We start from the raw sequence: 226,959 nt of genomic DNA, 5'->3' as shown, positions 1-226,959 counted from the left end.
CCGGGAGGCCGTAGCCTGAGGTCATGACCGAGGCGACGACGACCGACCTGCGTGACATCCCGTTCCGAACCGCCGACGGCGCCACCTCGACGCTCGCCGACTACGGCGACCGGGTGCTGCTCGTGGTCAACGTCGCATCCCGATGCGGGCTGACGCCGCAGTACGAGCAGCTCGAGCACCTGCAGCGCGCCTACGTCGACCGCGGGTTCACCGTTCTTGCCTTCCCGTGCAACCAGTTCATGGGTCAGGAGCCGGGGTCGGTGGAGGAGATCCTGGAGTACTGCTCCACGACGTGGGGCGTGACCTTCCCGGTCTTCGACAAGATCAAAGTCAACGGCAGTCATGCCGCTCCGCTCTACAAAGCGCTCAAGAGCGCGCGGGATGCCGACGGCAAGAAGGGCCGGATCATGTGGAACTTCGAGAAGTTCGTCATCACGCCGGCCGGCGACGTGCACCGGTTCCGTCCGGCCGTGAAGCCCGACGACCCGGCCATCGTGCGCGTGATCGAGGAGAACCTCCCCCGCTGACGCGTGGGCGTCAGCCCTCCACGCCGGCGGGCTCACGGTGTTCGGCCCACACCTGACGAACGATCTGGGCGAAGGCGGAGGCCGGCTGCGCTCCCGAGACCCCGTACTTCCCGTCGATCACGAAGAACGGCACGCCGTTGATCCCGTACGCGCTGGCCTGCGCCTGGTCGGCGCGCACCGCCTCGAGGTAGCGCCCGCTGCGCAGCGCCTCGCGGGCGGCCTCGCCGTCGAGCCCGGCATCGGTTGCGAGCGCCACGAGGTCGTTCTCGCGGCCGACGTGGCGACCCTCGGTGAAGTAGGCGGCCATGAGTCGTTCGGCCATCTCATGCTGGCGTCCGTGCTCCTTGGCGAAGTGCAGCAGCTCGTGCGCCTTGACCGTGTTGGTGTGCTTGAGGATGTCGAAGCGGTACTGCAGGCCCGCCTCGGCGGCGACGCCGGTGACGCGCTCGAGCATCTGCTCGGCCTGGTCGCGGGAGATCCCCTTGTGCGTGGCGAGGTACTCGGCCTCGCCGCCTTCGAAGTCGACGGGCGTGTCCGGCGCCAGCTCGAACGAGTGGAACGTCACCTCCACCGCGGGGGCGTCGTCGTCGCGGGAGGCTTCGGCCAGCCCGTTCTCGAGATTCCGCTTGCCGATGTAGCACCACGGGCAGGCGATGTCGCTCCATACGTCGATTCTGATGGCGTCCGTCATGCTGACAACAGCGCCGGGCGACCCGGATCTATTCCGCCGAATGCGCTCGCGCGGCCGTGGTCGCCTGCGGTGCGTCGACGGCCCCGCCGAAGCGGCGCTCGCGGCCGAGGTACAGGTCGATCCCGCGCCAGAGGTCCACGCGGGTGAAATCCGGCCAGAGGGTGTCGAGGAAGACGAACTCGGCGTACGCCGATTCCCAGAGCAGGAAGTTGGAGGTGCGCTGCTCGCCGCTGGAACGGATGAACAGGTCCACGTCGGGCATGTCCGGCTGGTACAGCCGCCGCTGCAGCAGCTTCTCGTTCACGGCCGACGGCTTGAGCCGTCCGGCGGCGACATCGTCGGCGATGCTCCGCACGGCGTCGACGATCTCGTTGCGCCCGCCGTAGTTGACGCACATCGTGAGGGTCAGCACGTCGTTGCCCTCGGTGAGCCGCTCGGCGAACTGCAGCTCCTTGATGACGCTCGACCACAGGCGCGGCCTCCGGCCCGCCCACCGGATGCGCACGCCCCACTCGTTGAGCTGGTCGCGCCGCCGATGGAGCACGTCCCGGTTGTATCCCATGAGGAAGCGCACCTCGTCGGGCGAGCGCGACCAGTTCTCCGTCGAGAACGCGTAGACGGACAGATGGCGCACACCGGCCTGGATGGCGCCGGCGACGACGTCCAGCAGCGCCGCCTCCCCCGCCTTGTGCCCCTCGATGCGGGTCAGCCCCCGGCGATTGGCCCAGCGCCCGTTCCCGTCCATCACGAGCGCGATGTGGTTGGGCACCGTTCCGGCGTCGTACGCGGGCGGGTACAGGCCGGTCCAGTCGATCGGGCGGTACGGGACGGCGTCGCGATGCGTGTACGGCTTGGGCGTCACTGATCCACTCCTGCCGCGGCTCGGACGTGGCTGAGCGAGCGGATGCCGCGCTCGAGATGCCACTGGGCATACGCCGCGATGAGCCCCGACGCCGCGGCGCTCGAGGCCGGTGACGCGGCATCCACATCCTGCCACTCACCCGCCATGAGGGACTGCAGCAGCGAGACGGTGGCCGGATGCACGCGGGCGGAGCCCGTCGGCGCGCAGTCCGCGCACACCATGCCGCCCAGTTGCGCGACGAAGGTGTCGTGTGTCCCGGGACGGCTGCATCGGGCGCAGTCCGAAAGCCCGGGCGCCCAGCCCGACAGCGCCATCGCCCGCAGGAGATAGGAGTCCAGGATGCTGCGCGACGCGTGCTCGCCGCGCGACAGCGCGCGCAGGCCGCCGACCAGGAGGAGATACTGCTGCGGGGTGGCCTCGGCCTCGTTGAGCCGGTCGGCGGCTTCCACCATGGCGTGCGCGGAGGTGTACCGGTCGTAGTGGGCGGCGATGTCGGCGCCGTACGCACCGAGCGATTCCGCCTGCTGCACGATGTCGAGCGAGCGACCCTGGTACAGCTGCACGTCGGCGACCATGAAGGGCTCGAGCCGGGCACCGAAACGCGACGACGTGCGGCGCACGCCCTTCGCGACCGCGCGCAGCTTGCCGTGGCGGCGGCTGAGCATCGTCACGATCCTGTCCGCCTCCCCCAGCTTGTGGGTGCGCAGGACCACGACTTCGTCGCGGTAGGTGGGCACCTGTCAATTATCGCCGCGGACGGGCCGCTTCGGCCGCACCCACGCGCCGTCGCGCTCCGTGTCGCCAGAACATTATGTATCGTATTCACTATGTCGGCCACGAAGATCCTCGACACGCTGCTCGCCATCTCCCGGCTCCTCGAACAGGATCAGCAACGAGAGCTGGAGCGGCGAGGACTGACGGTGCCGCGCACGCATCTGCTGTGGGTCCTGTACCACGGCGGCCCCGCGACGCAGGCGCATCTGGCCGAGGCCGTGGGCGTCACGCCGCGCCACGTCACCACACTGGTCGATGCGCTCGAGAACACCGGGTTCGCCCGCCGGAAGCCGCACCCCTCCGACCGGCGCGCCGTGCTGGTGCATCTCACCGAGCGCGGACTGTCGGAGATGGAGAGCATGGATGCCGAGCACAAGGCGCTGGGCGCAAACCTCATCGCCGGCTTGAGCGATGACACCATCACGGCCACCCGAACCGCTCTGACACAGATCCTCGAACGCCTCACCTCGCTGGTCGACCACCACACCGCGCGAGCCGAGTCCGAGGAGCGGGACCGATGAGGAACGACACGCCTCGCGCACAGAGCGAGCCCGCGCCGGCCGCGCGGCATCCCTCGCCGCCGTCCTCCGCCGGGGAGCCGTGGACGAGGCGGCTCCGCCGCGTCGCCGCGCGGGCATGGCGGATGGAGCTCGGGGTGTACCAGAGCCTGTACCGGTTCCTCTTCCGCCGACCGCGCGTGCCCGCCGGCGCGAGCGCGTTCCCCTACCACGCACCGGTGTCCACCATCCTCATCGTGTTCATCGTGCTCTCCGTGGTGGAGATCCCCATCGTGGACCTCATCGTCCACCGCTGGCCGTGGGTGCGCATCCCGCTGCTGGTCGTCGGGATCTGGGGCGTCACGTGGATGCTGGGCCTGCTCCTCGGATTCATCACGCGTCCGCACGCGGTCGGGCCTGACGGCATCCGCGTGCGGCAGGGTGCCGAACTCGACCTCGACCTGCCCTGGCAGGTCGTGCGGTCGGTGGAGCGCTCCGCCGTGACGGCAGAGAAGGGTCCCAAGGTCATCGACGAGCCGGGCGGCCGGACCTACGCCGCCCGCATGGCCGACGCCACGAATGTGCGCATCGAGTTCGAGCATCCGTTCGCGGCCCGGCTGCCCCACGGCGAAGAGCGCATCGAGGCGGTCCGGCTCTGGGTCGACGACGTCGACGGGTTCATGGCGGCGGTGCGCACGCACATCCCGTGAGCATCCGGCGCCCGAACCGTCCGGCGCCGACGACAATGGATCCGTGGATGAGCCGACCTTCGTGATCCCGCTGTGGGCCGACCTCATCGCCGTCGGCCTCGGCGGCATCCAGGGTGCCCTGTTCGCGTCCGGATTCCGCGGTCAGCGCCGGCTGGACCTGCTGGGCGTGGCCATCATCGGCGTCGTCGTCGGCATGGGGGGCGGGCTGATCCGCGATCTCCTGCTGAACGTCACACCGACGACGCTGCAGAGCAACTGGTATCTCCTGACCGCGACCGGCGCGGCGCTCGTCGGGATGCTTCTGGCCGGCCTGTTCGAGCGACTCAACGGGGTGATCGTCGGCCTGGACGCGCTCGTGATCGGCCTGTTCGGGGCGTTCGGAACGAGCAAGGCGCTCGTCCTGGGCCTTCCGATCGTTCCCGCCGTCTTCGTCGGAGTGTGCGCCGCGGTCGGTGGCGGCATCCTTCGAGACGTCATCATGGGGCTCCCCGTCGCGATCATGCACGTCGGGTCGCTGTACGCCGTTGCGGCAGCTGCGGGATGCCTCGTGCTCGCGGCCACGAACGCCCTGGGCCTGAACGTGGTGATCGCCGCGATCATCGGGATCGCCGTCACCACGGTGATCCGGCTGCTCGCGGTGATCTTCGACATCTCGCTGCCCGAGCAGCGCGCGCTCCACCGCCGCAAGGTCGCCGTCGAGACCTCGACGATCCCGATCGTCAAGTCCTGACCCGCCGGTCCGCGGCGCGCGTCAGACGGCTGCGAGGGCGCCCGAGAGCTCGCGGGTGCGGATCGCGCGGTTCACGCCCGACACGATCGCCTTGAGCGATGCCGTCGAGATGTCGCCGTCGATGCCGACGCCCCACAGGCGCTCGCCGTCGACCTGGAGCTCGACATAGGCCGCCGCCTGGGCGTCGCCCCCGGCGCTGAGGGCGTGCTCGACGTAGTCGTACAGCGTCACGTCGAAGCCCTGCGCGCGCACGATCTCGAGGAACGCGGCGACCGGCCCGTTGCCGTGACCGGACGCCTCGTAGGTCTCGTCGCCGTCGCGCAGCGTGACATCGAGTGCGACGTCGCCCGACATGTCGCTGCGCGTGCTCGTGGCCAGCAGCTCGAACCGCCCCCAGCGCTCGTCGGCCACGGTCGTGGGCAGGTACTCGTCGGTGAAGATGGCCCAGATCTGCTCGCTGGTCACCTCGCCGCCCTCGGCATCCGTCTTCGCCTGCACGACGCCCGAGAATTCGATCTGCAGTCGGCGCGGCAGGTCGAGCGCGTGGTCGGTCTTCAGCAGGTATGCCACACCGCCCTTGCCCGACTGCGAGTTCACCCGGATGACCGCCTCGTAGGAACGGCCCAGGTCCTTCGGATCGACCGGCAGATAGGGCACCGCCCATTCGATCTCGTCGACCGAGACGCCCGCTTCGGCGGCACGGGCCTCCATCGCCTCGAAGCCCTTCTTGATGGCGTCCTGATGCGAGCCGCTGAAGGCCGTGAACACCAGGTCGCCCGCCCAGGGGCTGCGCTCGTGGACCGGCAGCTGGTTGCAGTACTCGGCCGTGCGCTTGACCTGGTCGATGTCACTGAAGTCGATCTGCGGGTCGATGCCCTGAGTCAGCAGGTTGATGCCGAGCGCCACCAGGTCGACGTTGCCGGTGCGCTCGCCGTTGCCGAACAGGCACCCTTCGATCCGGTCGGCCCCAGCCATGTAGCCCAGCTCGGCCGCCGCGATCGCCGTGCCGCGGTCGTTGTGCGGGTGCAGCGAGAGGATGACGTTCTCGCGGTGGTTCAGGTGCCGGCTCATCCACTCGATCGAGTCGGCGTACACGTTGGGCGTGGCCATCTCGACCGTCGCCGGCAGGTTGATGATGACCTTGCGCTCCGGCGTCGGCTCGAACACCTCGAGCACCTGGTTGCACACGTCGACGGCGAACTCGAGCTCGGTGCCGGTGTAGCTCTCCGGCGAGTACTCGTAGAACACCTGGGTGTCCGGGACCGTCTTCTCGAACTGCCGGCAGAGCCGGGCGCCTTCCAGGGCGATGTCGATGATGCCCTGCTTGTCGGTGCGGAACACCACCTCGCGCTGCAGCACGCTCGTGGAGTTGTAGAGGTGCACGATCGCGCGCTTGGCGCCGGCGATCGCCTCGTAGGTCCGCTCGATCAGGTGTGCCCGCGCCTGCGTCAGCACCTGGATCGTCACATCGTCCGGGATGACCTCATCCTCGATGAGGTGTCGTACGAAGTCGAAGTCGGTCTGGCTCGCGGACGGGAAGCCGACCTCGATCTCCTTGTAGCCCATGCGCACCAGCAGGTCGAACATGATGCGCTTGCGCTCGGGGCTCATGGGGTCGATGAGCGCCTGGTTCCCGTCGCGCAGGTCGACCGCGCACCAGCGCGGTGCGGTCGTGATGCGCTGCGAGGGCCACGTGCGGTCGGGCAGGTCCACCCGGATCTGCTCGTGGAACGGCCGATACTTGTGGATCGGCATGCCGGAAGGCTTCTGGGTGTTCTCCATGATTGTCGCTTCTCTCGTCGCCCGATCGGGCTGGCTGAACGCCGGATGTGCGGGCCAACGACAAGCTCCGCGACGAGGAAGGCCCTAGAACGAGGTCTCGTCGCGGCGGCTAAGAAGGAGAAGCCCGCCGAAGCGCATGGGATCGATCGTAGCAGGATGCCGGGAACTACGCTGAGACGATCGGCGCGGGCGCGACACTTGTCAGACATGCGACGGAACAAGCGACTTCTCGTCACGCTCGCGGCCTGCGGCCTGGGCGTCTTCACCGTGAGCGGCTGCGCGTCAGCCGTGGGCGCGGATGCCGGCCGCGGGGCATCCCTCGGCTCCACGTCGCCCGCGCCGCCCGAGGACGAGGTGCTCGGGCAGGGCACCGTGCTGGACGGACCCGACGGGCCCCGGCTGTGCCTGGGCCCGATCGCCGAGTCGTATCCGCCGCAGTGCGAGGGGATCCCCCTCGAGGGCTGGACATGGGATGCCGTCGAGGGCGCGGAATCGTCGGGGGATGTCACGTGGGGTGCCTACGCGGTGCAGGGCGCGTACGACGGCGAGGCCCTGACGGTGACGCAGCCTCCGATCCTTCTCGCCCTGTACGACCCGATGCCGACCGACGACCCGACCGGCGGCAAGCCGGGCACGACCGCCGAGCGCACGCTGCTGGAGATCCAGGAAGAGCTTCCCGATCTGCTGGGGAGCGCCTACCTCTCGTCGTATCCCCAGGACGGCCGCCTGTGGGTGGATGTCGTGTGGGACGACGGCACGTGGCAGAACGCGGCGGACCACGACTACGGCGACGGCGCCGTCATCATCCGCTCCGCCCTGCGCGAGGTGGGCGCGTGACAGACACCCGGGCATCTGGCCTCTGATCGCGCGGCTCACTATGGTGTGCACAGGAAGGCTGTGCGCAACGCGGCGTCCGGGACGGACGCTGCTGATCAAGGGTGAGGCGCCATGGGGTCGATCGCCGAGCGATCCTTCGAGGTCGTGGTCCTTGCGGCGGCCTTCCGTCGCGGACGGACACACGTGGCCGATCTCTTCCCCGCGTCGGTGCTCGCCCTCTACGACGCGGTCACCGCGCAGGCCCTCTGGAACGAGGCGTCGCTGCCTGATCAGGCGCTGATGCTCGCGCGCCTCCTCGAGGCGCGCGCGGACCTGGCCGACGCCTATCGCGCCGATGTCGAGGCGGGGGCTCTCGGGTTCGGAGCGGGTGAGGACGACGAGATCGACCGCGCCATCGATACCGTGCGGCGGGTGCTCGAGGAGGAGGCGCCCGCGACGAGCGGCGGGGACGGGCTGCTCGGCGACGACGGCGGAGAGGCGGTCCCCGCGGGTCCGCCGCCGCCGCCCTCGGCGACTCCAGCGACACCGCCGATGGCGGAACCGCCGCTCGCCGAGGCGCCCATGCCCGACCTGCCGACGGCGGAACCGCCGATGCCCGAACCGTCGATGCCCGAACCGCCGGCAGAGCCGCCGACGACGGCCGACGGCCACGACACGGACGCACCATCCGACGGCGACGCCATCACGAGCTGGCTCAATGCCGAACTCGACCGGGAGGGCGCCGCGCTGGAGAGGGATCGGCCCCGGACGCTGGCGGTGTTCTTCGGAGCCCGCAGCGCCCACGCCGTGGCTGCCGCACCGGCGACTGTCGCGATCCCGCGGGATCGCGACACCATCGACCTCACCGTCGAGGTCACGAGCGCCGATTTCGCCACGCCGCCGTTCCCCCAGCAGCTTCGCCTCCAGCGCGACGGCACCTCCGTGAACCGCGCCCTGTTCGAGATCACGCCGTTGCACGAGGGCTCGTCGAGGCTCACGGTCGTCGTCACGGTCGAAGGCAACTTCCTGCAGCGGCTGGACATCACCTTCGATGTCGGCGGCGCCGGCCCGCCGGCGACGGAGAGCTTCGGGCGGCCGGCGGCGGCGGCATCCGTTCTCGAGAAGCGGATCGCGACGCTGCAGTTCAAGGACGAGGACTGGGGCTACGAGCTGCTGGCGCTGCAGGTGTCGCCCGACCCGATCAAGGTCGAGATCAGCCGCTTCGACCTGAACGCCCGCGTCGCAGCGGTGCGCGACGTCCTGCTGGCCGCCGTGAAGAAGGAGCGGGTCGCGCTGAACATGCAGTTCACCCCCGAAGACAACGCGGAGCTGCTGCAGAAGCTCGCCTTCGCCGGCTACCGCCTGTACCAGAGCATCTTCGAGGGCAATCTCGCCAGTCCCGAGCTGCGTCGTGTCGGCGACTGGCTGCGCGAAGGACTGACCGAGGTGCGCACGCTGCAGGTGGTGTCGAGCACCTTTCCCGTGCCGTGGCCGCTCGTGTACGTCACCGACCGCTTCGACCCGGCGACGCTGTCGTGGGACAACTTCCTCGGGATGCGCTGCGTGGTCGAGCAGGTCCCCCTCGCCCGGCTCACCCTCGCCCCACCTCCGCCCACGATCGAGTCGACGCCCGAGCTGAGCGTCCGAGTGCTCTACAACACCGGTATCGACGAGCAGATGCCGTCGCGACCGATCGCCGAGCAGCGACGGTACTGGTCGGCGCGGGGCGTCAGGGTGACGGAGGGGACGACGGCGGACGATCTGCTCCGCGTGGGACTGGCGCCCGCCGCGGACGACAAGGTGCTGTACCTGTACTGCCACGCCGAGACCGACGAGAACGACACCGACCACTCCCGGCTGGTGCTGACCGGCTCGCAGCGCGTGACGCTCGCCGACCTCGAGGTGTTCGCGCCCACGCGCGACCAGATGCCCAGCCGACCGCTCGTGTTCCTCAACGCGTGCGAATCGGGCGAGCTCGCTCCCATCTTCTACGCCGGATTCGTGCCGTACTTCCTCGCGAAAGGGGCGCGGGGCGTGATCGGCACCGAGTGCCGCACACCCGGACTGTTCGCCAGCGAATGGGCGAAGGCGTTCTTCGACGGGCTGTTCGAGGGCCGGACCCTGGGCGATGTCGTGCTCGATCTGCGACGGCGGTTCCTCGCCGAGTTCGGCAACCCCCTGGGTCTGCTCTACGGCGTCCACTGCGACACCGACACCGTCGTCGCGCCCGCCTTGACCGCACCCACCGAGTGAGCGAGAAGACCACGATGGCCCTGCGACGCATCCCCGGCACTGGGCGCGAATACCACCTCATCGCGTTCGACAAGCGGGGCGACGAGGTCCGCGACCCCGACGGCACCTCGGCGAGCGACGCCGCGCTCGCCGCCGCGGCCGATCCCGCCTCCGCGATCACGGACGTCTTCGTCATGAGCCACGGGTGGCAGGGCGACTACGTCGACGCGATCTCGCAGTACGATCGCTGGCTCGCGGCCGACGCGCCCGACCGGCCCGGCGACGGCATCCGTCCGCTCGTGATTGGGCTGCACTGGCCCAGCAAGGCGTGGAGCGACCGCACCATCCGGACGGCCGCGACCGGCGGCCTGCTGGCCGATGAGCCGGAGGCGAGCGGGGACTCGATCACCGTGGACGACGCCGTTGCGGAGTATGCCGAGCGCTTCGGCGACGATCCCGACGTCAGAGACGCGCTGCGGACCGTCCTGGAGCACGTCGCGGACGTCGATCCCGAGCGGGATGCCGAGCCCCGCGACCGTCTGCCCTCCGATGTGGCCGATGCCTACCGGCGGCTCGCCGAGCGCATCGGCGCGGCGGGCGACGACCCGCTGCTGAGCTCCGGGTGGGACGCCGAGGCCTCGTTCTCCGAAGCCGCGGAGCGGCATGGCGAGGAAGGCGACGACGGCCTCCTCGGCGACGGCTGGTTCTCCAAGCTCCGCGAGGCGATCCTGACGCCGCTTCGGCAGCTGACCTTCTGGCACGGCAAGAACCAGGCGCGCGAGTTCGGCGAGAGCGGAGCGGCCGGGCTGGTCCGCGCACTCATGGAGGCGACCCCCGCGCGCATCCACCTGCTCGGTCACAGCTTCGGCACCATCGTGATGTCCGGCGCGGTGCGGGGTGCCGGCGACGACCCCGAGCCGCTGCCGCGGCCCGTCGCGTCGCTCTTCCTCGCGCAGGGAGCCGTCTCGCTGTGGGCCTTCTCCCAGAACGTGCCGCGGGACGTCGGCGGGGGCAAGGGCTATTTCGCCGATATCGTCGATCCGGCCAGGGTGACCGGTCCCATCGTGGCGACGCGGTCCAAGTGGGACCACGCCGTCGGTCGGTACTATCCCCTCGCGGTTCGGGTGGCGGGTCAGTTCCTCCTCGGCGACGACCTGCCGAAGTACGGCGGGATCGGCACGTTCGGGATCCAAGGCGTTCCGGATGCCGTCGAGCTGCCGCCTCTGCAGTCGGGGCGGGCGCCGGAGGCGGCGTTCTCACCGGCGACCGTCCACAACATCGACGCCAGCGCCGTGATCTCCCGGCTGGAAGGAGCTTCCGGCGCGCACAACGACCTTGCCCACCGGGAGCTGGTGCAGCTCGCGTGGCGGGCGGCGCTCGCAGACAGGGGATGAGACCCGGGCGTCACCAGGTCGGGATCGCCGACCCCGAGGTCAGGTGTCGCAGGCGCAGATGACGTTCCACTCCACGACGCGATCCCCCTCCTCCGGACGCGCCCAGGCCTCGGCCTCGGCTCGCGTGCGGAACGAGCGAGGCGCCAAGCGGCCGTCCGCCATCAGGACACCGACCTCGATCTCGTCCCTCGGGTCCGTCCACACCGACGTGTGCGTCATGGCTATCCGATCCCTCCGCCGCTGGCAGCCGTGGGCGGCGGTGCGACCATGCTACGCGCGGCGCACTCCGCCCGCACGGGGTCGGGCGCGCCCGCGCGTCAGAAGCCGAGTCGTCCGAGCTGCTTCGGATCGCGCTGCCACTCCTTGGCGACCCGCACGTGCAGCTTGAGAAAGACCTTCATGCCCACGAGCGGCTCGATCTGCGCCCGGGCTCGTGTGCCGACATCCCGCAGGCGCGCGCCCTTGCGACCGATGATGATCGCCTTCTGGCTGTCGCGCTCGACGACGATGCTGGCGTAGACGTCGGTCAGGCCGCCTTCGTCGCGCTCGGCGATGTCGTCGATCGTGACGGCGATGGAGTGGGGAAGCTCGTCGCGGACGCCGTCGAGGGCGGCCTCGCGGATGATCTCCGCGATGCGGTCCTCGAGCGACTCGTCCGTCACCACGCCTTCGGGGTAGAGCGCGGGCCCTTGCGGCATGAGCGACAGCAGCTCGTCCGTGAGCACGTCCAGCTGGTCGCGGGTGAGGGCGGAGAGCGGAATCACCGCCGCCCAGTCCTCGCGCAGGGAGTCCACCTCCACCAGGCGATCGGTGATCTGCTCACGCGTCGCGGCGTCGGTCTTGGTGACGATGGCGACCTTCTTCGCGCGGCGGTAGCCGTCGAGGGACTCGGCGATGCGCCGATCGCCCGGTCCGACCTTCTCCGTCGCCGGCACACAGAAGCCGATCACGTCGACGTCGCCGAGCACCTGCTCCACCAGGTCGTTCAGCCGCTGCCCCAGGAGCGTCCGCGGCTTGTGCAGCCCCGGGGTGTCCACGAGGACCAGCTGGCCGCCCGGGCGGTTCACGATGCCGCGGATCGCGCGCCGCGTAGTCTGCGGCTTGTCGCTCGTGATGGCGACCTTCTCGCCGACGAGTGCGTTCGTCAGCGTCGACTTGCCGACGTTGGGCCGGCCGACGAAGGTCACGAAGCCCGAGCGCTTCCCGGCGTCGGCGGCACCCGCTTCATCGGTCATCCGTTCTCCGCCTTCCTCGCGACGCGGATCTCACCCGTCCGCGTGTCGATCACCCGCGTCTCCCCGGTCCTCGGCGCCCGGCTGGGCTCCGGTGCCGACGGCGCCCGTTCGACGAACACCGTGGCGATACCGCGCCCCCGGCCCCGCGAGGCGCCTCCGGTGAGCACCAGTCCCCCGTACTCGGCGGTGGCTCCCGGCTGCGGCACGCGCCCGAGCGCCTTCCCGAGCAGGCCCCCGATGGAGTCCACGTCGTCGTCCTCGAGCTCGATGCCGAACAGGTCGCCCACCTCGGCGAGCCCCAGTCGGGCGCTCACGCGATAGTGTCCCGGTTCGAGCTCCGTCACCTCGTCGGCGCGCGGATCGTACTCGTCGGAGATGTCGCCGACCAGCTCCTCGATGAGGTCCTCGAGGGTGACCAGACCCGAGACGCTGCCGTATTCGTCGACCACGAGGCACACGTGGATGGCGTCGCGCTTCATCTGCTGCAGAAGCGTCTCCGCCTTCATCGACTCGGGCACGAACACCGCGGGCCGGGCGATCCGCGTGATGGGCGCGTCGCGCCATCCGGACTCGTCCAGGAAGCCGAACTGCACGAGGTCCTTCAGGTACAGCACGCCCACGACGTCGTCGGCCTCGTCATCGACGATCGGGATGCGCGAGACGCCCTTCTCGAGGAAGATCGACATCGCCGTCCGGGTGGTGGCGGACGCATCCACCGTCACCATGTCGGTGCGGGGCACCATCACGGCACGCACGAACGTGTCGGTGAAGTCGAACACGGAGTGGATCAGCTCCCGGTCGTCCTCCTCGATGAGCTCGTTCTCGGCCGCCTCGTCGATGATGCTCAGCAGCTGCTCCTCCGAGGCGAACGACGCCCCTCGGGAGACCCCCGGCGTGATGCGCGTTCCGAGCGCGACCAGCCCGTGTGCGAGCGGGCCGAGGATGATGCGGACGCCGCGGACGACAGGCGCCGCGCCGCGCAGGAGTCCCTTGGCATGCAGCCGACCGACCGAGCGGGGACTGGCGCCCACCACGACGTACGACACGCCGGTCATGAGGACGGCCGCGGCGAGCATGGCCCACCAGATGCTCTCGAAGAGCAGCGTGAACGCCACGGTCACGAGAACCGCCGCCGCCGTCTCGGCGAGCACGCGGATGAACACCACCGCGTTCGCGTGCGCCTCCGGATCGGCCGCGATGCGCTGCAGCGTCCCGGCGTTGCGTCCGTCCGCGCCCAGCTCCGCCAGATCGGCGCGCGAGGTCACCGAGAGCGCGGCATCGATCGCGGCCATGAGGGCGCCGAAGGCGAGCAGGAGGGCTGCGCCGACGAGAAGGAGGGCAGCGGTCATGCGCGGTGTCGGCGACGCTCGGATGCCTGGAAGGAGGCGATGAGGTCGCGCTGCAGGCCGAACATCTCCCGCTCTTCGTCCGGCTCGGCGTGGTCGAAGCCGAGCAGGTGGAGCAGGCCGTGCGTGGTGAGGAGGATCAGCTCGTCCAGCGTGCTGTGCTTGGCCGCAGCCGCCTGCGTCTCGGCGACCTGCGGGCACAGCACGATGTCGCCGAGGAGCCCCGCGGGCGTGGGCATGTCCTCGGTGCCCGGACGCAGTTCGTCCATGGGGAAGCTCAGCACATCGGTGGGCCCGGGCTCGTCCATCCACTGGACGTGCAGCGCCTCCATGGCGCCCTCGTCGACGAGCAGGATCGCGACGTCGGCTTCAGGGCTGACATGCAGTTCGGCGAGGTTGTGCTCCATGAGCCGCAGGAGCACCGTCTCGTCGACGTCCATGCCGGACTCGTTGCCGATCTCGATCGTCATGAGCGTCCTCGCTTCGGCAGGTGATCGCGGGGACCGGCCGGCCGCGCGGCCGCCCGGCGCTCGGCCCGGTTGGCGAACTCGGATGCCTCATCCCGCTCGCGCCGCGCCGCGAGCCGTCGCTCGTCGTACTCGCTGTAGGCGTCGACGATGCGACCGACCAGCGTGTGGCGCACGACGTCGTCGCTGGTGAGGTACGCGAAGTGGATGTCGTCGATGTCCTTGAGCACGCGCGTCACCAGACGCAGCCCCGACGCGCCTTGCGGCAGGTCGATCTGCGTGATGTCGCCGGTGACGACCATGCGCGTGCCGAAGCCCAGGCGGGTGAGGAACATCTTCATCTGCTCGGGCGTGGTGTTCTGCGCTTCGTCGAGCACGACGAAGGAGTCGTTCAGGGTGCGACCGCGCATGTAGGCCAGCGGCGCCACCTCGATGGTGCCGGTCGCCATGAGCTTGGGCACGATCTCGGGGTCCATCATCTCGTTCAGCGCGTCGTACAGCGGGCGCAGGTACGGGTCGATCTTGTCCGTGAGGGTGCCGGGGAGGAATCCCAGCCGCTCCCCCGCCTCCACCGCGGGCCGCGTCAGGATGATGCGGTTGACCTCCTTGCGCTGAAGCGCCTGGACGGCCTTCGCCATGGCGAGGTAGGTCTTGCCCGTGCCGGCCGGACCGATGCCGAACACGATCGTGTTCTCCTCGATGGCGTCGACGTACGCCTTCTGCCCGAGTGTCTTGGGCCGGATGACCTTCCCTCGCGACGACAGGATGGCTTCCCCGAGCACTTCCGAGGGCCGCGGGCCCCCTTCGCTGCGCAGGATGCGGTTGGACGACGCCACGTCCTCCTCGCCGAGGGCGTGACCCGCCTTGGTCATCGCGAGCAGCTCATCAACGAGGCTGCGGGCCGCCGCGACGGCGTCCGCATCTCCTGTCAGGGTGATCTCGTTGCCGCGGACATGGACGTCGACGCCGGGATGCTCCCGTTCGACGACGCGCAGCAGGCGGTCCTGGGGGCCGAGCAGCTGCACCATTGCGACGCCGTCGGCGTAGATCCGGGCTGTTGTGGGTTCGTCAGCCACCGAGGCTCTTCTCCTCCAAGCCCCCCGCGAGCACATGGGCGTGCACGTGGAAGACGGTCTGGCCCGCGCCGGGACCCGTGTTGAAAATCAGGCGGAAATCGCCGTCGGCGTGCTCGGCTGCCAGGCTGTTGGCCAGACCGATCAGCTCGGCCAGCAGCTCGGGGTCGCCGGCGGCGAGCTCGACGACGTTGCGGTACTCCTGGCTCTTGGGGATGACCAGCAGATGCACCGGCGCCTGCGGAGCGATGTCGCGGATCGCGAAGGCGTTCTCGGTCTCCGCGATGATCTCCGACGGGATCTCGCCGTTGCGGATCCGCGAGAAGATCGATGGTTCGCTCATGCGGCCAGTCTACCGACGAGGCACCGCCCCGGGACGGCCCGCGGCTCCGGCCTTCACCAGCGCCCGACCGCCGCGCTCACGACGGCGAGCGCGGCCGGTCCCGCCGTCGATGTCCGCAGGACGGTGTCGCCCAGCCGCACGGGCAGTGCGCCGTTGGAGGCGAGGGTCTCCACCTCCTCCGGTGCGATCCCGCCTTCGGGTCCCACCACCAGCACGATGTCGCGGTCGCCCGCGAGGGGCTGCGCCGTCAGCGGGACCGAGGCGGTCGGCTCGAGCACGAGCACGACGGCCGCGGAGGCGCGGTCGGCGACGTCCCGCGTGGTCGCCAGCGGCGTCACCTCGGGCACCCACGCGCGGTGCGCCTGCTTCGCCGCCTCGCGCACGATCCCGGCCCACCGTTCGCGACCCTTCCGCGCTTTGACGGCATCCCACCGCGAGACGCTGCGCGCCGCCTGCCACGGGACGATCTCGTCCACGCCCAGTTCGGTCGCCGCCTGCACGGCCAGTTCGTCGCGATCGCCCTTCGCGAGCGCCTGGACCAGCACGAGGCGACGCGTCGGCGGGGGCACGTCTCGCCTGTCGGTGATCCCGACCACGACCTCCCGCGGCGACGCGGTCTGGACGCGGCCGCTCAGCCAGGCGCCCCGGCCGTCGCCGACCGTGACGTCCTCGCCGACCCGCACGCGCCGGACCGCGGCCGCATGGTGCGCTTCCGCTCCGGCGAGGACGACGGTTCCGCCGGGGCCGGCGTCCGTCGGCTCGTCCAGCAGGAAGTGCAGCGGCATGCGTCAGCCGTTCCGGAAGCGGTCGCGCAGCTTGGCGAACAGTCCCTGGTGGAACTCCGCGAGGCGGGGCGGCGGCGCCTTCGTGCGCTTGGCGAACTGCTCGATGAGGGCCCGCTCCTTCGCATCCAGCCGGGTCGGCGTGACGACGTGCAGGCCCACCCGCAGGTCGCCGCGCTGGGAGCCGCGCAGGGGGGTGATGCCCCGCCCCTTGATCGTCAGGACGTCGCCGCCCTGCGCGCCGGGACGGATCTCGAGGTCGACCGGTCCGTCCAGCGACTGGATGGTCGTGGTCGTGCCCAGGATGGCGTCGGGCATCGACACCTCGAGGGTCGCGAGCAGGTCGTCGCCGTCGCGGCTGAAGACGTCGTGCGGGGCCACGGTCACCTCGATGTACAGGTCGCCGTTGGGTCCGCCGGCCGGCCCGACCTCGCCCGAGCCGGGCAGCTGCAGCCGCAGCCCGGTCTCGACGCCTGCCGGGATGTCGAGAGACACGGTCCGGCGTGCGCGCACGCGGCCCTGCCCCTGGCACGTCGCACACGGGTAGGGGATCGTGGTGCCGTACCCCTGGCAGACGTTGCACGGCTGGGTCGTCACGACGTTGCCGAGGAGGCTCCGCACCTGGCGCTGCACGTGCCCGGTGCCGTGGCAGATGTCGCACGTGACCGGACTGGTGCCCGGCTGGCAGCACGACCCCTGGCACGTCTCGCACAGGACGGCCGTGTCGACCTCGATGTCACGGTGCACGCCGAACACGACATCGCCGAGTTCGAGGGTGACGCGCACCAGCGCGTCCTGGCCGCGCTCGCGGCGCGACCGCGGCCGACCGCCGCGGGCGCCGCCTGCGCCGAAGAACGTCTCGAAGATGTCGTTGAACCCGCCGAAGCCTGCGGCGCCGCCGAAGGGGCTGTCGCCGCCCATGTCGTATCGGGCGCGCTGCTCGGGGTCGCTGAGCACATCGTAGGCGTGGGTCACGAGCTTGAACCGCTCGGCTGCGTCCTCCCCTGGGTTCACGTCCGGGTGCAGCTCGCGGGCCAGACGCCGGTAGGCCTTCTTGATCTCGTCGGGGGTGGCGTCGCGCGAGACGCCGAGGACCTCGTAGTGGTCAGCCACTTTCGCCTTCCTGCCGCGGGGATGCCGCGGGATCGTGTGTGCGCGTCCGCGTCAGCGGCCGCTCTCGTCTTCCTCGAGCAGCCGCGTGAGGTAGCGCGCGACGGCTCGCACCGCCGCGAGATTGGTCGGGTAGTCCATGCGGGTGGGCCCGAGCACGCCGACGCGGGCGCGCGAGCCGGTGGTGTCGTAGTCGCTGGCGAGGACGGATGCCTCGGCAAGACCGAAGGGCTCGTTCTCGCGCCCGATGCTGGCCGAGAGCCCCTGTTCGTCGGCCACCATCTCGCCCATGAGCCGCAGCAGCGTCACCTGCTCCTCGATCGCCTCGAGCAACGGGTAGATGCTGCCGCGGAAGTCCGCCTCGCGCCGGGCGAGGTTGGCGCTGCCGGCCATGACGAGCCGGTCCTGCCGGAACTCCTCGAGCTCTTCGGCGACGGCCCGCACGATCTCGTCCGTGGCCGCCTCGCGAGCCGGAGCGCCCGGCGGCACGTTCGAGAGTCGCTCGCCGATCCGCTGCAGCCCGTCGCGTACCGACCGGCCGACCAGCAGCGTCCCCAGATCCGCGCGCATGCGGGCGAGGTCCGCGTCGTCGAACTCGTCGCGCACGAACGTCAGGCGCTGCGAGACCCGCCCGGTGTCGGTGACCACGATGACCAGCATGCGGCCGCCGCCCAGCTGCACCAGCTCGACATGCGTGATGTTCGCGCGGGCGAAGGACGGGTACTGCACCAGCGCCACCTGGCCGGTCAGCTGCGTGAGCGCGCGCACCGTGCGCGCGAGGACGTCGTCGAGATCCGTCGACCCGTCCAGGAACGACGCGATGGCGGACCGCTGGGCCGAGCTGAGCGGGCGCAGCTCGGCGAGGTGATCGACGAAGACGCGGTAGCCCTTGTCCGTCGGCACGCGGCCCGACGACGTGTGCGGGGCGGCGATGAGCTCTTCGTCCTCGAGCTGCGCCATGTCGTTGCGGATCGTCGCGGCGGAGACGCCGAACGCGTGCCGCTCGACGATCGCCTTGCTGCCGACGGGCTCGCGGGTGTCGACGTAGTCCTGGACGATCGCCCGCAGCACCTGCAGTCCGCGCTCGCTGACCATCCCGTCCCTCCTCACGCCGTTGGCACTCGCATGACTCGAGTGCCAATTCTACCGGATGCCCCGCGATCCGGCCCGGAAGCGCGTCAGGCCGCGAGTGCGCGCACGACGGCATCGGCGAGCAGTCGGCCTCGTCGGGTGAGGACCACCCTGCCTTGCAGCGCGTCGGCTGCCTCGACGAGTCCGTCGGCGATGAGTCCGGCGACGGCCCGTCGCCCGTGCTCGGCGAGCGCGGTCACGGCCAGCCCCTCCCGCACGCGGGTGCGGAGCATGGTGGCCTCGAGCGCGCGGGCCGCGGCATCCGGGACTTCACGCGCCGCCGCGGGCGAGGTCCCGCTCGCCAGGCGCTGGGCGTACGCGGCCGGGTGCTTGACGTTCCAGAACCGGACGCCGCCGATGTGGCTGTGCGCGCCGGGACCGAAGCCCCACCAGTTCCCGCCCGACCAGTAGCCCAGGTTGTGACGGGAGCGGTGCCGCTCCCCGCGCGCCCAGTTCGACACCTCGTACCAGCCGAAGCCCGCGGCCCCGAGCAGCTCGTCCGCCAGCTCGTACATGTCGGCCTGCAGGTCGTCGTCGGGCGCGGGGACCTCGCCACGGCGGATCCGCCGCGCGAGCTTCGTGCCCTCCTCGATGATCAGCGCGTACGCCGAGACATGATCGGGACCCAGCGCGATGGCGGCCTCGAGCGAGGCGCGCCAGTCCGCGAGGGTCTCCCCCGGGGCGCCGTAGATGAGGTCCACACTCACGCCCATGCCGGCACGGCGCGCAGCCGCCACCGCGGTTCGGACGTTGTCCGGGTCGTGCGTGCGGTCGAGCGCGGCGAGGACGTGCGGCACCGCGGACTGCATGCCGATGGACACCCGCGTCACACCGGCGGCGGCCAGTTCGGCGGCGACGCCGTCGCTCAGGGTGTCGGGGTTCGCCTCCACCGTGATCTCGGCGCCCTCCTCGACTCCGAGTGCGTCGCGGACGCCGTCGAGCATGCGCGCGAGGTCGCCCGGCGGCAGCAGCGTCGGCGTGCCGCCGCCGAAGAACACCGTCGACGCCGACCGCACGAGGCCGGCGTCGGCCATGACACGCCGGGCGAGCTCCACCTCCTGCAGCAGCACCTCCGGGAAGTCCTCGCGGCGCACGCCGCGCAGCTCGGTGGCGGTGTACGTGTTGAAGTCGCAGTACCCGCAGCGGACGGTGCAGAACGGCACGTGGAGATAGACGCCGAACGCGGCGGCCGGGTCGATCCGGACGGAGGGCGGCAGCGAGCCGTCCGCGGGGACGGGCTCGCCCACCGGCAGTGCCGATCCCATGACTAGGCCGGCGTGGTGTACAGCGGCGAGATCGCGCGCAGGTATCCGGTGAACAGCTCGCGCCGGCGCCGGCGGGTGAGGGCCGGGATCAGCCGGTACAGCAGCGCCTGCGGCGCGTCGAAGGCGCGCACGGTGAACCACACCTCGTCGTTGTCGTCACGCCAGTCGAGCATGAAGGACTCCTCGCCGCTGACGACGGAGTCCCCGACGGTGCCGAGGGCGAAGCCGACCCGCCGGGGCTCCTCGACCGCGAAGATGACACGCAGCCGCGCGTCGGCGCGGAGCCCTTTGACGCGACCGACCACGCGGATCGTCGTCCCGGGTCCCACGTACGGCGTGCCGTCGGCGTCGTAGCGCAGATCCGCCTCGGACCGGCTGGGCGCGATGGGCGTACCGGCCGCATCGAAGCTCACGCCCGTGTACATCGGGCCCGGAGCCGGCTTGACATCGCTGACCTGCAGACCCGCCCCGCGCTGAGCCGCCCACGACATCAGCGCCTCGCCGGCGCTGCGGAAGCGGGCCTCGCCGCTGCCGATGCGCCACGACTCCTCGGCCGGGATGCTGCGCTCCGGCGGGTACTGCATCAGGTCGGGCGCCTGCGTCGCCCCGACGGCGGCGTAGTCGACGGTCTCATCGTCACGGAAGGTTCCTCGACGCATGCCGAAAGCCTACTTGGCGCCCTTGCCCTCGACGTCTCCCGACAGCGCGGCGATGAAGGCCTCCTGGGGCACCTCGACCCGGCCCACCATCTTCATGCGCTTCTTGCCCTCCTTCTGCTTCTCGAGGAGCTTGCGCTTGCGTGTGATGTCACCGCCGTAGCACTTCGCGAGCACGTCCTTGCGCATCGCGCGGATGTTCTCGCGGGCGATGATCCGTGCGCCGATGGCCGCCTGGATGGGCACCTCGAACTGCTGGCGCGGGATGAGCTTGCGCAGACGCTCGGTCATCATCGTCCCGTAGGCGTACGCCTTCTCACGGTGGACGATCGAGCTGAACGCGTCGACCTTGTCGCCCTGGAGCAGGATGTCGACCTTCACCAGGTCGGCGGTCTGCGAGCCGGCGGGCTCGTAGTCCAGGCTCGCATAGCCCTGCGTGCGCGACTTGAGATGATCGAAGAAGTCGAACACGATCTCACCGAGCGGCATGTTGTAGCGGAGCTCGACGCGGTCCTCGCTCAGGTAGTCCATTCCCAGGAGCGTGCCGCGGCGCCCCTGGCACAGCTCCATGACCGTGCCGACGTAGTCCTTCGGCAGCAGGATGCCGACCTTGACGACCGGCTCGGACACCTCCGCGACGCGGCCATCGGGATACTCGCTGGGGTTGGTGACCGTCACCGTCTCGCCGGTGTCGGTGGTGACCTCGTAGGTCACCGACGGAGCGGTCGTGATGAGGTCCAGGCCGAACTCCCGCGAGAGGCGCTCGGTGATGATCTCGAGGTGCAGCAGCCCCAGGAACCCGCAGCGGAAGCCGAAGCCCAGAGCGACCGAGGTCTCGGGCTCGTACTGGAGAGAGGCGTCCGACAGCTTCAGCTTGTCCAGCGCCTCGCGCAGCTCGGCGTAGTCGCTGCCGTCGATGGGGTAGATCCCCGAGAAGACCATGGGCTTCGGATCGGTGTAGCCCGGAAGCGCCTCGGAGGCGGGCTTGCGCTGGTTCGTGATCGTGTCGCCGACCTTCGACTGCCGCACGTCCTTCACCCCGGTGATGAGGTAGCCGACCTCTCCGACGCCCAGTCCCCTCGTCGGGACCGGCTCGGGGCTGGAGACGCCGATCTCGAGCAGGTCGTGGGTGGCCCTCGTCGACATCATCTGGATGCGCTCGCGCGGCTCCAGCTTGCCGTCGACCATCCGGACGTACGTCACGACGCCGCGGTACGAGTCGTACACCGAGTCGAAGATCATCGCGCGCGCCGGCGCGTTCGCGTCGCCCTGGGGCGCCGGGATCTGCTCGACGATGCGGTCGAGCAGGGTCTCCACGCCCATTCCGGTCTTTCCGCTCACCCGCAGCACGTCGTCGGGATCGCCGCCGATGAGACCAGCGAGCTCGGCCGCGAACTTCTCGGGATCGGCCGCCGGCAGGTCGATCTTGTTGAGCACCGGGATGATGTGCAGATCGTTCTCGAGAGCGAGGTAGAGGTTCGCCAGCGTCTGGGCCTCGATCCCCTGCGCCGCGTCGACGAGCAGGATCGCCCCCTCGCACGCGGCCAGCGAGCGGCTGACCTCGTAGGTGAAGTCGACGTGGCCCGGCGTGTCGATCATGTTCAGCGCGAACGTGCCGTCGGCGGTCGACCAGGGCATCCGCACGGCCTGCGACTTGATGGTGATGCCGCGCTCGCGCTCGATGTCCATGCGGTCGAGGTACTGCGCGCGCATGTCGCGGTCGGCGACCACGCCGGTGATCTGCAGCATCCGATCGGCCAGCGTCGACTTGCCGTGGTCGATGTGGGCGATGATGCAGAAGTTGCGGATCAGCTCGGGAGGGGTCGCAGACGGCTCGAGAGGCTTCAGGGCGCGCGGTGACATGTTCAGACGATTCTACGGGTCGGGGATGCCGCGGTTCACGCGTCGAGCGACCCCGATAGCCTGTCGGCATGGTGGTCCAGGTCGTGCTCGTGCACGGCATCCGGACGTCCGCGACGATGTGGCGCACGCAGGTCGAGTACCTGCGTGCCCGCGGCAATCCGGTGACGGCGGTGGATCTGCCCGGTCACGGCACCCGCATGAGCGAGACGTTCACGCTCGAGGGCGCGTTCGCCACGATCGACGAGGCGGTGACGGATGCCGCCGCTCGCGGGCCCGTCCTGCTCGCCGGTCACTCGATGGGCGGCCTGCTGTCGATCGAGTACGTCGGCCGCGAGGATCCTCCGCCGGTGGCGGGGTTCATCGCCGCCGCGTGCACCGCCATCCCGCGCGGGATCGGCCTGGCCACGTACCGCCTGCTCGCGCGCGGATTCGACTCGCTGCCCGACCGCGGCATGTGGCTCACCATGCAGATGCTCAGCCGCACCCTGCCGCCGGAGACGGTGCCGGACTTCGGCGCGGGCGGGTACGCGTTCGACACGCAGGATGCCGCGCTGCGGAGTCTGTCGGTGCTGGACCTGCTCGCGGCGCTGCAGCGCATCGATGTCCCGCTGTGGTTCATCAACGGCCAGTACGATCAGATGCGGGTCAACGAGCGGCTGTTCCAGCGGGTGGCGCGGCACGCAGAGCTCATCATCGTGCCGCGGACGACGCACCTGGTCACGGCGATGCGACCGGCGGTGTTCAACGCGCTGCTCAATCTCGCGATCACGACGATCGAGCAGGGCGCCCGGGTCGCCGTCTCCGTCGGGGCGCAGGAGCCGCGCGAGACCTGATAGAATCCTTGTTTGGCTTGCGTGTGGGTTCGCCCTCACGACCGCCGCGAGGCGCCCCTCTCTCGCCGAACGGCATCAATCCGATTCACTCCGAACGAAAGAACGTCGACACGTGGCGAACATCAAGTCGCAGATCAAGCGCAACAAGACCAACGAGAAGGCGCGCGAGCGCAACAAGGCCGTCAAGAGCGAGCTGAAGACCTTCGTGCGCCGCACGCGCGAGGCGATCGCGGCCGGCGACCGTGCCGCTGCCGAGAAGGCGCTGGCGACGGCGACCAAGAAGCTGGACAAGGCCGTCAGCAAGGGCGTCATCCACAAGAACCAGGCGGCGAACCGCAAGTCGGCCATCGCCAAGCAGGTCTCCGCGCTCTGAGCCGGTTCCAGGCCGCAGGATTCGAAAGGTCCGCCCCGTCGGGGCGGGCCTTTCGCTTTTGCCACAGCGCTGCGCGCCTGCTCCGGAACTGCGCTTCGGTACGGCGCTGCGCGCCTGCTCAGGAACCATACGGCGCGCGCGTCGCGATCACGGTGATCATGCGCTCGAGCGCGAACACCGCATCCCGTGAGCCGCCCTTCACCTCGGCATCCGCTCGCGCCGCGGCCTGGATCGCCATGCCGAGGCTCGCCTCGTTCCAGCCCACCAGATCGCGACGCGCCCGGTCGACCTGCCAGTCCTTGAGCCCCAGTCGCGAGGCCAGCCGCGCCGCCGGCTCGCGGTTGCCCGCGACACGCGCCATCGTGCGCAGCTTGGACGCCACCGCCGCGACGAGCGGCACCGGGTCGGCGCCGGATGCGAGAGCGTGGCGGAGCGCGATGAGGGCGTCGCCGTAGCGGCCGGAGATCGCCGTGTCGGCGACGGTGAACGCCGAAGTCTCGACGCGTCCGCCGTAGTACCGCTCGACGACCTGCTCGGTGACGTCGCCGGGCACGTCGGCGATGAGCTGCTGGCAGGCGGCCGCCAGCTCGGTCACGTCATCCGCGAACGCCGAGACGAGCGCTCGCAGCGCGGCGGGCGCGATGCGCTTCCTGGCGTCCTGGAACTCTCCCGCGGCGAAGTCGAAACGGTCGGAGTCCCGCTTGATCGCCGGGCATGCGATCTCGACGCCGCCGCCGTCGCCGGCTCGGATCGCGTCCAGGAGCTTCTTGCCGCGCACGGTCGCCCCGGTGTGCCGCAGCACCACGGTGGCGCCGTCCTGCGGCGCCGACAGGTACGACAGCGCCTCGTTCAGGAACGCGTCGGAGCACTTCTCCACGCCGGTCACACGCACCAGACGGGGTTCGCCGAACAGAGACGGCGACGTCACCGCCAGCAGGGAGCCGGCTGCGTAGTCGTCGGCGCGCAGATCCGAGATCTCGAGAGTCGGATCCTCGGCGCGCAGGTAGTCCCGCACACCCGCGATCGCGCGTTCGGCGCAGACGTCCTCGGGCCCCGAGACGAGAACGATCGGCGCGGGCTGCGGCGCTCGCCACGACAGCTGCGGGATCGCGGACTTCGCGGCTTTCGCTGGTGCGCGGCGCGCGGTCGAGGCCATGGCTCCAGCCTACCGATGAGCACCGACTCAGCCGCCTCGCTCCCGCCACACCGACACCGCCCCGCGGGATTCCCAGACCGCGATGACGCCGTCCTGGTCGGTCCGCGCGACACGCGCCCCTCCCCCGCTGAGGACGGCGAGGATCTCGGCGCGCGGATGCCCGTAGTCGTTGTCGGCACCGACCGTCACCATCGCCAGCGCGGGATCGGACGCGTCGTAGAGGGCCGCGTCCTGGTCTGCGCTGCCGTGGTGGGCGACCTTCACGATCGCGTACGGCGGAGCGAGCCCGCCGGAGGTCCGCACCGCACGCTGAGGGTCGGCGGACAGGTCGCCGAGCAGAAGCGTGGGCGGAATGCCGCCGCCGCGGACGTCGAGCACGACGCTGGCGTCGTTCCCCGGCACGGATCCGGAACGGGCCGGGTCCGGCCACAGCACCCGCCACCGTGCCCGGTCGAGGGAGCCGCTCATGCCCGCGCTCGCCGCCGCCAGACGTGCGCCTCCCTCTGCCAGATCGCGCAGGATGTCCGCACCGTCGCTGTCGGGTGGCCCGTGCAGCACCGTGCCCACACGTCCCACGACGGCCGGGGCCCCGCCGGTGTGGTCGGCATCGAAGTGGGTGAGCACGAGCAGATCCACGCGGTCCACGCCGGCGCGCGTCAGGCACGAGGTCAGCGCGTCGGGCGAGGGCCCCGTGTCGACCAGCGCCAGCGCCTCACCCGACCGCAGCAGCACGGCGTCGCCCTGGCCGACGTCGCACGCGAGCACCGCCCATGAGGCCGGCAGCGTCCAGCGGCCCGCGATCGTCGACAGCGCGCCGCCGCCCAACGCCGTGCCGGCGACGCCGGCCACCAGCACACCGCAGAGCACGCGCAGTGCGCGCGTGCGCCGCCCCCGCCCCCGCGGCCCGACGAGGACCACCGCGACGGCCCCGCCGACGAGCGCGAGAAGAGCCGCACCGATCATCCCCTCCCACCACGGCAGCGTGTCCGCGGGCAGCGCCGACACCGTGCCGGCTGTGGCAGCGATCCACGATGCGGGCAGCCACGCCAGTGCCGCCAGGCCGTCCTGCAGCCACGGCAGTGGCGCAGTCAGGCACGCCGCAAGTCCCAGCACCGTCGCGACGGGGGCTGCGGGACCGGCGAGGAGGTTCGCGACGACGCCGTAGAGCGGGACCTGGGGCGAGATGAGGATGAGCAGCGGCCCGCAGGCCAGCTGAGCCGCAAGCGGCACCGACAGCGCGAGAGCCAGGGCGCGCGGCATCCATCGCCCCAGTCCGTCCGCCAGCGGACGAGCGAGCAGAAGCAGGGATGCGGTGGCCACCGCCGACAGCGCGAACCCCAGGGATGCGGCGAGCCAGGGGTCCGCGATCAGCAGCACCGCGACCGCGAGCGACAGCACCCCGATGCCGGCACCCGGTCGCCCCAGGAGCAGGGCCGTCATCGCCACGGCGGCCATCGTCGCCGCGCGCGCGACGCTCGGCTCGGGTGTGACGAGGACGACGAAGCCCGCGAGCGCCGCCAGGCCGCTGCCGATCCGCACGCGGCGCGGGGCGCCGAGCGCCGCGGCGAGTCCGAAGGCGATGCCGACGACGAGCGCGCAATTGGCGCCCGACACGGCGGTCAGATGCGACAGCGACGACTGCTTCATCGCGGCATCGAGCGCGGGTTCCACCGCCGCCGTGTCGCCCACGGCGAGGCCCGGCACGAGTCCCGCACCCTGACCCGGGAGACCGTCGACGGCGCGCACGAGACCTCGCCGCAGGTCGGCCGTCACGGCGGTGACGCCCTCCGGGCCGCGGATGATCTCCACGCCTCGCCCCGCCCACACCACGAGCACGGCTCGTTCACCTGGGTAGGCGGCCGACAGGGTCCCCCGCGCCCACAGCTCCGCGCCCACGTCGAGGCGCTGCAGCCGGTCCACCTCCGCGGGGTCGACGCGCACGACGACGTCGACGGCGACGGCGTGCGAGCGGGCGCCGGCGGCGATCGTCGATGCCGCGGCGTCGAAGCCCAGAGCGCCGTCGGGGCGCAGCTCGACCTTGCCCGTCACGCGCGCGCGGACCTCGACCGCACGGCCGCCCTCGAGCGCGAGCGAGGCGGCGTGCGCGCGCACCGGCTGCGCCAGCGCGACGTGCGATGCCACTGTCGCAGCCGCGGCGAGCGACAGCACGACCACCGCCCCGGCCATTCCCGGCTTCCCCCACCACCCGACCTTCCGCGCGAACGCGCGGCAGCTTCTTCCCCACCGTGAACTCGATGCCTCCGGGTGTTCAGGCCGGCGGTGCTGGGCGGAGCGGGCGGCCGCCGCGCGCAGGAGGCCGGATATCGCCGCAGACCAGAGCCCGAGCGCGAGCCACGCCGCAGCGTTCGGGTGGAAGGTCGCGATGCCCGCTACAGCCCACGCCGCGCCGGCCACCGGAACGAGGCGCAGTGCGGCGGTTCGCAGTCTCCCGGATGCCACACCCCGACGGTAGCGAGCACCCGGTGCGTCTCTGCTTCGAGGCCGACAGATCTGTGAGACACCCATCGCCCCAGCATGTTGGGGAGGAGAGGTCACGATCGCGACAGCATAAGGCTGGTCTGACGGTGCTCGTTAGACTAGTCTAACGATGCCGAACGGTGCGGCCGGTCGGGGGGCCACGGCCGCGCCGTTCGGACAGTGGGGAGTCCGGGCGGCTGTCCTGGGCTCGACGCCGCCGGCGCTGGGGAGCCCTCTGCGGCGCGCCTGTCCGCCGCGCCGTTCGGCCTGCAATGCTGCGCGCGACGCGCCCTCGAACCGCACACGACTCCGCGCTCACGAAGCGCTGTGGGTCAGCATCCCCGCAGGAACGACACGGTCGCGCGCGCCCACCCGGCGGGGTCCACGTTCCAGGCGGTCGTATGTCCGCCGGCAGAGGTCACCAGCTGTGCGGCCGGCGCGGCGGCCGCGAACGCCTCCGACGAAGCCACCGGCGCCGACCAGTCACGGATGCCGTGGTGGATGAGAACGGGCTGCGGCACGCATGCCGCGCGACGCGTCCAATCCATCTCGTCGAGATCGAGCGGCCGCTCCAAGCCCACCAGGTGCGCTTTCGCCGTGTTCTGCAGCCACGACTCAGCCAGCCGGCCCGCGCGGGGCGGAAGCCCGTGACGGCGGAGGTTCGCGGTGAGGACGCTGCGCCAGTCGAGGACGGGCGAGTCGAGCACGATCCTGTCGATGCGATGACCCCAGCGTTCACTCGTCGCCAGACGCAGCGCGATCTGCGCCCCCATGGACCAGCCGAACAGAACGAAGCGCTCTCTCCCGGTGACGGTGGCCCGCTCGAGCACCTGGGCGATGTCTTCTGCTTCGGTCGCACCCAGGTGACTGCGGCCTCGACCGACACGCGGGCCTTCGGCGGTGTTGCGACAGGCGGGAACGATGGACGGCAGGCCCGCCGCGCACGCCGCCGCAACCCCGCGCAGCGTGCCGGCGCGGGACGATCCCAGCCCGTGGACATGCACCGCCCAGAGATCGCGAGCCTCGCCCGGATCCGCGTCGACGAACCAGGCCGGCAACGCACCGGCGCGCGTGACGAACACGTGATCCATCCAGCTCAGACCGGCGACGGCGGGGTGCGGCGCGACGATGCCCGTCCATGACACACGCTCACCTGCCGCTGGGAGCTCGTCATCGCCCGCCACCCGCCACGTGACGCGCCCGCGCTCCTGCTGCGGCTCGCCGGCCAGGCGGATGTGTCCGCCGGACTCGCGGAACAGGCCCCACTCCCCCGGCTCGGTCGTCGGCGACGTGGCCTTCAGTGTGATGGTGCGCTCCCCGGTCGCCACGATGCGCAGCGGGAACCTGCGCGTGCCCGACTGCGCGGTGAGCGCGCGGGCGAGCGCGTAGCCGATCGTCACCGGCTGCCGGCCAAGAGGCGCTGCTCGGCGTCTGCGAGCAGCCGCCGGTCGACATCGGTGAGGTGGAATCCGTTGCGGCGATCCATGGCGGCGTCGCGGATCTCCACGATGCGGCGGTGCAGCCTGTCCTCCTGGTCGGCATCCTGCCCGTCCAGCTGTGGTGATGGCCGCGCTTGCGTGGCCCTCCGCCAGAGCGGGTACAGCTTGTCGAGGTATCGCTCGATCTCGCGATCGCGACGGCTCTCGCTCACCCAGCGCACGATGGGTGCGGTCGCCAGGCCCGCGGTGAGGAACGCGAACGTTCCGAGCTGGAGGAGGTAGTACGTGGGACGCCACGGCTCCGCCGCCGCCAGGCCGCCGACGAGCTGCGCGAGGTTCATCCCGATGACGGTGATGGACAACGCGAGTGTGCACACCGACCCCGTCAGCAGCAGTCCACCGGCGATCTTCTCACGCGCGAGACGGCCGTCCCGCGTGGTCCGCAGCGCGAAGAGGACGAGCGCCGAGAACACGTATAGGAGATAGATGTACTGCGTCGAGGCGTAGACCGCCGCGGCCGGGTGACTGCCATACACCCGCATGAAGCTCTCCGTCGTCTCGCCCAGGTGCGGCACCGAGAAGAAGGCGACGGTCGTGATGACGAGCGCGGCCCACAGTGCGACGCGGGCAGGCCAGCCGCTGATGTGCGGCTGGGCCGTGGCGCGGGAGACACCCTGAGCGAGGTAATGGACGCCGACCATGAGTGTGAGTGCGCTGAAAAGGTGCACGATGTCACGGCCACCGAACCAGCCATCCACGGCGAGGTAGAGCCGGTCGTCGTTGAGCATCATCGTGATGGCGATGGTGATGGCCGCGTAGAGGACCGATCGTTCCTTGCGTGCACGCCGGAAGACGATGAGCACGATGACGAGCGCCCACATCAAGGCGCTGACGATGAGCTCGACCATCAGCCGAAGATCTCCGAGAACTTCGACACCGGCCGGCGGCGCATGCGAGTGGCGAGGACGTCGGCGAGGCGCTCGGCAGCGAACTCGTACTCGTCGCTGATGCAGTCGCGGCCGAGGGCCTTGATGATGGTGGCGTTCTCGAAGCCGGAGAGCACCGAGGGGGTGAGGTAGCCGCCGGTGTCATCCACGCGGTCATGCAGGAGCAGCATGTGCGCCAGTTCGTGGAGGATGAACTGGTTGCGGTGCAACGGCGACTCGCTCGGCGCATGGAGGATGATGTCCGCGTCATCGGTGGCCAGCCACAGCCCGCACAGAGCGCTGTCGTTCTCGGTCAGCTCGGCGAGCTCCTCGATGCGAAGAGGTCTGCCGCGGGCGTCCTGGATCCTGGTGACGAGCTCGTCCAGCGTGATCCCCTCGTCCACCTCGACCGGCAGATGGGGCACCTCCGGATTGATCCAGTGCGGCATGTTCAGCTCTTCTGCGAGTCCCCAGCCCGTGCAGCTTCCTTGTCCAGGTACTTCGTGATGGCGCCGAGCGTCTCCGGCGACAGGTCCCCCAGCGTTCGTGCCGCATACGTGCGGACCTTCGCCGCTCGCATCGCGCGGACCAGGTCCAGCTGTGCGGTCACGATCTCAGGCGTCTCCCCCTCGCCGCGGAGGTACCCGTGGGGCACGCCGAAGTAGTCGGAGATCGCGTCGAGCAGCTCGCCGTCGTCGACGAACCGATGAGCGTTCACCATGTACGACCACCGCGCCCGCGACAAGGCGATGCCGCGACCGGTGAGATAGTCCGAGATCGCGGTGAACGTCACCTCCGTCCCGGTGCGAGCCTCGGTGACGTCGAGGAGTGTCCGCAGTCGATTGGCCAACAGCTCGGTCGCCCGGCGCTGTTCGTCCGATTCGATGGGTGTCATACGGTGTCTTGCCTCGCTCCCGGTGCCAGAAGAGCACGCCGGCCGCCCGGCGCGTCTTGGACACGTCTAAACCATACCGGCCGCGCGTCGCGAACCCAAGGACCGACCGCGGCGCTCACACGGTCACCAGGTCGCGCAGCGACTCGAGCATCTTGTCGCCGATCCCGGGCACCGCGAGCAGGTCCTCGACGCTGGTGAACCGGCCGTTCTCGTCGCGCCACGCGATGATCCGCTGCGCCAGCGCGGGACCGATGCGAGGCAGCGTGTCGAGCAGTGCCTCGTCCGCGGTGTTGAGGTCCACTCGGCCGTTTCCTGGCGCCGCTCCGCCGGGTGCCGCCCCTTCCGGGGGCGCACCACCCGAGGCCGAGGGCGGACTCTCGCCCTGCCGCGGCACGTGCAGCTGCTCACCGTCGCTGAGCGGACGGGCGAGGTTGATGGCGTCGCCGTCCGCGTCATCGGTCAGCCCGCCGGCGGCGGCGACGGCGTCGACCACGCGGGCATGGGCCGGCAGGACATACAGTCCCGGCTCGACGACGGCTCCGGCGACATGGACATACAGCTCGGCGCCGGCTCCCGCCGAGGCATCCGTCGTCCGGTCGACCTCGATCCGGTCGACGGGGGCCGAGGCGCCCCGCAGGATGCCGATGGCCACCGTGATCGCCAGCGCGGCGATCACGAGGACGATCAGCGCGCCGATACCCAGGCGTCGCCGCGGGGCGGCGCCGTCCGATGCGCCGGCGGCTGTCACAGCCCCACGCTAGAAACGCGTCGGACACACGTTCACCTGGCCGGCGCCTCCTGTGGGGGACGCAGCGCCCGACCGGCCTGTGGAGGAGCCTCAGTGCGTGCTGAAGCTCACGACCTTCGGCGGTCGCACCACGGCACGCGTGATCTCGCGGCCCGCCAGCGAGCGGGTCACCTTCTCGTCGGCACGCGCGAGCTGCTCCAGCTCGCCCGCGTCGATCCGTGCCGGCACCTGCAGCGTGGCGCGCACCTTGCCATCGACCTGGACCACCGCCGTGACGGACTCCTCGACCAGCAGCGTCGGGTCGGCGGTGCGCCACGGCACCAGACCGACGAAGCCGTCGTAGCCGAGGATCTCCCACATCTCCTCCGCGGTGTGCGGCGCGAACAGATCCAGCACCATCGCGGTGACCTCGGCGGCCTCCCGCACCGCGGGGTCGGCGGGACCGGCGCCGGTGTCGATCGCCTTGCGGGTGGCGTTCACCAGCTCCATCAGGCGCGCCACGACGACGTTGAACTTCGTCTGCTCGACCAGGCTCGGCGCGTCGGCGAGCAGACGATGCGTGATGCGGCGCAGCGCCGGATCGCCCTCCGCCCAGATCACATCGCGGTCGCTGGTGACGTCCTTCGCCACGCGCCAGGCGCGCGCGAGGAACTTCTGGGCGCCCGTGGTCGAGACGTCCTCCCAGTTGATGTCGTCCTCGACCGGTCCGGCGAAGGCGATCGCGACGCGCACGGCGTCGGCGCCGGGGTCGACCATGCTCGCGGCGAACTCGACGAGGTTGCCCTTGGACTTCGACATCTTCGAGCCGTCCAGCAGCACCATGCCCTGGTTGATCAGGCTCGAGAAGGGCTCGGTGAAGTCCACCAGTCCCATGTCGAAGAGCACCTTGGTGATGAAGCGCGCGTACAGCAGGTGCAGGATCGCGTGCTCGACCCCGCCGATGTACGAGTCGACGGGAGCCCACTTGCCGGCCTCGCGGGTCGGGAACGGCTGATCGGGGTCGGTGGCCGAGAGGAAGCGCAGGAAGTACCACGAGCTGTCGACGAAGGTGTCCATCGTGTCGGGGTCGCGCAGCGCCGGCTCGCCCGTCTCGGGGTCGGTGGTCTGCATCCACTCCGACGCGCCGCCGAGCGGCGACGTTCCCTTCGGAGCCAGGTCCAGCCCCTTGGCGTCGGGGAGCCGCAGCGGCAGCTGGTCGTCGGGCACCGGGACGATCCGGCCGTCCTGCGTGTGGATCATGGGGATCGGCGTTCCCCAGAACCGCTGGCGCGAGATCAGCCAGTCGCGCAGGCGGTACGACTTCGCGGCGCGTCCGGTGCCGGCGGCCTCGAGCTCCTCGATGATCCGGGCGATCGCGTTGCGCTTGGACAGTCCGTCCAGCGAGCCGGAGTTGATCATCCGGCCGTCACCGGTCAGGGCGATCCCGGTGCGCGCGGGATCGACGTCGTCCAGCGAAGGGATGTCGGCGCCCGGGTCCAGCGGAACGCCCTCGTCGTCCGTCTCGATGACGGGGATGGCTCCGGTGATCGGTGCGGTCGTGTCGACGACGACCTTCACGGGCAGACCGAAGGCGCGGGCGAAGTCGAGGTCGCGCTGGTCGTGCGCGGGCACCGCCATGACGGCGCCGTGCCCGTAGTCGGCCAGGACGTAGTCGGCGGCCCAGATGGGCAGCCGCTCGCCGTTGATCGGGTTGACGGCGTAGCGGTCCAGGAACACGCCGGTCTTGGGTCGGTCCGTGCTCTGACGCTCGATGTCGCTCTCGCGCTGCACGCGCTCCAGGTAGTCCTGGAAGCGCATGCGCACCTCGGCCGACGAGCCGGCCGCGAGCTCCGCCGCCAGGTCGCTGTCGGGGGCGACGACCATGAACGTCGCGCCATGGAGCGTGTCGGGGCGGGTGGAGAACACCGTCACCTTCTCGGGGTGACCTTCGATCTCGAAGTCGATGTCGGCGCCCACCGAACGGCCGATCCAGTTGCGCTGCATCCGGATGACCTTCTGAGGCCAGAAGCCCTCGAGCTGGTTGAGGTCGTCGAGCAGGCGGTCGGCGTACTCCGTGATCTTGAAGTACCACTGCGTCAGCTTCTTCTTGACCACCTCGGCACCGCACCGCTCGCAGTGACCGTCCACGACCTGCTCGTTCGCGAGCACGGTCTGATCGTTCGGGCACCAGTTGACCGGGCTCTCCTTGCGGTAGGCCAGGCCCCGCTCGTACAGGCGCTGGAACAGCCACTGGTTCCAGCGGTAGTACTCCGGATCGCTGGTGTGCAGCACCCGGCTCCAGTCGTACGACGTGCCGAAGTTCTTCAGGCTCTCGCGCTGCTGCGAGATGTTGGCGTACGTCCACTCCCGCGGGTCGGCACCGCGCTGAATGGCGGCGTTCTCGGCGGGGAGGCCGAACGAGTCCCACCCGATGGGATTGAGCACGTTGTATCCGCGGTGGCGCCAGAACCGTGCCACCGTGTCGACGTAGGCGTAGTTCTCGGCGTGCCCCATGTGCATGTCGCCCGAGGGGTACGGGAACATGCCGAGCACGTACTTGCGCGGCCGCGTGTCATCGTCACCGCCGGCGCGGAACGGGTCCGACTCGGACCAGCGCGCCTGCCACTTCTGCTGGATCGCGTACGCGTCGTAGCCGTCGGAAGGCGCGTTGGTGTCGGGGGTGATGGTTCGTGACACGAGGGTGGTACCAATCCTGGGATGCCGGGGGGCGCGCGCAGCGCAACGTCCAGGTTAGCGGACGGCGGGGTTCACCAACCGGGCGGGAGGACCGCTCCCAGGGCGGCCAGCGGGGCGCGCGCCTTCACGGCGACCTCGGCCACCTCGGCGGCGGCATCCGAGCGCCACGTGATGCCTCCGCCGGCGCCGACGTAGGCGCCGCGGGGCCCCCAGACGATCGAGCGGATCACCATCGCCAGATCGGATCCGCCGTCGTCGCCGACCCAGCCGAAGCAGCCGGAGAAGACGCCACGCGGCCGACGCTCCAGACGATGCAGGATCGACATGGCGGAGAGCTTCGGAGCCCCCGTCATGCTGCCGGCCGGGAAGGCCGCCTCCAGCAGGTCGTCGACACGGGTTCCCGGTCGCAGCCGTCCCGACACCGTGCTGACGAGCTGGTGGACCGCGGGGTATGACTCCACCTCGAGCAGCCCTTCGACCGCCACGGTTCCCGGCGCGCACACACGCGACAGGTCGTTGCGCATGAGATCGACGATCATGACGTTCTCGGCGCGCTCCTTCTCGCTCGTCACCAGCTCGGCCGCGAGCGCGGCATCCGCTCCGGCATCCGCACCGCGGGGCCGAGTGCCCTTGATAGGGCGCGTCCGGACCGTTCCCTCCTCGACCTCGAGGAACCGCTCGGGACTGGCGCTGAGAAGGGCCGCATCACCGGATCGGATGAGGCCGCCGTGGTGCGCCGGCGTCATCGACCGCAGTCGCCGGTAGGCCTCGATGACGTCGACCGCGACCGTGTCCACCGCGAACCTCGTCGTGAGGCACAGCTGATACGCGTCGCCGTCCCGGATCGCTTCACGGCATCGCTCGATGAGGCCGGCGTACTCCTCCGGCGTGTGCCGCGCCGCAGCCACGGTCGCGGCCGTCGGCGCGACGGGCGCCGGAGCCGGGTCCCGGTCGCCGGCGCCGGCGACGCGCATCGCCAGTCGACGGGCGCTGTGCTCGTCAGCGGCCAGCGCCCACACGCGGCGGCGCGCGTGGTCGAAGGCGACGAGGGTCCGGATCCGCAGCCACAGCTCCTGCGGCACGCCGTCGTCGTCCGAAGCCGCAGGCGCGCCGGCGCGGCCTGCCTCCGCGTCGTATCCGACCCAGCCGACCCATCCGCCGCGGAGTCGTCCGGGCTCCGCCGGCGTCTCGCCCGCGCACACCGTCGCCCGCACGTGCTCCGGGGCATCCGGGACCCCGGTCCCGATCCAGCTCCACCCGCGGACGGCGTCGGAGCCGGCGTCCAGCCAGAAGACATGCCGCTCGTGCGCGAAGCCGCCGGTGAAGACCGTCGCGGGCTCCCGCCACCGCTGCAGTTCCACGGCCACGAGGGACTCCGACATGTTCTCAGGCTAGAGGGGCGCCATCGCCGTAGGCTCATCGTCGTGAACGAGTTCCTCACGTGGCTCCTCGACGCCGTCCAGAGCGTCGATCCCGTGATCAGGACACTCCTGGCAGGCGTGGCCATCATGCTGGAGACCAGCGTGCTCGTCGGGCTCGTGGTCCCCGGAGACACCATCGTGATCGTCGCGGGCACCGCGGTCGCCTCTCCCCTGGAAGGCATCGCCCTCGCGGGTGCCGTGGTCCTCGGAGCACTCGCGGGCGAGAGCATCGGCTACTGGCTGGGACGTCTCATCGGACCCCGGATCCGGCACTCACGGCTCGGGCGGCGCATCGGCGAGGCGAACTGGCGACGCTCGGAGCGGTACCTGCGGCGCCGCGGCGGACCGGCGATCTTCATCTCCCGGTTCCTGCCGGTGCTGCACTCGCTGGTTCCCCTCACCGTGGGGATGAGCGGGTTCCCCTATCGCCGGTTCCTCGCCTGGACGGTGCCGGCATGCGTGCTGTGGTCGGCGCTGTACATCTCCGTCGCCGCCCTCGCGGCCGGCACCTACCGCGAGCTGGCCGACCAGCTCCATTACGCCGGGTACGTCTTCGTCGCCGTCATCGTGCTGTTCCTGGTGCTGGTGTTCATCAGCAAGAAGGTGATCGAGCGCGCCGAGCGCAAGCATCTCGATCACGACGGCGAATCGGATGCGGCCGGCGAGGGGGCCGTCGCAGACGTGGAAGACTGAAGTGATGCCCGAAACCGCTGCCCCACCGGCCAGCACCAAGGTGCTGTGGCTTGCGCGTCTGGAGTACCGGTTCCACGCGTGGCGTGAGCGGCGTGCGCGACGACGCGGCCAGAAGCCGACGGTCACGCCCTTCCCCGGGTACGCCGGGCCGGGCTGGGTACGGGTTCTCGGGCGGGTGATGATCGTCCCGCCGGGCAAGCAGACCGAGTCGGGCGAGTACGCCAGCGTCCGCGGCTGGCGCAGCTTCGTCGCCGTGCCGATCGGCTACGCCCAGGTCACCGTCCGGATCGGCGACGTGGAGCACGTCGTCGTGGCCGACCGCGGCGGCGTCATCGACACGCGGCTTCCCGCCGATCTCGAGCCCGGCTGGCAGACCTTCACGATGACCGTCGAGGGCGGCGAGCCCGTCGAGACGCGGGTCTTCGTCGTCGGTCCGGACATCCGCTTCGGCATCGTGTCGGACGTGGACGACACGGTCATGGTGACCGCGCTCCCCCGTCCGCTGCTCGCGGCGTGGAACTCGTTCGTCGTCGACGAACATGCCCGCCAGCCCGTGCCGGGCATGGCCGTGCTGCTGGAACGCGTCGTCCGGGACAACCCGGGCGCTCCCGTGGTGTACCTCTCGACCGGCGCGTGGAACATCGCGCCGACCCTGATCCGCTTCCTCCGCCGGCACCTGTTCCCGCCCGGTGCGCTCCTGCTGACCGACTGGGGACCCACGCACGACCGCTGGTTCCGCAGCGGCAAGGGACACAAGCTGTCGAACCTCCGGCGGCTCGCTCAGGAATTCCCGCAGGTCAAGTGGCTGCTGATCGGCGACGACGGTCAGCACGACGACGAGATCTACACGACCTTCACCGACGAGCACCCCGAGAATGTGGTCGCCGTCGCGATCCGACGCCTCTCCGCCACCGAGGCGGTGCTGGCTGGTGGTCGCACGGCGGTCAACGACCACGCCGCCGCAGCCGTGCCGTGGGTCAGCGACAGCGACGGCGCGGGGATCCTCGAGCGCCTGGAGGAGGTCGGCGTCGTCGAGCGCTGACGTCCGCACCCGCGCGTAGGCTGGCCGCATGTGCGGACGCTTCGTGGTGGCAAATGCCGGATCCGAGCTCGTCGGCGTGCTGCGGGTCGATGTGGAGGGCGATGATCTGCCCCAGCCGTCCTACAACGTCGCGCCGACCGATCGCGTGGCCATCGTGATGGATTCCACCAAGACCGATCCCCCCACCCGGCGGCTGGAGGCCGCGCGGTGGGGGCTCGTGCCGGGCTGGGCCAAGGACCCGAAGATCGGCGCGCGGGCCTTCAACGCGCGCGCCGAGGAGCTCGAGGACAAGCCGATGTTCCGCTCGGCTCTCGAGAAGCGGCGGGCCGTGGTCCCGACATCCGGGTACTACGAGTGGAAAGCCGAGGACGGCGGCAAGGTTCCGCACTTCATCCACCCCGCCGACGGTGAGCCGCTCTTCCTGGCCGGGCTGTACGAGTGGTGGCGCGACAAGACGAAGCAGGACGACGATCCGGACCGCTGGCTGCTGAGCTTCACCATCCTCACGCGCGACTCGATCGGGCGGCTGGGCTCCATCCACGACCGCATGCCGCTGTTCCTGGATCCCGACCACGCCGACGCATGGCTCGATCCGACCACCGACAATGTCCGAGACGTGCTCGACGCGGCGATCGACGCGGCACCGGCCCTGGCCGACACGCTCGACGACCACGTCGTGTCGAAGGCGGTGGGGAATGTCCGGAACAACTCCCCCGAGCTGATCGAACCCGTCGAGGACTGAAGGGCCATCGACCCGCGGCACCGCCCCGACCGGTCCGCGTATCCTCGTACGGTGACGCAGGCTCCCGTGACGACGGTGCTTCCGGCGCCCGAGTGGCGCGCGTATGAGCAGGCGCACATCGCGCGCGCCGATGAGCTCACGCGGGCACACCGCGAGCGCGCCGCGCGCCGGGAAGCGCACCCCGTCGAAGACTTCCTGTTCACCTACTACTCGTACAAGCCGTCCGTGCTGCGGCGGTGGCATCCCGGTGCGCACATCGAGCTGGCGGACGCCGCAGATCACCCACGGGCGGGGTGGCGCTGGTACCGCAGCGGCTTCGCGCCGGATTCCGTGACGGTGGACGCCGCGACGTTCCACCGCGATCGCGACGCGCTGATCCGTGCCGTCGGCGGCATCCTGCGCGCCACGGCCCGTCGTCCTGCCGGCTTCGGCTGCTTCGGGCTGCATGAATGGGCGATGGTGTACCGGCAGCGGGAGCACCGTCATCCGGTGCCGCTGCGCCTGGGACAGGACGGCACCGATGCCGTCGTGGAGGCGCACGAGCTGCGGTGCACCCACTTCGATGCGTTCCGCTTCTTCACACCCGCGGCCGCGCCGCGCAACCGCACGACACCGACGCGGGACCTTCAGGCGTCCCTGGAGCAGCCGGGATGCCTCCACGCCGGAATGGATCTGTACAAGTGGGCGGTGAAGCTCGGTCCGCTCGTGCCCGGTGGGGTGCTGCTGGATGCCTTCGAACTGGCACGCGACATCCGCGTGCTCGACATGCGCGCATCCCCGTACGACCTGAGCGACTGGGGCTACCGGCCCGTCCTGATCGAGACCCCCGAGGGGAAGGCAGAGTACGTGCGCGAGCAGCGCGGCTTCGCCGCGCGAGGACAGGCCGTACGCGCGCGGCTTCACGCCGCTCTGGAGATCTGACTCAGCCGACCGGCTCGCAGTCGGAGCAGGGCACGAGGCTCCGGCCCTCCGCTGCCAGCCCGAGTCGCAAGGCGGCCACGCGCTCGGCAGCCTCGGTCAGTCGCTCCTCGGGGAGCGTGCCTGCATCCACGGCGGCCACGATGCCGTCGACCGTGCGCGGTGCCGTCTCGGGGGTCGATGACACGACGGTGAGAACCAGGTCGCTGCCGGCGGCGAGGGCGGCGACCGCGTTGGCGACCGGGTCGGCATACGCAGCGACCCCCGACGCCTGGAGCATCCCGAGGTCGTCGGTGACCGCCACGCCGTCGAAGCCGAGCTCGTCGCGCGCGATGCGATGCCACGTCGCCGAGAGGCTGGCCGGAACGGTGTCGATCGCGGTGTAGGAGAGATGACCGAACATCAGCAGGGGCGCTCCGGCGTCGATCCCCGATGCGAACGGCAGTGCCGCCGTGCTCTGCCATTGCGCCTTCGGCATCCCCGTGGCAGGGATCACGCGATGCGAGTCGCCGGGCGCGGCACCGTGTCCAGGGAAGTGCTTGAGCGTCGAGAGCGCGACGCCGGCTTCGCCGTGCACCGCCGCGGCGACCCGCTCCGCGGCCGCCGCGGGGTTCGTGCCGAGCGCTCGGCGATAGATGAACGACGAGGGGTCGGCCGTCTCATCGGCGACGATGCCGAAGTTCACGCCGATGCCGGCGCGACGTACCAGCGCGGCCCGCGCGGCGAACGCCGCCTGAGCCTGATCCGGCGGCGCATCCTTGAGGGTGCGGGCCGAGGGGAACCCGTCCCACGGCAGCCGCGACACGTCCCCGCCTTCCTGGTCGATCGCCACGAGCGGCGGGAACGCCGGGTCGAGGGTGAGACTCGCCGTCAGCTCGCGCAGCGCCGCCTCCCCCGACGGCACGTTCGCGCCCATGAGGATGAACCCGCCGATGCCCGTGGACTCCATGTACGCGCGCAGTGCGCCGACGTCCGTGGTCGGGATGTGTCCCATCACGACGCTCGCGGCACGTTCACGCACCGTCATGGTCGCGACCACCCTCGCAGCGGCGGCAGCGACGTCCTCCGCGGCCGCCGGCTGCACCCGCACGGGCCCCGGTGCGCCACCGGGCTCCGGGGCTTCGGCCGCTCCGGCAGCCGGCGTAGCGCCCGCACCGGCGGCCAGGGCCAGCGCCGCCGTGAGCACGAAAAGGCGGCGCAGCGTTCTCATCCCGCCAGCCTAGGCGCCTCGGTGCGGGACTGCTCGTGGCGGGGCGACGACGGTCGGGCGACCACGTCACGGCTCCGGGCTGAGCTCGAGCCGGAGAAGCAGATCGTCGCCCTGACGCGGTGCGCCGCGCCCGTCGGTGTTGCTGGTCAGCAGCCACAGGGAGCCGTCCGGGGCGATGACGGCATCGCGCAGCCGGCCGTGCGCACCTTCCAGCGTCGAAGCCGGGGAGGCCGTCGGCTCCCCGCCGCGCGTGTCGACCATCCACAGCCGCTCGCCTCGGAGGCCGGCGACGAAGACCGTCCCGCCGCGTGCGGCGATCCCGCTCGGGCTGGCGTCGCGCGTGGACCACGTCGCGACCGGGTCGGTCAGCCCTGGTTCGCCGGCAGCGCCTTCCACGAGCGGCCAGCCGTAGTTCCCACCGGGCTCGATGCGGTTCAGCTCGTCCCACGTGTTCTGACCGAACTCGCTGGCCCACATGACGCCGTCTTCGGTCCACGCGATCCCCTGCACGTTGCGGTGGCCGATGGACCACACCTCGCTGCCCCACGGGTTGCCCGGCGCCGGGACGCCGTCCGCGGTGACCCGCAGGATCTTCCCGCCGAGGGATCCGGCATCCTGCGCGGCACCCCGCTGCTGCGCGTCCCCCGTCGTGACGTAGAGGAACCCGTCGGGGCCGAAGGCGATGCGGCCGCCGTCGTGCGTGCTCGCTCGCGGGATGCCGGAGAGCACGATCTCGGCCCCGCCGAGACCGAGCGCTCCGGGCCGGCCGGTCAGCGGCATCCGGACCACGCGGTTGTCGTCACGGGCGCCGAAGTAGGCGTACAGGAAGGCGCCGTCGGACTCGTCGTCGAGGAGGGCGAGACCGTGCAGCCCTGCCTCGCCGCCGGAGACGACGCCCTCGACGGTGCCGGCCGTGCGCAGCGCGCCGTCCGGAGTGAGCTCGAGGACCCGCCCGTTGTCGCGCTGGGAGATCAGTGCTCCGCCGGACACCAGCGGCACGACCGACCACGGGGCGGCCAGTCCCGAGGCCAGCGTCGAGACCCGTTCCGGCGACGGTCGCCACCACGCCGCCTCGGTCGCGGTCGGAGTGACCGAGGGAGCGCTGGTCGGTGTCGTGGGAGTCTCACGCGCCGGCGCCGGCGCCGGGGAGCGGCGCGACGCGTCCGGCGGGCCGCAGCCCGATGCTGCGGTCAGCGCGACGACGAGGATCGCAGCCGCCGCGGCAGCCCGGAGCCGCACCGTCATATCGAGCCCGCGGCGGCGGCCTCCAGCGCCGCCAGGTCGATCCGCCGCATGCGGAGCATCGCCTGCACACACCGGTGGGCGACGTCCATGTCGGGATGGCGGATCAGCTCCACGAGGCGGTCGGGGATGATCTGCCATGACAGGCCCCAGCGGTCCTTGAGCCACCCACAGGGCTGCTCCTGGCCGCCGTCGGCGGTCAGCGCCTCCCAGTAGGTGTCGACCTCGGTCTGGGTCGCGCACGACACGTACAGCGAGATGGCCTCGGTGAACGGGAACTGCGGCCCGGCGTCCATCGCGTAGTAGTCGCGTCCGGCGAGCCGGAAGTGCAGGTGCATCACCTTGCCCCCCATCCCGGGGACTTCAGCGGGATAGCGGTCGAGCGAGACGATCTCCGATCCGGGGATGAGGCCGGTGTAGAACCTGACGGCCTCCTCGGCGGCGTCATCGAACCACAGGAACGGTGTCACAGCGCTCATGCGTTCACCCTTCTCCCCCACCGGACGAGCCGCAACCGGTCCGCTTCAGCGCCACGCGGAAGCAACGTTCGCCGGCTGCTGCGCGAGCAGCTCCCGCGGCGCGCGGCCTTTCGGCTGCGACGGCGCCGGTCCTGGGTCCGGCAGCTCCGGCGTCGCAAGCGTCTGCGGAACACCGGGCACGAGCACCGCCACCTCGTCGAAGTGGCCGATCGTCAGCGGCGGGCCCGCGTCGATCCTGTACGTGGTCGCGTCAGGGGTCACCTCGACGCGCAGGATGCGGCCCTCCAGGCGCACGCCGAAGGACATGGCTGTCAGGGGCTCCGCCAGCCGCGGGGCGAATCGCAGGCCGGCCGCGGTCTCCCGCATGCCGCCGAACCCGCTGACGAGCGTCGTCCACACTCCGGCGAGCGCAGCCACATGCAGGCCGTCGTCGATGTCGTCGCGGAGGTCGTCCAGGTCGATCGTGGCCGCTTCCCGCAGGTAGTCCATGGCGAGGTCGAGATGGCCGACCCACGCGGCGACCACGGCCTGCGCGGCCGAGGAGAGCGAGGAGTCCCGGACGGTGAGCTGCTCGTAGTACGCGAACGCGCGCGCCGTCTCCTCCGCGGTGAACGACTCGTGCGCGAACTGCAGCGCCAGGACGAGGTCCGCCTGCTTCACGACCTGCTTGCGGTACAGGTCGAAGTACGGGAAGTGGTCGTGCAGCGGATACTGCTCGGGTGCCGTGGCGTCGAAGTTCCAGCGCTCCCGCTCCGTGAAGCCCGCCGACTGCTGATGCACGCCTCGCTCGACATCGAACGGCACGGCCATCGCGTCGGCGGTGAGGGTCCACGCCGCGATCTCATCCTGATCGACGCCGAGCGCGTCCGCCCGGTCGGGGTGGCGACGCGCCATCGCCGCGGCACCTCGCAGATTGCGCTGAGCCATCAGATTGGTGAAGACGTTGTCGTTCACCATCGCCGAGTACTCATCGGGTCCGGTCACGCCGTCGATGTGGAAGACGGCGTTCTCGTCCCATCGGCCCAGAGCCACCCACAGCCGGGCGGTCTCGATGAGCAGCTCGATGCCGGCGTCGCGCTCGAACTCCCTGTCGCCGGTGGCCGCCGTGTACCGCAGCACGGCGTCGGCGATGTCCGCGTTGACGTGGAAGGCGATCGTGCCGGCCGGCCAGTAGCCCGAGCACTCGCGTCCGTCGATCGTCCGCCAGGGGAACGCCGCTCCTGCGAGATGGAGCTGCTCGGCCCGCTGACGCGCACGATCCAGCGTGGCGTGCCGCCAGCGCAGGGCCTCCCGCGCGGCCTCGGGCAGGGTGTACGTGAGCACGGGAAGGACGTACGCTTCGGCATCCCAGAACGTGTGTCCCTCGTACCCGGGACCGGTGAGACCCTTGCCTGGAATCGACCGCATCTCGGCGCGCGCGGCCGACTGCAGCACCTGGAACAGCGCGAAGCGCACCGCCTGCTGCAGGCGCGCGTCACCCTCGACCGTCACATCCGCGCAGGCCCAGAACCGGTCGAGGTACTCTCGCTGCTGGCGGCAGAGATCGTCCCACCCGAGGTTGACCGCCGTCGCGAGGTTCGCCTCGACACGATCGCGCAGGGCGCCTTCACTCAGTGACCGCGACCACTCGTGCCCCACCGTCTTCACGATCCGCAGCGGCACGCCCGGCCTCACCCGCGCGGTGATCGTGGTGCGGGTCAGGTCCTCGGTGGCCTCGGTCGTGAGGGCGACATGCTCGCCGTCGACGGCGTGGTCCATCGCGACGGCGACGTCGATGCGGCTGCGCCTCGTGCGGTGGAGCACGGTGGCGCGGGACCCCGCGACATGCTGCGCCACCGGTTCGAGCGGCCGGTTCAGCGGGCCCTGGACGCGGTCGTCGTGGTGCACCTTCGGCAGCGGCTCATTCGCGACGATGTCCGACAGCACCGTCACGTCGACCGGGCCGCTCGTGGCGGTCACGACGTATTCGATCGCGGCGACGCAGCGGTGCGTCAGCGAGACGAGGCGTGTCGAACGGATGTCGACCGAGCGGCCGGCGGGTGAGATCCACGACACATCACGCCGCAGGGTCCCCGAGCGGAAGTCGAGGTGCTGGCGGTGCTGCTCCAGGCGCCCGGCGCGGATGTCGAACGGCTCGTCATCCACGAGCAGCCGGATGACGGAGCCGTCCGGCACGTTGATGACGCTCTGGCCGGCGTCCGGATAGCCGTAGCCGCCCTCGGCGTACGGCATCGGATGTTCCTCGAACACCCCGTTCAGGTACGTACCGGGCACCTCGCACGGATCGCCCTCGTCGACCACGCCGCGCCAGCCCACGTGCCCGTTGGACAGGGCGAACACCGACTCGCGCCGCGCCAGGCGCGCCTGGTCCCGAGTGGACCACCCGATTCCCCACGGGGAGACGTCGAACGCATCGTCACGACCAGCCGGCATAGTGCCATTCTCCGATGCCGCCGCAGCACGACCGGAGCACTTGCGTGCCAGGCGGTGCCTCCGTTAGGGAGCGGGAAGGTCGACGCGGCCCGCTCCTGAACCCGCGGAGGTGTCGTGGGGCTGTGCTCCTCGAGCGTCGCGGCTCGTCGCGTCAGCGCTTCTTCTTGGAGCCGTGCATGAGGCCGTCGAGGAAGTCGGCGGACCGCTGCTGCTCTCCTTGCTGCGCGCCGAGGACGATGAGCACTCCGGTGAGCGCCGGGAGCACCCACTGGAGGACGCGCTGCTGGAGCTGCGCCGACGCGAGTTCTTCCGATGCACCCGCCCCCGGTTCGGTCACCCCTTCGCCGCCTTCTGTGGAATGCCTGGCCATCTTCGCGCCGAGCAGGCCCGAGTACAGGCTCACCCCGCCCGCAGCGGCCGTGATCGCGAGCTTGATCCACGTGTTGGTCCGCGCTCCGGGCTGCGTCGCGAGGCGGGCCTGGTTTCCGAGGATGAGGCCCGCGCCGCCGATCCCATGCACGACGATCGCGGCGAGCTGCACCGGCGCCCACTTCGCCCAGCCGGCTGACGAGAGACGCAGTCGCTCGGACGGGTCCACGGCCTTCGCGGTCCCGCCGTTCAGTCCGACGGCCCCCATGAGGGAGCCCCCGAACCAGGCAGCGAGGCCGAGGTCGTGCATTGCGCGAACGATGGTGTTCCGAGGTGACATGATGCCGTCCTTCCGCAGGTGGTGAGTGGGCTCACGATGCGCCTGCGGCCGACCATTCCGCGCGGGGCTTGCCAGATGCAGGCGACCCCCCTAGCCTGCGCACCCCTCGATCCGCTGAGGACGCGCCCCGCTACCCGCTGAGGCAGTGGTCGGCCGACGCCACGGTGCGCGGTGGCGGGAGCACCCGAGGGATCAGCTCCCGTCGCGCAGATCTGCGAGCGTCCGCGTCTCGAAGGAGACGTCATCGAACATCACGCGGCACCCCTCGCCCACCGGACTCTGCCCCTCGAAGCCGACCTTCGCATCGCCCGTCTCGCCCAGGGCGAAGACCCTGACGAGCTCCCACGACTCGCCGGTGAGCGATGCGTGGAACGCGAACGCACGCCCGATGCGAGCGATGCGAAGCCACACGTGATCACCCGCCACGACGAACGAGTTGGCGTCGTCGGACACGCCTCGTGTCACCACGGACACGACCATCGCGCGACCGGCGGGCGACTGCTCGAAGCACAGCTTCGCCCAGTGGCTGTCGTCGGCCCACAGCATCAGTACGCCTGCGTCGAAGGTGTCGCCGAAGTCCGTCCGCACGCGCGCGGAGAAGAGGAAGTCACCGGGCGGAGGGTCTCCCAGGAGGGTCGTTGCGTCGAGTGAGGTCCCTGCAGCGCTGCCAGGTTCCCCGCTGGGGTCGATGAAGAGGTCGCTGCGTGGCTTCGCCGTCACAACGATGCGATCACCGTCTATCGACCATGGCCCCTCCTCGGAGGGCACCGCATCGAAGGGCAGACCTGGAACGAGAAGGGGTGTCGGCATACGTCCAACGCTATCGGCGAGTCGTCCTGGAGTACCGAACCGCCGAGGGCGACCGCATAACGTGGCGGGTATGCGCTCTGAACGACGAAAGCCCCCGGGTTCCCCGGGGGCTTGTTGGTGGACCTGAGGGGACTCGAACCCCTGACCCCCTGCATGCCATGCAGGTGCGCTACCAGCTGCGCCACAGGCCCTGGATGCCACCCCGAGAAGCGCGGGGCAACTCCCCTAGCTTACAACACTCGAAGGTGTGCTTCGAACCACGCTCAGTCGTCGGTCGCTGCACCGGCGGCCACGTGGACGGGAACGACGGGGCAGTCCTTCCACAGCCGCTCGAGCCCGTAGTACACCCGCTCCTGCTCATGGAACACGTGCACGACGAGGTCTCCGAAGTCCAGGAGGATCCAGCGCGACTCCTCCCGGCCCTCTCGGCGCAGGCGCTTGTGACCGGCCTCCAGGAGCTTCTCCTCCACCTCGTCGGCGATCGCGGCGACATTGCGCTCGCTGCGACCGGTGACGAGGAGGAAGATGTCCACGAGCGGCAGCGGCTCCGACACGTCAAGGGCGACGAGGTCCTCGCCGCCCTTCGAGTCCGCGGCGACAGCGGCGATCTGCAGCATGTCGTGCGACTGCGCGCTCGCGGTCATCAGAAGACTCCCGTCACGAAGGCGAGGATGAGCACGCCGACGAGGGCGAGCGCCAGCACACCGGCCGTGATCGCCAGCGACATCATCAGACGGCTGCCCTTCTCGGGAGCCGGCGGTCTGATCACCTCGCCAGGCATCTTGACGGTGCTGACCGCAGCGCTCGCGGCGATCGGCGTGGGCGACGAGTGCGACGGCAGTTCGCCGTCGACCAAGGTGGCGTCGATCTCCTTGCCGTCGGCGGTGCCCTTGGCGTGGCCCGTCGAGCCGAGACCCTCGGGCAGGCTGTACGTGCCCGTGATGAGCACTTCACCGGTGGCCGTCACGGGACCGACGAGCGGCGCCACCTCGGGCGACTGCGACACGATGAGCGCGTTCGGCGTCGACACCGTTCCGCCCGACCGCGACAGCAGCTGGTCGAAGGAAGCCGGGAACTCGGCCTTGACCGGTTCCCCGGCTTTCCTGCCATCCGCGAGCAGGCCGGCTCCGAGCAGCGGGCTCACGACCGCCTTGCCCTCTTCGCCACCTGCCGCCTCATCGCCGTCGGATTCCTCAGCGGAGGATTCGGCTGCCGACTCCTCAGCGTCGGCGCCGGCAGGGGCCTCCGCTGGCCGGGCCCACGGGGACGGCGCTGCCGCCTGCTCGGAGCTCGGAGAACTGGCGTCCAGCAGCGCCTGCACGCCGTCGGTGGTGACCGCGTCGGCATCCTCACGTTCGGGCGCCTCGGCGAGTGCCGACGTGTCGTGCGCGGGCGCGAAGGCGGTCGCCGCGGGCGCCACCGAGGTGAAGGGGCCGACGCCGCCGTGGCCCCCGGCGTGGGCGGCGACGACTTCGGGCGTGATCACGGGAACGGACGCCGTGCGGATGCGCTCCTGCTGGCGTGCTTGACGCCGAGTCAGCGGAGAGACGCCGAGGTCGACCGCGGCGTCCGCGATCGGCGGCGGCACGATGACAGGCTGCGCGGGCCGAGGCAGCGGCGCGGCGGCCGCGCCGCCCTTCGGCCCCTTGCCGTTGGTCGACGTCGCCTTCGAAGTCTGCTTCGAGCCCGCGGGCGTGGAGCCCGGGTCGTCTGGATTCTGCGTCGACGGATCACCGGTCGTCGCGGGAGCGGGCGGGATGACCGGGTTGGCCCCGGTGTTGCGGATCTCGCGCAGCTGCCTGCGGGTCAGGGGTGGCGTCGCCGGCTGCTCGGGTGTGCTCATTCCTTGCTCCGGTAGAGGTGGTGCTTCGCAATGTATTGGACGACCCCGTCCGGGACGAGGTACCACACCGGGTGACCCCGTCTCACACGATCACGGCAGTCCGTCGAAGAGATGGCGAGGGCGGGGACCTCGAGCTGGCTGACGTCGTCGCTGGGGAGCCCGTCGGTGTTCAGCACGTGCCCCGGACGAGACACCGCGACGAAGTGGGCGAGGTCCCACAGTTCATCATGGTCTCTCCAACTGAGAATTTGCGCTATAGCGTCCGCGCCCGTGATGAAGAAGAGCTCGGCGTCCGGCCGCAGCGCCTTGAGGTCGCGCAGCGTGTCGATCGTGTAGGTGGGACCCTCGCGGTCGATGTCCACACGACTGACGGTGAACTGCGGATTGGATGCCGTGGCGATCACCGTCATGAGGTAGCGGTGCTCGCTCGGAGACACCTCATGCTTCTGCCACGGTCGCCCCGTCGGCACGAAGACGACCTCGTCGAGGCCGAACGACTGGGCGACCTCGCTGGCCGCGACGAGGTGACCGTGATGGATGGGATCGAACGTCCCACCCATGACCCCGATCCTCGGGGCTGACGTCACCGACATGCAGCGGGCCTAGTGGCCGTGCCCCGCCTGCTGGACGTCGTTGGCGTGAGCCCTCGCGTAGGCCTCGGCCTTGTGCACGTGACGGTTTGCCACGTTGCGGTAGGACAGCGTCACCAGCGCCAGCGCGGCGAACACGATGATCGCGACGATGCCGTAGCCGACGGTCTCAAGCGCGACGTTGCCGTGGTGCTCGGTCTCTTCGGCGGCGAGGGCGAGGATCGTGGCGATGGTCATTCGGGCTCCGTTCGGGTTCGCCTCGTGGGGCGCGGGACAGCTCCAGTCTAAGCCGTCATGCGCGGACCTGCCCGGCGCCGCGCGCGAGCCACTTGCTGCTGGTGAGCTCCGCGAGCCCCATCGGGCCGCGGGCGTGCAGCTTCTGCGTCGAGATGCCGACCTCCGCGCCGAAGCCGAACTCGCCTCCGTCGGTGAAGCGCGTGGACGCGTTGGCCATGACGACCGCCGAGTCGACCTCCGCGAGGAAGCGCTCCTCGCTGGCGGCATCCTGCGTGATGATCGACTCCGTGTGGTGCGTGGAGTACCGCCGGATGTGGTCGAGGGCGTCGTCGAGATCCTCGACCACGCGCATCGCGAGGTCGAGACTGAGATACTCGGTCGCCCAGTCCTCCTCGGTCGCGGCGATGACGCCGCCGGCGAGCCCCGCCACCGCGGCGTCGCCGTGGACTGTCACGCCGTTCTCCTGCAGGGCCGCCACGACCGGCGGGATGAGCCGCTCGGCCGCACCGCGGTGGACCAGGACCGTCTCCACAGCGTTGCAGACGCTGGGTCGCTGCGTCTTGGCGTTCACGACGATGTCGCGCGCCCAGTCCAGCGGCGCCGTCTCGTCGAGGACGATGTGAACGACACCGGCGCCGGTCTCGATCACGGGCACCGTCGACTCGGTCACGACGGTCTCGATCAGCTGTGCGCTGCCGCGGGGCACCAGGACATCGACGAGGCCGCGCGCGTGCATGAGCTCGCGGGCGCCCTCGCGACCGAACTCGTCCACCGTCTGGATGGCCTCGGGATCGATGCCTCGCTCCGAGAGAGCGCCGCGCATCGCACCGACGAGCGCGGCGTTGGTCCGCTCTGCGGCCGTGCCGCCGCGCAGCACCACTGCGTTGCCCGAGCGCAGCGCGAGCGCCGCGATGTCGACCGTCACGTTCGGGCGGGCCTCGTAGATGGAGCCCACCACACCGAACGGAACGGCCACCTTCGTGAGCGTGACGCCGTTGGGCAGGCTGCGCTCGTCGAGCACACGGCCGACGGGGTCGGGAAGCGCCGCGATCTCGCGGACAGCCGCAGCGAGGGCCGCCACCCTCGGCTCGTCCAGGCGCAGACGGTCCTGAAGCGCGACCGACAGTCCCGTGTCGCGACCGCGCTGCAGGTCCTCGGCGTTGGCCGCGACGATGTCGGCCGCGGCCGCCTCGATGGCGTCGGCGATCGCCAGCAGAGCGTCGCGCTTCGGGACGTCGCCGAGCAGCCCCACCGATCGTGCGGCATCCTTGGCCAGCAGCATCCGCTCGCGGGCGGTCGTGGCGGTGGTGGTCATCAGGCCAGTGTATCGACGGCGGTGCGCACGGGACCTGTCGCGGCGGGGGCTGCGGGCTCCGGGTTGGGCTCGAACCACGTGCCGATCTCGGCGCCGTCGAGGGCCGCCTCGACCAGATCGGCGCTGGTCACGAGCACGCCGATGCCGGATGCCGCGGCGAGGCGGGCGGCCGAGACCTTGGTCGCCGCTCCCCCGGTGCCGACGCTGTTGACCACGACGGACCCGAACTCGAAGCCGTGCAGGTCGTCACCGTACGCGACGTGCGTGATGGGAGTCGCACCGGGCTCGCCGGGCGGGCGCGTGTAGAGGCACTCGATGTCGCTGAGCAGCACGAGAGCGTCCGCCCCGATGAGCTGAGCCACCAGCGCCGCCAGGCGGTCGTTGTCGCCGAACCGGATCTCGTGGGTGGCCACCGTGTCGTTCTCGTTGACGATCGGCAGGATCCGCAGGCCCAGAAGCCGCTCCATCGCGCGGCGGGCGTTCGAGCGGTGCGTGGCGTTCTCGAGGTCGCCCGCCGTCAGCAGCACCTGGCCGGCCACGATCCGGAACGGTCGCAGGGCCTCCTGGTAGCGGTAGATGAGCACGTTCTGACCGACCGCGGCGGCCGCCTGCTGCGTCGCCAGGTCGCTCGGACGCTCATCCAGCAGCAGGAACGGCATGCCGGTGGCGATCGCGCCGGACGAGACGAGGACGACCTCGGTGCCGCGGGCGTGCGCGGCGGCGAGGGCATCGACGAGCGGCTTGATCTTGTGGGCGTTGTCGCCGCTGATCGACGACGAGCCGACCTTCACCACGACGCGGCGGGCCGCCGGGATGCCCCGGCGCTCGAGGACGCTCATTCGTCGTCCACTTCGTCGCCACGGCTCGCGGCCGCCCGACGCTCGGCCTCGAGCTCGGCGCGGGCCTCGGCCTTGGCATCCATCCGCTCGTGGTAGCGCTCGCGACGCTCGGACGTGGTGCGCCTGCCGCCCTCGTACAGACGGGGGTCGGTGCCGCGCGGCGCGGTCATGAGCTCGGCCACCGACGACAGCGACGGCTGCCAGTCGAAGACGATGCCGTCGCCCTCGCCGATCACGACCGTCGCGCCAGGGGTCGCCCCCGCCCGGTAGAGCGCGTCCTCGACGCCCAGACGATCCAGCCGATCGGCGAGGTAGCCGACGGCCTCGTCGTTCTGGAAGTCGGTCTGCTGCACCCAGCGCACGGGCTTGTCGCCCAGGATCCGGTAGATGCTGCCGTAGGTGCCGCCCTCGACGCGGATGCTGAAGTCCCGCTCCGCCCCCTTGGGCCGGATGACGATGCGCTCGGGCGCCGGACCCTTCGCCTGCTCCGCGCGGTGCGCGGCGATGACCTCGCCCAACGCGAACGTGAGCGGGCGCAGCCCCGTGCGGCTCACGGTCGAGATCTCGAACACCTGGTATCCGCGCGCTTCGAGGTCAGGCCGCACGAGATCCGCGAGGTCTTTCGCCTCGGGGACGTCGACCTTGTTCAGCGCGACGAACTGCGGGCGCTCGAGAAGCGGGACCTGCCCCTCGGGCACCGGGTACGCGCCCAGCTCGGCCAGGATCACGTCCAGATCGGTGAGCGGGTCCCGTCCCGGGTCGAGGGTGGCGCAGTCCAGCACGTGCACCAGCGCCGTGCAGCGCTCGACGTGCCGCAGGAACTCCAGACCGAGGCCCTTGCCCTCGCTCGCCCCCTCGATGAGGCCGGGGACGTCCGCGACGGTGTACCGCACGTCGCCGGCCTGCACGACGCCGAGGTTCGGATGCAGCGTGGTGAACGGGTAGTCGGCGATCTTCGGCCGGGCGGCGGAGATCGCCGCGATGAGGCTCGACTTCCCCGCCGACGGGAAGCCGACGAGGGCGACGTCCGCGACGGTCTTGAGCTCGAGGACGACGTCGCCCTCCCAGCCGGGCACGCCGAGCAGCGCGAACCCGGGAGCCTTGCGCTTGGGGCTGGCCAGCGCCGCGTTGCCGAGGCCGCCCTGTCCGCCGGGCGCGACGACGAACCGCATTCCCGGCTCGATGAGGTCGACCAGCGTCTCGCCCGAGGGGTCCTTCACCACGGTGCCGACCGGGACGGGCAGCTCGAGCGACTCGCCCGCGGCTCCGGACCGGTTGTCGCCCATGCCGAAGCCGCCGTTGCCGGCGGAGCGGTGCGGAGAGTGGTGATACGACAGCAGCGTGGTCACCTGCGGGTCGGCGACGAGGATGATGTCACCCCCGTGGCCGCCGTTGCCGCCGTCGGGCCCCGCGAGCGGCTTGAACTTCTCGCGGCGCACCGACACACAGCCGTTGCCCCCCTTGCCTGCGCGCAGGTGCAGCGTCACGCGATCTACGAACGTGACCATGCGGTCCCCCTCGGTTCGGGCGTAGCCCGGGTAATAGCGAAGGGGCGAGCCGAAGCCCGCCCCCTCCTGATGTCTGCGTGCGTCTCGGATTACTTCGCAGCCGCGACGATGTTGACGACCTTGCGGCCGCCCTTCTGGCCGAACTCGACCGAGCCCGCGGCCAGCGCGAACAGCGTGTCGTCGCCACCGCGGCCGACGTTGGCGCCCGGGTGGAAGTGGGTGCCGCGCTGGCGGACGAGGATCTCGCCCGCGTTGACGACCTGGCCGCCGAAGCGCTTCACACCCAGTCGCTGGGCGTTGGAGTCGCGACCGTTACGGGTGGAGCTTGCGCCCTTCTTGTGTGCCATCTTCTACGTCTCCCTGGCTTTACTCGATGCCGGTGACCTTGACGCGCGTGAGGTCCTGACGGTGGCCCTGGCGCTTCTTGTAGCCGGTCTTGTTCTTGAACTTCTGGATCACGATCTTCGGGCCGCGCTCCTCGCCGAGGACCTCGGCGGTGACGGTGACCTTCGCCAGCTTGTCCGCGTCGGTCGTGACGGCATCGCCGTCGACGAGCAGGACGGCCGGGAGCTGGATCTTGTCACCGACGTTCGCGGCCTGGCGGTCGAGGACGACGATCGTGCCGACCTCCACCTTCTCCTGCCGGCCACCGGCGCGCACAACTGCGTAAACCACTTCACACCTGTTTCTTCTCGGAGCGCACGCGCTCGGGGATGTCCTGAAAGACGTGGTGCGGATGTCTCGACGCACCAAAGGGATACTTTACCGGATGCGGGGACCAGCCGCAAAAGCACTCGAGCCGGGCGCGAGCCGACGAGGGCATCCCACCATAGGATTCGGACGTGGCGATCCTGATCGACGACCCGCGCTGGCCCGCTCACGGGCGCATGTGGGCGCACCTCGTGAGCGACTCGGACCTCGATGAGCTGCACGCCTTCGCCGCCGCCAACGGCATCCCCCGGCGCGGGTTCGACCTGGACCACTACGACGTGCCCGAGGACGCGCACGCGCGACTGATCGCCGCCGGCGCCGAGCACGTCGATGGGCACGAGCTCGTGCGTCGGCTCATCGCATCCGGACTGCGGGTGACCGCCCGCGCGCGCCGCGGCCTGTGAGGCCGTGTCGCACACGGGCGGAGGCCGTCAGTCCTCGCTCGGCGTGTGCGCCACCGGCGTGCCGGTCAGCGCCGCCGTCGTGACGCGGCGCCGTGACCTGCCCTGACCGGGGGCCTTGGGCTCCGGCAGCGCGCTGAGCACGGAGTCCAGCAGCAGATCCTTCTCGGTCTTGGGCGCCTTGGCGCCGTCCTGACGCTTCTTGCGCGCCTTCTTCGGACGTTCCACCGGCGCTGCAGGCGCTTCCTGCACGACGGGATCCGGCGCGATGGCGGCCGGTGCCTCCTCGCCGTGATGGATCGTGGAGGCGGCGATCTGCGCGAGGGCGGACTTGACGCCCTCCGTGATCACGTGCGTGCCGTTGGCAGCGCTCGACGGAGCCGATCCCCCACCGCCGCGCTGTCGGCGGCCCGAGGACGAAGCCCCCACTCCGGCGGCGCGGTGCTTGACGACCGGATCGTGGTGGACGATGAGCCCGCGGCCGGCGCACACGTCGCACGGCTCGCTGAAGGTCTCGAGAAGTCCCAGCCCGAGCTTCTTGCGCGTCATCTGCACGAGGCCGAGCGAGGTGACCTCGGCCACCTGGTGCTTGGTCCGGTCCCGGCTGAGGCACTCGACCAGACGCCGCAGCACCAGGTCGCGGTTGGATTCGAGCACCATGTCGATGAAGTCCACGACGATGATGCCGCCGATGTCGCGCAGCCGCAGCTGCCGGACGATCTCCTCGGCCGCTTCGAGGTTGTTCTTCGTGACGGTCTCTTCGAGGTTGCCGCCGGACCCCACGAACTTCCCGGTGTTCACGTCGATCACCGTCATCGCCTCGGTGCGGTCGATGACCAGCGAGCCGCCGGACGGCAGCCACACCTTGCGGTCGAGCGCCTTCTCGATCTGCTCGGTGATGCGGAACGCGTCGAACGGGTCGTGCTCGCCCTCGTAACGCTCCACGCGCTCGAGGAGGTCGGGGGCGACGGATTCCAGGTACATGGAGATCGTGTGATGCGCATCCTCGCCCTGGATGAGCATCCGCGAGAAGTCCTCGTTGAAGACGTCGCGGACGATCTTCACGAGCAGGTCCGGCTCGGAGTGCAGCAGCGCGGGCGCCTGGATCGTCTCGACCTGCTTGCTGATGTGCTCCCACTGGTTGGTGAGGCGCTGCACATCACGGGTGAGCTGCTCCTCGGTGGCGCCCTCTGCGGCGGTGCGCACGATGACCCCGGAGGACTCGGGCAGCACCTCCTTGAGGATCTTCTTCAGCCGCGCACGCTCGGTGTCGGGAAGCTTGCGGGAGATGCCGTTCATCGCCCCGCCCGGCACATAGACGAGATAACGGCCGGGAAGCGAGATCTGGCTGGTCAGGCGCGCGCCCTTGTGCCCGACTGGGTCCTTCGTGACCTGCACGAGCACCTTGTCGCCGGTCTTCAGCGCGAGCTCGATGCGACGCGGCTGGTTGCCGGTCTCGACCGCGTCCCAATCCACCTCGCCGGAGTAGAGCACGGCGTTGCGGCCGCGGCCGATGTCGACGAACGCGGCCTCCATGCTGGGAAGCACGTTCTGGACGCGGCCGAGGTAGACGTTGCCGATGAGCGAGGCATCCTGGCTTCGGGCGACGTAGTGCTCGACGAGGACGTTGTCCTCGAGCACGGCGATCTGCACGCGGCCGTTGCGCGAGCGCACGATCATCTCGCGGTCGACCGCTTCGCGGCGCGCCAGGAACTCGGCCTCGGTCACGACGGCGCGGCGGCGCCCGGCCTCGCGCCCGTCGCGGCGGCGCTGCTTCTTCGCCTCCAGGCGCGTCGAGCCCTTGATCCGCTGCGGCTCGGTGATGAGCTCGACCGCGCGCTGCCGCGGCTGACCGGCGTCCTCGCTGCCGGATGCTTCGTCCTTGCCCTCCGCTCCCCGTCGGCGGTTGCGACGCCGGGAGCCGCCGGGCGAGGGGGCCTCCTCCTCGACCGCGCGCGACGGCCGGGCCGGCAGAGGCGTGATCTCGGGCGCGTAGAAATGCAGCTGCGTCGACACCGCCGAGACGAACACCTCGGGCAGCAGCCCGAGGCTCACCGCGGTGACGGGCTCGGAGCCCGAGGGTGCGGCGGCGGTGGTGTCCGCGGCGTCGTCGGACGCCGTTTCCGGAGCCGCGGTCTGCGGCTCTTCGGCGACCTGCGGCTCGTCGGCAGCCTGCGGCTCGTCGGCGGCCTGCGGCTCCTCGGCGACCTGCGGCTCCTCGGCGACCTGCGGCTCCTCGGCGACCTGCGGCTCGTCGGCGACCTCTTGCTGGTCCGACGCGGTCTGCGCCGCCTCGTCGGCGTCGCTTCCCGCCTCGTCGGCAGCGCTTGAAGCGATGCCCTCGGCCGTGCGCTCGGGCTCGCCGTCCGCGGATGCGGGCGCCACCTCATTGACGTCGTCCGTCGCCATCTCGGCGGCCGGTGGCGGCGTCAGCGGGGCGTTCTGCTCGACCTCGGGGTTGACGTTCTCATCGTTTCCATCGGCCATCTCTGGCGTACTCCCTGCGGGGCGACACCGCGCGTCGCCCGGCGAAATCTCGTGCGGCGCCGCACCTGCGGTGCCGCGAACTCACTCGGTCTGCAGCGGATCCCAGCTCTCGGCGGATGCTCTCGCTGCCACGGGCGTCCATCGCCCTGAAGTCTTCGGTGATGCACTACGGCGCGGCCGCGTGTCATCGACGACCATTATCGCACGTCGCCCCCGAATCCCCTCACATCCCGGCCGGAAGGATCGCCGAGCGCGCATGAGCCATGGTCGTCCGCGACCCCTGGGCGCGCATCGACGACCGGGTCGACCCCCGTCGCTACTCGGGCCTGGAGCGGATGGGGGCGGGGAAGAGGGCAACGGCGAGGACGGCGCCGATGCAGGCTCCGAGCAGCTGCGCGGCCACGAAGGCCACGGCCGATACGGGTGCGATGCCGGCGAAGGTGTCGGTGAGGACCCGACCCATGGTGACGGCGGGATTCGCGAAGGCCGTCGAGCTGGTGAACCAGTAGGCGGCCCCGATGTACGCGCCCACCGCGGACGCGATCGCGGGCACCGACCTGCCGGTGCGCGAGAGGCCGGCGATCAGGAGGATCAGACCGGCTGTGGCCACGATCTCGGCGAGGAAGGTCGCCGCCGTGGCGCGATCGGTCGTCGAGACCGATGTCGGCGTGGCGAACATGGCGTTCGCAAGCACGGCGCCACCGATCCCGCCCGCGCATTGCGCGCCGATGTAGACGCCGAGGGCGCCACCGGTGAGACCGGTCCTGTTCCCGCGGCCGAGGGCGAAGTCGGCGAGAGAGACGACCGGGTTGAAGTGCGCCTCGGAGACCGGCGCGAACAGCATGATGAGGACGCCGAGCGCGAGGGCGGTGGCGATCCCGTTCTCGAGCAGCTGCAGCCCGCGATCGGTCGAGAGCCGTTGCGCGGCGATGCCGGAGCCCACCACGACGGCGACGAGCAGCGCCGTGCCGAGCAGCTCCGCCAGTGCCCGCCGCCCGAGTGGCGACCGGGTCTGCGCCGCTGCGTCGACGGTCACCGGTGCGGCGCGAGCTCGCCCACGAGGGCCTGCACGCGGCTGCGGATGTCGTCACGGATGCGACGGACCGTGTTGACATCCTGCCCGGCGGGGTCGTCGAGCTGCCAGTCCTCGTAGCGCTTCCCCGGGAAGATCGGGCAGGCGTCCCCGCAGCCCATCGTGATCACCACGTCGGACTCCTTCACGGCGTCGACGGTGAGCAGCTTCGGGGTGTTCCCCGCGATGTCGATGCCTTCCTCGGCCATCACCTCGACGGCGACCGGGTTGATCTGGTCCTTCGGTTCCGAACCGGCCGACAGCACGTCGATGCGGTCGCCGGCGAGGGCCTGCAGGTAGCCCGCGGCCATCTGCGACCGGCCGGCGTTGTGGACGCAGACGAACAGGACGGTGGGCTTGGTGCTCATGGGTGGCTCTCGCTTCCGTTTCGGGTGGAGCGTCGTTCGACGATGATGGTGTTCACGGGGGTGGTCATGCAAACCGGGGAGCCATCGGCAGGCGTTCGAGCCGGCGGTTCCGCAAAGGTCATGAGCTCGGTCGGGATCATGAGCAGCAGGAGCTTCCCCCGTCGAGCCCGGTGGAGCAGACCCCGGTCGCCGGAAGGGTGAGCTGCACCCGGGTCGCGGAGCGCATATCGCCGTCGATCCAAGCCGTGACCGAGCGGACCTGCTCGTATCCGGTGGCCAGCAGGAATGTGGGCGCGCGGCCATAGGACTTCATCCCGACCACGAAGAACCCGGGTTCGGGGTGACGGAGCTCGTCGAATCCGTGCGGCGGCACCGTGCCGCACGAGTGCAGATTGGGGTCGATCAGCGGCGCCAGCCGGGTCGGCGCTTCCACGACGTCGTCCAGCTGCAGCCGGATCTCGCGCAGCATGCTCAGGTCGGGTCGGAATCCGGTCGCGCGCACGACCAGATCGGCGTCGTGTGCGGCAGGCTCGCCGCGACGGGTTCCGACCAGTCGGATGCCGTCGCCGTGGGCCTGAACACGGAAGATCTCGAACGAGTCGATCTTCTCGACGATGCCGTTCTCGACCAGCCGGTCGACGCGGGAGCCGAGTCGGGCGCGGTCGGCGAGCTCGTCGTCGGGAGAGGACGAGACACGCGCGGCGGACGCGTTACGGATCAACCAGCTCACGCGGGTGCTCGGTTCGGTCTTCGCGAGCTCCGCGAGGGCGATGAGGGTGTTGGCCGCGGAGTGACCGGCCCCGACCACCGTCGTGTGCTTCCCCGCGAACCGGGCGCGGTCGTGGCCGAGCACGTCCGGCAGCGCATGCAGCACGCGTCCGTCGACGTCGGCCGTGCCGATCGGGTCCAGCCCGGAGGAGCCGAGCGGGTTCGGGGTCGTGTAGGTTCCCGACGCGTCGATCACGGCCCGGCCGGCGAGCTCCTCGACTCGCCCGTCGGCGGTCGTGACGCGCACGAGGAACGGCGTGCGGTCGCGACCGGCGCTGCGGGTGCGGTCCATGCCCGCGCGTGCGACAGCGACCACCCGCGTGCCGTAGCGGATCCGCGGGCCGAGCTCATCCGTCCTGGCCAGCGGTGTCAGGTACTGGTCGACGAGTTCCCGTCCTGTCGGCGCGAGGGCTTCGTCGGCGGGCGGCGTCCAGCCCGCCGCGTCGAGCAGACGCCGGGAGGCCGGGTCGATGAGGTGGCGCCATGGCGAGAACATCCGGGTGTGGCCCCAGAGCCGTATGGACGCACCGGCATGGTCGCCCGCTTCGAGGACGATGAATTCGAGTCCCCTGGTGAGGAGGTTCGCGGCCGCCGCCAATCCGATCGGACCCGCCCCGATGACCACGACCGGAAGCGTCGCAAGCCGATCCGACACGGTGGCTCGCGGAGTGAGATCGAGCAGGGTCATGGCAGCCTCCCAGACTGAATATCGATGAACGTCGATGCTCAGTATGAGCGGCTCTATCGATATCTGTCAATATCGATTATTGTCGATGCATGATCGTGATGAGCGAGACCACCGACGCCTCTGCTGCCGGCGTCACCTGCTGTGCTCCTCTGGTGGGGGAACCGATCGATCAGCGTGAAGCCGAACAGCTGGCCGGGACCCTCAAGGCACTGGCCGACCCGGCCCGGCTGCGGCTGCTGTCGATCGTCGCATCCGCGGAAGGTCAGGAGGCGTGCGTCTGCGATCTCATCGAACCGGTCGGGCTGTCCCAGCCGACGGTGTCGCACCACCTGAAGGTCCTCACCGAAGCGGGGTTCCTCTCACGGTCCAAACGCGGGACGTGGGCGTACTACCGACTGCAGCCTGAGGCGCTCAGCGGTGTCGCGGCGTTTCTCACTGTCCGGCATTGACCGACCAAGGCGTCGAGCGCGACCTCGATCCCGACGCGGGCACGCGGCTGGCAGGCGGTCACCCAGACCCCGATGCCATAATCCGGAGCATGCCCGAGCAGCAGACGCATGCCCGCCCGAGAGTCCTCGCGGTGTGGCTGATGCTCGCCGGTGTGATCGGCTGGTGGGCGGCCTTCTCTCTGACGCTCGAGAAGTTCGAGGCGCTGGCCGACCCTGAAGCTGCGGCATCCTGCGATTTCAGCGTGCTGGTCCAGTGCTCAGCCAACCTCGACTCGTGGCAGGGCAGCGCGTTCGGATTCCCCAACCCGATCCTCGGTCTCACCGGGTGGATCGCCCCCATCGTGGTCGGCGCGGCGATCCTCGCCGGTGCGAGCTTCGCACGGTGGTTCTGGTGGTGCTTCTGGGCGGGGATCGCCTTCGCCTTCGGATTCGTCGTCTGGCTCATCGGCCAGAGCATCTACGACCTCGGAACGCTGTGCCCGTGGTGCATGGTGACGTGGGCGGTGACGATCCCCACCTTCTACGCCGTATCGCTCCACCTGCTGCGGTCGGGGCAGCTGCCCACGACGCCCGCGGTCCGACGGGGCGCCGACGCACTCCTGGCCTGGGTGCCGCTCGCGGCGATCCTCAGCTACGCGCTCATCCTGCTGCTCGCGCAGCTGCAGCTGGATGCCATCGACAACATCTGGCAGACGCTGTTCGGCTGACGCGATCGGGTCCGGCCGCCGGGCGGGGCCGCACCCGCTCGCGGCTCAGCCGAACCAGATCTCGAGCTCGCGCGCTGCCGACTCCGGGCTGTCGGAGCCGTGGACGAGGTTCTGCTGGACTTTCAGCCCCCAGTCGCGTCCGAAGTCGCCGCGGATGGTCCCGGGTGCGGCCGTCGTCGGGTCGGTCGCTCCCGCCAGAGACCGGAATCCCTCGATGACCCGGTTGCCGGCGAGCCGGATCGCCACGGACGGCCCCGACATCATGAATTCCAGCAGCGGCTCGTAGAACGGCTTGCCCTCGTGCTCGGCGTAGTGCCGCTCCAGACGCTCGCGGTCCGGCTCCACCAGGCGGATGTCGACGAGAGCGTATCCCTTCGCCTCGATGCGGGCGAGGATCGCGCCGGTCAGTCCGCGGGCGACGCCGTCGGGCTTGACGAGGACGAGGGTCTCTTCGGTGGCCATGAAGTCTCCGTTCGCCGTTCAGGCTGGGTCGGGGGGCTGTGCCGCGCGCTGCGCGTTGCGCCGATCGAGCGCGGCCCCTTTGATCGTCGCATACGCGTACATGCCACCGAAAATGAGCGCGACGAGTCCGAGCGCCGGCAGCAGGAACGCGCCGAGAGCGACGACGGCCTGCAGCGCCCACCCCACGGCGATGCCCCACGGGTGACGGACGATCCGCGTGGTGAGGATCATCAGGACCGCGAGCGCGATGCCCGCGACGATCCCCCACCACGGCTCCAGCGGCTCCGGGAGGGCTCGAAGCCCGTAGATGGCGAGCCCACCGAGGAACACCACGACGGACTCGAAGCCCAGCACGATGCTCGCGAGCGACTCCGCGGCGCCCCGCTGCCGCCGGGGTCGCGGCGCGCGTTCGGCCGTCACCGTTCCCACCCGCTCTTCCAGTCCTCCTCGGCCGACAGCGCAAGCGCTTCGCCGGCGAGGACGATCGACCCGGCCACGACCACGGCGCGCCGATCGGATGCCGACGCCCACTCCCGCGCGGCATCCGCCGCCTCCGCGAGGTCGCGGTGCACCGAGACCGACAGTCCGCGGGCCTCGGCGAGATCGGCGATCGCATCGGCGTCGGCAGCGCGCTCGGAGTCGGGCGCCGTCGCGAACAGGTGGGCGGAGACCGTCGCGATCTCGTCGACGATGCCCGCGGCGTCCTTGTCGGACAGCACGCCGAGCACCACGCCCCACTCGTCGAAGTCGAAGGCGTCCCGGAGGGCCGCCACGAGAGCTCGGGCGCCGTGCGGGTTGTGGGCCGCATCGACGACCACGGTCGGGTTCGCCCCCACCAGCTGCAGACGGCCGGGCGACGTGGCCCTTCCAAGGCCCTCGGCGACGATGTCCGGCGCGATGGCCTGCGTGCCGCCGCCGACGAGCGATTCCACGGCGGCGATGGCGAGCGCGGCGTTGAAGCCCTGGTGGGCGCCGTACAGCGGCAGGTACTCCTCCTCGTACGTCGCCGCCAGACCTCGCACCGTGATCTGCTGCCCGCCCACCGCGAGACGCTGCTCCGCGAGGGCGAAGCCGTCGCCCTCGAACTGGATCGTGGCCGACCGCGCGGCGGCGGCTTCGCGCAGCACGGCCGCGGCGGCGGCATCCTGACGCGCCGACACCACCGCGGCGCCGTCCTTGATGATGCCCGACTTCACGCGCGCGATCTCGGCGATTGTGCCGCCGAGCCGATCGGCGTGATCCACATCGATGGGCGCGAAGACGGCGACATCGCCGTCGGCGGTGTTCGTCGAGTCCCACGACCCGCCCATCCCCACCTCGAGGACGAGCACGTCGATCGGGGCATCCGCGAACGCCACGAAGGCGAGCACCGTGAGCAGCTCGAAGAAGGTCAGCGGCGCGTCGCCCGCGGCCTCCAGCTCGGCGTCGACGATCTCCACGAACGGGGCGATCTCGTCCCACGCGTCGGCGACCGCCGCGTCGTCGATCGGCTCCCCGTCGACCATGATGCGCTCGGTGAATCGCTCCAGGTGGGGGCTTGTGAAGAGCCCGGTGCGCAGCCCGTGCGCCCGCACGAGGCTCTCGATGATGCGACTGGTCGAGGTCTTGCCGTTGGTCCCGGTGACGTGCACGACCCGGTACGTCTTCTGCGGATCGTCCAGCAGCTCCAGCACACGGCGGGTGCGCTCGACCCGCGGCTGCACCCAGCGCTCACCCTGGCGCTGCAGCAGCGCCCCGTAGACGGCATCGGCGCGTGCCCGGTCTCGGTCGCTCATGCGCTGACCTCCTGCCTGCTCACGGCGACGGTGAACGAGCCGCGGTTGGCGTAGGTTCCCGCGTCGACGACGGCCTCGTACTCGACCTCCGCGCCGACTCCGACACCGTCGGACGACACGAGGGTCTCGGTGCGCGAGCGCACCGCGGCGGCGAGCGCCAGCGTCTCCCCCGCCACGTCGGCGGTCTCGAACGCGGCGGCCACGGCGTGGGCGTCGGCGTCGTCCTCGAACTGCAGCAGCAGGCGGATGCGGTCGCTCACGTCGAAGCCCGCCGCCTTGCGTGTGTCCTGCACGGCACGGATGACATCGCGGGCGAGGCCCTCCGCTTCGAGCTCAGGGGTGGTCGTGGTGTCCAGCAGCACGAAGCCACCGTCGCCGAGCAGCGAGATCGCCGTCCCCGCGTCGGCGCCGCCTGCTTCCAGGGTGAGGTCGTACTCACCTTCCTGCAGCTCGATGCCGTCGACCACGACGACCCCGTCGCGCTCCTCCCACACGCCGGCCTTGGCGCCGGCGATGACGTGCTGGACCTGCTTGCCCAGCCGCGGGCCGGCCGCACGGGCGTTGACGGTGAGCCGCTTGCTGATGCCGTAGCGCGCGGCGACGTCCTCGCCCAGCTCGACCAGGTCGACCGTCTTGACGTTGAGCTCGTCGCGGAGGATGGCCTCGAACTGCGTGAGCGATGCCGCATCCGGCACCGCCACGGTGAGTCGCGGCAGCGGCAGGCGCACGCGCTTGCCCTCCCTCTTGCGCAGGGCGTTGGCGACGCTGGAGGCCTCGCGGACGGCGTCCATCGCGGCGCGGATGTCGTCGGCAGCGGGGAACGCATCGGCGTCCGGCCAATCCTGCAGGTGCACGCTGCGCCCGCCCGTCAGCCCCTGCCAGACCTTCTCCGCCACCAGCGGGATCAGCGGCGCCGCCACCCGGGTGAGGGTCTCCAGCACCGTGTAGAGCGTGTCGAACGCCTCACGGCTGGCCGGGTCCTCGGACACGCCCACCCAGAACCGGTCCCGTGAGCGGCGGATGTACCAGTTGGTCAGCGCCTCGGCGAAGTCGCGCAGCTTCGCTGCCGCCAGCGTCGAATCCAGCGCCTCCAGGTCCGCGGCGACATCGCGCACGAGGTCGCCGGTGAGAGCGAGGATGTAGCGGTCGAGCACATCCGTGGAGTCGGTGCGCCAGGATGCCTCGTACCCGGCGCCGTCCGGTCCGCCGGCGGCGTTGGCGTACGTGGCGAAGAAGTACCACGCGTTCCACAGCGGCAGCAGGAACTCCCGCACGCCCGCGCGGATGCCCTCCTCCGTCACCACGAGGTTGCCGCCGCGCAGCACGGAGCTCGCCATGAGGAACCAGCGCATGGCGTCCGAGCCGTCGCGGTCGAAGACCTCGCTGACGTCGGGGTAGTTCCGCAGCGACTTCGACATCTTCTGCCCGTCGCTGCCGAGGACGATGCCGTGGCACGACACGCCGGTGAATGCCGGTCGGTCGAACAGCGCGGTGGACAGGACGTGCATCACGTAGAACCAGCCGCGCGTTTGTCCGATGTACTCGACGATGAAGTCCGCCGGCGCGTGCTCGTCGAACCACTCCTGGTTCTCGAACGGGTAGTGCACCTGGGCGTACGGCATCGAGCCGGAGTCGAACCACACGTCGAACACGTCCTCGATGCGCCGCATCGTCGAGCGTCCGGTCGGGTCGTCGGGGTTGGGCCGCGTGAGGTCGTCGATGTAGGGACGGTGGAGATCCACCTCGCCGTGCTCGTTGCGCGGCAGCCGGCCGAAGTCGCGCTCGAGCTCGGCAAGGGAGCCGTAGACGTCGACGCGGGGGTGCTCGGGGTCGTCGCTCTTCCACACCGGGATGGGCGAGCCCCAGTAGCGGTTGCGGCTGACCGACCAGTCGCGCGCGCCCTCGAGCCACTTGCCGAACTGACCGTGCTTGACGTTCTCGGGAACCCAGGTGATCCGCTCGTTGTTCTCGAGCAGCCGGTCCTTGAGGTCGGTGACGCGGACGAACCAGCTCGACACCGCCCGGTAGATGAGCGGGTTGCGGCAGCGCCAGCAGTGGGGGTACGAGTGCTCGTAGCTGGCTTCGCGCAGCAGGCGCCCCGCCTGGCGGAGCAGGCGGATCAGGGGCCGGTTGGCCTCCATCCACAGCTGCCCCGCGACATCGGTCACCTGCGGCAGGAACCGTCCACTGTCATCGAGGCTCATGATGAGCGGGATGCCGGCGGCCTCGGTGATCCGCTGGTCGTCCTCACCGAAGGCCGGGGCCTGATGGACGATGCCGGTGCCGTCCGCGGTGGTGACGTAGTCGTCGACGAGCACCCGCCAGGCGTCCTGCGTGCCCCACGTGGCGGCATCGGCGTAGTAGTCGAAGAGACGGTCGTAGGCGACGCCCTCGAGCTCGGCGCCGAGCACCGTCTGCTCGACCGCGTCGCGAGCGGCCCCGGCCGACTCGTACCCGAGGTCCTTCGCGTAGCCTGCCAGCAGCTCCTCGGCGAGGAGGTACCGGTGCGGCTCCGTCTCGGCGCGCTCGTCATCGCCACGCACGTCGGCCGCCCCGTGCGGGCCGCCGGGCACGACGACGTACCGGATGTCGGGGCCGACGGCGAGCGCGAGGTTCGTCGGAAGCGTCCACGGCGTCGTCGTCCACGCGAGGGCGCGCACGCCCGTCAGTCCCATCGACTCGGCCTTCGCACCCACGAGCGGGAAGGTCACCGTGACCGAGGGATCCTGGCGCATCTTGTAGACGTCGTCGTCCATGCGCAGCTCGTGCGCGGACAGCGGCGTCTCGTCGCGCCAGCAGTACGGGAGCACGCGGTGCCCCTCGTACGCGAGGCCCTTGTCGTGGAGCGTCTTGAACGCCCACAGCACCGACTCCATGTACGAGACGTTGAGCGTCTTGTAGCCGCGCTCGAAGTCGACCCACCGGGCCTGACGTGTGACGTAGTCCTCCCACTCGCGCGTGTACGCCAGTACCGACTCGCGGGCCTTGGCGTTGAACGCCGCGACGCCCATCGCCTCGATCTCGCTCTTCTCGGTGATGCCGAGCTGCTTCATCGCCTCCAGCTCCGCCGGAAGGCCGTGGGTGTCCCATCCGAACACCCGGTCCACCTTCTTGCCGCGCATCGTCTGGAACCGCGGGAAGAGGTCCTTGGCGTACCCGGTGAGGAGGTGGCCGTAGTGCGGGAGGCCGTTGGCGAACGGCGGGCCGTCGTAGAACACCCACTCCTGGGCGCCGTCGCGCTGCGCGATCGACGCGCGGAAGGTGTCGTCGGCCGCCCAGAACGCGAGCGTCTCGCGCTCGATGTCGGGGAAGCGAGGGCTGGGGACGACGGCGGCCGGCGGCGCGTCGGCGGCCGGCCCGACGCTTCCGCTCGCGGCTCCGCCGCTGCTCAGGGACCGTGATTCGGATCGCGGGTAGGTCATCATCTCTCGCAGTGCTCGCTCGTGTGCTGCCTGCCGGGACGACCCTCGCGGACCGCGGTACCACCCTGCGTTGACGGGATGCCTCGGGCGAGGCATCCGTCCCCTCTCACTGCGGCTGTGACGGGCCTGCCCCGCTCGGTTCTACTGGGGACCGGAGTCCTGTTCTTCCGAGAGCTCCCCGGTGATGGCCGGATCGATGCTGGTGCGTCGATTGTATCGCGGCGGCGCAATGGGAATTCCTGCACACGCCTCGGGGATTCTGGACTCGTGCCAAGATTGACGTCCGTGAGCTCCGCATCCCCTGTCTCCGCCGACACCGCTTCCCCGACCCGCCGCGTCGCGTGGGCGTCGATGGTCGGCACCTCGCTGGAGTCGTTCGACTTCTACCTGTTCGCGTACTTCTCGGCGTTCTTCGTCGGACCGCTCTTCTTCGACCCGCTCGGCCAGGTCGGCGCCACCAGTGTGGCCTTCCTGACGATCGCGGTCGCCTTCGTGGTGCGTCCGATCGGCGCCCTCCTGTTCGGCTACATGGGCGACCGGCTGGGCCGACGGGCGACGCTGCTGTGGACGGTCGGCATCATGGGGGTTGCGACCGGACTCATCGGCCTGCTGCCCACCTACGCGCAGGCCGGGTGGCTGGGCGCCGTGCTGCTCATCGTGCTGCGCATCGCGCAGGGCCTGTCGCTGGGCGGCGAGTGGGGCGGCTCGATCCTCATCGCCACCGAGCACTCGGGGCCGGTGAAGCGGGCCTTCTACGCCGCGGTCCCTCAGCTCGGCTCCCCGGTGGGCTCGATCCTCTCGGCCGTCGTGTTCCTCGTCATGACACTGTCGCTGCCGGCCGAGGAGATGGTCGCGTGGGGCTGGCGCATCCCGTTCCTGCTGGCGCTGCCGCTGCTGGCGGTCTCGCTGTACCTGCGGCTGACGATCTCCGAGACCCCGGTGTTCGCCGGCGTCGTCGCCGAGGGCCGCCGCGACCGCATCCCGTTCGTGACGATGTTCGCCAAGCGCCCCGTCGCCATGGTGATCGCGATCGGTGCCGCGCTGCTCGGCATCGGGTCGTACTCGCTCATGAACACCTACACCGTCAACTACGGCGTCGAGCAGCTGAACTTCGACTACACCGAGCTGCTCGTCGCCACCACGATCGGCGGCCTCCTGCAGCTGGTCACGATCCCGCTGTTCGGCGCGTGGGCGAACCGCATCGGCTCGGCGCGCGTGGTCGCGTGGGGCGCGCTCGGAACACTCCTCATCACCTTCCCGATGTACGCCCTCCTGCAGTTCGCGACGTTCCCGATCCTCGTGGGGACGATGATCATCGGCGGCATCCTTCCCACCATGTCGTGGGCGGCACTGGGCGGCCTGATGAACGACCTGTTCCCCGACAACGTCCGCTACTCGGCCCTGTCGTTCGCCTACGCCCTCGCCGCGACCCTCAGCGGATTCGTCCCCTACCTGACCTTCGGGCTCGGTGCGGCGACGGACTTCGCATGGTGGCATCCGGGGATCATCCTCGCCGTCATGTCGGCCGTGACGCTCGTGGCGGCCTGGGTCGCCTCGCGCCGCCGGCCCGAGCCGGAGCTGGCCACCCAGCCGGAGTCCGCCTCCATCGCCGTCTGAGCGAGCACCTCGCTCGCATCACGGCGTCACCGCCCCGTGAACCGGGCGACCGCTACGCCGCGCGGTGCAGACCATGCGTGACGGGCACGCCTGATGACGCCCTGCACCGCCGGCCAGTCGTGGACGACCTGCGCGTAGCCGACGTGGATCACGCTAGAAGGGCAGCAGCGGGTCGACGGCGATCGCCACGAACAGCAGCGTCAGATACGTGATGGAGGCGTGGAACACGCGCATCGGACGAGGCTCCGTGCCCCGGACCGCGCGGTTGTACAGGCGGTGGGACTCGTAGATGAACCAGCCGCCGAAGACCAGCGCCGAGACCGAGTACACCAGCCCCATGCCGGCCACCGGGATCAGCAGCAGCGAGCAGGCGATGGTGGCCCACGCGTACAGGATCACCTGCAGGCCGACCTGGGAACCGTCCCGGGTGGCGCCCAGCATCGGCACGTGCACCTCGTCGTACTGCTCGCGGTACTTCATCGACAGCGGCCAGTAGTGCGGCGGCGTCCACAGGAAGACCAGTGCGAACAGGATGACCGGCGGCCAGGCCAGCGACCCGGTCACGGCGGTCCAGCCGATCAGCACCGGGAAGCAGCCGGCGATGCCGCCCCACACGATGTTCTGCTCGGTGCGGCGCTTGAGGATCATCGTGTAGATCACGACATAGAAGAAGATCGCCGCCGCCGACAGCGTCGCCGCGAGCCAGTTCGTGGTGAGCCAGAGCCACACCGTCGAGAACACCCCGAGCGTCCACGCGAAGGTCAGCGCGCCGCGCGGCGACACCTCGCCGGTGACGAGGGGCCGGTTGACCGTGCGCTGCATGTGCGCGTCGATGTCGCGATCGAGGTACATGTTGAACGCCGCTGCAGATCCGGCGCTCGCGGTGCCGCCGATCACCGTGGCGAGAACCAGCCATAGGCTCGGGAACCCGCCCTGCGCGAGCAGCATGACCGGCACGGTGGTCACCAGCAGCAGTTCGAGCACGCGCGGCTTCATCAGCGCGATGTACGCCCTGACCGTGCGGCCGAATCCCTGGCGCGGGCGACGGGTCGGGTCGATGGTCGCGTCGGCCCCGGCCGTGCTCGTGATATCCATCGCCCCCGCAATCCGCTCGCAGAACTCCGGTCAAGTCTAGGACATCGGCTTCGACGGGCGATCCGTGGCCGCACCGGCGGCGACTGCAAGACGGCGTCATACAGGCCGGCGCATGACCCGGGCGGTATGCCGCTTCGCTATGCTGAAAGCACACGCGCGCCCGCCGCCGAATTCCCCCCTTCTCCATCCGGACAAGGGCCGCGGACGGCTTCTCTCACGGGGCGCGCACCCCTCGAGAAAGGCGGCCGGGTGTCGGAACTGCGTTGGGATGAGATTGATCGGCGCGCGGTGGATACCGCCCGCGTGCTGGCAGCGGATGCTGTGGAGAAGGTGGGCAACGGCCACCCCGGCACCGCGATGAGCCTGGCGCCGGCGGCGTACCTGCTCTACCAGCGGGTCATGCGGCACGACCCCGCCGACACGCACTGGGTGGGACGCGACCGCTTCATCCTGTCGGCGGGCCACTCCTCGCTGACGCAGTACGTGCAGCTGTACCTCGGCGGCTTCGGGCTGGAGCTCGACGACCTCAAGGCGCTGCGCACGTGGGGCTCGAAGACCCCGGGACACCCCGAGTACGGCCACACCGACGGCGTCGAGATCACGACCGGTCCGCTGGGACAGGGTCTGGCCTCGTCGGTCGGCTTCGCGTACGCCGCTCGCTACGAGCGCGGCCTGTTCGACCCGGATGCCGCGCCGGGGCAGTCGCCGTTCGACCACTACGTGTACGTCATCGCCAGCGACGGCGACCTGCAGGAGGGCGTGACCAGCGAGGCCTCCAGCCTCGCCGGCCACCAGCAGCTGGGCAACCTCATCGCGATCTACGACTCCAACCAGATCTCGATCGAGGACGACACCAACGTCGCCTTCACGGAGGACGTCGCCAAGCGCTACGAGGCGTACGGCTGGCACGTTCAGACCGTCGACTGGAAGAAGACGGGCGAGTACGTCGAGGACGTCGCCGAGCTGTACAACGCCATCGAGGCGGCCAAGGGCGAGACCGACAAGCCGTCGCTCATCGTCCTGCGCACGATCATCGGCTGGCCCTCGCCCGGCAAGCAGAACACCGGCAAGATCCACGGATCGGCGCTCGGCGCCGACGAGCTCGCCGCGACCAAGAAGGTCCTCGGCTTCGACCCCGAGCAGTCCTTCGTCGTGGCCGAGGACGTTATCGCCCACACCCGCGGCCTGCGGGAGCGCGCCGCCCAGGAGCGCGCCGCCTGGCAGGAGTCGTTCGACGCCTGGGCCGCCGCGAACCCCGAGCGCAAGGCCCTGTTCGACCGGCTGCAGGCCCGGGAACTTCCCGAGGACGTGGCATCCGCTCTGCCGAGCTTCGAGTCCGGCAAGGACGTGTCGACCCGCGCCGCCTCCGGCGTGGTCATCAACGCGCTCGCCGACAAGCTCCCGGAGCTGTGGGGCGGCTCTGCCGACCTCGCCGAGTCGAACCTCACCACGATCAAGGACGCGAAGTCGTTCATCCCCGACGAGTGGTCGACGCACGAGTGGTCGGGCGACCCCTACGGGCGCGTGCTGCACTTCGGCATCCGCGAGCACGCCATGGCGGCGATCGTCAACGGCATCGTGCTGCACGGGCCGACCCGCGCCTTCGGCGGCACGTTCCTCATCTTCAGCGACTACATGCGTCCCTCTGTGCGCCTGGCTGCGCTGATGAACGTGCCCAGCATCTTCGTGTGGACCCACGACTCGGTGGCCCTCGGCGAGGACGGGCCCACGCACCAGCCGATCGAGCAGCTCGCGGCGCTCCGCGCGATCCCGAACTTCACCGTCGTGCGCCCCGCCGACGCGAACGAGACCGCCGTGGCGTGGCTCGAGCTGCTGCGCCGTCACGCCGGCCCCGCCGGCATCGCGCTCACGCGACAGAACATCCCGGTGTTCGAGCGCGGCGACGGCGAGGCCTCGGGCGACGTGCTCGCGTCGGCCGACAACGTCGCCAAGGGCGCGTACGTGCTCGCGGAGGCCCCGAACGGCACGCCGGACGTCATCCTCATCGCCACGGGATCCGAGGTGCAGCTGGCTGTGGCCGCCCGCGAGACCCTGGCCGCCGAGGGCGTGAACGCCCGCGTCGTGTCGGCGCCGTCGCTGGAGTGGTTCGACGAGCAGGACGAGGCCTACCGCGAGTCGGTGCTCCCCGCCGGTGTGAAGGCGCGCGTGTCGGTCGAGGCGGGCTCGCCGCTGACCTGGCGCGGCATCGTGGGCGACTTCGGCCGCTCGGTCGCGATCGACCACTTCGGTGCGTCGGCGGACTACAAGACCCTCTTCCAGAAGTTCGGCATCACCGCCGAAGCAGTCGTGGAGGCGGCGCGCGAGACCATCGCCGCCGTGGCCGCGGCGCAGAGCAACAAGGAGTGAGCATGAGCACCCCCACCGAGAAGCTCGTCGCCGAGGGCGTGAGCATCTGGCTCGACGACCTGTCGCGCGAGCGCATCACGTCCGGCAACCTGACCGAGCTCATCAGCACCCGCAACGTCAGCGGCGTGACCACGAACCCGACGATCTTCCAGGGCGCCATCAGCGGCGGCGGTCATGCGTATGACGCGCAGATCACCGAGCTGGCGCGCTCGGGAGCCTCCGTCGACGACGCGATCTTCGCGGCGACGACCGACGACGTGCGTGACGCGGCGGACATCTTCCGCCCCGTCTACGACGCGACCGGCGGCATCGACGGACGCGTGTCGATCGAGGTCTCCCCCGACCTCGCCCACGACACCGAGGGGACCGTCGCACAGGCAAAGCAGCTGTGGTCGACCGTCGCGCGTCCGAACGTGCACATCAAGATCCCGGCGACCAAGGCGGGGCTTCCGGCCATCACCGCGACGCTGGCCGAGGGCATCTCGGTCAACGTGACGCTCATCTTCAGCCTGCAGCGCTACGCCGAGGTCATCGAGGCGTTCCTGGCGGGGATCGAGCAGGCGAAGGCCAACGGCCACGACATCTCGCAGATCCACTCGGTCGCGTCGTTCTTCGTGTCCCGCGTGGACAGCGAGGTCGACAAGCGCCTCACCGCGATCGGCACCGACGAGGCGCTCGCCTTGAAGTCGCTCGCCGGCGTCGCGAACGCGCGTCTGGCGTACGAGCTGTTCGAGAAGGAGTTCGCAACCGACCGCGCGAAGGCGCTGACGGATGCCGGCGCTCACGTGCAGCGGCCGCTGTGGGCCTCCACAGGCGTCAAGGACCCGTCGCTCCCCGACACGCTGTACGTCACCGAGCTCGTCGCCAAGGGCACTGTGAACACGATGCCCGAGAAGACGCTCGAGGCGACCTTCGACCACGGGCAGATCGCCGGCGACACCATCTCGGGCACCTACGAGGCCGCCAAGAAGGTCTTCGCCGATCTCGCCGCCGTCGGCGTCGACTTCGACGACGTCACCCAGGTGCTCGAGGACGAGGGCGTCGCCAAGTTCATCGCCTCGTGGCACGACCTCCAGGGCACCGTCAAGGCGGCGCTGGAAGGTGCCGTCGAGGCCGCCCGGTGAGCTTCGACATCCACCTGAGCGGGCGCGTCAAGTCGGTCGTCGACGCGACGCTGCCCGCTCTGGCGGAGAGCCTCGTGGCGTCGGGCATCACGGCGGGCGACCCCTCGCTGTGGGGTCCGGCCGCCGAGGATGAGGCATCCCGCCGCTTGGGCTGGGTGCAGGCGGTCAGCGTGTCTCGTCCGCTCGTGCCGCAGATCGAGGCGCTGCGCCGGCAGCTGCAGGCGCGCGGCGTCACGCGCATCGTGCTCGCGGGCATGGGCGGGTCCTCGCTCGCGCCTGAGGTGATCACACAGACCGCCGGCGTGCCGCTGGTGATCCTCGACTCGACCGCGCCCGGTCAGGTTCTCGCCGCCATCGACGGCGATCCGCAGTCGGGCGACCTGCGCAGCACCGCGCTGGTGGTGTCGTCGAAGTCGGGATCCACCGTCGAGACCGATTCGGCCAAGCGTGCGTTCGAGGCGGCCTTCCGCGACCTGGGCATCGATCCCGCCGAGCGGATCGTCGTCGTCACCGACCCGGGGTCTCCCCTGGACGAGGCGGCGCGTGCGGATGGATACACCGTGTTCAACGCCGACCCGACGGTCGGCGGACGCTACTCCGCGCTGACGGCCTTCGGACTCGTCCCCGCCGGACTCGCCGGCGCCGACATCTCCGAGATCCTGGACGAGGCGGAGGCGACGCTGCTCGAGGTCGCCATCGACAGCCCCGACAACCCGGCCCTCGTCCTGGCGGCAGCCATCGCCGGCGGAGAGCCCCGGCGCGACAAGCTCGGTCTCGTCACCGACGGCACGCACATCGTCGGGCTCCCCGACTGGATCGAGCAGCTGATCGCCGAGTCGACCGGCAAGGAAGGCACGGGCATCCTGCCCGTGGTCCTGCTTCCGGTGTCGCCGGAAGTGGAGAACCGGCCCGAAGACCTGCAGATCGTCCGGTTCGTCGACGAGGCCAAGCAGTTCCACCTCTTCGAGCAGCACGAGGACGAGATCCTCGTGAGCGGATCGCTGGGCGCGCAGTTCGTCGTGTGGGAGCACGCCACGGCGATCGCAGGGCGGATGCTCGGCATCAATCCCTTCGACCAGCCCGATGTCGAGTCGGCCAAGACCGCCGCGCGCGGCCTGCTGGACGAGCGTCCCGCGCCTCGTCCGGCCGACTTCCACGCGGAGGGCGTCGAGGTGCGCGTCTCCGACCCAGAGCTCGCGGCATCCGGGACCGTCGCCGGTGTGATGGACGCCCTGTGGGCGCGGATCCCCGACGGCGGCTACGTCGCCATCCAGGCGTACGTCGACCGGCTCGAGCTTCCGCAGCTGGCGGGGCTGCGCGAACTGGTCGCCGCGGACTCGGGACGCCCCACGACGTTCGGCTGGGGACCGCGGTTCCTGCACTCCACCGGCCAGTACCACAAGGGCGGCCCCGCGAACGGCGTCTTCCTGCAGATCCTCGAGCGGACCGACGTCGACCTCGAGATCCCCGGCCGTCCCTTCACCTTCGGTGAACTGATCCAGGCGCAGGCCGCCGGCGACGCACACGTGCTCGCCGAAGGCCATGGCCGTCCGGTCGTCACCTTGACCCTCACCGATCCCCAGATCGAAGTGCTGTCGCTGTTCGAAGCGGCCCAGTAGGAGCACCCTCCCCCATGACTGTCGACATCTCGCGCGGCCGCAATCCGCTGCGCGACCCCGAAGACCGGCGCCTGAATCGCATCGCCGGCCCGAGCGCGCTGGTGATCTTCGGCGTGACGGGAGACCTCTCCCGCAAGAAGCTCATGCCCGCCGTGTACGACCTCGCCAACCGCGGTCTGCTGCCTCCGGGCTTCGCCCTGGTCGGCTTCGCCCGACGCGACTGGGAGGACCAGGACTTCGCCCGGATCGTCTACGACGCGGTCCGGCAGAACGCGCGGACCGAGTTCCGGGAGGAGACCTGGCAGCAGCTCGCCCAGGGGATCCGGTTCGTGTCCGGCGAGTTCGACGACCCCAAGGCCTTCCGGCGCCTCCGCGAGACCGTCGAGGCGCTCGACGTCGAGCGGGGCACGATGGGCAACCACGCGTACTACCTGTCCATCCCGCCCAAGGCCTTCGCGCTGGTGGCGGAGCAGCTGCGGGCCTCGGGCCTGGTCGACGAGACCGCCGACCAGCCGGACGGATGGCGGCGCGTTGTCATCGAGAAGCCGTTCGGTCACGACCTGGCGTCCGCGCGCGAGCTCAACGACGCGCTGCGATCGACCTTCCCGACCGACTCGATCTTCCGGATCGATCACTACCTCGGCAAGGAGACCGTTCAGAACATCCTGGCGCTGCGGTTCGCGAACGAGCTGTACGAGCCCATCTGGAACCGCAACTACGTCGACCACGTGCAGATCACCATGGCCGAGGACATCGGCGTGGGCGGGCGCGCCGGCTACTACGACGGCATCGGCGCAGCGCGCGACGTCATCCAGAACCACCTGCTGCAGCTGCTCGCGCTGACGGCGATGGAGGAGCCGATCTCGTTCGACGCCAAGGATCTGCGGGCCGAGAAGGAGAAGGTGCTCGCGGCGGTCACGCTGCCGGACGACCTCGCACGCTCGACGGCGCGCGGGCAGTACGCCGGCGGCTGGCAGGGCGGCGAGAAGGTGCCGGGCTTCCTCGAAGAGGAAGGCATGAACCCGCAGTCCACGACCGAGACGTACGCCGCCATCACGCTCGAGATCAACACGCGGCGCTGGGCGGGCGTGCCGTTCTACCTGCGGACCGGCAAGCGACTGGGACGACGCGTGACCGAGATCGCCGTGGTCTTCAAGCGCGCACCCGAGCTGCTGTTCTCCCGCAGCCAGACCTCCGGTCAGGGCCAGAACGCTCTGGTGATCCGGGTCCAGCCCGACGAGGGCGTCACCATCCGCTTCGGCTCGAAGGTGCCCGGCGCGGGCGCCCAGGTGCGTGACGTCACGATGGACTTCGGCTACGGCCACGCCTTCACCGAAGCCAGCCCCGAAGCCTACGAGCGCCTCATCCTCGATGTGCTCCTCGGCGACCCGCCTCTGTTCCCCCGGCACGAGGAGGTCGAGCTCTCCTGGAAGATCCTCGACCCGATCGAGCAGTTCTGGGAAGAGCAGGGCGGTCCCCTCGAACAGTATTCGCCCGGGTCGTGGGGCCCGGCATCCGCGGACGAGATGCTCGCCCGCGACGGACGTAGCTGGAGGCGGCCGTGATCGTCGATCTGCCCGACACCACCGTGAGCAAGATCTCCCGTGCGCTGGTGAACGTGCGCGAGGAGGGCGGCGCGGTCGCGCTCGGCCGCGTTCTCACGCTCGTCATCCTGACCCGCGAGGGCGCCGTCGAAGAGGTCATCGAGGCCGCCAACGACGCCTCGCGTGAGCATCCGATGCGCGTCATCGTGCTGATGATCGACGCGGACGAGGCCGACTCCCGCCTCGACGCGCAGATCCGCGTCGGCGGCGATGCCGGAGCCAGCGAGGTCATCACCCTGCGCGCGCTCGGCGAGACCGGCCTGTCGAACCTGGAGAGCCTCGTCACCGGCCTGCTGCTGCCCGACGCGCCGGTCGTGGTGTGGTGGCCCAACAGCACGCCCGAGAACATCTCGAAGACCTCGATCGGCAAGATCGCACAGCGCCGCATCACGGACGCGGCCACGAAGTCGGATCCGTCGGCGTTCGTGGCCGGGCTCGGCCCGCAGTACGCGCCCGGCGACACCGACCTGGCGTGGACGCGACTGACCCGCTGGCGCGAGCAGCTCGCCGCCATCCTGGATCAGCCTCCCTACGAGCCGGTGACGCAGGTGCGGGTGCGCGGTGCGGCGACGTCCCCGTCCACCGCGCTGCTCGCGGCCTGGCTGCGGCTGGCGCTCGACGTTCCGGTGGACTGGACCTACCTCGGCGAGGACGAGTGGCCGCACGGCATCAAGTCCGTCGCTCTGGTCCGCGAGAGCGGCGAGGTGCTCCTCGAGCGCCCGACGCCGGGCGTGGCCATCCTCACCCAGCCGGGGCAGCCCAGCCACGAGCTCGCGTTCCCGCGGCGGACCCTGCGCGAGTGCCTCGCCGAGGAGCTGCGGCGTCTGGATCCGGACGTCCTGTATGGTCGAGTGATCACGGAGGGTTGGGAGCTGCTCGACCCGCCGGCGACGAAGGAGACGCGGGGCGAATGAGCGAGTCGGGCAAGTGACGTGATGGCTCGAGCCGGTAGCGAGAAACGCGTCGTCATCAGCCCCGATCCCGAGTCGCTCGCCGACGCTGTCGCGACCCGCTTCGTCAACCGCGTCATCAAGCGGGTGGACGAGGGCAAGATCGCACACATCTCCCTGACGGGCGGGTCCATGGGAGCGACCGTGCTGGCTGCGGCTGCGCAGGATGAGCGCATCGACCGCATCGACTGGTCGCGGGTGCACTTCTGGTGGAGTGACGAGCGGTTCCTGCCCGCGGCGGACGACGAGCGCAACGAGAAGCAGGCGCGCGCTGCGCTCCTGGACCGCCTGGATCTCCCGGCCGAGAACATCCACGCCATGGCCGCCAGCGACGCGGGGCTCGACCTCGACGCCGCCGCGGCAGCGTACGCCGATGAGCTCGCCCGGTTCCCGGGCCCGGACGGACCCTGGCCGTCGTTCGACGTGTGCTTCCTGGGCGTCGGTCCCGACGCGCACATCGCGTCGCTGTTCCCGGACCGCCCCGAGATCCAGGCGACCGACAGCGCCGTGCTGCCGGTGCGCAACTCCCCCAAGCCGCCGCCGGAGCGCATCACGATGACGCGGCCGGTCATCAACGGGTCGAAGCGGGTGTGGATGGTCATCGCCGGCACCGACAAGGCGTCCGCGCTCGGCCTGGCCCTCGCGGGGGCGAGCTACGCCAGCGTGCCGGCCGCGGGCGCCAAGGGTCGCAAGCGCACGATCTTCTTCGTCGACGAGGCCGCCGCGGCCCAGGTGCCGCCGGATCTCATCGACCAGGAGTACTGAACGGAAGAGAGCGGATGCCGATGGCATCCGCTCTCTCTTTCCGTCTGGATCGACGTCGGCCGTCAGTCCTGACCGCGACGCTCGCGCAGCTGGCGGAGGGCGTCGTCGAGGAGAGCCTCGGCCTCCTCCTCGGTGCGTCGCTCCTTCACGTAGGCCAGGTGCGTCTTGTACGGCTCGGTCTTCGCCACGGCGGGCGGGTTGTCCTTGTCGCGACCGGCGGGAAGTCCCGAGTGCGGGGAGTCGATGATGTCGGGGATCTCCTCGTCGGGGATGCCCGCGGCGAAGTACCGCACCGTCTCGTTGCCCAGGGCGTCCCAGTACGACACGGCGATGCGCTCGGCGTGGAAGCCGTGGTCCTGCTCGCCCATGGGTCCGGCACCGACGCGGGTGCCGCGGATCGCGTTTCCTCCGGTGGCCATCAGAGCGCCTGGAACTTCGTGATCAGTCCGAGCGCCACGATCGAGGCGAACCACGCCAGCGCCAGGATGACGGTGAACCGGTTGAGGTTGCGCTCCGCGAGGCCCGACGATCCCAGCGCGGATGTCATGCCGCCCCCGAACATGTCGGACAGGCCGCCGCCGCGCCCCTTGTGGAGCAGGATGAGAAGCGTCAGCAGGAGGCTCGTGATGCCCAGGAGCACCTGCAGAACGAATTCGAGGATCTGCACAGATCAACGCCTTTCAGCGAGCCGAAGCTCGGCACGCAGTGTCTCAGTATAGGTCAGACTCCGACGTGCTTCTGGTACCGGATGATCGCGGCGAACTCGTCCACGACGAGGCTCGCCCCTCCTACCAGGGCGCCGTCGACGTCGGGCTCCCGCATGAAGCTGGCGATGTTCGCCGCCTTCACCGAGCCGCCGTAGAGGATCCGGGTGCGGGCTGCTGCGTCCTCCCCGAGCTTGTCGCCGACGACCTCGCGAAGCTTCGCGCACACGTCCTGCGCCTGCTCGGGCGTCGCCGCCTGACCGGAGCCGATCGCCCACACCGGCTCATAGGCCACCACGATGTCGGCGCCGGGGTTGACGCCCTCCAGTGCCGCCGACAGCTGGCTCGCGGGGACGGCGCTGGCGCCGAACCGCTCGAGGTCCTCGCTGGTCTCGCCGACGCAGATGACCGGTACCAGACCGTGGCGCAGCGCCGCCTGAACCTTGGCGGCGACCACCTCGTCGGTCTCGGCGTGATACTGGCGACGCTCGGAGTGGCCGATGATGACGTAGCGCGCGTCCAGCTTCGACAGGAACGCGCCGGAGATCTCGCCGGTGTACGCCCCGGAGTCGTGCACCGACAGGTCCTGCGCGCCGAGCGCGAACGGGATCTTGTCGGCGTCGAGCAGCGTCTGCACGGTGCGCAGGTCGGTGAAGGGCGGGAAGACCGCGACCTCGACCGACCCGTCCTCGTGCTTGGCGTCTTTGAGGGTCCAGTGCAGCTTCTGCACGAACGCGACCGCCTGCAGGTGGTCCAGGTTCATCTTCCAGTTGCCCGCGATCAGCGGGGTGCGTGCGGTCACTGCCATCCGAGGACCTCCAGTCCGGGGAGCTTCTTGCCTTCGAGGAACTCCAGGCTCGCGCCGCCGCCCGTGGAGATGTGGCCGAAGTCGCCGTCGGCGAAGCCGAGCTGGCGCACAGCCGCGGCCGAGTCGCCGCCGCCGACGACCGACAGGCCGTCGACCTCGGTGAGGGCCTGCGCGACCGCCTTCGTGCCGGCCGCGAAGGCCGGCATCTCGAACACGCCCATGGGGCCGTTCCAGAACACCGTGCGCGATTCGCGGACATGCGAGGCGAACAGGGCGGCGGTCTCCGGACCGATGTCCAGCCCCAGACCCGAGGAGCCGAAGTCGGTGTCCTCGAGCGCCGTGGCGGGGGCGACCACGTGCTCGGCATCCGCGGAGAAGGAGGCCGCCACGACCGCGTCGACGGGGAGCACGAGCTCGACGCCGCGCTCCTGCGCAGCGGCGATGTATCCGCGCACAGTGTCGAGCTGGTCCTGCTCGAGCAGGCTCGAACCGACCTCGTTGCCCTGGGCCGCGAGGAAGGTGAACATCATCCCGCCGCCGACGAGGAGGCGGTCCACGCGCGGGAGGAGATGCTCGATGACGCCCAGCTTGTCGCTGACCTTGGAACCGCCGAGGACGACCGTGTACGGGCGCTCGGGGTTCTCGGTCAGACGGTCGAGGACATCGACCTCCTTCTCGATGAGCGATCCCGCCGCGGACGGCAGCAGCTCGGCGAGCTCGTACACGGATGCCTGCTTGCGGTGCACGACGCCGAAGCCGTCGGAGACCATCACGTCACCGAGCGCGGCGAGCTGCTCGGCGAAGGCACGTCGAGTGGTGTCGTCCTTCGCCGTCTCGCCCGCGTTGAACCGGAGGTTCTCGACGACCGCGACATCGCCGTCTTCCAGCACGGCCACGGCCTCCTGCGCGGACTCCCCCACGGTGTCGCGGGCGAACGCGACGGGCTTGCCGAGCAGTTCCGACAGCCGCTGCGCCACGGGCGCGAGGCTGTATTTCGGGTCAGGGGCACCGTCGGGACGACCGAGGTGCGAGCAGACGATGACGCGGGCGCCCTGGTTGATGAGGGCGTTCAGCGTGGGGAGCGTGGCCCGGACACGGCCATCGTCCGTGATGACCTCGCCCTGGAGAGGGACGTTGAGGTCAGCACGGACGATGACACGCTTGCCGGCCAGCGAACCCAGCGAGTCGAGGGTGCGCAGAGCCATGGGGATCAGAGCTTCGAGGCGACGATCTCGGTGAGGTCGACGAGGCGGTTGGAGTAGCCCCACTCGTTGTCGTACCAGCCGACGACCTTGACCTGGTTGCCGATGACGCGGGTGAGACCGGCGTCGAAGATGCAGGAGTGGTCGTCGGTGACGATGTCGCTCGAGACGATCTCGTCCTCGGTGTACTTGAGGATGCCCTTGAGCGGGCCCTCCGCGGCGGCCTTGTAGGCGGCCTTGATCTCGTCGACCGAGACCTCGCGCTCGAGCTCGACCGTGAGGTCGGTCGCCGAGCCGGTAGGCACCGGCACGCGGAGCGCGAAGCCGTCGAGCTTGCCCTTGAGCTCGGGCAGGACGAGCCCGATCGCCTTGGCCGCACCGGTCGAGGTGGGGACGATGTTGAGGGCGGCGGCGCGCGCGCGACGCAGATCGCTGTGGGGGCCGTCCTGCAGGTTCTGGTCGGCGGTGTACGCGTGGACCGTCGTCATGAGGCCCTTGACGATGCCGAAGTTGTCGTTGAGCACCTTCGCCAGCGGAGCGAGGCAGTTCGTGGTGCACGACGCGTTGGAGATGATGTTGTGGTTGGCGGGGTCGTACGTCTCCTCGTTGGCGCCGATGACGAACGTGCCGTCCTCGCCGCTGGCGGGAGCCGAGATCAGGACCTTCTTGGCGCCACCGGCGATGTGCTTGCCGGCATCGGCGGCCTTGGTGAAGCGGCCGGTCGACTCGATGACGATGTCGACGCCCAGCTCGCCCCACGGAAGGTTCGCGGGGTCGCGCTCCTCGAAGACCTTGATGGTCTTGCCGCCGACGGTGATGGAGTCTTCGGTGTACGAGACCTCCTCGTCGAGACGGCCGAGGATCGAGTCGTACTTGAGCAGGTGGGCGAGGGTCTTGTTGTCGGTGAGGTCGTTCACCGCCACGATGTCGAGGTCCGCACCCTGCGCGAGCGCCGCGCGGAGGTAGTTGCGTCCGATTCGGCCGAAGCCGTTGATGCCGATCTTGACAGCCACGGAGTTTCTCCTGAGATGTGTCGTGCGCGAGTGCGCGGTTTGGTGCGATTCAGATCCTGGACAACGGCGTCCCGGCGGGCGTCGCCCACCGGGACGCCGCGCCGTTTATGACAGTACCAGCAGGCCCGACGTCTTCTGTCGGGCGGCCTCGAAGCGCTCGGCGACGTTCTGCCAGTTGGCGATGTTCCAGACCGCCTTGACGTAGTCGGCCTTGACGTTGAGGTAGTCGAGGTAGAAGGCGTGCTCCCACATGTCCAGCTGGAAGACGGGGACGGTTCCCATCGCGGTGTTCGCCTGCTGGTCGAACAGCTGCTGGATGATGAGCTGCTGACCGAGCGGGTCCCAGCTGAGCACAGCCCAGCCCGATCCCTGGATGCCGGTCGCCGCGGCCGTGAAGTGTGCCTGGAACTTGTCGAAGCCGCCGAAGAACTCGTCGATCGCGGCGCGCAGCTCGCCCTCGGGCTCTCCACCGCCGTCCGGTGAGAGGTTGGTCCAGAAGATGGAGTGGTTCACGTGACCGCCGAGGTTGAACGCCAGGTCCTTCTCGAGCTTGTTCACGTTGGCGAGGTTGCCGGTCTCGCGGGCCTCGGCCAGCTGCTCGAGGGCCGTGTTCGCACCGTTGACATACGTCTGGTGGTGCTTGTCGTGATGAAGCTCCATGATCTTCGCGCTGATGTGAGGCTCGAGCGCGGCGTAGTCATAGGGGAGGTCGGGCAAGGTGTACTTCGCCATGTTCTCTTCTTCCTGTCGGCGCGCGCCGAGGCTCCTCGGCGCAGCGAGGGTGACGGGTTCATCCTACTGACGCCCAACGCGGACGGCAGGGGGTTGCTTCCCTCCATGACGTCGGTCGGGCGTCGGCGACCGGGCCCGAGCCCGGCGGTACGATCGCCGGATGACGCGACCGGCGGTGCAGCGATGGGCGGCCTTCTCCGACGATCCCGCGGGCGGCAACCCGGCGGGCGTCGTGCTGGACGCCGAGCGGCTGTCGCCGGCGGAGATGCAGCGGATCGCGGCCGAGGTCGGCTACGCCGAGACGGCGTTCGTGACCGGCTCCGGACGGTCCCGCGGCATCCGGTACTTCTCCCCCGTCGCCGAGGTGCCCTTCTGCGGTCATGCGACGGTCGCCTCCGCGGTGGCACTGGCCGGCACCGTGGGCGACGGCGCGTTCCTCTTCGCATCCCCGGTCGGCCCGATCGAGATCACCACGGAGTCGGACGGCAGGGGCCGGCACGCCTCCTTCACGAGCGTCGACCCGTGGGTGGCGCCCCTCGCTGAGCAGGAGCTCGAGGCGGTGCTGGCGCTCATCGGCTGCCGTCACGCCGATCTCGACCCCCGGCATCCGCCGCGCCTGGTGTACGCCGGCAACGCGCATCCGCTGATCGTGCTGAGGGAGGAGGATGCCTTCGACGCGTTCACGTTCGACCCGGCGCGCGCGCGAGCACTGATGGATGCCTCGGGGTGGCCGGCGACGATCATCGTGCTCCTGCGACGCGGCGAGCTCGCATGGGAGGCACGCAACATCTTCCCCGTGGGCACCGTCAGCGAGGACCCGGCGACCGGCGCGGCCGCGGCCGCCACCGGGGCCTACCTGCGCGAGACGGGCGCCGTGCGGGCTCCCGCGCACGTGCGCATCGCGCAGGGCCGCCACGTCGGGCGTCCAGGACTGCTGGAGGTCGACATCCCCGCGCGCGGCGGCATCACGGTCTCCGGCGCCGCCGTCCGGATCGACTGACCCGGTCAGTCCTCGAGACCGGCCGGCACGGCGGCGTCGGTGCCGGGCACGCCGTCCGCCTCGGCCTTCTTGTCGGCCATCGCCAGGAGGCGGCGGATGCGGCCGGCCACGGCATCCTTCGTCAGGGGCGGGTCGGCGTGGTGGCCGAGCTCATCCAGGCTCGCGTCCCGGTGCGCCAAGCGCAGCTCCCCGGCCTGACGCAGGTGCTCGGGCACCTCGTCGCCGAGGATCTCGAGCGCTCGCTCGACGCGTGCGCACGCGGCCACGGCCGCCTGTGCGGAGCGGCGCAGGTTGGCGTCGTCGAAGTTCACCAGTCGGTTGACGCCGGCGCGCACCTCGCGGCGCTGTCGCATCTGATCCCATTCGGCCGCGGCGCGGACCGCCCCCATGGCGGCGAGTGCGGCGCGGATGGCCTCGCCCTCGCGCACGACGACCCGGGGCACGCCCCGCACCTCACGGGCCTTCCCCGCGATGCCGAGCCGGTGCGCCGCCCCCACGAGCGCCATCGCCGCCTCCGAGGACGGGCAGGTGATCTCCAGAGCCGCCGAACGCCCGGGCTCGCTCAGCGTGCCGGCGGCGAGGAACGCCCCGCGCCACACGGCGGCGAGGTCGGCGCGCGAGCCGGTCGTCAGCTTGTTCGGCAGGCCGCGCACGGGCCGGCGGCGCTGGTCGAGGAGGCCGGTCTGGCGGGCGAGCGTCTCGCCGCCCTCGATGACCCGCACGGCATAGTGGCTCCCGTTGCGCGCGCCCGAGCCCTGCACGTGCACCAGCTCGGGGCGCACGCCGTAGAGCTCGACCAGGTCGCGCGCGGTGCGGCGCGCGAGGGTGTCGGAGTCCAGCTCCGCTTCGACGGCGACGCGGTTGGCGATGGAGTGCAGGCCGCCCGAGAACCGCAGCAACGAGGTGAGCTCGGCCACACGGGCCGTCGGGCGCGGATCGCGCACGGTGATCAGCTCGGCCTTGACGTCAGCGGTCAGCGACACGGGACTCCTTCGGGGTGGGGAACGACGGTCAAGCCTACTCGGCTCGTCACTCACGTCCGAGGTCGCGGTCCTTCACACGCACCGCGACGCCCGGCACCGTCCCCAGCCGCTCTGCGAGCTCACGAGCCATCACCACCGACCGGTGCTTGCCACCGGTGCACCCCACCGCGACGACGGAGTGGCGCTTGTTCTCGCGCTGATAGCCCTCCATCACGGGCCGCAGCGCCGCGGCGTATGCGTCGAGGAACTCACGGGCGCCGTCCTGCGCCAGCACGAACTCGCGCACCTCGCCGTCCTCCCCCGTCAGCGCGCGCAGCGCGTCGTTCCAGAACGGGTTCGGAAGGAACCGGATGTCGGCGACGAGGTCGGCGTCAGGCGGCAGCCCATACTTGAATCCGAAGCTCAGCACCGTCACGGTGTGCCGGGCGGCTCCTTCCTCGCGGAACAGATCCGTCACCTGCGTCGCCAGCTGGTGGATGTTGTACGACGACGTGTCGATGATGACGTCGGCGCTCTCCCGCACCGCCGCCAGGCGCTCCCGCTCGAGGGTGATGCCGTCGAGGATCGTGCCGTCGCCCTGCAGCGGATGCGGGCGCCGCACCGCCTCGAACCGGCGCACCAGCACCGGATCGGAGGCATCCAGGAAGATGAGACGGATCTGCCGGCGCTCACGCAGCGCCTGCAGCGCCTCGGGCAGGTCCGAGAACAGCTCGCCGCCGCGCACGTCGACGACCACGGCCACCCGCGGCAGCGATCCGGCTGCCAGCTCCGTCAGATCGAGCAGAGGCTTGAGCATCTGCGGCGGGAGGTTGTCGACGACGTACCAGCCGAGGTCCTCCAGCGCGTTGGCAGCCGTCGAGCGACCGGCACCCGACATGCCGGTCACGATCAGCATCTCCCCGGCGTCGCGGCGCGTCGCGTCGGTCATGACCACCCCCGTCTGGGTTCAGCCTACCCACCCGAGAGGTGCGCGTGGATCGATGCTGCCAGCTTCGGACCCACGCCCGGCAGCTCCTCGATCTCTTCCGGCGTCGCCCGCTTAAGCGCGGCCACCGAGCCGAAATGGCGCAGCAGCGCCTTGATGCGCGCCTCGCCGAGTCCCGGCACCTCCGCGAGCACGCTCTGGATGTCACGACGGCGGCGCCTGCGCTGATGCGTGATCGCGAACCGGTGGGCCTCGTCGCGCAGCCGCTGCAGCAGGTACAGCGCCTCCGAGGTCCGCGGCAGGATGACGGGGTAGTCCTCCCCCGGCAGCCACACCTCTTCCAGACGCTTCGCGATGCCGCACAGCGCGATCTCCTCGTGACCGGCGTCGCGCAGCGCCCGAGCCGCCGCCTCGACCTGCGGCTTGCCGCCGTCCACGACGAGCAGCTGCGGCCGGTACGCGAACCGGGGACGACGCCGCTCGGTCACCACGGGGCCCTCGGCGGTCTCATCGGCGGTCGGATCGGGTGCCGGCAGATCGTTCTCCTCGGGCCGGTCCAGGTACGCCAGACGACGCGACAGCACCTGGTAGAGCGAATCGGTGTCGTCGGTGGTCTCGGCGACGGAGAACGAGCGGTACTGGTCCTTGCGCGGCAGCCCGTCCTCGAACACGACCATCGACGCGACGACGTTCGTGCCGCTCAGGTGCGACACGTCGAAGCACTCGATGCGCAGCGGCGCCTCAGCCAGCTCGAGGGCCTCCTGGAGGTCGGTCAGCGCCTGGGTGCGAGCGACGTAGTCGCTGGTGCGGCGCGTCTTGTGCAGCATCAGCGCCTGCTGCGCGTTCAGGGTCGCCGTCTTCATCAGCTCGGCCTTGCGTCCGCGCTGCGCGACCTGGATCGTGACGGACTTGCCACGACGCCCGCGCAGCCACTCCTCGAGGTCGGCAGCGTCATCGGGCATCGCGGGCACCAGCACCTGGCGCGGGATGTCGGCGCCCGAGGCGTTGCCGTACGTGCGCTGCAGCACCTGATCGACCAGGTCGCCCCCGGTGATGTCGAGCTCCTTCTCGATCGTGGTCGCCCGCACACCGCGCACGCGTCCGCCTCGGACGACGAAGTGCTGCACGGCGGCGGCCAGCTCGTCCTCGGCGATCCCGAACAGGTCGGCGTCGGTGTCGGGCGCGAGCACGAGCGCGCTCTTGTTGAGCACCGCGTCGATCGCCTGCAGCTTGTCGCGATACACCGCGGCGGCCTCGTAGTCCATCGCCGCGGATGCCTCGCGCATCCGTGCGGTCAGCGCCTTGGTGAACCGCTGGTCACCGCCGGCCATGAACGCCACGAAGTCCTCGACGATGGCGCGGTGCTCCTCGATCGACACCTTCATCGAGCACGGGCCGCCGCAGCGGCCGATCTGCCCGGGGAAGCAGGGCCTGCCGGTGGCCATCGCCTTCTTGTAGGAGGCATCGCTGCACGTGCGGATCGGGAAGACCCGGATCATCAGATCGATCGTGTCGTGCACCGCCCACACCTTGGGGTACGGCCCGAAGTAGCGCGCTCCCGGGATGCGGCGATTGCGGGTCACGAGCACCCGCGGCGCCTCGTCGGCGAGCGTGATCGCCATGAACGGGTAGGACTTGTCGTCGCGGTAGCGGACGTTGAACGGCGGATCGAACTCCTTGATCCACTGGTACTCCAACTGCAGCGAGTCCACGTCGGTGGCCACGACGGTCCACTCCACGGACGCCGCCGTCATCACCATGCGCCGCGTGCGCTCGTGCAGCGTGTGCAGCGGGGCGAAGTAGTTGGACAGCCGCGCGCGGAGGTTCTTCGCCTTGCCGACGTACAGCACCCGGCCGTCCGCGTCGCGGAACCGGTAGACGCCGGGGTTGGTGGGGATCTCGCCTGGCTTGGGCTTGTACGGGACGGTCGGCGCGGAGCGGGCCATCGCGCTCAGCCCGCCTTGCGGGCCTCGACCAGTCCCGCGGGCGCGCGAAGGCCCAGCACCTCGGCGAGGAACTCGCCGGTGTGGCTGCCCTCGGCTCGGGCCACCTGCTCCGGCGTGCCGGTCGCCACGACCTGACCCCCGCCGGACCCGCCCTCGGGACCGAGGTCGATGACCCAGTCGGAGGACTTGATCACATCGAGGTTGTGCTCGATGACGATGACGGTGTTGCCCTTGTCGACCAGACCGTTGAGCACCTCGAGAAGCTTGCGGACGTCTTCGAAGTGCAGGCCCGTGGTCGGCTCGTCGAGCACGTAGATCGATCGGCCGTTCGTCCGGCGCTGCAGCTCGGTCGCGAGCTTCACGCGCTGCGCCTCGCCGCCGGACAGGGTCGTCGCCGACTGTCCGAGGCGGACGTAGCCGAGACCCACGTCGACCAGCGTCTTGAGGTAGCGGTGGATCGCCTGGATCGGCTCGAAGAACTCGGCGGCCTCGGAGATCGGCATGTCGAGCACTTCGGCGATGTTCTTGCCCTTGTAGTGCACGGCGAGCGTGTCGCGGTTGTACCGCTTGCCGTGGCACACCTCGCAGTCGACGTACACGTCGGGAAGGAAGTTCATCTCGATCTTGATCGTGCCGTCGCCCGAGCACGCCTCGCAGCGGCCGCCCTTGACGTTGAAGCTGAACCGGCCCGGCTGGTAGCCGCGCACCTTCGCCTCGGGCGTCTCGCTGAACAGGGTCCGGATGCGATCGAAGACGCCGGTGTACGTCGCGGGATTGGAGCGGGGCGTGCGCCCGATGGGCGCCTGGTCCACGTGCACGACCTTGTCGAGGTTGTCCAGACCCGTCACGCGCGTGTGCTTGCCGGCGACGCGGCGCGCGCCGTTGAGCCGCGTGGCCAGCACCTGGTACAGGATGCCGTTGACCAGCGTCGACTTGCCCGACCCGCTCACGCCCGTGACAGACGTCAGGACACCGAGCGGGAAGTCGACCGTGACATTCTTCAGGTTGTTCTCGCGCGCGCCGACGACGGTGATCTGCCGGCTCTTGTCGATCTTGCGCCGCTTCTTGGGCGTGGCGATCTGACGCCGGCCGGACAGGTAGTCGCCCGTGATCGACGAGCGGTCGGCGACGAGCTCGCCGACCGGGCCGGAGTGCACCACCGCTCCCCCGTTGACGCCCGCTCCCGGACCGATGTCGACCACCCAGTCGGCGGCATGGATCGTCTCCTCGTCGTGCTCGACGACGATGAGCGTGTTGCCCAGGTCGCGCAGCGCCACGAGGGTCTCGATGAGCCGGCGGTTGTCGCGCTGGTGCAGCCCGATCGACGGCTCGTCGAGGACGTAGAGCACGCCGGTCAGACCCGAGCCGATCTGGGTCGCCAGGCGGATGCGCTGCGCCTCGCCGCCGGACAGGGTCGCCGCGGCGCGACTGAGGCTCAGGTAGTCCAGCCCCACGCGGATGAGGAAGTCCAGACGAAGCCGGATCTCGCGCAGCACCTGCGCGGCGATCATCGCCTCACGGTCGGTGAGCGTCAGGCGTGCGAAGAACTCGCGCGCCTCACCCAGGCTCAGATGCGAGGCTTCCGCGATCGAGTGACCGTGCACCTGCACCGCGAGCACCTCGGGCTTGAGACGGTCCCCGTTGCAGACGGGGCACGGCACCTCGCGGAGGTACTCCGCCCACCGCTGACGCTGGGTGTCGGACTCGGCCTGCGTGTACTGCCGCTCGATGTAGGGCACGACCCCTTCGAAGCCGGAGGAGTACCGCATCTCCCGGCCGTAGCGGTTCTTCCACTTCACGGTGACCTTGTAGTTCTCGCCGCGCAGCACCGCCTCGCGCACGGACGCCGGCAGCTTCTTCCACGGCGTGTCCAGGGAGAACCCGAGGTCGCTGGCGAGTCCCTCGAGCAGCCGCTCGTAGTACTGGAACAGTCCCTTGCCCTGCGTGGTCCACGGGATGAGGACCCCCTCGCGGATGGACAGCTCCTCGTCACCGAGCATGAGCTCGACGTCGACGGACATCCGTGTGCCCAGACCCGAGCACGCCGGGCACGCCCCGAACGGCGCGTTGAAGGAGAAGGTGCGCGGCTCGATCTCGGTCAGCTGCAACGGGTGGCCGTTCGGGCATGCCAGCTTCTCGGAGAAGGACTGCCAAGCGGCATCCCCTTCTTCGTCCACGAAGTTGACCTGCACGATGCCTCCGGCCAGCGACAGCGCCGTCTCGACGGAATCGGTCACGCGGTCGAGGATGCCGGGGGCGGCGACCAGACGGTCCACCACCACCGCGATGTCGTGCTTGTAGCTCTTCTTCAGGGTCGGCGGCTCGGAAAGCTGGACCAGCTCGCCGTCGACGATCGCACGGGCGTAGCCCTTCGCGCCGAGCTCCTTGAAGAGGTCGACGAACTCGCCCTTCTTCTGCGTGACGACCGGGGCGACGATCTGGTAGCGGGTGCGCTCGGGCAGCTCCATCAGCTGATCGGCGATCTGCTGCACCGTCTGACGCTGGATCACGGCGCCGCACTCGGGACAGTGCGGCACCCCGATCCGGGCCCACAGCAGACGCATGTAGTCGTGGATCTCGGTGATCGTGCCGACCGTGGAGCGCGGGTTGCGGTTGGTCGACTTCTGGTCGATGGAGACGGCGGGGCTCAGGCCTTCGATGAAGTCGACGTCGGGCCTGTCGACCTGTCCGAGGAACTGACGGGCGTAGGCGCTGAGCGACTCGACGTAGCGGCGCTGCCCCTCGGCGAAGATGGTGTCGAACGCGAGGCTGGACTTGCCCGAGCCCGACAGGCCGGTGAAGACGACCAGCGAATCGCGCGGGATGTCGAGGTCGACGTTCTTCAGGTTGTGCACGCGAGCACCGCGGACGCTGAGCTTTCCGCTGGTGTTTCCGGGCATGGCGACAGGGACGATGGGCACCCGTCAAGTTTAGGCGGGGCCTCCGACACGGGCGCCGGAGACCCCGCCTTCACGGTTCGCTGTCAGGGGCGCGTGCTACCAGACGAGCACCGGAACCGTCGGGCTCGCCGAGGGCGCCACCGTGTCGCTGCCCCCGTACGCGGCCGAGAGCTGGTGGACGCCTTCGTCGAGCGTCGGCAGCTTCACCTTGACCACGCCGCGGTCCTTCGCGGTGAGGGTCGCGGTCGCGAGGACGGTATCGCCGTCCGAGATCGCCACCTCGCCGGTGACCGGCGTGCCGTTCTCGGCCATCACGATCGTGGTGAACTGCACCGCCGACCCGGCCTTGGCGAGCAACTTGTTCGGGATGCCGATCGTGACGCTCTGGGCGCGCCGGTCCTCGGCGGCGGCGACGCGCACGGGCACCGTCACGGTGGTGCCCGTCTGCGGTCCCGTGAGGAGGAGCTCGACCGTCTCACCGGCCGGCACCGTCGCAGGCAGCTCGACTGCGATCGTCGCGGTGCCGTGATCGTCGTACACCGCCGCGCCGATCGTGTTGTCGACGGGGAAGGAGCCGAGGACTTCGTCGCCGAGCGAGACGGCGATCTCGCCGTCACGGACGTCTCCCGGCGCCGACATGGCCCACGACTTCACGTCGAACGCCACGGCCGATCCCGGTTCGTAGGCCTCCGGCGCATCCGCGGGGAAGGTGACCTCCACGGCGCGCTGCGAGTAGTCGACCGCCAAGGGCGACCCTGCGGGCGCGAACGCCTCGAGGTAGTCGACCATCGCGGCGAGGTCGACCTTGCCGGTGTCGCGCTTGTCGGCGCCGTTGGCGAACTCGCGGAAGTTGTCGCCCCCGCCTGCGAGGAAGGAGTTCACCGTCACCGAGTACGTCGCGGCGGGGTCGATCGGCTCACCGTTCAGCCACATGCCGGTGACCGTTCCCTCGGGGGCCTGATACGTGAGCCCCTCCTCGTTGGCCGCCGTCGCCGGGTTGTCGCGCTGGACCTCGGTGGCGACCTGCTGCGTGTAGGTGTATTCGAATCCCTGCGAGGCACCCAGGCGCAGGAACGGTCGAGAGGGCAGGGCGTTGTACGCGTCGCGCTGCCACTGCTGCTCGAGGATCGCCTCGATCTGCGCACCGGTCAGCTGCAGGTTCACGAGCGTGTTCGCGAACGGCTGGACCAGGGATGCCTGCTTGTAGGTGAGCGTGCGCGGATAGGACCCGTCGGCCGGAGGCGTGCCGACCATGTCCGCGCGCAGGCCACCCGGGTTCATGAAGGCGATCTGCGCGCCCCCCGACTCGGGGGCTTCGGTCGCCCACTGCTGCACCTCCGCGACGAGGTTGCCGAGCGTGGACTCGCCGCCCCGGTTCTCCGTCGTGCCGTCCGCGAGCTTGGCGCGGCTGAAGGCGCCGGCGATCTCGCCGAGCGGCTCGGCGCCGAGCACCTCCGCCTCCGCCACCGCCTCGGCGACGAGCGCGGCGACCTCCGCGTCGGGCTGAGCGGGGTACGGCGCGACCGGGATGATGCTCTGCGTCTTGGCCTGCACCTGGCCGGTGGCTCCGTCCACGGTGAACAAAAGCTGGTTCAGATTCGTCCCGTACTGGCCGGCGGAGACGACTGGACGAGTGGTGACCGCGCGGCCTTCGTCGATCCAGGCCTGGACCGGGTACTCGCAGTTGTACGCGAGGTGGGTGTGACCCGACACGATGGCGTCGACGTCGGCGGACACGCCGGAGACGATGTCGCCCCAGGTCGTGCCGGCCGCCGCAGCCGCCGCGCAGTCGGTGGTCGTGGCGCCTTCGTGGACGAGCATGACCACAACGTCAGCACCCTCGGCCACCAGTTCGGACGCTTCGGCGTTCACCGATTCCACGATCCCCTGGACGACGATGTCGGCGATCCCGTCGGGATTGACCAGCGCCTCCAGCTCCTCGGTGACGGCGCCGACGAATCCGACCTGGACGTTGCCGAACTCCTTGATCCACGTGGAGGGAACGGCGTCGTCACCGGTCGCGCGAACCTTGAGGTTGGCCGCGATGTACTGCCACTGCGCTCCGCCGTAGGGGTTGGCGACCGGGTCGTACGGCGCCATGACGCGATCGATGAGGTCGTCGTAGCCCTGATCCAGTTCGTGGTTGCCGACGGCCGACACCTCCAGCCCGGCGGCATTGAGCGCGTCGATGGTGGGCTTGTCGCTCTGGATGAAGGACTCGAAGGTCGAGGCGCCGATGAGGTCGCCCGCCGCGGCGAACACCGTGTTCGGGTTCGCAGCCCGCAGGGCGTCGACCGTTCCGGCGAGCTTGGCCGCCCCCGCTTCGGTCCCGTTCGCGGCGATGCGACCGTGGAAGTCGTTGGTGGCGAGGATCTGCACCTCGGTGGGGGCCGCGTGCGCGGGCGCCGCCGCGAGGGCGCTGGCAGCGAGGGCCGCGGCGGTGGCGACGGCGGACGCGGCGAGCCGGCGAGCGGCGCGGGGACGGTCGGGGTGGGACCTGGGTCGCATGGGGGTTCCTCTGGACGGACGGATGGGTTGCCGCCGCGCTGGCGAGCGGGTTCACCGCTGTGGGCACGCCGTGCTCCCGAGCCTAGGAGTCGCGATGCGAGCCGACCAGGGGGATGAGAAAGACCTCATCGACGCACGGAGACGGCCGCTTCGGCCGCGGCGCTTCAGCGTCGACCGGCGAAGGGACTCAGCGCGTCCCGCAGCGCCAGCAGCGACTCGGCATCCGCGCCGACGCTCGCCATGACCTGCCGCGGAACGTCCAGCGCCTTCTCGCGGAGCTGCACACCCAGCGGAGTCAGCCCGACGTCCAGCGTCCGCTCGTCGCCGTTCCTGCGCGACCTGGTCACCAGTCCCTGCACCTGCAGGCGCTTGACCAGTGGCGACAGCGTCGCAGGCTCGAGGGCCAGTTCGTCGGCGAGCTGGCGCAGCGAGCGCGGCGCCTTCTCCCACAGCGCGAGCATCACCAGGTACTGCGGATGCGTCAGCCCAAGCGGCTCGAGGATCGGGCGGTAGATCGCCACGACGTTGCGGGCGGCGGTGACCAGCGCGAAGCAGACCTGATTGTCGAGCTTGAGCAGGTCATCGGGAGCGAGATCGGTGCCGGCCATGGATCGAGTCTATCGTGCGCTAATTCTTAGTACACTAAGTACATGCCCGACACCGACTCCTCCTCCGCCCGCCGACCGCTGCGCGAACGGGTCCGCGAAGCCGGCGGATGGTACGCGTGGATCAACCGCACCCTCATCAGAGCGGCCGGTCCGGCAGCCGTCGGTCCCTACGAGACGACACCCGCGCCGAGCGCGGCACAGCGCGCCGAACGCGCCTGCCCCCTGTGCGGGGCGCCGATCACGCAGCACACCTTCGACCGCTCGGGACCGAAGCCCCTCATGCACTGCCCGTGAGTGCCGGGCCGCCCACCCGTGAATGCCGGGCCGCTCAGGCGTGGCCGGCCCGCTCCATGGCGCGAAGCTCCTTCTTGAGGTCCTGCACCTCGTCGCGGAGCCGCGCGGCGAGCTCGAACTTCAGCTCGCCCGCGGCGGCCAGCATCTGCTGACTGAGGTCGGCGATCGTCGCCTCGAGCTGCTCCGCCCCCTCGGCTCCGATCCCCTCGCGACGCAGCTGCGGGGTGGGCGACTTGCCCTTGCCCGACTTCACACGGGAGTCCTTGCGCGAGAGCATCCGGTCGGTGTCGGATGCCTCGCGCGCCAGCACCTCGGTGATGTCGGCGATGCGCTTGCGCAGCGGCTGCGGATCGATCCCGTGTTCCTTGTTGTACGCGATCTGCTTGTCGCGCCGGCGGTTGGTCTCCTCGATGGCGTTGCGCATCGAGTCCGTGATCGTGTCGGCGTACATGTGCACCTGACCCGAGACGTTTCGCGCGGCGCGCCCGATGGTCTGGATGAGCGAGGTTCCCGACCGGAGGAAGCCCTCCTTGTCGGCGTCGAGGATCGACACCAGCGACACCTCGGGAAGGTCGAGGCCCTCGCGGAGCAGGTTGATGCCCACGAGGACGTCGTAGACGCCCGCTCGCAGCTCGGTGAGCAGCTCGACGCGTCGGAGGGTGTCGACGTCGGAGTGCAGGTAGCGCACCCGGACCCCGTGCTCGCCGAGGAAGTCGGTGAGCTCCTCGGCCATCTTCTTCGTCAGGGTGGTGACCAGGACCCGCTCGTCCCGGTCGACGCGGATCCGGATCTCCTCCAGCAGGTCGTCGATCTGCCCCTTGGACGGCTTGACGATGATCTCGGGGTCGATCAGCCCGGTCGGCCGGATGATCTGCTCGACGACGCCGTCGGCGATGCCCATCTCGTAGCGTCCCGGCGTCGCGGACAGGTAGACCGTCTGCCCGACCCGCTGCTTGAACTCGTCCCAGCGCAGCGGCCGGTTGTCGAGGGCGCTGGGCAGACGGAAGCCGTGCTCGACCAGCGTGCGCTTGCGTGAGGCGTCCCCCTCGTACATCGCGCCGATCTGCGGCACGGTCACGTGCGACTCGTCGATGACCATGAGGAAGTCGTCGGGGAAGAAGTCCAGCAGCGTGTGCGGGGGCTCGCCGGGCATGCGGCCGTCGAGATGCCGCGAATAGTTCTCGATGCCGCTGCAGAAACCCAGCTGCTGCAGCATCTCGAGGTCGAACGTCGTGCGCATGCGCAGCCGCTGGGCCTCGAGGAGCTTGTTCTGCGACTCCAGCTCCTTGAGCCGCTCCTCCAGCTCGTGCTCGATCGTGCCGATGGCGCGCTGCACGGTCTCGGTGCCGGCCACGTAGTGGGATGCCGGGAAGATCGGGACCGAGTCCATCCGCTGGACCACATCGCCGGTGAGCGGGTGCAGCATGTACAGCGCCTCGATCTCGTCGCCGAACATCTCGATGCGGATCGCGTACTCCTCGTACACCGGGATGATCTCGATCGTGTCGCCGCGCACGCGGAAATTGCCGCGCGAGAAGTCCACGTCGTTGCGGTTGTACTGCATCGCGATGAACTTGCGGATCAGCGCGTCGCGGTCGTAGACCTCGCCGACCTGCAGTGCGACCATCGCCCGGAGGTACTCCTCAGGCGCACCGAGGCCGTAGATGCACGAGACGGTGCTGACCACGACGACGTCGCGGCGGCTCAGCAGCGAGTTCGTCGTCGAGTGACGCAGCCGCTCGACCTCGGCGTTGATCGAGGAGTCCTTCTCGATGAACGTATCGGTCTGCGGCACGTACGCCTCGGGCTGGTAGTAGTCGTAGTACGAGACGAAGTACTCCACGGCGTTGTGCGGCATGAGCTCGCGGAACTCGTTGGCCAGCTGCGCCGCCAGGGTCTTGTTGTGCGCCAGCACCAGTGTGGGGCGCTGCACGGCCTCGACGAGCCACGCCGTGGTGGCCGACTTTCCGGTTCCGGTGGCGCCGAGCAGCACGACGTCGGTCTCGCCGGCGTTGATGCGGGCTGCGAGCTCGGCGATGGCCTGCGGCTGATCCCCCGACGGCGCGTAGTCGCTGACGACCTCGAAGGGTCGCACGGATCGAGTGGTCTGCACTCCTCCAGCGTATGCGGGGCGTCGGACACGCGGGCCGGGTTCGCCCTGGGCGGAGCCGGACTCAGCCGCCGAAGCCGCCGCCGTCGAACCCGCCGAAGCCGCCGCCGTCGAAGCCGCCGAAGCCACCCGCGTCGAGCCCGCCGCCGTCGAGCCCGGCGCCGGCGTCGACGCCGCCGGAGCCGACTGCGCCGGGGTCGTAGGTCTCTCCGACCCACGCCGGCTCGCTCGCGATGGCGAGAGATCCAGCGCCGGCCGAGAAGTACGTCATGACCGCGGCCGACATCAGGAAGTTCTGGGCGACGATCACCGCCGCCCCGCTGCCGAGCACGAGCTGCCGCGGGTCCACCGCGTCCCGCGGGTCGTCGGCGGCCGTCGCGACGGAGGCGCCGGCGGATCCGACCAGACCTCCACGTGCCGCCCGGCGTTCCTCGGCTCGGCGCACCAGCCTCGCGATCACCGTCGGGTCATCGGATGCGGCATCCCGCTCCCGGTCGGACAGGAACGGTCGCAGCTGCTCGAACATCGCGCGACGCCGCTCGGCCGGCAGGTCTTTGAACGCCGACGCGTGCGCGCTCTCGATGACGGGGGCCGGCAGCGTGTTGAGCAGATAGATGTACCGCCCCATGCGCTCCTCGTCGCTGAGGGCGTCGCGCCGCCTCCGGCGCCGCAATCGCGAGAGCAGGCCCATGGTGCACCTCCTGACGATGCCCACGCTACTCCGCGACGCCGCACCGGGCTAGGCGCGGGCGGCGACCCGGGCCGGCAGCGTGCGCCACAGCTCGTCGACCTGACTCAGCGTGTCGTCGATCGTGCCGGTCGTATCGATCACGACGTCGGCCAGGGCCAGACGCGCGGCGTCGTCGACCTGCGAAGCGATGCGGGCATCCGCCTCGGATCCGGTCATCCCCCGCAGCTCGACCAGCCGTCGCCTGCGCACGTCGGCCGGCGCGTGCGCCACCACGATGAGCTGCCACGGGTCCTCCGCCCGCGCCTCCACGAGCAGCGGCACGTCGTACACCACGACGGCATCCGGGTCCCGTGCGAACGCCTCCTCGAACCGCCGTGCCGACTCCGCCCGCACCGCGGGGTGCACGATCCGGTTCAGGCGTGAGACGGCCTCGTCGTTGCCGAACACCGCCGCCCCCAGCGCCGCCCGGTCCAGCGACCCGTCCGTGCGCAGCATCCGGTCGCCGAACTCGGTCGCGATGGCCTCGAGCACCGGCGACCCCGGCTGCTGCACCTCGCGCACCAGCTGATCGGCGTCCACCACGACGGCGCCGTGCTCCGCCAGCCGGCGGGCGATGGTCGACTTGCCCGACGCGATGCCGCCGGTGAGTGCGATGAGGGGCATGCATCGAGGATGCCACGCGCGGCGGTCGGCTCGGAGGACGACCCCGGCGAGGCTTGGGCGGTTCCTGAGGTCGATCTGAGGCTCGCCTGAGCACCCGCGGGTAGCGTCGTGGCACCCGAAGGAACGGAACAGCCAGCGGATCTGGGGAACGGTGGGCCATGGCCGGCGAACGAGCACTTGCGTCGCCGGTCGGCCGCCCGCCGAGCCGCACGCATCGTGCTCAGGCTCGGTGCGGGTCGTTCCGTCGTCGGCATGGCGGGGCGGCGGTCGTGGGGGCGACCGTCTCTTCGCGCCATGCATCGGGGTCGGGCGCGGGGTGGACCACGGGGAGGTCCGTCGCCCTGCGCGCGGCACCTCGTTCCGGCGGGGCGCGCGGCGCGGAAGTCCGGGGGGCACCGCGCCGCCGCCTCACCGGGGCGACGCCGGTGCGAAGCCGGCCCGCGCCGATGCACAGGGGGGACCTCCGTCGATGACAGGCGGTCATCGGTTCCAGGCGGCGTTCTGGGATATCATGACCGACGTCGAGGAGCCGGCGGTCGACCTGTCGGCACCGGAAGGTGCAGGGGTGGAAGAATCTCGGGTCGCGGTCGTGATCGAGGACGAAGACGACATACGCTCGCTGCTGTCCGCGGTGCTCTCGCAGGCCGGGTTCGAGGTCCACGGCGCGGCCAACGGGGCGGATGGCCTGGAGCTCGTGCGGGATCACGAGCCGCTCGTGACGACCCTCGACGTCAACATGCCCGGCATGGACGGGTTCGAGACCGCCAAGCGCATCCGCTCGATCAGCTCGACGTACATCGTGATGCTGAGCGCCCGCACCGAGGAGATCGACGCGCTGCAGGGCCTGGAAGCCGGTGCGGACGACTACGTGGCCAAGCCGTTCCGGCCGCGCGAGCTCCGGGCGCGGATCGACGCGATGCTGCGTCGCCCGCGCCACCACCTGGCGTCGCCGGGTGCGTCGCAGGACACCGCCGACGGCGTGCTCGAGCACCGGGGGCTGCGGCTGGACCCGGGTACGCGCATCGTGACGGTCGACGGCGGGAACGTGGAGCTCACCCGCAGCGAGTTCGACATCCTCGCCGACCTGCTGACGGCGGGGCGTGTGGTGCGTGCCAAGACCGACCTCGCGCTGATGCTCCGCGGTGAGCAGTTCACGGGCGCGGAGTTCGTCAGCGACAGCGACGCCCGCGCGATCGAGGTGCACGTGGCCAACCTGCGGCGCAAGCTGGGCGAGTCGCCCTCGCAGCCGCGCTGGATCGAGACGGTGCGCGGCGTCGGCTACCGCCTCACCGCCTGAACACGCCTTGCGCCACCACCCCTACGCGTTGCCGGAGAGGACGGACGTCTCGACGGTGGCGGCGGCTCGGGTCGCCGTCTCCCGCGCGACGCGCAGCAGCTCCGCCGGCTCGTAGCCGACGTCGGAGCTGAGCGCGAAGCCGACGCCCACGACGGGGATCACTCCCCCGGCGACGGTTCCCAGGTGATCGAAGACACCGCGATACACCTCTGCGGCTTGGCGCCGGGCGTCCTGTGCCGCGGGAACGGCGAGCGCGATCGCCAGGCCCGTCGGCCCGTCCTCGGCGACGGCCGCGTTCGTCGGCGCGTGCCGACGGACGCCCAGACGCCATGCCTCCCTGACCGAGGCGGCGACCTCGCTGCCGAACGCGCTCGACATCTGATCGAGATCCTCGATGCGCACCGCCGTGAGAGCGACGAGCTCGCCGCGGGAGCGGGCGCGCGCGCACAGGCCCGCCAGCGCGTGCTCGAAGGAGCGGGCATCGAGGATGCCCTCGCTCTCCGTCGCCGCCTCGCCGGTGCGCACCTGCCCCCGTATCGGCGTGCGGGTGGCACGCAGCACCGATGTGACGACGACCGCGACGATGGTGAGCGTGACGGTGAGGAAGCTCGTGGTGACGGTGTCGAACCAGATCCGGAAGAGGGCGCTGTCCGGGCCCGAGACCACGAAGACGATCGTGCGGGCGATGTAGAACAGCGACTGGAAGCCGAGCACCGCGGCCAGCACCCAGGCGGTGCGTGAGCGGCGCAGCTCGCCGCGCAGACACTCGGCGGCGCCGGCAGCCGCGAAGACGATGAGCGCGCCGAACATCCACAGCGCCCCGGCCCAGTCCCCGCCCGTGGGACCGGCCACCGCGACGGAGATCCCGGCGGCGGCCACCGCGAAGCCGACCAGCAGCGACGCCCACGTCATCCGGCGGCCGTTGAAGCGGCGGCATCCGAGCCACATGCACCCCGTGCCGGCCACGAACGCCGCATTGCCGACGGCCACCGCCCACCACGCGCCGCCGGGACCGGCCCACACGGAGTAGGCCAGCGTCGTCAGCATGCCGGCGAGGAAACCCAGCGACCACACGCGCCCGGCGCCGTCATCGCGGCGCAGGAACGTCTCGAGGATGAACAGGATGCCACTGACGTTCACCACGAGCGCCGTGAACACCAGAACGCTGAACAGGTCCAAGCTCATGCTCCATCCCCCTCCGATGTGGCCGGAAGCTTCACGACGAACGTCGTGCCCACTCCCGGCGCACTGTGCAGGCCGATCTCGCCGCCGTGCGCACGCACGATGTCCCGCGAGATCGCCAGGCCCAGTCCGCTGCCGGCGCGGCGCTCGGCACCGGCCTTGTAGTACCGCTGGAACAGGCGCGACCGCTCGGCGTCGGAGATGCCGATGCCGGTGTCGCGTACCAGGATCCAGCTGTGGACACCGTCGGTGGTGGTGCCGAGGAAGACCGTCCCGCCGTCCTTGTTGTAGCTGATCGCGTTCGACACGAGGTTGTCGACCACCTGTCGCAGGCGCAGCGGATCGCCCCACACCGGCGCCGGCTCGAGGCCGGACGCGTCGATCGTGATGGCGCGGGCGGCGGCGCGGGCCGCCGCCGCTTCGGCCGCCGCGCGCGTGATCTCGTCCGCCTGCAGGGCCTGCGGCGCCAGCGACGCCTCCACCGAGGACGACGATGAGCTCGAGGCGGCGAGGATGTCGGCCACCAGCCGCAGCAGTCGCTCGGCGTTGCGTTCGGCGATGTCGAGGTTCGACCGCACGGATTCCGGCATGTCGGGATGCTCGATGGCCAGATCGAGGTAGCCGAGGATCGACGTCAGCGGGGTGCGCAGTTCGTGGGAGACGGAGGCCACCAGGTCGTCCCGCGCGCGCAGCGCGTTCAGTTCCGCCGTGACATCGCGTGAGATCACCACGGCGCCCGCGTCTTCGCCGTCCGGGTCGGTGAGCCGGCGCGCGGTGATGGTCAGAGCGCGGCGCGAGGCCGGTTCCGAGCCGAACCACACCACCTGACCGTCGAACGCCTCTCCCCGGCGTGCCCGCTCCAGCGGCAGCTCGTCCGCGGGCAGTCGTGTGACGCCGTCGTCACGGAACGCCGCCACGTCCCCATGGGCGTCGAGCGCCCGCTGCAGCCGGCCGTGGGCCTCGTTCGTGACCGCCACGCGGCCGTCCGCGCCGATGCGGACGACGCCGAAGTCCACCGCCTCGAGCACCTCGGTGACGACCTGCTCCTGGCGCCGGGTGCGTGCCAGCACGCTTCGCAGCAGGTGCGACTGCTTCGCCAGGAGCGTGCGCTGCGCGTCCGACCGCCGGGCGTTGAGGTGACTGGTCACCGCCACCGCGGACAGCACGAGCGGGATCAGCAGCTCTCGGTACGTCAGCTGCTCCGCGTTCAGGACCATCAGCGCGGCGCTGATGCCGGCGATGGCCGCGACGACGCCGGCGAGGCCGAGAGGACCGAATCCTCCCGCCAGCCACATGGTCGGGAAGATCCACAGCAGCCCGAGCGCCGACTCCGGTGCGGCGAACTGCATGATCGCGATGGCGACGATGTCCAGGGCGGGCACCAGCGCCACCCACCCGTACGCCAGACGGTTCCACGGCACGATCAGCGTCGCCCCGGTGATCGCGAAGATGCACACGACCCCGAGGAAGAACAGCGCAGGGTCGCCCTCGAAGGGGCCGACCGCGACGAGGACGCCGAGGACGAAGATCACCGACGCCAGCAGCAGCTGGTTCAGCGTGGCGGTGCGGTCCCGCGTGCGATCGGCGATGGGAAGCGCCGCCCGCCTGGCGCGCCGGTGCGGATGCCGCACTCCGGTGGCCCCCGGCGAGTCGGTCGTCGCGGCTCCCATACCGTGACGGTAACGGAAGTCGTGCGTCGGGCGGCAGGTCTCCCGCCGACGCCGAGCGATGGACGGGCGCTCAGAAGCCGAAGTCGCCGAACCCGCCCATGTCTCCGGCGGCGTCGGCGCCCCACCCCGCGTCGACGCCCGGGTCCGCCCCGCCGCCGGCGTCGGCCCCGGTTCCGGCATCCGCTCCGCCCTCGCCACCGGACTCGGAGCCGTCCTGGTGACCCTGGTCGGCGGCGAACGAGGGCGCCAGGAACGAGCTGACCAGCGCGGATCCGAGGACGTACCCGACGACTGTGCCGAGGATCGACGAACCCACCATGGAGCCGAAAGACGGCCCCTGGCGCTGCGGACCGAGCGTGCGTTCCATGAATCCGGGATTCATGTACTCCGCACGGGTCGCGGCACGCGCCAGCGTGCCGGGATCGCTCGTGCGCGGCTGCTCCGCAGACGGCAGTCCGGCGGAGATCTCCGCGAGAACCTGCTGACGCTGCGGCTCGGTCAGCCTCGAGAAGGCCTCGGCGTGGACCTGCTCGATCGTCTCAGGAGGGGCGGTGCGCAGCAGGTACCGGTACCGCTCAATCGCGATCTCGTCCGCGCTCCGAGGCGGCTGGTTCGTCGGCGCGCCGTCCGGCGTCCGCGCGTCCCGCCACGCCTGGTCGCTGCGCGGCGGCGGCGCCTGATGATCGCGGTCGTCGCCGCCGAAGAGTCGGTCCAGCAGTCCCATGGTGTCCTCCCTGATCCGGGTCTGTCACGCTAGGCCGACTGGCTTTGAATCGGCTGGGCGCGTCGTCGCCGACGTCGTCAGCCTCGGAGCGCGATCGCCTCGCTCACCCACCGCGCGTACAGCGACCAGGGATCGTCCACGCCCGCGGCGACGGAGGCGATGTGGCTGCGCAGCCGTTCGGACAGTCGGAACCACTCGGTCCGCTCGTAGCGCTCCTCGGCGAACTGCGCATGGCGGCGCCGCTCGACCGCGCGGTCGCCGCGCTCGAACGCCAGGAGATCCTCATGCCAGATCGCGGCCAGACGCTGCCGCGGGTTGGCGGTCGTGCCGATCTTCACCCGGTCGGCATAGCCGAGGTAGTAGACCACATCGACCCTCGGCCGAGGGAGCTCATCGTCGGGCACGTCGCCATGACGCCACTCGCAGACGGCGCACAGCCACCCCGACCGGTAGCGGACACCCAGACGCGACCCGCACAGCACGCACGGCGACGGCAGCACGTCCACAACCCCGTTCTCGGCATCGAACCACTCGGATGCCGCCGCCGCGTGCCGCTCGCACAGCGGCACCGGCGCGTGCGGCGGCACCTCGCCGCGGCATCCGTCGTCGGCCACCAGGCAGCGGGGAGAGGCAGGGGTCACGCGGCGACACTACGCCGGACCACCCCCACGCACGCGAAAAGGCCGCCACCTTCACGGTGACGGCCCTTTCGATGTGGATCAGCCGATCAGCGACCCGAGAGCTTCTCGCGCAGGGCGGCGAGAGCCTCGTCGTCCGCGAGCGTGCCCGAGGGGCCGCTCTCGGAGGAGTACGAGGACGCGCCGGTCTCGACCGGAGCGGCGGCCTCGGCCTCCTGGGCCTTGAGGACGGCGGCCTTGTGCGCCTCCCAGCGAGCGTGGGCGGCGGCGTACTCCTGCTCCCACTTCTCGCGCTGCTCGTCGAAGCCTTCCTTCCACTGGTTGGTCTCGGGGTCGAAGCCCTCGGGGTACTTGTACTCCCCGTTCTCGTCGTACTCCGTGACCATGCCGTAGAGGGCCGGGTCGAACTCAGTGCCGAAGGGGTCGACCGACTCGTTCGCCTGCTTGAGCGAGAGCGAGATGCGGCGACGCTCGAGGTCGATGTCGATGATCTTCACGAAGACCTCTTCACCGACCGACACGACCTGCTCGGCGAGCTCGACGTGCTTGCCCGAGAGCTCCGAGATGTGCACGAGGCCCTCGATGCCGTCCGCGACGCGCACGAACGCACCGAACGGGACGAGCTTGGTGACCTTGCCCGGCGCGACCTGGCCGATCGCGTGAGTGCGGGCGAAGACCTGCCACGGGTCCTCCTGCGTCGCCTTGAGCGACAGCGAGACGCGCTCGCGGTCCAGGTCGACCTCGAGGATCTCGACGGTGACCTCCTGGCCCACCTCGACGACCTCCGAGGCGTGCTCGATGTGCTTCCACGACAGCTCGGAGACGTGCACGAGGCCGTCCACGCCGCCGAGGTCGACGAACGCACCGAAGTTGACGATCGACGAGACCGTGCCCTTGCGGACCTGGCCCTTGTGCAGGTTGTTGAGGAACGTGGTGCGCGACTCGGACTGCGTCTGCTCGAGCAGGGCGCGGCGCGAGAGCACGACGTTGTTGCGGTTCTTGTCGAGCTCGAGGATCTTCGCCTCGATCTCCTGGCCGAGGTACGGCGTCAGGTCGCGCACGCGGCGCAGCTCGATCAGCGAGGCGGGGAGGAAGCCGCGGAGGCCGATGTCGACGATGAGGCCACCCTTGACGACCTCGATCACCTGGCCGGTGACCACGCCGTCGTTCTCCTTGATCTTCTCGACGTCGCCCCACGCGCGCTCGTACTGCGCGCGCTTCTTCGACAGGATGAGGCGGCCTTCCTTGTCCTCCTTCTGGAGAACGAGTGCCTCGACCTCGTCGCCGACCTTGACGACCTCGTTGGGGTCGACGTCGTGCTTGATGGAAAGCTCACGCGAGGGGATGACGCCCTCGGTCTTGTAACCGACGTCGAGGAGGACCTCGTCGCGGTCGATCTTCACCACGGTGCCCTCGATCAGGTCGCCGTCGTTGAAGAACTTCAGAGTCTTCTCGACCGCGGCCAGGAAGTCCTCGGCAGATCCGATGTCGTTGATCGCGACCTGCTTGGTGGCCGGGGCGGTCGTTGCGCTAGTCATGTAGTGGGTTGTCCTTGTTGGGTTTGGTGTCGGGCCCCGGCTGTCATCAGCCCGTCGCGCGTGCGCGAGCGGATGCCTCGAGCCGAAGGCGAAGCGGATTGTTTTCGTGCGATGTCACCCGGCGTCGAAGCGATTCGACGCCCAGGCGTGGCGAGATGGCCACACGAGTGACACCCAAGGCTATCAGAACGCCCGGGCGCGCCGCGATGTTCCCGTGCGGGGCGACGCTGCCGGTTCCGGTGCGCGAGGATCAGCGCATGAGCATGTCCGCCGCGATCCGCTCGGTCAAGCGGCCGTCGATCCTGCAGGCCGCGAAGTCGGCGATCGCCACCATCGGGGCGTGGCTGCTGGCCGGCTGGCTCATACCGGGCCCCCCACCGGTGTTCGCCGCGATCGCGGCGCTGCTGGTGGTGCAGCCGAGCATCAACCAGTCCCTGACGAAGGGCGTCGAGCGGACCGTCGGTGTCGTGGTCGGGGTCGTGATCGCGTCGCTGCTGGGTGTGGCGCTGGGCAACGGCACCGGGGTCGTCCTCGTCGCCATCGCCGCGGCGTTCGTCCTCGTCTGGCTGCTGCGGATGACGCCGGGCACCGGCAACCAGGTGGTCATCAGCGCCATGCTGGTCCCGGCCCTCGGCACGGCGAGCGCCGGGTACGCGCTGGATCGGGTCATCGAGACGCTTCTGGGAGCCGCCGTCGGCGTCGTGGTGAATGTCGCCGTCGTCCCTCCGGTCGCGATCGAGCCGGCGCAGCGCGCGCTCCAGGCGGTGGGCAGCGAGCTGGCGACGTCGATGGAGCGCCTGGTCGAGGCATCTGGAACACCGCGCTCCGCGTCCGAGCTCGCCGACATGCTCGCCCGGGCGCGGGCTCTTCGGCCGCTCATCGGCGACGCCGAGGAGGCGATCCGCGCGGGCGAGGAATCGCTCACACTCAATCCGCGGGCGCGACGGCATCGCGATCGGCTGACGGAGTACCGTGCCACCCTGGACCGGTTCGGCCCGATCGCCACGCAGGTGATCGGCATGACACGGGCGTTCACGGACCGTTACGACGTCTCGCTCACGAAGGAGCCGACGATGGGCGCGATCGCGGAGCAGCTGGCCCGCGCTGCGCACGACGTCCGGCTGGTCACGGCGCGCGCGGGCGCCGGCGACGCCGAGCCCTCGGCGAGCGAACCGCCGGCGCTCACGCGACCCCTCGCGGTCGCCATGCCGTCCTCCGATCACTGGGTGCTGATCGGCTCGCTGCTGGTCGACCTCGAACGCATCCACGCGGCGCTCGTCGAGCTCTCCGCCGACGAGGACCGCCCCCGTCCGAGTGTCACGGAGCGATGACGCCTCGACGGCTCGCGCCGACGGCGATCGACCCTGACACGATGGAGGCATGTGGATCGGATGGATCGAGTTCGACCTGCTTCTGGGCGACGTGCACTCGCTGAAGGAGAAGCGCAGCATCCTCCGGCCCCTCATCGCGGACCTTCGGCGGCGCACCGAGTCGGCGGCCGCCGAAGTGGGCGAGCACGACCTGCATCGCAGGGCCGAGGTCGGGGTGGCGGTCGTCGCGTCGGGCTCATCCCATGTCCGTGACGTCCTCGACCGCGCCGAGAGGGTCGTGGCCGATCATCCCGAGGTCACTCTGCTGTCGACCCGGCGGGGACTCCACTCGAGCGAGGACTGAGCTCAGCCGGCGAGGGCGTGGCCGATCACGTCGTCGCCGCTGCCGAAGCGGATGGTGCGGCCCACCGTGGCGTCATTGTCGATGACGGCCGCGATGACGGCGGCGACATCCGCGCGAGGCACCGTCCCGCTGCCGCTGGGCTCGAGCTCGATGCGACCGGTGGGCGGATCGAGCGTGAGGGTCCCGGGGGCGACGATCGTCCATGCGAGGCCCGACGCCATCAGGTGCTCGTCCGCAGCCCACTTGGCGTCGGCGTAGGGGAAGAACGAGGAGTCGGGCGAAACCCCGTGATCGGCCCGCGACCCGAGCCACGACACCATGACGTAGCGTGCGACTCCGACCCCGGCGGCCGCATCCATCGAACGGATGGCGGCATCCCGGTCCACGGCGTAGGTGCGGCGTGGATCACCGCCGCCCGCCCCCGCCGACCACACGACGACGTCGTTGCCGCTGATGAGATTGCGCAGCTGGTCCAGGTCGTACGTCTCGATGTCGGCGACGACGGGAGTGGCCCCGGTTGCGACGACGTCGGCCTCGTGGTCCTGGTTGCGGATGACGGCGGTGACGGTGTCGCCACGGGCGGCCAGGAGCTGCTCGAGCAGCAGCGCCACCTTGCCGTGTCCGCCGAAGACGATGATGCGTGCCACGTCGGCTCCTTTCGCGGGTTCTCCACGGTACGCGGAATCGAAGAGTGCCGGGTGGGTCGAGGAAAGGTCAACCTGCTTGGCCGCGCCGGTGCGATCCTGGTACGGTCCGGTGGCGAAGACGCTCTGGTGAAGGGACGATGACGTGACGGCACCGCAGAACCCCGCCCGGCGCGCGACGGGCGACCGGCCACGCGAGCAGTGGACGGGCCAGATCGGTTTCATCCTCTCCGCGATCGGCTCCGCGGTGGGCCTCGGCAACATCTGGCGCTTCCCCGGCGTCGCCTACGAGAACGGCGGAGGGGCCTTCCTCATCCCGTATCTCGTGGCGCTGCTGACGGCAGGCATCCCCATCCTGTTCCTCGACTACGCGCTGGGCCACCGCTTCCGCGGCGCCGCGCCGACCGCGTTCCGCCGCGTCGGCCGGGCGCTCGGGCGATGGACGGAGTCGCTCGGGTGGTTCCAGGTCGCGATCGCGTTCGTGATCGGCCTCTACTACACGGCCGTCATCGCCTGGGCGCTGAGCTACTTCGTGTTCTCGTTCGACCTGCGCTGGGGTGACGACCCGGCGGCGTTCCTCATCGGCGAGTACCTGCAGACCGGCGATCCCGGCATCAGCTTCGAGTTCGTCCCCGGCGTGCTGATCCCGCTCGCGCTCGTGTGGATCGCGACCATCGCGGTGCTCGCGGCGGGCGTCGCCAAGGGACTGCAGCGCGTGAACGTCATCTTCCTGCCGCTCCTGGTGATCGCGTTCGCGATCCTGGTGGTGCGGGCCCTGTTCCTCGACGGCGCGGCGGCCGGCCTCGACGCGTTGTTCACGCCCAACTGGGCGGCGCTGGCGGATCCGAACGTGTGGATCGCCGCGTACAGTCAGATCTTCTTCTCGCTGTCGATCGCCTTCGGCATCATGATCACGTACGCCTCGTACCGCAGGCGCCGCGCCAACCTCACGGCGCCCGGGCTCGTCGTCGCCTTCGCGAACTCGTCGTTCGAGATCCTCGCAGGCATCGGCGTGTTCGCCACGCTGGGGTTCTTCGCCTTCCAGCAGGGCATCGAGGTGTCGGAGCTCGAGGGTCTCACCGGCGTCGGGCTGTCGTTCATCACCTTCCCGGCGATCGTCTCGCAGATGCCCGGCGGACCGCTGTTCGGATGCCTCTTCTTCGGATCGCTGGCACTCGCGGGCTTCACGTCGCTGATCTCGGTGTTGCAGGTCGTGTCCGCGGCGGTGCAGGAGAAGCTCGCGGTGTCGCGGCGGACCGCGGCGCTGAGCGTGGGGATCATCTCCGCAGTCCTGTCCATCCTGCTGTTCTCCACCACGACGGGCCTACTCGCCCTCGACGTCACCGATCAGTGGGCCAACAACATCGGCATCGTGGCATCCGCCGTGGTCACGACGATCCTCGTGATCTGGGTGCTGCGTCGCGGTCCCGAGCTGCGGGCCCACCTCAACGCGGTGTCCACCTTCAAGGTGGGAGGCATCTGGATCGCGCTGGTGGGGGTGCTGTCGCCCATCGTGCTGGGTTACATGCTGATCCAGCGCATCGTGACGCTCATCGTCGACGGCTACGCCGACATGCCGGGCTGGTACCTGCTCCTGTTCGGATGGGGCACGATCGCGGTCATCCTGGTGATCACGGTCGTCATGACGGTCCTGCCCTGGCGCGAGTCGCCGGATCGCTTCACACCATGGCCGGAGTACCGGGCGCCCGACCGAACGCCCACCCAAGGTGAGAGAGGAGCGTCGTCATGACACCGCTCGCCATCACGTTCCTCATCCTGGCGATCGTCATCGTGTGGGGCGGCCTCGTGGCCAGCGCCGTCTTCCTGCGGCGGCACCCCGAGGTCGCCGACTACCCGCGCGGCGGCGTCGACGACCACCGTGAGGACGTCGCTCCGCTCGAGCGCGACACCTGAAGCCGGTAAGGCGGGCGTTCCGTCAGTTGAGGTTCCGGGTGCTGCCGGGGATCGCGCCGTCACGATAGAGCTCGGCTGCCACATCTTGCAGCGCGGTGAGCGCCACCCGCTGCGTGGCCGGTCCATACGAGATGCGGGCGACGCCGAGCGACTCGTACTCGGACGCGGTGAGCGCGCCCGGAAGCCCGATGACGCTGATCCTGCGCTCGCCGATGCCTTCGACCAGCCGTCGTGTGGTGTCGGCGTCCAGGATGCCGGGAACGAAGACGAGGTCGGCGCCCGCGTCGAGATAGGCGCGACCCCGCTCGATGGCGTCGGCGACGGATGCCTCGACCGGGCGGTCGCCGGCTCGCAGGAAGGCATCCGTGCGGGCGTTGAGGACGAACGGCACGCCCTCCGCTTCTCCGGCGGCCACAACGGCCTCGACGACGGCGACCGCTTCATCGAGGGGCCGAAGCCGGTCCTCGATGTTCCCGCCGATCGCGCCCTTCGCGATCGCGCGGCGGACGGTGTCGCCGGCGTCGCCGAATCCGGCGTCCAGATCCGCCGTGACCGGCAGGTCGCCCACCGCCTCGACGATGCGCCCCACCATGTCGAGCATGAGATCCCGCGGAATCTTCTCGCCATCGGCGTATCCGAACGTCGCCGCGATCGAATGACCGGCAGTGGCGATGGCGCGGGTTTCGGGCAGCGCAGCCACTGTCGTCGCCGAGACGACGTCCCACACGTTCACCACCCGCAGGATCTCGGGCGCGGCGTGCAGCTGCGCGAGCGTCTGAGCCTTGGCCACCTGGTTCGTCATGGATCCACGCTAGCGGGACCGACGGCGACGCCTGCCCCGCGACGCTCAGCCGATGCGGCCGTCGAGATACCACCAGCGCCCGCTCTGGCGGACGAACCGGCTCCGTTCGTGCAGCACGCCGTCACGCTTGCCCTCGCGCCAATGCGCCTGGAACTCCACGACGCCGCGGGTGTCGTCCTCGCCGCCGGCATCCGTCGCCACGATGTGCAGTCCCGTCCACCGCTGCGCGGGGTCGAGCTCGATCGCCGCGGGGCGGGTGCCGGGATGCCACGTCTCGCGCAGATGCCGTTCGTCCCCCACCACGAACGCGGTGTAGCGCGACCGCATCAGCCGCTCGGCCGTGGGGGCGCTCGCTCCGCGCAGCAGGGGCTCACAGCAGGCCCCGAAGCGATCGCCGCTGCCGCAGGCGCAGGGGTCGCCGGCGCGCAGCACAGGGAACCGCCCTCGCGGTCCAGATGCGGCCGCTCCGAAGGACACGTCAGCCTCCCGCTCTCTCGGCGCATGCGACGCACCTCGTCGCGAACGGCCGGACACGGAGTCGCTCGACGGGGATGCTGCGACCGCAGTCGGCGCAGATCCCGTAGGTTCCGGCCTCCCAACGGCGCAGCGCGTCGTCGATCTCGCCCAGCTCGCGACGAGCGGCGTCGGCCACACCGGCGGCGTGCGCCCACTCGCCCGAAAGGGTCGCACCCTCGGGATCGTGCTCGTCGTCGGCGACGTCGACCGCCCGGTCCTGTCGAAGCCGTGCCATGGCCGCGTCGATGCCTTCCAGTCGTGCGCGGGCCGCGTCGGCCAGATCGTCCAGCAGCGCGCGCAGCTCGGGACGAGGAACGGAGGACGTCATCCTCCGAGGCTACGTCCGGTTGGCCGACGGGCGCCGCCCGGCTGCCGTGGACAGCATTCGCAGTGTGGGCACCGCAATCTCACAGGTGGCGGTGGGATCCTGAAGGCATCGCGGCAAGCGGCCCCCACCGAACCCCGCGATCCCCCCGCCACGGCATCGAGTCGGACGGGACTGCTCTCGTGCCGTTTCCCCCGGCGACACGAGGGGCGGTCTCATCGAACCGCCCAGAGCCGGCGATCACGGCCCCCGCGCGATCGCCGGCTTCTTCTGTCTCATCCGGGTTGTGGATAACTCTCCGCGGTCACCCAGCCCGCCGGTAGCGTGGGGCCGTGGGACTGCGGAGGGTGTCGGCGCTCGTGGCGGCCGGGCTCGTCCTCGGAGCGCTGACCGGATGCACCCCACCCCCCGCACCCGAACCCACGCCGACGTTCGCCGGCGAGGAGGAGGCCTTCGCGGCCGCGGAAGCCACCTATCGGGCCTACGTCGACGCGCTCAACGCCGTGGACCTCAGTGATCCCGAGACCTTCGAGGACGTCTACGCCTGGACCACTGGCGAGCTAAACGCGAGCGACCGCCGAGGCTTGAGCGAGTATCACGCTTCTGCCACCACGGTCACCGGCGAGTCGCATGTCGATCTACTTGAAGCCGAGAGCGTGAACTCCAACGACTCTGAAGTGCTTCTGTTCGCGTGTTTGAACGTATCGGGGGTTCAGGTTCTCGACCGCAACGGCAATTCACTGGTCGACCCGGATCGGACTGACGTCCAACGGTTGCGGGTGAACCTTTCCAAGGATGAGGGATCGCCCACGGGCTGGCTCATCGAATCCATCGGCCCCAGGGAAGAAGGCCCAGATTGCGCCTGATCGCAACGGTCATTGCCCTCGGGATCACGCTATCGGCGCCCTCGCAGGGTGACTCACATTGCAACGACGTCGGTACATGGACCACAACGTGCGACGTCAACAGCTCCGGTACGCAGGTCGACGTGTCGGGATCGCTGCACGGTCCCGGCGGAGGCGGCGGGAGCCGGGGCGACGGCCGGAACGACCATGGCGACGCCCCACGGGCGGAGGCGCCGGCGCGGCCCGTGGAGGAGAACGACTGCGAGACCATCGGCCGGTGCGGCGGCTATTCGGTCGTGACCTTTCCCGACGTCACGCTCGCCGACCTCGCGTCGTTCCGGCCGGCCGAGCCCACGCTCACCGGCGAACCCTCCGGCTTCGGCGTGGCGGGCATGCCGGCCAACGTCGTGGCGGAGGCGTCCGAGCAGCGCATCCCCGGCACCGTGCTGGGGTGGGACGTGACCGTGCGCTTCACCCCTCGGGCATTCGTCTTCGACTACGGCGACGGGTCCCGCTCACGCAGCTCGACCGGCGGCGCGACCTGGGCGAGCCTCGGGCAGCCGCAGTTCACCCCGACCTCGACCAGTCACGTGTACCGGTCGCGCGGCACCTATCCGGTGTCGGTGACGGTCGAGTACGCGGCATCCGTCGACTTCGGCAACGGCGCGTGGCGGACCGTTCCCGGAGTCGTCACGGCGACCGCGTCGGACTATGAGGTCCGCGTCGTGGAGGTGCGTACGGCGCTGGTCGAGCGCACCTGCGCCGAGGACCCGTCCGGCCCCGGCTGCTGATCGGTCGCGGCGAGGCTCGCTGAGGCGCTCGGGTCCGTCCTGATCGCCCGGCCGATCACGTGCACTCCGCGGACCACCGCCCGAACCGGCACACCGACCGCGAGCGCGACGACACCGGACGCGGACGTGTCGCTGCGGCCGAGCGCGACCTTCCGCTCCCACGCGTCTCGGAGCGGGCCGCCGCGGCGCGCAACGGGCCGCCGCGCCGGGAGGACGCCGGCTCGGCGCTCCGCGATGAGGTCCTGCAGCAGCCGCTCCCAGTCGTCCTCGTCGGCGGCGTGGAAGTAGTTGTCGTCCAGCCAGTCGGGATGGGGATGGCGGAAGCGACGCGCGATGACGTCCTCCTCGCTGCCGAGCAGCCCGCCGTCGGCGAGCACCTCGTTGATGAGCTCCGGCGACACGCCGAAGCTGTCGAGCGCGATGACGGGCACGCCCAGGGCGACGGCCTCGATCGCCGCGGTCGAGCTCACCGTGACCAGCCCCTCGGCCGTGGTGAGCGCACGCGCCATCGATGCGGTGGAGGTGACGAGGTTCGGCGGCAGGGGCCCGAGTTCGGCGAGCAGCTCCGGGTACCCGTCTCGTTCGATGTGCGTCTGGTGCTCGCCGTGCGATGCGCGGAGCTTCACCACCACGCGACGGGACGGATCGGCCGCCGCGGCACGGCGCAGCATGCGCGCCACGAGCAGCCGCTCGGACCGCTCCGCCGGCACGCGCGCTTGGGTGGCGAAGACGAGGTCGGTGCCGCCCGCCGAAGGGTCGGCATCCCGCGTGTCCGCCCGCCGAGCGAAGGGTAGCGCCGCCAGCGCGTAACGGTGAGCCAGTCCCGTCCGCATCGAGAGCGCACGGAAGTCGCGCACTTCCCGCTTCGAGTGCAGCACGAACAGGTCGCACTGCAGCCGGTACATGACGGCTTTCCTCGTCGCCGGGATCGAGATGCCGGGCAGTCCGGTCGCGATGACCGGTCGCGGCCGCATCGCCGCGACGTCCCGCGCCAGCACGCGCACGAGCGGCCCGCGCGCCGCGAGGAGCACCGCATCCGGGCGCGCGTCCGCGAGCCGGACCGAGAGGTCGCGGTACGACACCCGCTCGGTGCACTGCTCGGGCAGCCCGCTGCCGGCGAGCGCCGCCTCGAGCTGGGCGTCGCTGACGACCACAGGCGTCTGCAGCACGACGAGCGAGACATCCCATCGCTCCGCCGCGGCGCCCAGCAGTGCCGCCGCCCACTTCACATACGAGTCGGTGTCGGCGATGGCGACCAGGCGCGGCCGGGCCGACTCCCCTGCGACGTCTCCGCTCACGCGGGGACGCGGCGCAGCTTCGCCATCGGAGCGAGCTCGCTCTCGTACACCCGCTTGACTCCGTCGCCGAGGGCGGCCTCGATCACGCGGATGTCGCGGACGAGGTGCTGCAGACCGGTGGGCTCGAGCGAGGCGGCGTGATCGGAGCCCCACATGGTGCGGTCGAGGGTGATGTGGCGCTCGATCGCCACGGCTCCCAGGGCGACCGCGGCGAGCGAGATCTGCAGGCCCCGCTCGTGCCCGGAGTACCCGACCGGCACGCCGGGGAAGCGCTCGCGCAGCGCCGGGATCATCCGCAGGTTCGCCTCGGCCGGCTCCATGGGATACGTCGATGTGGCGTGCATGAGCACCAGCCGGTCGGTTCCGAGCACCTCCACCGCGGCGTCGATCTCGTCGGTCGTCGACATGCCCGTGGACAGGATCACCGGCTTGCCCGTATCGCGCAAGGCGCCCAGCAGGCGGTGATCGGTCAGGCATGCCGAGGCGACCTTGTGCGCGGCGACGCCCAGGTCCTCAAGGAACGCGACGCTCGGCTCGTCCCACGGCGACGCGAACCACTCCAGGCCTCGCAGCATGGCGTGGTCCGAGATCTCGATGTACTGCTCGCGGTCGAACTCGACGCGGTGCCGGTACTCCAGATACGTCATGGTTCCCCACGGCGTCTCGCGCGGGATGTCGCGCATGTGCTCCGGCGTCGCAATCTCGGGAGTGCGCTTCTGGAACTTCACCGCATCGGCCCCCGCGTCGGCGGCCACATCGATGAGGCGCTTGGCGAGCTCGACGTCGCCGTTGTGGTTCAGGCCGATCTCTGCGATGACGTAGGCGGGTCGCCCGCCTCCGACGACGCGTGATCCGATCGTGACGGTCATGATGCCTCCTGTGCGGCGCTCGGGGAACCGGATCGCCGGTTCGGGACGGGATCGGCGGATGTCGCCGCTGCCTCCGCGCGGCCGGCGAGGACACGCTCGGCTAGGTCGCGGACGGCACCGGCGCCGCCCGCGCGGTCGAGGACCACGCGGGCGCTGGCGAGAACGGACGGGTGCGCGTCGGGAACGGCGACAGGCCACCCGACCAGTTCGAGGCACGGCAGGTCGTTGACGTCGTTGCCGAGGTAGGCCACGCGGGACAGCGGGATGCCACGCTCGGCGGCCCACTCGCAAAGTGCGGCCGCCTTGTCGCGGGCATCCTGCCTGACGTCCACGCCGAGTTTGCGGGCGCGGGCCGTGACGACCGGATTCGCCTCCGTCGACAGGATCAGCACGGGGATGCCTGCCGCGCGCAGCAGCGAGACGCCCATGCCGTCGGTACGGCTGACCGTCACCGCTTCCACGCCGTCCTGGTCCACGCGGACGGTGTCATCCGTGTGCACCCCGTCGAAGTCCGTCACCACGGCGTCCACGAGGACCGGCCGCGGCCGGTCGATGAGCGGTGCGAGCGCGCACGCGATCTCGAGCTCCTCGGGCGTGTCGATCTCGATGGCGGTGCGTGCAGGGACCGCGGCCACCCCGATGCTGCCGAAGAAGCGGTGCCGGACGGCTCGAAAGCCGGCCGCGCGCATCACATAGAAGGCGCCGGTCTCGAGGTAGTCCGGCGACCGGTCCTGACGCCGGAGGCGCACGTCAGCGTCGTGGTTGACCGCCTCTGCCGCGTCTCCCACGCCTTTGCGCCACAGGAAGCCGAAGGTCTCGACCGCCGAGAACACGCTGTCGCGACGGCGGGAGCGCACGGATCGGACCGCAGCGTCGAGCGCATCGACGTCGATGAACGGCGACGTGGCCTGAAGGAACGCGACCACGCCGACGTCCACGCCGCGCGCCTCGAGCTCGCCGAGGGCATGCAGGAGGCCGCCCTCGGACGAGGTCTGGTCCCCCGCGAGCTCGGCCGGTCGCTGCACGATCTCCGCTCCCCACTCGGCCGCGACGGCGGCGATGTCGGGATCGTCGGTCGTCACGACCACACGGTGGATCGACGGGCAGCGGACGGCCGCGTCCACCGCGCGCGCCACGAGCGGCACACCGCCCACCCGGCGGAGGTTCTTGCGCGGGATGCCCTTCGATCCTCCCCGCGCCGGGATGATGGCGACGTTCTCGCTCACGCGACCACCCGTCCCGACGACATCCCGGCGCTGCCGGTGTGAAGCTTCGCCTGGCGGCCGGCGAGCACGAGAGGCAGCGTCGTGACCGTGCTCGAAGGAAGCGTGTGGATCTCGAGCGGACCGGGAGCGCCGGCGAGAACCAGCTCCACCGGGAGATTCGTCTCGCGGACCCTCACGCCGGGGAGCGCCGCGACGGCGGCCAGCTGCTCGGCGGTCTCGCGGCGATGCGGCAGGTACGCCGCTCCCCCGGCGGCGGCGTCGCGCACCCACCGCAGGTAGTCCGTGAGCAGCATGTGACCGTCCACCGGCCGGGCGCTTCCCAGCACGACGCGGCGGCCCAGGTCGGCGGCGGAAGGCGCCGTCGCGCGGGTCCAGGCGAAGTCGTGACGCCGGATGCCGAAGCCACGGTCGCCGAGGGCATCCGAGCGCTCCGCGCCCAGATCGAACGCCGTGAACAGGCTCACCCGACGTTCCCCGGCGCGACGGCGGATCAGCTCGGCCGTGAAGGGCGCGACGAGCGTGGTCGTGCGGCCTTCCCGGATCCCGGGTCGCGCGTAAGGCCGAAGGCCGAGCAGCGTGTCGGCGTAGGCCAGGGCGAGGGAGCCGTCGTCGAGGAAGGTGATGCGGCGCGGGCGCAGGACGGCCGCGGCCAGCCGGAACTGCCCCGAGTATCCGTCTCCCACCAGCCAGTGGTCGTGCCGCGCCAGCAGCGCCCATGGGACGCCGAGGTAGGGCTCGAGTTCGCCGAAGCGCGCACCGCGGGCCACCAGTTCGTCGGCCGTCTCCGACATCTGCGCGGTCAGCCTGCCGGCGACCGGCACCGTGCGGCGATGTGCCGCTGCCCATTCCGCGGCGCCCAGCAGCTGCAACGGCGATTCGACCCACGCGAGGACGTCGTCCCGAGCCATGGCACCTCCTTCGAGCGTCTATCCACCATGGGCGGGTCCCGTGAACGGCGAGGGCTCTGCACGGCGACGCGCGCCCAACAGGAAGGTGAACGGGCGGTGGCGCCGGTTCGGGCTGCTGCGCCCGCCACGGTCGGCGGCCCGTGTCAGGATGAAGCCGTGACAGACCGCCTCATGCTGCTGGACTCCGCGTCGCTGTACTTCCGCGCCTTCTACGGCGTCCCCGACACGGTGCGAGCTCCGGACGGCACGCCGGTCAACGCGGTGCGCGGATTCCTCGACATCATCACCAAGCTGGTCACGACGTACCAGCCCACGCACCTCATCGCGTGCTGGGACGACGATTGGCGTCCCCAGTGGCGCGTCGATCTCATCCCCACGTACAAGACGCACCGGGTTGCGGAGGTCGTTGCGGCCGGTCCCGACGTCGAGGTCGTGCCCGACCCGCTCGAAGTGCAGGTGCCGGTGATCCGCACGGTGCTCGACGCCCTCGGCATCCGGATCGTGGGCGCCCCCGAGCACGAGGCCGACGATGTGATCGGCACGCTGGCTACGACCGCCGCCGCGCCTGTCGACATCGTGACCGGCGACCGGGACCTGTTCCAGCTCGTCGACGACGCCCGGGACGTCCGCGTCATCTACACCGCGCGAGGAATGAGCAACCTCGAGGTCGTCACCGACGTCACCGTCGTCGGCAAGTACGGCGTCCTGCCGTCGCAGTACGCCGATTTCGCGACGCTGCGCGGGGACACGTCGGACGGGCTGCCGGGCGTCAGCGGCGTGGGCGAGAAGACGGCGGCGGGCCTGCTCAAGACCCACGGCGATCTGGCCGGCATCATTGCCGCCGCCGAGGCCGGGGAGGGCATGTCCGCCGGCGTGCGCGCGAAGATCATCGCGGCGCTGCCGTACCTCGATGTCGCACCGCGCGTCGTCGGCGTGGTCCGCGACCTGCCGCTGACCGTGCCGGATGCGCGGCTGCGTCCGCTCGACGACGCCGCGAAGAAGGATGCCTCGGCGCTGGCCGACAGGTGGGCCCTCGGTTCGGCGATGAGCCGGCTCGTCGCGGCGCTCGACAGCGTGTGACGTGCAGGGCGCCTGATCACGCCCGCGGGCGATCCGTCCACTCGCGCAGGCGCTCCAGCGGCCAGGTGGTGACGATGCGGTCCGCCGGCACGCCCAGGCGTTCGGCGCGTTCGGCGCCGTGATCGAGCAGTGACAGCTGCCCGGGCGCGTGGGCGTCGGAGTCGATCGAGAAGAGGCACCCCACCTCCAGCGCCAGCAGGATCAGCTCGTCCGGCGGGTCCTGGCGCTCCGGACGGGAGTTGATCTCGACCGCGACGCCGTGGGCGGCGCACGCCTCGAACACCGGCTGAGGCTCGAACGTCGAGGGCGGTCGTGTCCCCCGCGATCCCTCCACCAGGCGCCCCGTCACGTGGCCGAGGACGTCGACATGCGGGCTGGACGCCGCCGCGACGAGGCGGCGTGTCATGGGGCGGCTCTCCATGCGCAGCTTCGAATGAGCCGACGCCACGACGACGTCGAGCCGGTCGAGCAGCTCCGGCTCCTGATCGAGGGCGCCGTCCTCGAGGATGTCGACCTCGATGCCCGACAGCAGCGTGAACCCGTCGCCACTCAGACCGGACACCACGTCCAGCTGCTCGCGCAGCCGCTCGGGCGACAGCCCGTTCGCGACGCGCAGGCGCGGCGAATGATCGGTCAGGGCAAGGTATTCGTGTCCGAGAGCCCGCGCGGCCCCGACCATGAGGTCGATCGAGGTGAGGCCGTCGGACCAGTCGCTGTGCGAGTGCAGGTCACCACGCAGCAGCGGGCGCAGCGTGGAGCGGCGCTGGCCCCCTGCCCGCTCCCGCAGGTCTGCCAGGTACGACGGCACTCCTCCTTCGAGGGCCTCCTGGATCACCGCGAACGTCGAGTCCCCGATCCCTTTGCGCCGGCGCAGGGCCGCGGCATCCCGCAGCTGCGCATCGTCGAGGCCGGCGATCGCGTCCGCGGCCGCCCGGAACGCCTTCGACTTGTACCGCGAGGAGCGCTCGCGCTCCAGCAGCGTCGCGATCTCGGTGAGGGCCTCGTGCGGATCCATGGCGTCCGAGGGTCGGCTCAGGCGGCGAGGCCCCGGGTGACCTCGACCCAGCGGTCGAGGGTGGCGGTGGCCGCGCCGTCGTCGATCGCGGCGGCGGCGGCATCGCGGGCTTCGGCGAGTCGCTCGAGGATCGGGCGCTGCACCTGCCCGGGATCCCGGAACAGCCGGTAGGCGACGATGCCCGCGGCGGCGTTGAGCAGCACGATGTCGCGCACCGGTCCCTCTTCGCCGCCGAGCACGCGGCGGACGATGGCGGCGTTGTGGGCCGGATCGCCCCCCAGCAGGTCGTCGATGTCGGCGAGCGGGATGCCGAGGTCGCGGGGGTCCAGGTCGTGCTCGTGGATGTCGCCGAGGCTGATCTCCCACAGACGACTGTGCCCGGTCGTGGTCAGCTCGTCGAGACCGTCGTCGCCCCGGAACACCAGGGCGGTCGCCCCGCGCGTGCGGAACACCCCGGTGATGAGCGGCACGCGATCCAGCTGCGCGACCCCCACCGCGTTGGCCTCGGCGCGCGCCGGGTTGACCAGCGGCCCGAGGAAGTTGAACACCGTGGGAACGCCCAGTTCGCTGCGGCTGGCTCCGGCGTGGCGGAACCCGGGGTGGAACGCGGCGGCGAAGGCGAACGTGATGCCCGCGCGAGAGAGGGTCTCGGCGACGGCATCCGGCGAGAGCGACAGGTCCACGCCCAGGGCCTTCAGGACGTCGGAGGACCCCGACGACGAGCTGGCCGCCCTGTTGCCGTGCTTGACGACCGGGATCCCGGATGCCGCGGCGACGAGCGCCGACATGGTGGAGACGTTCACGGTGCCGAACCGGTCGCCGCCGGTGCCGACGATGTCGAGCACGGCGGGGTCCACGCGCAACGGCAGAGCCGCCTCGAGGATCGCGTCGCGGAATCCGACGATCTCGTCGACGGTCTCGCCCTTCGCGCGCAGCGCGACCAGGAACCCCGACAGCTGCGAGGGCGTCGCCGAGCCCGACATGATCTGTCGCATCGCCCACGTGGACTCCGACACACTGAGGTCGCGCCGCTCCAGCAGCGTCGTCAGGATCCCGGGCCAGGTGTAGAGCTCAGCCATACCGACAACCCTAGCCGCGCCGCAGAATCGCGACCGATTCGTGACCTTCGCCCCCGATCGGGAGCATCGAACCGTCTCCTGGCGTCCTCTCGGCGAACTGGCGGGGTTCTCTTAGGTCGTCCTAAGTCCTCACCCGAGCGAATCCGAGTGCCCGGATGCGAAAATCCGGCCGAAGCATCGGACATAATGGACTGTGTGACGACCTCCACAGCGACCTACTCCCAGGCCATGCGGTCCGTCAAGCGGCCGGATCCGGTCGCCGTCGGCACCATCGTGTGGCTCGGCAGCGAGGTGATGTTCTTCGCGGGTCTCTTCGCGATCTACTTCACCCTGCGCAGCACCTCCCCTGAACTGTGGGCGGAGCGCACGGCGCTGCTGAACATCCCCTACGCGACCGTCAACACGATCATCCTCGTGCTGTCGTCGGTGACCTGCCAGATGGGCGTGTTCGCCGCCGAGCGGTTCCAGCCCTACTCGACGAAGAAGCGCGGCTGGCTCGGCTGGGGCATGGTCGAGTGGTTCTGGCTGACCTTCGCGCTGGGCGCGATCTTCGTGTCGGGCCAGGTGTGGGAGTACGCGCAGCTGGTGGCCGAGGGCATGCCGATCGACTCGGACCCCTACGCGTCGGCGTTCTACCTGACCACGGGCTTCCACGCCCTGCACGTCACCGGCGGTCTCATCGCGTTCCTCCTCGTCATCGGACGTGCGTACGCCGTCAGGAACTTCGGGCGCAAGGAGATGACCTCCTCGATCGTCGTGTCGTACTACTGGCACTTCGTCGACGTCGTCTGGATCGCCCTCTTCCTCGTCATCTACTTCCTCAAGTAAGAGCGGAGCTGAATCACCGATATGGCACGACAGACAACGCGCCGCTCCAAGGGTCGCCGCAGTCCGTGGGCAGCCGCCGCACTCATCGGCGTCGGCCTGCTGATGACCGGCGGCATCTACGCCGGGGCCTCGGCCGCGATGGCGGCGACGACGCCTGAGACCACCGTCAACTCTGCGCTGACGGTCGAGGACGGCGAGAAGCTGTTCCAGGCCAACTGCGCCACCTGCCACGGGATGGACCTGCAGGGCACCGACGACGGCCCGTCGCTGTACGGCGTCGGCGAGCTGTCGGTGCACTTCCAGGTCAGCACCGGTCGCATGCCGCTGCAGATGCAGGGACCGCAGGCACCGCAGAAGCCGGTGCAGTTCACGGACGAGCAGGTCGCCGCGCTCGGCGAGTACGTGCAGTCCGTGGCTCCCGGACCGAGCTTCCCCGACGACGAAGTGCTCGACGGCGAAGGCAACGTGTCCGAAGGCGGTGAGCTCTTCCGGATCAACTGCGCGATGTGCCACAACGTCGCCGGCGCCGGTGGCGCCCTCACCGAGGGCAAGTACGCCCCCAACCTGCACAACACCTCGTCGCTGAACATGTACGCCGCGATGGTCACCGGCCCGCAGAACATGCCGGTCTTCAACGACATGACCCTCACGACGGAAGAGAAGCGGGACATCATCACGTACCTGCTGTGGCTGCAGGAGACCGAGTCCCCGGGCGGCTACGAGCTCGGCTCGCTGGGTCCTGTCGCCGAGGGCCTCTTCATCTGGATCTTCGGGATCGGCGCGCTGATCGCACTCACCGTGTGGATCACCGCGAAATCGAACTGATCCCCTGATCGAACTATTCGGAAAGCACGAACGAGGAGCAGCATGGCACACGAGGACGACCCGCTCGAGCACGAGAGGGCTTCTTGGAAGCCCTCCGCCGGGCTCGCCGTCGCGGTCCCCGACCCGGTGCGCCCCCCGGAGCTCCCGCCGCACCGCGAGCGGATGACCGACAAGGACCCCGCGGCCATGAAGCGCGCGGTCCGCACGGTGTACACCCTGTTCTACCTGTCGATCGCCGGCAGCATCTGGGCGATCGCCGCCTACATGCTCTTCCCGATCGAAAGCGGCCGGATCATCGACATCCGGTACAACAACCTCTTCATCGGTCTGGGTATCGCCCTCGCCCTGCTCGGCATCGGACTCGCTGCCATCCACTGGGCGAAGGCGATCATGTCCGACAAGGAGTTCGTCGAGCCCCGCCACGCCACGCGCGGCCGGGATTCGACGCGCACGGCAGCCATCAAGGCGTTCGCGGATGCCAACGAGGAGTCGGGCTTCGGCCGCCGAGCCCTCATCCGCAACTCGCTGATCGCCGCGCTCGTCGCGTCGGTCGCCCCCGGGATCGTGCTGTTCCGCGGTCTGGCGCCGCACAGCTCTCCCGAGCACCCCAACGCCGGTGACCCGGTCGCGCTCCTCAACCACACGATGTGGAAGGAGGGGATGCGCCTCGCGCACGACCCCTCGGGTGAGCCGATCCGCGCTGCCGACCTGACCCTGGGCTCCGCTGTGCACGTCATCCCGGAGGAACTGGCCGGGATCTCCCACTCGGACGGCTACCTCGAGGAGAAGGCCAAGGCCCTCGTCCTGCTGGTGCGGATGCTTCCCGAGCAGCTCACCGAGCCCGAGGACCGCAAGGACTGGTCGTACGACGGCATCGTGGCGTACTCGAAGGTCTGCACGCACGTCGGCTGCCCGGTGGCGCTGTACGAGCAGCAGACGCACCACCTGCTGTGCCCGTGCCACCAGTCGCAGTTCGACGTCAGCGACCAGGCGAAGGTCATCTTCGGCCCTGCCGCACGTCCGCTGCCGCAGCTTCCCATCACCGTCGACGACGAGGGCTACCTCGTCGCCCGCAGCGACTTCACCGAACCCGTCGGTCCGAGCTTCTGGGAGCGTCATTGAGTACCGCCACTCACCCCACCGAGAACGTCACTCGGGAGCCGGCCATCTCCGACGAGCCGCTCCCGCCGCGTGACAAGCCGCTGGGCGGCCGCTTCATCGGCGCCACGGCGAACTACATCGACGAGCGGACGAGCCTGTCGGGCTTCGTCAAGGAGCTCGGCCGCAAGGTCTTCCCCGACCACTGGTCGTTCATGCTCGGCGAGATCGCGATGTGGGCGTTCGTCGTCGTCCTGCTCTCGGGAACGTTCCTGACGTTCTTCTTCCAGGCGTCGATGACCGAGACGCACTATCACGGCTCGTGGCTGCCCATGCGGGGCATCGAGATGTCGGCGGCGATGGCCTCGACGCTCGAGATCTCGTTCGACGTCCGCGGCGGCCTCCTCGTCCGTCAGATCCACCACTGGGCCGCGCTGGTGTTCATCGCCGGCATCGGCGTCCACATGCTGCGCGTGTTCTTCACGGGCGCCTTCCGCAAGCCGCGTGAGCTGAACTGGGTGATCGGCTTCGTGATGTTCATCCTCGCGATGGGCGAAGGCTTCACCGGCTACTCGCTCCCCGACGACGTGCTGTCCGGCAACGGCCTGCGCATCATCGACGGCATGGTCAAGGGCATCCCTTTGATCGGCACGTGGACCTCGTACCTGCTCTTCGGCGGCGAGTTCCCCGGCACCGCGATCGTCGGCCGCCTGTACACGCTGCACATCCTGCTGCTGCCGGCGATCCTGGCCGCTCTGCTCGTGGTGCACCTGATGCTCATGGTCATCAACAAGCACACGCAGTTCGCCGGCCCTGGACGCTCGAACAGCAACGTCGTCGGCTACCCGATGATGCCGGTGTACATGTCGAAGATGGGCGGGTTCCTGTTCATCACCTTCGGCTTCATCGTGCTCATCGCGTCGCTCTTCGCGATCAACCCGATCTGGAACTACGGCCCGTACGACCCGTCGCCCGTGTCGGCGGGTACGCAGCCCGACTGGTACATCGGCTTCGCGGACGGCATGCTGCGCCTGATCCCGCCTCACCTCGAGATCGTGCTGTTCGACCGCACGTGGTCGTTCAACATCATCATCCCGCTCGCGGTCCTCGGCGGCTTCATCGTGCTCGTCATGATCTACCCCTTCATCGAGGCGTGGATCACCGGCGACAAGCGTGAGCACCACATCGCGCAGCGTCCGCGCAACGCGGCGACCCGCACCGCCATCGGCGCCGCCGGCGTCACCTTCTACGCGGTGATGTGGGCCGCGGCCTCGTCCGACCTCATCGCGACGCACTTCTGGCTCACCATGGAAGGTGTCATCCACACCCTCCAGGCGCTGCTGATCCTGGGGCCGATCATCGCCTACTTCGTGACGAAGCGCGTCTGCCTCGCGCTGCAGAAGAAGGACCGCGAGATCGCGCTGCACGGCTTCGAGTCCGGCCGCATCGTCCGCCTGCCCGGCGGCGAGTACATCGAGGTCCACCAGCCCGTCGACGAGTACGAGCGCTGGCGCCTGGTGGGTCACGAGACGTACGAGCCGCTCATCGTGCGCCCGAACGCGCGTGGCCGCATCCCCTGGCACGAGAACGTGCGGGCCGCGATCTCGCGCTGGTTCTTCGAGGACCGCCTCACGCCGCTCACGCAGAGCGAGCTGGACGCCGCGCTGGCGCACCAGCACCACGCGCTCGAGCACATCGCGACCGAGGAGGACGCCGAGCTGCAGGGTGCGCACGAGCGCGCCGGCGTGCCGGATGCCCCTCACCGGCCGATCGACGACGGCCGCAACTCCGAGACGGCCGTGCGGCCCTCGAACGTCATCGTTCCGGAGTCGTCCGGCGACGGGTCGCGCCGCGACGGCGAATAGCCGCAGAACACGAACACCGGATGCCTCGGCACGCACGGCGTGCCGAGGCATCCGTCTTTCCACCCACCATGCCCACGCGGCGGCCCCGACAACGGCAGGATTCGCGCGTGCGTTGTCGGCTGCCGCGGCGGAGGACCTGTCGGCGGGCTCATAGTCTGGGTCCATGATCGACGCCCTCTCCTACTTCTCCGGAAAGCTCGCCCACGAGACCGACGCCTCTGATGTGTACGCCGCCCAGAAGGCCGGCGAACGATTCGTCCTCGTCGATGTGCGGAGCCCGGAGGCATGGGCTCAGGGACGCATCCGCGGCGCGATCCACATGCCGTATCGGCAGATCGCCGATCGCGCCCCGGCCGAGCTCGACCCATCCGTGCCGGTCGTCGTGTACTGCTGGAGCCCGGGCTGCAACGCGGGGACCAAGGGCGCCGTCGAGTTCGCCACCCTCGGGTACGGCGTCAAGGAGATGATCGGCGGCTACGAGTATTGGATCCGCGAGGGCCAGCCGACCGAGAACGACGAGGGTCCGCTCCCCCGCGTGTTCGACCGCCAGGTGATGGTGGTCCGCGATCCCGTCGCGAACTGACGCCACTGCGCATAACTCAGGAAGATCGCGGCATCCGGCCCCGTATCAGGACCGACGGGCCGGATCTGCCTAAGTTGTGCGCACGCGGCGGGCGGTGGCGCCGCGTGTCCCCCGCCGATTGACCGTCCGGGGCCGTCAGGGCAGCGCAGACACCGCGGGCGTTCCACTGCGCATAACTCAGGCAGATTGCGGCATCCGGGCCCGTATCTGGACCGAAGTGCCGATTCTGCCTGAGTTGTGCGAACCCGCCGGGCGGTGGCGCCGCGTGGCCCCCGCCGATTGACCGTCCGGGGCCGTCAGGGCAGCGCAGACACCGCGGGGCATTCTCCTGCGCATAACTCAGGCAGATCGCGGCATCCGGCCCCGTATCAGGACCGACGGGCCGGATCTGCCTAAGTTGTGCGCACGCGGCGGGCGGTGGCGCCACCACCCAAGGGAACGAGGAAAGCCCCCGGGATCCAGAGATCCCGGGGGCTGCCATGTCGGCGACGGTGGCTCAGCGAGCGAAGTAGCCGCGGTAGTACTCGTACACCCAGCCGACGATCGCGACGACGAAGACAGCGATGCCGATCGGCATGAGCCACGTGCCCACCGCCAGGCCGATCATCCCCAGCGCCGCGGAGAACGCCAGCACGATGGGCCAGTACGACCACGGGCTGAACTCGCCGAGTTCCGGGTCGCCGTCGTCGATGTCAGCGGTGAGGATGTCCTCGGGCAGCTCGCCGCCCTGCGCCTTGTGGACGCGGCCGATGTAGAACGCGATGAGCGCGGCCATGAACGCCGTGAACAGCAGGGCGACGCTTCCGACCCACTCGATGCCGATGTACCACGGCACCTGCGGGTTGGCCAGGATGTTCCAGCCCGTGTAGACGATGGCGACCAGCAGGAAGAAGGCACCCAGCAGCCACCAGAGGGTCGTGTTGGTACGCATTTACTTGACCTTTCCCTCGCTCGCGTCGACGATCGGGGCGTCGGGCGCGTCCTTCGCCGGGCCCACACCGACGGGGATCCCCGCCTCCGGGTGGTTCAGGTCGAACGCCGGACGCTCGCTGCGGATCCGCGGGATCGACGTGAAGTTGTGCCGCGGCGGCGGGCACGACGTCGCCCACTCCAGCGACGCGCCATAGCCCCACGGGTCGTTCACGCTCACTCGCGGCGCCTTGCGGGTCGTGATCCAGACGTTGAACAGGAACGGGATCATCGATGCGCCCAGGAGGATCGCACCCACCGTCGAGACCTGGTTCTGCCAGGTGAAGCCGTCCTGATCGGCGTAGTCCGCGTACCGGCGGACCATGCCCTCGACGCCCAGCCAGTGCTGGATGAGGAAGGTCATGTGGAAGCCGATGAACAGCATCCAGAAGTGGACGTAGCCGAGGCGCTCGTTCAGCATCTTGCCGGTCCACTTCGGCCACCAGAAGTAGAACCCGGCGAACATCGCGAACACGACCGTGCCGAACACGACGTAGTGGAAGTGCGCCACGACGAAGTACGAGTCCGACAGGTGGAAGTCCAGCGGCGGCGACGCCAGGATCACGCCGGTCAGGCCACCGAAGACGAACGACACCAGGAAGCCCAGCGCGAACACCATCGGCGTCTCGAAGGTCACCGAGCCTCGCCACATGGTGCCGATCCAGTTGAAGATCTTCACGCCGGTCGGAACCGCGATCAGCATCGTCATCAGCGCGAAGAACGGCAGCAGCACGGCACCGGTGACGTACATGTGGTGTGCCCACACCGCCACCGACAGCGCGGCGATCGCGATCGTCGCGTAGACCAGGGTCTTGTATCCGAAGATCGGCTTGCGGCTGAACACCGGGAAGATCTCCGAGACGATGCCGAAGAACGGCAGCGCGATGATGTACACCTCGGGGTGCCCGAAGAACCAGAACAGATGCTGCCACAGCAGCACACCGCCGTTCTGCGGGTCGTAGATGTGGGCGCCGAAGACGCGGTCGGCCGCGGCGGCCAGGATCGCGGCGGCCAGCACCGGGAAGGCGAGTAGGACCAGGATGCTGGTCACGAGCGTGTTCCACGTGAAGATCGGCATCCGCCACATGGTCATGCCGGGAGCGCGCATCGTGATGATCGTCGTGATGAAGTTCACGGCGCCGAGGATCGTGCCGAAACCGCTCAAGCCCAGGCCGAGCATCCAGAGGTTGCCACCGGCTCCCGGCGAGAACGACGCGTTTGCCAGCGGCTGGTAGGCGAACCATCCGAACGCCGCCGCGCCCTGCGGCGTGAGGAAGCCGGCGACGGCGATGGTCGAGCCGAACAGGAACAGCCAGAAGGCGAACGCGTTCAGTCGCGGGAACGCGACGTCGGGCGCACCGATCTGCAGCGGCAGGATGGCGTTGGCGAAGCCGGCGAACAGCGGCGTCGCGAACATCAGCAGCATGATCGTGCCGTGCATCGTGAACAGCTGGTTGTACTGCTCCTTCGTCGGCACGATCTGCATGCCGGGCTCGAACAGCTCCGCCCGGATGATCAGGGCCATCACTCCACCGAGGAGGAAGAACATGACCGAGGCGATCAGGTACATGTAGCCGATCGTCTTGTGGTCGGTGGAGGTGATCCACTTGACGATCATGTTGCCCTTCTGCTCGACGCGGGTCGCGCTGAGCAGTGCGGCCTGGCGCGGCGGCAGGGTGGTGGGGCGACCCTGCGTCGTTTCCTCAAGCGGAAGCGTCGTCGCCATGTTCAGTTTTCTCCCTCGTCGTCGTCGGATGCCTCCTCGCCGGAACCGTCTGTTCCGGGAAGGTTCTGCAGCCGCGAGTAGGCCTCGTTGATGTCTCCGGTCTGTCCGGCCTCGCGCAGCGAGTCGAGGTAGTCCTCGTACTCGGCTTCGCTCACGACCTCCACGTTGAACAGCATCATCGAGTGGTATTCACCGCACAGCTCGGCGCACTTGCCGGCGTAGGTGCCCTCTCGCGTCGGCGTGAAGGACCAGTAGTTGTCCTTGCCGATGTACATGTCCTTCTTGTAGAGGAAGTCGATGATCCAGAACGAGTGGATGACGTCGCGAGACTGCAGCTTGATGCGAACCGTCTGATCCACCGGCAGCACCAGCGTCGGCAGGTCGGTGATGATGTCACCCTGCGCGTCGGTGCTGGCCTGGATGCCCATGGTCCAGACCGTGTCGTCCTCGGTCTCGCCGTCGTACTGGAAGTCCCACGACCACTGCTTGCCGATCGCGGTGATCTCCACGTCGGGGTCCTCGTACTGGGTCTCGAGGATCGTCTGGTCGCGCGCGGTGAACGCGAAGAAGCCGACCACGAGGATCAGCGGCACGACCGTGTAGAAGATCTCGATCGGCATGTTGTAGCGCAGCTGCACCGGCAGGCCGACCTGGCCCTTGCGCCGGCGGTACGCGATAGCCGCCCACCCCATGAGGCCCCAGGTGATGATGCCCACCGCGAGCAGCACGATCCACGAGTTCACCCACAGGCCGGCGACCATGTCGGTGTGGTTGGTGGCGGGCTGGCCGTCCTCGGTGAAGCCGGGAAGGTAGCCGTGCAGCTCAGTCGGGGTGCATCCGGCGAGGACTGCTGCCGCTGCGATCCCGACGGGAAGAACGGCCCAGCGGATACGGCGTTTCGAAGGCACGGTGCACCTTTCCGGATCGCGAACAGGACTCAAGCCAGTCTAGGGCAAGCACCCAGGGCATTCAGGCCATCCACCCAGGCTGCGCCGTATCGACGCGACCGAAAACGGCGGGCCCGGGCGCTATTCGAAGCGCCCGGGCCCGCCGGAAAGTCGTGGTGCCGCGTCCGGTCAGTGGAAGCTGTCTCCGCAGGCGCAGCTGCCGGCGGCGTTGGGGTTGTCGATCGTGAACCCCTGCTCCGAGATCGTGTCCTTGAAGTCGATCGTGGCGCCGTCGAGGTACGGGACGCTCATGTCGTCGACGATCACCTCGACGCCGTCGAAGTCGACGGTCTTGTCGCCCTCGAGGAAGCGCTCGTCGAAGTAGAGCTGGTAGATCAGGCCGCTGCAGCCGCCGGGCTGCACGGCCACGCGCAGACGCAGGTCGTCTCGCCCCTCCTGCTCGAGCAGGCTCTTGACCTTCTGTGCGGCGGCGTCGGTCAGCAGCACGCCGTGGTCGCGCACGGTCTGGTCTGTCGTCAGTGCGGTGTCGGTCATGGCACTCCTCCGGACGGGCCGCCGGGATCGGTCATCCCACGGGCGGCGGGATGCCTCGATTCTACGCGCGCCCGCCGGGAGGAGGCTTCGAGGGCGCTCGTCAACCGCGGGAGTCGCGGGCGTCGAGCTTCTCGAGGAGCAGCGCCTCGGAGACCACGGCGTTGCGGAACGTCTCCAGATGAAGCGATTCGTTCGGGCTGTGGGCTCGCGCGTGGGGGTCCTCGACGCCGGTGACCAGGATCTGGGCGCCGGGGAACTCCCGCACGAGATCGGCGATGAACGGGATGGACCCGCCGACGCCGATGTCGACCGACTCGACGCCGTAGCCCTCGTGCAGGGCCTCGCGGGCGGCCTCGACGGCCCATCCCGTCGTGTCCACGAGGAACGGATCGCCGAAGTCGTGGTCGCTGAACTCCAACTCTGCGCCGAAGGGGGCGTGCGCCCGAAGATGCTCCTCGATGGCGGCGTACGCCTCGCGGGCGTCCTGTCCCGGCGCGATCCGGGCGCTGATGACCACCGCGATCTCGGGGCTGAGAGTGTTGGAGGCGTTGCGGACGCTGGGCGCGTCGATGCCCGTGACGGTGATCGACGGCTTGTTCCACAGCCGGCTCAGGATCGTGCCGCGGCCGATCGGCGAGACGCCGGCGGGAAGACCTGCCTCGTCACGCAGGGTCTCCTCGCTGTACGGCGGGGTCGCGGCATCCCGCTCCGTCAGCCCTTCGACGGCCACAGCTCCGTCCTCGTCCCACAGGGTGGACAGCAGCTTGATCGTCGCCATCATCGCGTCGGGCACCGCTCCCCCGAACATGCCGGAGTGCGATGCGTGCTCGAGCGTGCGCACCCGCAGGGTGAATCGGGTGTTGCCTCGCAGCGACACCGTGAGAGCGGGTGTTGTGGCGTCCCAGTTGCCGGAGTCGGCCACGACGATGACATCGGCGCGGAGGGCGTCGGCGTTGTCGGAGAGGAACTGCGCGAACGAGCGTGAGCCGGCCTCCTCCTCCCCCTCGAAGAACAGCGCGACCCCGAGGTCGAAGTCATCGCCGAGCGCCTCTTTCAGCGCCCGCAATGCGGCGAGGTGCGCCATGACCCCGGCCTTGTCGTCGGCGGCCCCACGCCCGTACAGACGTCCCCCGCTGACCGTGGGCTGGAACGGCGGCGTCTCCCACAGCGCCTCGTCTCCCACCGGCTGCACGTCGTGGTGGGCGTAGAGGAGGATCGTCGGCCGCCCGTTGCGGGCGGGGCGCGTGGCGATGACCGCAGGCGCACCCTCCTCGCTGGTTCCCGGCACGGCAGCCGTCCGCACCTCGACCGTCTCGAACAGTCCCGTTGCACGGACGAGCTCGGCCGCCGCCTCGGCGCTGCGGCGCACCTCGCCCGGATCGAACCCGGGGAAGGCGATGGAGGGGATGCGGACGAGGTTGCCCAGGTCGGCGATGGCGGCGGGGATGCCGGATGCCGCGGCTTCGCGCACAGCATCCTGTCGGGAGCGCTCAGAGGTCATGCGGGTAATCTTAAGCACACCCGTTTTCGCACCCGAGGAATCATCCGTGGCCAAGACACCCGCCGCTCCGGCACCCAAGGACGCTTCGACCGACGCTCCGGGGGGCGGCAAGGGCCGCGCGACCCCGACGCGCGCCGAACGGGAGGCCGCTCGCAAGCGTCCGCTCGTGCCGGACACCAAGGAGGCGAAGGCGCGCGCTCGCGCCGAGCTCGCCGCCAAGCGCGAGAAGGCGCGGATCGGCATGGCCAACGGCGACCCTCGCTATCTCCCGGCCCGCGATCAGGGGCCGCAGCGGAAGTTCGTGCGCGACTGGGTGGACGCCGGCTGGCACCTCGGCGAGGCGGTGATGCCGGCGATGGTGCTGGTGATCCTCGCCACCTTCATCCCCCTCCCCGCCGTGCAGTACTACGCGTTCGTCGGACTGTGGATCTTCATCCTCTTCGTCATCGGCGACATGGTGATCACGTCGATCACCGTCAAGCGCGCCGCTCGCAGGACGTTCGGCGAGGACAAGCTCGAGAAGGGTCTCGGCTGGTACGCGGCGATGCGCACCGTGCAGATGCGCTTCCTGCGTCTGCCGAAGCCGCAGGTCAAGCGGGGGCAGAAGCCCGCTTGAGCCGCACCAGGCCACGGTTGATCTGCCGGGCCCACAGCGGACCGCGGTAGAGGAAAGCCGTGTAGCCCTGCACGAGGGTGGCGCCGGCATCCAGCCTCTCGCGGACGTCGTCCGCGGTCTCGACGCCGCCGACCGAGATGACGCAGAAGTCTGCGGGCACGGACCGGCGCAGCAGCCGCAGAATCTCGAGGGACCGCTGCTTGAGCGGGGCCCCGGAGAGGCCTCCGTCCCCCGCCGCCGCGACGACGGCCGCATCCGTGACGAGTCCCGCGCGGGAGATGGTCGTGTTCGTCGCGATTATCCCGGCAAGGCCCAGGTCCACGGCGAGGCCCGCGGCGGCCGTCACCTCCTCATCGGGCAGGTCGGGGGCGATCTTCACCAGGAGCGGGGTGCGCCCGGCGGTGTCGCGGACCGCAGTCAGAAGGGGCCGCAGCGTCTCCACGGCCTGCAGGCCGCGCAGACCCGGCGTATTGGGCGACGAGACGTTCACCACGAGATAGTCGGCGAGGGGGGCCAGCAGCTCGGCGCTGCGCACGTAGTCGGCGGTGGCGTCTGCGACGTCGACGACGCGGCTCTTGCCGATGTTCACGCCGATGACGGCGCGGCGCGCGCGGCGGCGCAGACGGCGCAGCCGGGCCGCGGCGGCGTGCGCGCCGTGGTTGTTGAACCCCATGCGGTTGACCACCGCACGGTCGGGGATCAGCCGGAACAGGCGAGGACGCGGATTGCCCGGCTGGGGAAGAGCCGTCACCGTCCCCACCTCGATGTGTCCGAAGCCGAGTGCATGCAGTCCCGAGGCCCCCGTGACGTCCTTGTCGAAGCCGGCGGCGACTCCGAACGGCGAGTCGAAGCGCAGCCCGAGCGCCGACGTGGCCAGCTCGGGCGCGGGCCGCGTGAACGCGCGGGCCAGCCATGAGAAGGGCGGCACCCCCAGCACCCGGATCACCGCCATCGCGGCGTGGTGAGCGGACTCGGGATCCATGCGCGACAGGACCGCGCGGAAGAGGAGGGGGTACATCGCGTCCAGGCTATCCGGTAACGGGACGGGTCCCCGTCGGATCAGGCGTCGAGCGCGCTGTGCTCGGGCTCCAGCGGGCGCCGCGGCGTGCGACCGTGATCCTGGCGGAGCTGCTCGATGGCGGACTCGAAGTCCTCGAGGGAGTCGAACGCCTGGTACACGCTGGCGAAGCGGAGGTAGGCCACCTCGTCGAGCTCGCGCAGCGGCCCCAGGATGGCCAGGCCGATCTCGTTCGCGTCGAGCTGCGACGCACCGGTCTGCCGGATGTTCTCCTCGACCGTCTGCGCCAGCACGGCGAGATCGGCCTCGGTCACCGGGCGTCCCTGACACGCCTTCCGGACGCCGGCCATGACCTTCTCACGACTGAACGGCTCGATGACGCCGGAGCGCTTGATCACGTTGAGACTGGCTGTCTCCACGGTGGTGAAGCGTCCGCCGCATTGCGGGCATTGGCGGCGCCGGCGGATGCTGAGACCGTCGTCGCTGGTGCGCGAATCGATGACGCGGGAGTCGGCGTGACGGCAGAACGGGCAGTGCATGGCACAGACAGACTACGCCGCGATCGGGCGTCAGGCCTCGAACCGTGCCGTGATGGCCTCGCCGTGCGCGGGCAGCACCTCGGCCTCGGCGAGCGTCACGATCGCGTCGCGGACGACCGCCAGCGCCGCGCGGTCGTACTCGATGACCTGCTGGGGCCGCAGGAACGTCGCGGCCGACAGGCCGGCCGAGTACCGGGCTTGTCCGCCGGTCGGCAGGACATGGTTGCTGCCGGCGAGGTAGTCCCCGAGGCTGACGGGCGTGTCGGCGCCCACGAAGACCGCGCCGGCGTGAACGAAGTCCTCGGGGCGAGGGTCGGCGAGATGCAGCTCCAGGTGCTCCGGCGCATACGCGTTGCTGAACGCCGTGGCGGCGGCCAGGTCGTCGACGAGGACGATGGCCGACTGCGCGCCGCGCAGCGCCGCCGTCACGCGGTCGGCGTGCCGCGTGCGGGCCGCGCGCACGGCGACCTCCTCGGCGACCGCGCCCGCGAGGGCCTCGGAGGCTGTCACGAGCACGGCAGAGGCCTGCTCGTCGTGCTCCGCCTGGCTGATGAGGTCGGCGGCGACGAGACGAGGATCGGCTGTCTCGTCGGCCACCACGAGGATCTCGGTGGCGCCCGCTTCGGCATCCGTTCCGACCAGGCCCGCCACCGCGCGCTTCGCGGCGGCGACGAAGTTGTTGCCGGGGCCCGTGACGACATCCACCGGGTCGAGGTCGAGAGCGGGAACCCCGTGCGCCAGTGCGCCGACGGCACCGGCACCGCCCATGGCGTACACCTCGGTCACGCCGAGGAGCCGGGCCGCCCCGAGGATGACCGGGTGCACCCGGCCGCCGAATTCGCGCTGCGGCGGCGATGCCAGGGCGATCTCAGCCACTCCCGCGACCTGCGCGGGAACGACGTTCATCACCACGCTGGACGGGTACACCGCCTTGCCGCCCGGCACGTACAGGCCGACCCGTCGCACCGGCTGCCAGCGCTGGGTGACCCGTGCGCCGTCGCCGAGCTCGGTGACCGACGAAGCGGGCACCTGCGCGGCCGACGCCTGACGCACGCGGTCGATGGCCTGCTCCAGCGCCGCCCGCACGGCGGGCTCGAGTGCGTCCAGCGCCTCGTCGAGGTGCTGCGTGGGAACCCGGATGTCGTGTCCGGCCACGCCGTCGAACCGCTCGGCCTGCTCGCGCAGCGCCGCCTCACCGCGCTCGGCGACGTCCGACACGATGCGTGCCGCCGTCGTCAGCGCCTCTTCGCGCGCGGCCGCGGCACGCGGAACCGACGCCAGGAGCTCCGCCGGGCTGAGGGCACGGCCGCGGAGGTCGATCGTTCGAAGCATCCTTCTACCGTACCGCGCGGCCGCCCGTCATCCGCTGGGAGGTCGGTCGCTCAAGCCGCCCCGTGGCGCTCAGCCCCGCGTGACGCCCGAGACGTCGTGGAGGTATCCGATCCGGCCGTCCTCGTGCCGGACCACGAAGACGTCGCCGCGGTCCTCGATGACGAGGGCCCACGCGGTCGGGCCGATGCGGAACACGGGGATGCCGATCTCGTCGACGACGTCACGCTCCTCCGGCACCAGAGCCCAGAACGCCTGGTGACGCGGCGGTACGGCCGCCGCCGGCTCGTGCGCCGCCTCCGGCGCCTGCTCGGCGTTCGGCTCGACCTTCGTCGTGGCGGTGTCCACGGGCTCGTAGGACTCGCGGGTGTGGGTCGGCTCCCACACGGCGGTCGGGGCCTCGTCGGCCGTCGCGTCGACGGGCTGTTCGGTCTGCTGGTCGCCGCGGCGGGGCTCGGTCGCCTCATGCGTGTCGAGGTGCGCACTCTCGCCGGCGGCGGCGGCGGGTCCGGTGGGTTGCGGCGCGGGGGCCTGCGGCGCGGAGGGCCCCTCCGGCGCCGCGGATCCGGCGCCGTGCGCCGGCGCCGCGCTCGGGCGGCTGGGCGCCGGGCGTGGCGACACGGGGCGCACGGGCCGTGCGTTGCGGTGCGCGGGGACCTCGGGGCGGCCGCGGAAGTCCTGGTCGAACGGCGGGATGATCGGCGCGAAGACGGTGAGCGCGACGCCGATGAGCATCAGGATGAACTCGACCCAGACGACCCATGTCGCCGCGAACACCCGCTGGTCGGCGAGCGTGATGAACGAGGTCCAGATGGTGGTGAGCCAGATCACGGCGGCGACCGAGAAGGCGACGGAGGCGAACTGGTCGATGCCCAGCGATCCGACGCGACGGATGCCCTGCGGCGACAGGCGTCGCAGCACGAGAAGGAACACCGCCACGGTGGGAACGCCGATCGTGAGGACCCAGTCGATCCCGCTGCTCCACACCGACGGTCCGAGGCCGATGGGACCGACCACCGGGAAGAACGACACCACGAAGGCGATCAGCCACACGCCGGCCAGCGCGACCTCGCGGATGGTGAAGGGCCCGACGCCGTACTGCGGCGGCGCGTCGTTGGCCACGCCCTGGTCCTTGATGATCTCTTCCCGTTCCCGACTCACGATTCTTCCCTTCAGCGGGCGCCTGGAGCCCGCGTCGTCCTGATACTACTCACGCCGTGTGAGACGTCGATGAGATGCCGGGGGCGCACCCGGGCACCGCCCGCGGCGGCGCCCGCATCCCTCGCGGCGGATCACCTCAGCCGAGGCACTGCGGCCCGAGAAGACCCTTCAGCTCGCCGTACAGATCCGGGGTGATCCGCACGGTGTGGGGCACTTCGAACACCTTCGCGACGTTGCCGCTGTGCAGCTTCACCGTCACCTCGGTGTCGCCGCGGTGCCGCTGGAGCATCTGCAGCAGCTCCCCCACGACCGCCTCGTTCGCGCGCCGCTCGGGCATCACGAGCACGAGGCTTCCCGAGTCGTCCATCGTGCCCAGGTCGGGACTGAACGCCGACTGGGCGTGGAGGTTGAGTCCGTCGTCTCGCCGCGAGACCCTGCCGCGCACGACGAGGATGGAGTCGGCCTGCAGCATCGGCGAGAACTCGGTGTACGTCTTGCCCATGAACATGACGGTCACCTCGCCGTCGAAGTCCTCGACGGTGATCATGCCGTAGGGGTTGCCGCTCTGCTTCGCCACGCGGTGCTGGACGCTCGTGACCAGGCCCGCGATGGTGACCTGGTCGCCGTCGTTGACATCCTCGGACGCCAGCAGGTCGTGGATGCTAGTGGACGCGTGCTTCGCCAGCGGGATCTCCAGACCCGCAAGGGGGTGGTCCGAGACGTACAGGCCGAGCATCTCGCGCTCGAACGCGAGCTTGTCCTTCTTGGTCCACTCCGGTCGCTCGGGCACCTTGGCCGCCTGCTGCGGCTCGTCCTCGCCCCACAGCGAGTCGAAGTCGAAGCCGACCTCGCCGTTCGCCTCGCGCCGCTTGTCGAGCACGGCGGCCTCGGTGGCATCCTCGTGGATCTCCATCAGGGCGCGGCGCGTCGAGCCCAGTGAGTCGAACGCGCCGGCCTTGATGAGCGATTCCACCGTGCGCTTGTTGGCGACGTGAACCGGCACCTTGGCCAGGAAGTCGTGGAACGACGTGAAAGGCGCTGCGGACCGCGCCTCGACGATGGCGTCGACGACGTTCGCGCCGACGTTGCGCACCGCGCCCAGTCCGAAGCGGATGTCTTCGCCGACGGCGGCGAAGTACCGGATCGACTCGCCGACGTCCGGGGGCAGCACCCTGATGCCCATGCGCCGGCACTCGTTGAGATAGACCGCGAGCTTGTCCTTGGCGTCGCCGACGCTGGTCAGGAGCGCGGCCATGTACTCCGCGGGATAGTGCGCCTTCAGATACGCCGTCCAGTACGACACCAGGCCATACGCCGCGGAGTGGGCTTTGTTGAACGCGTAGTCCGAGAAGGGCACCAGGATGTCCCACAGCGTCTTGATGGCCGCTTCGCTGAAGCCGTTCGCCTTCATGCCGCCTTCGAAGCCCTCGTACTGCTTGTCGAGCTCGGACTTCTTCTTCTTGCCCATGGCACGGCGCATGATGTCTGCTTGGCCGAGCGTGAAGCCTGCCACCTTCTGGGCGATGGCCATCACCTGCTCCTGGTAGATGATGAGGCCGTACGTGGTGTCGAGGATGTCCGCGAGCGGTTCTTCCAGCTCCGGATGGATCGGCGTGATGTCCTGCTGCCCGTTCTTGCGCAGCGCGTAGTTGATGTGCGAGTTGGCGCCCATCGGTCCCGGCCGGTACAGCGCGATGACGGCGGAGATGTCCTCGAAGTTGTCGGGCTTCATCAGCCGCAGCAGCGAGCGCATCGGTCCGCCGTCGAGCTGGAACACGCCCAGCGTGTCACCGCGGGACAGCAGCTCGTACGACGCCTTGTCGTCGAGCGGGAGATCCTCCAGCACGAGCGGGTGCCCCCGGTTCGCGGCGATGTTGTCGAGGGCGTCGTTGATGATGGTGAGGTTGCGCAGCCCCAGGAAGTCCATCTTGATCAGGCCCAGGGACTCGCACGCGGGATAGTCGAACTGGGTGACGATCTGACCGTCCTGCTCCCGCTTCATGATCGGGATGATGTCGATCAGCGGCTCGCTGGACATGATGACGCCCGCCGCGTGGACGCCCCACTGGCGCTTGAGGTTCTCCAGGCCCTGGGCGGTGTCGAAGACCGTCTTGGCCTCGGGGTCGGTCTCGATCAGCGTGCGGAACTCCGCCGCTTCCTTGTACCGCGGATGCTGAGGGTCGAACATGCCCGACAGCGGCATGTCCTTGCCCATCACCGCGGGCGGCATCGCCTTCGTGAGGCGCTCGCCCATGCTGAACGGGAAGCCGAGCACGCGGCCCGCGTCCTTCAGCGCCTGCTTGGCCTTGATCGTGCCGTACGTCACGATCTGCGCGACGCGCTCGTCGCCGTACTTCTCGGTGACGTACTGGATCACCTCGCCACGACGGCGGTCGTCGAAGTCGACGTCGAAGTCGGGCATCGACACGCGGTCCGGGTTGAGGAACCGCTCGAAGATGAGCCCGTGCTGCAGCGGGTCGAGGTCGGTGATCCGCATGGCGTAAGCCGCCATCGACCCCGCACCCGAGCCTCGTCCGGGGCCGACGCGGATGCCGTTGCGCTTGGCCCAGTTGATGAAGTCGGCGACGACGAGGAAGTAGCCCGGGAACCCCATCTGCGTGATGACGCCGGTCTCGTACTCGGCCTGCTTGCGCACGGCGTCGGGGATGCCGCCGGGATACCGCTCGTGGAGGCCCTTCTCGACCTCCTTGATGAACCACGACTCCTCGGTCTCGCCCTCGGGCACCGGGAACCGCGGCATGTAGTTGGCGCTGGTGTTGAACTCGACGTCGCAGCGCTCGGCGATGAGCAGCGTCGTGTCGCACGCCTCGGGATGGTCGCGGAAGACCTGGCGCATCTCGGCCGGCGACTTGACGTAGTAGCCGTCGCCGTCGAACTTGAACCGCTTCGGGTCGTCCAGCGTCGACCCGGACTGCACGCACAGCAGCGCGGCGTGGCTGGTCGCATCGTGCTGGTGCGTGTAGTGCAGGTCGTTCGTGGCGACGAGCGGGATGTCGAGGTCCTTCGCGATGCGCAGCAGATCGGTCATCACGCGTCGCTCGATCGCGAGCCCGTGGTCCATGATCTCGGCGAAGTAGTTCCCCTTGCCGAAGATGTCCTGGAACTCGGCCGCCGCAGCCCGCGCCGCGTCGTACTGCCCCAGCCGCAGTCGGGTCTGCACCTCGCCCGACGGGCACCCGGTGGTCGCGATGAGTCCCTTGCTGTACTTCTGGAGCAGCTCGCGGTCCATACGCGGCTTGAAGTAGTAGCCCTCGATGCTCGACAGCGACGACAGCCGGAACAGGTTGTGCATGCCCTCGGTCGTCTCGCTGAGCAGCGTCATGTGGGTGTACGCGCCCGATCCGGACACGTCGTCGTCGCTCTGCTCCGGGGTGCCCCACCGCACACGGGCCTTGTCGGCCCGGTGCGTGCCCGGGGTCACGTAGGCCTCGATGCCGATGATCGGCTTGATGCCGGCATCCTTCGCGGTCTTGTAGAACTCGAACGCCGCGAACGTGTTGCCGTGGTCGGTGACCGCGATCGCGGGCATGCCCTGGCGCACCGCCTCCTGCACCATCGGGCCGATGCGGGCGGCCCCGTCGAGCATCGAGTACTCGCTGTGCACGTGCAGGTGAACGAAGGAGTCGGATGCCACGGATCGAGTCTACGAACGGCGCCGACATCGACGACCGCGCCGTCGGGGGTGTCCCGGTTCCGCCCGTCGAGGTCGTTTCACCTTCGACCAGAGGGTGAAGGTCAGAAGTCCTCGTCGAGCGCGTACTGCTGCTGCCACGAGTGCGGCCTGTCGATCCGCAGTGCGTAGAGGTAGCGGATCAGCTGGCCTTGATGCTGGGTCTCGTGCTCGAGCAGCGCCAGCGCGTAGGTGAACGATGCCTCATCCGCCGCGTCGAGGCCCGCGATCCACTCGTCCACGGCGCCCGCGGTCGCCACGAGCGCGGCGCGCAGCGCGCCGGCATCGGCGGCATCACGCGGCACCGGACTGGTGAAGCCCTGCCACGCGCCCGCACGCGCCGCGCGAGGGTAGCTCTCCCGCGCCCCGAGTACGCACCACAGCTGGTGCCCCATCGTGTCGGAGGGGAGGTCCGCCAGTCGCGAGCCCAGCTGCTCGGCGCTGAGGGTGTCGACGAGATCCAGGTAGAGCGTGTTCGCGCGGGAGAGCCGGCGCCGCAGGAGGTCGTTCACGCTCTCACGTTAGGGGTTGTCGCGCAGGTCGAGCCGCATCACGACGCGCGGGAACCCGGCGAGCACGGACGTCGTGTCGGCGGCTTTCGTGAACCCGGCCCGCTCGAACAGGCGACGGGTGCCGACATAGGCCATCGTGAGGTCGACCTTCTCGCCCTTGTTGTCGACGGGGTAGCCCTCGACCACCGGCGCACCGCGCTCGCGCGCGTACGCGACCGCGCCGTCCAGCAGGGCGTGCATGATCCCCTGCTTGCGGTGTCCGGGCCGGACGCGGAAGCACCACAGCGACCACACCTCGAGGTCGTCCACGTGCGGGATGCGGCGGTTGCGCGCGAACGACGTGTCGGAGCGCGGGTGCAGGGCCGCCCATCCCACCGGCTCGTCGCCGTCGTACGCCAGGACGCCCGGCGGGGGATCCTGCGCGCACAGCTCGCGCACGCGCTCGGCACGCGCGGGCCCACGCAGGGCGAGATTCTCCTTGGAGCCGAGGCGGTAGCTCAGGCAGAAGCACACGTTCGACCCGGGGTTCTTCGGGCCGATCACCGCGGCGACGTCCTGGAACACCGTTGCCGGACGCACGCTGATCGACATGGTTCCACTGTGCCCGCCGCATCCGACATCGTCCACGGCGCGGCGGCCGTGAGCGACAGTCCCGCGCCGGGTTCGTAGGCTGAGGGCATGCCGACTCCCGACTTCGTCCTGGATTTGCGCCGCATGATCGGCACGCACCCGCTGGCGCTCGCGGGGGTCACCGCGGTGGTGTTCCGCGGCGACACCGTGCTGCTCGGACGCCGCAGCGACAACGGCGCGCTCACACCGATCACCGGCATCGTCGACCCCGGAGAGGAGCCCGCCGACGCGGCGGTGCGCGAGGCCCTCGAGGAAGCAGGGGTGGTGTGCCGCGTCGAGCGCCTGGCGTGGGTGCACCAGATCCCTCGCATCGTCTACGGCAACGGCGACCAGGCCGACTATCTGGATCTGACGTTCCGGTGCGCCTGGGTCTCGGGCGAGCCGTACCCCGCGGACGGCGAGATGACCGAGGTCGGCTGGTACGGGCTCGATGAGCTGCCCGAGCTGGACCGCGACATGCTGCGCCGCATCGCGCACGCGGTGGCCGAGGACGACCCGGCGCACTTCGAAGGCGGCCGCGCGCCGCGGTGAGCGGTCGCCGTCGGACCCGGGCCCACGCGAGCGCGGCTCAGTCGCCGCGCAGGATCTCCAACGCGTGGGCGAGGTCGGCGGGATAGTGCGAGGTGAAGGTGACCCACTCCCCCGTGGCCGGGTGGGTGAAGGACAGCTCCTGCGCATGCAGCCACTGACGAGCGAGTCCCAGCCGCGCCGACAGGGTCGGGTCCGCACCGTACAGCGGGTCGCCCACGCAGGGGTGCCGGTGCGCGGCCATGTGCACGCGGATCTGGTGCGTCCTTCCGGTCTCCAGGTGGATCTCTAGCAGGGCCGCTCCGCGGAACGCCTCGATGGTCTCGTAGTGGGTCACCGAGTCCTTGCCCGCGGGGGTGACGGCGAACTTCCACGAATGCGTGGGATGCCGTCCGATCGGCGCGTCGATCGTGCCGGAGAGCGGGTCGGGGTGCCCCTGGACGACGGCGTGGTAGACCTTGTCCACCTCGCGCGCCTTGAACGCGTGCTTGAGCGCCGTGTACGCCGACTCCGTCTTGGCCACCACCATCAGGCCGCTCGTGCCGACGTCGAGGCGGTGCACGACGCCCTGACGTTCCGCCGCGCCGGTGGTGGCGATCCGGAAGCCGGCGGCGGCCAGCGCGCCCAGCACCGTCGGCCCCTCCCATCCCAGGGAGGGGTGCGCGGCGACACCCGCCGGCTTGTCGACCACGACGATGTCGTCGTCGTCATGCACGATGCCCAGCTCCGGCACGGCGACGGGAACGACGCGCGGCTCCTCCTTCGGTGTCCACGACACCTCCAGCCACGCGCCACTGGCGAGCTTGTCGCTCTTGGCCAGCACGCGCCCGTCCATCGCGACGCCTCCCGCCTCGACGACGTCGGCCGCGAACGTGCGCGAGAAGCCGAGCATCTTGGCCAGCGCGGCGTCGACGCGTGTGCCGTCGAGCCCATCCGGCACGGGAAGGCTGCGGGACTCCACGTCAGTCCTTCTGGGAGCCGGATGCCTCGGCGCCGGTCGCGGCGTCGCCGGGGGTCGCGCGGTGGGCTCCCTCCGCCGGCTCGTCTTCGGCGCGGCGGCGCTCACGGGTGCCGTCGAGACGGATGCCGAGGAGCACGAGCAGCGCGACGGCGATCATCATCGAGACGATGAAGATGTCGGCGACGTTGTAGATGGCCGGCGACATGCCCGGGAGGAACCACATCCAGGGCGTCAGGATGAAGTCCACGACGTGCCCGACGCCGAACCCGGGGTCACGCAGCAGCCGATCGGCGAGGTTGCCGAGCACGCCGCCGAGCAGCAGCCCGAGGGCGACCGACCACAGTCGGGAGGTCACGCGGGTGGCAGCGAGCCAGACGATGGCGACCGCCACGGCGGCCAGGGCGATCGTGAAGACCCACGTCACCTCCTCGCCGAGAGAGAAGGCGGCACCCGGGTTGCGGGTGAGATAGAAGCTGAGGAAGTCGCCGAGAACCCGCACGGGCTCCTGGAAGGGCAGATTCTCGAGAGCGAAATGCTTGGTCAACTGGTCGGCGGCCAGCACCACCACCGCGAGGATCGCGATGGTGATGCCGGCCGCCGCCTGACGACCCTTGGAGGGGCTCAGGGACCGGGGTCGGCCTGTCAAAGGGCCGGCCTAGAGGCCCACGGCCGAGACCGACTGGGCGCCGGAGGTCGTCGCCGTGGTCTCGAGGTCGCGCAGCTTGCCCTCGATGTAGCTGCGCAGCTGCGCGCGGTAGTCGCGCTCGAAGTTGCGCAGCTCGCTGATGCGGCCCTCGAGGTTCGTGCGCTCGCGCTCGAGCTTGGCGAGCTCCTCGCGGCCGCGCGTCTCGGCCTCCGAGACGATGGATGCGGCCTGCGCCTTGGCGTCGGCGATCAGCTGGTCGCGCTGGGCGATGCCCTCGGCGACGTGCTCGTCGTGCAGGCGCTGCGCCAGCTCGATGATGCCGGCGCTGGCGGCGGGCGCCGTCGTGGCGGCGGGAGCCTCGGCGACGGGAGCCGGGGCGGGAGCGGGCTCCGCGGCCTGCGCAGGAGCGGGCGTCGCGCCGGACTCGTACGCGGCCAGCTTGGCCTTCAGCTCCTCGTTCTCGGCGAGTGCCTTGCGCCACTCGACGACGATCTCGTCGAGGAAGTCGTCGACCTCGTCGGGGTCGAAACCCTCCTTGAAGCGGACGTGCTGGAACTGCTTCGTGACGACGTCATCGGGGGTCAATGCCATGGTGATTCCTCTTTCGAGCGCTCAGGTCGCTGGCCGATGTCGGTGGACCGGCTGGGGGTCGGTCGTACCAGGAAAGCATAGCCGCGCCTCATCGGACTGTCGAAGGACGGTGACGCGCGAAGACGGCCGTCAGTTCGCGATGGCGCGCGTCACGCTGAGCAGGATGAAGCACAGCAGCATCGTCAGGGCGAAGCCGAAATCGATCGCGATCGTTCCCACCCGCAGCGGCGGGATGAGACGGCGGAACAGCCGGATGGGCGGGTCGGTGACGGTGTACACGATCTCAGCCGCGACCAGCCCCGCCCCACGGGGGCGCCACTCCCGGTTGAAGAACGGGATCCACTCCAGGATCAGTCGTGCCAGCAGCACGAAGACGTAGAGCAGCAGCGCGAGGTTGAGAATCGATGCGATGAGTTGGACGACAGCCACGAAGCCAGACTACGGCTGCGTGAACGGAACCGAATCCGCGTCGGCCTGTGCCACCGCGCCGTCACCGGACACGGCGACGTTCTCGGGCGAGAGCAGGAACACCTTGCTGGTGACCCGCTCGATGCGCCCGTAGAGGCCGAGCGAGAGGCCGCTGGCGAAGTCGATGAGGCGGCGTGCGTCCGCGTCGCTCATCTGCGAGAGGTTGATGATGACGGGGATGCCTTCGCGGAAGTTCTCGGCGATCACCTGAGCGTCGCGGTACTGCTTGGGGTGCACCGTCAGGATCTCGTTGACCGTGGGCGGCGCCGGCTGACGCACGACGGCGGGACGGTGGATCGGCGTCACGGGCGCCGCCTTCTCGACCACGGCCTCAGGCTTGCGGGCGCGCTGCTGCGGCGCGGGCTCCTCGTAGACCTCTTCCTCGTCGGCGAGGCCCAGGTACACCATGGTCTTCTTGAGCGGGTTCGACATCGCATCCTCCGTAGTGCTCATCTGTTCTGAGGTTAACCGCGTTCCGGCCGCGGGCCCGTGATTGCCGAGCCGATCCGCAGGTGTGTCGCGCCCGCGGCGATGGCCTCGGCGAAATCGGCGGTCATGCCGGCCGAGATCCAGTCGGCGTCGGGCACGACGGCGCGCACGGTGTCGGCGTAGCGGCGAAGCCGCTCGAAGGCCGGCGCCGGCGGTTCGTCGAGGGGCGCCACCGCCATGACGCCGCGCACCCGCAGGGACGGCAGCTGCGCCGCGTGCGTCGCCAGCGCCTCGAGCTCAGCAGGGGCGACGCCGCCGCGGCCGGGATCGTCGGTGAGGTTCACCTGCAGCAGCACGTCGAGCACGGGATCGCCGTCGTCTGCCGCGTGATGCAGCGCGTCGGCGAGCCGGGCGCGGTCCACCGAATGGACGACGGATGCCGCAGCCCGGATCGCCCGCGCCTTGTTGGTCTGAGCCTGCCCGATGAAGTGCCATCGCAGCCCCTCGAGCGCCCCGACCTCGACGACCTTGCGGCTGAACTCCTGCTGGCGGTTCTCCCCCACGTCACGGACGCCGAGCCGGTACAGGTCGGCGACGAGTGACGCCGGGTGGAACTTCGTCACCACGATGCGCGTGAGCTCAGAGGCATCCCGGCCCACCGCACGCGCGGCATCCGCGATCTGGGCGTCGACGGCGGCGAGGCGCTCGGCGAGGTCCGTCATCGGCTGGCCCGTCGGGGGCTTACTTCAGGAAGTCGGGGATGTCGAGGTCGTCGTCGCCGAACGCGGAGTCGTACGAGCTGTCGGACACGGCCGCCACCGAGACGGGGACGGCCGGCTCGACCTCGCGGTCCTTCGCGGCATCGTCGGCCGACGTCGTGGGCAGCGCCGGCGCCGTGACGACGCGCGCGGCCGTCATCGGCTCGATGCGCGCCTGCGGCTCGCCGCCGTCGAAGCCGGCGGCGATGACGGTGACCCGCACCTCGTCGCCGAGCGTGTCGTCGATCACGGTGCCGAAGATGATGTTCGCCTCCGGGTGAGCCGCTTCCTTGACCAGCTGCGCGGCGTCGTTGATCTCGAAGATGCCGAGGTTCGACCCGCCCTGGATGGACAGCAGCACACCGTGCGCGCCCTCGATCGAGGCCTCGAGCAGGGGCGACTCGACCGCGAGTTCGGCCGCCTTGATGGCACGGTCGGCACCGCGGGCGGATCCGATGCCCATGAGCGCCGAGCCGGCGCCCTGCATGACCGACTTGACGTCGGCGAAGTCGAGGTTGATCAGACCCGGAGTCGTGATGAGGTCGGTGATGCCCTGCACACCGGCGAGGAGCACCTGGTCGGCGGTCGCGAACGCCTCGATCATGGAGATCCCGCGGTCGCTGATCTCGAGCAGGCGGTCGTTCGGCACGACGATGAGGGTGTCGACCTCTTCCTTGAGGCGCGCGACGCCGGATTCGGCCTGCTGCTGGCGACGGCGTCCCTCGAACGAGAAGGGCTTGGTCACGACGCCGATCGTGAGTGCGCCGATCGACTTCGCGATCTTCGCGACGACGGGCGCACCGCCGGTGCCGGTCCCGCCGCCTTCGCCGGCGGTGACGAAGACCATGTCGGCGCCGCGCAGGGCCTCTTCGATCTCTTCGGCATGGTCCTCGGCGGCTCGCCGGCCGACCTCGGGATCCGCGCCGGCGCCGAGGCCGCGCGTGAGCTCGCGTCCGACGTCGAGCTTGACGTCGGCGTCGCTCATCAGCAGCGCCTGGGCATCGGTGTTGATGGCGATGAACTCGACGCCCCGCAGGCCGAGCTCGATCATCCGGTTGACGGCGTTGACGCCGCCTCCGCCGACCCCGACCACCTTGATGACGGCGAGGTAGTTCTGGTTCTGGCTCATGCCGGCCTCCGTAGCCCTGGACCTTCGTAACCTTCAACCTCTAGTAGAGGTATAAAGAATTGCCCGGTATGCAATTCCTCGACTCGAAAGTAAGGCGATGCCGTCGCCAAGCCCGGACCCGCGCGGCGTGTCGCGCCATCCCGTGTCGGAAGTCGCGAGGTCAGCGGATGACGATCGCCTGCGGCGACGAGACGTCGTAGCTGGAGACGTCGGCCGGGGGCCGTGAGGCCATCGCGCGCTGCAGCACGAAGGCCTTGTAGGCGGAGTCCTCGGCGCTGCCCCACACGACCTGCGTCTGCGTGCCGCCGAGCGTGAGCGTCACGTCGTCGGGTGTGGTTGCGGCCACGGCCGTGACCTGCGCGCGGATCTCCTCGGGAAGCGATCGCATCACCTGTCCGGCCGCCGTGAAGGCGTCCGAATCCACGCCGCCGCGGATCGACAGCACGGGGACACCCGCCGGTGGCGTGGCGGAGGTCGACAGCGCGACGCCCGCGGCATCCACGACGGTGTGGCCCGCGCGCGTCTCGATCGCGCCGATCGGCGTGCGCTCGACGATGCGCACCACCAGGTCGTGCGGCGGGCGCGCCTCGAGGGTGTACGACTCCACCAGTGGGAAGGCGACGAGCTCGGCCTTGATCGCGCTCTCGTCGATGAGCGGCAAGGGCGTGCCGATCTGATCCGACAGCGCGGCGGTCACCTCGTCGGGGTCCAGCTGCTGCACTCCGGCGACGGTGATGCGCTGCACCGCGAACAGCGGACTGTACGCGGCGCCGACCGTGCCGAGCGCCACGGCGAGCAGGGATGCCGCCACGCCGAGCCAGATCGCCCGGCGACGCCGCTGGCGGGCCGTGAACCGGCGGACCTCCGCGCGCAGCGCCCTGCGCCGGGCGCGGGCCGCCTTCCAGACCTGACGGAAGCCGACTCCGGGCGGCGCGTCCTCGGCGGCCACGTGGGGCTCCCCCGTTCCGCGCGGGTCGAGCGGCGCGGTGATGGGGATGACGGGCGCCGTGTCGTCGTGCTGCGGCGCGACGCGGGAGTCGGCCGCCGTGGCATCCGCCATGCCCGCCTCGGAGCGACGCGCGGAACGGCCGTGACCGGCGGACGGGGCCGGCTGCTCGGCGGCGCGCGCGGGCGGCTGCGGCAACGGCGACGGCCGGCGCACGCGGGGCTACTTCCCCGGATCCGCCGCGCTGCGCTCGAGAGCCTCGAGCACCTGCGGGATGATCAGGTTGACGTTGCCGCAGCCCAGCGTGATGACGTAGTCGCCGCTGCGGGCGATCGACGCGGTGTAATCGGCCGCAGCCTGCCAGTCCGCCACGAAGTGGACGCGCGAGGGGTCGTCGAAGGCGCCGCTGACGAGCTCGCCGGTGACACCGGGAACGGGATCCTCGCGGGCGCCGTACACGTCGAGCACGACGGTGTGGTCGGCCAGTCCCTCGAGCACCTCGGCGAACTCCCGGTACATCTGCTGCGTACGGGAGTAGGTGTGGGGCTGGTGCAGCGCGATGATGCGCCCGCCGCCGATCACCGTGCGCGCCGCCGACAGTGCCGCCGCGACCTCCGTCGGGTGGTGGGCGTAGTCGTCGTAGACGCTCACGCCGCGCTCGACGCCGTGCAGCTCGAAGCGGCGGACGGTGCCCGAGAACCCCTCGACCGCGCGCACGGCCGCCTCGAGCCCGTGCCCGAGGGTCAGCAGCACCGCCACCGCGCCCGCGGCGTTGATCGCGTTGTGCGCACCAGGGATGGGCAGGCGCGCCTCGACGGTCATGCCGTCGTGGGTGATGGAGAACGAGACCGGACCGTCGGTGCGGATGCCCGTCACGCGGACCACGGCGTCCTCGGCCTCGCCGAACGTGACGATCCGCGAATGCGTCAGCTGCTCGGAAACGAGCCGCGCACCGGGATCGTCCGACGAGATCACGACCGCCTCGCGGGCCTCGTCGGCGAAGCGCGCGAAGGCCGCGTAGAACGCCTCGCGCGTGCCCCAGTGGTCGAGATGGTCGGGGTCGACGTTCGTGATGAGGGCGATCGAGGTGTCGTAGAGCAGGAACGTGCCGTCGGACTCGTCGGCCTCGATGACGAACAGGTCGTCCGCGCCGCTGCCGCTCGAGACGCCGAGCTGGGCGATGACGCCGCCGTTGACGAAGGTCGGGTCCACGCCGAGGTCGCGCAGGGCCGTGACGATCATGCCGGTCGACGTCGTCTTGCCGTGTGCGCCGGCGACCGAGACGAGCCGGCGCCCGCCGATCAGCCAGTACAGCGCCTGCGAACGGTGGATGACGTGGAGCCCGCGCTCCTTGGCGAGCACGAACTCGGGGTTCTCGGGCCAGATGGCGCCGGTGTGCACGACGGTGTCGACGTCGTCTGCGAGGTTGGCGGCGTCGTGACCGACGTAGACGGCGGCCCCCAGCGCCTCCAGCTCCCGCAGTCCCTTGCTGTCGGCGCGGTCCGAGCCCGACACGCGGATGCCGCGCTCGAGGAACATCCGCGCGAGCCCCGACATGCCGGAGCCGCCGATGCCGATGAAGTGGGCGGCCTCGATGTGCTCGGGGATTGGAAGGCTGAGGTCGGGTCTGATCATGACCCGTCAATCCTAAGTTGGGCGACGGATGCCCCGGCCCCGGCGCGCTGGGCGACCCCGACCCGGTCCCGCTCCGACGTCGTGTTGACACGTTGGTACAACCCGCGCCACAGTGACGGGATGGAATGGATCATCGCCATCGATCCGTCGTCGCACATCCCGCCGTTCGAGCAGCTGCGCGCGCAGGTGATCGACGCGGTGGGCTCCGGCGCGCTGCCGCCCGGGCATCGGCTGCCGACCGTCCGCAAGCTCGCGGAGGACCTCGGCGTCGCTCCGGGCACGGTGGCGCGCGCGTACCGCGAACTCGAGGCATCCGGGGTCATCGAGACCCGCGGCCGCAACGGCACGTTCGTCTCGTTCGACGCCGACCCCGCCAGGCAGCAGCTGGAGCGCGCCGCGGCAGCGTTCGCCGATCAGGTGCGGCACCTGAGGTTCGACGCGGATGAGGCGCTCGCACTCGTCACGGCGGCGCTTCGGGCGGTGAGGACGCGCTGAATCGGCTCGGGCGCCCGCTCAGAGGAGATCGACGCATCAGAGGGCCGCAACCCCGCCTTCTGCTCCTCGCCTGCGCAGATTCCCTCTGAAACGACGTCGGACGGGCCCCGCGTCAGCGCGCCAGGGCGTCGTCGATCATGGCGACCACGTTCTCGGTGCCCGACCGGGTGCCGACGGATGCCGCCGACGCGGTCATCGCGGTCCGCCGGGCGTCGTCGGCCAGGAGGGGGATCACCTCGGAGCGCACGCGCTCGCCGGTGAACTCGGCATCCGGGATCAGCAGGGCCGCCCCGGCGCGCACGGCGGAGGCGGCATTCAATGCCTGCTCGCCGTTGCCGACGGCATAGGGCACGTACACGGCCGGGATGCCGAGCGCGCTGATCTCGCTCACGGTGGCCGCCCCCGCCCTCGAGACGATGAGGTCGGCGAGGGCGAAGGCGAGGTCCATCCGATCGACGTAGCGGTGCACGGCGTATCCCCGTGCCCCGGGATCCGACAGCTCCGAGCGCTCACCGGTGACGTGCAGCAGCTGCCAGCCGGCCGCCACGACGTCGCGCCAGGCCTCACCGTGACCTTCGCCGAAGGCCTCGTTGAGCCGCTGCGCGCCGAGCGAACCGCCGAAGACGAGCAGCACCGGACGGTCAGGCTCCAGGCCGAAGTGCGCGGCGGCCTCTTCTCGCCGCGCGGAGCGATCGAGGCTCACGATCTCGCGGCGCAGCGGCATCCCGACCACGCGCGAGCGCTTGAGGGGCGTGCCCGGGAAGGTCACGCCCACGCCGGCCGCGCGGCGGGCGCCCAGGACGTTCGCCAGGCCCGGCCGGGCGTTGGCCTCGTGGACGACGAACGGCACGCCGGCCCGTCCGGCGGCGACGTACGCCGGCGCCGACGCGTACCCGCCGAATCCGACGACGACGTCCACGCCGCGGGCGCTGATGTGCTGACGCACCTGGGCGATCGCGCGACGGAAGCGCATCGGGAAGGCCGCCGCGGCGCGGTTCGGCCGGCGCGGGAAGGGCACCTTGTCGACGAAGAGCAGCTCGTAGCCCCGCTCGGGCACGAGGCGCGCTTCGAGGCCCTCCCTCGTGCCCAGCACGAGGACCTCCGCCTCGGGATCGCGCGCGCGCAGCGCGTCGGCGACGGCCAGGAGCGGGTTGACGTGCCCGGCGGTCCCGCCGCCGGCGAGGAGATACGTCGTCACCCACCCGAGCCTAACGGCGCAGCGATCGCGTCGATCCTGATCCCCGCCGGTTCGGCCGCGCTCCGCCGTGCGCGCCGGCCGTCAGCGCGCCGGCGCGAGGGGCCGGGCGGGAAGCGATCGGGCGAACGACAGCAGCACGCCGCACGCGAGCAGGACCGACAGCAGCGATGTGCCGCCCTGGGACATGAACGGCAGAGGTACGCCGAGCACCGGGAACACGCGCAGGACGACGCCGATGTTGATGAGAGCCTGCCCGACGACCCACACGGTGATCCCACCGGCGGCGATGCGCACGAAGGAATCGTCGGTCTTCCGGATCACGTGGAAGGCGCCGACGGCGAAGAGCGCGAACAGCGCGAGCACGACGGCGCAGCCGATGAGACCGAGCTCCTCCCCCACGATCGCGAAGATGTAGTCGTTCGCCGCGGCGGGAAGCCAGTCGTACTTCTCCCGGGAGTTCCCCAGGCCCAGGCCGAAGATGCCGCCGCCTGCCAGGGCCCAGATGCCGTGCAGCGGCTGGTAGCAGTCGTTGTAGTAGTCGTCCAGGCAGTTGGGGTTGAGAAAGCTCATGAACCGCCGCATGCGGTCCGGGCTCGCGATGGCGAGGTATGCCACGGCGACGGCCGCCGCGATCGCGGGAAGGATGAAGATCCGCAGCCGGACGCCGGAGAAGAAGAGGCCGCCGAGCACGATCAGCACGAGGATCATCGCGGTGCCGAGATCCTCGCCGGCGAGCACCGTGGCGATCGCCAGGCCCGCGACCGGCACGAGAGGGATGAAGACGTGCTGCCACTTGCGCAGCAGCGTCTGCTTGCGGAAGAGCACATAGGCCACCCACAGCGCCAGGGCGAGCTTGAGGAATTCCGACGGCTGCGCCTGGAATCCCGCGACCGTGATCCAGTTGCGGTTTCCGTCGGCGGAGTGTCCGAGCGGCGTGAACACCAGCATCTGGAGCCCGACGGCGAGGATGAGGGCGGGCCACGACATCTTCTTCCAGAAGCTCACCGGCAGCCGGCTGGCGATGAACATGATCGGGATGCCGATCACGGCGAAGACGACCTGCTTGAGGACGATCTCCCATGGCGCCTCGCCGCGGGCCGTCGCCGTCGCCGATGTCGCCGACAGCACCATGATCAGGCCGAAGACGGTCAGCAGCAGGGCCATCGAGGCGATGAGCAGGAACTCGCTGGGGACCGGGGCGAAGACCCGGCCGAGCGAGACGCGGGCGGCGAGGCCGCGCCTGGCGGTGGAGTCGGGCTCAGCCGGCGCCGGGCGGGTCCGCGGGTGCGTCGTGCTCACCGTCGTCCCCCGTTCCGATCCATTCCGTGACGGCCGCCGCGAATCGGGTTCCGCGGTCGGCGTAGGAGGCGAACTGGTCGAAGGACGCCGCGGCGGGGGCGAGCAGCACCACGTCCCCGTCACGCGCGACTCCGGCCGCCAGCTCGACGACCCGCGTCATGACTCCCTCAGTCTCATCGGCGTCGACCTCGAAGACAGGCACCGCGGGGGCGTGTCGTGCAAACGCCGCGACGACGTCCGCGCGATCGACGCCGATGACGATCGCCGCCTTCACGCGAGGGCCGCGGTCGGCGACGAGCTGCGAGATGTCCACGCCCTTCAGAAGCCCGCCGACCACCCACACCGCACCGGGATAGGCAGCCAGTGAAGAGGCCGCGGCGTGCGGATTGGTGGCCTTGGAGTCGTCGACCCAGGTGACGCCGGCGTGCCGCGCGACGACCTGGATGCGGTGGGGGTCCAGCCGGAAGCCGCGCAGCGCCTGACGGATCGCCGACGGCGGCACATCGAGGGACCGCGCCAGTGCCGCGGCGGCGAGGATGTTCGCCGCGACGTGCGGTGCCCCGAGGCCGAGGTCGGTCAGCTCCGAGACCGTGGTCAGCTCCAGCGCGCTGGTGCGGCGGTCCTCCAGGAAAGCGCGGTCGACGAGGATCCCGTCGACGACGCCGAGGTCGCTGGGCCCGGGCACGCCGAGATCGAAGCCGATGGCGCGGGCGCCCTCGACGACGTCGGCGTCCTCGACCATGCGCATCGTCGCGGCGTCGGCCTTGTTGTAGACGCACGCGACGCGCGTGTTGTCGTACACGTGCGCCTTCGCGTCGCGGTACGCCTCGAACGAGCCGTGCCACTCGAGGTGGTCGTCGGCGAGGTTCAGGCAGACGGCGGCGTGCGGCGAGACGGGGTCCGGACCCTCCTGCAGGCCCAGGTACCACAGCTGGTGGCTGGACAACTCGACGACCAGCGCATCGAAACCCGACGGATCCCGGACGGCATCGAGGACCGGGGTGCCGATGTTCCCCACGGGCGCGGCCCGCAGACCGCCGGTGACGAGCATCGTCGCGGTGAGCCGGGTGGTCGTCGTCTTGCCGTTCGTCCCGGTGATGAGGACCCAGTCGGCCGGCGTCCCGTCCGGGCGCAGCACCTTGTCGCGCACCCGCCAGGCGAGCTCCACGTCGCCCCACAGGGCGATGCCCGAGTCGCGTGCCCACGCCACGACGGGATGCCGCGGCGGGAACCCGGGAGAGGCCACAACGACCTCGGGCGCGAAGTCGGCGAGCTCCTGCGGCACCGCATCGAGCGGGCCGGTCCACAGACGCGCGCCGATCACCGGCAGCAGGCGCTCGTACTCCTCTTCGGCCTTCTCGGTGACCACGAGCACCTCGGCACCGAGCTCGGCGAGCGTGTCGGCGACCGAGAAGCCGGTGACCGAGAGCCCGAGCACCGCGACGCGCAGGCCCTTCCAGTCGGCGTGCCAGCTGGTCAGCTGCGACAGACGGTCCGAGACGGTCATGTGCGCGACAGCCATTCCACGTAGAAGAACCCGATCCCGGAGACGGCGAGCAGCCCCGCGATGATCCACATCCGCACGACGATCGTGATCTCCGGCCATCCCCGCATCTCGAGGTGGTGGTGCAGCGGGCTCATGAGGAACAGGCGCTTGCCGCGGGTGAGCTTGAAGTACAGCCGCTGCAGGATCACCGAGCCGGAGGCGATGACGTAGACGCCGGCGACGAGGATCAGCAGCAGCTCGGTGCGGGTGAGGATCGCCATGGCCGCGATCACCCCGCCGATCGCCATGGATCCGACGTCGCCCATGAACACCTTCGCCTTGGGCGCGTTCCACCACAGGAACCCGATGAGAGCGCCGACGAAGGACGCCGACACGATGGCGAGGTCGAAGGGGTCCCGCGTCGGATAGCACGCGGCCTGCGCGGCCGGCGACAGAGCCTCGCCGCCCCAGCAGGCCTGGTTGAACTGCCAGAACGCGATCAGGCTGTACGCGCCGGTGACGAAGATGCCGGCGCCCGCGGCGAGACCGTCGAGGCCGTCACTGAGGTTGACGGAGTTCGAGGTCGCGACGCCGATGATCGAGACCCACAGGAGGTACAGGATCCAGCCGACCACCGCGCCCAGCGCCATGAACGACAGCGCCGGGACGTCGCGGAACACCGAGATGAAGGGCGATGCCGGCGTCTGGTCGTACAGGTTCGGGAAGTTCAGGGCGACCACGCCGAACGGGATGAGCACGATCATCTGCCCGACGATCTTGCGCCAACCGCTGAGGCCCAGGCTGCGCTGGCTGCGCACCTTCATGTAATCGTCGATGAATCCGACGACGCCGAAGCCGATCATCATCCACAGCACGAGGAGGCCGGAGATGGTCGGCGGGTTGTTGCCGGTGAACGCTCCGACGAGGTAGCCGACGACAGTGCCGGCGATGAAGATCGTGCCACCCATCGTGGGCGTGCCCCGCTTGGCGTGGTGGCTCGGGTTGTGGATGTTCTCCGGAGTCCGGATCACCTGGCCCCAGCCCCATGCGCGGAAGAGCCGGAGGAAGACGGGCGTCAGGAACAGCGTGAACGCCAGCGAGATCGCCGCCGAAGTCAGGAGTGATCTCACGAGAACGATTCTCCCAGACGATCGCCGAGGAACCTGAGCCCGGCCGAGTTGGAGGACTTCACCAGGACCCTGTCGCCGTCGCGCAGCTCGCCCTGCAGGTAGTCGAACGCCTCGTCGGCCGTCTCGAAGAACACCGCCTCGTTGTCCCACGAGCCCTGGGCCACCGCCTCGAGGTACATGCGACGCGCGTCGGCGCCGACGACGACGATGCGCTGGATGCCCAGGCGCACCGCCAGCAGCCCGACCCGGTCGTGCTCCTCCTCGGCGTACTCGCCGAGCTCGCTCATCGCGCCGAGGACCGCGACGGTGCGCTCCCCCGGGCCGGCGATCTGCGCGAGCGTGCGCAGCGCCGCCGCCATGGAGTCCGGGCTGGCGTTGTACGCGTCGTTGATGATGCGCACCCGGTCCGAGCCCAGGGGCTGCATGCGCCACCGCTCGGCGATCTCGACGCTCTCGACCCGCTCGACCGCCTCTGGCAGCGAGACCCCGAGCGCGGTGGCCGTCGCGATGGCCGCGAGGGCGTTCATCACATGGTGCTCGCCGAGCACGCGCAGCCGCACGGGAAGGGACTGTCCATCGGCGGTCACGGTGAACGTCGTGCCGGATGCCGTCACGGCGACGTCGTCGGCGCGGACGTCGGCGGCGGCCGGTCCCCGACCGAACCACCGCACCGCGGCATCCCGTTCGGCCGCGATCGGAGCCATGGCCGACACGCGCGCGTCGTCGGCGTTGAGCACGGCCAGCCCGCCGGGGCGGATCGCGCGGACGAGCTCGGACTTGGCATGGAAGGTCGCCTCGATGCCGCCGAAGCCGCCGGCGTGCGCCATGCCGACCATGAGCACGACTCCGACGTCGGGGTGCACCAGGCCCGCCAGGCGCGCGATCTCGCCCGGCGCGCTGGCGCCGAACTCGCTCACGAGGAAGCGGGTGTCGTCGGTGACGCGCAGCATCGTCAGCGGCGCACCCACCTCGTTGTTGAACGAGGCCTTCGGCGAGACCGTCTCGCCCTCGCCTTCCAGGATGCGGGCGAGCAGGTTCTTCGTCGTCGTCTTGCCGTTGGAGCCCGTGATGCCGACGATCCGCAGGGCTCCGGCTTCCCGCACCCGCGCCACGACGACGCGCGCGAGGTCGGACAGCGCCGCGACGGCATCCGGCACGACGATCTGCGTGACCGTGGACCCGTCCTCGGGCTCGACGACGTGCTCGACGACCGCGACGGCTGCACCGGCCGCGATCGCCGCGCCGACGAAGCGGTGGCCGTCGGTCTCGGCTCCGGGCTTGGCGACGAAGACGCCGCCGGGCGCGATCAGGCGCGAGTCGGTGTCGACGGCGCCGCTCACGACGGTGTCGAGGGTGTCCCCGGCGGCGAGGTGGACTTCGCCCGAGACGGCGTGGGCGAGCTGGGCGATGGTGAGCGCGATCATGGTTCTCCGGCCGTGTCGGGCGGCTACCCGAACTTGGGCAGCTGCTCCGGCGCCGTCGTCGAGGGCATGACGCGATAGGTCTTGAGCACCTGGGTCATGGCCTTCTGGAACGCGGTCGCGTTGGCCGCAGACGATGTTACCTTCGTCGGCTCATCGAGGGTCACGACCACGACGTACTCGGGGTCGTCGGCGGGGGCGAAGCCGACCATGGTCGTGTAGTAGACGCCCGCCTTGTAGCCGCCGTTGACGAGGTCGGCCTTCTCACCGGTTCCCGTCTTCCCGCCGACCCGGTAGCCGGGGATCGCGACCTGGCTGGCGTACGGGGCCTGCAGGAAGACGTTCTCGAGCATCGTGCGCATCTGCGCCGACGTGCTCTCGCTGACGACCTGCTCCGGCTCGGGGAGCTCCGGCTCGATGACGGTGCCGTCGGCGGTCGTGCACGACTCGACCACCGACAGCGGCATCTTCACGCCGTTGTTGACGATCGCGCCGTACGCGCGGGCGAGCTCGGGCATCGTCGTGGTCACACCCTGCCCGAACGACGTGTTGTACGCCGTCTGCGCGCCCCAGTCCGCCGCGGGGTAGATGAGACCTGCCTGCTCACCCGGGTACGACGCGGTGCCCTCTCCGATGCCGAAGCGCTTGAAGTAGTCGTAGCGCGTCTGGTTCGGAACGGTCTCGCTGAACTTCGAGATGCCGGTGTTCGACGAATCGATCAGCACGCCGGCCAGCGTGTACGTGTACGCCGGGTGCTGGAACGAGTCGCGCACGCGCGCCCCGCCCGGGAAGTTCTCCAGGCCCGACGCCACGACGGTCGACGCGGGCGTCTGGCCCCCGGCGTCGATGACGGTCGCGGCGGTGAGCGCCTTGAAGGTCGATCCCGGCTCGAACCAGTTGCGGAAGATGCGGCTGCTGCGATCGACGTCCGGCGTCGCGTCGACGTCGTTGGGATCGACCGTCGGGAACTCCGCGGCTGCCCGGACCTTGCCCGTCTTCGCCTCGTAGACGAGGATGGCGCCGGCCTGGGCGCCCATGTTCTGCGTCTGCTCGGCGATCAGCTGCTGCAGGTACCACTGCAGGTCGCGGTTGATCGTCAGCTGAAGGGTGCCGCCGTCGACGGCGGGCTCCTCCTGCTCGGTGCCGGGGATGATGACGCCGTCCTTGCCCTGCTGGTATCGACGGGTGCCGTTGGTGGCGGCGAGGCAGTCGTTCTGCAGCTTCTCCAGCCCCTCGAGCGCCTCGCCGTCGGTGCCGACGAACCCGACGAGGTTGCCCGCCACCGCCCCGTCCGGGTACGCGCGGGCGGGATGCTGCAGGCACTGGATATACGGGGCGAGCGCCACGAGCCCTCGGTACTGCTCGGTCGTGACGCCGTTCTTGAGCTTCGCGTACTGCGTATCCGGGTTCTCGGCCAGCGCCGCGGACACGATCCCCCGCACCTCGTCGGGCGTCTGACCGGTGATGGAGGCCACATCGACCGAGACCTCCTGCCACAGCCGTGCGTCGGACTTCCCCGCGATGATGCTCTCGTCGGTCTGCCGGATGAGCAGCGGATCGAGCTGGCAGTCGTACAGGAGGATGCTGCCGGCGAGCGTCTGCCCGTTCTCATCCACGATGGCCCCGCGCGTGCCGTACAGCTCCTGCGTCCCCGCGAACGCCCAGTCCATCGAGTCGGAGACGTGCTCGTCGGCGTTGACGACCTGGATGTCGACCAGCCGCACGATGAACCCGGCGAGCACCGACAGGACGACGGCCAGGGCCACCACCGTGCGACGGCGTGGCGTCCTCGTGCTGCGTGTGGTCATCGGTCAGCGTCCCGTCGCATCGAGTCGGCGTCCGTTCTCGTTCGTGCTCAGTGTGTGCTGGGGGTGGGCAGTCCGTCGGTAAGGGCGGGCGGTGTGTTCGAGACTCCACCGTCGGCCGCCGCCGCTTCCTCGGACGCGGGCGGGCCGGCGATGGTCGCATCGGGCTCGGTGACCAGCGGCGTGTCGGTGATCAGCGCGTTCGGAACGGCGGCGCGGCCCAGCGCGTCGACCGACGAGGAGCCCACCGCCACCTGCGAGGCTCCGAGGATCGCCCCGTCGCTGAGCCGCAGGTAGCTCGGGGACTCGTCGATCACCATGCCGAGCGCGGTGGCGTTCGCGGCGAGATACTGCGGGGAGCTGAGCCCCGCGACGTCGTCGTAGAGCATCTGCTTGTCGTAGGTGAGCGCCCGCTGCTCCTTCGCCAGGGCCGACAGCTCGTACGAACCCTGCGTCGTCATGATCGACAGGCCCATCTGCGCGGCCGCGATGAGGAACGCGCCCATCACGGCGACGATGCCGTACAGCAGCTTGGGCTTGCGCCGACGGGCGGGCGCCTCGACGACGCGCAGGCGCCGGCTCGGGGCATCCCGCCGTTGGGGTGCGGGTGCCGCGGACCACATGGGCGCGGTGGCGAGCGCACCGAGGTTGGTGCTCATGCGTCCTCCCTCACGCGTTCGGCGGCGCGCAGCCGCACAGGGGTCGCGCGCGGGTTCTGCGCCCGCTCGGCCTCGCCGGCGAGCTCTGCGCCCTTGACGAGCAGTCGGAACCGAGGTGCGTGCTCGGGCAGCTCGACGGGCAGCCCGGGCGGCGCCGTGGACGCCGCGGCTTCGGCGAAGGCCCGCTTGACCAGGCGGTCCTCGAGCGACTGGTACGACAGCACAACGATGCGGCCGCCGACGCGAAGGATGCCGAGCGCCGCCGGGATGGCGCGTTCGAGCACGGACAGCTCGCGGTTGACCTCGATCCGCAGCGCCTGGAACACCCGCTTGGCGGGATGGCCGGTGCGCTGCGCGGCGTAGGGGGTGGCGGCCACGAGGATCTCGACCAGCCGGCCCGACCGCTCGATCGGCGCCTCGGCACGGGCGGCGATGATCGCTCGCGCGTACCGGCCGGCGAGCTTCTCCTCGCCGTAGCGCTCGAAGATGCGTCGCAGGTCGCCCTCGCCGTAGGTCGCGAGCACGTCGGCCGCCGTGGGGCCCGAGCTCTGATCCATCCGCATGTCCAGGGGCGCATCCTGCGCGTAGGCGAATCCGCGGTCGGCGACATCGAGCTGCAGCGACGAGACGCCGAGGTCGAACAGGATGCCGTCGACCCTGTCGAAGCCCGCGGAGGCCACCGCCTCGGCGATGCCGTCGTAGACGGTGTGCACGAGCGTGACGCGGTCGCCGAAGCGCGCGAGACGCTCACCGGCGATGCGCAGCGCGTCGGTGTCGCGGTCGAGGCCCACGAGGTGGACCCGCGGGAAGCGCTCGAGGAGCGCCTCCGCATGCCCGCCCATCCCGAGCGTCGCGTCGACGAGGACGGCGTCCTCGCGGTCCAGCGCGGGCGCGAGCAGCTCGACGCAGCGGTCGAGCATCACGGGGGTGTGGATGTCGCGGAGGTTCATGTTGTCGGGGCTTCCGCTCCCCCGGCTCCGATCCCCATCCACTCTGACCTGGCGCCGGGGAAGTGCGTCAGGGCGTGAGCGGCTGGGAGTCGCAACCGGGGGCCTCAGAACAGGCCCGGAATCACCTCCTGCTCCAGCTCGGCGTATGTCTCTTCGTTGGCCGCCGCGTACGTGTTCCACGTCTCGGCGTTCCAGATCTCGGCGTGCGCGCCGACGCCGGTGACCACGAGGTCGCGCTCGAGGCCGGCGTAGGTGCGCAGGGGCGGCGGAATGGTGATGCGGTTCTGGCCGTCGGGCTTCTCGGCGCTGGCCCCCGAGAGGAACATGCGCAGGAAGTCACGGGCCTGCTTGTTGGCCAGCGGCGCCTCGCGGATGCGCTCGTGCACGCGCTCGAACTCCCGCTCGCTGAAGACGTAGAGGCATCGGTCCTGGCCGCGGGTCACGACGACACCTCCGCCCAGGTCGTCGCGGAATTTCGCGGGGAGGATGACCCGGCCCTTGTCGTCCAGCTTGGGTGTGTGCGTGCCCAACAGCATCGGAACATCACACCCCCCTCTGGCCGGCCCCCCGGGATGCACGCCACTTTACTCCACTCTCCTCCACTTCGCTACCATTCCGGTGCATCGCTTCTCCCTGAGCGCCCCAGCACTCGGCGCATGGGCCCCGCCAGGGCAACAAAAAAGCACCGACCCGGAGGTCGGTGCTCGTTGCCGGTTCGGACGGCGGGCGCGTCAGCGCCCTTCCTGCCGCCTGTCCCATCGGTCGTTCATGCGATCCATGAACGATGAGGAGGGCCTGCCGGGTCTGGCGGCGGATCGGTCGGCGTGGTCGTGGACGCGTGCCGGGCCGCGGCCGGGCGTGACGGCGAGGACGACCCCGCCGAGCATCACGACGAATCCGATGACGCCCACGACGATGAGGGGCACGGAGACCCCGACGATGAGACCGCCGAGGCCGAGCAGCACGAGGATGGTGCCGTAGACGATGTTGCGATAGCTCAGCGAGCGTCCGCCACGCGGTGCACTGACGACATCCGCGTCGTTGCGCATGAGATGGCGTTCCATCTCATCGAGCAGGCGCTGCTCCTGTTCGGAGAGTGGCATGCATCCCCCTCTGTCCTTGTGGTGGCGACGATTCTACGCGCGCCCTAGAACACTAGGCTAGGCCCGTGTCCGCCTCCGAAGCGCCGATCGAAGCTGTTTCTCAGCGACTGGACAACTTCATCTCGGATCAGCGCGCGGGCGCCGCCGATCTGGGCGCCGAAGCGGCTCTCCTCATCGATTCCGCGGCCACCTCCGTGACGGGCGGGAAGCGTCTGCGGGGCCGGTTCTGCCTCGCCGGGTGGAGGGCGGTGGAGGAAGCCTCGCGACCGGCCGCAACGCCGCCGGCGTCGGTGATCGCCGCCGCGGCCGCCCTCGAGATCTTCCACGCCGCAGCGCTGGTCCACGACGACCTCATCGACAACTCCGACACCCGTCGCGGCCGGCCCTCCGCTCATCGAGCGCTGGAGCACCTCCACCGACGAGCCGGCTGGATCGGCGATGCCGCCGCCTTCGGCCGGTCCGCGGCGATCCTGCTCGGCGACCTCCTCGTCGCGTGGAGCGACGACCTGCTGGAGGAAGGGCTGGAAGCGGCCGGCACGAACGCCGGCGCGGCCCGCAGGGAGTACGCCACGATGCGCCGCGAAGTCACACTCGGGCAGTTCCTCGACGTGGCCGAGGAGTCCGCGTTCGCATCGGAGTCCGACGACCGGCATGCCGAGCGGGCTCTGCGCGTGGCATCCCTCAAGTCGGCGCGCTACAGCGTCCAGCAGCCGCTCGCGATCGGCGCCGCCCTGGCGGGAGCCGATGCCCAGCAGCGGCAGGCTCTCGCGGCATTCGGGCATCCGCTGGGCATGGCCTTCCAGCTGCGCGACGATGTCCTGGGCGTGTTCGGGAACGAGCGCGAGACGGGCAAGCCGTCGGGCGACGACCTGCGCGAGGGGAAGCGCACGGTCCTCATCGCCTATGCCCGGGAGGTGCTGGACACCCCGTCGCGTCGCATCCTCGACGAGCTCCTCGGCGATCCGCACCTGGACGAAGGGCAGATCGCGTCGCTTCAGCAGACGATCGTCGACAGCGGAGCGCTCGAGCGTGTCGAGACGCTGATCGCCGACTTCGCGCGCGAAGCCGACCGGGCGCTCGTGGGCGCGCGATTGGGACACGCGGCGGTGAGCGACCTGCGCGAGCTGGCGCGCGCCGCCACCGTGCGCGTCACCTGAGTCCGGCCTCCTCCCGGCGTACCCGGACGCGGCGACTGCGGATCAGGCGAGCGTCTGCGCGACCCGGCGCACCTCGCTCTTGCGCCCGGCGAGCAGGGCCTCGATGGGGGCGACCCCGATCGAGTCCTCGCGCTCGAGCAGCCAGTCGATGACCTCGTCGTCCGAGAATCCGGCGTCGTGCAGCACGATGGCGGTGCCGCGAAGCGACGGCAGCGGGTGCCCGTCCTTGATGAAGACCGCGGGCACCGCAAGCGCGCCGTGGCGGCGCGACCCCACCAGATGGGACTCATCGAGGAGGCGGCGTACGCGGCCCAGCGGTTCGCCGAGCACCTCCACGAGTTCGGGCAGGGTGAGCCATTCGGTCTCGATGCGCGAAGCGTCAGCGGTCACGATGCAACTATCTCAGATCCTCGCTCCGGCGCACCGCTTCTCGCCACGATGCGCACCGACACCATGGATGTCACATCAGTCACACGTGCAACGACAGTTGACACCAGTTGCCATACGTGACACGGTTTTCGCAGTCGACAGAGGGGGACAACTCGTGCGACCTGCAACTCCGACCCGCCGTGATCCGCACCAGCGGGCCCGTCGTGCGGGGCTTCCCGTCGCCGTCGTCGGCTCGATCGCGCTGTCGCTGTCGGCCCTGCCTGCGCATGCCGAGCCGAGGGATGCCGCCGAGCCGGGATCGGCCGAGGCCCGAGGAGCCCGCGCTGCGGCATCCGTTCCCCTCGCACCCAAGGGAGCCACCGCAACCGCGCACAAAGGCGCCTCCTTCATGCGCGCGGCCGGCGCCGCCACCCACGCCGCTCCCAAGGCTCCCCACGCCGCGCCCGCTCCGGCGACCTATGTCGTGCAGAGAGGCGACACCGTCAGCGGCATCGCCGCCCGGTTCGGGCTGCGCACTGCGGACGTCCTGGCGCTCAACGGGCTCGGATGGCGCTCTGTGATCCAGCCGGGCCAGGTGCTCGTTCTGGGCGCCAACGCGGCGACGACGCCGCCGCCGCCGAGCGCGTCGTCGAGCGCGTCGTCGTATGTCGTGCAGCGGGGCGACACCATCAGCGCGATCGCCCAGCGCCACGGCCTCACCACGCACGCCGTGCTCGCGGCCAACAGCCTGGAGCGGTCGTCGATCATCTACCCCGGGCAGACGCTGACGATGCCGGGCGGCACCGCCTCCCCCGCCGCTCCGGCACCGGCCCCGGCGCCGTCGCCGGCCCCCGCCGCTGCGTACACGGTCGTCGCCGGAGACACGATGAGCGGCATCGCCCAGCGTCACGGCGTCACGACGCGCGCCCTGCTCGCCGCGAACGGGCTGGATGCCTCGTCGATCATCTATCCCGGTCAGCGGATCGCCGTGCCGATCGCCGCCGTGCCGGCATCGGCGACGACCGTCCCGGGGCTCGACGCCGAGCAGACCGCCAACGCGCAGCTCATCATCCGCGTGGGTCGCGAACTGGGCGTGCCCGATCGGGGCATCGCGATCGCCCTGGGCACCGCCATGCAGGAGTCGTGGATCCGCAACCTGGACTGGGGCGATCGGGATTCGCTCGGTCTGTTCCAGCAGCGGCCGGCCACAGGCTGGGGCACGCCCGACGAAGTGCGCGATCCGGTGCGCTCCATCAAGGCCTTCTTCGGCGGCGCGTCCGATCCGAACGGATCCCGCACGCGGGGCCTCCTCGACATCCCGGGCTGGCAGGACATGTCCTTCGCCGACGCGGCGCAGGCGGTGCAGATCTCTGCATACCCCGACCGCTACGCGCGGTGGGAGGCGCCGGCGTATGCCTGGCTCGCCGCGCTCGGGTGAGCCCTCACGTAACGGTACGGTCGCAGGGTGAGCCGCTCCGCTGGCTTGCAGGCGCGCGTCCGTAGACTCTTCGCGTGAGCACGAGCCAGCAGACGGACCCGCTGATCGGGCGTCTCGTCGACGGCCGGTACCGGGTGCGTGCTCGCATCGCCCGCGGCGGGATGGCGACCGTCTACGTCGCCACCGATCTCCGTCTCGAGCGCCGCATCGCGCTCAAGGTGATGCACAGTCACCTCAGCGACGACACGATGTTCCAGAGCCGGTTCATCCAGGAGGCCCGCGCCGCGGCCCGCCTGGCCGATCCCCACGTGGTGAACGTGTTCGATCAGGGCCAGGACGGCGAGATGGCCTATCTCGTCATGGAGTACCTCCCCGGCATCACCTTGCGCGAACTCCTGCGCGAACAGCGCCGACTCACCGTGCCGCAGGCGGTGACGATCCTCGATGCCGTGCTGTCGGGCCTCGCCGCCGCCCACCGCGCCGGCATCGTGCACCGCGACGTCAAACCCGAGAACGTGCTGCTCGCCGAGGACGGCCGCATCAAGATCGGCGACTTCGGCCTCGCTCGCGCCACGACGGCGAACACGGCATCGGGCGCGCAGCTGCTGGGGACGATCGCCTACCTCGCCCCGGAGCTGGTCACCCGCGGCACCGCCGACGCCCGCAGCGACATCTACGCCCTCGGCATCATGCTGTACGAGATGCTCACGGGCGAGCAGCCGTACAAGGGCGAGCAGCCCATGCAGATCGCCTTCCAGCACGCGACCGACTCGGTGCCCAGGCCGAGCGTGAAGAACCCCGGCGTCCCCGAGCCGCTGGACGAGCTGGTGCTGTGGGCGACCGAGAAGTCCCCCGACGACCGTCCGCTCGACGCGGGTCAGATGCTCGAGCGACTCCGCGAGATCGAGCGCGAGCTCGGCATCACGCCCGCCGTCACGCGCACGACGCCGCTGGGGGTGACCCGCGAGCAGGCGACCTCCTCGACCGGTGAGCTGACCGCGGTGCTGCCCACCGCATCGACGGGCCCCACGACCGCCATGGAGGAGGTCGACAACGCCTCCCGCCTGCGCCGCGCCATCCGCCGTCGCCGCGCCAAGGGCGCATGGCTGGCGGCCGTCGTGGTGATCCTCGCGGTCCTCGCCGCCGGAACGGGATGGTGGTTCGGCTCGGGGCCGGGATCGCTGGTGCAGGTCGCCGATGTGTCGGGCATGACCTTCCCGCAGGCATCCGAGCGTCTTCAGCAGGATTCGCTCGTGGCCGTCGAGCGGGGCGAGCACAGCCTCGAGGTTCCCGTCGGACAGGTGATCGGCACTGATCCGGCCAGCGGCGACCGCGTGGACCGCGAGACCGAGGTCGTCGTGTTCGTCTCGCTGGGGCCTGCCGAGGCGACCTTCGGGTCCTTCCTCGGGATGCCCGAGCAGGACGCGCGCACGGCGCTCGGCGACCAGTCCGTGACCGTCGCCGACGACAACGCCGAGTTCTTCACCGACAGTCCCGCCGGTTCCGTCGTCGGCGTCATGATCCGGCCGGCCGGCGCGCCCGAGGACGGCTCCCAGGACGTGCCCTGCGGCGAGGGCTGCACCGTGCACCAGGGGGATGTCGCGACGCTGTGGGTCTCGCTCGGCGCCGTGCCCGACGTGGCGGGCCAGAGCGAGGGATCGGCGCGCAGCGACCTCGAACGCGTCGGACTCTCCGTCGCCGAGGACAGCCGGACCGAGGCGAGCGAGACCGTCGAAGAGGGGCGCGTCCTCCGGGTCGTGGGCCGTGACGACGGGGGATGGCTGCGCCCCGGCGACACCGTCACGCTCGTCGTCTCGAGCGGTCCCCCGCTCTTCGAAGTGCCCGACGTCGTCGGGATGACCCGCGATCAGGCGAAGGCCGCGATCACGAACGCCGGCTTCCGCGTGGAGTACAACACCCTGTGGGACGTCGTCCTGGACGAGGCCACCGAGGTGGAGGCGCAGAACCCCGAGGGCGGGTCGATGCAGCGCAAGGGCACCGTGGTCTCGCTCCGCATCGAGGGCAGCTTCTGACTCGTCCCCCTTCCGTCGGGCCCCGCGAGACTTCACGAATGTCCGCGGATACACCGCACCGGGCGACATACGCGAAGTCTCGGCGGATCACGCGCCGCGCGTGCGTGCGCGGGCGAGCGCGCGACGGACACGCCCCGCCAGAGCGGCCGAGTCGGGCACGATGTCAGCTGCGCCGACGACCATGACGTCGTACCCGGCATCCTGAAGCAGCTGCACCCGCGTCAGATCCTCGAGCCACTGCCTTCGGTCCGTGCGGTGGTGATCGCCCTGGTATTCGAGCAGCAACCGGGCGTCGGGGTAACCGAGGTCGGCGTGTCGCAGCCCCGCGGCCGTCACGACCGGAACCTGCACGTCGGGCTCGGGCAGACCGTGGTCGACGAGCCCGAGCCGCAGCAGGGTCTCGCGTGGTGAGTGCGCGCCTGGACGAACGCGATCGAGTGCCAGGGCGAGGTCCTTGACGCCCCTCTTGCGTCGGCGACGCTGAATGGCGCGCATCAAGTCGTCTCGTGTGCACAGCGGAACCCGCGCCCGACCGATGCGTGGGCCCGTGAGCAGGTAGTCGCCGACGGCGACGAGCCAGTCCGACGTCAATCGCCGCCTCGATCCCGTGTCGGGGTCCACGCCCGTCGCTCCCGGCACGGCGAGCTGCGCCCACACGTCCGCAGGTGCGATCACGGGCAGCATCCCGAGCATCAGCCGCGGCAGGTCGGCCACCTCGGTCTCCCAGCCGATGATGCCCGGGCGGCGCATCGGGGCGGCATCCGACACGGCCATCACATGCAGATCCTCGTCGGCGCTCCATGCGTACGGCAGGGGGAAGTTCCACAGGCGCCCAGCGGTCACGTGGCTGAACCAGAGTTCCTGACCGAGCAGGGAGACGATCTCCTCGCACCGGGCGACGACATGGCGCGGTTCACCGCCGGCAACGTACAGTCCCCGATGCGGGTGACGTAGGTCCGGAGCGCGCAGGCGACTGCGTGCGACACCGGCATCGACCGCGTCGTGGAACAGGAAAGGCCCCCGCGTGAGCGACTCCGGGAGGTCCGACCAACGAGTCATCCCACGAGGATGCCCGCGCAGCCTCGGTGTGCGCGTTGACTGTCCACAAGCCCACGCGAGACTTCGCGCACGTCAGCGAAACGGGTGCCGACGGTGACGGACGCGAAGTCTCGCGGAGGGGGCGGATGTCTCGCTCGCGGACGAGCCCCGACGGATCAGCGCTTCTCGAGCTCCTCGGCCACGAGGAACGCCAGCTCGAGCGACTGCATGTGGTTCAGGCGCGGGTCGCACAGGGACTCGTAGCGCGTCGCGAGGGTCGCCTCGTCGATCATCTCCGAGCCGCCCAGGCACTCCGTCACGTCGTCGCCGGTGAGCTCCACATGGATGCCGCCCGGGAACGTCCCGACGGCACGGTGCGCCTCGAAGAAGCCGCGCACCTCGTCCACGACGTCGTCGAAGCGACGCGTCTTGTAGCCGGTCGGCGTCGTGATGCCGTTTCCGTGCATCGGGTCGGTGACCCAGAGGGGGGTCGCGCCCGAGTCGCGCACCGCCTCCAGGAGGGGCGGCAGCGCGTCACGGATCTTGCCCGCACCCATGCGCGTGATGAACGTGAGGCGTCCGGGCTCGCGCTGCGGGTCGAGCTTGTCGATGAGGGCGAGCGCGGTCTCGGGCGTCGTGGTCGGACCGAGCTTCACGCCGATCGGGTTGCGGATCTTCGAGAAGTAGTCCACGTGCGCACCGTCGAGGTCGCGGGTGCGCTCACCGATCCACAGGAAGTGCGCCGAGGTGTTGTACGGGGTGTTGGTCCGCGAGTCGATGCGCGTCATCGGACGCTCGTAGTCCATCAGCAGGCCTTCGTGGCCGGTGTAGAACTCCACGCGCTTGAGCTCGTCGAAGTCGGCGCCGGCGGCCTCCATGAAGCGGATGGCGCGGTCGATCTCGGTCGCCATGCGCTCGTACTGCTGATTGGCGGGGTTCTGCGCGAAGCCCTTGTTCCACGAATGCACCTCGCGGAGGTCGGCGAAGCCGCCCTGCGTGAACGCGCGGATGAGATTGATGGTCGACGCGGCCGTGTGGTAGCCCTTGAGCAGTCGCTGCGGGTCGGCCTGACGCGACTTCTCCGTGAAGTCGTAACCGTTGACGATGTCGCCGCGGTACGCCGGCAGCGTCACCTCGCCGCGCGTCTCGGTGTCGCTCGAGCGGGGCTTGGCGAACTGGCCGGCCATGCGGCCCATCTTCACCACGGGCATCGAGGCGCCGTAGGTCAGCACGACCGCCATCTGCAGCACCGTCTTGATGCGGTTGCGGATCTGCTCGGCCGTCGCGCCCGCGAACGTCTCGGCGCAGTCGCCGCCCTGCAGCAGGAACGCCTGACCCGACGCGGCGCGCGCCAGCCGGTCGCGCAGGTTGTCGACCTCGCCGGCGAACACCAGCGGGGGCAGGGTGGCGAGCTCCGCAGACACCTCCGCGACGGCCTCGGCGTCGGGCCACGCCGGCTGCTGCTTGATGGGCAGAGTCCGCCAGTGGTCGAGCGTGTCGAGGTGCTGAAGCATCCGCTCATTCTATCGGCGCCAGCGGACCCTCCGACGCCGCGTGACGACCGTTCACGCGCCGCTCACCGGCGCTTGGTCTTGAGCCTGTCCTTCACGGTCGAGGCGTACACGTCCTCGTACTCCTGCTCCCCCAGCCGCTGCAGCGCGACCATGATCTCGTCGGTGATGGAGCGCAGGATGTAACGGTCGCCCTCCATCCCGGTGAAGCGCGAGAAGTCGAGCGGCTCGCCGATCACGACGCCGACGCGAACGATCCGCGGCACGCGGGTTCCGATCGGCATCATGGTGTCGGTGTCCACCATCACGACGGGAACCACCGGCACGCGGGCCTCGAGCGCCATGCGCGCGATGCCGGTCCGCCCCCGGTAGAGCTTGCCGTCCGGACTGCGCGTCCCCTCCGGGTAGATCCCCAGCAGATCGCCGCGTCCGAGCACCTGCAGCCCCGTATTGAGGGATGCCTCGGACGCCTTGCCGCCGGACCTGTCGATCGGCAGCTGTCCGGTGGCTTTGAAGAAGACGCGCGTCGCCCAGCCCTTGAGCCCCTTGCCGGTGAAGTAGTCGCTCTTGGCGAGGAAGGCGACGGGCCGGTCGATCATCAGCGGCAGGAAGACCGAGTCGACGAAGGAGAGGTGGTTGCTGGCGAGGATCGCCGCGCCCTCCGCGGGGACGTTGCGACGGCCGACGATCCACGGGCGCCAGATCGCCTTCACGATCGGGCCGATCACCACGTACTTCATCAGCCAGTAGAACATCGCCTACTCCTCCGTGCCCGCCAGGTCGGCGGCGCCGATGAGGCCGGCGTCGTTGCCGAGCTCGGCGATGACGAACTCGGCGACGGGACGATCCCCGTACCCCGGAAGCGATGTCTCGTACGCGATGCGGACGGGCTCGAGCAGGTCGTCGCCCAGCTGGGCGACGCCGCCGCCGATCACGAACAGCTCGGGGTCGAGGACGGCCTGGAACCCGCCGCAGGCCTCGCCGAGCGCCGTGGCCACACGGCGCAGGGCTTCGATCGCCCCTTCGTCGCCCGCCAGGACGAGGCGGGACACCGCCGGGCCGCTGATCGTGCCCTTCTCCGCGCGGACTGCCGCCAGACCCGCGCCGATGCCGCCTGCGTCGGCGATCGCGTTCGCTTCGCGCTGCAGGGCTCGGCCGGACGCATACTGCTCCAGGCATCCGTTCTGCCCGCATCCGCACGGCAGGCCGTCGCGGATGAAGCGCATGTGACCGAGTTCGGCGCCGATCCCGTGACCGCCGCGGAACAGCTGCCCGTCGCTCACGATCGCGCCGCCGACGCCTGTCCCCATGGTCAGCATCACCATGCTGTCGGCATTGCGCGCCGCGCCGAAGCGGAACTCCGCCCACCCGGCGGCGTTGGCGTCGTTCTCGATCGTCACAGGCAGGTCGATCCCCTGCTCCAGGACCGCCTGAAGCGGCTCGTTGCGCCACGCGATGTTGGGCGCGTGGATCACCGTCGCCCGGTCACGGTCGATGAACCCCGCGGCGGCGACGCCGACGGCTGACACCCCGTGGTGCGATCCGAGGTGGCGGGCCATGTCGATGACCGCGCCTGCAAGCTGGGCGGTGTCGGTGGGCGTATCGATGCGCAGCTTCTCGAGGATGCGCCCCTCCGGGTCGACGACACCTCCGGCGATCTTCGTTCCACCGATGTCGATCCCGACCTTGAGCACCGCACTCCCCTCCGCTCGACGCGCGCGCGACGGCGGGTTGCATTCTATCCAGGCACGACGCGTCCACACCGCTCTGCAGCCTCCGTGGCCGGTCCCATTAGACTCACATGAGATCCACCCGAGATGCAGTCGTTCCGGTACCGAAGGAGTTGCCGTGGTCCAATTCGAAGTCCCCGCCGTCATCCCCGCCGATCCTCAGGCGAACATCACGGATCTGCTCGTCGAGCGCGTGAAGGCGACGCCCGACCGGCCGCTGTTCGGCGTGCCGGACGGCGACGGCTGGCGCGACATCACGGCCGCGGAGTTCCAGGAGCAGGTGATCGCCCTGGCGAAGGGCTTCGTCGCCGCAGGCATCGAGCCGGGCGACAAGGTCGGGTTCGTGGCCCGCACCACCTACGACTGGACGCGCGTGGACTTCGCGCTCTTCTATGCCGGGGCCGTGATGGTGCCGATCTACGAGACGAGCTCACCCGCGCAGCTGCAATGGAACCTGTCCGACTCGGGCGCCGTCGCGGTCATCACCGAGTCGGCCGAGCACACCGCGCGGCTCGAAGAGGTCCGCGGGGACCTTCCCCTCATCCGGTCCGCCTGGGAGATGCATCGCGGCGATCTGGACCGCCTCATCGAGCAGGGCGCATCGGTCGCGGACGACGAGATCGAGCGCCGGCGCAACATCGCCAACGGCGCCGACATCGCCACGCTCATCTACACCTCGGGCTCGACGGGGCGCCCGAAGGGCTGCGTTCTCACCCACAGCAACTTCGTCGAGCTCACCCGCAACTCCGCGAGGGCGCTGCACGAGGTGGTCGAGACGCCCGGGGCATCGACGCTCCTGTTCATCACCGCCGCTCACGTCTTCGCGCGGTTCATCTCGATCCTCAACGTCCACGCGGGCGTCAAGACCGGACACCAGCCGGACACCAAGCAGCTGCTGCCCGCGCTGGGGTCGTTCCAGCCGACGTTCCTCCTCGCCGTCCCGCGCGTGTTCGAGAAGGTCTACAACTCGGCCGAGCAGAAGGCCGAGGCGGGTGGCAAGGGCAAGATCTTCCGCGCCGCCGCACACACCGCGATCGAACACTCGAGCCTGCTGCAGGACGGCAAGAAGGTGCCGCTGGGCACCCGCCTGAAGTTCGTGCTGTTCGACAAGCTCGTCTACTCCAAGCTCCGCGCCGCCATAGGCGGCCGCGTGACGTACGCCGTGTCGGGTTCGGCCCCGCTCGGGCCGCGCCTGGGCCACTTCTTCCACAGCCTGGGTGTGACCATCCTCGAGGGCTACGGCCTCACCGAGACGACGGCGCCGGCGTCGGTGAACCTCGCGAACAAGTCCAAGATCGGCACCGTGGGCCCCGCTCTCCCGGGCGTCGGCATCCGCCTCGCCGACGACGGCGAGATCGAGGTGCGCGGCATCAACGTGTTCAAGGAGTACTGGCGCAATCCCGAGGCGACCGCCGCCGCCTTCGACGGCGACTGGTTCAAGACCGGCGACATCGGCTCGTTCGACGACGAGGGCTTCCTCACGATCACCGGCCGGAAGAAGGAGATCATCGTCACCGCAGGCGGCAAGAACGTCGCCCCTGCGGCGCTGGAGGACCCGATCCGCGCGAACCCGATCGTCGGTCAGGTCGTGGTCGTGGGCGATCAGAAGCCGTTCATCTCGGCGCTGGTGACGCTCGACCCCGAGATGCTGCCGACCTGGCTGTCCAACAACGGCCTGCCCGCCGACATGCCGCTGGCCGAGGCAGCGAAGAACGAAACGGTGCGCGCCGAGGTGCAGCGCGCGGTCGACGAGGCCAACACGCACGTCTCGCGCGCCGAATCGATCCGCAAGTTCACGATCCTGCCCAGCGAGTGGACCGAGGCGAGCGGTCACCTCACGCCCAAGATGAGCATCAAGCGGAACGTCATCCTCGAGGACTTCGCCTCGCAGATCGACGAGATCTACGCCACCCCGGTGAACACCTCCAACGTCTCGCTGCCGTAAGGCGATCGCCGTCGTCGAGCGGGCGGAGCGAACGGAGCGCCTCGCGTTCCGCCTCGCTCCGCCCGCTCGACCTCGACACGCGCCGGGTCAGAACCAGTCGGACTCGCGGATCTCCCGCATCGCGACACGGCGCTCCTCGGGACTGAGACGCTCGAGATACAGGTTGCCGTCGAGGTGGTCGGTCTCGTGCTGCAGGGCCTGCGCGAGCAGCCCCTCCCCCTCCAGGACCAGCTCGTTGCCGTCGAGGTCGATGCCGACGACTTTGGCACGCGGGTACCGGATCGCGTCGTGCCAAAGCCCCGGGACGGACAGGCATCCCTCTCCGATCGCCTCGGGCTCGCCCGAGACCTCCGCGAGCACGGGGTTGATCACGTAGCCGATGTCGCCGTCGATGTTGTAGCTGAACGCTCGCAGCCCGACGCCGATCTGCGGCGCAGCGACGCCCGCGCGACCGGGCAGTTCGACGGTGTCGAGCAAATCGCGCACGAGGGCGCGCACGCCGTCGTCGATCTCGTTGATGGGCGCGCTGACGGACTTGAGGACAGGGTCGCCGAAGAGGCGGATGGGACGTACCGTCACGGGACGCCTCAGGCCGCCGACGCGAGCGATCGAAGGCCCTCGACGACCGTGGCCGCGAGCTCTCGTGCCGCCTGACGCGTGGCCGGCTGCAGGTCCCGGAACACGATCGCGCTTCCGGCGGCGATCTGCGGGTCGTACGGCATCCGGACCACCGCGCGGACGCGCGTGCGGAAATGCGACTCCAGCTCATCGAGCCGCACCGGCGGGCTGCCGGGGCGGGCGTTGTTGAGAACCACCACGGCGCCGCGCACCTTGTCGGCGTAGCCGTTCGTCTCGAGCCACGTCAGCGTCTCCGAGGCGAGGCGCGCTTCGTCGACGCTGAGACCTGCGACGATGACGAGCTGGTCGGCCAGGTCCAGCGTCGCACCCATCACCGAGTGCACGATGCCGGTGCCGGTGTCGGTCAGCACGATCGAGTAGTAGTGCGCGGCGAGGGCGGCGACCTGGCGATAATCCACGTCGTTGAACGCCTCCGACACGCGCGGGTCGGCGTCGGACGAGACGATGTCCAGGCGCGTCTCGTCGCGGGCGACGATGTTGGACAGGTTGTTGAAGCCGACGACCTCGCCGCTGGAGCGGATGAGGTCGCGCACCGTCTTGCCGCTCGCGCGCGAGATGCGCTCGGCGAGGGTGCCGCGGTCCGGGTTGGCGTCGACGGCGATCACGCGGTCGTCCCGCGCATCGGCGAGGGCCATGCCCATCAGCGTCGTGATGGTCGTCTTACCCACACCGCCCTTGCGGGAGAGCACCGGCACGAACCGCGCGCCGCCGTTCAGGGGTGCCGCGATGCGCTGATCGAGCTCCTTGCGCGCGCGTGCGCGCTTGCTGTCGCCGAGATTGATCCGGTGGCCCGAGATGGAGTACAGCAGGTGCTGCCACAGCCCCTCGGGCTCCGAGCGGACGACGTGGTGCGGGTCGAGCAGGCGGTCGGCGGTGAGGAGGTCGGCGGTCTCGCGGTCGGCCTCGAACTCGCCCAGCCGCTTGGAGGTCAGCGTGACGTCGGGGCGTGCCGGGGCGCGCTCGACGGCGGAGTCCGGCTGCGGGATGGCACCGGAGACGCTCTCATGACGCGCGGCCGACGCACGCCGAGCGGCGGGCGCCGGGGCGGGAGCTGCGACGGCGGTCTCGGCGCGCGCGGGGGCTGCGACCTCCGGGACGGATGCCTCGGCATCGTCGCCGGCGGGAGTGGACGCGTCCATCGGCTCCTCCTCGGCGTGGTCGAATCCAGTGTCGCCGTCCGCCGCGGCGGCGTCCACCACTTCGTCGGTCCCGAACTCGTCGTTGCCGAACCCGCGGGCGTCCTCGACGTCGTCGACCACCTCATCGGCGTCGGCGATGTCCTCGACGGCGTACTCCACCGGCCGCGCGTCCCCCTCGATGGTCCAGTCCTCCAGCGGAGAGTCGGCGACGATCTCGGCCTCGGCGGTCTCGGCGGGGAGGTCGACGACGAACGGCACGCCGTCCTCGATCGCCTCCGCCGGGATCTCCACGACGAAGGGCACCTCGCCGTCGATCACCGCGTCGTCGTCGAGGTCGTCGTCCTCGTCGCCGGGAAGCTCGACGTTGACCTGCGCCGTCGCACCCCTGAGGATGCCGAGTCCGGTCGTGTCGACGCTTCCGGTATCGGAGAGCACGCCGTTCTCGGGCTCGTCGGGCGTGTGGTCAGGGTGGTCGGGCGTCACAGCGTGGTTCTCCAGTGCAGACGGCGGTTTCGGGCGGGTGCCGCGCTGCACAAGGCTACTGCGCCGGACGGATCACGAGCAAAAGGTCGCCCGCGTCCACCTGCGCCGTCTCGGCGATCGCGAGGCGCTCGATCACCCCGTCGACCGGCGCCGTGATCGCCGCCTCCATCTTCATCGCCTCGATCGACGCGACCGGCTGCCCCGCCTTGACCGTGTCTCCGACGAGCGACTTGAGCGTCACCACGCCCGAGAACGGCGCAGCCACCTGACCGGGCTTGGACGTGTCGGCCTTCTCGGCGGTGCGGCTGTGCACCTCGATGCTGCGGTCCCGCACGAACACCGGTCGCAGCTGTCCGTTGAGGGTGGTCATGACGGTGCGCATGCCCTTGTCGTCGGCCGCGCCGATGGCTTCGAGACCCACGTAGAGCTGCACGCCCCGCTCGATCTCCACCACGTGCTCCGCGCCCGGCGTGAGCCCGTAGAGGTAGTCGGCCGTGTCGAGCACGCTGAGGTCGCCGAAGAGCTCGCGTCGCTGTTGGAACTCCCGCGTCGGACCGGGGAACAGCAGCTTGTTGAGCATCGTGCGCCGGGATGAGGCGTCCCCCTCAAGCGCCTGCGCCTCGGTGTCGCTGAGCGGCGTCACGGCGATGTCGACATGGCGTCCCTGCAGCACCTTGGTGCGGAAGGGCTCGGGCCAGCCGCCCGGCAGATCTCCGAGCTCCCCCGCCATGAAGCCCACGACCGAGTCGGGGATGTCGTACTTGTGGGGATTCTCGGCGAAGTCCTTCGGGTCGGCCTTCACCGCGGCCAGATGCAGGGCGAGGTCGCCGACGACCTTGGACGACGGCGTGACCTTGGGCACCCGGCCGAGAATCTCGTTGGCAGCGGCGTACATGTCCTCGATGAGCTCGAAGTCTTCGGCCAGGCCCAGCGCGATCGCCTGCTGGCGCAGATTCGACAGCTGGCCGCCGGGGATCTCGTGGTGGTACACGCGACCCGTGGGGCCCGGGAGCCCGGACTCGAAGGGACGGTAGAGATGCCGGACCGCTTCCCAGTAGGGCTCGAGGTCGCTGACCGCGCCGAGATCCATGCCGGTGTCGCGCTCGGTGTGCGCGAGCGCGGCCACGAGGGCCGACAGCGACGGCTGGCTGGTGGTACCCGACATGGGTGCGGCGGCCGCGTCGACGGCATCCGCTCCCGCGGCGCTCGCGGCGAGCAGCGTCGCCAGCTGTCCGCCCGCGGTGTCGTGCGTGTGGACGTGGACGGGCAGGTCGAAGCGCTCCCGCAGCGCGGCGACGAGGCGGGATGCCGCGGCGGGCCGCAGCAGGCCCGCCATGTCCTTGATTGCCAGCACGTGGGCGCCGGCGTCGGCGATCTGCTCTGCGAGGCGCAGGTAGTAGTCCAGCGTGTACAGCTCTTCGCGGGGATCGAGCAGGTCGCCGGTGTAGCAGACGGCGACCTCGGCGACCGAGGTGCCGGTCGCGAGCACCGCGTCGATCGCGGGCCGCATCTGCGCGACGTCGTTCAGTGCGTCGAAGATGCGGAAGATGTCGATGCCCGATGCCGCGGCCTCGCGGACGAAGGCATCCGTCACTTCCGTGGGGTACGGCGTGTAGCCCACGGTGTTGCGTCCGCGCAGCAGCATCTGGATGGCCACGTTCGGCAGCGCCTCGCGCAGGCGGTCCAGCCGCTCCCACGGGTCCTCGCCGAGGAATCGGAGCGCGACATCGTACGTCGCGCCGCCCCACGCCTCCACCGAGAGCAGCTGCGGTGTCAGGCGCGCGACGTACGGCGCCACGGTCACCAGGTCCTTCGTGCGCACCCGCGTGGCGAGGAGGGACTGGTGCGCGTCGCGGAACGTCGTCTCGGTGACGGCCAGCGCCGTCTGCTCGCGCAGCGCCCTCGCGAAGCCGGCGGGCCCGAGCTCGAGCAGGCGCTGGCGCGACCCCGCCGGGGGCGTCGTCAGCAGGTCCAGCCGCGGGAGCTTCGAGCGAGGGTCGACGGTGACCGGGTTCTCGCCGTGCGGCTTGTTGACCGTCGTGTCGGTCAGCCAGGCGAGGATCTTCGTGCCGCGGTCCTTGGACTCGCGGCCCTTGAGCAGGCCGGGACGCTCGTCGATGAAGGACGTGCTGAGGTCGCCGGCGACGAACGCGGGGTCGTCGAGCACCGCCTGAAGGAAGGGGATGTTGGTCGAGACGCCGCGGATGCGGAACTCGGCCAGCGCGCGGCGGGCCCGGACGACGGCGGCGCCGAAGTCGCGGCCCCGGCAGGTGAGCTTGGCCAGCATCGAGTCGAAGTGCGGACTGACCTGGGCCCCCGCGGCGGTGGTGCCGCCGTCGAGGCGGATGCCGGCGCCACCCGGGGAGCGGTACGTGGTGATCTTCCCCGTGTCGGGCCGGAAGCCCTGCGTCGGGTCTTCGGTGGTGATGCGGCACTGCAGGGCGGCACCGCGAAGCTGGATGCGGTCCTGGGTGAGGCCCAGGTCGTCGAGCGACTGACCGGCGGTGATGCGCATCTGCGACTGCACGAGGTCGACGTCGGTGACCTCCTCGGTGACGGTGTGCTCCACCTGGATGCGCGGGTTCATCTCGATGAACACGACCTCGCCCGCACGCGGCCCGGCCGTCTCGAGCAGGAACTCGACCGTCCCGGCGTTCTCGTAGCCGATCGAGCGCGCGAACGCCACGGCGTACCCGTGCAGCGCGTCGCGCACGGCGGGATCGAGGTTGGGCGCCGGGGCGATCTCGATCACCTTCTGATGCCGGCGCTGCACCGAGCAGTCGCGCTCGAACAGGTGCACCGTCTCACCGGTCTTGTCGGCGAGCACCTGCACCTCGACGTGCCGGGGACGCTGCACCGCCTGCTCGAGGAACACCCGCGGGTCGCCGAACGCGCTCCCCGCCTCGCGCATGGCCTCGGACAGGGCCGGTGCGAGCTCTTCGTGGTGCTCGACACGCCGCATGCCCCGTCCGCCGCCTCCGGCGACGGCCTTGACGAAGATGGGGAAGCCGATGTCGTCGGCCTGCGCGAGGAGCGCGTCGACGTCGTCGGAGGCCTCCGTGGAACGCAGCACCGGCACCCCGGCGGCGACGGCATGCTGCTTGGCCGTGACCTTGTTGCCGGCCATCTCCAGCACGTGCGCGGGCGGACCGATGAAGGCGATGCCGTTCGCGGCGGCCTTCTCGGCGAGCTCGGGGTTCTCGGACAGGAAGCCGTAGCCGGGGTAGATCGCGTCCGCCCCCGCTTCCTTGGCCACGCGGATGATCTCGTCCACGTTGAGATAGGCGCGGACCGGGTGGCCCTTCTCACCGATCTGATACGCCTCGTCGGCTTTGAGCCGATGCAGCGAGTTGCGGTCCTCGTACGGGAACACCGCGACGGTGCGCGCGCCCAGTTCGTAGGCCGCGCGGAAGGCACGGATGGCGATCTCACCACGGTTCGCGACGAGGATCTTGCGGAACATTCGACCTCCGGAGCGGCGGTGCGGGCGGGGCGGAGTGTGCTCTCAGCCTAGGGGACGGTAACGTGGTGGCTTGTGCACGTCCTTTCCGTCAGCTCACTCAAGGGTGGTGTCGGCAAGACGACCGTGACTCTCGGACTCGCATCCGCGGCCTTCGCCCGGGGCGTCCGCACGCTCGTCGTCGACCTCGACCCGCAGTCCGACGTGTCGACGGGAATGGACATCCAGGTCGCCGGACGTCTCAACGTCGCCGACGTGCTGGCCAACCCCAAGGAGAAGACGGTCCGTCAGGCCATCACCTCCAGCGGCTGGGCCAAGGTGCACCCCGGCACCATCGACGTGATGATCGGGAGCCCGTCGGCGATCAACTTCGACGGTCCGCATCCGAGCGTGCGCGACGTGTGGAAGCTCGAAGAGGCCCTCGCCACGATCGAAGCCGACTACGACCTCGTCCTGATCGACTGCGCACCGTCGCTGAACGCCCTGACGCGCACGGCGTGGGCCGCGAGCGACCGGGTGATCGTGGTCACCGAGCCGGGCCTGTTCTCCGTCGCCGCCGCCGACCGCGCGCTGCGCGCGATCGAGGAGATCCGACGGGGGCTCTCCCCGCGCCTGCAGCCCCTCGGCATCGTCGTGAACCGCGTGCGCCCCCAGTCCATCGAGCACCAGTTCCGCATCAAGGAGCTGCGCGACATGTTCGGCCCGCTCGTGCTCACGCCGCAGCTGCCCGAGCGCACGTCGCTGCAGCAGGCGCAGGGCGCAGCCAAGCCGCTGCACATCTGGCCGGGCGACTCCGCACAGGAGCTGGCGGCCGACTTCGACTCGCTGCTGGACCGCGTGATGCGCACCGGGCGCATCCCGGTCCCCGGCGAAGCGCGCACCTGACACCGCCTCTTTCGCGAGACTTCACCGGAGCGCCGAGACTGCGCTCGTCGGAGCGCTGTTTCGGCGCCCGGATGCTGTCTCGCGGTCGAGTCCCTGTCGAGGCGAGGTAGGCCGACGCCGGGCGAGGGGAACACCGGTGGTCACAATGATCACCGAATGAGCAGAATGCTCGCCTTGTGCACGGCGTGATCGCCATGACTTGCGCGCACCGGCGCCGTCGCTGAACATATCGCCATGGCACCGATGACGTTGCATCCCGACAGCCTTGCCGTCCACGCCGGACGCGAGGACCTCGCGGCCCTCGGGGTCCACGCGCCGCCGCTCGACCTGTCGTCGACCAATCCGCTGCCGGACATCGAGCTCGGCGGTCTCTCCTACGAGGTGCTCGCCACCGGCGGTCACCCGATCGACGGCGGCTCCCACGTCTACGCCCGCCTGTGGAACCCAACCGTCGCGCGGTTCGAGCAGGCGCTCGCACGTCTCGAGCACGCGGAGGAAGCGGTGGCGTTCTCCTCGGGCATGGCGGCCGTGACCGCCGTCATCCTCGCGCTCGCGCACGAGAGCGGCCGGCGGCACGTCGTCGCGGTGCGTCCCCTCTACGGCGGCACCGACCACCTGCTCGCCTCCGGACTGCTGGGCGTCGAGACGACCTACTGCAGACCGGATGCCGTCGCCGCGGCGATCCGGGACGACACGGCGCTCGTCGTGGTGGAATCGCCGTGCAACCCGACCCTCGAACTGGTGGACATCCCTGCGGTCGTCCGTGCGGCGGGCGCCGTTCCGGTGCTGGTCGACAACACCTTCGCGACCCCCGTGCTGCAGCATCCGCTCGATCTCGGCGCCGCGCTGTCGCTGCACAGCGCCACGAAGTATCTCGGCGGCCACGGCGATGTCGTCGGCGGGGTCGTGGCGTGCGATGCCCGGTTCGCCGCTGCGCTGCGGCGCACGCGCGCGATCACCGGGGCGATCATGCACCCGTTCGCGGCCTACCTGCTGCACCGCGGTCTTGCGACCCTGCCGGTGCGCATGCGGGCGCAGCAGGAGAACGCGCGCGCGGTGGCCCGTTGGCTCGCCGAGCGCCCCGAGGTGGCGCGGGTGCACTTCCCCGGTCTGCCCGGATGCGACCCTGCGGGCCTCATCGGCACGCAGCAGCACGGTCCCGGCGCGATGATCTCCATCGAGCTGGCCGGCGGGTTCGAAGCCGCGAGCCGCCTCACCACAGCCGTCCGCCTCTTCACGCATGCCGTCTCACTGGGGAGCGTCGACTCGCTCATCCAGCACCCGGCCGCGCTCACCCACCGCCCGGTCGAGTCCGCCGCCAAGCCCTCCGACGCGCTGGTGCGCCTCTCGATCGGACTGGAGGACCGAGCCGACCTCATCGCGGACCTGGGCCAGGCGCTGGAGGCGACGGCGGACACCCCCGCAGAGGACGTTCAGTCCGGGGTCGAGGCGGGAGCGGCGTGAGTCAGGCCGAGCGCGCGGCCCGGCGGATCGCCAGCTCGTCCATCGGGTCGGGCTTCTCGACCTCGAACTCGACGAGCTCGGATTCGACCTCACGCAGCACCTTGCCCACGGCGATGCCGAAGACGCCCTGACCGCGGCTGACGAGGTCGATGACCTCGTCGTTCGACGTGCACAGGTACACCGACGCCCCGTCGCTCATGAGCGTCGTGCCGGCCAGATCGCGGATGCCGGCGGCCCGGAGCTGGTCGACGGCCGTGCGGATCTGCTGCAGCGAGATGCCGGTGTCGAGCAGCCGCTTGACGAGCTTGAGCACCAGGATGTCGCGGAAGCCGTACAGCCGCTGCGAACCCGAACCGCTCGCGCCGCGGACGGTGGGCACGACCAGCTCGGTACGCGCCCAGTAGTCGAGCTGACGGTACGTGATACCCGCTGCCCGCGCCGCCACCGCGCCGCGGTAGCCGACCTCATCGTCCATCGCGGGGAGCCCGTCGGTGAAGAGGAGTTCGGCGGCGAACGGTTCGCCATCGGCCGCGTCGTGAGCAGTCATGCTCGTCCCCCCTCCGGAATCGGATATCTCCACGCTAGATGAGCGTCCCGCCTGCGGCAACGACATCCGACTTCCGCGCCCGGCGTGTCGCGCCCTTCGCCGTCATGAGCCGCCGCGGGGACGGTCACGACAGCAGGCGGTCCAACGCTGCCCGCACGAAGATCGCGCGCACGTCGTCGAGGCGCTTGGTCAGCTCGGATGCCAGCTCTCCGGCGCGCCCGCGGGAGGCTGCATCCGTCCGGCGCAGCAGCGGCGAGAGGGCCGACTCGACCAGCGCCACGTCACGCTCGGCGTTCTGTCGCAGGGAACGGACATGGCGGGGCTCGATGCCGTGCCGGTCGAGGGCCACCAGCGCGCGCAGCAGGGCCACGGACTGTTCCGTATAGGTCTCGGCACCCACGATCACGCCGGTGCTGATCGCATCGTTGAGCAGCTGCGGCGCGGCGCCGGCGGCGGCGAGCAGCTCATCGCGGCGGTAACGGCGCGGAGCCGGCACGATCGACGGCGGCGGCACCGCCGTCGGGGTGGCGGGATTCCGGCCGGCATCGACGTCCTCGAGATAATCGCGGATGACCGACAGCGGCAGGTAGTGATCGCGCTGGAGCGTGAGCGCGAGACGCAGCCGTTCGAGGTCGGCCTGCGAGAACTTGCGGTACCCCGACTCCGTGCGCAGCGGCGTGACGATCCCCTGCACTTCGAGGAAGCGCAGCTTGCTCGAAGTCAGCGACGGGAACTCCGGCGAGAGCCGCGCGAGCACCTGGCCGATGCTCAACAGCCCCGCGGACGACGAGCGTTCGCGGGCGGAAGCAGGCGGCATCAGGCGTCCGCAGCCTGCGGCAGGTCCGCCGGCGACACGAAGAAGTTGAGGCGGAACTTGCCGACCCTCACCTCGGCCCCGTTGCGGAGCACAGCGCGGTCGACGCGCTCCCCATTGACGTACGTGCCGTTCAGCGAGCGCTGATCGACGAGTTCGAAGGTCGTGCCGGACCGGGTGATCTCGGCGTGCCGGCGCGAGACGGTCACGTCGTCGAAGAAGATGTCGGCCTCGGGGTGGCGTCCCACCGTGGTCACATCGGTGTCGAGCAGGTAGCGCGCACCGGCGGTGGGTCCCGACCGCACCAGCAACAGGGCGGCACCGGAGGGAAGAGCCTCGATCGCCTCGAGCTCCGCCTCAGCGAGTTCGCTGCCGAACGGCACGAACGAGAGGTCGGAGTCGTGCCCGAACGTCTGCGTCGTGTCCGCCGAGCGGTCCGACTCGCGCGCGTCACCTCCCGCTGCGCGGCGGATGTCGCCCTGTTCGGGTCGGCGGTCGTCCTGCACGGTGGTCCTCCTCTGTTCCTCAGCCTATCCGATCGCCCGCGCCCGGAAAGGGCGGATCCGCGTCGCCCGCGGATGCGTGCGAATGTTTCGTCGCGTGTCGGCGGAGATGCCCCTCGAGGAGCTGCCGCCTAGCCTGGCTGGACAACGAACCTAGTGAGAAGGAGACCCCCGTGTCGAGCCCGCACCGCCACATTCCGCCCCTCGAGGTGCGTGAGCGTGCTGCGTGCATGTGCGACCGCGGCGACACCTGCTCCTCCTTCGCACCGGGGCACGCGCTGCACCTCATCCAGGCGCGCCTGGCCTCGGCGACCCCGTCGGACTGGGTCGACGCGATCGTGGACGCCGCCGACGCGCGCTCGGGGTTCCTGATCCTGCGCACCCTGACCGGCGAGGCGATCGCGCTGTGGAACGGCGTCGGCGCGGCCGGGCATGTGTCCGTGGGCGCCCCGGTGGCGCTGCATAAGCGCTACCACGTGCTCGCGGTCGGGCGCGAGCGCTTCAACGTCCTGCGCGGCTGAGCCGGGCATCGAGGTCGCGGCGGCCGGCCGTCGCGACGCCCAGGTCAGCTCGTCGCCATCATCGCGTCCTTGACCGCCATGCAGGCGTCCATGCACGCCTTGCACGCCTGCGCGCACATCTTGGCGACCTCGCTGTGGTCGGCGTGCTCCATGCACTCGTCCATGCACATCCGGCACATCGCGATGCACGCGTCGAGCATCGCCGTCATGGACGCGGGAGTCATGCCCTGAGGACGCAGCATGGCCCGCATCATCGTGTTGCACATGTCGGCGCAGTTCATGCACGCCGGCGCGCACGACATCATCTGCGTGGAGCACACGGTGCATGCCTGCTCGCAGGCCGAGCAGGCGTCCATACAGGCCTGCATGACCGCCATGTCCATCGTCTGCATGCCGGTCATCGACTGCATGTCCTTCGACATGGCGTCCATCATCATCGAGTCCATCTCCCACCTTCCTTTCACCATCCGGTCGGCGGGCGAGTCGTCCCGCCAAGGGCCATGCTAGACCTCGGCTCGGCCGGATCGAAGGGGGCGGATAGGCTCGATCGGGTGATGGCACCGGCACTGCGCAGGACCCGTTCGCTTCGACCGTTCGCGCTCGTCGCGGCGCTGCTCCTGGCGCTGCTGGCGCTGCTGGCGCACCCGTCCCCCGCGTCGGCCCACGACGAGCTGCTGGGCAGCGACCCGGCCGCCGACAGCACGGTCGACGCCCTCCCGGCGCAGCTGACGCTGACCTTCAGCGGCGTGATCGCACCCGACGCCGGCGCCTCCGAGGTGCAGGTGACGGATGCCTCGGGCGCCGAGCTCACCGACGGCGTTCCCACCGCACAGGACAACGTGCTCACGCAGGACCTCGCCGGCGAGGCATCGGGCGCCGTCACGGTGCTGTGGAAGGTCGTCTCGAGCGACGGGCACCCGATCTCGGGCCAGTTCTCGTTCACCGTCGCCGGCGCTCCCACGCCCACCGACACGGCCTCCCCCACGCCGACCGCCACGCAGACGATCGCACCGTCGCCCAGCGAGACCACGGCGCCCGCACCCACACCGGGTCTCCCGGCGAGCGCGGCCGACATGACGCCCTGGATCATCGCCGGCATCGTCCTCCTGCTGCTGGTGATCGCCGCGATCGTCTATCTCGTCGCATCGCGCTCCCGGCGTGAGAAGGCCATCGCCCGGGCGCGGGAGGGCGCCGCCCAGGGCAGGGGGCCGGCCGGAACCGAGCCACCGGCCTCGCACTAGGCTGGAGGCATGCCTCACTACGACGTCGCCATCCTCGGCGCGGGCCCCGGCGGGTACGTCGCGGCCGTCCGCGCCGCACAGCTCGGCCTCACGGTCGCGATCATCGAAGAGAAGTACTGGGGCGGTGTCTGCCTCAACGTGGGGTGCATCCCCTCGAAGGCGCTGCTGAAGAACGCCGACCTGGCCCACCAGTTCCACCACAAGGCGGACCTGTTCGGGATCTCCGGCGACGTGCAGTTCGACTTCGGCGTGGCATGGGATCGGAGCCGCACCGTGGCCAACGGCCACGTCAAGGGCATCCACTACCTGATGAAGAAGAACAAGGTCACCGAGTACGAGGGCCGCGGCACCTTCGTCGACGCCAACACGATCGACGTCACCAAGACCGACGGCTCGTCCGAGCGGGTGACGTTCGACAACGCGATCATCGCCACCGGCTCCAAGGTGCGCCTGCTTCCCGGTGTCCAGATCGGCGGCAACGTCGTGACGTACGAGGAGCAGATCCTCGCGCGCGATCTGCCGAAGTCCATCGTGATCGTCGGCGCCGGCGCCATCGGCATGGAGTTCGCCTTCGTCATGGTCAACTACGGCGTCAAGGTCACGATCATCGAGTTCCTGGACCGGGCACTCCCCAACGAGGATGCCGACGTGTCGAAGGAGATCGCCCGCCAGTACAAGAGCTACGGCGTCGACATCCTCACCTCGACCAAGGTCGAGACGGTCACCGACCACGGCGACCGCGTCACCGTGACCTACACCGGCAAGGACGGCAGCTCCGGATCCATCGACGCCGACAAGGTGATGATGTCGATCGGCTTCGCACCGAACGTCGAGGGCTTCGGCCTGGAGACCACCGGCGTGAAGCTCAGCGAGCGCGTCGCGATCGAGATCGACGACCACATGCGCACCAACGTGCCCCACATCTACGCGATCGGCGACGTGACCGCCAAGCTGCAGCTCGCGCACGTCGCGGAAGCGCAGGGCGTCGTGGCCGCCGAGACGATCGGCAAGGCCGAGACGATGACGCTCGGCGACTACCGCATGATGCCGCGCGCGACGTTCTGCTCGCCGCAGGTGGCCTCGTTCGGCCTCACCGAGCAGCAGGCGCGCGACGCCGGCTACGACGTCAAGGTCGCGAAGTTCCCCTTCTCGGCCAACGGCAAGGCCAACGGCCTGGGCGAGCCGATCGGCTTCGTCAAGCTCATCGCCGACGGCGAGCACCTGGAGCTGCTCGGCGGCCACATGATCGGCCCCGACGTGTCGGAGCTGCTTCCCGAGCTCACGCTCGCGCAGAAGTGGGATCTGACGGCGCTCGAGGCGGCCCGCAACGTCCACACCCACCCGACGCTGTCGGAGGCGGTCCAGGAGGCCTTCCACGGCCTCGCGGGACACATGATCAACTTCTGACGCGCGAAGCGAGCCCCGGGGTCCACGGATCCCGGGGCTTCGTCGTTCCGTGGCCGGTCGGCACCGGCCAGGCGGCTCTACGCGCCGAGCGTGCGCGCGAGCTTGGAGTCGGATGCCGCGGGCTGGCCGCCGACGGCGTGCACGGCCGCCTCCGCGGCGGCGAACAGCGCCTTGCGCGCTTCGGGGTCGGCCGGTGCGGCGGGGCCCAGCTCGAACTCCCACTCCCGCCAGGACCGCTGCACACCGGAGCGCTCGTCGGTCGCGACCACGCGATCGTCGACGAACTCCGCGATCAGGCCGCCGTCGGCGCCGCGGAGGGCGTACGCCGTGCGGGTGTTGCGGATGCGGGCGATGGGGGCCAGAGCGGCGGCATCCGTCACCTCCGCGACCGCGTCGCGCAGCGCGACCGGCACCTCCCCCGCCTCGCCGAGCGGCCAGTGCAGCTCGGTGCGGGCGTCGCCGACCTTCGGACCCTTGATGTGCCACCCCTCGTCGGGTCCGCCGGTCCGGCGTCGGACGGCGTAGCCGGCGTGGGCAAGGGCCAGGTCCGCCGTGTCGTAGTACACGGCATCCAGATCGCGGAGCTCGGGCTCCCCGACCGCGGCCACGCCCGGCAGCGCCGACCATGACGGCAGCGCGGTGGACTCGTCGACGTCGAACTTCAGCTCGACCTCGACAGCGCGCGTCGCCTCCGGCGACGCGGAGGGATCAGTCGTCACGTGCGTCGGGGTTCGGGTCGATGTCCTCCGTCGCCTCGACGTACACGAACCGGCTCTCGGTGGGTCCGTCGTGCTCGCCGGTGTTGCGCGCGGCGCCTTCGCGCCGATAGACGAGCTGCCCCTCGCCGTAGGCGACGATGTACGAGTCGGAGTCGTTCGAGTCGAGCGGGACGAGCTGTCCGTCGAGCGGACCTCCGTGCAGTCGAGCGATGGCCATGGTCACAGCGTAGACCCGCGTGGCGGCGCGCCGCGTCCGGCTCGACAGGTTTCGCGCCGGTGTCGTGGGGGTGTCGATTCCGGCACCAGTGCAAGCGCTTTCAGCCGGTGCCCCTAGAATCGCTCGCGTGAAGGCCATCCGCACGTTCACCGTCCGTCCCGTCCTGGCAGCGTCGCTCGCTCCGCTGGACCGCCTGGCATCCAACTGGCGGTGGTCGTGGAGCCGCGCGACCCACGCGCTCTTCGCCTCGATGGATCCGGCGCTGTGGCAGGAGGTCGGCGAGAACCCCGCCCGGATGCTGGGCGCGCTGGGGCAGGCGCGGCTCGACGAGCTCGCGGGCGACGACGACTTCGTCGCCCGAGTGCGCGCGGAGGACGAGCGCCTGGAGGCCTACCTGACGGGCGACCGCTGGTTCCAGCAGCTCGAGGGTGACAAGCCCGCGCACATCGCGTACTTCTCGCCGGAGTTCGGCGTCGACGGCTCGCTTCCGCAGTACTCCGGCGGTCTCGGGATCCTAGCCGGCGACCATCTCAAGAGCGCCTCCGACCTCGGCGTCCCGCTCACCGGCGTCGGGCTGTTCTACCGCGCGGGATACTTCCGGCAGTCGATCGGCGACGACGGGTGGCAGCGCGAGAGCTACCCGCTGCTGGACCCCTACGGTCTCGGCCTGACCCTGCTGCGCGACGCCGAGGGGGCGCCGGTCGAGATCGGACTGGACCTTTCGGGAGGGCGCCGGCTGCACGCGCGGATCTGGGTGGCCGACATCGGCCGGGTGCCGCTGCTGCTGCTCGACTCCGAGACGCCGTCGAACTCCGATGACATGCGCAAGGTCACCGACCGCCTGTACGGCGGCGGCGGCGAGCACCGGCTGCTGCAGGAGCTGCTGCTCGGCGTCGGCGGCGTCCGCGCGGTGCGCGCCTGGTGCCGGCTCACGGCCCGGCCCGCTCCGGACGTCTACCACACGAACGAGGGCCACGCCGGCTTCCAGGGGCTGGAGCGGATGTCCGAGCTCATCACGCAGCGGGCGCTGACCTTCGACGAGGCCCTCGCGCAGGTGCGCGCATCGACGGTGTTCACCACGCACACCCCGGTGCCGGCCGGCATCGACCGGTTCCCGCGCGACCTCATCGCCGATGCGCTCTCGAGCGGCCTGTTCGCGAACCTCGATGCCGAGCGCGCGATCGCGCTCGGGCTCGAGACCTGGGACGGCGGCGACCCGAACGTGTTCAACATGGCCGTGCTCGGGCTTCACCTGGGCCAGCACGCCAACGGCGTCTCGATGCTCCACGGCGAGGTCAGCCGCAGCATGTTCGGGCACCTGTGGCCGGGCATCGACACCGACGAGGTGCCGATCACGTCGATCACCAACGGCGTGCACGCGCCGACGTGGGTGCATCCCGCCCTCAAGGCCGTGAGCGAGCGGGTCTGGGGCGACCCGCACACCGACATGCACGACTGGACCGACCGCGAGGCCGTGACGGATGCCGAGCTGTGGAGCGTGCGCCGTCAGATGAAGGGCGAACTGGTGGCCGAGGCGCGTCGCCGGGTCGCGGCATCCCTCCACCCCGGGGGCAACGGCGTCGCACCGGCATGGGCGGACGAGCTGCTGGACCCCGACGTGCTCACGATCGGCTTCGCGCGACGGGTGCCGACCTACAAGCGGCTGACTCTCATGCTGCGCGACCCCGAGCGGCTCACCCGGCTCCTGACCGACCCCGAACGGCCGGTGCAGATCGTCATCGGCGGCAAGTCGCACCCCGCCGACGATTCCGGCAAGATCCTCATCCAGCAGCTGGTGCGCTTCAGCCGCGATCCGAAGGTCCGCGGGCGCATCGTCTTCCTGCCGGACTACGACATCACGCTGGCCAAGGAGCTGTACCCCGGGTGCGACGTGTGGCTCAACAACCCGCTGCGGCCGCTGGAGGCGTGCGGCACCAGCGGGATGAAGGCCGCGCTGAACGGCGCCCTGAACCTGTCCATCCTCGACGGGTGGTGGGACGAGTGGTTCGACGGCGAGAACGGCTGGGCGATCCCCACGGCCGACACCGCCGCCGATGAGCAGGAGCGCGACGATGCCGAAGCGGCGGCGCTCTACGACATCATCGAGCACCAGCTCGTGCCCAAGTTCTACGACCGCGACGGCGGCATCCCGCAGGCGTGGCTCGGCATGGTGCGCCACACGATGACCGAGCTCGGCAAGAAGGCCACGAGCGACCGCATGGTGCGCGAGTACGTGCAGCGGCTGTACGTGCCGGCTGCCGCGCACGATGCCGCGCTGCGCGCCGACGACTTCGCCCGGGCACGCGCCCTCGCCGCCTTCATCCGGAGGGTGAAGGACGCGTGGGGCGGTGTGTCGATCGCGAGTGTCGACAGCTCCGGCATCCCGCAGCAGGCGCAGGCCGGCGACACGCTGCAGGTGCGGGCCGACGTGCGCCTGGACGGGCTGTCGCCCGACGACGTGGCGGTGGAGCTCGCGTACGGCCACACCGACGAGAACGACGCCCTCGCGAGCGACCACGCGGTGCACCGCCTCTCGCCGGAAGGACCCGCTGTCGACGGCATCACCACCTTCACCGGCTCTCTGCCGCTGACGGTGACCGGCTCGTTCGGCTACACCGTCCGCGTCGTTCCGACGCATCCGCAGCTGGTCTCGCCCGTCGAGCTGGGCCTGGTCACCTACCCGTCCTGATCGGGAAGGCGGACCCTCAACCGCGCACCACGCGGTCGACCTCGACGGTGCCGACGGGGAGGAAGCCCTCCAGCTCGGGGCCGAGCCCGATGTCGCCCAGCACGAGCTCCCCGGCGAGCTCCGGTCCGCGTCCGCGCACGAGGCCCGGCTTGACGGCGCCGAACGTGACCGTGACGGATGCCGGAAGCACGACGTCTCCGGCTTCACCGGTCTCGGGATGCAGGCCGCTGGGAAGGTCCACCGCGACGACGTGCGAACGCCCTGCCCGCACGGCGGGCAGGAGCGCCCGGACCGCCTCCCTCGCGTTCCCTCGCAGCGCGGGATCGGTGGTGCCGACCCCGAGGATGCCGTCCACGATGACGTCGTAGGAGTCGGATGCCTCACGCACCGCCGGGATCTCGACCCGCCGGGCGCCCGCGGCGAGCGCCGTCGCGAGGCCCGCGTCGTGCACGCGAGCGCCGACGGTCAGGACGTCCACGTCCAGCTCGTCGGCCAGGAGCGCCGCCGCGTACAGTGCGTCTCCCCCGTTGTTGCCGCTGCCGGCGAGCACCAGGACATGGCGCGCATGCGCCGTTCGCGAGCCGGCCGGTGCGGCGGCATCCGGTCCCGTCCCCGACTGCGCGAACCGGTCCCGCACGACCTGCGCGAGCGCTGAGGCGGCGCGGGCCATCAGCGGCTTCCCCGCCGCGAGCAGGGGGGATTCGGCCACGCGCACGTGCTCGACGGTGTGGACCGGGACCTCGATCATCGCTTCTCCCGCTCGGCATCGGCTGCTTCACGCGCATGCCGCAGCTCCTCGGTCGCCACGGCGACGGCATCCTCGGCCTGGCGCACGCGACGCAGCGCGAAGGTCGGGGAACCGTGCCGCTCCCGCACCCGGTCGCTGCGCTCGCGTTCCCCGATGATGATCCACGTCGCGGCGAGCAGGATCACCTGCGACGACAGGTTCATCCACAGGAGCAGCGCGATGAGGGCGGCGAACGACGCCAGCAGCGGGTTCGTCGACGCGCCGCCCACGAACAGCCCCGACAGCTGCTGCAGCACGGTCAGGCCGATCGCGCCGATGATGGCGCCGCGCCACAGTGTGCGGGGGCGGGCGCGGACGCCGCTGAGCGTCACGAACGCGAGCGCGACCAGCGCAGCGTCGAGCACGAAGACGACGATGATCGAGACGCCCCGCGTGGCGAGGTCGGTGAGCAGACCGCGGTCCAGTCCCATCCAGTCGCGGAGGACGTCGATGAACGCGGTACCGGCGACGGTCCCCAGCGCCGACACCGCGAGGCCCCCGCCGATCGCGACCGCGAGGAGCAGATTGCGCAGCAGCACCCACACGAAGAACGTGTCGTCGTGCACCTTGTCGGCGAGCGTGCGCAGCGCCACCCGGAGCGACCCGATCGCGCCGATCGCCGCACCGACCAGACCGACGAGCGCGATCACGCCGGCAAGGGTGAAGCCGGCGGGCGCCTCGATGTCGGCGACGTCGATCAGTCCCTCCTCGCCGACCAGGCCCGGAACGGCGGCATCCACGGCGGAGACCAGCGACCGCAAGGCGGCCGGATTGCCGCTGAGCCAGAGCGATGCGAACGAGAATCCCAGCAGGACGCCGGCGAAGACGGAGAACAGCGACCGGTACGTCACGCTGTCTGCGAGCATGGGTCCGCGACGCTCGACGAAGTGCAGCCACACGCGCACCGGCTTCACCGACAGCGCCCACGCCGTCAGGCGGGCCATGACGGCGGGAAGTCCGCGATCCTGCGTTCCGTTCTCGGCGGTGGCAGACATGCGGCCAGGCTACCGATCCCTCCGCCGGGCAGGTCGGGCTTGACGAGCACCTCCCGATCGGGCAGATCCTATGATGAGCGGAGGAAGGGGGCTCGGTGAGAGGACTCGCGAAGACCCTGGTGCGCAACGGGGTGGTCGGCGCCGACGACATGTCGACGCTCGTCGCCCGCACCGGTGAAGGACCCGAACTGCGCCAGGAGCTCGTCACCGCGCGCCTCGCGACCGAGACCCAGATCGCCGAGGCGGAGCAGACCAACCGGCCGTTCGTCGACCTCGGAAGCGTGACCCTCGATCCGGAGATCGTCGCGCTGGTGCCGCCGGCGCTGTGCCGCCGCTACCACGTGCTGCCGATCGCGCGAGGAAGACGTCAGCTCACGGTGGGCATGCTCGACCCCGAGGACCTCATCGCGCTCGACGACCTCGCGACGGCGACCGACCTCAACATCGTGCCGGTCGTGGTCGCCGCGGACGCCCTTGCCTCGGCGTTCGCGCGCTTCCTCCGCTCGGACGAGGAGCTCAGCGACCTGTCGGAGCAGATCGGCGAGATCGCCGCCGCGGACGCGGGCCCGGCGGGCACCGAGTCGCTCGAGGATCAGGCGGGCGACGCCCCGATCGTACGGTTCGTCAACATCCTCATCACGCAGGCGATCAGCGATCGCGCGAGCGACATCCACATCGAGCCCGGCGAGCGCCAGCTCACCGTGCGCTACCGGATCGACGGCGTGCTGCACGAGATGCAGCGGGCCGACCGCTCGATCCAGGACGGGGTCATCTCGCGGCTGAAGATCATGGCGAACGTCGACATCGCCGAGCGCCGGCGGCCGCAGGACGGGCGGCTCTCGGTGCTGCACGAGGGGCGCCAGGTGGACCTGCGCCTTGCGACCCTCCCGACGGTGTGGGGCGAGAAGATCGTCATGCGCATCCTCGACAACTCCGGCACCGCGATGGAGATGTCGGAGCTGCGCTTCTCCAGCATCAACGAACAGCGGTTCCGCTCCGCCATCACCCGGCCCCACGGCATGGTTCTCGTGACCGGGCCGACCGGTTCCGGCAAGTCCACGACGCTGTACACCGCGCTCAACACCGTCGCGAACTCGCAGATCAATGTCATCACCGTCGAGGATCCGGTGGAGTACCGGATCGCGGGGATCAGCCAGATCCAGGTCAACCAGCGCGCCGGTCTCACCTTCCAGGCCGCGCTGCGATCGATCCTGCGGTCGGACCCCGACGTGGTGCTCGTCGGAGAGATCCGTGACAAGGAGACCGCCACGATCTCGATCGAAGCCGCCCTCACCGGTCACCTCGTGCTGTCGACGCTGCACACCAACGACGCGCCGAGCGCCCTCACGCGCCTCATCGAGATCGGCTGCGAGCCGTTCCTCGTCGGCACGGCGCTGTCGGCGGTCGTCGCGCAGCGTCTCGCCCGGCGGCTGTGCGTGAAGTGCCGGGTCCCCTACGTCGAGTCCGCCGACGCGCTCCGCTCCGTCGGCTTCCCGCATGATCCGTCGGATCTTCCCCAGCTCTACCGCGCCGTCGGCTGCTCGGCGTGCTCGGGAACCGGCTTCCGGGGACGTGTCGCCCTGCACGAGGTCATGACGCTCAGCGAGGGGCTCGAGCAGCTCGTCGTGGGCCGGGCCACAGGCACCGAGCTGCGCCAGCTCGCCCTCGCGGAGGGCATGGTGGCGCTGCGTGACGACGGGTTCAGCAAGGTCGCCGAGGGCATCACCACGATCGACGAGGTGCTGCGCGTCGCCGTGTGAGCACCGGCGGGGTCACTGCCCCTGCTGCCCCAGCTCGCCGTAGATCGAGAAGATCGGCATGTACAGCGAGACCACCATGCCGCCGATGATGATGCCGATCCCGACGATGAGGATCGGCTCGATCGACGCGGTCAGCTGCGAGGTCGCGGTCTCCACCTCGTTCTCGTAGAAGTCCGCGATGCTGGCCAGCATGTCGGCGAGCGTGCCGGACTCCTCCCCGACCGCCGTCATCTGCGCCACCATCGGCGGGAACACCTCGGCCCTCGCCAGCGGGGTCGAGAAGGACCGGCCCTGTCTGACCGACTCCTGGATCTGGTGGACCGCCTGCTCGATCTTCCAGTTGTTGGATGCCGCCGCCACGATCGACAGCGCCTGGACGAGGGGCACGCCCGCGTTGAGCATCATCGACAGGCTGCGGGTGAAGCGCGCGACGGCGATCTTCGTCACGAGCGGCCCCATCACGGGGAGCTTGAGCTTCCAGGGGTCGACGATCCGGCGGACCTTCTCCTCCCGGCGGTTGCGGAGCCACCAGAGCCACCCGACGACGGCGAGCACGATCAGCACCGGGAGCAGCCACACCATGTTGTTCGACAGCGTGACGAGGATCTGCGTCGGCACCGGGAGCTCCGAGCCGAGGTTGGAGAACATCCCCTCGAAGATCGGCACGACGAAGGTCACCATCGCGATCACGCCGAGGATGGCGATGACGAAGACGATGATCGGGTAGGTCGTGGCGGACTTGATCTTGCCCTGCAGCTCGGCCTCGCCCTGGTAGGTCTCGGCGACGGTCGCCAGCGACTGGCCCAGGAAGCCGCCGGTCTCGCCGACCTTGACCATGCTGATCATGAGCGGCGGGAACACGTCGGGGTAGCCCGCCAGCGCCGCCGAGAACGACGAGCCCGACTCGACGGCGGCGTGCACGCCGATCAGGGCGCTCTGCAGCTTCTTGTCCTCGGCCTGCTCGATCAGGATCGTGAGCGTCCGCATGAGCGGAAGACCGGCGTTGATGAGCCCCGCCATCTGCTTGGCGAAGACCGCCAGCGTGCCGACCTTGACGCGCTTCTCGAACCCCGGGATGGAGACATCCCGGTTCAGCCCGGTCTTCGAGGTGAGCGTGACCTCGAGCGGCGTGAGGCCCTGTGCGCGCAGCTTCGCCGTCACCGCCCCCTCGCTCGGGGCCTCGAGGGTCCCCTTCACGATGCCCCCGCCGGTGCCGTCGACGGCGCGGTAGGTGTACTCCTGGACGAGCGCCATCAGTAGCCCCAGCCGGCGGACTGCCGCTCGGAGGCGTGCAGCGACCAGGACTCGGCATCCAGGTCGCGGGGCCGCACGCGCGCGTCGTCCAGCGATGCGGGGTCGGTCGCGTACGCCTTCGCGGTGGCCATCGCGATGGTGCCCTCCTCGACCAGGCGGCGCAGGTCCTGGTCGAGCGTGTGCATGCCGAGGCTGCCTCCCGCCTGCAGCATCGAGTAGATCTGGCTGACCTGGCCCTCGCGGATGAGGTTCGCGATCGCGGGGGTGTTGACGAGCACCTCGGTCGCGATCGCGCGTCCCGAGCTCTGCGCGCGCGGCAGCAGGGTCTGGCTGATGATGCCCTGCAGCGTGTCGCCGAGCTGAGTGCGCACCTGCGTCTGCTGGTCGGGCGGGAAGGCGTCCACGATGCGGTTGATCGACTTCGCGGCGCTCTGCGTGTGCAGGGTGGACAGCACGAGGTGGCCGGTCTCGGCGGCCGACAGGGCGGTCGAGATCGACTCGGGGTCGCGGAGCTCGCCGATGAGGATCACATCGGGGTCCTGACGCAGCACGCGACGCAGCGCCTCGGAGAACGATGCGGTGTCGCTTCCGATCTCGCGCTGGTGGATGAGCGACCTGCGGCTGGTGTGCTGGAACTCGACCGGGTCCTCGACGGTCACGATGTGCGCCGGGAGGGTCCGGTTGACGATGTCGATCATCGCGCTGAGGGTCGTCGACTTGCCCGACCCGGTGGGACCGGTCACGAGCACGAGGCCGCGGGGCTTCAGCACGAGGTCGCGGGCGACGGCGGGCACGCCGAGCTGCTCGAGGCTCTTCGTCTGGTCGGGGATGAATCGCATCGCCACCGCGACGTCGCCGAGCTGGCGGAAGACGTTGACACGGAACCGGGCGACGCCCGGAACGGTGTACGAGAGGTCGACCTCGCCGTGCTGCCGGAACTGGTTGACCTGGTCGGCCGTCATGATGGAGCCGATCGCGCCCTCGAGCCAGTTGGTCGGCGTGGGCGCCTCGAAGTCCGGGATGGGCTCGAGGTCGCCGTCGACGCGCATGAGCGGCGGGTGGTTCGCCGTGAAGTGCACGTCGGAGGCGCGGGCGGCGCCGGCGGCGGCGAGCATCGAGGGCAGGGCGTCGGATGGGTACATGTCACTCCTCGGTGCGGATGAAGGCCAGTGCCGAGACGACGAGGGTCGTCCCGTCGGTCAGCGTGCCGTTGGTCGGCGAGAGAAGACGGGGGCCTCGACCGAGCGCGTCGATGAAGGCGGCCGCCTGCGTCGCGTCGGCGAGCTCGACGGTGATCGTGAGCGGGATCTGCTGCTGCGGCGACGCCTCGGCGTCGGCGGGCGCGGATGCCTCGGGCGCCGTATCGGCGGGGCCACCGGTCGCGGCGCCGGCGGGGGCGTCTGCGCCCGGCTCGGCGGCTGCCGTCGGCGCGTCCGCGGGCGGCGTGGCGCCGGCGGCGGGGGCCTCGGCGCCGCCGTCCTCGGCGCCCGGGACGATCGGCGCCCACGGCTCCCGTTCCGCAGCGACCACGCTGGTGATCGTCGCTCCGGTGTCGGCCGCGGCGGCGAGGATGATCTCGTGGACGTCGTCCAGCTTCGGGATCGCGGCGATCTCGCGGCGCAGCTCCGCCAGACCGGCGGTGATCTCGGTCATGCGCTGCTTGTCGGCCGAGAGCCGCTGCACCTGGATCTCGTACACGTCGTTGGTCTGGGCGACGGTGCGAGCCTGCGCATCGGTCGTCTGCGACGCGCCGTACATCGGCAGGGCGATGAGGCACACGCCGGCGACGACGACGCCGATGACGACGACCGCGCCGAGCAGATTGATCAGCTGCTTGGGGATGTTCACTCGTCGACCTCCTCGGCGTACGCACCCGAGTAAATCGATTGGTCGACGGTGAGGCGCATCTCGTAGGTGTAGGCGCCCTGCTCCTCCATGACCTGCCAGCCGTCCGCTTCCAGCACACCGGGAAGCGCGCGAAGCGCACGGATGATCGGCACGATCTCGGCGGGCGTGGCGCTGGTGAGCGTCACCGTGCCGCTCACGCCGACCTCGACCGTCGGGTCGTCGCCCTGTGGCATCCCCCCGGGAGTGAGGTTGAACCCGGAGGTGCTGACGCCCGGCGGCAGCGCGCTCTGCACCGTCCGCAGCAGTCCGCTCCACGACAGGTCGTTGGCCATGGCGTCGGCGCGGTAGCCGCGCAGCTCGGTTCCGAGGTCGAGAGCCTGGCGCACATCCGCCAGTGCCGCCAGGTCGGTCAGCAGCGCGCTGGTGCGGGCGTTCTCGGAGGCCAGTCGCAACGCGGCCGAGAACTGCAGGTAGAACGCGCCGGCCGATGCGGCGCCCACGAGCAGCAGCGCCGCCAGGAGCGCGCCCACCCAGCGGCGGGCGAGCGCGGATCGCTCGCGACGCTCGGTCTCAGCGCGCGGCATGAGATTGACGCGGGGCGCGCCGCCCCACTGCGGGACGGCCGCGTTGGCGGTGGCCATCAGCGGGCGCCGCCCATCGCCAGCCCGACGGTCGCCAGGAGATTCAACGCATCCTCGCCTTCCGGCATGAGCCTGCCTGTGATGACCTGGCCGACGTCGAGGTATTCGACCGGGATCGGCAGGCTGGCCGCGAGCGCCGCGGCGACGCCGGGAGCCGCCGCGCCGGCGCCGCTGAGCAGCACGCTGCTGACCGGCTGCGCGCCGGTGCGGTCGGCGTAGAACGCCAGGGTGCTGCGCAGCCGCGCGGCGAGGTCGGCCACGGCGGATTCCGACATGCCGGTCGGCCGCGGTGCCCGGCTCGCGGACCGGATGCGGCGCGCCGGGGCGCCGTCGGTGGGAGGGACCGTCTCGAGGGCCTCTTCGGGCTGACTCTCCTCGGCGACCTCGGCCAGCGCAGCGAGTTCGCGTGCCCGCACCGCGCCGGTCACGATGTCGACGGGGATGATGCGGACGAAGCGCGGGATGCCTCCTTCGATCACCACGACGTAGCTCGTGTGGTCGCCCAGGTGGAAGGCGGCCACCGCCTCGTGCGGCGCGGTGACCTTGGTGGCGGCGCGTGCGAGCCCGAACGGGGCCAGGTCGACGACATCCACCGTGAGCTTGGCCTTCGAAACGGCGGCGATGAGCTCCTCGACCGTCTCGGCCACCGCGGCCACCAGCAGGCCCGTCACCTGATCGCCCTCCTGCGAGGCCGGGTAGAAGTCGAGCACGGCCTGGTCGAGCGGCACCGGCAGGAGGTCCTGCACCTGGTACGGCAGCGCCTGACGCAGGAGGTCGGGGCGCATGGCCTGCGTGGTGAACTCGCGGACGAGGATGCGGCGGCTGCCGAGGCCGAGCACGACGCGCCGGTTCTTGATTCCGGCGCGGCTCCACAGCTGGCGCAGCGCCAGGGCGACGGCATCCGCGTCGAACACCTCGGAGTCCTTCGCCGCTCCCGGAGGCAGCGGCACGGAACCGCTCGCGACGAGGGTCGGCTTGCCGCCGGTGGTCACCTCGGCGGCGCGGACGCCTTCCTCGGTGATCTCCAGTCCCACGATCGTCTTCGCCATGACCCGTCCTTCCTGCTGATGTCGTGCGCCGGTCAGGCGACCACGAAGAGTCCGATGTACGACTGCGCGAGCCACTCCCCCGCGGCGATGCCGACCCACGCACCTGCGAGCATCCATGGCCCGAACGGAATCGCGGTGCGGCGGCTCGCGCGGCGCGTCAGGAGCAGGGCGATGCCGAAGATCCCACCGAGGAGGAAGGCCGCGAAGGCGCCGACGACGAGGGCTCCCCAGCCGAGCCACCCGAGGCACAGGCCGACGACGCCGGCGAGCTTCACATCGCCGCCTCCCATGCCTCCCGGGCGGACGAGGCGCAGGAGGGCATAGAACGCGTACAGCACGACCCCGCCGAGCGCCGCCCGCAGCAGCGCCGCCCACTCGGCACCCAGCAGGCACGCGAGCGTGAGCAGCGCGCCGATGACGAGGTAGCTCGGCAGCACGATGGCGTTGGGCAGCCGGTGGGTGTCGAGGTCGATGAGTGTGAGCGCGATCGTGATCGCCGCGAAGTAGAGGTACGCCGCGATGACGGCGGTGGCCGCTCCCGTGCCCGCCGTCGGCGTGGCCTGCGCGAACAGCAGGCCCACGACGCCGACGAACGCGACGGCGGTGGCCGCTTCGACGAGCGGGTACCGGCGCGAGATGGGAGTGCCGCAGTCGCGGCAGCGGCCGCGGAGCGCGAGCCACGACAGCACGGGCACGTTCTGCCAGGGCCGCACGGGCGCATCGCATGCGGGGCACCGGCTCTCGCGCGTGAGCGGGATGCCGGCGGGCACGCGATACACGACCACGTTGAGGAACGAGCCGATCGCCAGCCCGAAGAGTCCGGCGAATGCCAGGACGACGGCATATGCGGCACTGTTCACGCGTCAGTCCTCGCTCTGGTACACGAGCTCGCCGAGCCGCTGGATCACCGAAGATTCCACCAGGCCGCCGTCGCCGGTGATCCGGCAGCCCAGCTGCTCGAAGGCCGTGCTCCACGCCATCGGCTCGCAGGTGTAGGTCGCGGAGGAGTGCATGTGCGTGACGTCGTTCGTGTAGTACTGGCCCGAGAAGCTGGAGGTCGTCGTTCCCGTGAGGCCGCACGGTGAGTAGATCATGATGTGGACATCGGGGTCGATGGACCCCGAGACGTCGAACTTGTCGTTCTGCGAGCCGTTGCCGCAGTGCGGCACGGGCTCGCCGCCGCTGAAGTTGCGACTGGCGTCCGAGTGCACGAAAACCATCTGGTGCGGCCCGCCGGCTTCGCTGATCGTGCCGCTGACGGAGACGACCATCCTCACCGACGGCTTCGCGATGAAGACCACGTCTCGGCGCACGGTCGCCCCGTTCAGCGAGATCGTCACGGCGCCGTTCCCGCACGAGGTGAAGTCCAGCACGAGGGGGTCCCCGGCGGTGGAGAGCAGCGACGCGATGGTCGGGCTCGGGTTGTTGCTCACCAGACGGCAGGGATCGGTTGCGGCGTAGGCGGCGCCCCAGCCGGTGTTGTCGAGGTCGATCCAGCGTGTCGCTGCTCCCAGCCACGAGAGAGTCGGCGTGAACACCGGGTCGCTCGTGTGCGACGGGGTTCGCGTGCCGTCGACGGTCCATTTGGAGCCGACCGTGATCGCGCCGCGCGACGTGAGGCTTCCGGTGACCCGCGCTGGGGTGCTTCCCTCATCGGTCAGCGCGATCGGCCCCTTGGCGGTGATGCTGCCTTCGATGAGCGCGCCGCCGTTGGCCGAGATCCTCACCGCGCCGTTGGTGGTGATGTTCCCTCGGATCGTGACGGCCTGACTCGAGCTCGTCACGTCGCCGCTGGCCCACACGTTCCCGTTGATGGTGCAGTTGTTGCTGAGCTCGACCGTGCCCTCGAGCACGTACAGGTCGCCGTCGAGCACCCCGCCGATGTTGCACGACCAGTCACCGTGGCGAAGAACGAGGTCGCCGGTGTAGCGCGAGACGCCGGCGTTGAAGCTGACCGAGAAGTACGTGACGACACCGCCGGGCGTCTCGGAGGGGAAGACCTGCCAGGGGTAGACGGAGTCGATCGTCGTGGTGGATCCGTCCGGCGCGGTTCCGGTGGACCGGATCACGACGTACCGGCTCTCGCGGGTCGGGCATCCCGCGGTCACCCCCGGGTCGGTCGCGGTGTCGGGGCGATCCCCCGTGGTGACGAAGATGGCGCTCTCGTAGCGCGGTGTCGTTCCCGAGAACGTCGTGCTCGCGCAGCCCCGGGCCAGCGCGGCGACGGCGACGTCGCGCCCGGACTCGGCCGCGACGAACGCCTGCGTGTCGTTCCTGGTGGCGTCGTTCCTGGTGACGGTGAAGATGACGGATGCTGCGACGGTGCTCGCCACGATGAACCCGACGAGCATGACCACGAGGACGGTGATCAGAACAGCACCGTCGTCGTCCCCGCGCGGACGCCGGATCCGTGTGTTCACCAGCACGGTGCGCTCACCCCCGTCGCCGCCGAGCGGGAGGCCGCTTCGCCGAGGAATCTCACGGACGCGGAATCGGTCCGGACATCGAACGCGTACCTCACCGTGTCACCGGATCGGGTGAAGTAGTCGGCGCCGTCCGCGCGGGCGATGCCCTGCTGCCAGGATGTCCACGTGCTGGGGTCGGTCAGCGTCGCCGAGGACTGCGAGAAGCGCGCGGTTCCGTCTGTCAGGAAGAACCCTTGGCATTCGAGGCTGCCATCGAGCGACGTGCGCACCCGGAGCTGCGAGCCGTCGGCGGAGACGTCGAACTCGAGTGCGTTGCGCACGGCGCGCTCGATCGTGGCACCCATCGTCTGTCCTCGGTTGGTGGCGGTGTTGACGCTGTCGACATCGCGCTGGGTCGTCCACGAGAGCACGAGCACCGTGGTGATCGCGCTCAGCGCGAGCAGGGCCAGCATCATCGCGATGATGAGCTCGATCAGCGTCAGCCCGGCCTCGGCGCTGTCATCGCGGGTCATGGCACGTACACGATGGCGGTCAGGTCCGCGAGTCGGTCGCCGCTCCCGTCGACAGCCGTCAGTCGCACACTGACGGTCTTGTTCGTCGAGGGACAGGCACCGGAGGTGCCCGAGATGACGATGCTCTGGCCGGAACCGGTCGTGATGGTGCGACTGGCGGTCGCAGTGGCGATCTGCGCGCACGTGGGGTTCTCGCGGGTCTCCTCGAGCAGCGCGTGGATCTGACGAGAGGCCGTCGCCGTTGCGGACTGCTGCACGGAGAGAAGGAGGCCCTGCCACAGCGCCGGAAGGATCGCGACCGCGACCAGCCCGAGGAGGAACATCGCGATGATGACCTCGACGAGGCTGAAACCCTCCTCGGTGCGTGTCACGATGTCACCTCCTGACGAAGCGCTCAGGCCAGGGCCGCCCCCCAGGCTTGGGGCGACCCTGGCCGGTCTGATGCGGCGCGGTTCGGGTGTCACGCCGGCGATCGGTCGGGCGGACCAGGCCCGGCGCTCCCTCCCTAGCGCCGGACCAGGCCGGTCAGAAGTGTTACGGGCAGCCAGGACCGGCCGTCGCGTAGTCGACACCACTCGTCGCGCCACCACGGGACGCGGAAACGCAGAAGCCGTCGAGCGTTCGGCTGGTGCCAACCCACGCCACGGTGATGTCACCCTCCGTCAGGTTGTCGAAGTCCTCTGTGTCCGCTGCTTCCTGGGCGATCGAGGACGAGGCCTGGGTCGCGGCATTTGCGGCCGCAGCCTCCAGCGCGTTGCGCGAAGCGTCCGCCTGCAGGTTCAGGAAGATCGGGATGGCCACAGCGGCGAGGATGCCGAGGATCACGACGACGACGATGAGCTCGATGAGCGAGAAGCCGGCCTCACCGGACTCCTCACGGCGGGCCTTCTCGGCCTCGATGTAGTTGCGGATGAAGGAACGCATTGGCGGCTCGCTTTCTGAAGGATGAAGAAACATCCCTGATAGACCGCGTTTTCGCCCAGTCGCCCAGTCTCGTCAGGCTGAGATCCGATTTCATGCCTTCGCATGATCCTTACCTCGCGGTCAATCATTAAAGACTTCTCATGATCTGTCAACCTGAGATCCTCAAGAGCAGATCAGCGAATCCTCAACGTCGCGCGCGCCTGCGTGACGACGGGTCACCCGTCCAGTACATCGAGTCTCACGGTGACCGGTCCACCGTCGACGAGTGACTCGGCATCCCGCACCGCCTTCTTCAGCGGCAGCAGATACGCCCCTCGCTGCGAGTCGGGGAAGATCGAGGTCTGCCACTCCGAGCCGCCGACGCGGGCCCGCACCCGCACGGAGCCGAAGCCCCGAGGCGGCCGCGGGATCTCGCGAATGTCGTCGCTGAGCTCCGGCGGCACGGTGGTGAAGTACCAGGACGTGTCGTCGCGGCCGTCCCAGCGGAAGACAGCGCCCTCGAACTCGATGATCACGGCGTCAGGCTACCCGCGCGCCGCGACATCGCTCCGAGAGAAGACGCTCACAGGTGCTCCCCCGGCGGGCCGCCGTAGCGGTCGACGAGGCGCTGCAGACAGTTCGACCACCCCTCGACGTGGCTGGATCGCTCCTCCTCGGATGCGAAGCCCGCATGTCGGACGGTGACGCGGGTGGCGGCATCCGCTGTGCGCGCGAGCGTGATCTCGACGTCGGTGGACCCCTCCTCGCCGGCCCAGCGCCATGCGAGCCGCAGGCTGACGGGTGCCTCGAACGTCAGGATCTTCGCCTCGACGGCGAGGTCGGCCACCTCGGACCGCACCTCCCACCGGCCCAGCTCGAACAGCTCCACGGTCGCGGTCGTCTCGAAGCGCTCCGGCCAGATCCACTGCGCGAGGCGGTCGGCCGCGGTGAGGTCCGCCCATACCGCGTCGACGGATGCCGCCACCAGCGCGCGCTCTGTCAGCTCATGCATGGCTGACACGCTAGCGCCCCACCCGCGGCGACGCCCGGCCTCCGGGAATCGGGCGGCAGCGCTGACCGCGCGCGGAACAGATGCCGCGCCCGTTACGTCACCAGAGCGGGTGGATCGCCTCGCGCAGCCGCCGGTCGTACACCTCGTGCACGGCGCGGTCGAACGGGGCCAGGTCGAAGCTTCCCTCGAGGAGCGCCGCGGCGTCGGCGTTCGCCTGCGCCTGCTGCACGTTCCGTGCGCCCGGGATGACGCTGGTCACACCGGGCTGCGCCGCGATCCACGCGAGCGTCGCGGCCGGCAGCGACACGCCCTCGGGAAGGGCCGCCGCCAGCTCGCGGGCTGCCTCGACGCCCACCTCGAAGTCGACGCCCGAGAACGTCTCGCCGCGGTCGAACGCCTCGCCGTGCCGGTTGTAGGTGCGGTGGTCGTCGGCGGCGAACGTCGTCTGCGCCGTGTACCTACCCGACAGCAGGCCCGAGGCCAGGGGCACGCGCGCGAAGATCGCCACTCCCGCTTCGGCGGCGGCCGGCAGCACCTGGTCGAGCGGCTTGAGCCGGAACGGGTTCACGATGATCTGCACGTTCGTGACGTTCGGGCGCGCGATGGCGGCGAGCGCCTGCGCACTGGTCTCGACCGAGACACCGTACGCGGCGATCGCACCATCGGCGACGAGCTCGTCGAGCGCGTCGTACGTCGCGTCGTCGTCGATGACGGCCGAGGGCGGGCAGTGCAGCTGCACCAGGTCGAGCGTGTCCACGCCGAGGTTGAGGCGCGACCGCTCCGTCCAGGCGCGGAAGTTCTCGGGCGTGTAGTTCTCGGGTTCCTGCGCCAGGCGCCGCCCCATCTTGGTGGCGACTGTCACGCCGGCGCCGGGGCGCTCGGCCAGGAAGGCGCCGATGATCGACTCGCTGCGGCCATCGCCGTAGACGTCGGCGGTGTCGAACAGCGTGACGCCGCGATCGACGGATGCCGCCAGCACCGCGTTCGCGTCCTCCTCGGTGACCGCCCCCCAGTCGGCACCCAGCTGCCACGTTCCCAGGCCGATCGCCGACACCTCGCGTCCGGTGCGGCCGAGTGGTCGTTGCTGCATGGTGGCTCCTTCTGGATGACGCGGGCCGGGTGACGCGTCCAGCATGTCACGCTCGTGGGGCCGGCGGCCGAGCCGCCGGCCCCACGGACGCGGCGATAGCATGAAGCGGTGGACGGCAGCACGGCGCACCCGATCCGCACGATCGGGATCATCGGTGCCGGCAGGGTGGGCACGGTCCTCGCCCGCCTGGCCCTGGCGGCCGGCTTCCGGGTGGTCATCGCGGGATCGGGCGCTCCGGAGCGCATCGCATCCACGATCCAGACCGTGGCCCCGGGCGCGGTGGCCGCCGAGGCATCCGTCGTCGCCCGGAACTCCGACGCGGTGATCCTCGCCCTGCCGCTGGGAAAGCACCGGACCCTCCCGGTCGACGCGCTCCGGGGGAAGCTCGTGCTCGACGCCATGAACTACTGGTGGGAGGTCGACGGGCTGCGCAATGAGCTGAGCGATCCGCGCACGTCGACCAGTGAGATCGTGCAGGCGTTCCTCGCCGAGTCGCGCGTGGTGAAGGCGCTCAACCACATGGGGTACCGCGACCTCGAGGACGAAGCGCGGCCCCGCGGGACGGCCGGCCGGAAGGCGATCGGGATCGCCGGCGACGACCCCGACGATGTGGCGGCCGCGGCGGGCATCGTCGACGCGCTCGGATTCGACCCCGTCGTGGTCGGACCGCTCGCCGAGGGGGTGCGGCTCGAACCGGGCACCGAGCCGTTCGGCGCGGACGTCGACGCCGACGAGCTGCGGCACATGCTCGCCCGGTTCGCCGACTCGCAGCGCGGCCGGATGCTCGCGCGCGCCCGGTCGTCGACGCCCGACGCGGCGGCCTAGCGTCCGATCCGCCTCAGGGTGAGGTCTCCGATCGCGATCACCGCGACGCCGATGAGGTACACCACGAGATCGCGAGCGTCGAACACCGTCCCGAGGACCAGCATCGCCGGCGGGAAGACCGCGCCGAGGGCGAGCGGGATGCCGGTGAGCTGGAACAGCTCGACCGCCAGGCACCACGCCGCAGCGATCCCCGCGACCAGAAGCGGGTGCGACCGCGGCGCCACCACCACGAGCCCCAGGAAGACGGCCGACGCGTACAGCGCGTCGCCGGCGATGTCCGTGGCCGCGGTGTCGGGAAGGAACCCGTGCACGAGGAGACCGGCCAGCACGACAGCGCAGAGACACCCCGCCGCGACGAGTCTGCGCACCGTCTGCGGGCGACCCGGAGCAGGAGGAGCCGCCGCCCGATGTCGGCCGCGCGAAGGCGGGAGCGTCACGGGATGACCCCCGCCGCGCGGGCGGGTTCGGCGTACGCGTCGGCGAGCGAGGCGACGGTGTCGTGCGCGTTCAGTCCGCTCGGATTCGGCACCACCCACAGCTCGGCGTCGCCGAGGGAGTCCGATTGGCGCCCGGCCTGCGCGCGGGGCCGGGCGAACCCGGTGCGATATGCCGTCACGCCGACGATCGCCACGACCCGCGGGCGCCATCGCGTGACGTCGACCGCCAGCCGGGCGGCGCCGTCGCGGAGCTCGGCGCGGGTCAGTTCGTCGGCGCGCGCCGTCGCGCGGTGCACGATGTTCGAGATGCCGATGCCCGCGTTCAGCAGCATGCCGCGGTCGGCCGGAGGCATCCCGTCGTCGTCGATCCTGGGAAGGCGCGGGAGGATGCCGGCCGCGACCAGCGCCGGGTAGAACCGGTTGCCCGGGTGACCGAAGTGCGCGCCGGTCGCGGCCGTCCACAGCCCCGGGTTGATGCCGATGAACACCAGGCGGGGCTGCTCCGGCATGAGGTCGGGGACGCTGCGCCCACGGAAGCTCTCCAGCTCGGCGCGCGTGAACCCCATGCCCTCAGTCTGGCGGAGCGCCGCTCACCGGGGCGATTCAGCCGTCCTCGCGGTTGGGATTGTCGAGGCGGAAGAAGTTCGACGGCGAACCGTCCGAGCGGGTCTCCTGGTAGATGAAGTTCAGGCCGCGCTCGTCGAACGTCCCGAACCACTCCTCCCAGCTCACGTGCTTCAGCGACTGCGAGTCGTCGCCGAAGTCGAGGCGCAGCACACCGAGGTGTCCCTCCTGCTCGGTGCCTTCCACGGTGGCCGGCGTCGCGTTCCGGTCCTCGGCCCACTGGCGGATGACGTCGTGGCTCGTGGTCGCGAGGCTTCGCCCTTCTCGCTCCGGCTCCTCGTCGGGAGAGGTCACCTCCTGCGAGTACTTCAGCGAGGACGATGCCTCCGGCCCCTGCCGGATGTGCCCGCCGTCGGGGCCGGCACCTTCGACCTGCACTTCTTCGTCCTTGTCGTCAGCCATGTGTACCTCCTCGGTGGTTGGCACCACTGTGCGTCGCGACGCGCGGAGAGCCCAGGGGCTTGCCGCGCAAGGGCGCGGTCGCTAGCCCGGGCAGCCTCAGCGGTGCGTTCGCGCCGCTAGCTGCGTCGGGCGCCGCCGTCAACCGGGTACGGATGCTGTGGGCGTCGATCTACGTTCGCGGAAGGGAAGGAACAAGCACGATGAGCGACGCACAACGCGGCAACACCAAGCACGCGCAGGAGCTCGACGACCAGCTCGAGCAGGAGACGCGCGGCATGGTTCAGGGCCACCCCGGAGCTGCACACGCCGAGCCGTTCCGCGAGACCGAGCCTCTGCCGGACGACGCCGACGACATCGAGACGCAGCGCGCATTCCGCCGGGACGGTCCCGAGATCGCCGACGACGAGACGCGGCCGACGGACTGACGAACAGCCCGTCGACACTGCGCTCCTATTCGCCCCGGCCGCCGGATCCCGCGCCGCGCTGCGAGGCGCGTAGGACCCCGAGGTAGAAGACCGCCGCACCGGGTGTGGCGAGAGCGGCGAGGATCGCGACGACGGGCTGGAGACGCCCGCCCTCTGCGAGCAGGAGGTGCGCGACACCCTGCAGCGCCGCGCACGCGCAGCCGGTCCAGAGCACCGCCCACCGCGCTCGCGCCGCCCGCAGCGACGACGTGCGCCGCTGCGGCGCCAGGAAAGCGGCGATCGCGAGGACGCCGGTCACCACGAGGCTCATCCGCTGGTCGAGCGCCGTCATGCCGGACGGTCCGAGGGCGCCGGGGCCGAGGACGCCCCACACCGTCATGGCGACCCCGATCGGCAGCAGACCGACCGCGCCGACCAGGCTCACCCATCGCTTCGGAGGGCGCGGCGCACCCGAGAGCAGCGCGCCCCACCGGGTGACGGCGTAGAGGCCGAAGAGCACCGCGAGCGCGGCGGCGAGGAGACCGAAGCCGCTGTAGACCAGAACGAAAGCCCACCCGGCGAGGCCTCCGTCCTCCGCCGCGGTGAACGGTCGACCGGATGCCGCCTGCAGCACCATCCCCAGCGGCAGCCCGAACAGGATCGGGACGAGCAGCCCCGTCGCGGCGCCTGCGGTCACGGTCGCGAGCCACCCCGGAACGCGCCGGCCCCACGGACGCGTGAGTGCGAAAGCGGACGCGATCGCGGCCAGCTCCATCGCGGCGGTCACGGCGTTGCCGACGACGAACCGCGGGGTCCGCATCGCCTCGATCGCCGCCTCGTCCTCGAGCCCGACAGTGAGGCCTGCCATCCAGGCGACCTTGAGCGCGAGATACGGCAGCGTCGCAAGGATCGCCGCCCAGAACGCGATGGTGCGGACAGCCGCCGATCCCTCCGACACAGCGCGCTGGTTCCTCATGTCGCGCCTCACGCTACGACGTGTCGGCGGTCGGATGCCACTTCACGGCTGTGTGCATCGCCCAGGTCGACGGCCTACCGTTGCGTGCGTCGAAAGGAGGCGGCATGACCGACGACAGCCTTCGTCGCAGGCCGCTGCGGCGCGCGGCATCCTTCACGGCGCGGCTCGCGGAGCAGCCCCGCGTGCTGCTGGCCGCCAAGACGGCCCTCGCGGCGGTGCTGGCGTGGTACCTCGCCCCGCTCATCCCCTTCGCCCAGGCCGAGTACTCGTACTACGCGCCGTTGGGCGCTCTCGTCACGATGCATCCGACGATCGCCCGGTCGCTGCGCGTGGGGTGGCAGGTCCTGCTGGGGATCGCGGCCGGGATCGCACTGGGACTCGCGGGGACCGCGGCCGCGCGCCTCGGTGTGCCCGGAGGCATCGTGCTGGCGGTCGTGCTGGGCGTGGCCGTGCTCACCGGTGGCCTCCGTGTCTTCGGCGCAGGTCGGGACTGGGTGCCGCTGGCTGGGCTCTTCGTGCTGCTCACCGCCGGAGCGCAGCCGCAGGAGTTCTCGGTGTCGTACCTCGTGACGATGGCCTTCGGCGTGCTGGTCGGCGTGGCGGTGAACTTCCTGCTCCTGCCGCCGCTGTACCTCCGCCGGGCGAGCGAACGGCTCTCGACACTGCGCGAAGCGGTCACCCGCGTGCTCGAGGATGCGGCGGACGCTGTCGCGAGCGGCGAGATCGACCGCGACAGTTTCAGCGCCGCGCTCACCGAGCTGTCGGACCGGATCTCGGCGGTCAGCGCGGACGTGAGCGAGGCCGATGAGAGCAGCCGCGCGAACCCCCGTCGGCGCCGCCAGGCGCACGTCCAGGAGGAGAACGCCCACCGCCTCTCCGCGCTCGAGCGGACGGCGTTCCTCACGCGCGATCTGGTGGACCTGCTCGAGGAGCTGCAGTCCTCCGACGACGGCGGCGTGGTCTCCGCGGTCCGGGACGAACTGACCGAGGCCATCCGCCGCGTGGCGACCCTTGTGGCCACGCCGCTCGGTCACCCCGAGGGGCCGGCGCGCCTGGAGGAGGCATCCCGCGCATTCGAGGCGTACGAGCGGGCGCTCGGGATGCCGCGTCCCGGTGGCCGTTCCGACGTGGCGACCGGCGCAGCCATCGAGCTGTGCCTCCGGCGGATCATCGACGTGTCACGCGCGTTCGTCTGAACGGGACGCAGGGATCATGGACGGATGTGTTCGCCCCGTCGATCCGCGAGCGACCAACCTGCCAGCACGATGCTCTGCACGCCGATCCCGATCATGGTCGCGTGCGGCCAGTATCCTCCCGCCAGCGTCGCCGCGATGCCGATCAGCGGGGTTGCGGCGAGCAGGAGCCGGATTCGGAGCGCAACGCCGCGCCGCCGAGCAGCCGCGACGGCGACGACGATCGAGAAGAGGAAGATCGCCGCCAGCACGAAGGCCTCGGCGCCCCACAGCGCGTGAAGAGGCGCGTCGGAGGGGTGGTTCAGGTAGCTGAGCAGTGTCACCGGAGCGAGGACCAGCCAGCCGCCGCTGAGCGCGCGCCCGAGGGGGCCGAAGCGACACAATGCTGGGTTCATGGCCCACCACGCCAGGAGCATCGAAGGGACGATGGCGACCCCGAACACGAGATAGCGGTCATCGAGGCCCTGCGCTGCGAGCGCCCGCTCGAGAGCACGGTAGGGCAGGGCGTCGTAGAGCCAGCGCACCCACGTGTGCGGCGAATCCGAGGCCCACCAGCGCTGCCATTCGACGGCCTGAGGCGGAAGCGCCAGCAGCGCCCAGATCGTCGCCAGGATGCCGGCGAGCACGCGGGTTATGGTGCGAATGTGCCGCAGACTCGGTCGGCCCCCGCTCCCCAGAGCAGGCGCGGCGCGTCGTGCGGAACGTCACCTCCCGCGAGCACGAAAGAGGGCCGGCCTTCGGCCGACCCTCTGACGTTTCTGTCGGGATGACAGGATTTGAACCTGCGACCCCTTGACCCCCAGTCAAGTGCGCTACCAAGCTGCGCCACATCCCGAAGCCCGCGCTCGCGCGCGGACAACTCCCCCATCCTACCCGCTCGGAGGATCCGCCGCGAACCGGCCGCGGGCCCGGCGCGTCGTACGAGTCTTGTCGGTGTCGTCACCCCCGGCTACCGTCGCGACATGGCGCGAATCACCATAAAGCCCGCCACACCGGACCGGTTCGATGACGCGGAGCACACGCTGACGGGCGGCGGTGACGGCGCGTCCTGCCAGTGCCAATGGTGGATGATGCCCGGCACCGAGTGGAACACGACCACGCGCGACCAACGCACCGCGATGCTGCGGCGCGAGCTCGACGAGGGGCCGCCGCCGGCGCTCATCGCCTACGTCGACGACGAGCCTGCCGGCTGGGTGCGCGTCGGCCCCCGTACGAGACAGGTGCGCTTGGCGCGCACGCGCAACTACGCCGCGCACTCCCAGGAGCCGTGGGACGACCCCTCCGTGTGGGCCGTGAGCTGCTTCGTCGTGCGGAAGGAGCATCGGCGCATCGGCGTGAACGCCCGGCTGCTCGAGGCGGCCATCGACTATGCGCGCACGAGCGGCGCGCGCGTGCTCGAGGCGTACCCCCTCGACCCCGCGAGCGGGCGCCGGAAATCCTCGAACGAGCTCTACCACGGGATCCTGTCGACCTTCCGAGACGCCGGCTTCCGCGAGGTGGCGCGGCCGCGGCCGGACCTCGCCATCGTCTCGCTCGAGCTGAGCGGCTGACGCGCGCGGCCCGCCTCCACCACCGGTGCACGACGCAGCGCCCAGGCGGCGCGAGGCATCCGTCATGCGACGATGATGGGGGCAGGCGCACGAGGGGAAGCACGCGCCCGGCCCTGCTCGGACCACGCCTCAGCCGGAAGGACAGCATCATGACGGATGCCGCGGTCAGGGTCGACGCGTGGCTGTGGGCTGTCCGGGTGTACAAGACCCGCTCCGCCGCGACGACCGCGTGCCGCGCCGGACACGTCCGGGTCAACGGCGAGCGCGCGAAGGCCGCCCAGCAGGTCCGGGTCGGCGACGAGCTGCGGGTGCGCATCCACGGGTTCGACCGGGTCCTCGTCGTGAAGCAGCCGATCTCCAAGCGCGTGGGGGCGGCCGTGGCCGTGGAAGCGGTCGAGGACCGCACGCCCCCGCCCCCGCCGCGCGAGTTCGCCGGCGTCATCGCGATCCGGGACCGGGGCGCCGGCCGTCCGACCAAGCGGGAACGGCGCGAGATCGACCGGCTCCGTGGCCGCGACGAAGATCTTCACCGCTGAGGACCCGCGTCGATCAGACCCTGCCCGTAGCAAAGGAGAGCGATCAGATGAGACCACTTCGGTACGCGATCAACGTGACCCTCGACGGCTGCTGCCATCACGAGGCGGGGCTCCCGCCCGATGAGGAGTCGATGCGCTACTGGACCGCCGAGATGGAACGAGCCGATGCCCTGCTGTTCGGTCGGACGACCTACGAGATGATGGAGTCGGCGTGGCGGCGGCCGGGCACGGGCACGTGGCCCGAATGGATGCGGGAGTGGGAGGTCCCGTTCGCCGAGACCATCGACCGGGCCAAGAAGTACGTCGTGTCGAGCACGCTGAGCGGGGTCGACTGGAATGCCGAGCTGGTGCGAGGCGACCTCGGACAAGCGGTGCAGCGGCTCAAGCAGGAGCCTGGGGAAGGCCTGTTGGTGGGCGGCGTGACGCTCCCCTCGGCGTTGGCGGACGCCGGGCTGATCGACGAGTACACGTTCGTCGTGCATCCGGTCCTCGCCGGACACGGCCCGACGCTGCTCGCCGGCCTGCACGAGCGCGTCCGGCTCGAGCTGGTGGAGCGCCGCGAGTTCCGGTCGGGGGCGGTCGCCGTGCGCTACCGGCCCACGCACGCGACGGCCTGAGTCAGGCCGGGAGTTCGCCCAGCTGGGTCGCGTAGGAGGCGAGGCCGCGCCGCACCTCGGCGTAGATTTCGCGCACCCGCGCCGGCGTGCCCATCTCGGCGCGGCGCGCCCACTCGTCGAAGGCGAGCCTGGTCGCGGTGCCGACCGCCGCGATGAGCGCACGGGCCATCAGCACGTCGGCGTCGGCGCCGGCCGCGTCCACGGCCGCGTCGGTCAGCCGGTCCTCGTGCTCGGCATCCTTCGCGAGGGCGAGAGCGAGCAGGCTCGGCTCGGCGTGGATCAGTCGCCGCACGCGCAGCGCCCGCGCGCGGTCCGCGGGACGACGATCGAACTCGTCGAACAGGCGCATCCACCCCGATTCCAGCGCCGCGACGATCGACGCACCCCCGCGGATCGCCTGGAGCGATTCCCGCATGACCGTGTCGAAGCCCTCGTCCTCGACGAAGAGCGCGTGCTCCTTGGTCGCGTAATACCGGAAGAAGGTCCGCTGCGAGATCCCGGCCGCCTGCGCGATGTCGTCCACCGTCGTGCCGTGGACGCCCTTGCGCTCGAAGAGCTCGATCGCGGCATCCGACACCTCGCGCGCCGTCTCGCGGCGTCGCCGCTCTCGAAGCCCCAGCGGGGCGTCGGCGTCGGGTTCGGTCGTCACATCGTCATCCTACAGTTGCTGCCAACGTGGCAGAGACTGTCATATAATCGATCTTCGCCCTCACGGCCCGACGATGCGCCCGTGCCCTCGGCCGGCCTCCGCGCCGCCGTGAACGAAGGAACCCCTCGCGTGACCCTCGAGAAGCAGCCGCCCACCCTCACCTCGCAACCCGCCGTACCCGCCGAACGGTCCCCCGGCTCGGGGCCGGTGATCGCCCTCCTCGTCGCCTCGGCGTTCGTCGTGATCCTCAACGAGACGATCATGAGCGTCGCCCTGCCGCGTCTGATGAACGACCTCTCCATCACCGCTGCCACCGCCCAGTGGCTGACCACCGGCTTCCTGCTCACCATGGCCGTGGTCATCCCGCTCACCGGGTATCTGCTCGAGCGGTTCCCGCTGCGCCGTGTCTATCTGGCGGCGATGACGCTCTTCACCATCGGCACGCTCGTGGCCGCTCTGGCCCCCGGCTTCGGCATGCTGCTGACCGGCCGCATCGTGCAGGCCTCGGGCACGGCGATCATGATGCCGCTGCTGTTCACCACGGTGCTGAACATCGTGCCGCCGACGCATCGCGGCCGCATGATGGGCGTGATCTCGATCGTGATCGCCGTGGCTCCCGCTGTCGGCCCGACTGTCTCGGGCATCATCCTCGCCGCGCTCGACTGGCGGTGGATGTTCTGGCTCGTCCTTCCGATCGCCGTCGTCGCGCTCATCCTCGGCGCGATCTGGGTCCGCAACGTGACCGAGACGCAGGACGTCCGCTTCGATCCCTTCTCGGTCGTCCTCTCGGCGCTCGCCTTCGGCGGGCTGATCTTCGGTCTGAGCTCCATCGGCGAGGCAGCCTCCGGTCACGCGCCCGTCCCGGTGTGGATCCCCCTCGTGATCGGCGCGCTCTCGCTCGCGGCCTTCGTCGCGCGCCAGCTTCGCCTGCAGCGCTCGGATGCCGCCCTGCTCGACCTCCGCACCTTCCGATCGCGCTCGTTCAGTCTCGCGATCGTGCTGGTCGTCGTGGTGATGGCCGCGCTCTTCGGCTCGCTGGTGCTGCTGCCCATCTACCTGCAGCAGGTTCTGGACCTCGACACCCTCTCGGTCGGGCTGATGCTGCTTCCCGGCGGCATCCTCATGGGCGTGATCGCCCCGATCGTCGGCTCGCTCTTCGACCGCTACGGTCCGACTCCGCTGGTCATCCCGGGCATGGTCGTGGCCGCCGCCGCGCTGTGGGGCATGGCGACGTTCGGGACGGACACGGCGGTCGCATGGATCATCGCCGTGCACATGGCACTGAACCTTGGACTGGGATTCGTCTTCACCCCGTTGCTGACCTCGGCGCTCGGCTCGCTCCCCAAGCCGCTCTACCCGCACGGCAGCGCGATCGTCGGTACGGTCCAGCAGGTCGCGGGCGCCGCCGGCACCGCGGTCTTCGTGACGCTGATGTCCGTGCAGAGCGCCGCCGAGCTCGCCGGCGGAGCGGAGCCGGTCGCCGCGACGGCCGCCGGCGTCCATTCCGCTTTCCTCATCGGCGCGATCGTCGCGTCCGCCGCCGTCGTGCTGGCCGCCTTCGTGCGCAAGCCGGTCGAGGCGCCGCACGACACCGAGGCGATGCCCCTGCACTGATCGCCTCGCGGTCACCGAACGCAGACGCTCACACCCGGGAGCCCGGACGCCTCGGCGTCCGGGCTCTCACCCGTTGCGAGCAGTGCGGCCGCGGCGCCGGACCGGCCGACCCCGTGTCAGGGCAGCAGGTCGAGCAGCCAGCGCGCGCCGCGGACCTGCGTCGCCGCATCCGTGACGCGTTCGGCGAGGCCTCGGTCGCTCGTGACCACCGTCACGGAGCGGCCGGCCGCCGCCAGATTCTCGACCGTCTCGGCGATCGCGTCGTCGCCGGATGCCTCGGCCCGCCGCACCTCGACACCCGCGGTCTCCGCGGCCGCCCGGGCCGCGCCCTCGACGACGGCGGTCCACTGCGGATACCAGATGTGCTCGGGCAGCTCGAGGGCGCCGGCCGGCACGCCGCGGGCGGCGAGGTCGCCGATGCGCTGCAGGAGCCGCTCGGCCGCGCCGGATCGGTCGCGCCACCAGCCGTCCGGGACGGCACCCACGACGTTGGCGACGTCGACGACGACCACCGGTCGCACGTCCAGGAGCGGGCGGAGCCGCTCCCACGACGCGGCGAATCCGGGATGCAGCGGGTAGCCGGCGACCTCGTCCACCGGCACCCAGGCCAGCTCGCGGCTCTCGGGGTCGCTGATGATCGGCTCGAACGGCTGCGCCACGTCGCCGACGACCGTGGTGTAGCTCCAGTAGCCGAGATCCAGCGTGCTCAGCAGGCGCGGCCGCGTGGAGGCATCCGGAACCCCTGCCTCCTCGGCCGCTTCGCGCAGCGCGGCGTCGCACGCCGACTCCCCTTCATGGCGCGCCCCGCCGGGCAGGGCCCACGTGTTGCCGAAGTGGCTCCACGAGACCCGGTGCTGCAGCAGCACGCCGCGCTCGGAGTCGAGCGCCAGCAGTCCGGCGGCGCCGAAGCGACCCCAGTACCGCTCCCCCGTCGGCGCGACGACCCACGCGTCACCTGGGTCGCGGGGGCCGTGCGGACGTCGCGGCTCGCCGGGTGCGGGAGGCTCGATGGTCACGCTGCCAGCCTGTCACACCGCCCGCGGCATCCGTCCCCCTTGCATGTCCCGGAATCACGCCTCGAGGGCGCCTCCAGACCGAGGATTCGGGACATGCAGCCGAGGAACCGGGACACGCCCGATCGCGCGCGATGCAGGAGGGGGCTCAGCGCTGGCGACGCTCGCGGACGCGCATGTTGATGACGATCGGCGAGCCCTCGAAGCCGTACAGCTCGCGCAGGCGCCGCTGGATGAAGCGGCGATAGCCCGGGTCGAGGAAACCGGTCGTGAACAGCACGAAGGTCGGCGGACGGGTCGAGGCCTGCGTGCCGAACAGGATGCGGGGCTGCTTGCCACCGCGCAGCGGGTGCGGATGCTCCGCCACGAGCTCCGACAGGAAGGCGTTGAACTTGCCCGTGGGGATGCGCTGATCCCACGACGTCAGGGCCGTCTCGAGCGCCGGCACGAGCTTGTCGAGGTGGCGCCCGGTGCGGGCGGAGATGTTCACGCGCGGCGCCCACGACACGTGCGCCAGATCCTGCTCGATCTCGCGCTCGAGGTAACGGCGGCGGTCCTGGCCGTCCATGTCGTCGTCGTTGAGCCGGTCCCACTTGTTGAAGGCCAGCACGAGCGCGCGCCCCGACTCGAGCACCAGGTCGATGATCCGCACGTCCTGCTCGCTGAGCGGCTGGGTGACGTCGAGCACGACGACGGCGACCTCCGCCTTCTCGAGCGCCGCCGAGGTCCGCAGCGACGCGTAGAAGTCCGCGCCCTGCTGCAGGTGCACGCGGCGGCGGATGCCGGCGGTGTCGACGAAGCGCCACATCTTCCCGCCGAGCTCGACGACCTCGTCGACGGGGTCGCGGGTCGTGCCGGCGAGCTCGTTGACCACGACGCGCTCCTCGCCCGCGGCCTTGTTCAGCAGCGACGACTTGCCGACGTTCGGGCGTCCGAGGATCGCGACGCGGCGCGGTCCGCCGATCTCGCGCTTGGCGACGGCGGAGACGTCGGGCAGCACCTTGACGACCTCGTCGAGCAGGTCGGCGACGCCCCGACCGTGGATCGCCGACACCGGGTGAGGCTCTCCGAGGCCGAGGTTCCACAGCGCCGCGGCCTCGGGCTCCTGCCGCGCGTCGTCGACCTTGTTGGCGACGAGGAAGACCGGCTTGCCGCTGCGGCGCAGCAGCCGCACGACGTGCTCATCGGTGGACGTGGCGCCGACCATCGCATCCACGACGAAGAGCACCACGTCCGAGAGGTCGATCGCGACCTCGGCCTGCGCGGCGACCGAGCGGTCGATGCCCTTGGCGTCCGGCTCCCATCCGCCGGTGTCGACGAGGGTGAAGCGACGATCCATCCACTCGGCCTTGTACGTCACCCGGTCACGGGTGACGCCCGGGGTGTCCTCGACCACGGCCTCGCGGCGGCCGAGGATCCGGTTCACCAGCGCGGACTTGCCGACGTTCGGCCGTCCGACGATCGCCACGACCGGCAGCGCGGGGAGGAACTCGATGCCCTCCGCGCCGCCGGCGAGCCCCTCGAGGAGCGCGGCATCCTCTTCGTCGAGGTCGTAGTCCTCGAGTCCCGCGCGAAGGGCGGCGGCGCGCTGCTCGGCGATGTCCTCGTCGAGGTCGGCGAGGTTCTCAGCCAGGCGGTCGTCGCTGCCGTAGTCGTCGGCGTCGAAGTCGTCGGAGGTGCGGTCGTCAGCGGCCATTTCGGGCTCCCGTCGGTGCTGGGTCGTCCGCGTTCGCGGGGCGTGCTCGGCGGATCACGTCGAGCACGGCGTCTACGGTCTGTTCGAAATCGAGGTGGGTGGAGTCGACGACATCGACACCCGGTGCAGCGGTGAGGAAGTCCACGACGGCGGAGTCGGAGGCGTCGCGACGGTGCAGGGCGGCGGCCACGGTCGCGGCATCCTGCGTAGTGACCTCGGCGCTGCGCCGGGCCGCGCGAACCTCGGGCGCGGCCGTCAGCAGGATCCGCACGGGCGCGTCGGGCGCGACGACGGTGGTGATGTCCCGTCCCTCGACCACCACGCCGGGCCGGCCGGATGCAGCGACGAGCGCGCGGAAGAGGGCGTTGACCGCCTCGCGCACCGCCGGCACCCGCGCGACGCCGCTGACCGCGTCGGTGACCCGCGGCTCGCGGATCGCCGCCGTCACGTCATGCCGGCCCACGCGCACCCAGTACGCATCCGGGTCCAGCGAGATGGCGTAGTCGAAGTCGTCCGCGACGCGCAGAACGGATGCCTCGTCGGCGGTGTCGACGCCGTGCTCGAGGGCGTGCCACGCCAATGCGCGGTAGGCGGCGCCGGTGTCGAGGTAGCCGAAGCCCAGGCGGCGCGCGACCTGCTTCGACACGCTGGACTTGCCGCTGCCGGCGGGGCCGTCGATCGCGACGATCGCCGGACCCGGAAGGGCATCGGCCGGCGGAGTCTGGTCAGTCATTGGTGGTGCTCGCAATCTTCCAGCCGCGCGCCTCGAGACCGTCGATCGCGCGCCGGACGGCGCTGGGCACGACGCTGATCTCGGCGAGGCCGAACTGCGCGCCGGGCGAGTGCTCGAGGCGGAGATCCTCGACGTTGACGTCGAGCTCCCCGAGTTCACCGAAGAGCCGGCCGAGCTGGCCGGGGGTGTCGTCGACCATGACGACGACCTGCTCGAAGCGCCGGTTCTGGCCGTGCTTGCCCGGCAGGCGCTCGACGCCGTCGTTGCCGCGGCGGATCGTATCGGCCACCGCCCGCCGCGCTCCCGGCGCATCCGGCGCGCGCAGCGCGTCGGCGACCGCGGCGAGGTCGGCCGCGAGCCGGTCGAGCACGTCGACGACCGGCTCGGCATTGGCGCCGAGGATCTGCACCCACAGCTCCGGAGCGGAAGCCGCGATGCGGGTGGTGTCGCGCACCCCCTGGCCGGCGAGCCGGAGGGACGCTTCGGGGGCGTCGACGAAGCGGCCGGCGAGCAGGCTCGCGACAAGCTGGGGCACGTGCGAGATCAGCGCGACGGCGCGGTCGTGGTCTTCGGGGGTCATCTCGATCGGGGTGGCGCCGAGGTCGAGGGCGAGGGCCTCCACGAGGGCGAGATCCGCGGAAGACGTCTCGCCGTCGCGGCACACCACCCAGGGACGCCCGACGAAGATGTCGGCGCGGGCCGAGATCGCGCCTCCGCGCTCGCGTCCGGCGAGCGGGTGCGAGCCGATGTAATGCGTCAGATCGACACCGCGCGCCTGCAGCGCACGCAGCGGCTCGAGCTTCACGCTCGCGACGTCCGTGACGACGGCGCGCGGATGGCGCGCCAGCTCGCGCTCGATCACGTCGGCCGTGACGTCCGGCGGAACGGCGACGACGACGAGGGCGGGATCGTCTCCCGCTTCGACGCGCCGGCCCGCGCCGTAGTCCACGGCGAGGCGGAGCTGCGAGGGCGACGTGTCGTCGAGGGCGACGTCGACGCCGCGCGCGCGCAGGGCGTGACCGATGCTCGCTCCGAGCAGCCCCGCCCCGACGATGCGGACCGTGCCCTGCACGCGCGGCGCGAGCGGCCCATCGGCGGGACGCTCGCTCGCGGGCACGCGCGCGGCCGCCTGCGTCGAATCGGTCACTTAGGTCTCCTGATGGCTCCGCGGCGCGGGATCGTCGCCTCGGGTGTCGGGCGCGTCCGGCTGGTCGGAGGAGGCGGACGCACGGCGCGCGAGTGTCAGCAGAGCGCCGCGCTCCACTTTAGTCAACTCGCGTGCCTGCCCGGCTGGCAGGGTTCCCAGGTGCAGGGGTCCGAACTGACGGCGGACCAGCTCGACGACCGGATGCCCCACGGCGGCCATCATGCGCCGCACGATGCGGTTGCGGCCGGAGTGGAGCGTCAGCTCCACCAGCGAGCCGCCGCCCTCCGCGGACGTCGACAGCAGTCGCGCCTTGTCGGCGGCGATGGGGCCGTCTTCGAGGTCGACGCCGCGCAGCAGCTTCTGGATCGTCTGCGGCGTCACACGGCCTTCGACCTTGGCGATGTACACCTTGGTGACGCCGAACGAGGGGTGGGCGAGCACGTGCGCCAGCTCGCCGTCGTTGGTCAGCACCAGCAGGCCACTCGTCTCAGCATCCAGGCGGCCGACGTTGTAGAGCCGCTCCGGCCACTCCTTGGTGAACCGGCGCAGGTCCGGGCGGCCGCGGTCGTCCTTCATAGAGCTCACGACGCCCGTGGGCTTGTTGAGCATCACGTACCGCTTCGACTGGTCCAGCTGCACCGCGGTCCCGTCGACGTCGACGAGATCCTTGTCGGGATCGATGCGCGAGCCGAGCTCGGTCACGACCTCGCCGTTGACCCGCACGCGCCCTTCGACGATGAGCTGCTCCGACACGCGGCGCGATGCGACGCCGGCGTTCGCCAGGGCCTTCTGCAGGCGCTGCAGGGAGCCACCCGGCTCCTGCACGGCATCCCGGTCGTCCCTCGCGGTCATCGGCGCACCCCTTCGTCCAGTCCGTCGAGGGCGGCCACCTCGTCGGCGCCGTCCAGCAGCGGCGAGATGGGCGGCAGCTCGTCCAGTGAGTTGATGCCGAGGTGCACCAGCAGGGCGTCCGTCGTCCCGTAGTTGATGGCGCCGGTCTCGGCATCGGCGAACAGCTCGGTGATGAGCCCGCGCGAGAGCAGCGTCCGCACGACCGAGTCGACGTTCACGGCGCGGATGGAGGCCACCTGGGAACGCGTGACCGGCTGCTTGTAGGCGATGACGGCGAGGGTCTCCAGCGCGGCCTGGGAGAGGCGGGCAGGCGCCTGCCCGCCGACGAACTCGCTGACGAGGTCGTCGTGCTCTTCGCGCACGTACAGGCGCCAGCCGCCGCCGACCTCCCGCAGCTCGAACCCGCGCACCGGTCCCCCGGTCCTGCCGTCGTAGTCGTCGACGAGCGCCTCGATCGCCTGGCGGACCGCCGGCACCGGCGCGCCGACGGCGGCGGCGAGGCTCACGAGGCTCTGCGGCTCGTCGACGACCAGCAGGATCGCCTCCAGGCGGCGGGCGACGTCGGTGGCGGAACCCGCGGCGGGCGCCGGAGGGACAGCGGCCGCGTCGGTCGCTCGGTCATCGGTCATAGTCGGCTCCCAAGGTGGCGAGGTTCTCGTCCGACCAGCGCTGGGCGCTCCAGCGCAGGGTCAGCTCCCCGAGCGGCTCCAGCTGCTCGAACGACAGGGCGGCGTGGCGGTACAGCTCGAGCACCGAGAGGAACCGCGCGACGACGACGCCTGACTGATCGACGCCCGCGATGAGCTCGCGGAAGGTCAGGGTTCCGGCATCCCGCAGCAGCGTCACCACGATCGCCGCCTGCTCCCGGATGCTCACGAGGGGCGCGTGGAGGTGATCCAGACCCACGCGCGGGATCTCCTTCGGCGTCATCGCCAGAAGCGCCAGCGCGGCGAAGTCGTCGGGGCTGAGCGTCCACACGAGCTCCGGCACGGCGTTGCGGTACTTCTCGTCCAGACGCACCGAGCGGGTGTGGCGGCGCTCCTCGCGGCGGAGGCAGCGCTCGAACCACGCCGAGACCTCCTTGAACGCGCGGTACTGCAGCAGGCGCGCGAACAGGAGATCGCGCGCCTCCAGCAGCGCGACCGACTCCGCGTCGACGAGCTCGCCCTGCGGCAGGAGCCCTGCCACCTTCATGTCCAGCAGCGTCGCGGCGACGACGAGGAACTCGGATGCCTCGTCGAGGTCCTCGTCGGGTCCGAGGTCGCGCAGGTACGCGATGAACTCGTCGGTCACCTTCGACAGCGACACCTCGGTGATGTCGAGCTCGTGCTTGGAGATCAGCGTCAGCAGCAGATCGAACGGGCCGTCGAAGTTGCCCAGCGATACTCGGAAGCCGTCACCGGGGTCTGCGACGGTGCCGTCAGCGCCCGCTCCGGGCGTCTGTTCGTGTGCCGGCGTCGACGCCGTGCCCTCGGGCGGCGCCTCAGGCGACGGCGCCACGGGCGACCAGCTCCCGCGCCAGCCGCAGGTACGCCTGCGCGGCCGCGTGCTCGGGCGCGAACTCGGTGATCGGCATGCCCGAGACCGACGCGTCGGGGAACTTCACGGTGCGTCCGATGACGGTCTCGAGGACGTCCTCGCCGAAGGCGTCGACGACGCGCTCCAGCACCTCGCGCGAGTGCAGTGTGCGCGGGTCGTACATCGTCGCCAGCACGCCGTCGAGCGTGATGGTGGGGTTCAGCCGGTCGCGGACCTTGTCGATCGTCTCGATGAGGAGCGCCACGCCGCGCAGGGCGAAGAACTCGCACTCGAGCGGGATGATGACCCCGTGGCTCGCGGTCAGCGCGTTCACGGTGAGCAGGCCGAGCGACGGCTGACAGTCGACGAGGATGACGTCATATTCGTTCGAGACCTTGCGCAGCACGCGCGCCAGGATCTGCTCGCGCGCGACCTCGTTGACCAGGTGCACCTCGGCGGCGGACAGGTCGATGTTCGCCGGAAGGACGTCGAGGTTCTCGACACGCGAGTGGACGATGACCTCGTGCGGGTCGCGCTTGCTGTCCAGCAGCAGGTCGTAGATGGTCGGGATGTCGTGGGTCTGGATGCCGAGCCCCGCCGACAGCGCCCCCTGCGGATCGAAGTCGACGGCGAGCACGCGGCGGCCGTAGCCCGCGAGCGCCGCGGCGAGGTTGATGGTGGTCGTCGTCTTGCCGACCCCGCCCTTCTGGTTGCACAGCGCGATGATGCGCGCCGGCCCGTGTCCGTCCAGTTTCGGCGGCGTGGGGAAGCCGCGGTACGGACGACCGGTCGGGCCGATGGGCACCTCGGACTCCGAGGCCTTCACCGTCCTGGTTCTCGCCCTGCTCTCTGCCACCGCGCTCCTGCTTCCTCGTGCTCGCTCGATATTAGTCGGCCCGGCCGCCTGCGACCGGGAGAAACGGCGTCGCGGCGCCGACCGGACTGGGTCTGATGACGCTCGGACCCCTCCCGCCCGGGCGTGTCCGGGCGCCGGCACGCTAGCGAGCGCGGGGGTGGGACGTCGCGTACACGTCCCGCAGCGCGTCCACCGACACGTAGGTGTAGATCTGGGTCGTGGCGACCGACGCGTGGCCGAGCAGCTCCTGCACGACGCGCACATCGGCGCCGCCCTGCAGCAGGTGCGTCGCGAAGGAGTGCCGCAGCGTGTGTGGCGACACGTGCGCGGTCAGCTGCGCCCGCTCCGCGGCATCCCGGATGACCAGCCACGCGCTCTGGCGCGACAGCGGTGCCCCGCGAGCCCCCAGGAACAGCTTCGGCGTCGCGCGCCCGCGGCGCGAGAGCTCCGGCCGGGATCGCGTCAGGTACGCCTCGACCGCCGCCCGCGCGTACGAGCCCACCGGGACGATCCGCTCCTTCGACCCTTTGCCGCGCACCCGCAGCACGTCGCCGTGGGCCATGTCATCCACGTCCAGCTGCACGATCTCGGAGACCCGCGCCCCGGTGGCGTAGAGCAGCTCGAGCAGGGCGCGATCGCGGATGCCGAGCAGGTCGCCCGGCGCCGCGCCGGGCTCGGCACCGACGGCCGGCGCCGGGCCGGAGGCATCCAGCAGCCGCTCGACCTGATCGATCGTCAGCGCCTTCGGCAGCCGTCGGGGCTGCTTCGGCGGTCGCAGGCGCGCGGATGGATCGGCGTCCTCGACGCCTTCACGGGCGAGGAAGCGGTGCAGTCCGCGGACGGAGGACTGCAGACGCGCGAGCGAGGACGCGGCGATCGGCGGCTGGGCGGAGGCCCGGTCGGCGACGAAGTCGGCGACGAGGGCGGGCGTCACCTCGGACGACTCCTCGACGCCGCGCTGCTGCAGCCATTCCAGGTACGCGGCGAGGTCGCGCCGGTACGCCGCGACGGTGTTGTCCGACAGACCCCGTTCGATCGAGATGTGCCGGAGGTAGGAGTCCACCGCGCGGACCAGGCGCATGTCAGCTCCCCGCGGACTCCGACCGCGCGCGACGCAGGCGCTCAGCGGCGGCGAAGGCCCCGGCGGTGAGGATGCCGTTGCGCAACCGGCCGGCGAGGATCCCCGACACGACGTCGGCCAGCGGCACCCATTCGATGCGGATGTCCGCCTCCTCCTCCTCGCGCTCATGCGTCCGGTGCGCGGGCGACAGATCGCGGGCGAGGAAGAGGTGCACGATCTCGTCGTTGCCGCCGGGGGTGGTGAAGATGCTCACGAGCGGCTCCCACGACGCCGCGGCGAGGTCGACCTCTTCAGCCAGTTCGCGCTGTGCGCTCTCGAGCGGCGCCTCTCCCTCGACGTCGAGGAGCCCCGCGGGCACCTCCCAGTCGCGGTGACGGATGGGATGCCGGTACTGCTGGATCAGCAGCATCCGGTCGTCGTCGTCCAAGGCCACGACGGCGGCCGCACCGGGATGGTCTACGTACTGCCGCGTGATGGTTCCGCCGCCGTACGCGACCACGTCGCTGCGGACGTCCCACACCCGGCCCTGGTACACCAGGTCGCTCGAGACGACCGGGAGCTCGACCGGTTCGTCGGCGAGCTCGCGCGGCGGCTCGGGCCGGTTCGCTCCGCTTGCCGCCGCGTCAGGCATTCTCGACGTCGAACAGCTCGCTGGACCGGTGACGCTCGAGGGCGGCGCCGACCAGGCCGCGGAAGAGCGGGTTCGCGTTCGTCGGACGGGAGCGCAGCTCGGGGTGCGCCTGCGTGGCGATGTAGTACGGGTGAACGTCGCGCGGCAGCTCCACGTACTCGACGAGGTCGAGGTCGGGGTTCACCCCCGAGAACACCAGGCCGGCCGCCGCGATCTGGTCGCGGTAGCGGTTGTTCACCTCGTAGCGATGACGGTGACGCTCGGTCGCCGACGTCGAGCCGTAGACCTCGGCGGCGATCGAACCCTCGAGCAGATCCGCCGGATACAGCCCGAGCCGCATCGTGCCGCCCATGTCGCCGCGGTCGAGGATGTCGACCTGCTCCTCCATCGTGGCGATGACCGGGTGCGTGGTGTCCGGGTCGAACTCGCTGGACGAGGCGTCCTCGATGCCGGCGACGTGGCGCGCGTACTCGATGACGATGCACTGCAGACCGAGGCAGATGCCGAGCGTGGGGATGCCCTGCTCGCGGGCGAACTTCAGTGCGCCGATCTTGCCCTCGATGCCGCGGATGCCGAAGCCGCCGGGGATGACGATGCCGTCGAGGTCGCCGAGCGCCTTCTCGGCGCCTTCCGGCGTCCGGCACTCGTCGGACGGGATCCAGCGGATCTTCACGTGCGTCTCGTGCGCGAAGCCGCCGGCCTTGAGCGCTTCGGTGACCGACAGGTAGGCATCCGGAAGGTCGATGTACTTGCCGACGAGCCCGATGGTGACCTCGTGCTTGGGGTTGTGCACGGCCTGCAGCACGCGCTCCCAGCGCGACCAGTCGACGTCGGTCGCCTGCGAGAGGCCGAGTGCGCGCACGATGTACTCGTCGAGTCCCTGCTCGTTGAGCATCGATGGGATGTCGTAGATGCTCGGCACGTCGACCGCGTTGACGACCGCGTCCTCGTCGACGTCGCACATCAGCGCGATCTTGCGCTTGTTCGCCTCGGTGACGGGACGGTCGCTGCGCAGCACGAGGGCGTCGGGCTGGATGCCGATGGAGCGGAGGGTCGCGACCGAGTGCTGGGTCGGCTTGGTCTTCTGCTCCCCCGACGCGCCCATGAACGGCACGAGCGAGACGTGCACGAAGAACACGTTCTGGCGGCCGAGCTCGTGGCGGATCTGACGCGCCGACTCGATGAACGGCTGCGACTCGATGTCGCCGACGGTGCCGCCGATCTCGGTGATGATGACGTCGGGGCGCGGCTCCTCGGTCGCCTGCAGTCGCATGCGCCGCTTGATCTCGTCGGTGATGTGCGGGATGACCTGCACGGTGTCGCCCAGGTACTCGCCGCGGCGCTCCTTGGCGATGACCTGCGAGTAGATCTGGCCGGTGGTGACGTTCGCCGCCTGGCTCAGCTCGATGTCGAGGAAGCGCTCGTAGTGCCCGATGTCGAGGTCGGTCTCGGCGCCGTCGTCCGTGACGAAGACCTCACCGTGCTGGAACGGGTTCATGGTGCCCGGGTCCACGTTCAGATACGGGTCGAGCTTCTGCATCACCACGCGCAGACCGCGTGCCGTGAGAAGGTTCCCCAGGCTCGCGGCGGTGAGGCCCTTGCCCAAAGAAGAGACGACACCGCCGGTCACGAAGATGTGTTTGGTGGTGTCGTCGGAAGAGTCGCCGCGGGAAGAACCAGAAGTCTGCGTCACGGGCTTTTATCCTATCAGTCCGGTGTCCGAGCGGAGGCTGAGCAACTCACGGGCATGGCTGAGCGCCGCGTCGGAATCGGGCATGCCCGAGAGCAGACGCGCCATCTCCGCCTCCCGCTCGGCGCCGTCCAGGCGCCGCACGTCCGAGGCTGTGACCGAGCCGTCGTTGGCCTTCACGACGGTGAGGTGGTTCGTGGCGAACGCCGCGACCTGCGCCAGGTGGGTGACGGCGATCACCTGGGAGCTCTCGGCGAGCCGCGCCAGACGCCTGCCGACCTCGATCGCCGCGGCGCCGCCGATGCCGGCGTCCACTTCGTCGAACACGAACGTCGGCACCGGGTCGACCGCGGCGATGACCACCTCGATCGCGAGCATCACGCGACTGAGCTCGCCGCCGCTGGCGCCTCGTGAGACCGGACGCGGCTCGGCACCGGGGTGCGGTGCCAGCAGGATCGCCACGTCGTCACGACCCCACGCCGACTCGGCACCGGGCGTGACGGCGACCTGCAGACGCGCGTCGGGCATGGCGAGGGCGCGCAGCTCCGCGGTCACGGCGTCCCCGAGTCGCCCGGCGGCCTCGGTGCGCGCCGCGGTGAGGACCGCGGCGGCCTCATCCAGGCGCACCGCCGCGGCATCCCTCTCCTGGCTGAGCCGTTCGATGCGATCGCCGTCGTCGTCCAGTTCGGCCAGCCGCGCCGACCCGGAGTCCAGCAGCACGAGGGCGGCGTCCAGCGTGCCGTGCGCGCGCACGAGCGACGCCAGCACGGCCCGTCGCTCCTCGACCGCGGCGAGCTCGTGCGGTCCGGTCTCGTCCAGGTCGGCGAGGTAGCCGGCGAGCGCGGCGGCGACGTCGGCGGCGCGGTAGCCGAGGTCCGCAACCTGCTCCGCCAGCTCCTGCAGCAGCGGGTCGTGGACCCGCTCGAGGGCGCGCCGCGCGTCGGCCAGGAGCGAGCCGGCGTCGGGTGCCTCCCCGTCGCCCGACAGGGCGTCGTGGGCGGATGCCGCCGCCAGGCGCAGCTCCTCCGCGTTCGCCAGCCTCTCGGCGCGGGCGGCCAGCTCGGCGTCCTCCCCCGGCTGCGGCGCCGCCTGCTCGATCTCGTCGAGCTGGGCTCGCAGCTCCTCGGCCTCGCGGGCGCGCGCATCGCGGTCGCCCGTCAGCTCGGCGAGTTCCCGGTCGATCGCTCGCCACTGCTCGTACGCCAGCCGGTAGGCGTCCCGTGCTTCCTGGACCGGCCCGCCGCCGAACCGGTCGAGCGCGTCGCGCTGCGCCGCGGCGGAGCGCAGGCGCAACTGATCGGACTGCCCGTGAACGACGACCAGGTGATCGGCGAGATCGGCGAGGACGCCGGCGGGGGCGGCGCGCCCGCCCACGGAGGCACGTCCGCGACCTTCGCTCGAGATGGACCGTCCGACGAACAGCTCGGCGCGGCCGTCGCCGAGCGGCTCGACGTCGCCGCCGGCTTCGCGGACACGATCGGCGACGGGGCCCTCCTCGGGGACGATCCAGACGCCGTCGACCGTCGCCTGCGGCGCACCGGCGCGGACGGCACCGGAATCGGCGCGCTGGCCGAGCAGCAGGCCCAGGCCGGTCACGACCATGGTCTTCCCGGCGCCGGTCTCACCGGTGATCGCCGTGAACCCGGGACCGATGGGCAGGGTCGCCTCCGCGATGACGCCGAGATCCCGCAGGCGCATCTCTTCGATCATCGGGCGGTCTCCGGATCGCGGGGCAGCTCGCCGCCATCCTGCGCGAGAACGGCACCTGCGCCGTCGTGCGTGGCCCCGGCGTCGGCATCCGTCCCGTTCGGCGACACGGTCTGCAGCGTCCCGGTCATCACCGCCGGTCCGCGCCAGCCCTCGACGGGCAGGCGGAACTTGCGCACCAGGCGGTCGGTGAACTGGGCGGGGTGCAGGCGCGCCAGTCGCACCGGGCGGTTGGAGCGGCGCACCACGACGCGCGCGCCCGGCGGGAGGTCGTGGGATCGACGGCCGTCGCACCACAGGATGCCGGTCCCGTTGGTGCGCTCGAGGAGCTCGATCGCGACCGCGTGCTCGGGGCCGACCACCAGCGGCTTGGCGAACAGGGCATGCGCCGACAGCGGCACTACCGCGATCGCCTCCACGGTGGGCCAGATGATCGGTCCGCCGGCGGAGAAGTTGTAGGCGGTCGAGCCGGTCGGTGTGGAGACGACCATACCGTCGCAGCCGAAAGAGGACAGCGGGCGACCATCGATCTCGATGACGACCTCCAGCAGCCGCTCTCGGCTGGCCTTCTCGACGGTCGCCTCATTCAGCGCCCACGTCTCGTAGACCACGGCATCAACGGTGTCCTTGACCCGCACCTGCAGGGCCATCCGCTCTTCGACGGCGTAGTCGCGCGCGATCACCCGGTGGACGGCGTCGTCCATGTCGTCGCGCTCGATCTCGGCCAGGAACCCGACGTGGCCCATGTTGATGCCGAGGACCGGCGCCGTGCCGTCGCGGACGAGCTCCGCGGCGCGCAGGATCGTCCCGTCGCCGCCCAGCACGATGGCCAGCTCGATCTCGGCCACGGGAACGTCGCGCCCCAGCACCGCGACGTCGGCGAGGTGCGGGCTCACGCCGATGAGGTCGTCACGGTCGTCGGGCGCCAGCACCGGCCGCGCGCCCGCCGCACGCAAGGCGGCGACCACCCGTTCAGCGGCGAGCACCGTGTCATCGCGGCGGGCGTGCGCCACGACCAGGATGCTGCGCTCGGCGCGTGCGTCGGTGTTCGTCATCGGCTCCCCGCCAGTCGGTCCACGGTGCCCAACCATTCTGTCGGATTGGTCCCGCGCCCCGGCGCGAGGTGGGCGATGAACTCTCGGTTGCCGTGCGTCCCGGCGATGGGTGAGGGTGCCAGCCCGCACGTGCCGAGCCCGGCGTCCCATGCCGCCCACAGGACTCCCGCGACGGCGTCGGCGCGCTGGCCCGGATCGGTGACGAGCCCGCCCTTGACGGCCGTGCGCCCCACCTCGAACTGCGGCTTGACGAGCAGCACCAGGTCGGCGTCCGCGGCGGCGACGGAGCGCACCGCCGGCAGCACGTGCGTGAGCGAGATGAACGACAGGTCGCCGGTGATGATCGAGGGCGCGTCGGCGATCCCGCTCGCCGCGCGGAGGGACTCCGGTGTCATGTAGCGGACGTTGAAGCCCTCGACCACCACGACCCCCGGATCCTGCGCGACGGATGCCGCGATCTGGCCATGACCGACATCGACGGCCATCACCGGCTCGGCTCCTCGCTCGCGCAGCACCTGCGTGAAGCCGCCGGTCGACGCGCCCATGTCGAGGGCGACGCGGCCGCGCACGTCGAGGTCGAAGGCGTCCAGTCCCGCGATGAGCTTGTGCGCGGCACGGCTGACATAGTGGTCCGAGCCGGCGACGTCGATGACGCTCTCGGGCGTCACCGGGGTCGAGGCCTTGACGACGGGGCGGCCGTCGACGGTCACGAGCCCGCCGGCGATGAGCGTCGCCGCGTGGGTGCGGGATCGCGCGAGACCTCGAGCGGCCAAGGCGGCGTCGAGGCGCGTGCTCATGGGTTCGCGCCGGCTCCGGGGCTGGCCTCGAGGCGCCGAGCCAGGGTGTCGTGCAGCGCGTCGTACGCCTCCGCGCGCGTCGCGAGCGGCTGCGCCTCGATCACCTCGAGTGTCGAGAGCAGATCCCCGGCGTCGTCGTCACGGTCGCGCGTCTGATCCATGACCCCAGGATACGGGCGACCGCGGCCATCGAATCGCCCGACACCGGGATCGGCGCGACGCCGGCGATCAGGGACGGTGGAAGGGGTCGGCGTAGAGCCGCTCCGGCACCCGGAAGCCGAAGATCGCGCGGCCGGTCGACCAGATGGCCGCCGCGCCGGCGCGCACCAGATCGATCGGACGGGTGCCCTCACTGAGGATGCGGATGTCGGGACCGTCGATCTCGACCTTCGCATCGCGGACGGTCGCGACGTGACCGTCCACCCGGACCTCGGGATAGGGCTCGTGCAGCTCCCGCAGGTCCCCGAGGATGTACGTCGGGCGCGACCCCTCGGGCGCGGCGAGCACATGCTTGGGACGATCGATGCCGGTCAGCACCAGCGCCGACGGGATGCCGGCACGGTTCGCGCCGAGGATGTCGGTATCGAGGCGGTCACCGAGGAACAGCGGATGCTGCGCCTCGAACCGCGCGACCGCCTCTTGGAAGATCGGCACCTCCGGCTTGCCCGCCACCGTCGCGAGCCGGCCGACCGCGGTGTGCACTGCCGAGACCAGCGTGCCGTTGCCCGGCGCCACCCCGCGCGCCTGCGGGATCGTCCAGTCGGTGTTGGTGGCGATCCAGGGGATCCCGCCTTCTTCTTCGGGCAGCTTGAGAGCGTACGCGGCCTCAGCGAGCTGGGCCCATCCGACTTCGGGCGCGAAGCCCTGCACGACGGCAGCCGGATCATCGTCCGCGCTGCGTGTCACGATGAAGCCGGCCCGCTCCACCTCCACGACGAGCCCTTCGCCGCCGACGACGAGGATCTTCGATCCCGCGTCCACCCGCTCGGCGAGCAGGCGCATCGCCGCCTGCGGACTGGTGACCACCTCGCGCGGAGCCGTGTCCAGACCCAGAGCCGTCAGGTGCGCGGCGACCGAGGCATCCGTCCGCGATGCGTTGTTGGTGATGTACGCCAGGGCGCGACCGTCGCGCGCGCGGTTGAGACTCTCGACCGCGTGCGGCAGCGCACCCGACCCGGCATACACGACCCCGTCGAGGTCGGCGAGCACGACGTCGACGCCCTCCAGCGGCGCGGCGGTCGACGACCGCCGCCGGAACAGCCCCATCAGCGATCGCCCTCGGGGCCGGTTGCGTCGGTCTCGCTTCCATCGGAGCCGGCGGACGGTTCGTCCGCCGTGTCGATGCCCGCGTCGGAGAGGATCTCCGCGACCTCGTCCTCGACGGAGAAGGCGTCGGCGTCATCCGCCGTGGCGATGTCGTCCGTGCGGGACGCGGCGGTCTGCTCCTCGTCCAGTTCGGCGTCTCCTTCGGCCGGCGAGGCGTCCTCTTCGAACGAGGAATCGTCCTCTTCGAACGAGGAACCGTCGCCCTCGAACGAGGGGTCCTCCTCTTCGATCGAGTCCCGGTTCTCGACCGAGGCGTCGTCGAACTCCTCGCCGACCTCCTCGATGAGCACGGTCTCGAGGTCGCCGAGCCCGCTCGCGGCATCCAGCACCTCGGCGGCGACCTCAGCGCGCTCGCGCCACTGCGCGGCCTCGTCATGACGACCCAGCTCCTCGAGGACCGCCGCGCGCGCCGCGAACAGTCCGGGGCTCCACTCGAACGCGCGGTCGGGGTCGAGCTCGGGGATATCGAGCTCGAGCAGGGCCCGGTCGGGCTCGCCGAGGTCCAGACGCGCGCCCGACATCGCGATCGCGAGTTCGACGCGCGCGGCCGTCGGCAGCGACGAGCGGTCGACGCTGCGACCGACCTCGAGCGCGCGGTCGGGACGCCCGACGCCGCGCTCGCTGTCGACCATGAGGGCGATCTGGTCGTCCTTGCCGGAGATGCGGCGGTACGTTCGCAGCTCGCGCAGCGCGAGGGCGTAGTCGCCGGTGGCGTAGGCCGTGATCGCGAGCGTCTCACGGACGACCGCGATGCGGCCGGCGCGGCGGGATGCCGAGAGCGCATGCTGATGGGCCAGCTCCGGGTCGTCGTCGATCAGGCGTGAGGCCATCGCCAGGTGACGAGCGACCTCGTCGGCGTTCTCCTTGCTCAGCGTCCTGAGTTCGTTTCGTGCGCTCGGGTTCAGGTCGCGCGGAGTGATCTCTTCGGGGATGGCCGGGTCGTCGTGGCGCGGGCGGACGGGGCGGATCTCCCCCTCCCGCACCGCGCGGTCCGGTCGTCCCGCCCCGCCGCGTGTAGGCCGCGGCCGGCGCGCGTCGCCCGTGTCGCCCTCGCGGCGCGCGTAAGGGCGGTCCCCGTCGCGCTTGGCGTAGGGACGGTCACCCTCACGCCGGGCATAGGGACGGTCACCCTCACGCCGGGCGTAGGGACGGTCACCGTCACGCTTCGCGTACGGACGGTCACCGTCACGCTTCGCGTACGGACGGTCACCCTCGCGCTTCGCATAGGGACGGTCACCCTCGCGCTTGGCATAGGGACGATCCCCGTCACGCTTCGCGTACGGACGCTCACCCTCGCGCTTCGCATAGGGACGGTCACCCTCGCGCTTCGCATAGGGACGATCACCCTCACGCTTCGCGTACGGACGGTCACCCTCACGCTTCGCATAGGGACGGTCACCCTCACGCTTCGCATAGGGAC

220 protein-coding genes, 2 tRNA genes and 1 pseudogene are annotated in these 226,959 nt (G+C 70.6%); 59 read left to right on the top strand and 164 right to left on the bottom strand.

What is annotated here, in order from left to right; genetic code table 11:
• Positions 1-23: 23 nt before the first annotated feature.
• Positions 24-527 carry a glutathione peroxidase gene (locus AC5RVZ_RS14640; RefSeq protein ID WP_494066502.1) on the top strand — a complete coding sequence of 168 codons (504 nt, stop codon included), beginning with the start codon at positions 24-26 and terminating at the stop codon, positions 525-527.
• Between the two features lie 10 nt (positions 528-537).
• Here the strand turns inward: AC5RVZ_RS14640 and AC5RVZ_RS14635 are convergent, their stop codons facing one another.
• The 3 genes from AC5RVZ_RS14635 to recO are packed head-to-tail and all read right to left on the bottom strand — an operon-like array spanning position 538 to position 2,817.
• Positions 538-1,218, bottom strand: a complete 681-nt coding sequence (locus tag AC5RVZ_RS14635; RefSeq protein ID WP_494066501.1) for a DsbA family oxidoreductase — start codon at positions 1,216-1,218, stop codon at positions 538-540.
• 28 nt (positions 1,219-1,246) lie between these two features.
• A complete protein-coding gene (locus AC5RVZ_RS14630) occupies positions 1,247-2,080 on the bottom strand; it encodes an isoprenyl transferase (RefSeq protein ID WP_494066500.1) in 834 nt (277 codons plus the stop codon).
• The gene (gene recO, locus AC5RVZ_RS14625) at positions 2,077-2,817 is read right to left on the bottom strand and encodes a DNA repair protein RecO (protein WP_494066499.1); all 741 of its coding nucleotides are present in this window, start codon (positions 2,815-2,817) and stop codon (positions 2,077-2,079) included. The genes AC5RVZ_RS14630 and recO overlap by 4 nt, the downstream gene beginning before the upstream one ends.
• A gap of 90 nt (positions 2,818-2,907) precedes the next feature.
• Here recO and AC5RVZ_RS14620 point away from each other — a divergent pair, with 90 nt between their 5' ends.
• From AC5RVZ_RS14620 to AC5RVZ_RS14610, 3 genes are read left to right on the top strand one after another with little or no spacing between them, the layout of a single operon-like run.
• On the top strand, positions 2,908-3,375 hold the full coding sequence (locus AC5RVZ_RS14620; protein WP_494066498.1) for a MarR family winged helix-turn-helix transcriptional regulator: 468 nt from the start codon (positions 2,908-2,910) through the stop codon (positions 3,373-3,375).
• The gene (locus tag AC5RVZ_RS14615) at positions 3,372-4,061 is read left to right on the top strand and encodes a hypothetical protein (RefSeq protein WP_494066497.1); all 690 of its coding nucleotides are present in this window, start codon (positions 3,372-3,374) and stop codon (positions 4,059-4,061) included. Before AC5RVZ_RS14620 ends, AC5RVZ_RS14615 begins: the two co-directional genes overlap by 4 nt.
• A 43-nt stretch (positions 4,062-4,104) precedes the next feature.
• Positions 4,105-4,791, top strand: coding sequence for a trimeric intracellular cation channel family protein (locus AC5RVZ_RS14610; protein WP_494066496.1), 687 nt, complete (start codon positions 4,105-4,107; stop codon positions 4,789-4,791).
• Between the two features lie 21 nt (positions 4,792-4,812).
• Here AC5RVZ_RS14610 and leuA read toward each other — a convergent pair whose 3' ends face one another.
• Positions 4,813-6,573, bottom strand: a complete 1,761-nt coding sequence (gene leuA / locus AC5RVZ_RS14605; protein WP_494066495.1) for a 2-isopropylmalate synthase — start codon at positions 6,571-6,573, stop codon at positions 4,813-4,815.
• Positions 6,574-6,780: 207 nt separating this feature from the next.
• Here leuA and AC5RVZ_RS14600 point away from each other — a divergent pair, with 207 nt between their 5' ends.
• The 3 genes from AC5RVZ_RS14600 to AC5RVZ_RS14590 all read left to right on the top strand — a co-directional run bounded on the left by AC5RVZ_RS14600 (position 6,781) and on the right by AC5RVZ_RS14590 (position 11,015).
• Positions 6,781-7,410 carry a hypothetical protein gene (locus AC5RVZ_RS14600; RefSeq protein ID WP_494066494.1) on the top strand — a complete coding sequence of 210 codons (630 nt, stop codon included), beginning with the start codon at positions 6,781-6,783 and terminating at the stop codon, positions 7,408-7,410.
• Positions 7,411-7,521: 111 nt separating this feature from the next.
• Positions 7,522-9,642: a CHAT domain-containing protein gene (locus AC5RVZ_RS14595; protein ID WP_494066493.1), complete on the top strand. Its 2,121-nt coding sequence runs from the start codon at positions 7,522-7,524 to the stop codon at positions 9,640-9,642.
• Complete coding sequence (locus AC5RVZ_RS14590; protein ID WP_494066492.1) at positions 9,639-11,015, top strand: hypothetical protein; 1,377 nt, start codon at positions 9,639-9,641, stop codon at positions 11,013-11,015. The genes AC5RVZ_RS14595 and AC5RVZ_RS14590 overlap by 4 nt, the downstream gene beginning before the upstream one ends.
• A gap of 39 nt (positions 11,016-11,054) precedes the next feature.
• Here the strand turns inward: AC5RVZ_RS14590 and AC5RVZ_RS14585 are convergent, their stop codons facing one another.
• From AC5RVZ_RS14585 to lepA, 12 genes are all read right to left on the bottom strand, one after another.
• Positions 11,055-11,234, bottom strand: a complete 180-nt coding sequence (locus tag AC5RVZ_RS14585) for a hypothetical protein (protein WP_494066491.1) — start codon at positions 11,232-11,234, stop codon at positions 11,055-11,057.
• A 98-nt stretch (positions 11,235-11,332) separates the two neighbouring features.
• Positions 11,333-12,250 (bottom strand): GTPase Era, encoded by a 918-nt coding sequence (gene era, locus AC5RVZ_RS14580; protein ID WP_494066490.1) that lies wholly within the window; start codon positions 12,248-12,250, stop codon positions 11,333-11,335.
• Positions 12,247-13,599 (bottom strand): hemolysin family protein, encoded by a 1,353-nt coding sequence (locus tag AC5RVZ_RS14575; protein ID WP_494066489.1) that lies wholly within the window; start codon positions 13,597-13,599, stop codon positions 12,247-12,249. Before AC5RVZ_RS14575 ends, era begins: the two co-directional genes overlap by 4 nt.
• Positions 13,596-14,066 carry an rRNA maturation RNase YbeY gene (ybeY, locus tag AC5RVZ_RS14570; protein WP_494066488.1) on the bottom strand — a complete coding sequence of 157 codons (471 nt, stop codon included), beginning with the start codon at positions 14,064-14,066 and terminating at the stop codon, positions 13,596-13,598. Before ybeY ends, AC5RVZ_RS14575 begins: the two co-directional genes overlap by 4 nt.
• A complete protein-coding gene (locus tag AC5RVZ_RS14565; RefSeq protein ID WP_494066487.1) occupies positions 14,063-15,175 on the bottom strand; it encodes a PhoH family protein in 1,113 nt (370 codons plus the stop codon). Before AC5RVZ_RS14565 ends, ybeY begins: the two co-directional genes overlap by 4 nt.
• Positions 15,132-15,479, bottom strand: a complete 348-nt coding sequence (locus AC5RVZ_RS14560; protein WP_494066486.1) for an HIT domain-containing protein — start codon at positions 15,477-15,479, stop codon at positions 15,132-15,134. Before AC5RVZ_RS14560 ends, AC5RVZ_RS14565 begins: the two co-directional genes overlap by 44 nt.
• A gap of 53 nt (positions 15,480-15,532) precedes the next feature.
• Positions 15,533-16,264, bottom strand: a complete 732-nt coding sequence (locus tag AC5RVZ_RS14555; RefSeq protein ID WP_494066485.1) for a 16S rRNA (uracil(1498)-N(3))-methyltransferase — start codon at positions 16,262-16,264, stop codon at positions 15,533-15,535.
• A 3-nt stretch (positions 16,265-16,267) separates the two neighbouring features.
• Positions 16,268-17,374, bottom strand: a complete 1,107-nt coding sequence (gene dnaJ, locus AC5RVZ_RS14550) for a molecular chaperone DnaJ (RefSeq protein ID WP_494066484.1) — start codon at positions 17,372-17,374, stop codon at positions 16,268-16,270.
• Positions 17,375-17,425: 51 nt separating this feature from the next.
• Positions 17,426-18,466 (bottom strand): heat-inducible transcriptional repressor HrcA, encoded by a 1,041-nt coding sequence (gene hrcA, locus AC5RVZ_RS14545; protein ID WP_494066483.1) that lies wholly within the window; start codon positions 18,464-18,466, stop codon positions 17,426-17,428.
• A gap of 83 nt (positions 18,467-18,549) precedes the next feature.
• Positions 18,550-19,767 (bottom strand): radical SAM family heme chaperone HemW, encoded by a 1,218-nt coding sequence (gene hemW, locus AC5RVZ_RS14540; RefSeq protein ID WP_494066482.1) that lies wholly within the window; start codon positions 19,765-19,767, stop codon positions 18,550-18,552.
• Between the two features lie 2 nt (positions 19,768-19,769).
• Positions 19,770-20,426, bottom strand: a complete 657-nt coding sequence (locus AC5RVZ_RS14535; RefSeq protein WP_494066481.1) for a DUF1990 domain-containing protein — start codon at positions 20,424-20,426, stop codon at positions 19,770-19,772.
• Positions 20,427-20,435: 9 nt separating this feature from the next.
• Positions 20,436-22,286, bottom strand: coding sequence for a translation elongation factor 4 (gene lepA / locus AC5RVZ_RS14530; RefSeq protein WP_494066480.1), 1,851 nt, complete (start codon positions 22,284-22,286; stop codon positions 20,436-20,438).
• Positions 22,287-22,354: 68 nt separating this feature from the next.
• On the opposite strand from lepA, the gene AC5RVZ_RS14525 reads away from it, so the two are divergent.
• Entirely contained in the window at positions 22,355-23,119 is a 765-nt protein-coding gene (locus tag AC5RVZ_RS14525; protein ID WP_494066479.1) for an alpha/beta fold hydrolase, read from the top strand.
• Between the two features lie 112 nt (positions 23,120-23,231).
• A complete protein-coding gene (gene rpsT / locus AC5RVZ_RS14520; protein WP_494066478.1) occupies positions 23,232-23,492 on the top strand; it encodes a 30S ribosomal protein S20 in 261 nt (86 codons plus the stop codon).
• Between the two features lie 118 nt (positions 23,493-23,610).
• On the opposite strand, the gene holA is transcribed toward rpsT, so the two are convergent.
• The 9 genes from holA to pabB all read right to left on the bottom strand — a co-directional run bounded on the left by holA (position 23,611) and on the right by pabB (position 35,192).
• The gene (gene holA, locus AC5RVZ_RS14515; protein ID WP_494066477.1) at positions 23,611-24,648 is read right to left on the bottom strand and encodes a DNA polymerase III subunit delta; all 1,038 of its coding nucleotides are present in this window, start codon (positions 24,646-24,648) and stop codon (positions 23,611-23,613) included.
• Between the two features lie 27 nt (positions 24,649-24,675).
• Positions 24,676-27,108, bottom strand: a complete 2,433-nt coding sequence (locus AC5RVZ_RS14510) for a ComEC/Rec2 family competence protein (protein WP_494066476.1) — start codon at positions 27,106-27,108, stop codon at positions 24,676-24,678.
• 350 nt (positions 27,109-27,458) lie between these two features.
• A complete protein-coding gene (locus tag AC5RVZ_RS14505; RefSeq protein WP_494066475.1) occupies positions 27,459-28,526 on the bottom strand; it encodes an alpha/beta hydrolase family protein in 1,068 nt (355 codons plus the stop codon).
• The gene (locus AC5RVZ_RS14500; RefSeq protein ID WP_494066474.1) at positions 28,523-29,473 is read right to left on the bottom strand and encodes a DUF6545 domain-containing protein; all 951 of its coding nucleotides are present in this window, start codon (positions 29,471-29,473) and stop codon (positions 28,523-28,525) included. The genes AC5RVZ_RS14505 and AC5RVZ_RS14500 overlap by 4 nt, the downstream gene beginning before the upstream one ends.
• Entirely contained in the window at positions 29,473-29,940 is a 468-nt protein-coding gene (locus AC5RVZ_RS14495) for a hypothetical protein (protein WP_494066473.1), read from the bottom strand. The genes AC5RVZ_RS14500 and AC5RVZ_RS14495 overlap by 1 nt, the downstream gene beginning before the upstream one ends.
• Before the next feature lie 2 nt (positions 29,941-29,942).
• Positions 29,943-30,386, bottom strand: a complete 444-nt coding sequence (locus AC5RVZ_RS14490; RefSeq protein ID WP_494066472.1) for a hypothetical protein — start codon at positions 30,384-30,386, stop codon at positions 29,943-29,945.
• 115 nt (positions 30,387-30,501) lie between these two features.
• Entirely contained in the window at positions 30,502-31,134 is a 633-nt protein-coding gene (locus AC5RVZ_RS14485) for a ComEA family DNA-binding protein (protein WP_494066471.1), read from the bottom strand.
• Between the two features lie 90 nt (positions 31,135-31,224).
• Complete coding sequence (leuS, locus tag AC5RVZ_RS14480; RefSeq protein ID WP_494066470.1) at positions 31,225-33,810, bottom strand: leucine--tRNA ligase; 2,586 nt, start codon at positions 33,808-33,810, stop codon at positions 31,225-31,227.
• 71 nt (positions 33,811-33,881) lie between these two features.
• The gene (pabB, locus tag AC5RVZ_RS14475; protein ID WP_494066469.1) at positions 33,882-35,192 is read right to left on the bottom strand and encodes an aminodeoxychorismate synthase component I; all 1,311 of its coding nucleotides are present in this window, start codon (positions 35,190-35,192) and stop codon (positions 33,882-33,884) included.
• Positions 35,193-35,234: 42 nt separating this feature from the next.
• Here pabB and AC5RVZ_RS14470 point away from each other — a divergent pair, with 42 nt between their 5' ends.
• From AC5RVZ_RS14470 to AC5RVZ_RS14455, 4 genes are read left to right on the top strand one after another with little or no spacing between them, the layout of a single operon-like run.
• A complete protein-coding gene (locus AC5RVZ_RS14470; protein ID WP_494066468.1) occupies positions 35,235-35,924 on the top strand; it encodes a DedA family protein in 690 nt (229 codons plus the stop codon).
• Positions 35,925-35,928: 4 nt separating this feature from the next.
• Entirely contained in the window at positions 35,929-36,966 is a 1,038-nt protein-coding gene (locus tag AC5RVZ_RS14465) for an App1 family protein phosphatidate phosphatase (RefSeq protein ID WP_494066467.1), read from the top strand.
• Between the two features lie 28 nt (positions 36,967-36,994).
• Positions 36,995-37,708: an SOS response-associated peptidase gene (locus AC5RVZ_RS14460; RefSeq protein ID WP_494066466.1), complete on the top strand. Its 714-nt coding sequence runs from the start codon at positions 36,995-36,997 to the stop codon at positions 37,706-37,708.
• A gap of 51 nt (positions 37,709-37,759) precedes the next feature.
• The gene (locus AC5RVZ_RS14455) at positions 37,760-38,629 is read left to right on the top strand and encodes a 3-methyladenine DNA glycosylase (protein WP_494066465.1); all 870 of its coding nucleotides are present in this window, start codon (positions 37,760-37,762) and stop codon (positions 38,627-38,629) included.
• A 1-nt stretch (position 38,630) separates the two neighbouring features.
• On the opposite strand, the gene AC5RVZ_RS14450 is transcribed toward AC5RVZ_RS14455, so the two are convergent.
• From AC5RVZ_RS14450 to rplU, 16 genes are all read right to left on the bottom strand, one after another.
• On the bottom strand, positions 38,631-39,836 hold the full coding sequence (locus AC5RVZ_RS14450) for a glycoside hydrolase family 3 N-terminal domain-containing protein (protein ID WP_494066464.1): 1,206 nt from the start codon (positions 39,834-39,836) through the stop codon (positions 38,631-38,633).
• Between the two features lie 66 nt (positions 39,837-39,902).
• The gene (locus AC5RVZ_RS14445; protein ID WP_494066463.1) at positions 39,903-41,081 is read right to left on the bottom strand and encodes a PQQ-dependent sugar dehydrogenase; all 1,179 of its coding nucleotides are present in this window, start codon (positions 41,079-41,081) and stop codon (positions 39,903-39,905) included.
• Positions 41,078-41,557 (bottom strand): VOC family protein, encoded by a 480-nt coding sequence (locus tag AC5RVZ_RS14440; RefSeq protein ID WP_494066462.1) that lies wholly within the window; start codon positions 41,555-41,557, stop codon positions 41,078-41,080. The genes AC5RVZ_RS14445 and AC5RVZ_RS14440 overlap by 4 nt, the downstream gene beginning before the upstream one ends.
• A 45-nt stretch (positions 41,558-41,602) precedes the next feature.
• Positions 41,603-43,990, bottom strand: a complete 2,388-nt coding sequence (locus AC5RVZ_RS14435; protein ID WP_494066461.1) for a glycoside hydrolase family 65 protein — start codon at positions 43,988-43,990, stop codon at positions 41,603-41,605.
• Between the two features lie 151 nt (positions 43,991-44,141).
• Positions 44,142-44,699, bottom strand: a complete 558-nt coding sequence (locus AC5RVZ_RS14430) for a hypothetical protein (protein WP_494066460.1) — start codon at positions 44,697-44,699, stop codon at positions 44,142-44,144.
• Between the two features lie 192 nt (positions 44,700-44,891).
• Positions 44,892-45,509, bottom strand: coding sequence for a DUF1349 domain-containing protein (locus tag AC5RVZ_RS14425; protein WP_494066459.1), 618 nt, complete (start codon positions 45,507-45,509; stop codon positions 44,892-44,894).
• A 115-nt stretch (positions 45,510-45,624) separates the two neighbouring features.
• Positions 45,625-45,700 (bottom strand) — tRNA-Ala (locus AC5RVZ_RS14420).
• Positions 45,701-45,772: 72 nt separating this feature from the next.
• On the bottom strand, positions 45,773-46,153 hold the full coding sequence (gene rsfS, locus AC5RVZ_RS14415) for a ribosome silencing factor (RefSeq protein WP_494066458.1): 381 nt from the start codon (positions 46,151-46,153) through the stop codon (positions 45,773-45,775).
• Positions 46,153-47,352: a hypothetical protein gene (locus AC5RVZ_RS14410; RefSeq protein WP_494066457.1), complete on the bottom strand. Its 1,200-nt coding sequence runs from the start codon at positions 47,350-47,352 to the stop codon at positions 46,153-46,155. The genes rsfS and AC5RVZ_RS14410 overlap by 1 nt, the downstream gene beginning before the upstream one ends.
• Entirely contained in the window at positions 47,349-47,945 is a 597-nt protein-coding gene (gene nadD, locus AC5RVZ_RS14405) for a nicotinate-nucleotide adenylyltransferase (protein ID WP_494066456.1), read from the bottom strand. The genes AC5RVZ_RS14410 and nadD overlap by 4 nt, the downstream gene beginning before the upstream one ends.
• A 9-nt stretch (positions 47,946-47,954) precedes the next feature.
• The gene (locus AC5RVZ_RS14400) at positions 47,955-48,179 is read right to left on the bottom strand and encodes a hypothetical protein (RefSeq protein ID WP_494066455.1); all 225 of its coding nucleotides are present in this window, start codon (positions 48,177-48,179) and stop codon (positions 47,955-47,957) included.
• A gap of 55 nt (positions 48,180-48,234) precedes the next feature.
• Positions 48,235-49,494: a glutamate-5-semialdehyde dehydrogenase gene (locus AC5RVZ_RS14395; protein WP_494066454.1), complete on the bottom strand. Its 1,260-nt coding sequence runs from the start codon at positions 49,492-49,494 to the stop codon at positions 48,235-48,237.
• Positions 49,494-50,333, bottom strand: coding sequence for a glutamate 5-kinase (gene proB, locus AC5RVZ_RS14390; protein WP_494066453.1), 840 nt, complete (start codon positions 50,331-50,333; stop codon positions 49,494-49,496). Before proB ends, AC5RVZ_RS14395 begins: the two co-directional genes overlap by 1 nt.
• Positions 50,330-51,841 carry a GTPase ObgE gene (gene obgE / locus AC5RVZ_RS14385; RefSeq protein WP_494066452.1) on the bottom strand — a complete coding sequence of 504 codons (1,512 nt, stop codon included), beginning with the start codon at positions 51,839-51,841 and terminating at the stop codon, positions 50,330-50,332. The genes proB and obgE overlap by 4 nt, the downstream gene beginning before the upstream one ends.
• Positions 51,842-51,930: 89 nt before the next feature.
• Positions 51,931-52,188, bottom strand: coding sequence for a 50S ribosomal protein L27 (gene rpmA / locus AC5RVZ_RS14380; protein WP_494066451.1), 258 nt, complete (start codon positions 52,186-52,188; stop codon positions 51,931-51,933).
• Positions 52,189-52,207: 19 nt separating this feature from the next.
• A complete protein-coding gene (gene rplU, locus AC5RVZ_RS14375) occupies positions 52,208-52,516 on the bottom strand; it encodes a 50S ribosomal protein L21 (protein WP_494066450.1) in 309 nt (102 codons plus the stop codon).
• Positions 52,517-52,683: 167 nt separating this feature from the next.
• On the opposite strand from rplU, the gene AC5RVZ_RS14370 reads away from it, so the two are divergent.
• Positions 52,684-52,956, top strand: a complete 273-nt coding sequence (locus AC5RVZ_RS14370) for a DUF4031 domain-containing protein (protein ID WP_494066449.1) — start codon at positions 52,684-52,686, stop codon at positions 52,954-52,956.
• A 27-nt stretch (positions 52,957-52,983) separates the two neighbouring features.
• On the opposite strand, the gene AC5RVZ_RS14365 is transcribed toward AC5RVZ_RS14370, so the two are convergent.
• The 4 genes from AC5RVZ_RS14365 to AC5RVZ_RS14350 form a co-directional block, all read right to left on the bottom strand.
• Entirely contained in the window at positions 52,984-55,440 is a 2,457-nt protein-coding gene (locus AC5RVZ_RS14365; RefSeq protein ID WP_494066448.1) for an Rne/Rng family ribonuclease, read from the bottom strand.
• A gap of 316 nt (positions 55,441-55,756) precedes the next feature.
• On the bottom strand, positions 55,757-56,476 hold the full coding sequence (locus tag AC5RVZ_RS14360) for an aquaporin (RefSeq protein WP_494066447.1): 720 nt from the start codon (positions 56,474-56,476) through the stop codon (positions 55,757-55,759).
• Positions 56,473-56,880 (bottom strand): arsenate reductase ArsC, encoded by a 408-nt coding sequence (locus AC5RVZ_RS14355; protein ID WP_494066446.1) that lies wholly within the window; start codon positions 56,878-56,880, stop codon positions 56,473-56,475. Before AC5RVZ_RS14355 ends, AC5RVZ_RS14360 begins: the two co-directional genes overlap by 4 nt.
• 136 nt (positions 56,881-57,016) lie before the next feature.
• Positions 57,017-58,336, bottom strand: a complete 1,320-nt coding sequence (locus tag AC5RVZ_RS14350) for an NAD(P)-binding domain-containing protein (RefSeq protein WP_494066445.1) — start codon at positions 58,334-58,336, stop codon at positions 57,017-57,019.
• Positions 58,337-58,425: 89 nt separating this feature from the next.
• Here AC5RVZ_RS14350 and AC5RVZ_RS14345 point away from each other — a divergent pair, with 89 nt between their 5' ends.
• The gene (locus AC5RVZ_RS14345) at positions 58,426-58,785 is read left to right on the top strand and encodes an ArsR/SmtB family transcription factor (RefSeq protein ID WP_494066444.1); all 360 of its coding nucleotides are present in this window, start codon (positions 58,426-58,428) and stop codon (positions 58,783-58,785) included.
• An 89-nt stretch (positions 58,786-58,874) separates the two neighbouring features.
• Positions 58,875-59,492, top strand: coding sequence for a vitamin K epoxide reductase family protein (locus AC5RVZ_RS14340; RefSeq protein WP_494066443.1), 618 nt, complete (start codon positions 58,875-58,877; stop codon positions 59,490-59,492).
• Between the two features lie 45 nt (positions 59,493-59,537).
• Here the strand turns inward: AC5RVZ_RS14340 and ndk are convergent, their stop codons facing one another.
• The 4 genes from ndk to ileS are packed head-to-tail and all read right to left on the bottom strand — an operon-like array spanning position 59,538 to position 65,151.
• A complete protein-coding gene (gene ndk / locus AC5RVZ_RS14335) occupies positions 59,538-59,954 on the bottom strand; it encodes a nucleoside-diphosphate kinase (protein WP_494066442.1) in 417 nt (138 codons plus the stop codon).
• A gap of 18 nt (positions 59,955-59,972) precedes the next feature.
• Entirely contained in the window at positions 59,973-60,383 is a 411-nt protein-coding gene (locus tag AC5RVZ_RS14330; RefSeq protein ID WP_494066441.1) for a DUF4233 domain-containing protein, read from the bottom strand.
• Positions 60,371-61,729 carry a bifunctional folylpolyglutamate synthase/dihydrofolate synthase gene (locus AC5RVZ_RS14325; RefSeq protein WP_494066440.1) on the bottom strand — a complete coding sequence of 453 codons (1,359 nt, stop codon included), beginning with the start codon at positions 61,727-61,729 and terminating at the stop codon, positions 60,371-60,373. Before AC5RVZ_RS14325 ends, AC5RVZ_RS14330 begins: the two co-directional genes overlap by 13 nt.
• Positions 61,726-65,151, bottom strand: coding sequence for an isoleucine--tRNA ligase (ileS, locus tag AC5RVZ_RS14320; RefSeq protein ID WP_494066990.1), 3,426 nt, complete (start codon positions 65,149-65,151; stop codon positions 61,726-61,728). Before ileS ends, AC5RVZ_RS14325 begins: the two co-directional genes overlap by 4 nt.
• A gap of 285 nt (positions 65,152-65,436) precedes the next feature.
• Here ileS and AC5RVZ_RS14315 point away from each other — a divergent pair, with 285 nt between their 5' ends.
• Positions 65,437-66,768 (top strand): MFS transporter, encoded by a 1,332-nt coding sequence (locus AC5RVZ_RS14315; RefSeq protein ID WP_494066439.1) that lies wholly within the window; start codon positions 65,437-65,439, stop codon positions 66,766-66,768.
• Positions 66,769-66,921: 153 nt separating this feature from the next.
• On the opposite strand, the gene AC5RVZ_RS14310 is transcribed toward AC5RVZ_RS14315, so the two are convergent.
• Positions 66,922-67,863 (bottom strand): heme o synthase, encoded by a 942-nt coding sequence (locus tag AC5RVZ_RS14310; RefSeq protein ID WP_494066438.1) that lies wholly within the window; start codon positions 67,861-67,863, stop codon positions 66,922-66,924.
• Positions 67,864-68,112: 249 nt separating this feature from the next.
• Here AC5RVZ_RS14310 and tkt point away from each other — a divergent pair, with 249 nt between their 5' ends.
• The 6 genes from tkt to pgl are packed head-to-tail and all read left to right on the top strand — an operon-like array spanning position 68,113 to position 76,292.
• Complete coding sequence (gene tkt / locus AC5RVZ_RS14305) at positions 68,113-70,230, top strand: transketolase (protein ID WP_494066437.1); 2,118 nt, start codon at positions 68,113-68,115, stop codon at positions 70,228-70,230.
• Positions 70,231-70,232: 2 nt separating this feature from the next.
• Positions 70,233-71,354, top strand: a complete 1,122-nt coding sequence (gene tal / locus AC5RVZ_RS14300; protein WP_494066436.1) for a transaldolase — start codon at positions 70,233-70,235, stop codon at positions 71,352-71,354.
• The gene (locus AC5RVZ_RS14295) at positions 71,351-72,973 is read left to right on the top strand and encodes a glucose-6-phosphate isomerase (RefSeq protein WP_494066435.1); all 1,623 of its coding nucleotides are present in this window, start codon (positions 71,351-71,353) and stop codon (positions 72,971-72,973) included. Before tal ends, AC5RVZ_RS14295 begins: the two co-directional genes overlap by 4 nt.
• 14 nt (positions 72,974-72,987) lie before the next feature.
• Positions 72,988-74,538: a glucose-6-phosphate dehydrogenase gene (gene zwf, locus AC5RVZ_RS14290; RefSeq protein WP_494066434.1), complete on the top strand. Its 1,551-nt coding sequence runs from the start codon at positions 72,988-72,990 to the stop codon at positions 74,536-74,538.
• Positions 74,535-75,491 (top strand): glucose-6-phosphate dehydrogenase assembly protein OpcA, encoded by a 957-nt coding sequence (locus AC5RVZ_RS14285; protein ID WP_494066433.1) that lies wholly within the window; start codon positions 74,535-74,537, stop codon positions 75,489-75,491. The genes zwf and AC5RVZ_RS14285 overlap by 4 nt, the downstream gene beginning before the upstream one ends.
• Positions 75,492-75,512: 21 nt before the next feature.
• The gene (gene pgl / locus AC5RVZ_RS14280; protein WP_494066432.1) at positions 75,513-76,292 is read left to right on the top strand and encodes a 6-phosphogluconolactonase; all 780 of its coding nucleotides are present in this window, start codon (positions 75,513-75,515) and stop codon (positions 76,290-76,292) included.
• Between the two features lie 62 nt (positions 76,293-76,354).
• Here the strand turns inward: pgl and AC5RVZ_RS14275 are convergent, their stop codons facing one another.
• From AC5RVZ_RS14275 to AC5RVZ_RS14250, 6 genes are all read right to left on the bottom strand, one after another.
• The gene (locus AC5RVZ_RS14275) at positions 76,355-76,711 is read right to left on the bottom strand and encodes an RNA polymerase-binding protein RbpA (RefSeq protein WP_494066431.1); all 357 of its coding nucleotides are present in this window, start codon (positions 76,709-76,711) and stop codon (positions 76,355-76,357) included.
• Positions 76,711-76,959 carry a preprotein translocase subunit SecG gene (secG, locus tag AC5RVZ_RS14270; protein WP_494066430.1) on the bottom strand — a complete coding sequence of 83 codons (249 nt, stop codon included), beginning with the start codon at positions 76,957-76,959 and terminating at the stop codon, positions 76,711-76,713. The genes AC5RVZ_RS14275 and secG overlap by 1 nt, the downstream gene beginning before the upstream one ends.
• Positions 76,960-77,012: 53 nt before the next feature.
• A complete protein-coding gene (tpiA, locus tag AC5RVZ_RS14265) occupies positions 77,013-77,804 on the bottom strand; it encodes a triose-phosphate isomerase (RefSeq protein WP_494066429.1) in 792 nt (263 codons plus the stop codon).
• Positions 77,795-79,009 carry a phosphoglycerate kinase gene (locus AC5RVZ_RS14260; RefSeq protein WP_494066428.1) on the bottom strand — a complete coding sequence of 405 codons (1,215 nt, stop codon included), beginning with the start codon at positions 79,007-79,009 and terminating at the stop codon, positions 77,795-77,797. Before AC5RVZ_RS14260 ends, tpiA begins: the two co-directional genes overlap by 10 nt.
• A 5-nt stretch (positions 79,010-79,014) precedes the next feature.
• Positions 79,015-80,019: a type I glyceraldehyde-3-phosphate dehydrogenase gene (gene gap / locus AC5RVZ_RS14255; RefSeq protein ID WP_494066427.1), complete on the bottom strand. Its 1,005-nt coding sequence runs from the start codon at positions 80,017-80,019 to the stop codon at positions 79,015-79,017.
• 105 nt (positions 80,020-80,124) lie between these two features.
• Entirely contained in the window at positions 80,125-80,751 is a 627-nt protein-coding gene (locus AC5RVZ_RS14250; protein ID WP_494066426.1) for a superoxide dismutase, read from the bottom strand.
• Between the two features lie 160 nt (positions 80,752-80,911).
• On the opposite strand from AC5RVZ_RS14250, the gene AC5RVZ_RS14245 reads away from it, so the two are divergent.
• On the top strand, positions 80,912-81,751 hold the full coding sequence (locus AC5RVZ_RS14245) for a PhzF family phenazine biosynthesis protein (protein WP_494066425.1): 840 nt from the start codon (positions 80,912-80,914) through the stop codon (positions 81,749-81,751).
• Positions 81,752-81,756: 5 nt separating this feature from the next.
• Here AC5RVZ_RS14245 and whiA read toward each other — a convergent pair whose 3' ends face one another.
• From whiA to AC5RVZ_RS14215, 6 genes are all read right to left on the bottom strand, one after another.
• Positions 81,757-82,734: a DNA-binding protein WhiA gene (whiA, locus tag AC5RVZ_RS14240; protein ID WP_494066424.1), complete on the bottom strand. Its 978-nt coding sequence runs from the start codon at positions 82,732-82,734 to the stop codon at positions 81,757-81,759.
• Positions 82,735-82,780: 46 nt separating this feature from the next.
• Positions 82,781-83,662, bottom strand: a complete 882-nt coding sequence (gene rapZ / locus AC5RVZ_RS14235) for an RNase adapter RapZ (RefSeq protein WP_494066423.1) — start codon at positions 83,660-83,662, stop codon at positions 82,781-82,783.
• Between the two features lie 23 nt (positions 83,663-83,685).
• Positions 83,686-85,605 (bottom strand): excinuclease ABC subunit UvrC, encoded by a 1,920-nt coding sequence (uvrC, locus tag AC5RVZ_RS14230; RefSeq protein WP_494066422.1) that lies wholly within the window; start codon positions 85,603-85,605, stop codon positions 83,686-83,688.
• Between the two features lie 5 nt (positions 85,606-85,610).
• The gene (gene uvrA, locus AC5RVZ_RS14225) at positions 85,611-88,526 is read right to left on the bottom strand and encodes an excinuclease ABC subunit UvrA (protein WP_494066421.1); all 2,916 of its coding nucleotides are present in this window, start codon (positions 88,524-88,526) and stop codon (positions 85,611-85,613) included.
• Between the two features lie 75 nt (positions 88,527-88,601).
• Positions 88,602-91,013: a 5'-nucleotidase C-terminal domain-containing protein gene (locus AC5RVZ_RS14220; RefSeq protein ID WP_494066420.1), complete on the bottom strand. Its 2,412-nt coding sequence runs from the start codon at positions 91,011-91,013 to the stop codon at positions 88,602-88,604.
• A gap of 164 nt (positions 91,014-91,177) precedes the next feature.
• Entirely contained in the window at positions 91,178-91,621 is a 444-nt protein-coding gene (locus AC5RVZ_RS14215; protein WP_494066419.1) for a MarR family winged helix-turn-helix transcriptional regulator, read from the bottom strand.
• A gap of 42 nt (positions 91,622-91,663) precedes the next feature.
• On the opposite strand from AC5RVZ_RS14215, the gene AC5RVZ_RS14210 reads away from it, so the two are divergent.
• Positions 91,664-91,915, top strand: coding sequence for a hypothetical protein (locus tag AC5RVZ_RS14210; RefSeq protein ID WP_494066418.1), 252 nt, complete (start codon positions 91,664-91,666; stop codon positions 91,913-91,915).
• Positions 91,916-91,949: 34 nt separating this feature from the next.
• Here AC5RVZ_RS14210 and uvrB read toward each other — a convergent pair whose 3' ends face one another.
• The 3 genes from uvrB to coaE form a co-directional block, all read right to left on the bottom strand.
• Positions 91,950-94,028 (bottom strand): excinuclease ABC subunit UvrB, encoded by a 2,079-nt coding sequence (gene uvrB / locus AC5RVZ_RS14205; RefSeq protein WP_494066417.1) that lies wholly within the window; start codon positions 94,026-94,028, stop codon positions 91,950-91,952.
• 61 nt (positions 94,029-94,089) lie between these two features.
• On the bottom strand, positions 94,090-94,716 hold the full coding sequence (locus AC5RVZ_RS14200) for a hypothetical protein (RefSeq protein ID WP_494066416.1): 627 nt from the start codon (positions 94,714-94,716) through the stop codon (positions 94,090-94,092).
• A 48-nt stretch (positions 94,717-94,764) separates the two neighbouring features.
• A complete protein-coding gene (gene coaE / locus AC5RVZ_RS14195; RefSeq protein ID WP_494066415.1) occupies positions 94,765-95,379 on the bottom strand; it encodes a dephospho-CoA kinase in 615 nt (204 codons plus the stop codon).
• Between the two features lie 511 nt (positions 95,380-95,890).
• Between coaE and AC5RVZ_RS14190 the strand changes: the two genes are divergently transcribed.
• Positions 95,891-96,676 carry a response regulator transcription factor gene (locus tag AC5RVZ_RS14190; protein WP_494066414.1) on the top strand — a complete coding sequence of 262 codons (786 nt, stop codon included), beginning with the start codon at positions 95,891-95,893 and terminating at the stop codon, positions 96,674-96,676.
• Between the two features lie 21 nt (positions 96,677-96,697).
• On the opposite strand, the gene AC5RVZ_RS14185 is transcribed toward AC5RVZ_RS14190, so the two are convergent.
• The 5 genes from AC5RVZ_RS14185 to rpsA all read right to left on the bottom strand — a co-directional run bounded on the left by AC5RVZ_RS14185 (position 96,698) and on the right by rpsA (position 102,428).
• Positions 96,698-97,861 carry a hypothetical protein gene (locus AC5RVZ_RS14185; RefSeq protein WP_494066413.1) on the bottom strand — a complete coding sequence of 388 codons (1,164 nt, stop codon included), beginning with the start codon at positions 97,859-97,861 and terminating at the stop codon, positions 96,698-96,700.
• Complete coding sequence (locus AC5RVZ_RS14180; RefSeq protein WP_494066412.1) at positions 97,858-99,528, bottom strand: sensor histidine kinase; 1,671 nt, start codon at positions 99,526-99,528, stop codon at positions 97,858-97,860. Before AC5RVZ_RS14180 ends, AC5RVZ_RS14185 begins: the two co-directional genes overlap by 4 nt.
• Positions 99,529-99,598: 70 nt before the next feature.
• The gene (locus AC5RVZ_RS14175; protein WP_494066411.1) at positions 99,599-100,252 is read right to left on the bottom strand and encodes a hypothetical protein; all 654 of its coding nucleotides are present in this window, start codon (positions 100,250-100,252) and stop codon (positions 99,599-99,601) included.
• 77 nt (positions 100,253-100,329) lie between these two features.
• Positions 100,330-100,893 (bottom strand): GIY-YIG nuclease family protein, encoded by a 564-nt coding sequence (locus tag AC5RVZ_RS14170; RefSeq protein WP_494066410.1) that lies wholly within the window; start codon positions 100,891-100,893, stop codon positions 100,330-100,332.
• 86 nt (positions 100,894-100,979) lie between these two features.
• A complete protein-coding gene (rpsA, locus tag AC5RVZ_RS14165; protein ID WP_494066409.1) occupies positions 100,980-102,428 on the bottom strand; it encodes a 30S ribosomal protein S1 in 1,449 nt (482 codons plus the stop codon).
• Between the two features lie 257 nt (positions 102,429-102,685).
• On the opposite strand from rpsA, the gene AC5RVZ_RS14160 reads away from it, so the two are divergent.
• Positions 102,686-103,759: an FUSC family protein gene (locus AC5RVZ_RS14160; RefSeq protein ID WP_494066408.1), complete on the top strand. Its 1,074-nt coding sequence runs from the start codon at positions 102,686-102,688 to the stop codon at positions 103,757-103,759.
• Positions 103,760-103,808: 49 nt separating this feature from the next.
• Complete coding sequence (locus AC5RVZ_RS14155; protein WP_494066407.1) at positions 103,809-104,102, top strand: DUF503 domain-containing protein; 294 nt, start codon at positions 103,809-103,811, stop codon at positions 104,100-104,102.
• Positions 104,103-104,104: 2 nt separating this feature from the next.
• Here AC5RVZ_RS14155 and AC5RVZ_RS14150 read toward each other — a convergent pair whose 3' ends face one another.
• Positions 104,105-104,749, bottom strand: a complete 645-nt coding sequence (locus AC5RVZ_RS14150) for an SDR family oxidoreductase (RefSeq protein WP_494066406.1) — start codon at positions 104,747-104,749, stop codon at positions 104,105-104,107.
• Between the two features lie 142 nt (positions 104,750-104,891).
• Here AC5RVZ_RS14150 and AC5RVZ_RS14145 point away from each other — a divergent pair, with 142 nt between their 5' ends.
• Complete coding sequence (locus AC5RVZ_RS14145) at positions 104,892-106,496, top strand: sodium-dependent transporter (protein WP_494066405.1); 1,605 nt, start codon at positions 104,892-104,894, stop codon at positions 106,494-106,496.
• Complete coding sequence (locus tag AC5RVZ_RS14140) at positions 106,493-106,660, top strand: methionine/alanine import family NSS transporter small subunit (RefSeq protein ID WP_494066404.1); 168 nt, start codon at positions 106,493-106,495, stop codon at positions 106,658-106,660. The genes AC5RVZ_RS14145 and AC5RVZ_RS14140 overlap by 4 nt, the downstream gene beginning before the upstream one ends.
• A 22-nt stretch (positions 106,661-106,682) precedes the next feature.
• Here AC5RVZ_RS14140 and AC5RVZ_RS14135 read toward each other — a convergent pair whose 3' ends face one another.
• The 3 genes from AC5RVZ_RS14135 to AC5RVZ_RS14125 are packed head-to-tail and all read right to left on the bottom strand — an operon-like array spanning position 106,683 to position 108,306.
• A complete protein-coding gene (locus AC5RVZ_RS14135; RefSeq protein ID WP_494066403.1) occupies positions 106,683-107,462 on the bottom strand; it encodes an isocitrate lyase/PEP mutase family protein in 780 nt (259 codons plus the stop codon).
• Between the two features lie 45 nt (positions 107,463-107,507).
• Positions 107,508-107,894 carry a YchJ family protein gene (locus AC5RVZ_RS14130; protein ID WP_494066402.1) on the bottom strand — a complete coding sequence of 129 codons (387 nt, stop codon included), beginning with the start codon at positions 107,892-107,894 and terminating at the stop codon, positions 107,508-107,510.
• A 46-nt stretch (positions 107,895-107,940) separates the two neighbouring features.
• Positions 107,941-108,306, bottom strand: a complete 366-nt coding sequence (locus tag AC5RVZ_RS14125) for a TraR/DksA family transcriptional regulator (RefSeq protein WP_494066401.1) — start codon at positions 108,304-108,306, stop codon at positions 107,941-107,943.
• Between the two features lie 329 nt (positions 108,307-108,635).
• Here AC5RVZ_RS14125 and AC5RVZ_RS14120 point away from each other — a divergent pair, with 329 nt between their 5' ends.
• Together AC5RVZ_RS14120 and AC5RVZ_RS14115 are read left to right on the top strand one after the other, a co-directional pair.
• A complete protein-coding gene (locus AC5RVZ_RS14120; RefSeq protein ID WP_494066400.1) occupies positions 108,636-109,169 on the top strand; it encodes a hypothetical protein in 534 nt (177 codons plus the stop codon).
• The gene (locus tag AC5RVZ_RS14115) at positions 109,160-109,939 is read left to right on the top strand and encodes a PKD domain-containing protein (protein WP_494066399.1); all 780 of its coding nucleotides are present in this window, start codon (positions 109,160-109,162) and stop codon (positions 109,937-109,939) included. The genes AC5RVZ_RS14120 and AC5RVZ_RS14115 overlap by 10 nt, the downstream gene beginning before the upstream one ends.
• Here AC5RVZ_RS14115 and AC5RVZ_RS14110 read toward each other — a convergent pair.
• From AC5RVZ_RS14110 to AC5RVZ_RS14095, 4 genes are read right to left on the bottom strand one after another with little or no spacing between them, the layout of a single operon-like run.
• Positions 109,858-111,237, bottom strand: a complete 1,380-nt coding sequence (locus AC5RVZ_RS14110) for a DUF6716 putative glycosyltransferase (protein ID WP_494066398.1) — start codon at positions 111,235-111,237, stop codon at positions 109,858-109,860. The two genes, AC5RVZ_RS14115 and AC5RVZ_RS14110, sit on opposite strands and share 82 nt — an antisense overlap.
• Positions 111,234-112,106 (bottom strand): N-acetylneuraminate synthase family protein, encoded by an 873-nt coding sequence (locus AC5RVZ_RS14105; RefSeq protein WP_494066397.1) that lies wholly within the window; start codon positions 112,104-112,106, stop codon positions 111,234-111,236. The genes AC5RVZ_RS14110 and AC5RVZ_RS14105 overlap by 4 nt, the downstream gene beginning before the upstream one ends.
• Entirely contained in the window at positions 112,103-113,332 is a 1,230-nt protein-coding gene (locus AC5RVZ_RS14100; protein ID WP_494066396.1) for a cytidylyltransferase domain-containing protein, read from the bottom strand. Before AC5RVZ_RS14100 ends, AC5RVZ_RS14105 begins: the two co-directional genes overlap by 4 nt.
• Positions 113,329-114,240, bottom strand: coding sequence for a hypothetical protein (locus tag AC5RVZ_RS14095; RefSeq protein WP_494066395.1), 912 nt, complete (start codon positions 114,238-114,240; stop codon positions 113,329-113,331). The genes AC5RVZ_RS14100 and AC5RVZ_RS14095 overlap by 4 nt, the downstream gene beginning before the upstream one ends.
• 156 nt (positions 114,241-114,396) lie before the next feature.
• Between AC5RVZ_RS14095 and AC5RVZ_RS14090 the strand changes: the two genes are divergently transcribed.
• Complete coding sequence (locus AC5RVZ_RS14090; protein ID WP_494066394.1) at positions 114,397-115,320, top strand: 5'-3' exonuclease; 924 nt, start codon at positions 114,397-114,399, stop codon at positions 115,318-115,320.
• Between the two features lie 16 nt (positions 115,321-115,336).
• Here AC5RVZ_RS14090 and AC5RVZ_RS14085 read toward each other — a convergent pair whose 3' ends face one another.
• Entirely contained in the window at positions 115,337-116,335 is a 999-nt protein-coding gene (locus tag AC5RVZ_RS14085; RefSeq protein ID WP_494066393.1) for a PHP domain-containing protein, read from the bottom strand.
• A 17-nt stretch (positions 116,336-116,352) separates the two neighbouring features.
• Positions 116,353-117,414 carry an anthranilate phosphoribosyltransferase gene (gene trpD / locus AC5RVZ_RS14080; RefSeq protein WP_494066392.1) on the bottom strand — a complete coding sequence of 354 codons (1,062 nt, stop codon included), beginning with the start codon at positions 117,412-117,414 and terminating at the stop codon, positions 116,353-116,355.
• A gap of 186 nt (positions 117,415-117,600) precedes the next feature.
• Here trpD and ctaE point away from each other — a divergent pair, with 186 nt between their 5' ends.
• The 5 genes from ctaE to AC5RVZ_RS14055 all read left to right on the top strand — a co-directional run bounded on the left by ctaE (position 117,601) and on the right by AC5RVZ_RS14055 (position 122,613).
• Entirely contained in the window at positions 117,601-118,242 is a 642-nt protein-coding gene (ctaE, locus tag AC5RVZ_RS14075) for an aa3-type cytochrome oxidase subunit III (RefSeq protein ID WP_494066391.1), read from the top strand.
• 21 nt (positions 118,243-118,263) lie between these two features.
• Positions 118,264-119,067 (top strand): cytochrome bc1 complex diheme cytochrome c subunit, encoded by an 804-nt coding sequence (qcrC, locus tag AC5RVZ_RS14070; RefSeq protein ID WP_494066390.1) that lies wholly within the window; start codon positions 118,264-118,266, stop codon positions 119,065-119,067.
• Positions 119,068-119,109: 42 nt separating this feature from the next.
• The gene (gene qcrA, locus AC5RVZ_RS14065; RefSeq protein WP_494066389.1) at positions 119,110-120,189 is read left to right on the top strand and encodes a cytochrome bc1 complex Rieske iron-sulfur subunit; all 1,080 of its coding nucleotides are present in this window, start codon (positions 119,110-119,112) and stop codon (positions 120,187-120,189) included.
• A 44-nt stretch (positions 120,190-120,233) separates the two neighbouring features.
• The gene (gene qcrB / locus AC5RVZ_RS14060) at positions 120,234-122,030 is read left to right on the top strand and encodes a cytochrome bc1 complex cytochrome b subunit (protein ID WP_494066989.1); all 1,797 of its coding nucleotides are present in this window, start codon (positions 120,234-120,236) and stop codon (positions 122,028-122,030) included.
• Between the two features lie 163 nt (positions 122,031-122,193).
• Positions 122,194-122,613 carry a rhodanese-like domain-containing protein gene (locus AC5RVZ_RS14055; protein ID WP_494066388.1) on the top strand — a complete coding sequence of 140 codons (420 nt, stop codon included), beginning with the start codon at positions 122,194-122,196 and terminating at the stop codon, positions 122,611-122,613.
• 496 nt (positions 122,614-123,109) lie between these two features.
• Here AC5RVZ_RS14055 and AC5RVZ_RS14050 read toward each other — a convergent pair whose 3' ends face one another.
• The 5 genes from AC5RVZ_RS14050 to AC5RVZ_RS14030 all read right to left on the bottom strand — a co-directional run bounded on the left by AC5RVZ_RS14050 (position 123,110) and on the right by AC5RVZ_RS14030 (position 128,251).
• A complete protein-coding gene (locus AC5RVZ_RS14050; RefSeq protein WP_494066387.1) occupies positions 123,110-123,544 on the bottom strand; it encodes a cytochrome c oxidase subunit 4 in 435 nt (144 codons plus the stop codon).
• Positions 123,545-125,308, bottom strand: coding sequence for an aa3-type cytochrome oxidase subunit I (ctaD, locus tag AC5RVZ_RS14045; protein WP_494066386.1), 1,764 nt, complete (start codon positions 125,306-125,308; stop codon positions 123,545-123,547).
• A 2-nt stretch (positions 125,309-125,310) separates the two neighbouring features.
• Positions 125,311-126,216 carry an aa3-type cytochrome oxidase subunit II gene (gene ctaC, locus AC5RVZ_RS14040; RefSeq protein WP_494066385.1) on the bottom strand — a complete coding sequence of 302 codons (906 nt, stop codon included), beginning with the start codon at positions 126,214-126,216 and terminating at the stop codon, positions 125,311-125,313.
• 168 nt (positions 126,217-126,384) lie between these two features.
• A complete protein-coding gene (gene erpA, locus AC5RVZ_RS14035) occupies positions 126,385-126,750 on the bottom strand; it encodes an iron-sulfur cluster insertion protein ErpA (protein WP_494066384.1) in 366 nt (121 codons plus the stop codon).
• A 100-nt stretch (positions 126,751-126,850) separates the two neighbouring features.
• A complete protein-coding gene (locus AC5RVZ_RS14030; RefSeq protein ID WP_494066383.1) occupies positions 126,851-128,251 on the bottom strand; it encodes a dipeptidase in 1,401 nt (466 codons plus the stop codon).
• A gap of 46 nt (positions 128,252-128,297) precedes the next feature.
• On the opposite strand from AC5RVZ_RS14030, the gene AC5RVZ_RS14025 reads away from it, so the two are divergent.
• The gene (locus AC5RVZ_RS14025; protein ID WP_494066382.1) at positions 128,298-128,867 is read left to right on the top strand and encodes a DUF3043 domain-containing protein; all 570 of its coding nucleotides are present in this window, start codon (positions 128,298-128,300) and stop codon (positions 128,865-128,867) included.
• Here AC5RVZ_RS14025 and AC5RVZ_RS14020 read toward each other — a convergent pair.
• The 7 genes from AC5RVZ_RS14020 to AC5RVZ_RS13990 form a co-directional block, all read right to left on the bottom strand.
• Positions 128,842-129,885 (bottom strand): quinone-dependent dihydroorotate dehydrogenase, encoded by a 1,044-nt coding sequence (locus tag AC5RVZ_RS14020; RefSeq protein WP_494066381.1) that lies wholly within the window; start codon positions 129,883-129,885, stop codon positions 128,842-128,844. The two genes, AC5RVZ_RS14025 and AC5RVZ_RS14020, sit on opposite strands and share 26 nt — an antisense overlap.
• Positions 129,886-129,926: 41 nt before the next feature.
• On the bottom strand, positions 129,927-130,424 hold the full coding sequence (gene nrdR, locus AC5RVZ_RS14015) for a transcriptional regulator NrdR (RefSeq protein WP_494066380.1): 498 nt from the start codon (positions 130,422-130,424) through the stop codon (positions 129,927-129,929).
• A 30-nt stretch (positions 130,425-130,454) separates the two neighbouring features.
• Positions 130,455-131,756, bottom strand: a complete 1,302-nt coding sequence (hisD, locus tag AC5RVZ_RS14010) for a histidinol dehydrogenase (RefSeq protein WP_494066379.1) — start codon at positions 131,754-131,756, stop codon at positions 130,455-130,457.
• A 69-nt stretch (positions 131,757-131,825) separates the two neighbouring features.
• On the bottom strand, positions 131,826-132,914 hold the full coding sequence (locus AC5RVZ_RS14005; protein ID WP_494066378.1) for a hypothetical protein: 1,089 nt from the start codon (positions 132,912-132,914) through the stop codon (positions 131,826-131,828).
• A 136-nt stretch (positions 132,915-133,050) separates the two neighbouring features.
• The gene (dnaE, locus tag AC5RVZ_RS14000; RefSeq protein ID WP_494066988.1) at positions 133,051-136,521 is read right to left on the bottom strand and encodes a DNA polymerase III subunit alpha; all 3,471 of its coding nucleotides are present in this window, start codon (positions 136,519-136,521) and stop codon (positions 133,051-133,053) included.
• 149 nt (positions 136,522-136,670) lie between these two features.
• On the bottom strand, positions 136,671-137,117 hold the full coding sequence (locus AC5RVZ_RS13995; RefSeq protein ID WP_494066377.1) for a hypothetical protein: 447 nt from the start codon (positions 137,115-137,117) through the stop codon (positions 136,671-136,673).
• 9 nt (positions 137,118-137,126) lie between these two features.
• A complete protein-coding gene (locus AC5RVZ_RS13990) occupies positions 137,127-137,708 on the bottom strand; it encodes a GNAT family N-acetyltransferase (protein WP_494066376.1) in 582 nt (193 codons plus the stop codon).
• A gap of 87 nt (positions 137,709-137,795) precedes the next feature.
• On the opposite strand from AC5RVZ_RS13990, the gene AC5RVZ_RS13985 reads away from it, so the two are divergent.
• Positions 137,796-138,278, top strand: coding sequence for an NUDIX hydrolase (locus tag AC5RVZ_RS13985; RefSeq protein ID WP_494066375.1), 483 nt, complete (start codon positions 137,796-137,798; stop codon positions 138,276-138,278).
• Between the two features lie 37 nt (positions 138,279-138,315).
• On the opposite strand, the gene AC5RVZ_RS13980 is transcribed toward AC5RVZ_RS13985, so the two are convergent.
• The 9 genes from AC5RVZ_RS13980 to murC all read right to left on the bottom strand — a co-directional run bounded on the left by AC5RVZ_RS13980 (position 138,316) and on the right by murC (position 145,838).
• Entirely contained in the window at positions 138,316-139,236 is a 921-nt protein-coding gene (locus tag AC5RVZ_RS13980; RefSeq protein ID WP_494066374.1) for an RluA family pseudouridine synthase, read from the bottom strand.
• Position 139,237: 1 nt separating this feature from the next.
• On the bottom strand, positions 139,238-139,882 hold the full coding sequence (gene lspA / locus AC5RVZ_RS13975; RefSeq protein WP_494066373.1) for a signal peptidase II: 645 nt from the start codon (positions 139,880-139,882) through the stop codon (positions 139,238-139,240).
• Between the two features lie 9 nt (positions 139,883-139,891).
• On the bottom strand, positions 139,892-140,473 hold the full coding sequence (locus AC5RVZ_RS13970) for a DivIVA domain-containing protein (protein WP_494066372.1): 582 nt from the start codon (positions 140,471-140,473) through the stop codon (positions 139,892-139,894).
• Between the two features lie 129 nt (positions 140,474-140,602).
• A complete protein-coding gene (locus AC5RVZ_RS13965; RefSeq protein ID WP_494066371.1) occupies positions 140,603-140,902 on the bottom strand; it encodes a YggT family protein in 300 nt (99 codons plus the stop codon).
• 9 nt (positions 140,903-140,911) lie between these two features.
• Positions 140,912-141,373 carry a cell division protein SepF gene (locus AC5RVZ_RS13960; protein WP_494066987.1) on the bottom strand — a complete coding sequence of 154 codons (462 nt, stop codon included), beginning with the start codon at positions 141,371-141,373 and terminating at the stop codon, positions 140,912-140,914.
• Between the two features lie 32 nt (positions 141,374-141,405).
• Entirely contained in the window at positions 141,406-142,092 is a 687-nt protein-coding gene (locus AC5RVZ_RS13955; RefSeq protein ID WP_494066370.1) for a YggS family pyridoxal phosphate-dependent enzyme, read from the bottom strand.
• Between the two features lie 19 nt (positions 142,093-142,111).
• Positions 142,112-143,257, bottom strand: a complete 1,146-nt coding sequence (gene ftsZ, locus AC5RVZ_RS13950; protein ID WP_494066369.1) for a cell division protein FtsZ — start codon at positions 143,255-143,257, stop codon at positions 142,112-142,114.
• 160 nt (positions 143,258-143,417) lie between these two features.
• Complete coding sequence (locus AC5RVZ_RS13945; protein WP_494066368.1) at positions 143,418-144,419, bottom strand: FtsQ-type POTRA domain-containing protein; 1,002 nt, start codon at positions 144,417-144,419, stop codon at positions 143,418-143,420.
• A 6-nt stretch (positions 144,420-144,425) separates the two neighbouring features.
• Entirely contained in the window at positions 144,426-145,838 is a 1,413-nt protein-coding gene (gene murC / locus AC5RVZ_RS13940) for a UDP-N-acetylmuramate--L-alanine ligase (protein ID WP_494066367.1), read from the bottom strand.
• Positions 145,839-145,967: 129 nt separating this feature from the next.
• Between murC and AC5RVZ_RS13935 the strand changes: the two genes are divergently transcribed.
• Entirely contained in the window at positions 145,968-146,333 is a 366-nt protein-coding gene (locus AC5RVZ_RS13935; RefSeq protein WP_494066986.1) for a GntR family transcriptional regulator, read from the top strand.
• Between the two features lie 112 nt (positions 146,334-146,445).
• On the opposite strand, the gene AC5RVZ_RS13930 is transcribed toward AC5RVZ_RS13935, so the two are convergent.
• The 10 genes from AC5RVZ_RS13930 to AC5RVZ_RS13885 form a co-directional block, all read right to left on the bottom strand.
• Positions 146,446-147,531 (bottom strand): UDP-N-acetylglucosamine--N-acetylmuramyl-(pentapeptide) pyrophosphoryl-undecaprenol N-acetylglucosamine transferase, encoded by a 1,086-nt coding sequence (locus AC5RVZ_RS13930; protein ID WP_494066366.1) that lies wholly within the window; start codon positions 147,529-147,531, stop codon positions 146,446-146,448.
• Between the two features lie 81 nt (positions 147,532-147,612).
• The gene (gene ftsW / locus AC5RVZ_RS13925; protein WP_494066365.1) at positions 147,613-148,830 is read right to left on the bottom strand and encodes a putative lipid II flippase FtsW; all 1,218 of its coding nucleotides are present in this window, start codon (positions 148,828-148,830) and stop codon (positions 147,613-147,615) included.
• Positions 148,790-150,352 (bottom strand): UDP-N-acetylmuramoyl-L-alanine--D-glutamate ligase, encoded by a 1,563-nt coding sequence (murD, locus tag AC5RVZ_RS13920; protein ID WP_494066364.1) that lies wholly within the window; start codon positions 150,350-150,352, stop codon positions 148,790-148,792. Before murD ends, ftsW begins: the two co-directional genes overlap by 41 nt.
• The gene (mraY, locus tag AC5RVZ_RS13915) at positions 150,334-151,446 is read right to left on the bottom strand and encodes a phospho-N-acetylmuramoyl-pentapeptide-transferase (protein WP_494066363.1); all 1,113 of its coding nucleotides are present in this window, start codon (positions 151,444-151,446) and stop codon (positions 150,334-150,336) included. Before mraY ends, murD begins: the two co-directional genes overlap by 19 nt.
• Positions 151,443-152,870, bottom strand: a complete 1,428-nt coding sequence (locus AC5RVZ_RS13910) for a UDP-N-acetylmuramoyl-tripeptide--D-alanyl-D-alanine ligase (protein WP_494066362.1) — start codon at positions 152,868-152,870, stop codon at positions 151,443-151,445. The genes mraY and AC5RVZ_RS13910 overlap by 4 nt, the downstream gene beginning before the upstream one ends.
• A 23-nt stretch (positions 152,871-152,893) precedes the next feature.
• Positions 152,894-154,675: a peptidoglycan D,D-transpeptidase FtsI family protein gene (locus AC5RVZ_RS13905; protein WP_494066361.1), complete on the bottom strand. Its 1,782-nt coding sequence runs from the start codon at positions 154,673-154,675 to the stop codon at positions 152,894-152,896.
• A 47-nt stretch (positions 154,676-154,722) separates the two neighbouring features.
• Complete coding sequence (gene ftsL / locus AC5RVZ_RS13900) at positions 154,723-155,331, bottom strand: cell division protein FtsL (protein WP_494066360.1); 609 nt, start codon at positions 155,329-155,331, stop codon at positions 154,723-154,725.
• Complete coding sequence (gene rsmH, locus AC5RVZ_RS13895; RefSeq protein ID WP_494066359.1) at positions 155,328-156,281, bottom strand: 16S rRNA (cytosine(1402)-N(4))-methyltransferase RsmH; 954 nt, start codon at positions 156,279-156,281, stop codon at positions 155,328-155,330. Before rsmH ends, ftsL begins: the two co-directional genes overlap by 4 nt.
• Before the next feature lie 104 nt (positions 156,282-156,385).
• The gene (gene mraZ, locus AC5RVZ_RS13890) at positions 156,386-156,817 is read right to left on the bottom strand and encodes a division/cell wall cluster transcriptional repressor MraZ (RefSeq protein WP_494066358.1); all 432 of its coding nucleotides are present in this window, start codon (positions 156,815-156,817) and stop codon (positions 156,386-156,388) included.
• 195 nt (positions 156,818-157,012) lie between these two features.
• Positions 157,013-157,384: an SCO2097 family morphological protein gene (locus AC5RVZ_RS13885; RefSeq protein WP_494066357.1), complete on the bottom strand. Its 372-nt coding sequence runs from the start codon at positions 157,382-157,384 to the stop codon at positions 157,013-157,015.
• Positions 157,385-157,449: 65 nt separating this feature from the next.
• On the opposite strand from AC5RVZ_RS13885, the gene AC5RVZ_RS13880 reads away from it, so the two are divergent.
• Positions 157,450-158,541, top strand: a complete 1,092-nt coding sequence (locus tag AC5RVZ_RS13880; RefSeq protein ID WP_494066356.1) for a polyprenyl synthetase family protein — start codon at positions 157,450-157,452, stop codon at positions 158,539-158,541.
• A 42-nt stretch (positions 158,542-158,583) separates the two neighbouring features.
• Here AC5RVZ_RS13880 and AC5RVZ_RS13875 read toward each other — a convergent pair whose 3' ends face one another.
• Positions 158,584-158,934, bottom strand: coding sequence for an Rv2175c family DNA-binding protein (locus tag AC5RVZ_RS13875; RefSeq protein ID WP_494066985.1), 351 nt, complete (start codon positions 158,932-158,934; stop codon positions 158,584-158,586).
• Positions 158,935-159,085: 151 nt separating this feature from the next.
• Between AC5RVZ_RS13875 and AC5RVZ_RS13870 the strand changes: the two genes are divergently transcribed.
• The gene (locus tag AC5RVZ_RS13870) at positions 159,086-160,348 is read left to right on the top strand and encodes a LysM peptidoglycan-binding domain-containing protein (protein WP_494066355.1); all 1,263 of its coding nucleotides are present in this window, start codon (positions 159,086-159,088) and stop codon (positions 160,346-160,348) included.
• A 74-nt stretch (positions 160,349-160,422) separates the two neighbouring features.
• Positions 160,423-162,381: a Stk1 family PASTA domain-containing Ser/Thr kinase gene (gene pknB, locus AC5RVZ_RS13865; protein ID WP_494066354.1), complete on the top strand. Its 1,959-nt coding sequence runs from the start codon at positions 160,423-160,425 to the stop codon at positions 162,379-162,381.
• Positions 162,382-162,468: 87 nt separating this feature from the next.
• Here pknB and AC5RVZ_RS13860 read toward each other — a convergent pair whose 3' ends face one another.
• The 4 genes from AC5RVZ_RS13860 to AC5RVZ_RS13845 form a co-directional block, all read right to left on the bottom strand.
• Positions 162,469-163,440, bottom strand: a complete 972-nt coding sequence (locus AC5RVZ_RS13860) for a putative endonuclease domain-containing protein (protein ID WP_494066353.1) — start codon at positions 163,438-163,440, stop codon at positions 162,469-162,471.
• Between the two features lie 155 nt (positions 163,441-163,595).
• Positions 163,596-164,933: a class II 3-deoxy-7-phosphoheptulonate synthase gene (locus AC5RVZ_RS13855; protein WP_494066352.1), complete on the bottom strand. Its 1,338-nt coding sequence runs from the start codon at positions 164,931-164,933 to the stop codon at positions 163,596-163,598.
• Positions 164,934-164,995: 62 nt separating this feature from the next.
• Complete coding sequence (locus tag AC5RVZ_RS13850) at positions 164,996-165,685, bottom strand: lysophospholipid acyltransferase family protein (RefSeq protein WP_494066351.1); 690 nt, start codon at positions 165,683-165,685, stop codon at positions 164,996-164,998.
• A 3-nt stretch (positions 165,686-165,688) separates the two neighbouring features.
• Positions 165,689-166,624 (bottom strand): ROK family glucokinase, encoded by a 936-nt coding sequence (locus AC5RVZ_RS13845; RefSeq protein WP_494066350.1) that lies wholly within the window; start codon positions 166,622-166,624, stop codon positions 165,689-165,691.
• A 154-nt stretch (positions 166,625-166,778) separates the two neighbouring features.
• Here AC5RVZ_RS13845 and AC5RVZ_RS13840 point away from each other — a divergent pair, with 154 nt between their 5' ends.
• A complete protein-coding gene (locus AC5RVZ_RS13840; RefSeq protein ID WP_494066349.1) occupies positions 166,779-168,605 on the top strand; it encodes an AMP-dependent synthetase/ligase in 1,827 nt (608 codons plus the stop codon).
• An 87-nt stretch (positions 168,606-168,692) separates the two neighbouring features.
• Here AC5RVZ_RS13840 and AC5RVZ_RS13835 read toward each other — a convergent pair whose 3' ends face one another.
• From AC5RVZ_RS13835 to AC5RVZ_RS13825, 3 genes are read right to left on the bottom strand one after another with little or no spacing between them, the layout of a single operon-like run.
• Entirely contained in the window at positions 168,693-169,184 is a 492-nt protein-coding gene (locus AC5RVZ_RS13835) for a peptide deformylase (RefSeq protein WP_494066348.1), read from the bottom strand.
• 8 nt (positions 169,185-169,192) lie between these two features.
• The gene (locus AC5RVZ_RS13830) at positions 169,193-170,866 is read right to left on the bottom strand and encodes a MinD/ParA family ATP-binding protein (protein WP_494066347.1); all 1,674 of its coding nucleotides are present in this window, start codon (positions 170,864-170,866) and stop codon (positions 169,193-169,195) included.
• A gap of 55 nt (positions 170,867-170,921) precedes the next feature.
• Positions 170,922-174,329 carry a pyruvate carboxylase gene (locus tag AC5RVZ_RS13825; protein ID WP_494066346.1) on the bottom strand — a complete coding sequence of 1,136 codons (3,408 nt, stop codon included), beginning with the start codon at positions 174,327-174,329 and terminating at the stop codon, positions 170,922-170,924.
• Between the two features lie 72 nt (positions 174,330-174,401).
• Here AC5RVZ_RS13825 and AC5RVZ_RS13820 point away from each other — a divergent pair, with 72 nt between their 5' ends.
• Together AC5RVZ_RS13820 and AC5RVZ_RS13815 are read left to right on the top strand one after the other, a co-directional pair.
• Positions 174,402-175,211 carry a ParA family protein gene (locus AC5RVZ_RS13820; RefSeq protein WP_494066345.1) on the top strand — a complete coding sequence of 270 codons (810 nt, stop codon included), beginning with the start codon at positions 174,402-174,404 and terminating at the stop codon, positions 175,209-175,211.
• 234 nt (positions 175,212-175,445) lie between these two features.
• Entirely contained in the window at positions 175,446-176,675 is a 1,230-nt protein-coding gene (locus AC5RVZ_RS13815; protein WP_494066344.1) for a trans-sulfuration enzyme family protein, read from the top strand.
• A 1-nt stretch (position 176,676) separates the two neighbouring features.
• On the opposite strand, the gene AC5RVZ_RS13810 is transcribed toward AC5RVZ_RS13815, so the two are convergent.
• The 3 genes from AC5RVZ_RS13810 to AC5RVZ_RS13800 form a co-directional block, all read right to left on the bottom strand.
• Positions 176,677-177,222, bottom strand: a complete 546-nt coding sequence (locus AC5RVZ_RS13810) for a MerR family transcriptional regulator (protein WP_494066343.1) — start codon at positions 177,220-177,222, stop codon at positions 176,677-176,679.
• Between the two features lie 124 nt (positions 177,223-177,346).
• The gene (ftsR, locus tag AC5RVZ_RS13805; protein WP_494066342.1) at positions 177,347-178,039 is read right to left on the bottom strand and encodes a transcriptional regulator FtsR; all 693 of its coding nucleotides are present in this window, start codon (positions 178,037-178,039) and stop codon (positions 177,347-177,349) included.
• Positions 178,039-178,542: an FHA domain-containing protein gene (locus tag AC5RVZ_RS13800; RefSeq protein ID WP_494066341.1), complete on the bottom strand. Its 504-nt coding sequence runs from the start codon at positions 178,540-178,542 to the stop codon at positions 178,039-178,041. The genes ftsR and AC5RVZ_RS13800 overlap by 1 nt, the downstream gene beginning before the upstream one ends.
• A gap of 170 nt (positions 178,543-178,712) precedes the next feature.
• Here AC5RVZ_RS13800 and AC5RVZ_RS13795 point away from each other — a divergent pair, with 170 nt between their 5' ends.
• Complete coding sequence (locus AC5RVZ_RS13795; RefSeq protein ID WP_494066340.1) at positions 178,713-179,060, top strand: hypothetical protein; 348 nt, start codon at positions 178,713-178,715, stop codon at positions 179,058-179,060.
• A 44-nt stretch (positions 179,061-179,104) separates the two neighbouring features.
• Here the strand turns inward: AC5RVZ_RS13795 and AC5RVZ_RS13790 are convergent, their stop codons facing one another.
• On the bottom strand, positions 179,105-179,506 hold the full coding sequence (locus tag AC5RVZ_RS13790) for a four-helix bundle copper-binding protein (protein ID WP_494066339.1): 402 nt from the start codon (positions 179,504-179,506) through the stop codon (positions 179,105-179,107).
• Positions 179,507-179,614: 108 nt separating this feature from the next.
• Here AC5RVZ_RS13790 and AC5RVZ_RS13785 point away from each other — a divergent pair, with 108 nt between their 5' ends.
• Both AC5RVZ_RS13785 and lpdA read left to right on the top strand, forming a co-directional pair.
• Entirely contained in the window at positions 179,615-180,301 is a 687-nt protein-coding gene (locus AC5RVZ_RS13785) for a copper resistance CopC family protein (RefSeq protein ID WP_494066984.1), read from the top strand.
• Between the two features lie 9 nt (positions 180,302-180,310).
• On the top strand, positions 180,311-181,708 hold the full coding sequence (lpdA, locus tag AC5RVZ_RS13780; RefSeq protein WP_494066338.1) for a dihydrolipoyl dehydrogenase: 1,398 nt from the start codon (positions 180,311-180,313) through the stop codon (positions 181,706-181,708).
• A 77-nt stretch (positions 181,709-181,785) separates the two neighbouring features.
• Here the strand turns inward: lpdA and AC5RVZ_RS13775 are convergent, their stop codons facing one another.
• Together AC5RVZ_RS13775 and AC5RVZ_RS13770 are read right to left on the bottom strand one after the other, a co-directional pair.
• Complete coding sequence (locus AC5RVZ_RS13775; protein WP_494066337.1) at positions 181,786-182,427, bottom strand: CYTH domain-containing protein; 642 nt, start codon at positions 182,425-182,427, stop codon at positions 181,786-181,788.
• A complete protein-coding gene (locus tag AC5RVZ_RS13770; RefSeq protein WP_494066336.1) occupies positions 182,417-182,644 on the bottom strand; it encodes a response regulator in 228 nt (75 codons plus the stop codon). Before AC5RVZ_RS13770 ends, AC5RVZ_RS13775 begins: the two co-directional genes overlap by 11 nt.
• 127 nt (positions 182,645-182,771) lie before the next feature.
• On the opposite strand from AC5RVZ_RS13770, the gene glgP reads away from it, so the two are divergent.
• Positions 182,772-185,333, top strand: a complete 2,562-nt coding sequence (gene glgP, locus AC5RVZ_RS13765) for an alpha-glucan family phosphorylase (RefSeq protein WP_494066335.1) — start codon at positions 182,772-182,774, stop codon at positions 185,331-185,333.
• A 16-nt stretch (positions 185,334-185,349) separates the two neighbouring features.
• Here the strand turns inward: glgP and AC5RVZ_RS13760 are convergent, their stop codons facing one another.
• The gene (locus AC5RVZ_RS13760; protein WP_494066334.1) at positions 185,350-186,081 is read right to left on the bottom strand and encodes an NAD(P)H-hydrate epimerase; all 732 of its coding nucleotides are present in this window, start codon (positions 186,079-186,081) and stop codon (positions 185,350-185,352) included.
• Positions 186,078-187,115, bottom strand: a complete 1,038-nt coding sequence (locus AC5RVZ_RS13755) for a YihY/virulence factor BrkB family protein (protein WP_494066333.1) — start codon at positions 187,113-187,115, stop codon at positions 186,078-186,080. Before AC5RVZ_RS13755 ends, AC5RVZ_RS13760 begins: the two co-directional genes overlap by 4 nt.
• Positions 187,116-187,210: 95 nt before the next feature.
• Here AC5RVZ_RS13755 and AC5RVZ_RS13750 point away from each other — a divergent pair, with 95 nt between their 5' ends.
• Positions 187,211-188,875, top strand: a complete 1,665-nt coding sequence (locus AC5RVZ_RS13750; protein ID WP_494066332.1) for a GspE/PulE family protein — start codon at positions 187,211-187,213, stop codon at positions 188,873-188,875.
• 12 nt (positions 188,876-188,887) lie between these two features.
• Here AC5RVZ_RS13750 and AC5RVZ_RS13745 read toward each other — a convergent pair whose 3' ends face one another.
• The 13 genes from AC5RVZ_RS13745 to AC5RVZ_RS13685 form a co-directional block, all read right to left on the bottom strand.
• On the bottom strand, positions 188,888-190,129 hold the full coding sequence (locus tag AC5RVZ_RS13745; protein WP_494066331.1) for a type II secretion system F family protein: 1,242 nt from the start codon (positions 190,127-190,129) through the stop codon (positions 188,888-188,890).
• Positions 190,129-191,271: a type IV pilus twitching motility protein PilT gene (locus AC5RVZ_RS13740; protein WP_494066330.1), complete on the bottom strand. Its 1,143-nt coding sequence runs from the start codon at positions 191,269-191,271 to the stop codon at positions 190,129-190,131. Before AC5RVZ_RS13740 ends, AC5RVZ_RS13745 begins: the two co-directional genes overlap by 1 nt.
• A 1-nt stretch (position 191,272) precedes the next feature.
• The gene (locus AC5RVZ_RS13735; protein ID WP_494066329.1) at positions 191,273-191,977 is read right to left on the bottom strand and encodes a hypothetical protein; all 705 of its coding nucleotides are present in this window, start codon (positions 191,975-191,977) and stop codon (positions 191,273-191,275) included.
• Positions 191,974-192,618 carry a hypothetical protein gene (locus tag AC5RVZ_RS13730; protein ID WP_494066328.1) on the bottom strand — a complete coding sequence of 215 codons (645 nt, stop codon included), beginning with the start codon at positions 192,616-192,618 and terminating at the stop codon, positions 191,974-191,976. Before AC5RVZ_RS13730 ends, AC5RVZ_RS13735 begins: the two co-directional genes overlap by 4 nt.
• Positions 192,618-193,667 (bottom strand): pilus assembly protein PilM, encoded by a 1,050-nt coding sequence (gene pilM / locus AC5RVZ_RS13725; protein WP_494066327.1) that lies wholly within the window; start codon positions 193,665-193,667, stop codon positions 192,618-192,620. Before pilM ends, AC5RVZ_RS13730 begins: the two co-directional genes overlap by 1 nt.
• A gap of 32 nt (positions 193,668-193,699) precedes the next feature.
• Positions 193,700-194,527, bottom strand: a complete 828-nt coding sequence (locus tag AC5RVZ_RS13720; RefSeq protein ID WP_494066326.1) for a prepilin peptidase — start codon at positions 194,525-194,527, stop codon at positions 193,700-193,702.
• Positions 194,528-194,530: 3 nt separating this feature from the next.
• The gene (locus tag AC5RVZ_RS13715; protein WP_494066325.1) at positions 194,531-196,087 is read right to left on the bottom strand and encodes a bactofilin family protein; all 1,557 of its coding nucleotides are present in this window, start codon (positions 196,085-196,087) and stop codon (positions 194,531-194,533) included.
• The gene (locus tag AC5RVZ_RS13710; RefSeq protein WP_494066324.1) at positions 196,084-196,605 is read right to left on the bottom strand and encodes a PilW family protein; all 522 of its coding nucleotides are present in this window, start codon (positions 196,603-196,605) and stop codon (positions 196,084-196,086) included. Before AC5RVZ_RS13710 ends, AC5RVZ_RS13715 begins: the two co-directional genes overlap by 4 nt.
• Positions 196,602-196,976: a type IV pilus modification PilV family protein gene (locus AC5RVZ_RS13705; RefSeq protein ID WP_494066323.1), complete on the bottom strand. Its 375-nt coding sequence runs from the start codon at positions 196,974-196,976 to the stop codon at positions 196,602-196,604. The genes AC5RVZ_RS13710 and AC5RVZ_RS13705 overlap by 4 nt, the downstream gene beginning before the upstream one ends.
• A 163-nt stretch (positions 196,977-197,139) precedes the next feature.
• A complete protein-coding gene (locus AC5RVZ_RS13700) occupies positions 197,140-197,529 on the bottom strand; it encodes a type IV pilin protein (RefSeq protein ID WP_494066322.1) in 390 nt (129 codons plus the stop codon).
• Between the two features lie 215 nt (positions 197,530-197,744).
• On the bottom strand, positions 197,745-198,044 hold the full coding sequence (locus AC5RVZ_RS13695; protein ID WP_494066321.1) for a DUF1905 domain-containing protein: 300 nt from the start codon (positions 198,042-198,044) through the stop codon (positions 197,745-197,747).
• 47 nt (positions 198,045-198,091) lie between these two features.
• Entirely contained in the window at positions 198,092-198,520 is a 429-nt protein-coding gene (locus AC5RVZ_RS13690) for an SRPBCC family protein (protein ID WP_494066320.1), read from the bottom strand.
• A 97-nt stretch (positions 198,521-198,617) separates the two neighbouring features.
• Positions 198,618-199,610: an aldo/keto reductase gene (locus AC5RVZ_RS13685; protein ID WP_494066319.1), complete on the bottom strand. Its 993-nt coding sequence runs from the start codon at positions 199,608-199,610 to the stop codon at positions 198,618-198,620.
• A gap of 108 nt (positions 199,611-199,718) precedes the next feature.
• Between AC5RVZ_RS13685 and AC5RVZ_RS13680 the strand changes: the two genes are divergently transcribed.
• On the top strand, positions 199,719-200,435 hold the full coding sequence (locus tag AC5RVZ_RS13680) for an NADPH-dependent F420 reductase (RefSeq protein WP_494066318.1): 717 nt from the start codon (positions 199,719-199,721) through the stop codon (positions 200,433-200,435).
• Here the strand turns inward: AC5RVZ_RS13680 and AC5RVZ_RS13675 are convergent.
• From AC5RVZ_RS13675 to AC5RVZ_RS13665, 3 genes are all read right to left on the bottom strand, one after another.
• On the bottom strand, positions 200,432-200,764 hold the full coding sequence (locus AC5RVZ_RS13675) for a ribosomal maturation YjgA family protein (protein WP_494066317.1): 333 nt from the start codon (positions 200,762-200,764) through the stop codon (positions 200,432-200,434). The genes AC5RVZ_RS13680 and AC5RVZ_RS13675 overlap by 4 nt on opposite strands.
• Positions 200,765-200,868: 104 nt before the next feature.
• Positions 200,869-201,438, bottom strand: coding sequence for a mismatch-specific DNA-glycosylase (locus AC5RVZ_RS13670; protein WP_494066316.1), 570 nt, complete (start codon positions 201,436-201,438; stop codon positions 200,869-200,871).
• A gap of 37 nt (positions 201,439-201,475) precedes the next feature.
• The gene (locus tag AC5RVZ_RS13665; protein WP_494066315.1) at positions 201,476-201,898 is read right to left on the bottom strand and encodes a hypothetical protein; all 423 of its coding nucleotides are present in this window, start codon (positions 201,896-201,898) and stop codon (positions 201,476-201,478) included.
• A 200-nt stretch (positions 201,899-202,098) separates the two neighbouring features.
• Between AC5RVZ_RS13665 and AC5RVZ_RS13660 the strand changes: the two genes are divergently transcribed.
• Positions 202,099-202,323, top strand: coding sequence for a hypothetical protein (locus tag AC5RVZ_RS13660; RefSeq protein ID WP_494066314.1), 225 nt, complete (start codon positions 202,099-202,101; stop codon positions 202,321-202,323).
• Between the two features lie 25 nt (positions 202,324-202,348).
• On the opposite strand, the gene AC5RVZ_RS13655 is transcribed toward AC5RVZ_RS13660, so the two are convergent.
• Entirely contained in the window at positions 202,349-203,278 is a 930-nt protein-coding gene (locus AC5RVZ_RS13655; protein ID WP_494066313.1) for a hypothetical protein, read from the bottom strand.
• A 104-nt stretch (positions 203,279-203,382) separates the two neighbouring features.
• Here AC5RVZ_RS13655 and AC5RVZ_RS13650 point away from each other — a divergent pair, with 104 nt between their 5' ends.
• The gene (locus AC5RVZ_RS13650) at positions 203,383-204,474 is read left to right on the top strand and encodes an aromatic acid exporter family protein (protein WP_494066312.1); all 1,092 of its coding nucleotides are present in this window, start codon (positions 203,383-203,385) and stop codon (positions 204,472-204,474) included.
• 14 nt (positions 204,475-204,488) lie between these two features.
• On the opposite strand, the gene AC5RVZ_RS13645 is transcribed toward AC5RVZ_RS13650, so the two are convergent.
• Together AC5RVZ_RS13645 and AC5RVZ_RS13640 are read right to left on the bottom strand one after the other, a co-directional pair.
• A complete protein-coding gene (locus AC5RVZ_RS13645; protein WP_494066311.1) occupies positions 204,489-205,097 on the bottom strand; it encodes a hypothetical protein in 609 nt (202 codons plus the stop codon).
• A gap of 135 nt (positions 205,098-205,232) precedes the next feature.
• Positions 205,233-205,306, bottom strand: a tRNA-Pro gene (locus AC5RVZ_RS13640).
• A 127-nt stretch (positions 205,307-205,433) separates the two neighbouring features.
• On the opposite strand from AC5RVZ_RS13640, the gene AC5RVZ_RS13635 reads away from it, so the two are divergent.
• From AC5RVZ_RS13635 to AC5RVZ_RS13625, 3 genes are all read left to right on the top strand, one after another.
• Positions 205,434-206,021: a GNAT family N-acetyltransferase gene (locus AC5RVZ_RS13635; RefSeq protein ID WP_494066310.1), complete on the top strand. Its 588-nt coding sequence runs from the start codon at positions 205,434-205,436 to the stop codon at positions 206,019-206,021.
• 149 nt (positions 206,022-206,170) lie between these two features.
• Positions 206,171-206,557 (top strand): RNA-binding S4 domain-containing protein, encoded by a 387-nt coding sequence (locus AC5RVZ_RS13630; protein WP_494066309.1) that lies wholly within the window; start codon positions 206,171-206,173, stop codon positions 206,555-206,557.
• 47 nt (positions 206,558-206,604) lie between these two features.
• On the top strand, positions 206,605-207,174 hold the full coding sequence (locus AC5RVZ_RS13625) for a dihydrofolate reductase family protein (RefSeq protein WP_494066308.1): 570 nt from the start codon (positions 206,605-206,607) through the stop codon (positions 207,172-207,174).
• A gap of 1 nt (position 207,175) precedes the next feature.
• Here AC5RVZ_RS13625 and AC5RVZ_RS13620 read toward each other — a convergent pair whose 3' ends face one another.
• Complete coding sequence (locus AC5RVZ_RS13620; protein ID WP_494066307.1) at positions 207,176-207,823, bottom strand: TetR family transcriptional regulator; 648 nt, start codon at positions 207,821-207,823, stop codon at positions 207,176-207,178.
• A gap of 129 nt (positions 207,824-207,952) precedes the next feature.
• Between AC5RVZ_RS13620 and AC5RVZ_RS13615 the strand changes: the two genes are divergently transcribed.
• Positions 207,953-209,437: an MDR family MFS transporter gene (locus tag AC5RVZ_RS13615; RefSeq protein WP_494066306.1), complete on the top strand. Its 1,485-nt coding sequence runs from the start codon at positions 207,953-207,955 to the stop codon at positions 209,435-209,437.
• Between the two features lie 116 nt (positions 209,438-209,553).
• Here AC5RVZ_RS13615 and AC5RVZ_RS13610 read toward each other — a convergent pair whose 3' ends face one another.
• From AC5RVZ_RS13610 to AC5RVZ_RS13530, 17 genes and pseudogenes are all read right to left on the bottom strand, one after another.
• On the bottom strand, positions 209,554-210,453 hold the full coding sequence (locus AC5RVZ_RS13610) for an NUDIX domain-containing protein (RefSeq protein ID WP_494066305.1): 900 nt from the start codon (positions 210,451-210,453) through the stop codon (positions 209,554-209,556).
• Positions 210,454-210,598: 145 nt separating this feature from the next.
• Complete coding sequence (der, locus tag AC5RVZ_RS13605) at positions 210,599-212,146, bottom strand: ribosome biogenesis GTPase Der (protein ID WP_494066304.1); 1,548 nt, start codon at positions 212,144-212,146, stop codon at positions 210,599-210,601.
• Positions 212,136-212,879: a (d)CMP kinase gene (gene cmk, locus AC5RVZ_RS13600; protein ID WP_494066303.1), complete on the bottom strand. Its 744-nt coding sequence runs from the start codon at positions 212,877-212,879 to the stop codon at positions 212,136-212,138. Before cmk ends, der begins: the two co-directional genes overlap by 11 nt.
• Entirely contained in the window at positions 212,872-214,026 is a 1,155-nt protein-coding gene (locus AC5RVZ_RS13595) for a prephenate dehydrogenase (protein WP_494066302.1), read from the bottom strand. The genes cmk and AC5RVZ_RS13595 overlap by 8 nt, the downstream gene beginning before the upstream one ends.
• A complete protein-coding gene (locus AC5RVZ_RS13590) occupies positions 214,027-214,878 on the bottom strand; it encodes a pseudouridine synthase (protein ID WP_494066301.1) in 852 nt (283 codons plus the stop codon).
• Positions 214,875-215,507, bottom strand: a complete 633-nt coding sequence (scpB, locus tag AC5RVZ_RS13585) for an SMC-Scp complex subunit ScpB (protein WP_494066300.1) — start codon at positions 215,505-215,507, stop codon at positions 214,875-214,877. Before scpB ends, AC5RVZ_RS13590 begins: the two co-directional genes overlap by 4 nt.
• Positions 215,497-216,378, bottom strand: a complete 882-nt coding sequence (locus AC5RVZ_RS13580) for a segregation and condensation protein A (protein ID WP_494066299.1) — start codon at positions 216,376-216,378, stop codon at positions 215,497-215,499. Before AC5RVZ_RS13580 ends, scpB begins: the two co-directional genes overlap by 11 nt.
• On the bottom strand, positions 216,362-217,252 hold the full coding sequence (locus tag AC5RVZ_RS13575; RefSeq protein WP_494066298.1) for a ParA family protein: 891 nt from the start codon (positions 217,250-217,252) through the stop codon (positions 216,362-216,364). The genes AC5RVZ_RS13580 and AC5RVZ_RS13575 overlap by 17 nt, the downstream gene beginning before the upstream one ends.
• A gap of 142 nt (positions 217,253-217,394) precedes the next feature.
• Positions 217,395-218,333, bottom strand: a complete 939-nt coding sequence (gene xerD / locus AC5RVZ_RS13570) for a site-specific tyrosine recombinase XerD (protein ID WP_494066297.1) — start codon at positions 218,331-218,333, stop codon at positions 217,395-217,397.
• A gap of 1 nt (position 218,334) precedes the next feature.
• Positions 218,335-218,964 (bottom strand): NUDIX domain-containing protein, encoded by a 630-nt coding sequence (locus AC5RVZ_RS13565; protein ID WP_494066296.1) that lies wholly within the window; start codon positions 218,962-218,964, stop codon positions 218,335-218,337.
• Entirely contained in the window at positions 218,957-220,657 is a 1,701-nt protein-coding gene (pyrG, locus tag AC5RVZ_RS13560; RefSeq protein ID WP_494066295.1) for a CTP synthase, read from the bottom strand. Before pyrG ends, AC5RVZ_RS13565 begins: the two co-directional genes overlap by 8 nt.
• A 6-nt stretch (positions 220,658-220,663) precedes the next feature.
• Positions 220,664-222,364, bottom strand: a complete 1,701-nt coding sequence (gene recN / locus AC5RVZ_RS13555) for a DNA repair protein RecN (RefSeq protein WP_494066294.1) — start codon at positions 222,362-222,364, stop codon at positions 220,664-220,666.
• Entirely contained in the window at positions 222,361-223,416 is a 1,056-nt protein-coding gene (locus AC5RVZ_RS13550) for an NAD kinase (protein ID WP_494066293.1), read from the bottom strand. The genes recN and AC5RVZ_RS13550 overlap by 4 nt, the downstream gene beginning before the upstream one ends.
• Positions 223,413-224,213, bottom strand: coding sequence for a TlyA family RNA methyltransferase (locus AC5RVZ_RS13545; protein WP_494066292.1), 801 nt, complete (start codon positions 224,211-224,213; stop codon positions 223,413-223,415). Before AC5RVZ_RS13545 ends, AC5RVZ_RS13550 begins: the two co-directional genes overlap by 4 nt.
• On the bottom strand, positions 224,210-224,374 hold the full coding sequence (locus AC5RVZ_RS13540) for a hypothetical protein (RefSeq protein WP_494066291.1): 165 nt from the start codon (positions 224,372-224,374) through the stop codon (positions 224,210-224,212). Before AC5RVZ_RS13540 ends, AC5RVZ_RS13545 begins: the two co-directional genes overlap by 4 nt.
• A gap of 67 nt (positions 224,375-224,441) precedes the next feature.
• Positions 224,442-225,479, bottom strand: coding sequence for an HAD-IIA family hydrolase (locus AC5RVZ_RS13535; RefSeq protein ID WP_494066290.1), 1,038 nt, complete (start codon positions 225,477-225,479; stop codon positions 224,442-224,444).
• Positions 225,479-226,959 (bottom strand): annotated as a pseudogene (locus tag AC5RVZ_RS13530) (hypothetical protein); the annotation flags it as partial. The gene AC5RVZ_RS13535 and the pseudogene AC5RVZ_RS13530, both read right to left, overlap by 1 nt.

It is taken from the genome of Arthrobacter sp. Cza30 (assembly GCF_059090765.1).
This window is presented reverse-complemented; position numbering and strand designations above follow the sequence as displayed.

Coding starts and splice junctions, on each gene's coding strand:
- AC5RVZ_RS14640 (WP_494066502.1), top strand. CDS start 24: ATGACCGAGGCGACGACGACCGACCTGCGTGACATCCCGTTCCGAACC.
- AC5RVZ_RS14635 (WP_494066501.1), bottom strand. CDS start 1,218: ATGACGGACGCCATCAGAATCGACGTATGGAGCGACATCGCCTGCCCG.
- AC5RVZ_RS14620 (WP_494066498.1), top strand. CDS start 2,908: ATGTCGGCCACGAAGATCCTCGACACGCTGCTCGCCATCTCCCGGCTC.
- AC5RVZ_RS14615 (WP_494066497.1), top strand. CDS start 3,372: ATGAGGAACGACACGCCTCGCGCACAGAGCGAGCCCGCGCCGGCCGCG.
- leuA (WP_494066495.1), bottom strand. CDS start 6,573: ATGGAGAACACCCAGAAGCCTTCCGGCATGCCGATCCACAAGTATCGG.
- AC5RVZ_RS14600 (WP_494066494.1), top strand. CDS start 6,781: ATGCGACGGAACAAGCGACTTCTCGTCACGCTCGCGGCCTGCGGCCTG.
- AC5RVZ_RS14595 (WP_494066493.1), top strand. CDS start 7,522: ATGGGGTCGATCGCCGAGCGATCCTTCGAGGTCGTGGTCCTTGCGGCG.
- AC5RVZ_RS14585 (WP_494066491.1), bottom strand. CDS start 11,234: ATGACGCACACGTCGGTGTGGACGGACCCGAGGGACGAGATCGAGGTC.
- era (WP_494066490.1), bottom strand. CDS start 12,250: ATGACCGATGAAGCGGGTGCCGCCGACGCCGGGAAGCGCTCGGGCTTC.
- AC5RVZ_RS14575 (WP_494066489.1), bottom strand. CDS start 13,599: ATGACCGCTGCCCTCCTTCTCGTCGGCGCAGCCCTCCTGCTCGCCTTC.
- ybeY (WP_494066488.1), bottom strand. CDS start 14,066: ATGACGATCGAGATCGGCAACGAGTCCGGCATGGACGTCGACGAGACG.
- AC5RVZ_RS14565 (WP_494066487.1), bottom strand. CDS start 15,175: ATGTGCTCGCGGGGGGCTTGGAGGAGAAGAGCCTCGGTGGCTGACGAA.
- AC5RVZ_RS14560 (WP_494066486.1), bottom strand. CDS start 15,479: ATGAGCGAACCATCGATCTTCTCGCGGATCCGCAACGGCGAGATCCCG.
- AC5RVZ_RS14555 (WP_494066485.1), bottom strand. CDS start 16,264: ATGCCGCTGCACTTCCTGCTGGACGAGCCGACGGACGCCGGCCCCGGC.
- hrcA (WP_494066483.1), bottom strand. CDS start 18,466: ATGGTCAGCGAGCGCGGACTGCAGGTGCTGCGGGCGATCGTCCAGGAC.
- hemW (WP_494066482.1), bottom strand. CDS start 19,767: ATGGGATCGGCACTGCCGGTGGGCGAGCCCGTCCCCGCGGACGGCTCG.
- AC5RVZ_RS14535 (WP_494066481.1), bottom strand. CDS start 20,426: ATGCGTCGAGGAACCTTCCGTGACGATGAGACCGTCGACTACGCCGCC.
- lepA (WP_494066480.1), bottom strand. CDS start 22,286: ATGTCACCGCGCGCCCTGAAGCCTCTCGAGCCGTCTGCGACCCCTCCC.
- AC5RVZ_RS14525 (WP_494066479.1), top strand. CDS start 22,355: ATGGTGGTCCAGGTCGTGCTCGTGCACGGCATCCGGACGTCCGCGACG.
- holA (WP_494066477.1), bottom strand. CDS start 24,648: ATGGCCTCGACCGCGCGCCGCGCACCAGCGAAAGCCGCGAAGTCCGCG.
- AC5RVZ_RS14500 (WP_494066474.1), bottom strand. CDS start 29,473: ATGGTCGAGCTCATCGTCAGCGCCTTGATGTGGGCGCTCGTCATCGTG.
- AC5RVZ_RS14495 (WP_494066473.1), bottom strand. CDS start 29,940: ATGCCGCACTGGATCAATCCGGAGGTGCCCCATCTGCCGGTCGAGGTG.
- AC5RVZ_RS14490 (WP_494066472.1), bottom strand. CDS start 30,386: ATGACACCCATCGAATCGGACGAACAGCGCCGGGCGACCGAGCTGTTG.
- pabB (WP_494066469.1), bottom strand. CDS start 35,192: ATGTCGGAGTCCCTCGTGGCCGTGGAACTGCAGCGGTGGCGGGAGCCC.
- AC5RVZ_RS14465 (WP_494066467.1), top strand. CDS start 35,929: ATGCCCGAAACCGCTGCCCCACCGGCCAGCACCAAGGTGCTGTGGCTT.
- AC5RVZ_RS14460 (WP_494066466.1), top strand. CDS start 36,995: ATGTGCGGACGCTTCGTGGTGGCAAATGCCGGATCCGAGCTCGTCGGC.
- AC5RVZ_RS14450 (WP_494066464.1), bottom strand. CDS start 39,836: ATGAGAACGCTGCGCCGCCTTTTCGTGCTCACGGCGGCGCTGGCCCTG.
- AC5RVZ_RS14445 (WP_494066463.1), bottom strand. CDS start 41,081: ATGACGGTGCGGCTCCGGGCTGCCGCGGCGGCTGCGATCCTCGTCGTC.
- AC5RVZ_RS14440 (WP_494066462.1), bottom strand. CDS start 41,557: ATGAGCGCTGTGACACCGTTCCTGTGGTTCGATGACGCCGCCGAGGAG.
- AC5RVZ_RS14435 (WP_494066461.1), bottom strand. CDS start 43,990: ATGCCGGCTGGTCGTGACGATGCGTTCGACGTCTCCCCGTGGGGAATC.
- AC5RVZ_RS14430 (WP_494066460.1), bottom strand. CDS start 44,699: ATGTCACCTCGGAACACCATCGTTCGCGCAATGCACGACCTCGGCCTC.
- AC5RVZ_RS14425 (WP_494066459.1), bottom strand. CDS start 45,509: ATGCCGACACCCCTTCTCGTTCCAGGTCTGCCCTTCGATGCGGTGCCC.
- rsfS (WP_494066458.1), bottom strand. CDS start 46,153: ATGACCGCGAGCGCGCAGTCGCACGACATGCTGCAGATCGCCGCTGTC.
- AC5RVZ_RS14410 (WP_494066457.1), bottom strand. CDS start 47,352: ATGAGCACACCCGAGCAGCCGGCGACGCCACCCCTGACCCGCAGGCAG.
- nadD (WP_494066456.1), bottom strand. CDS start 47,945: ATGTCGGTGACGTCAGCCCCGAGGATCGGGGTCATGGGTGGGACGTTC.
- AC5RVZ_RS14400 (WP_494066455.1), bottom strand. CDS start 48,179: ATGACCATCGCCACGATCCTCGCCCTCGCCGCCGAAGAGACCGAGCAC.
- AC5RVZ_RS14395 (WP_494066454.1), bottom strand. CDS start 49,494: ATGACCACCACCGCCACGACCGCCCGCGAGCGGATGCTGCTGGCCAAG.
- proB (WP_494066453.1), bottom strand. CDS start 50,333: ATGAGCGTCCTCGAGCGCCGGGGCATCCCGGCGGCCCGCCGCGTCGTG.
- obgE (WP_494066452.1), bottom strand. CDS start 51,841: ATGGTCACGTTCGTAGATCGCGTGACGCTGCACCTGCGCGCAGGCAAG.
- rpmA (WP_494066451.1), bottom strand. CDS start 52,188: ATGGCACACAAGAAGGGCGCAAGCTCCACCCGTAACGGTCGCGACTCC.
- AC5RVZ_RS14365 (WP_494066448.1), bottom strand. CDS start 55,440: ATGGCCGATGGAAACGATGAGAACGTCAACCCCGAGGTCGAGCAGAAC.
- AC5RVZ_RS14355 (WP_494066446.1), bottom strand. CDS start 56,880: ATGAGCACCAAGCCCACCGTCCTGTTCGTCTGCGTCCACAACGCCGGC.
- AC5RVZ_RS14350 (WP_494066445.1), bottom strand. CDS start 58,336: ATGACCCTGCTCGATCTCACTCCGCGAGCCACCGTGTCGGATCGGCTT.
- AC5RVZ_RS14345 (WP_494066444.1), top strand. CDS start 58,426: ATGATCGTGATGAGCGAGACCACCGACGCCTCTGCTGCCGGCGTCACC.
- AC5RVZ_RS14340 (WP_494066443.1), top strand. CDS start 58,875: ATGCCCGAGCAGCAGACGCATGCCCGCCCGAGAGTCCTCGCGGTGTGG.
- ndk (WP_494066442.1), bottom strand. CDS start 59,954: ATGGCCACCGAAGAGACCCTCGTCCTCGTCAAGCCCGACGGCGTCGCC.
- AC5RVZ_RS14325 (WP_494066440.1), bottom strand. CDS start 61,729: ATGAGCGACCGAGACCGGGCACGCGCCGATGCCGTCTACGGGGCGCTG.
- ileS (WP_494066990.1), bottom strand. CDS start 65,151: ATGACCTACCCGCGATCCGAATCACGGTCCCTGAGCAGCGGCGGAGCC.
- AC5RVZ_RS14310 (WP_494066438.1), bottom strand. CDS start 67,863: ATGGATATCACGAGCACGGCCGGGGCCGACGCGACCATCGACCCGACC.
- tal (WP_494066436.1), top strand. CDS start 70,233: ATGAGCACCCCCACCGAGAAGCTCGTCGCCGAGGGCGTGAGCATCTGG.
- zwf (WP_494066434.1), top strand. CDS start 72,988: ATGACTGTCGACATCTCGCGCGGCCGCAATCCGCTGCGCGACCCCGAA.
- pgl (WP_494066432.1), top strand. CDS start 75,513: ATGGCTCGAGCCGGTAGCGAGAAACGCGTCGTCATCAGCCCCGATCCC.
- AC5RVZ_RS14275 (WP_494066431.1), bottom strand. CDS start 76,711: ATGGCCACCGGAGGAAACGCGATCCGCGGCACCCGCGTCGGTGCCGGA.
- tpiA (WP_494066429.1), bottom strand. CDS start 77,804: ATGGCAGTGACCGCACGCACCCCGCTGATCGCGGGCAACTGGAAGATG.
- AC5RVZ_RS14260 (WP_494066428.1), bottom strand. CDS start 79,009: ATGGCTCTGCGCACCCTCGACTCGCTGGGTTCGCTGGCCGGCAAGCGT.
- AC5RVZ_RS14250 (WP_494066426.1), bottom strand. CDS start 80,751: ATGGCGAAGTACACCTTGCCCGACCTCCCCTATGACTACGCCGCGCTC.
- AC5RVZ_RS14245 (WP_494066425.1), top strand. CDS start 80,912: ATGACGCGACCGGCGGTGCAGCGATGGGCGGCCTTCTCCGACGATCCC.
- rapZ (WP_494066423.1), bottom strand. CDS start 83,662: ATGACCGACGCGACGCGCCGCGACGCCGGGGAGATGCTGATCGTGACC.
- uvrC (WP_494066422.1), bottom strand. CDS start 85,605: ATGGCCCGCTCCGCGCCGACCGTCCCGTACAAGCCCAAGCCAGGCGAG.
- AC5RVZ_RS14220 (WP_494066420.1), bottom strand. CDS start 91,013: ATGCGACCCAGGTCCCACCCCGACCGTCCCCGCGCCGCTCGCCGGCTC.
- AC5RVZ_RS14215 (WP_494066419.1), bottom strand. CDS start 91,621: ATGGCCGGCACCGATCTCGCTCCCGATGACCTGCTCAAGCTCGACAAT.
- AC5RVZ_RS14210 (WP_494066418.1), top strand. CDS start 91,664: ATGCCCGACACCGACTCCTCCTCCGCCCGCCGACCGCTGCGCGAACGG.
- AC5RVZ_RS14200 (WP_494066416.1), bottom strand. CDS start 94,716: ATGGGCCTGCTCTCGCGATTGCGGCGCCGGAGGCGGCGCGACGCCCTC.
- coaE (WP_494066415.1), bottom strand. CDS start 95,379: ATGCCCCTCATCGCACTCACCGGCGGCATCGCGTCGGGCAAGTCGACC.
- AC5RVZ_RS14190 (WP_494066414.1), top strand. CDS start 95,891: ATGACCGACGTCGAGGAGCCGGCGGTCGACCTGTCGGCACCGGAAGGT.
- AC5RVZ_RS14185 (WP_494066413.1), bottom strand. CDS start 97,861: ATGAGCTTGGACCTGTTCAGCGTTCTGGTGTTCACGGCGCTCGTGGTG.
- AC5RVZ_RS14180 (WP_494066412.1), bottom strand. CDS start 99,528: ATGGGAGCCGCGACGACCGACTCGCCGGGGGCCACCGGAGTGCGGCAT.
- AC5RVZ_RS14175 (WP_494066411.1), bottom strand. CDS start 100,252: ATGGGACTGCTGGACCGACTCTTCGGCGGCGACGACCGCGATCATCAG.
- rpsA (WP_494066409.1), bottom strand. CDS start 102,428: ATGACTAGCGCAACGACCGCCCCGGCCACCAAGCAGGTCGCGATCAAC.
- AC5RVZ_RS14160 (WP_494066408.1), top strand. CDS start 102,686: ATGAGCATGTCCGCCGCGATCCGCTCGGTCAAGCGGCCGTCGATCCTG.
- AC5RVZ_RS14155 (WP_494066407.1), top strand. CDS start 103,809: ATGTGGATCGGATGGATCGAGTTCGACCTGCTTCTGGGCGACGTGCAC.
- AC5RVZ_RS14140 (WP_494066404.1), top strand. CDS start 106,493: ATGACACCGCTCGCCATCACGTTCCTCATCCTGGCGATCGTCATCGTG.
- AC5RVZ_RS14135 (WP_494066403.1), bottom strand. CDS start 107,462: ATGACGAACCAGGTGGCCAAGGCTCAGACGCTCGCGCAGCTGCACGCC.
- AC5RVZ_RS14125 (WP_494066401.1), bottom strand. CDS start 108,306: ATGACGTCCTCCGTTCCTCGTCCCGAGCTGCGCGCGCTGCTGGACGAT.
- AC5RVZ_RS14105 (WP_494066397.1), bottom strand. CDS start 112,106: ATGACCGTCACGATCGGATCACGCGTCGTCGGAGGCGGGCGACCCGCC.
- AC5RVZ_RS14095 (WP_494066395.1), bottom strand. CDS start 114,240: ATGGCTCGGGACGACGTCCTCGCGTGGGTCGAATCGCCGTTGCAGCTG.
- AC5RVZ_RS14085 (WP_494066393.1), bottom strand. CDS start 116,335: ATGGATCCGCACGAGGCCCTCACCGAGATCGCGACGCTGCTGGAGCGC.
- trpD (WP_494066392.1), bottom strand. CDS start 117,414: ATGGCTGAGCTCTACACCTGGCCCGGGATCCTGACGACGCTGCTGGAG.
- ctaE (WP_494066391.1), top strand. CDS start 117,601: ATGGACTGTGTGACGACCTCCACAGCGACCTACTCCCAGGCCATGCGG.
- qcrC (WP_494066390.1), top strand. CDS start 118,264: ATGGCACGACAGACAACGCGCCGCTCCAAGGGTCGCCGCAGTCCGTGG.
- qcrA (WP_494066389.1), top strand. CDS start 119,110: ATGGCACACGAGGACGACCCGCTCGAGCACGAGAGGGCTTCTTGGAAG.
- AC5RVZ_RS14055 (WP_494066388.1), top strand. CDS start 122,194: ATGATCGACGCCCTCTCCTACTTCTCCGGAAAGCTCGCCCACGAGACC.
- AC5RVZ_RS14050 (WP_494066387.1), bottom strand. CDS start 123,544: ATGCGTACCAACACGACCCTCTGGTGGCTGCTGGGTGCCTTCTTCCTG.
- ctaD (WP_494066386.1), bottom strand. CDS start 125,308: ATGGCGACGACGCTTCCGCTTGAGGAAACGACGCAGGGTCGCCCCACC.
- erpA (WP_494066384.1), bottom strand. CDS start 126,750: ATGACCGACACCGCACTGACGACAGACCAGACCGTGCGCGACCACGGC.
- AC5RVZ_RS14030 (WP_494066383.1), bottom strand. CDS start 128,251: ATGACCTCTGAGCGCTCCCGACAGGATGCTGTGCGCGAAGCCGCGGCA.
- AC5RVZ_RS14020 (WP_494066381.1), bottom strand. CDS start 129,885: ATGTACCCCCTCCTCTTCCGCGCGGTCCTGTCGCGCATGGATCCCGAG.
- nrdR (WP_494066380.1), bottom strand. CDS start 130,424: ATGCACTGCCCGTTCTGCCGTCACGCCGACTCCCGCGTCATCGATTCG.
- hisD (WP_494066379.1), bottom strand. CDS start 131,756: ATGCTTCGAACGATCGACCTCCGCGGCCGTGCCCTCAGCCCGGCGGAG.
- dnaE (WP_494066988.1), bottom strand. CDS start 136,521: ATGCTCGACGGGGCCGCCCGCATCGGCCCGATGGTGCAGGAGGCGGTG.
- AC5RVZ_RS13990 (WP_494066376.1), bottom strand. CDS start 137,708: ATGTCGATCAGCGTGCGTCCGGCAACGGTGTTCCAGGACGTCGCCGCG.
- AC5RVZ_RS13985 (WP_494066375.1), top strand. CDS start 137,796: ATGCCGACTCCCGACTTCGTCCTGGATTTGCGCCGCATGATCGGCACG.
- AC5RVZ_RS13970 (WP_494066372.1), bottom strand. CDS start 140,473: ATGGCATTGACCCCCGATGACGTCGTCACGAAGCAGTTCCAGCACGTC.
- AC5RVZ_RS13960 (WP_494066987.1), bottom strand. CDS start 141,373: ATGTCGAACCCGCTCAAGAAGACCATGGTGTACCTGGGCCTCGCCGAC.
- AC5RVZ_RS13955 (WP_494066370.1), bottom strand. CDS start 142,092: ATGACGGACCTCGCCGAGCGCCTCGCCGCCGTCGACGCCCAGATCGCG.
- ftsZ (WP_494066369.1), bottom strand. CDS start 143,257: ATGAGCCAGAACCAGAACTACCTCGCCGTCATCAAGGTGGTCGGGGTC.
- murC (WP_494066367.1), bottom strand. CDS start 145,838: ATGATCAGACCCGACCTCAGCCTTCCAATCCCCGAGCACATCGAGGCC.
- murD (WP_494066364.1), bottom strand. CDS start 150,352: ATGGCTGTCGCGCACATGACCGTCTCGGACCGTCTGTCGCAGCTGACC.
- AC5RVZ_RS13910 (WP_494066362.1), bottom strand. CDS start 152,870: ATGATCGCGCTCACCATCGCCCAGCTCGCCCACGCCGTCTCGGGCGAA.
- AC5RVZ_RS13905 (WP_494066361.1), bottom strand. CDS start 154,675: ATGACCACACGCAGCACGAGGACGCCACGCCGTCGCACGGTGGTGGCC.
- ftsL (WP_494066360.1), bottom strand. CDS start 155,331: ATGAGCACCAACCTCGGTGCGCTCGCCACCGCGCCCATGTGGTCCGCG.
- rsmH (WP_494066359.1), bottom strand. CDS start 156,281: ATGAACCTCCGCGACATCCACACCCCCGTGATGCTCGACCGCTGCGTC.
- mraZ (WP_494066358.1), bottom strand. CDS start 156,817: ATGCTGTTGGGCACGCACACACCCAAGCTGGACGACAAGGGCCGGGTC.
- AC5RVZ_RS13885 (WP_494066357.1), bottom strand. CDS start 157,384: ATGCCACTCTCCGAACAGGAGCAGCGCCTGCTCGATGAGATGGAACGC.
- AC5RVZ_RS13860 (WP_494066353.1), bottom strand. CDS start 163,440: ATGACTCGTTGGTCGGACCTCCCGGAGTCGCTCACGCGGGGGCCTTTC.
- AC5RVZ_RS13855 (WP_494066352.1), bottom strand. CDS start 164,933: ATGCTTCAGCACCTCGACACGCTCGACCACTGGCGGACTCTGCCCATC.
- AC5RVZ_RS13850 (WP_494066351.1), bottom strand. CDS start 165,685: ATGTTCTACTGGCTGATGAAGTACGTGGTGATCGGCCCGATCGTGAAG.
- AC5RVZ_RS13825 (WP_494066346.1), bottom strand. CDS start 174,329: ATGTTCCGCAAGATCCTCGTCGCGAACCGTGGTGAGATCGCCATCCGT.
- AC5RVZ_RS13815 (WP_494066344.1), top strand. CDS start 175,446: ATGGCACCGATGACGTTGCATCCCGACAGCCTTGCCGTCCACGCCGGA.
- AC5RVZ_RS13810 (WP_494066343.1), bottom strand. CDS start 177,222: ATGACTGCTCACGACGCGGCCGATGGCGAACCGTTCGCCGCCGAACTC.
- ftsR (WP_494066342.1), bottom strand. CDS start 178,039: ATGCCGCCTGCTTCCGCCCGCGAACGCTCGTCGTCCGCGGGGCTGTTG.
- AC5RVZ_RS13790 (WP_494066339.1), bottom strand. CDS start 179,506: ATGGACTCGATGATGATGGACGCCATGTCGAAGGACATGCAGTCGATG.
- AC5RVZ_RS13785 (WP_494066984.1), top strand. CDS start 179,615: ATGGCACCGGCACTGCGCAGGACCCGTTCGCTTCGACCGTTCGCGCTC.
- lpdA (WP_494066338.1), top strand. CDS start 180,311: ATGCCTCACTACGACGTCGCCATCCTCGGCGCGGGCCCCGGCGGGTAC.
- AC5RVZ_RS13770 (WP_494066336.1), bottom strand. CDS start 182,644: ATGGCCATCGCTCGACTGCACGGAGGTCCGCTCGACGGACAGCTCGTC.
- AC5RVZ_RS13760 (WP_494066334.1), bottom strand. CDS start 186,081: ATGATCGAGGTCCCGGTCCACACCGTCGAGCACGTGCGCGTGGCCGAA.
- AC5RVZ_RS13755 (WP_494066333.1), bottom strand. CDS start 187,115: ATGTCTGCCACCGCCGAGAACGGAACGCAGGATCGCGGACTTCCCGCC.
- AC5RVZ_RS13745 (WP_494066331.1), bottom strand. CDS start 190,129: ATGGCGCTCGTCCAGGAGTACACCTACCGCGCCGTCGACGGCACCGGC.
- AC5RVZ_RS13740 (WP_494066330.1), bottom strand. CDS start 191,271: ATGTACCCATCCGACGCCCTGCCCTCGATGCTCGCCGCCGCCGGCGCC.
- AC5RVZ_RS13730 (WP_494066328.1), bottom strand. CDS start 192,618: ATGGCCACCGCCAACGCGGCCGTCCCGCAGTGGGGCGGCGCGCCCCGC.
- pilM (WP_494066327.1), bottom strand. CDS start 193,667: ATGGCGAAGACGATCGTGGGACTGGAGATCACCGAGGAAGGCGTCCGC.
- AC5RVZ_RS13710 (WP_494066324.1), bottom strand. CDS start 196,605: ATGACCCGCGATGACAGCGCCGAGGCCGGGCTGACGCTGATCGAGCTC.
- AC5RVZ_RS13700 (WP_494066322.1), bottom strand. CDS start 197,529: ATGCGTTCCTTCATCCGCAACTACATCGAGGCCGAGAAGGCCCGCCGT.
- AC5RVZ_RS13690 (WP_494066320.1), bottom strand. CDS start 198,520: ATGCATGAGCTGACAGAGCGCGCGCTGGTGGCGGCATCCGTCGACGCG.
- AC5RVZ_RS13685 (WP_494066319.1), bottom strand. CDS start 199,610: ATGCAGCAACGACCACTCGGCCGCACCGGACGCGAGGTGTCGGCGATC.
- AC5RVZ_RS13670 (WP_494066316.1), bottom strand. CDS start 201,438: ATGGGGTTCACGCGCGCCGAGCTGGAGAGCTTCCGTGGGCGCAGCGTC.
- AC5RVZ_RS13665 (WP_494066315.1), bottom strand. CDS start 201,898: ATGGCTGACGACAAGGACGAAGAAGTGCAGGTCGAAGGTGCCGGCCCC.
- AC5RVZ_RS13660 (WP_494066314.1), top strand. CDS start 202,099: ATGAGCGACGCACAACGCGGCAACACCAAGCACGCGCAGGAGCTCGAC.
- AC5RVZ_RS13655 (WP_494066313.1), bottom strand. CDS start 203,278: ATGAGGAACCAGCGCGCTGTGTCGGAGGGATCGGCGGCTGTCCGCACC.
- AC5RVZ_RS13650 (WP_494066312.1), top strand. CDS start 203,383: ATGACCGACGACAGCCTTCGTCGCAGGCCGCTGCGGCGCGCGGCATCC.
- AC5RVZ_RS13635 (WP_494066310.1), top strand. CDS start 205,434: ATGGCGCGAATCACCATAAAGCCCGCCACACCGGACCGGTTCGATGAC.
- AC5RVZ_RS13630 (WP_494066309.1), top strand. CDS start 206,171: ATGACGGATGCCGCGGTCAGGGTCGACGCGTGGCTGTGGGCTGTCCGG.
- AC5RVZ_RS13625 (WP_494066308.1), top strand. CDS start 206,605: ATGAGACCACTTCGGTACGCGATCAACGTGACCCTCGACGGCTGCTGC.
- der (WP_494066304.1), bottom strand. CDS start 212,146: ATGGCCGCTGACGACCGCACCTCCGACGACTTCGACGCCGACGACTAC.
- cmk (WP_494066303.1), bottom strand. CDS start 212,879: ATGACTGACCAGACTCCGCCGGCCGATGCCCTTCCGGGTCCGGCGATC.
- AC5RVZ_RS13590 (WP_494066301.1), bottom strand. CDS start 214,878: ATGACCGCGAGGGACGACCGGGATGCCGTGCAGGAGCCGGGTGGCTCC.
- scpB (WP_494066300.1), bottom strand. CDS start 215,507: ATGACCGATGACCGAGCGACCGACGCGGCCGCTGTCCCTCCGGCGCCC.
- xerD (WP_494066297.1), bottom strand. CDS start 218,333: ATGCGCCTGGTCCGCGCGGTGGACTCCTACCTCCGGCACATCTCGATC.
- AC5RVZ_RS13565 (WP_494066296.1), bottom strand. CDS start 218,964: ATGCCTGACGCGGCGGCAAGCGGAGCGAACCGGCCCGAGCCGCCGCGC.
- recN (WP_494066294.1), bottom strand. CDS start 222,364: ATGATCGAAGAGATGCGCCTGCGGGATCTCGGCGTCATCGCGGAGGCG.
- AC5RVZ_RS13550 (WP_494066293.1), bottom strand. CDS start 223,416: ATGACGAACACCGACGCACGCGCCGAGCGCAGCATCCTGGTCGTGGCG.
- AC5RVZ_RS13545 (WP_494066292.1), bottom strand. CDS start 224,213: ATGAGCACGCGCCTCGACGCCGCCTTGGCCGCTCGAGGTCTCGCGCGA.
- AC5RVZ_RS13540 (WP_494066291.1), bottom strand. CDS start 224,374: ATGGATCAGACGCGCGACCGTGACGACGACGCCGGGGATCTGCTCTCG.
- AC5RVZ_RS13535 (WP_494066290.1), bottom strand. CDS start 225,479: ATGGGGCTGTTCCGGCGGCGGTCGTCGACCGCCGCGCCGCTGGAGGGC.